This window comes from Streptomyces sp. NPDC028305, assembly GCF_055569495.1.
In genome coordinates this window covers 581326-808364 of the sequence record NZ_JBVHTN010000006.1, presented here as the reverse complement: position 1 = coordinate 808364, position 227039 = coordinate 581326, and the positions used below count along the sequence as shown (strand labels likewise).

The 227039-nt window shown below is 71.1% G+C and carries 195 protein-coding genes, 4 tRNA genes, 1 other RNA gene and 5 pseudogenes; 93 read left to right on the top strand and 112 right to left on the bottom strand.

What is annotated here, in order from left to right:
* Window positions 1-18 precede the first annotated feature (18 nt).
* From ACZ4WQ_RS29065 to bldG, 9 genes are all read right to left on the bottom strand, one after another.
* The gene (locus tag ACZ4WQ_RS29065) at window positions 19-1257 is read right to left on the bottom strand and encodes a DNA polymerase III subunit delta' (protein WP_398376582.1); all 1239 of its coding nucleotides are present in this window, start codon (window positions 1255-1257) and stop codon (window positions 19-21) included.
* 104 nt (window positions 1258-1361) lie between these two features.
* A complete protein-coding gene (tmk, locus tag ACZ4WQ_RS29060; RefSeq protein WP_468022538.1) occupies window positions 1362-4640 on the bottom strand; it encodes a dTMP kinase in 3279 nt (1092 codons plus the stop codon).
* Window positions 4641-4804: 164 nt separating this feature from the next.
* Entirely contained in the window at window positions 4805-7684 is a 2880-nt protein-coding gene (gene topA, locus ACZ4WQ_RS29055) for a type I DNA topoisomerase (RefSeq protein WP_361186835.1), read from the bottom strand.
* A gap of 211 nt (window positions 7685-7895) precedes the next feature.
* Window positions 7896-8093 carry a hypothetical protein gene (locus tag ACZ4WQ_RS29050; protein WP_311727079.1) on the bottom strand — a complete coding sequence of 66 codons (198 nt, stop codon included), beginning with the start codon at window positions 8091-8093 and terminating at the stop codon, window positions 7896-7898.
* A 152-nt stretch (window positions 8094-8245) separates the two neighbouring features.
* The gene (locus tag ACZ4WQ_RS29045) at window positions 8246-9844 is read right to left on the bottom strand and encodes a DUF7059 domain-containing protein (RefSeq protein WP_311727078.1); all 1599 of its coding nucleotides are present in this window, start codon (window positions 9842-9844) and stop codon (window positions 8246-8248) included.
* 78 nt (window positions 9845-9922) lie between these two features.
* Entirely contained in the window at window positions 9923-10495 is a 573-nt protein-coding gene (locus ACZ4WQ_RS29040) for a small secreted protein (RefSeq protein WP_398376578.1), read from the bottom strand.
* A 269-nt stretch (window positions 10496-10764) separates the two neighbouring features.
* The gene (locus tag ACZ4WQ_RS29035) at window positions 10765-13209 is read right to left on the bottom strand and encodes a sodium-translocating pyrophosphatase (RefSeq protein ID WP_385345673.1); all 2445 of its coding nucleotides are present in this window, start codon (window positions 13207-13209) and stop codon (window positions 10765-10767) included.
* Between the two features lie 415 nt (window positions 13210-13624).
* On the bottom strand, window positions 13625-14059 hold the full coding sequence (locus tag ACZ4WQ_RS29030) for an ATP-binding protein (RefSeq protein ID WP_311727075.1): 435 nt from the start codon (window positions 14057-14059) through the stop codon (window positions 13625-13627).
* Between the two features lie 86 nt (window positions 14060-14145).
* Entirely contained in the window at window positions 14146-14487 is a 342-nt protein-coding gene (bldG, locus tag ACZ4WQ_RS29025; protein ID WP_144382955.1) for an anti-sigma factor antagonist BldG, read from the bottom strand.
* A gap of 54 nt (window positions 14488-14541) precedes the next feature.
* On the opposite strand from bldG, the gene ACZ4WQ_RS29020 reads away from it, so the two are divergent.
* A complete protein-coding gene (locus ACZ4WQ_RS29020) occupies window positions 14542-17010 on the top strand; it encodes a DEAD/DEAH box helicase (RefSeq protein WP_398376575.1) in 2469 nt (822 codons plus the stop codon).
* Between the two features lie 77 nt (window positions 17011-17087).
* Here ACZ4WQ_RS29020 and ACZ4WQ_RS29015 read toward each other — a convergent pair whose 3' ends face one another.
* The 7 genes from ACZ4WQ_RS29015 to ssd form a co-directional block, all read right to left on the bottom strand.
* The gene (locus ACZ4WQ_RS29015; RefSeq protein ID WP_311727073.1) at window positions 17088-17450 is read right to left on the bottom strand and encodes an Rv3654c family TadE-like protein; all 363 of its coding nucleotides are present in this window, start codon (window positions 17448-17450) and stop codon (window positions 17088-17090) included.
* Complete coding sequence (locus ACZ4WQ_RS29010) at window positions 17447-17905, bottom strand: TadE family type IV pilus minor pilin (protein ID WP_311727072.1); 459 nt, start codon at window positions 17903-17905, stop codon at window positions 17447-17449. Before ACZ4WQ_RS29010 ends, ACZ4WQ_RS29015 begins: the two co-directional genes overlap by 4 nt.
* A complete protein-coding gene (locus ACZ4WQ_RS29005) occupies window positions 17892-18089 on the bottom strand; it encodes a DUF4244 domain-containing protein (RefSeq protein WP_311727071.1) in 198 nt (65 codons plus the stop codon). Before ACZ4WQ_RS29005 ends, ACZ4WQ_RS29010 begins: the two co-directional genes overlap by 14 nt.
* Before the next feature lie 142 nt (window positions 18090-18231).
* A complete protein-coding gene (locus ACZ4WQ_RS29000; protein ID WP_311727070.1) occupies window positions 18232-19041 on the bottom strand; it encodes a type II secretion system F family protein in 810 nt (269 codons plus the stop codon).
* A complete protein-coding gene (locus tag ACZ4WQ_RS28995; RefSeq protein WP_398376571.1) occupies window positions 19031-19960 on the bottom strand; it encodes a type II secretion system F family protein in 930 nt (309 codons plus the stop codon). The genes ACZ4WQ_RS29000 and ACZ4WQ_RS28995 overlap by 11 nt, the downstream gene beginning before the upstream one ends.
* Window positions 19957-21153: a TadA family conjugal transfer-associated ATPase gene (locus ACZ4WQ_RS28990; protein WP_311727068.1), complete on the bottom strand. Its 1197-nt coding sequence runs from the start codon at window positions 21151-21153 to the stop codon at window positions 19957-19959. Before ACZ4WQ_RS28990 ends, ACZ4WQ_RS28995 begins: the two co-directional genes overlap by 4 nt.
* Window positions 21150-22262 carry a septum site-determining protein Ssd gene (ssd, locus tag ACZ4WQ_RS28985; RefSeq protein ID WP_385345665.1) on the bottom strand — a complete coding sequence of 371 codons (1113 nt, stop codon included), beginning with the start codon at window positions 22260-22262 and terminating at the stop codon, window positions 21150-21152. Before ssd ends, ACZ4WQ_RS28990 begins: the two co-directional genes overlap by 4 nt.
* Before the next feature lie 455 nt (window positions 22263-22717).
* Here ssd and ACZ4WQ_RS28980 point away from each other — a divergent pair, with 455 nt between their 5' ends.
* Window positions 22718-23554: an HAD family hydrolase gene (locus tag ACZ4WQ_RS28980; RefSeq protein WP_311727223.1), complete on the top strand. Its 837-nt coding sequence runs from the start codon at window positions 22718-22720 to the stop codon at window positions 23552-23554.
* 346 nt (window positions 23555-23900) lie between these two features.
* Here ACZ4WQ_RS28980 and ACZ4WQ_RS28975 read toward each other — a convergent pair whose 3' ends face one another.
* Complete coding sequence (locus ACZ4WQ_RS28975) at window positions 23901-24722, bottom strand: Fic family protein (RefSeq protein WP_311727066.1); 822 nt, start codon at window positions 24720-24722, stop codon at window positions 23901-23903.
* A 110-nt stretch (window positions 24723-24832) separates the two neighbouring features.
* On the opposite strand from ACZ4WQ_RS28975, the gene ACZ4WQ_RS28970 reads away from it, so the two are divergent.
* A complete protein-coding gene (locus ACZ4WQ_RS28970) occupies window positions 24833-25837 on the top strand; it encodes an ATP-binding protein (protein WP_361186851.1) in 1005 nt (334 codons plus the stop codon).
* Here the strand turns inward: ACZ4WQ_RS28970 and ACZ4WQ_RS28965 are convergent.
* A complete protein-coding gene (locus ACZ4WQ_RS28965; protein WP_385345712.1) occupies window positions 25818-27071 on the bottom strand; it encodes a polysaccharide deacetylase family protein in 1254 nt (417 codons plus the stop codon). The two genes, ACZ4WQ_RS28970 and ACZ4WQ_RS28965, sit on opposite strands and share 20 nt — an antisense overlap.
* Before the next feature lie 406 nt (window positions 27072-27477).
* Here ACZ4WQ_RS28965 and ACZ4WQ_RS28960 point away from each other — a divergent pair, with 406 nt between their 5' ends.
* From ACZ4WQ_RS28960 to ACZ4WQ_RS28935, 6 genes are all read left to right on the top strand, one after another.
* A complete protein-coding gene (locus ACZ4WQ_RS28960; protein WP_398376567.1) occupies window positions 27478-30012 on the top strand; it encodes a bifunctional SulP family inorganic anion transporter/carbonic anhydrase in 2535 nt (844 codons plus the stop codon).
* A 105-nt stretch (window positions 30013-30117) separates the two neighbouring features.
* Window positions 30118-32079, top strand: coding sequence for an acetate--CoA ligase (gene acs, locus ACZ4WQ_RS28955; protein WP_398376565.1), 1962 nt, complete (start codon window positions 30118-30120; stop codon window positions 32077-32079).
* A gap of 190 nt (window positions 32080-32269) precedes the next feature.
* A complete protein-coding gene (gene nhaA / locus ACZ4WQ_RS28950; protein ID WP_311727062.1) occupies window positions 32270-33661 on the top strand; it encodes a Na+/H+ antiporter NhaA in 1392 nt (463 codons plus the stop codon).
* A gap of 120 nt (window positions 33662-33781) precedes the next feature.
* Window positions 33782-34243, top strand: coding sequence for a phage holin family protein (locus ACZ4WQ_RS28945; protein WP_311727061.1), 462 nt, complete (start codon window positions 33782-33784; stop codon window positions 34241-34243).
* Window positions 34240-35166 (top strand): alpha/beta fold hydrolase, encoded by a 927-nt coding sequence (locus tag ACZ4WQ_RS28940; protein WP_358843901.1) that lies wholly within the window; start codon window positions 34240-34242, stop codon window positions 35164-35166. The genes ACZ4WQ_RS28945 and ACZ4WQ_RS28940 overlap by 4 nt, the downstream gene beginning before the upstream one ends.
* A gap of 128 nt (window positions 35167-35294) precedes the next feature.
* Window positions 35295-35501, top strand: coding sequence for a hypothetical protein (locus ACZ4WQ_RS28935; protein WP_311727059.1), 207 nt, complete (start codon window positions 35295-35297; stop codon window positions 35499-35501).
* 66 nt (window positions 35502-35567) lie between these two features.
* On the opposite strand, the gene ACZ4WQ_RS28930 is transcribed toward ACZ4WQ_RS28935, so the two are convergent.
* Genes ACZ4WQ_RS28930 through nth form a run of 3 tightly spaced genes read right to left on the bottom strand, consistent with a single transcriptional unit; the run spans window position 35568 to window position 38419 of the window.
* Window positions 35568-36767, bottom strand: coding sequence for a MarP family serine protease (locus ACZ4WQ_RS28930; RefSeq protein ID WP_311727058.1), 1200 nt, complete (start codon window positions 36765-36767; stop codon window positions 35568-35570).
* Between the two features lie 12 nt (window positions 36768-36779).
* Window positions 36780-37406 carry an NUDIX hydrolase gene (locus tag ACZ4WQ_RS28925; protein WP_311727221.1) on the bottom strand — a complete coding sequence of 209 codons (627 nt, stop codon included), beginning with the start codon at window positions 37404-37406 and terminating at the stop codon, window positions 36780-36782.
* A 56-nt stretch (window positions 37407-37462) separates the two neighbouring features.
* Complete coding sequence (gene nth, locus ACZ4WQ_RS28920) at window positions 37463-38419, bottom strand: endonuclease III (protein ID WP_398376562.1); 957 nt, start codon at window positions 38417-38419, stop codon at window positions 37463-37465.
* A 248-nt stretch (window positions 38420-38667) separates the two neighbouring features.
* On the opposite strand from nth, the gene ACZ4WQ_RS28915 reads away from it, so the two are divergent.
* Window positions 38668-39342: a Crp/Fnr family transcriptional regulator gene (locus ACZ4WQ_RS28915; protein WP_003981529.1), complete on the top strand. Its 675-nt coding sequence runs from the start codon at window positions 38668-38670 to the stop codon at window positions 39340-39342.
* 108 nt (window positions 39343-39450) lie between these two features.
* On the opposite strand, the gene ACZ4WQ_RS28910 is transcribed toward ACZ4WQ_RS28915, so the two are convergent.
* The 3 genes from ACZ4WQ_RS28910 to ACZ4WQ_RS28900 are packed head-to-tail and all read right to left on the bottom strand — an operon-like array spanning window position 39451 to window position 42587.
* Window positions 39451-40281, bottom strand: coding sequence for an MBL fold metallo-hydrolase (locus ACZ4WQ_RS28910; RefSeq protein WP_311727055.1), 831 nt, complete (start codon window positions 40279-40281; stop codon window positions 39451-39453).
* Window positions 40278-41168, bottom strand: a complete 891-nt coding sequence (locus tag ACZ4WQ_RS28905) for an NUDIX hydrolase (protein ID WP_385345656.1) — start codon at window positions 41166-41168, stop codon at window positions 40278-40280. Before ACZ4WQ_RS28905 ends, ACZ4WQ_RS28910 begins: the two co-directional genes overlap by 4 nt.
* 60 nt (window positions 41169-41228) lie before the next feature.
* The gene (locus tag ACZ4WQ_RS28900) at window positions 41229-42587 is read right to left on the bottom strand and encodes an RICIN domain-containing protein (protein WP_398376559.1); all 1359 of its coding nucleotides are present in this window, start codon (window positions 42585-42587) and stop codon (window positions 41229-41231) included.
* Window positions 42588-42865: 278 nt separating this feature from the next.
* Between ACZ4WQ_RS28900 and ACZ4WQ_RS28895 the strand changes: the two genes are divergently transcribed.
* Window positions 42866-43660 carry a VOC family protein gene (locus tag ACZ4WQ_RS28895; protein ID WP_358843905.1) on the top strand — a complete coding sequence of 265 codons (795 nt, stop codon included), beginning with the start codon at window positions 42866-42868 and terminating at the stop codon, window positions 43658-43660.
* 130 nt (window positions 43661-43790) lie between these two features.
* On the opposite strand, the gene ACZ4WQ_RS28890 is transcribed toward ACZ4WQ_RS28895, so the two are convergent.
* Together ACZ4WQ_RS28890 and ACZ4WQ_RS28885 are read right to left on the bottom strand one after the other, a co-directional pair.
* Window positions 43791-44255 carry a RidA family protein gene (locus tag ACZ4WQ_RS28890; protein WP_311727050.1) on the bottom strand — a complete coding sequence of 155 codons (465 nt, stop codon included), beginning with the start codon at window positions 44253-44255 and terminating at the stop codon, window positions 43791-43793.
* Entirely contained in the window at window positions 44252-44413 is a 162-nt protein-coding gene (locus tag ACZ4WQ_RS28885; RefSeq protein ID WP_014178397.1) for a DUF4177 domain-containing protein, read from the bottom strand. The genes ACZ4WQ_RS28890 and ACZ4WQ_RS28885 overlap by 4 nt, the downstream gene beginning before the upstream one ends.
* A 71-nt stretch (window positions 44414-44484) precedes the next feature.
* Between ACZ4WQ_RS28885 and bagA the strand changes: the two genes are divergently transcribed.
* Both bagA and bagB read left to right on the top strand, forming a co-directional pair.
* Entirely contained in the window at window positions 44485-45462 is a 978-nt protein-coding gene (gene bagA, locus ACZ4WQ_RS28880) for an ATPase BagA (RefSeq protein WP_385345647.1), read from the top strand.
* A 160-nt stretch (window positions 45463-45622) separates the two neighbouring features.
* Window positions 45623-47077, top strand: coding sequence for an ATPase BagB (gene bagB / locus ACZ4WQ_RS28875; protein ID WP_398376556.1), 1455 nt, complete (start codon window positions 45623-45625; stop codon window positions 47075-47077).
* 164 nt (window positions 47078-47241) lie between these two features.
* On the opposite strand, the gene ACZ4WQ_RS28870 is transcribed toward bagB, so the two are convergent.
* Complete coding sequence (locus ACZ4WQ_RS28870) at window positions 47242-47577, bottom strand: WhiB family transcriptional regulator (protein ID WP_043487364.1); 336 nt, start codon at window positions 47575-47577, stop codon at window positions 47242-47244.
* A gap of 385 nt (window positions 47578-47962) precedes the next feature.
* On the opposite strand from ACZ4WQ_RS28870, the gene ACZ4WQ_RS28865 reads away from it, so the two are divergent.
* Complete coding sequence (locus ACZ4WQ_RS28865; protein WP_398376553.1) at window positions 47963-50233, top strand: transglycosylase domain-containing protein; 2271 nt, start codon at window positions 47963-47965, stop codon at window positions 50231-50233.
* A gap of 89 nt (window positions 50234-50322) precedes the next feature.
* On the opposite strand, the gene ACZ4WQ_RS28860 is transcribed toward ACZ4WQ_RS28865, so the two are convergent.
* On the bottom strand, window positions 50323-50793 hold the full coding sequence (locus ACZ4WQ_RS28860) for a GatB/YqeY domain-containing protein (RefSeq protein WP_352131842.1): 471 nt from the start codon (window positions 50791-50793) through the stop codon (window positions 50323-50325).
* 77 nt (window positions 50794-50870) lie between these two features.
* Here ACZ4WQ_RS28860 and ACZ4WQ_RS28855 point away from each other — a divergent pair, with 77 nt between their 5' ends.
* On the top strand, window positions 50871-51800 hold the full coding sequence (locus tag ACZ4WQ_RS28855; RefSeq protein WP_311727044.1) for a metallophosphoesterase: 930 nt from the start codon (window positions 50871-50873) through the stop codon (window positions 51798-51800).
* Between the two features lie 118 nt (window positions 51801-51918).
* A tRNA-Pro gene (locus ACZ4WQ_RS28850) sits at window positions 51919-51992 on the top strand.
* A 75-nt stretch (window positions 51993-52067) separates the two neighbouring features.
* On the opposite strand, the gene ACZ4WQ_RS28845 is transcribed toward ACZ4WQ_RS28850, so the two are convergent.
* The 7 genes from ACZ4WQ_RS28845 to ACZ4WQ_RS28815 form a co-directional block, all read right to left on the bottom strand.
* Entirely contained in the window at window positions 52068-53330 is a 1263-nt protein-coding gene (locus ACZ4WQ_RS28845; RefSeq protein WP_398376550.1) for a tyrosine-type recombinase/integrase, read from the bottom strand.
* Window positions 53327-53536 (bottom strand): excisionase family DNA-binding protein, encoded by a 210-nt coding sequence (locus ACZ4WQ_RS28840; RefSeq protein ID WP_398376548.1) that lies wholly within the window; start codon window positions 53534-53536, stop codon window positions 53327-53329. Before ACZ4WQ_RS28840 ends, ACZ4WQ_RS28845 begins: the two co-directional genes overlap by 4 nt.
* 70 nt (window positions 53537-53606) lie before the next feature.
* Window positions 53607-55055, bottom strand: a complete 1449-nt coding sequence (locus ACZ4WQ_RS28835; protein ID WP_398376545.1) for a replication initiator — start codon at window positions 55053-55055, stop codon at window positions 53607-53609.
* Window positions 55056-55192: 137 nt separating this feature from the next.
* Window positions 55193-55879, bottom strand: a complete 687-nt coding sequence (locus ACZ4WQ_RS28830) for a DUF2637 domain-containing protein (protein WP_398376543.1) — start codon at window positions 55877-55879, stop codon at window positions 55193-55195.
* A 46-nt stretch (window positions 55880-55925) separates the two neighbouring features.
* Window positions 55926-57308, bottom strand: a complete 1383-nt coding sequence (locus ACZ4WQ_RS28825; RefSeq protein WP_398376541.1) for a cell division protein FtsK — start codon at window positions 57306-57308, stop codon at window positions 55926-55928.
* A 2-nt stretch (window positions 57309-57310) separates the two neighbouring features.
* Window positions 57311-57508, bottom strand: coding sequence for a hypothetical protein (locus ACZ4WQ_RS28820; RefSeq protein WP_398376539.1), 198 nt, complete (start codon window positions 57506-57508; stop codon window positions 57311-57313).
* The gene (locus tag ACZ4WQ_RS28815; protein ID WP_398376537.1) at window positions 57505-57843 is read right to left on the bottom strand and encodes an SCO3933 family regulatory protein; all 339 of its coding nucleotides are present in this window, start codon (window positions 57841-57843) and stop codon (window positions 57505-57507) included. Before ACZ4WQ_RS28815 ends, ACZ4WQ_RS28820 begins: the two co-directional genes overlap by 4 nt.
* Window positions 57844-58012: 169 nt before the next feature.
* On the opposite strand from ACZ4WQ_RS28815, the gene ACZ4WQ_RS28810 reads away from it, so the two are divergent.
* Entirely contained in the window at window positions 58013-58504 is a 492-nt protein-coding gene (locus ACZ4WQ_RS28810; RefSeq protein ID WP_398376535.1) for a GntR family transcriptional regulator, read from the top strand.
* A 1548-nt stretch (window positions 58505-60052) separates the two neighbouring features.
* Here ACZ4WQ_RS28810 and ACZ4WQ_RS28805 read toward each other — a convergent pair.
* Window positions 60053-60478 carry a DUF6415 family natural product biosynthesis protein gene (locus ACZ4WQ_RS28805; protein ID WP_398376533.1) on the bottom strand — a complete coding sequence of 142 codons (426 nt, stop codon included), beginning with the start codon at window positions 60476-60478 and terminating at the stop codon, window positions 60053-60055.
* A 659-nt stretch (window positions 60479-61137) separates the two neighbouring features.
* Between ACZ4WQ_RS28805 and ACZ4WQ_RS28800 the strand changes: the two genes are divergently transcribed.
* Complete coding sequence (locus tag ACZ4WQ_RS28800; RefSeq protein ID WP_398376531.1) at window positions 61138-61962, top strand: transcriptional regulator; 825 nt, start codon at window positions 61138-61140, stop codon at window positions 61960-61962.
* Here the strand turns inward: ACZ4WQ_RS28800 and ACZ4WQ_RS28795 are convergent.
* Entirely contained in the window at window positions 61943-62602 is a 660-nt protein-coding gene (locus ACZ4WQ_RS28795) for an HAD family hydrolase (RefSeq protein ID WP_398376529.1), read from the bottom strand. The two genes, ACZ4WQ_RS28800 and ACZ4WQ_RS28795, sit on opposite strands and share 20 nt — an antisense overlap.
* A gap of 1069 nt (window positions 62603-63671) precedes the next feature.
* On the opposite strand from ACZ4WQ_RS28795, the gene ACZ4WQ_RS28790 reads away from it, so the two are divergent.
* From ACZ4WQ_RS28790 to ACZ4WQ_RS28770, 5 genes are all read left to right on the top strand, one after another.
* The gene (locus ACZ4WQ_RS28790; protein ID WP_398376527.1) at window positions 63672-64160 is read left to right on the top strand and encodes a hypothetical protein; all 489 of its coding nucleotides are present in this window, start codon (window positions 63672-63674) and stop codon (window positions 64158-64160) included.
* A gap of 799 nt (window positions 64161-64959) precedes the next feature.
* Window positions 64960-65343, top strand: a complete 384-nt coding sequence (locus ACZ4WQ_RS28785) for a hypothetical protein (protein WP_398376525.1) — start codon at window positions 64960-64962, stop codon at window positions 65341-65343.
* 318 nt (window positions 65344-65661) lie between these two features.
* Entirely contained in the window at window positions 65662-67824 is a 2163-nt protein-coding gene (locus ACZ4WQ_RS28780) for a PrsW family intramembrane metalloprotease (RefSeq protein WP_398376523.1), read from the top strand.
* 8 nt (window positions 67825-67832) lie between these two features.
* Window positions 67833-68333, top strand: a complete 501-nt coding sequence (locus tag ACZ4WQ_RS28775) for a hypothetical protein (protein WP_398376521.1) — start codon at window positions 67833-67835, stop codon at window positions 68331-68333.
* Window positions 68334-68511: 178 nt separating this feature from the next.
* Window positions 68512-70161, top strand: a complete 1650-nt coding sequence (locus ACZ4WQ_RS28770) for a PE-PGRS family protein (RefSeq protein ID WP_398376519.1) — start codon at window positions 68512-68514, stop codon at window positions 70159-70161.
* On the opposite strand, the gene ACZ4WQ_RS28765 is transcribed toward ACZ4WQ_RS28770, so the two are convergent.
* Window positions 70091-70933, bottom strand: a complete 843-nt coding sequence (locus ACZ4WQ_RS28765; RefSeq protein ID WP_398376517.1) for a PE-PGRS family protein — start codon at window positions 70931-70933, stop codon at window positions 70091-70093. The genes ACZ4WQ_RS28770 and ACZ4WQ_RS28765 overlap by 71 nt on opposite strands.
* 149 nt (window positions 70934-71082) lie before the next feature.
* Window positions 71083-71628 (bottom strand): annotated as a pseudogene (locus tag ACZ4WQ_RS28760) (LacI family transcriptional regulator); the annotation flags it as partial.
* A gap of 72 nt (window positions 71629-71700) precedes the next feature.
* Between ACZ4WQ_RS28760 and ACZ4WQ_RS28755 the strand changes: the two are divergent.
* The gene (locus ACZ4WQ_RS28755) at window positions 71701-73404 is read left to right on the top strand and encodes a relaxase/mobilization nuclease domain-containing protein (protein WP_398376514.1); all 1704 of its coding nucleotides are present in this window, start codon (window positions 71701-71703) and stop codon (window positions 73402-73404) included.
* Window positions 73405-73453: 49 nt separating this feature from the next.
* Here the strand turns inward: ACZ4WQ_RS28755 and ACZ4WQ_RS28750 are convergent, their stop codons facing one another.
* Together ACZ4WQ_RS28750 and ACZ4WQ_RS28745 are read right to left on the bottom strand one after the other, a co-directional pair.
* Window positions 73454-74650 (bottom strand): helix-turn-helix domain-containing protein, encoded by a 1197-nt coding sequence (locus ACZ4WQ_RS28750; RefSeq protein ID WP_398376512.1) that lies wholly within the window; start codon window positions 74648-74650, stop codon window positions 73454-73456.
* Window positions 74651-74656: 6 nt separating this feature from the next.
* Window positions 74657-75124, bottom strand: a complete 468-nt coding sequence (locus ACZ4WQ_RS28745) for an NUDIX hydrolase (protein WP_398376510.1) — start codon at window positions 75122-75124, stop codon at window positions 74657-74659.
* Between the two features lie 167 nt (window positions 75125-75291).
* Here ACZ4WQ_RS28745 and ACZ4WQ_RS28740 point away from each other — a divergent pair, with 167 nt between their 5' ends.
* The 6 genes from ACZ4WQ_RS28740 to ACZ4WQ_RS28715 all read left to right on the top strand — a co-directional run bounded on the left by ACZ4WQ_RS28740 (window position 75292) and on the right by ACZ4WQ_RS28715 (window position 83347).
* On the top strand, window positions 75292-76098 hold the full coding sequence (locus ACZ4WQ_RS28740) for a TauD/TfdA family dioxygenase (RefSeq protein ID WP_398376507.1): 807 nt from the start codon (window positions 75292-75294) through the stop codon (window positions 76096-76098).
* A gap of 541 nt (window positions 76099-76639) precedes the next feature.
* Complete coding sequence (fxlM, locus tag ACZ4WQ_RS28735) at window positions 76640-77842, top strand: methyltransferase, FxLD system (RefSeq protein WP_398376503.1); 1203 nt, start codon at window positions 76640-76642, stop codon at window positions 77840-77842.
* 61 nt (window positions 77843-77903) lie between these two features.
* Window positions 77904-78092 carry an FxLD family lanthipeptide gene (locus ACZ4WQ_RS28730; RefSeq protein ID WP_398376500.1) on the top strand — a complete coding sequence of 63 codons (189 nt, stop codon included), beginning with the start codon at window positions 77904-77906 and terminating at the stop codon, window positions 78090-78092.
* Window positions 78093-78162: 70 nt separating this feature from the next.
* A complete protein-coding gene (locus ACZ4WQ_RS28725; RefSeq protein ID WP_398376498.1) occupies window positions 78163-81201 on the top strand; it encodes a lantibiotic dehydratase in 3039 nt (1012 codons plus the stop codon).
* Window positions 81198-82337: a lanthionine synthetase C family protein gene (locus ACZ4WQ_RS28720; protein WP_398376496.1), complete on the top strand. Its 1140-nt coding sequence runs from the start codon at window positions 81198-81200 to the stop codon at window positions 82335-82337. Before ACZ4WQ_RS28725 ends, ACZ4WQ_RS28720 begins: the two co-directional genes overlap by 4 nt.
* A gap of 32 nt (window positions 82338-82369) precedes the next feature.
* Entirely contained in the window at window positions 82370-83347 is a 978-nt protein-coding gene (locus tag ACZ4WQ_RS28715; RefSeq protein WP_398376494.1) for a thiopeptide-type bacteriocin biosynthesis protein, read from the top strand.
* Between the two features lie 2371 nt (window positions 83348-85718).
* Here the strand turns inward: ACZ4WQ_RS28715 and ACZ4WQ_RS28710 are convergent.
* On the bottom strand, window positions 85719-86396 hold the full coding sequence (locus ACZ4WQ_RS28710; protein ID WP_398376492.1) for a hypothetical protein: 678 nt from the start codon (window positions 86394-86396) through the stop codon (window positions 85719-85721).
* Window positions 86397-87149: 753 nt separating this feature from the next.
* Between ACZ4WQ_RS28710 and ACZ4WQ_RS28705 the strand changes: the two genes are divergently transcribed.
* The 4 genes from ACZ4WQ_RS28705 (at window position 87150) to ACZ4WQ_RS28690 (ending at window position 89804) form a co-directional block, all read left to right on the top strand.
* Window positions 87150-87866 (top strand): hypothetical protein, encoded by a 717-nt coding sequence (locus ACZ4WQ_RS28705; RefSeq protein WP_398376490.1) that lies wholly within the window; start codon window positions 87150-87152, stop codon window positions 87864-87866.
* A 90-nt stretch (window positions 87867-87956) separates the two neighbouring features.
* The gene (locus ACZ4WQ_RS28700; RefSeq protein WP_398376488.1) at window positions 87957-88166 is read left to right on the top strand and encodes a hypothetical protein; all 210 of its coding nucleotides are present in this window, start codon (window positions 87957-87959) and stop codon (window positions 88164-88166) included.
* Window positions 88167-88843: 677 nt separating this feature from the next.
* Window positions 88844-89569 (top strand): SAM-dependent methyltransferase, encoded by a 726-nt coding sequence (locus tag ACZ4WQ_RS28695; protein WP_398376486.1) that lies wholly within the window; start codon window positions 88844-88846, stop codon window positions 89567-89569.
* A gap of 28 nt (window positions 89570-89597) precedes the next feature.
* Window positions 89598-89804 carry a dehydrogenase gene (locus ACZ4WQ_RS28690; protein ID WP_398376485.1) on the top strand — a complete coding sequence of 69 codons (207 nt, stop codon included), beginning with the start codon at window positions 89598-89600 and terminating at the stop codon, window positions 89802-89804.
* Between the two features lie 76 nt (window positions 89805-89880).
* On the opposite strand, the gene ACZ4WQ_RS28685 is transcribed toward ACZ4WQ_RS28690, so the two are convergent.
* On the bottom strand, window positions 89881-90663 hold the full coding sequence (locus tag ACZ4WQ_RS28685) for a VOC family protein (protein WP_311727220.1): 783 nt from the start codon (window positions 90661-90663) through the stop codon (window positions 89881-89883).
* A gap of 190 nt (window positions 90664-90853) precedes the next feature.
* Window positions 90854-91084, bottom strand: coding sequence for a hypothetical protein (locus ACZ4WQ_RS28680; RefSeq protein ID WP_311727232.1), 231 nt, complete (start codon window positions 91082-91084; stop codon window positions 90854-90856).
* Between ACZ4WQ_RS28680 and ACZ4WQ_RS28675 the strand changes: the two genes are divergently transcribed.
* On the top strand, window positions 90999-92285 hold the full coding sequence (locus ACZ4WQ_RS28675; protein WP_311727039.1) for a cytochrome P450: 1287 nt from the start codon (window positions 90999-91001) through the stop codon (window positions 92283-92285). The genes ACZ4WQ_RS28680 and ACZ4WQ_RS28675 overlap by 86 nt on opposite strands.
* Before the next feature lie 79 nt (window positions 92286-92364).
* Here the strand turns inward: ACZ4WQ_RS28675 and ACZ4WQ_RS28670 are convergent, their stop codons facing one another.
* Window positions 92365-93888 carry a hypothetical protein gene (locus tag ACZ4WQ_RS28670; RefSeq protein WP_385345635.1) on the bottom strand — a complete coding sequence of 508 codons (1524 nt, stop codon included), beginning with the start codon at window positions 93886-93888 and terminating at the stop codon, window positions 92365-92367.
* Between the two features lie 70 nt (window positions 93889-93958).
* Here ACZ4WQ_RS28670 and ACZ4WQ_RS28665 point away from each other — a divergent pair, with 70 nt between their 5' ends.
* Window positions 93959-95839 (top strand): S9 family peptidase, encoded by a 1881-nt coding sequence (locus ACZ4WQ_RS28665; protein ID WP_398376671.1) that lies wholly within the window; start codon window positions 93959-93961, stop codon window positions 95837-95839.
* An 85-nt stretch (window positions 95840-95924) separates the two neighbouring features.
* On the opposite strand, the pseudogene ACZ4WQ_RS28660 reads toward ACZ4WQ_RS28665, so the two are convergent.
* From ACZ4WQ_RS28660 to ffs, 10 genes and pseudogenes are all read right to left on the bottom strand, one after another.
* A pseudogene (locus tag ACZ4WQ_RS28660) lies at window positions 95925-96551 on the bottom strand (SURF1 family protein); the annotation flags it as partial.
* Window positions 96552-96665: 114 nt separating this feature from the next.
* Window positions 96666-97901, bottom strand: coding sequence for a hypothetical protein (locus tag ACZ4WQ_RS28655; RefSeq protein WP_468022537.1), 1236 nt, complete (start codon window positions 97899-97901; stop codon window positions 96666-96668).
* Window positions 97898-98473, bottom strand: a complete 576-nt coding sequence (locus ACZ4WQ_RS28650; RefSeq protein ID WP_311727035.1) for a SigE family RNA polymerase sigma factor — start codon at window positions 98471-98473, stop codon at window positions 97898-97900. Before ACZ4WQ_RS28650 ends, ACZ4WQ_RS28655 begins: the two co-directional genes overlap by 4 nt.
* A gap of 425 nt (window positions 98474-98898) precedes the next feature.
* Entirely contained in the window at window positions 98899-99972 is a 1074-nt protein-coding gene (locus tag ACZ4WQ_RS28645) for an aspartate-semialdehyde dehydrogenase (protein WP_361186900.1), read from the bottom strand.
* Window positions 99969-101240, bottom strand: coding sequence for an aspartate kinase (locus ACZ4WQ_RS28640; protein WP_311727032.1), 1272 nt, complete (start codon window positions 101238-101240; stop codon window positions 99969-99971). The genes ACZ4WQ_RS28645 and ACZ4WQ_RS28640 overlap by 4 nt, the downstream gene beginning before the upstream one ends.
* A 235-nt stretch (window positions 101241-101475) precedes the next feature.
* Complete coding sequence (locus ACZ4WQ_RS28635) at window positions 101476-102141, bottom strand: DUF5063 domain-containing protein (protein ID WP_311727031.1); 666 nt, start codon at window positions 102139-102141, stop codon at window positions 101476-101478.
* Window positions 102134-102733 carry a recombination mediator RecR gene (gene recR / locus ACZ4WQ_RS28630; RefSeq protein WP_311727030.1) on the bottom strand — a complete coding sequence of 200 codons (600 nt, stop codon included), beginning with the start codon at window positions 102731-102733 and terminating at the stop codon, window positions 102134-102136. The genes ACZ4WQ_RS28635 and recR overlap by 8 nt, the downstream gene beginning before the upstream one ends.
* 118 nt (window positions 102734-102851) lie before the next feature.
* Window positions 102852-103187 (bottom strand): YbaB/EbfC family nucleoid-associated protein, encoded by a 336-nt coding sequence (locus tag ACZ4WQ_RS28625; protein WP_014177713.1) that lies wholly within the window; start codon window positions 103185-103187, stop codon window positions 102852-102854.
* 212 nt (window positions 103188-103399) lie between these two features.
* Window positions 103400-105901 carry a DNA polymerase III subunit gamma and tau gene (locus tag ACZ4WQ_RS28620; RefSeq protein WP_468022536.1) on the bottom strand — a complete coding sequence of 834 codons (2502 nt, stop codon included), beginning with the start codon at window positions 105899-105901 and terminating at the stop codon, window positions 103400-103402.
* A gap of 48 nt (window positions 105902-105949) precedes the next feature.
* Window positions 105950-106044: signal recognition particle sRNA small type (ffs, locus tag ACZ4WQ_RS28615), an RNA gene on the bottom strand.
* A 74-nt stretch (window positions 106045-106118) separates the two neighbouring features.
* Between ffs and ACZ4WQ_RS28610 the strand changes: the two genes are divergently transcribed.
* Window positions 106119-106203: transfer RNA gene (locus ACZ4WQ_RS28610), tRNA-Ser, on the top strand.
* Window positions 106204-106282: 79 nt separating this feature from the next.
* Here ACZ4WQ_RS28610 and ACZ4WQ_RS28605 read toward each other — a convergent pair.
* A complete protein-coding gene (locus tag ACZ4WQ_RS28605) occupies window positions 106283-107299 on the bottom strand; it encodes a DNA-directed RNA polymerase subunit alpha (RefSeq protein ID WP_311727028.1) in 1017 nt (338 codons plus the stop codon).
* A 163-nt stretch (window positions 107300-107462) separates the two neighbouring features.
* On the opposite strand from ACZ4WQ_RS28605, the gene ACZ4WQ_RS28600 reads away from it, so the two are divergent.
* Window positions 107463-107684 (top strand): hypothetical protein, encoded by a 222-nt coding sequence (locus tag ACZ4WQ_RS28600; RefSeq protein ID WP_311727027.1) that lies wholly within the window; start codon window positions 107463-107465, stop codon window positions 107682-107684.
* A 245-nt stretch (window positions 107685-107929) separates the two neighbouring features.
* Here ACZ4WQ_RS28600 and ACZ4WQ_RS28595 read toward each other — a convergent pair whose 3' ends face one another.
* Window positions 107930-108460: a DUF6928 family protein gene (locus ACZ4WQ_RS28595; protein WP_398375940.1), complete on the bottom strand. Its 531-nt coding sequence runs from the start codon at window positions 108458-108460 to the stop codon at window positions 107930-107932.
* Between the two features lie 180 nt (window positions 108461-108640).
* Here ACZ4WQ_RS28595 and ACZ4WQ_RS28590 point away from each other — a divergent pair, with 180 nt between their 5' ends.
* Entirely contained in the window at window positions 108641-109201 is a 561-nt protein-coding gene (locus tag ACZ4WQ_RS28590; protein WP_311727025.1) for a hypothetical protein, read from the top strand.
* Between the two features lie 42 nt (window positions 109202-109243).
* Here the strand turns inward: ACZ4WQ_RS28590 and ACZ4WQ_RS28585 are convergent, their stop codons facing one another.
* A complete protein-coding gene (locus ACZ4WQ_RS28585; protein ID WP_398375943.1) occupies window positions 109244-109585 on the bottom strand; it encodes a VOC family protein in 342 nt (113 codons plus the stop codon).
* 26 nt (window positions 109586-109611) lie between these two features.
* On the opposite strand from ACZ4WQ_RS28585, the pseudogene ACZ4WQ_RS28580 reads away from it, so the two are divergent.
* A pseudogene (locus ACZ4WQ_RS28580) lies at window positions 109612-110061 on the top strand (aldo/keto reductase); the annotation flags it as partial.
* A gap of 722 nt (window positions 110062-110783) precedes the next feature.
* On the opposite strand, the gene ACZ4WQ_RS28575 reads toward ACZ4WQ_RS28580, so the two are convergent.
* From ACZ4WQ_RS28575 to ACZ4WQ_RS28560, 4 genes are all read right to left on the bottom strand, one after another.
* Window positions 110784-111791: a DMT family transporter gene (locus tag ACZ4WQ_RS28575; protein ID WP_468022535.1), complete on the bottom strand. Its 1008-nt coding sequence runs from the start codon at window positions 111789-111791 to the stop codon at window positions 110784-110786.
* A gap of 20 nt (window positions 111792-111811) precedes the next feature.
* Window positions 111812-112420, bottom strand: a complete 609-nt coding sequence (locus ACZ4WQ_RS28570) for a TetR/AcrR family transcriptional regulator (protein ID WP_311727020.1) — start codon at window positions 112418-112420, stop codon at window positions 111812-111814.
* Between the two features lie 260 nt (window positions 112421-112680).
* Complete coding sequence (locus tag ACZ4WQ_RS28565) at window positions 112681-113121, bottom strand: PaaI family thioesterase (protein ID WP_385349096.1); 441 nt, start codon at window positions 113119-113121, stop codon at window positions 112681-112683.
* A 61-nt stretch (window positions 113122-113182) separates the two neighbouring features.
* On the bottom strand, window positions 113183-114139 hold the full coding sequence (locus tag ACZ4WQ_RS28560; RefSeq protein WP_468022534.1) for an SMP-30/gluconolactonase/LRE family protein: 957 nt from the start codon (window positions 114137-114139) through the stop codon (window positions 113183-113185).
* A gap of 292 nt (window positions 114140-114431) precedes the next feature.
* Between ACZ4WQ_RS28560 and ACZ4WQ_RS28555 the strand changes: the two genes are divergently transcribed.
* A complete protein-coding gene (locus ACZ4WQ_RS28555) occupies window positions 114432-115496 on the top strand; it encodes a LacI family DNA-binding transcriptional regulator (protein WP_311727015.1) in 1065 nt (354 codons plus the stop codon).
* On the opposite strand, the gene ACZ4WQ_RS28550 is transcribed toward ACZ4WQ_RS28555, so the two are convergent.
* The 4 genes from ACZ4WQ_RS28550 to ACZ4WQ_RS28535 are packed head-to-tail and all read right to left on the bottom strand — an operon-like array spanning window position 115459 to window position 120138.
* Window positions 115459-116865 carry a glycoside hydrolase family 32 protein gene (locus ACZ4WQ_RS28550; RefSeq protein WP_358847913.1) on the bottom strand — a complete coding sequence of 469 codons (1407 nt, stop codon included), beginning with the start codon at window positions 116863-116865 and terminating at the stop codon, window positions 115459-115461. The genes ACZ4WQ_RS28555 and ACZ4WQ_RS28550 overlap by 38 nt on opposite strands.
* Window positions 116862-117716 (bottom strand): carbohydrate ABC transporter permease, encoded by an 855-nt coding sequence (locus ACZ4WQ_RS28545; RefSeq protein WP_311727013.1) that lies wholly within the window; start codon window positions 117714-117716, stop codon window positions 116862-116864. The genes ACZ4WQ_RS28550 and ACZ4WQ_RS28545 overlap by 4 nt, the downstream gene beginning before the upstream one ends.
* Before the next feature lie 14 nt (window positions 117717-117730).
* Window positions 117731-118732 (bottom strand): carbohydrate ABC transporter permease, encoded by a 1002-nt coding sequence (locus tag ACZ4WQ_RS28540; RefSeq protein WP_468022533.1) that lies wholly within the window; start codon window positions 118730-118732, stop codon window positions 117731-117733.
* Window positions 118729-120138 carry an extracellular solute-binding protein gene (locus tag ACZ4WQ_RS28535; protein ID WP_385349084.1) on the bottom strand — a complete coding sequence of 470 codons (1410 nt, stop codon included), beginning with the start codon at window positions 120136-120138 and terminating at the stop codon, window positions 118729-118731. Before ACZ4WQ_RS28535 ends, ACZ4WQ_RS28540 begins: the two co-directional genes overlap by 4 nt.
* Before the next feature lie 165 nt (window positions 120139-120303).
* Here ACZ4WQ_RS28535 and ACZ4WQ_RS28530 point away from each other — a divergent pair, with 165 nt between their 5' ends.
* Window positions 120304-121920, top strand: coding sequence for a glycoside hydrolase family 32 protein (locus ACZ4WQ_RS28530; protein ID WP_468022532.1), 1617 nt, complete (start codon window positions 120304-120306; stop codon window positions 121918-121920).
* A 207-nt stretch (window positions 121921-122127) separates the two neighbouring features.
* Window positions 122128-123699 carry an FAD-binding oxidoreductase gene (locus tag ACZ4WQ_RS28525; RefSeq protein WP_468022531.1) on the top strand — a complete coding sequence of 524 codons (1572 nt, stop codon included), beginning with the start codon at window positions 122128-122130 and terminating at the stop codon, window positions 123697-123699.
* A gap of 613 nt (window positions 123700-124312) precedes the next feature.
* On the opposite strand, the gene ACZ4WQ_RS28520 is transcribed toward ACZ4WQ_RS28525, so the two are convergent.
* The 6 genes from ACZ4WQ_RS28520 to ACZ4WQ_RS28495 all read right to left on the bottom strand — a co-directional run bounded on the left by ACZ4WQ_RS28520 (window position 124313) and on the right by ACZ4WQ_RS28495 (window position 130668).
* Window positions 124313-125095 (bottom strand): GntR family transcriptional regulator, encoded by a 783-nt coding sequence (locus tag ACZ4WQ_RS28520; protein ID WP_468022530.1) that lies wholly within the window; start codon window positions 125093-125095, stop codon window positions 124313-124315.
* A complete protein-coding gene (locus ACZ4WQ_RS28515) occupies window positions 125092-125634 on the bottom strand; it encodes a GntR family transcriptional regulator (RefSeq protein WP_311727007.1) in 543 nt (180 codons plus the stop codon). The genes ACZ4WQ_RS28520 and ACZ4WQ_RS28515 overlap by 4 nt, the downstream gene beginning before the upstream one ends.
* Before the next feature lie 594 nt (window positions 125635-126228).
* Window positions 126229-127626 carry a cysteine hydrolase family protein gene (locus ACZ4WQ_RS28510; protein ID WP_468022529.1) on the bottom strand — a complete coding sequence of 466 codons (1398 nt, stop codon included), beginning with the start codon at window positions 127624-127626 and terminating at the stop codon, window positions 126229-126231.
* A 15-nt stretch (window positions 127627-127641) separates the two neighbouring features.
* Window positions 127642-129192 carry a hypothetical protein gene (locus ACZ4WQ_RS28505; RefSeq protein WP_398375962.1) on the bottom strand — a complete coding sequence of 517 codons (1551 nt, stop codon included), beginning with the start codon at window positions 129190-129192 and terminating at the stop codon, window positions 127642-127644.
* Window positions 129170-129949 (bottom strand): hypothetical protein, encoded by a 780-nt coding sequence (locus tag ACZ4WQ_RS28500; protein ID WP_398375964.1) that lies wholly within the window; start codon window positions 129947-129949, stop codon window positions 129170-129172. Before ACZ4WQ_RS28500 ends, ACZ4WQ_RS28505 begins: the two co-directional genes overlap by 23 nt.
* 32 nt (window positions 129950-129981) lie before the next feature.
* Entirely contained in the window at window positions 129982-130668 is a 687-nt protein-coding gene (locus ACZ4WQ_RS28495) for a hypothetical protein (RefSeq protein ID WP_358847900.1), read from the bottom strand.
* A 352-nt stretch (window positions 130669-131020) separates the two neighbouring features.
* Between ACZ4WQ_RS28495 and ACZ4WQ_RS28490 the strand changes: the two genes are divergently transcribed.
* A complete protein-coding gene (locus tag ACZ4WQ_RS28490; protein WP_398375966.1) occupies window positions 131021-131743 on the top strand; it encodes a 4Fe-4S cluster-binding domain-containing protein in 723 nt (240 codons plus the stop codon).
* A 46-nt stretch (window positions 131744-131789) separates the two neighbouring features.
* On the opposite strand, the gene ACZ4WQ_RS28485 is transcribed toward ACZ4WQ_RS28490, so the two are convergent.
* Window positions 131790-132965, bottom strand: coding sequence for a macro domain-containing protein (locus tag ACZ4WQ_RS28485; RefSeq protein ID WP_468022528.1), 1176 nt, complete (start codon window positions 132963-132965; stop codon window positions 131790-131792).
* Window positions 132966-133194: 229 nt separating this feature from the next.
* Between ACZ4WQ_RS28485 and ACZ4WQ_RS28480 the strand changes: the two genes are divergently transcribed.
* Genes ACZ4WQ_RS28480 through ACZ4WQ_RS28465 form a run of 4 tightly spaced genes read left to right on the top strand, consistent with a single transcriptional unit; the run spans window position 133195 to window position 140079 of the window.
* Entirely contained in the window at window positions 133195-135714 is a 2520-nt protein-coding gene (locus ACZ4WQ_RS28480) for a protein kinase domain-containing protein (protein WP_468022527.1), read from the top strand.
* Window positions 135711-137378, top strand: a complete 1668-nt coding sequence (locus ACZ4WQ_RS28475; protein WP_468022526.1) for a hypothetical protein — start codon at window positions 135711-135713, stop codon at window positions 137376-137378. Before ACZ4WQ_RS28480 ends, ACZ4WQ_RS28475 begins: the two co-directional genes overlap by 4 nt.
* A complete protein-coding gene (locus ACZ4WQ_RS28470; RefSeq protein WP_398375974.1) occupies window positions 137378-139495 on the top strand; it encodes an AAA family ATPase in 2118 nt (705 codons plus the stop codon). The genes ACZ4WQ_RS28475 and ACZ4WQ_RS28470 overlap by 1 nt, the downstream gene beginning before the upstream one ends.
* Window positions 139492-140079 carry an FHA domain-containing protein gene (locus ACZ4WQ_RS28465; protein ID WP_398375976.1) on the top strand — a complete coding sequence of 196 codons (588 nt, stop codon included), beginning with the start codon at window positions 139492-139494 and terminating at the stop codon, window positions 140077-140079. The genes ACZ4WQ_RS28470 and ACZ4WQ_RS28465 overlap by 4 nt, the downstream gene beginning before the upstream one ends.
* A gap of 46 nt (window positions 140080-140125) precedes the next feature.
* On the opposite strand, the gene ACZ4WQ_RS28460 is transcribed toward ACZ4WQ_RS28465, so the two are convergent.
* The 4 genes from ACZ4WQ_RS28460 to ACZ4WQ_RS28445 form a co-directional block, all read right to left on the bottom strand.
* A complete protein-coding gene (locus ACZ4WQ_RS28460) occupies window positions 140126-140758 on the bottom strand; it encodes an RES family NAD+ phosphorylase (RefSeq protein ID WP_468022525.1) in 633 nt (210 codons plus the stop codon).
* 26 nt (window positions 140759-140784) lie between these two features.
* Window positions 140785-141471 (bottom strand): hypothetical protein, encoded by a 687-nt coding sequence (locus ACZ4WQ_RS28455; protein WP_311726994.1) that lies wholly within the window; start codon window positions 141469-141471, stop codon window positions 140785-140787.
* Window positions 141468-144995, bottom strand: coding sequence for a CHAT domain-containing protein (locus ACZ4WQ_RS28450; protein WP_468022524.1), 3528 nt, complete (start codon window positions 144993-144995; stop codon window positions 141468-141470). Before ACZ4WQ_RS28450 ends, ACZ4WQ_RS28455 begins: the two co-directional genes overlap by 4 nt.
* Before the next feature lie 111 nt (window positions 144996-145106).
* Entirely contained in the window at window positions 145107-145274 is a 168-nt protein-coding gene (locus tag ACZ4WQ_RS28445) for a hypothetical protein (protein WP_311726992.1), read from the bottom strand.
* Window positions 145275-145445: 171 nt separating this feature from the next.
* Between ACZ4WQ_RS28445 and ACZ4WQ_RS28440 the strand changes: the two genes are divergently transcribed.
* Together ACZ4WQ_RS28440 and ACZ4WQ_RS28435 are read left to right on the top strand one after the other, a co-directional pair.
* Window positions 145446-146642 carry a sensor histidine kinase gene (locus tag ACZ4WQ_RS28440; protein WP_468022523.1) on the top strand — a complete coding sequence of 399 codons (1197 nt, stop codon included), beginning with the start codon at window positions 145446-145448 and terminating at the stop codon, window positions 146640-146642.
* Window positions 146630-147274 (top strand): response regulator transcription factor, encoded by a 645-nt coding sequence (locus ACZ4WQ_RS28435; protein ID WP_311726990.1) that lies wholly within the window; start codon window positions 146630-146632, stop codon window positions 147272-147274. Before ACZ4WQ_RS28440 ends, ACZ4WQ_RS28435 begins: the two co-directional genes overlap by 13 nt.
* A 38-nt stretch (window positions 147275-147312) precedes the next feature.
* Here ACZ4WQ_RS28435 and ACZ4WQ_RS28430 read toward each other — a convergent pair whose 3' ends face one another.
* From ACZ4WQ_RS28430 to ACZ4WQ_RS28415, 4 genes are all read right to left on the bottom strand, one after another.
* The gene (locus ACZ4WQ_RS28430; RefSeq protein WP_468022522.1) at window positions 147313-149889 is read right to left on the bottom strand and encodes an FtsX-like permease family protein; all 2577 of its coding nucleotides are present in this window, start codon (window positions 149887-149889) and stop codon (window positions 147313-147315) included.
* Window positions 149886-150680: an ABC transporter ATP-binding protein gene (locus ACZ4WQ_RS28425; protein WP_398375991.1), complete on the bottom strand. Its 795-nt coding sequence runs from the start codon at window positions 150678-150680 to the stop codon at window positions 149886-149888. The genes ACZ4WQ_RS28430 and ACZ4WQ_RS28425 overlap by 4 nt, the downstream gene beginning before the upstream one ends.
* 136 nt (window positions 150681-150816) lie before the next feature.
* Window positions 150817-151170, bottom strand: coding sequence for a hypothetical protein (locus ACZ4WQ_RS28420; RefSeq protein ID WP_468022521.1), 354 nt, complete (start codon window positions 151168-151170; stop codon window positions 150817-150819).
* The gene (locus tag ACZ4WQ_RS28415; RefSeq protein WP_468022520.1) at window positions 151167-155516 is read right to left on the bottom strand and encodes a DUF6531 domain-containing protein; all 4350 of its coding nucleotides are present in this window, start codon (window positions 155514-155516) and stop codon (window positions 151167-151169) included. Before ACZ4WQ_RS28415 ends, ACZ4WQ_RS28420 begins: the two co-directional genes overlap by 4 nt.
* A gap of 262 nt (window positions 155517-155778) precedes the next feature.
* Between ACZ4WQ_RS28415 and ACZ4WQ_RS28410 the strand changes: the two genes are divergently transcribed.
* Window positions 155779-156672 carry a D-alanyl-D-alanine carboxypeptidase family protein gene (locus ACZ4WQ_RS28410; RefSeq protein ID WP_398375998.1) on the top strand — a complete coding sequence of 298 codons (894 nt, stop codon included), beginning with the start codon at window positions 155779-155781 and terminating at the stop codon, window positions 156670-156672.
* Window positions 156673-156753: 81 nt separating this feature from the next.
* On the opposite strand, the gene ACZ4WQ_RS28405 is transcribed toward ACZ4WQ_RS28410, so the two are convergent.
* A complete protein-coding gene (locus ACZ4WQ_RS28405; RefSeq protein ID WP_468022519.1) occupies window positions 156754-158157 on the bottom strand; it encodes a serine hydrolase domain-containing protein in 1404 nt (467 codons plus the stop codon).
* A 174-nt stretch (window positions 158158-158331) separates the two neighbouring features.
* On the opposite strand from ACZ4WQ_RS28405, the gene ACZ4WQ_RS28400 reads away from it, so the two are divergent.
* Both ACZ4WQ_RS28400 and gdhA read left to right on the top strand, forming a co-directional pair.
* Window positions 158332-159063, top strand: coding sequence for a TetR/AcrR family transcriptional regulator (locus ACZ4WQ_RS28400; protein ID WP_468022518.1), 732 nt, complete (start codon window positions 158332-158334; stop codon window positions 159061-159063).
* A gap of 89 nt (window positions 159064-159152) precedes the next feature.
* Window positions 159153-160496 (top strand): NADP-specific glutamate dehydrogenase, encoded by a 1344-nt coding sequence (gdhA, locus tag ACZ4WQ_RS28395; protein WP_311726188.1) that lies wholly within the window; start codon window positions 159153-159155, stop codon window positions 160494-160496.
* Window positions 160497-160512: 16 nt separating this feature from the next.
* Here the strand turns inward: gdhA and ACZ4WQ_RS28390 are convergent, their stop codons facing one another.
* A complete protein-coding gene (locus tag ACZ4WQ_RS28390; protein WP_468022517.1) occupies window positions 160513-164169 on the bottom strand; it encodes an nSTAND1 domain-containing NTPase in 3657 nt (1218 codons plus the stop codon).
* A 238-nt stretch (window positions 164170-164407) separates the two neighbouring features.
* Between ACZ4WQ_RS28390 and ACZ4WQ_RS28385 the strand changes: the two genes are divergently transcribed.
* Both ACZ4WQ_RS28385 and ACZ4WQ_RS28380 read left to right on the top strand, forming a co-directional pair.
* Complete coding sequence (locus ACZ4WQ_RS28385) at window positions 164408-165211, top strand: hypothetical protein (RefSeq protein ID WP_398896723.1); 804 nt, start codon at window positions 164408-164410, stop codon at window positions 165209-165211.
* 69 nt (window positions 165212-165280) lie between these two features.
* Complete coding sequence (locus ACZ4WQ_RS28380) at window positions 165281-166615, top strand: outer membrane protein assembly factor BamB family protein (RefSeq protein ID WP_468022516.1); 1335 nt, start codon at window positions 165281-165283, stop codon at window positions 166613-166615.
* A 30-nt stretch (window positions 166616-166645) separates the two neighbouring features.
* On the opposite strand, the gene ACZ4WQ_RS28375 is transcribed toward ACZ4WQ_RS28380, so the two are convergent.
* Together ACZ4WQ_RS28375 and ACZ4WQ_RS28370 are read right to left on the bottom strand one after the other, a co-directional pair.
* The gene (locus ACZ4WQ_RS28375; protein ID WP_468022515.1) at window positions 166646-167833 is read right to left on the bottom strand and encodes a PP2C family protein-serine/threonine phosphatase; all 1188 of its coding nucleotides are present in this window, start codon (window positions 167831-167833) and stop codon (window positions 166646-166648) included.
* Window positions 167834-167967: 134 nt separating this feature from the next.
* Window positions 167968-168786, bottom strand: a complete 819-nt coding sequence (locus ACZ4WQ_RS28370; protein WP_385351256.1) for an IclR family transcriptional regulator — start codon at window positions 168784-168786, stop codon at window positions 167968-167970.
* 275 nt (window positions 168787-169061) lie between these two features.
* Here ACZ4WQ_RS28370 and ACZ4WQ_RS28365 point away from each other — a divergent pair, with 275 nt between their 5' ends.
* From ACZ4WQ_RS28365 to ACZ4WQ_RS28335, 7 genes are all read left to right on the top strand, one after another.
* A complete protein-coding gene (locus ACZ4WQ_RS28365) occupies window positions 169062-169682 on the top strand; it encodes a helix-turn-helix domain-containing protein (protein ID WP_311726182.1) in 621 nt (206 codons plus the stop codon).
* A gap of 3 nt (window positions 169683-169685) precedes the next feature.
* Window positions 169686-170855: an ABC transporter substrate-binding protein gene (locus ACZ4WQ_RS28360; RefSeq protein ID WP_398896718.1), complete on the top strand. Its 1170-nt coding sequence runs from the start codon at window positions 169686-169688 to the stop codon at window positions 170853-170855.
* Window positions 170852-171793 carry an ABC transporter permease gene (locus ACZ4WQ_RS28355; protein ID WP_311726180.1) on the top strand — a complete coding sequence of 314 codons (942 nt, stop codon included), beginning with the start codon at window positions 170852-170854 and terminating at the stop codon, window positions 171791-171793. The genes ACZ4WQ_RS28360 and ACZ4WQ_RS28355 overlap by 4 nt, the downstream gene beginning before the upstream one ends.
* Window positions 171790-172572 carry an ABC transporter permease gene (locus tag ACZ4WQ_RS28350; RefSeq protein ID WP_311726179.1) on the top strand — a complete coding sequence of 261 codons (783 nt, stop codon included), beginning with the start codon at window positions 171790-171792 and terminating at the stop codon, window positions 172570-172572. The genes ACZ4WQ_RS28355 and ACZ4WQ_RS28350 overlap by 4 nt, the downstream gene beginning before the upstream one ends.
* Window positions 172562-173686, top strand: coding sequence for an ABC transporter ATP-binding protein (locus tag ACZ4WQ_RS28345; RefSeq protein WP_398376018.1), 1125 nt, complete (start codon window positions 172562-172564; stop codon window positions 173684-173686). The genes ACZ4WQ_RS28350 and ACZ4WQ_RS28345 overlap by 11 nt, the downstream gene beginning before the upstream one ends.
* A gap of 22 nt (window positions 173687-173708) precedes the next feature.
* On the top strand, window positions 173709-175094 hold the full coding sequence (locus ACZ4WQ_RS28340; protein ID WP_311726177.1) for an NAD(P)/FAD-dependent oxidoreductase: 1386 nt from the start codon (window positions 173709-173711) through the stop codon (window positions 175092-175094).
* 252 nt (window positions 175095-175346) lie between these two features.
* Window positions 175347-176342, top strand: a complete 996-nt coding sequence (locus ACZ4WQ_RS28335; RefSeq protein WP_398376020.1) for a hypothetical protein — start codon at window positions 175347-175349, stop codon at window positions 176340-176342.
* Here ACZ4WQ_RS28335 and ACZ4WQ_RS28330 read toward each other — a convergent pair.
* From ACZ4WQ_RS28330 to ACZ4WQ_RS28310, 5 genes are all read right to left on the bottom strand, one after another.
* On the bottom strand, window positions 176339-176812 hold the full coding sequence (locus ACZ4WQ_RS28330) for a hypothetical protein (protein ID WP_398376022.1): 474 nt from the start codon (window positions 176810-176812) through the stop codon (window positions 176339-176341). The genes ACZ4WQ_RS28335 and ACZ4WQ_RS28330 overlap by 4 nt on opposite strands.
* Window positions 176813-176882: 70 nt before the next feature.
* Window positions 176883-177008, bottom strand: a complete 126-nt coding sequence (locus ACZ4WQ_RS28325; RefSeq protein WP_398376024.1) for a hypothetical protein — start codon at window positions 177006-177008, stop codon at window positions 176883-176885.
* Window positions 177009-177159: 151 nt separating this feature from the next.
* Window positions 177160-177390 carry a hypothetical protein gene (locus tag ACZ4WQ_RS28320; protein ID WP_398376026.1) on the bottom strand — a complete coding sequence of 77 codons (231 nt, stop codon included), beginning with the start codon at window positions 177388-177390 and terminating at the stop codon, window positions 177160-177162.
* Window positions 177384-177617, bottom strand: a complete 234-nt coding sequence (locus ACZ4WQ_RS28315; RefSeq protein WP_398376028.1) for a hypothetical protein — start codon at window positions 177615-177617, stop codon at window positions 177384-177386. Before ACZ4WQ_RS28315 ends, ACZ4WQ_RS28320 begins: the two co-directional genes overlap by 7 nt.
* Entirely contained in the window at window positions 177614-178039 is a 426-nt protein-coding gene (locus ACZ4WQ_RS28310) for a hypothetical protein (RefSeq protein ID WP_398376030.1), read from the bottom strand. The genes ACZ4WQ_RS28315 and ACZ4WQ_RS28310 overlap by 4 nt, the downstream gene beginning before the upstream one ends.
* 180 nt (window positions 178040-178219) lie before the next feature.
* Here ACZ4WQ_RS28310 and ACZ4WQ_RS28305 point away from each other — a divergent pair, with 180 nt between their 5' ends.
* Together ACZ4WQ_RS28305 and ACZ4WQ_RS28300 are read left to right on the top strand one after the other, a co-directional pair.
* On the top strand, window positions 178220-179422 hold the full coding sequence (locus tag ACZ4WQ_RS28305) for a helix-turn-helix domain-containing protein (RefSeq protein ID WP_398376032.1): 1203 nt from the start codon (window positions 178220-178222) through the stop codon (window positions 179420-179422).
* 38 nt (window positions 179423-179460) lie between these two features.
* Window positions 179461-180177, top strand: a complete 717-nt coding sequence (locus ACZ4WQ_RS28300) for a RibD family protein (RefSeq protein WP_398376034.1) — start codon at window positions 179461-179463, stop codon at window positions 180175-180177.
* A 37-nt stretch (window positions 180178-180214) separates the two neighbouring features.
* Here ACZ4WQ_RS28300 and ACZ4WQ_RS28295 read toward each other — a convergent pair.
* Together ACZ4WQ_RS28295 and ACZ4WQ_RS28290 are read right to left on the bottom strand one after the other, a co-directional pair.
* Window positions 180215-181099, bottom strand: a pseudogene (locus tag ACZ4WQ_RS28295) (sensor histidine kinase); the annotation flags it as partial.
* A gap of 1035 nt (window positions 181100-182134) precedes the next feature.
* Window positions 182135-182311 (bottom strand): hypothetical protein, encoded by a 177-nt coding sequence (locus tag ACZ4WQ_RS28290; protein WP_398376036.1) that lies wholly within the window; start codon window positions 182309-182311, stop codon window positions 182135-182137.
* 339 nt (window positions 182312-182650) lie between these two features.
* On the opposite strand from ACZ4WQ_RS28290, the gene ACZ4WQ_RS28285 reads away from it, so the two are divergent.
* The 5 genes from ACZ4WQ_RS28285 (at window position 182651) to ACZ4WQ_RS28265 (ending at window position 187757) form a co-directional block, all read left to right on the top strand.
* Entirely contained in the window at window positions 182651-183682 is a 1032-nt protein-coding gene (locus ACZ4WQ_RS28285; RefSeq protein WP_468022514.1) for a tetratricopeptide repeat protein, read from the top strand.
* Window positions 183679-184758, top strand: coding sequence for a polyprenyl synthetase family protein (locus tag ACZ4WQ_RS28280; protein ID WP_468022513.1), 1080 nt, complete (start codon window positions 183679-183681; stop codon window positions 184756-184758). Before ACZ4WQ_RS28285 ends, ACZ4WQ_RS28280 begins: the two co-directional genes overlap by 4 nt.
* Before the next feature lie 85 nt (window positions 184759-184843).
* The gene (locus tag ACZ4WQ_RS28275) at window positions 184844-185095 is read left to right on the top strand and encodes a ferredoxin (RefSeq protein ID WP_468022512.1); all 252 of its coding nucleotides are present in this window, start codon (window positions 184844-184846) and stop codon (window positions 185093-185095) included.
* Window positions 185085-186476 (top strand): NAD(P)/FAD-dependent oxidoreductase, encoded by a 1392-nt coding sequence (locus ACZ4WQ_RS28270; RefSeq protein WP_311726164.1) that lies wholly within the window; start codon window positions 185085-185087, stop codon window positions 186474-186476. The genes ACZ4WQ_RS28275 and ACZ4WQ_RS28270 overlap by 11 nt, the downstream gene beginning before the upstream one ends.
* Window positions 186477-186503: 27 nt before the next feature.
* Window positions 186504-187757, top strand: a complete 1254-nt coding sequence (locus ACZ4WQ_RS28265) for a cytochrome P450 (RefSeq protein ID WP_311726163.1) — start codon at window positions 186504-186506, stop codon at window positions 187755-187757.
* A 25-nt stretch (window positions 187758-187782) separates the two neighbouring features.
* Here ACZ4WQ_RS28265 and ACZ4WQ_RS28260 read toward each other — a convergent pair whose 3' ends face one another.
* Complete coding sequence (locus ACZ4WQ_RS28260; protein WP_468022564.1) at window positions 187783-189177, bottom strand: cryptochrome/photolyase family protein; 1395 nt, start codon at window positions 189175-189177, stop codon at window positions 187783-187785.
* 16 nt (window positions 189178-189193) lie between these two features.
* A complete protein-coding gene (locus ACZ4WQ_RS28255) occupies window positions 189194-190678 on the bottom strand; it encodes an SDR family oxidoreductase (protein ID WP_468022511.1) in 1485 nt (494 codons plus the stop codon).
* Between the two features lie 158 nt (window positions 190679-190836).
* On the opposite strand from ACZ4WQ_RS28255, the gene ACZ4WQ_RS28250 reads away from it, so the two are divergent.
* The 3 genes from ACZ4WQ_RS28250 (at window position 190837) to ACZ4WQ_RS28240 (ending at window position 192775) form a co-directional block, all read left to right on the top strand.
* The gene (locus tag ACZ4WQ_RS28250) at window positions 190837-191193 is read left to right on the top strand and encodes a PRC-barrel domain-containing protein (protein ID WP_311726160.1); all 357 of its coding nucleotides are present in this window, start codon (window positions 190837-190839) and stop codon (window positions 191191-191193) included.
* Between the two features lie 505 nt (window positions 191194-191698).
* Complete coding sequence (locus ACZ4WQ_RS28245; RefSeq protein WP_003986294.1) at window positions 191699-191995, top strand: type II toxin-antitoxin system VapB family antitoxin; 297 nt, start codon at window positions 191699-191701, stop codon at window positions 191993-191995.
* A gap of 114 nt (window positions 191996-192109) precedes the next feature.
* A complete protein-coding gene (locus ACZ4WQ_RS28240) occupies window positions 192110-192775 on the top strand; it encodes a LytR C-terminal domain-containing protein (protein WP_398376049.1) in 666 nt (221 codons plus the stop codon).
* Window positions 192776-192847: 72 nt separating this feature from the next.
* On the opposite strand, the gene upp is transcribed toward ACZ4WQ_RS28240, so the two are convergent.
* Complete coding sequence (gene upp, locus ACZ4WQ_RS28235; protein WP_311726158.1) at window positions 192848-193483, bottom strand: uracil phosphoribosyltransferase; 636 nt, start codon at window positions 193481-193483, stop codon at window positions 192848-192850.
* A gap of 274 nt (window positions 193484-193757) precedes the next feature.
* Here upp and ACZ4WQ_RS28230 point away from each other — a divergent pair, with 274 nt between their 5' ends.
* The 4 genes from ACZ4WQ_RS28230 to ACZ4WQ_RS28215 all read left to right on the top strand — a co-directional run bounded on the left by ACZ4WQ_RS28230 (window position 193758) and on the right by ACZ4WQ_RS28215 (window position 195669).
* The gene (locus ACZ4WQ_RS28230; RefSeq protein ID WP_311726157.1) at window positions 193758-194297 is read left to right on the top strand and encodes a tRNA adenosine deaminase-associated protein; all 540 of its coding nucleotides are present in this window, start codon (window positions 193758-193760) and stop codon (window positions 194295-194297) included.
* An 82-nt stretch (window positions 194298-194379) separates the two neighbouring features.
* Complete coding sequence (gene tadA / locus ACZ4WQ_RS28225) at window positions 194380-194886, top strand: tRNA adenosine(34) deaminase TadA (protein WP_398376050.1); 507 nt, start codon at window positions 194380-194382, stop codon at window positions 194884-194886.
* A 42-nt stretch (window positions 194887-194928) separates the two neighbouring features.
* Window positions 194929-195015: transfer RNA gene (locus ACZ4WQ_RS28220), tRNA-Ser, on the top strand.
* Between the two features lie 114 nt (window positions 195016-195129).
* Window positions 195130-195669, top strand: a complete 540-nt coding sequence (locus ACZ4WQ_RS28215) for an RDD family protein (protein WP_468022510.1) — start codon at window positions 195130-195132, stop codon at window positions 195667-195669.
* Here the strand turns inward: ACZ4WQ_RS28215 and ACZ4WQ_RS28210 are convergent.
* From ACZ4WQ_RS28210 to ACZ4WQ_RS28195, 4 genes are all read right to left on the bottom strand, one after another.
* Window positions 195623-195847 (bottom strand): hypothetical protein, encoded by a 225-nt coding sequence (locus tag ACZ4WQ_RS28210; protein ID WP_311726154.1) that lies wholly within the window; start codon window positions 195845-195847, stop codon window positions 195623-195625. The genes ACZ4WQ_RS28215 and ACZ4WQ_RS28210 overlap by 47 nt on opposite strands.
* A 63-nt stretch (window positions 195848-195910) precedes the next feature.
* A complete protein-coding gene (locus ACZ4WQ_RS28205) occupies window positions 195911-196081 on the bottom strand; it encodes a hypothetical protein (RefSeq protein WP_311726153.1) in 171 nt (56 codons plus the stop codon).
* Between the two features lie 46 nt (window positions 196082-196127).
* The gene (locus tag ACZ4WQ_RS28200) at window positions 196128-197354 is read right to left on the bottom strand and encodes an amidohydrolase family protein (protein ID WP_311726151.1); all 1227 of its coding nucleotides are present in this window, start codon (window positions 197352-197354) and stop codon (window positions 196128-196130) included.
* 124 nt (window positions 197355-197478) lie between these two features.
* The gene (locus tag ACZ4WQ_RS28195) at window positions 197479-197898 is read right to left on the bottom strand and encodes an Hsp20/alpha crystallin family protein (protein ID WP_311726150.1); all 420 of its coding nucleotides are present in this window, start codon (window positions 197896-197898) and stop codon (window positions 197479-197481) included.
* Between the two features lie 164 nt (window positions 197899-198062).
* Between ACZ4WQ_RS28195 and ACZ4WQ_RS28190 the strand changes: the two genes are divergently transcribed.
* Window positions 198063-198947 carry a universal stress protein gene (locus ACZ4WQ_RS28190; protein ID WP_311726149.1) on the top strand — a complete coding sequence of 295 codons (885 nt, stop codon included), beginning with the start codon at window positions 198063-198065 and terminating at the stop codon, window positions 198945-198947.
* A gap of 60 nt (window positions 198948-199007) precedes the next feature.
* Here the strand turns inward: ACZ4WQ_RS28190 and ACZ4WQ_RS28185 are convergent, their stop codons facing one another.
* On the bottom strand, window positions 199008-200033 hold the full coding sequence (locus ACZ4WQ_RS28185) for a 6-phosphofructokinase (RefSeq protein ID WP_311726148.1): 1026 nt from the start codon (window positions 200031-200033) through the stop codon (window positions 199008-199010).
* Between the two features lie 227 nt (window positions 200034-200260).
* On the opposite strand from ACZ4WQ_RS28185, the gene ACZ4WQ_RS28180 reads away from it, so the two are divergent.
* The 4 genes from ACZ4WQ_RS28180 to ACZ4WQ_RS28165 all read left to right on the top strand — a co-directional run bounded on the left by ACZ4WQ_RS28180 (window position 200261) and on the right by ACZ4WQ_RS28165 (window position 203525).
* On the top strand, window positions 200261-200425 hold the full coding sequence (locus ACZ4WQ_RS28180) for a hypothetical protein (RefSeq protein ID WP_311726147.1): 165 nt from the start codon (window positions 200261-200263) through the stop codon (window positions 200423-200425).
* A 257-nt stretch (window positions 200426-200682) separates the two neighbouring features.
* On the top strand, window positions 200683-201516 hold the full coding sequence (locus ACZ4WQ_RS28175; protein ID WP_089514418.1) for an RNA polymerase sigma factor SigF: 834 nt from the start codon (window positions 200683-200685) through the stop codon (window positions 201514-201516).
* Between the two features lie 188 nt (window positions 201517-201704).
* Entirely contained in the window at window positions 201705-202535 is an 831-nt protein-coding gene (locus ACZ4WQ_RS28170; RefSeq protein WP_311726146.1) for an RNA polymerase sigma factor SigF, read from the top strand.
* Window positions 202536-202613: 78 nt separating this feature from the next.
* Complete coding sequence (locus ACZ4WQ_RS28165) at window positions 202614-203525, top strand: hypothetical protein (protein ID WP_468022509.1); 912 nt, start codon at window positions 202614-202616, stop codon at window positions 203523-203525.
* A gap of 203 nt (window positions 203526-203728) precedes the next feature.
* Here ACZ4WQ_RS28165 and ACZ4WQ_RS28160 read toward each other — a convergent pair whose 3' ends face one another.
* Window positions 203729-203938, bottom strand: a complete 210-nt coding sequence (locus ACZ4WQ_RS28160) for a hypothetical protein (protein ID WP_311726144.1) — start codon at window positions 203936-203938, stop codon at window positions 203729-203731.
* Between the two features lie 208 nt (window positions 203939-204146).
* On the opposite strand from ACZ4WQ_RS28160, the gene ACZ4WQ_RS28155 reads away from it, so the two are divergent.
* From ACZ4WQ_RS28155 to ACZ4WQ_RS28145, 3 genes are all read left to right on the top strand, one after another.
* On the top strand, window positions 204147-204632 hold the full coding sequence (locus tag ACZ4WQ_RS28155; protein WP_311726143.1) for a MarR family winged helix-turn-helix transcriptional regulator: 486 nt from the start codon (window positions 204147-204149) through the stop codon (window positions 204630-204632).
* 121 nt (window positions 204633-204753) lie between these two features.
* Window positions 204754-207249, top strand: a complete 2496-nt coding sequence (locus ACZ4WQ_RS28150; protein WP_468022563.1) for an MFS transporter — start codon at window positions 204754-204756, stop codon at window positions 207247-207249.
* A 246-nt stretch (window positions 207250-207495) separates the two neighbouring features.
* Window positions 207496-208353 carry a YceI family protein gene (locus tag ACZ4WQ_RS28145; RefSeq protein WP_358848473.1) on the top strand — a complete coding sequence of 286 codons (858 nt, stop codon included), beginning with the start codon at window positions 207496-207498 and terminating at the stop codon, window positions 208351-208353.
* Window positions 208354-208363: 10 nt separating this feature from the next.
* Here ACZ4WQ_RS28145 and ACZ4WQ_RS28140 read toward each other — a convergent pair whose 3' ends face one another.
* The 6 genes from ACZ4WQ_RS28140 to ACZ4WQ_RS28115 all read right to left on the bottom strand — a co-directional run bounded on the left by ACZ4WQ_RS28140 (window position 208364) and on the right by ACZ4WQ_RS28115 (window position 217053).
* A complete protein-coding gene (locus tag ACZ4WQ_RS28140; protein ID WP_311726140.1) occupies window positions 208364-209161 on the bottom strand; it encodes a TetR/AcrR family transcriptional regulator in 798 nt (265 codons plus the stop codon).
* A 75-nt stretch (window positions 209162-209236) separates the two neighbouring features.
* Entirely contained in the window at window positions 209237-210763 is a 1527-nt protein-coding gene (locus ACZ4WQ_RS28135; RefSeq protein ID WP_311726139.1) for an MFS transporter, read from the bottom strand.
* Between the two features lie 165 nt (window positions 210764-210928).
* Entirely contained in the window at window positions 210929-213220 is a 2292-nt protein-coding gene (locus ACZ4WQ_RS28130) for an ArnT family glycosyltransferase (RefSeq protein WP_361185961.1), read from the bottom strand.
* Window positions 213217-214542 carry a bifunctional glycosyltransferase family 2/GtrA family protein gene (locus tag ACZ4WQ_RS28125; RefSeq protein WP_311726137.1) on the bottom strand — a complete coding sequence of 442 codons (1326 nt, stop codon included), beginning with the start codon at window positions 214540-214542 and terminating at the stop codon, window positions 213217-213219. Before ACZ4WQ_RS28125 ends, ACZ4WQ_RS28130 begins: the two co-directional genes overlap by 4 nt.
* A gap of 26 nt (window positions 214543-214568) precedes the next feature.
* Window positions 214569-216302, bottom strand: a complete 1734-nt coding sequence (locus ACZ4WQ_RS28120; RefSeq protein WP_311726136.1) for a sensor histidine kinase — start codon at window positions 216300-216302, stop codon at window positions 214569-214571.
* Window positions 216303-216315: 13 nt separating this feature from the next.
* Window positions 216316-217053, bottom strand: a complete 738-nt coding sequence (locus tag ACZ4WQ_RS28115) for a response regulator transcription factor (protein WP_311726135.1) — start codon at window positions 217051-217053, stop codon at window positions 216316-216318.
* Between the two features lie 183 nt (window positions 217054-217236).
* Here ACZ4WQ_RS28115 and ACZ4WQ_RS28110 point away from each other — a divergent pair, with 183 nt between their 5' ends.
* Both ACZ4WQ_RS28110 and ACZ4WQ_RS28105 read left to right on the top strand, forming a co-directional pair.
* The gene (locus ACZ4WQ_RS28110; RefSeq protein WP_468022508.1) at window positions 217237-218202 is read left to right on the top strand and encodes an LLM class F420-dependent oxidoreductase; all 966 of its coding nucleotides are present in this window, start codon (window positions 217237-217239) and stop codon (window positions 218200-218202) included.
* A 376-nt stretch (window positions 218203-218578) separates the two neighbouring features.
* Window positions 218579-219196, top strand: coding sequence for a hypothetical protein (locus ACZ4WQ_RS28105; protein WP_398376066.1), 618 nt, complete (start codon window positions 218579-218581; stop codon window positions 219194-219196).
* Window positions 219197-219241: 45 nt separating this feature from the next.
* Here ACZ4WQ_RS28105 and ACZ4WQ_RS28100 read toward each other — a convergent pair.
* Window positions 219242-219315: transfer RNA gene (locus tag ACZ4WQ_RS28100), tRNA-Met, on the bottom strand.
* Between the two features lie 257 nt (window positions 219316-219572).
* Between ACZ4WQ_RS28100 and ACZ4WQ_RS28095 the strand changes: the two genes are divergently transcribed.
* Window positions 219573-220193, top strand: a complete 621-nt coding sequence (locus tag ACZ4WQ_RS28095) for a hypothetical protein (protein ID WP_398376068.1) — start codon at window positions 219573-219575, stop codon at window positions 220191-220193.
* Window positions 220194-220295: 102 nt separating this feature from the next.
* On the opposite strand, the gene ACZ4WQ_RS28090 is transcribed toward ACZ4WQ_RS28095, so the two are convergent.
* The gene (locus ACZ4WQ_RS28090) at window positions 220296-221264 is read right to left on the bottom strand and encodes a quinone oxidoreductase family protein (protein ID WP_468022507.1); all 969 of its coding nucleotides are present in this window, start codon (window positions 221262-221264) and stop codon (window positions 220296-220298) included.
* Window positions 221265-221403: 139 nt separating this feature from the next.
* Between ACZ4WQ_RS28090 and ACZ4WQ_RS28085 the strand changes: the two genes are divergently transcribed.
* Complete coding sequence (locus ACZ4WQ_RS28085) at window positions 221404-222024, top strand: TetR/AcrR family transcriptional regulator (RefSeq protein WP_468022506.1); 621 nt, start codon at window positions 221404-221406, stop codon at window positions 222022-222024.
* 40 nt (window positions 222025-222064) lie between these two features.
* Window positions 222065-222646 (top strand): cysteine hydrolase family protein, encoded by a 582-nt coding sequence (locus tag ACZ4WQ_RS28080; protein WP_398376071.1) that lies wholly within the window; start codon window positions 222065-222067, stop codon window positions 222644-222646.
* On the opposite strand, the gene ACZ4WQ_RS28075 is transcribed toward ACZ4WQ_RS28080, so the two are convergent.
* The gene (locus tag ACZ4WQ_RS28075) at window positions 222640-222996 is read right to left on the bottom strand and encodes a hypothetical protein (protein ID WP_385342380.1); all 357 of its coding nucleotides are present in this window, start codon (window positions 222994-222996) and stop codon (window positions 222640-222642) included. The two genes, ACZ4WQ_RS28080 and ACZ4WQ_RS28075, sit on opposite strands and share 7 nt — an antisense overlap.
* A gap of 9 nt (window positions 222997-223005) precedes the next feature.
* Window positions 223006-223614 carry a class I SAM-dependent methyltransferase gene (locus ACZ4WQ_RS28070; RefSeq protein ID WP_311726128.1) on the bottom strand — a complete coding sequence of 203 codons (609 nt, stop codon included), beginning with the start codon at window positions 223612-223614 and terminating at the stop codon, window positions 223006-223008.
* Between the two features lie 76 nt (window positions 223615-223690).
* On the opposite strand from ACZ4WQ_RS28070, the gene ACZ4WQ_RS28065 reads away from it, so the two are divergent.
* Complete coding sequence (locus ACZ4WQ_RS28065; RefSeq protein ID WP_398376072.1) at window positions 223691-224455, top strand: N-acetyltransferase; 765 nt, start codon at window positions 223691-223693, stop codon at window positions 224453-224455.
* A gap of 321 nt (window positions 224456-224776) precedes the next feature.
* On the opposite strand, the pseudogene ACZ4WQ_RS28060 reads toward ACZ4WQ_RS28065, so the two are convergent.
* A pseudogene (locus ACZ4WQ_RS28060) lies at window positions 224777-225181 on the bottom strand (DUF6461 domain-containing protein); the annotation flags it as partial.
* A gap of 157 nt (window positions 225182-225338) precedes the next feature.
* Between ACZ4WQ_RS28060 and ACZ4WQ_RS28055 the strand changes: the two are divergent.
* From ACZ4WQ_RS28055 to ACZ4WQ_RS28045, 3 genes are all read left to right on the top strand, one after another.
* A complete protein-coding gene (locus tag ACZ4WQ_RS28055) occupies window positions 225339-225611 on the top strand; it encodes a hypothetical protein (RefSeq protein ID WP_385342377.1) in 273 nt (90 codons plus the stop codon).
* 118 nt (window positions 225612-225729) lie between these two features.
* Entirely contained in the window at window positions 225730-226293 is a 564-nt protein-coding gene (locus ACZ4WQ_RS28050) for a hypothetical protein (RefSeq protein ID WP_398376073.1), read from the top strand.
* Between the two features lie 191 nt (window positions 226294-226484).
* Window positions 226485-226955, top strand: coding sequence for a hypothetical protein (locus tag ACZ4WQ_RS28045; protein WP_358846662.1), 471 nt, complete (start codon window positions 226485-226487; stop codon window positions 226953-226955).
* The last annotated feature ends 84 nt before the right edge of the window (window positions 226956-227039 follow it).

Sequence of the window (227039 nt, the reverse complement as noted above, 5' to 3'; positions counted from 1 at the left end):
ATCGAGAGCGCCGCGGGCTCAGCCCGCGCGCAGCGCCATGGTCATCGCCTCGACCGCCAGCAGCGGCGCCACATTGCGGTCCAGCGCCTCACGGCAGGCCTTGACCGCCTCTATCCGGCGCAGCGTCCGCTCCGGCTTGGAGCCGGCCGCGATCCGCTCCAGCGCGTCCTGGACGTCGGTGTTGGCGATGGCCGTACGCGAGCCGAACTGGATCGCGAGCACGTCCCGGTAGAAGCCCGCCAGGTCGGTGAGTGCCAGGTCGAGGCTGTCGCGCTGGGTGCGGGTCGCGCGGCGCTTCTGGCGGTCCTGGAGCTCCTTCATGGCGCCTGCGGTGCCGCGCGGCAGCCGTCCGCCCGGCCCGGCGGCAGCACCCAGCGCGGCGCGCATCTCCTCGGTCTCCTTGGCGTCCGTCTCCTCCGCGACCTGCTTGGCGTCCTCGGCCGCCGCGTCGACCAGCTCCTGGGCCGCCTTCAGACAGCCGCCCACGTCATCGACGCGGAGGGGGAGCTTCAGCACCGACGCGCGGCGGGCCCGCGCCCGCTCGTCGGTGGCCAGGCGGCGGGCCCGGTCGATGTGGCCCTGGGTGGCGCGGGCGGCGGAGGCGGCGAGCTCGGGCTCGATACCGTCCCGGCGGACGAGGAGGTCCGCGACGGCGTCCACCGGCGGCGTGCGGAGGGTCAGCAGCCGGCAGCGGGAGCGGATCGTGGGCAGCACATCCTCCAGGGAGGGCGTGCACAGCAGCCACACCGTGCGTGGCGCGGGCTCCTCGACGGCCTTGAGCAGGACGTTTCCCGCGCCTTCGGTCAGGCGGTCGGAGTCCTCCAGGATGATCACCTGCCAGCGGCCGCCGGCCGGCGAGAGCTGGGCCCGGCGGACGAGGTCGCGGGTCTCCTTCACGCCGATGCTCAGCAGGTCCGTACGCACCACCTCAACGTCGGCGTGCGTCCCGACCAGGGTGGTGTGGCAGCCGTCGCAGAAGCCGCAGCCGGGGGCGCCGCCGAGCGCCCGGTCGGGGCTGACGCACTGGAGCGCGGCGGCGAAGGCGCGGGCGGCCGAGGCGCGGCCGGAGCCGGGCGGGCCGGTGAACAGCCAGGCGTGGGTCATCTTGGACGCGGCGGGGGCTCCGTCGGGCGAGGCGGTCGGCCGGCCCCCGGCAGCGGCCGCCGCTGCCGTGACCAGCGCGTCCGCGTCGCGCGCGGCAGCGGTCAGCTGGCTCGCCACCCGGTCCTGTCCGACCAGGTCGTCCCACACCGCCATGACCGCCTCCGCCGCTCGTCCTTACGGCATCCCATTGTGGGCCACTCCACCGACAAGCACCGACAGCGCCTGACAGCGCCGACCGCGCGGGCGGCCCACCGGGGTCAGCGGCGGCGCCGGCCGCCGTCCTCGTCGTCACGCGGGCCGAGCAGCTCGTCGGCCAGCGTCGGCAGGTCGTCCAGCGGGGTCTCCTCCGCCCACTCCGGGCGGCGCCGCTGCCGGGGGCGGCTCGACGGCTCGGACTCGGCCTGCCGGGGCGGCTGCCCCTCGCCGAACTGCGGGATCTCGCGGGTGCGCTCGTTCCCCTGTCCGCGTCCGCCTTCCTGGGCGCTGCCCTGCTGGGCGCCTTGCTGCTCCTCCGGCCGGAACAGCCACGGCGGCACCCGGTCGGCCGGGTCGCCGGACCGGGACTCGCCGGACCGGGAGTCGGCGGACCGGGAGTCGGCGGGCCGGTCGTCCCGTACGGGCGGCAGCACGGCCGTCTCGTCGGCCGCGCCCGCGGGCGGAGTCGACGGAGCCGGCGGGGAGGGCGGCTTGGGCAGGACGGCCGTCTCCTCGACGTCCGAGCCCCCCTGGGGCCGCACGGGCGGCAGCACGGCGGTCTCGTCGGCGTCGGCGGCCCCGCCGCCGGGGCGGGCGGTCCGGGGGTCGACGCGCGGCGTCTGGACGGTCACCGTCGAGTCCGCCGTGTCCGCGTTCTTGGACGGCGCGGGGGCCGGGGTCTCGACCGTCGGGGCGTCAGCGCTCGCGGAGGGAGAACCCGCCGGGGGCGCGGCCGGAGCGGCCTTGGGCTCGGGCGCGGGCGACGGGCCCGCCTCCGAGGCCAGCCGCGCCTCCTCGGCCCGCAGCAGCGCCTCCTCCGCCTTGCGCTGCTTCTCCAGGCGGCGCGCCTCCGCCTCGGCCCGCAGCCGGGCCTCCTCCTCGGCCTGGCGGCGGCGCCGCTCCTCCTCGACGGCGCGGGCCCGGTCCTCGGCCTCGATGCGCTTGCGCTCCTCCTCGGCGCGCCGACGGGCGTCCTCGGCCCGCTTGCGGGCCTCCTCCGCCTGGCGCTCGGCCTCGCGCCGCCGAGCCTCCTCCAGCTCGAGGCGCTTGCGCTCCTCCTCCTCGGCGCGCGCCTTGGCGAGGGCCTCCTGCCGCTCGCGCTCCAGCCGCTCCTCCTCCGCCTTGCGGCGGGCCTCCTCCTCGGCCTTGCGGCGCGCCTCTTCCTCGGCCTTGCGCCGGGCCTCCTCCTGCGCCTTCACCTCCGCCTCGGACAGCGGCAGCATCCGGTCCAGGCGGTGGCGTACGACGGCCGTGACGGCCTCGGGCAGCTGGCCGGCGTCGACGACGAGGTAGCGGGCCGGGTCGGCCGCGGCGAGGGTCAGGAAGCCGTTCCGTACCCGCTGGTGGAACTCGGCGGGCTCGGACTCGAGCCGGTCCGGGGCCTCGGTGAAGCGCTCGCGCGCGGTCTCCGGCGCGACGTCGAGCAGCACCGTCAGGTGCGGCACCAGGCCGTTCGTCGCCCAGCGCGAGATGCGGGCGATCTCGGTCGGGGCCAGGTCACGGCCGGCGCCCTGGTAGGCGACGGACGAGTCGATGTAGCGGTCCGAGATGACGACCGCGCCGCGCTCCAGCGCCGGGCGGACCACGGAGTCGACGTGCTCGGCACGGTCGGCCGCGTACAGCAGCGCCTCCGCCCGGTGGGAGATCCCGGCCGAGGAGACGTCGAGCAGGATCGAGCGGAGCCGCTTGCCGATGGCGGTCGCGCCCGGCTCGCGGGTCACCACGACCTCGTGGCCCTTGGCCCTGATCCACTCGGCGACCGCCTCGACCTGGGTGGTCTTGCCCGCTCCGTCGCCGCCCTCCACGACGACGAAGAAGCCGGTCGCGGCAGGCGCCTCCACGGCCTCCGCGCCGCGCAGCGCCTCGCGCAGGTCGTGCCGCAGCGGCACGCCCTGGCGGTCGTCGGTCTTGCCGAGGACGAGCGCGGCGACGGGCAGCAGCAGCGCACCGACGAGCATGAGGGTGAAGGCCGCGCCGCCGTGGGCGAAGACGAAGTCGCCGCTGCCCAGCCGGTGCGGTCCGATCACGGCGGCCAGCAGCGGGGCGGCCACCGCTCCGAGCCCGACGAAGACGCGGACGACGGCGTGCAGATGCTCGGTCGTACGGGCCCGGCGGGACTCCTCGGCCTCCTGGTCGAGCAGGACGTGGCCGGTGTTGGCGGCGATGCCCGCCGAGACCCCGGCGACCACGGTGATCAGCACGACGGTCGTGGTGTCGTGGACCAGGCCCGCGACCAGCAGCGCCAGCCCGGTCAGCGCGATCGCCAGCGCCAGCAGGCGGCGCCGGGACAGGCCCGGCAGCACCTTGGGGGCCCAGCGGACGCCGACGGCCGGGCCGCCGCCGAGGGCCAGCACGAGCAGCGAGAAGCCGACCGGCCCGCCGCCGAGGTCGACCGCCTGGAGCGCGGCCACGCCGACGGCTGCGGCGACCGCGGCCGCGACGGCGGCGCAGGCGAGGACGAGCAGCGGAACGGCGCCGGTGCGGCCCTTGTCGGGGCCGGAGCCCGACGCGGCGCGCGGGCGGCGCAGCCCCTCCAGGGGGGAGCGGGCGCGGGGGGCCTCCGCGCCGGAGAGCTCGACGAAGTACAGGATCGACAGGGAGGCGGAGAAGAGCCCGGCGCCGACGTACGAGCCCAGCGCCGCCTGGTGGGTGTCGAACCACACGAGGCCGGTGGCGAGCAGCCGTCCGACGAGCGTGGCGGCGAGCAGCGCGGCGGCGGCGATGGGCAGCGCCACGAAGTTGGTACGGAGCCACAGCCGGCGCAGCGCGTCGAGGTGGTCGGGCAGCGGGCGGACGGCCGCGCCCTCGAGGGGCGGGGCCGGGAGCAGCCCGGGTGCCGCGCTGTCCTTGGCCACGGTCCACAGCCGCTCGGCGACGCCGATGAGGAAGGTGGTGATGAGCAGCCAGGCGACGGCGTCGTCGGGGGTCCAGTCGATCCACAGGGGGGCGACGATCAGCAGCGCCAGCCGCAGCGCGTCCGCGCCGATCATGGTCCAGCGGCGGTCCAGCGGCCCCGACGGTCCGACCAGCGCGGACAGCGGGCCGAGCAGCACCGCCCCGAACAGCACGGTCGCGAGGGACCGCGCGCCCAGGACCGCCGCGACGGCCAGGGCCGCGCCGCGGTATCCGTCGCCGAAGGCACCCGTGGCGACGGACGCCTGGAGCGACAGCAGGACGAGCACCAGCACGGCCAGCGCGTCCGCGGTGCCGCTGACGAGCTGGGCGCTCCACAGGCGGCGCAGCGGCGGATGGCGCAGCAGGGCTCGTACGGCACGCTCGCGGGAATCCGCGGCAAGGGCGCCGGATGTGGTGGTCACGTCCGTAGGCTGCTCTCGCGTCATCCCGCCAGCCTATCCGGATCGCGTTAATACCCGGGTACCCGCCCGAACAAACGGGCGGGCATCCGCGCGATCCGCCGGTTTCCGTCGGCTTTGGCCGCCGCTTCAGGCCTTGGCCGCCGCCTCGGGCCCGGTCGGGGGCGCCGCCCCGGACCGGGCCGCCGGCCTCAGTCGGCCTGAGCCGACGGCTTCGTGGCCGCCTTGGCAGCCGTCGCCGTCTTCTTCGCCGCGGTCTTCTTGGCCGTGGTCGTCTTCTTGGCCGCGGTCTTCTTGGCGGTGGTGGTCTTCTTGGCCGCCGTCTTCTTGGCCGTGGTCGTCTTCTTCGCCGCGGTCTTCTTGGCGGTCTTCTTGGCCGGGCCCTTGGCGCGCTTCTCGGCGAGCAGCTCGAAGCCGCGCTCCGGAGTGATCGTCTCGACGTCGTCGTCGCGGCGCAGCGTCGCGTTGGTCTCGCCGTCGGTCACGTACGGGCCGAACCGGCCGTCCTTGACCACGACCGGCCGCTCGCTGACCGGGTCGGTGCCCAGCTCCTTCAGCGGCGGCTTGGCCGCGGCCCGGCCGCGCTGCTTGGGCTGCGCGTAGATCGCGAGCGCCTCGTCGAGGGTGATCGTGAAGAGCTGCTCCTCGCCTTCGAGCGACCGCGAGTCCGTGCCCTTCTTCAGGTACGGGCCGTAGCGGCCGTTCTGCGCGGTGATCTCGACACCCTCGGCGTCGGCCCCGACCACGCGCGGCAGCGACATCAGCCGCAGCGCGTCCGCCAGGGTGACCGTGTCCAGGCTCATCGACTTGAAGAGCGAGGCGGTGCGCGGCTTGACCGCGTTCTTTCCGGTCTTCGGGGTGTCCTCGGGGAGCACCTCGGTGACGTACGGGCCGTAGCGGCCGTCCTTGGCGACGATCTTGCGGCCGGTCTCCGGGTCCGTCCCGAGCTCGAAGTCGCCGCTCGGCTTGGCGAGCAGCTCCTCCGCGTACTCGACGGTCAGCTCGTCCGGCGGCAGGTCGTCGGGGACGTCGGCGCGCTGGCCGGTCTCGCCCTCGGCCTCGGTCGGCCGCTCGACGTACGGGCCGTAGCGGCCGACCCGCAGCACGATGCCGTCGCCCACGGGGAAGGAGGAGATCTCGCGGGCGTCGATCGCGCCGAGGTCGGTGACCAGGTCCTTGAGGCCGCCGAGGTGGTCGCCGTCGCCGTTTCCGGCCGCGGCGGCATCGCTCTCGGCCCCGGGCGCGGTCGCCCCGCCCCCGGGCACGGTGGTGCTCTCGCCGAAGTAGAAGCGCTTGAGCCACGGCACGGCCTGGGCCTCACCGCGCGCGATGCGGTCGAGGTCGTCCTCCATCCTGGCGGTGAAGTCGTAGTCGACCAGCCGGCCGAAGTGCTTCTCCAGCAGGTTGACCACGGCGAAGCTCAGGAAGGACGGGACCAGCGCGGTGCCCTTCTTGAAGACATAGCCGCGGTCCAGGATGGTGCCGATGATCGAGGCATAGGTCGAGGGGCGGCCGATCTCGCGCTCTTCGAGCTCCTTGACCAGCGAGGCCTCGGTGTAGCGGGCCGGGGGCTTGGTGGCGTGGCCGTCGGCGGTGATCTCCTCGGCGGCCAGCCGGTCGCCCTCGGCGACCTGCGGCAGGCGCCGCTCGCGGTCGTCGAGCTCGGCGTTCGGGTCGTCCGCGCCCTCCACATAGGCCTTCATGAAGCCGTGGAAGGTGATCGTCTTGCCGGAGGCGGAGAACTCGGCGTCGCGGCCGTCGCTCGCCCGGCCGCCGATCTTGACGGTGACGGAGTTGCCGACCGCGTCCTTCATCTGGGAGGCGACGGTCCGCTTCCAGATCAGCTCGTACAGCCGGAACTGGTCGCCGGTGAGACGGGTCTCCGCCGGGGTCCGGAAGCGGTCCCCCGAGGGGCGGATCGCCTCGTGCGCCTCCTGGGCGTTCTTGACCTTGCCCGCGTAGGTGCGCGGCTTGTCCGGCAGATAGTCGGCCCCGTACAGCTGGGTGACCTGCGCCCGGGCCGCCGCCACCGCCGTCTCGGACAGGGTGGTGGAGTCCGTACGCATATACGTGATGAAGCCGTTCTCGTACAGCTTCTGCGCCACCTGCATGGTCGCCTTGGCGCCGAAGCCGAGCTTGCGGCTGGCCTCCTGCTGGAGGGTCGTGGTGCGGAACGGGGCGTACGGCGAGCGGCGGTACGGCTTGGACTCGACGGAGCGCACCGTGAAGGCGGCGCCCGCGAGGCCCGCGGCCAGCCCGCGCGCACCCGCCTCGTCCAGGTGCAGGACCTGGGCACCGCCCTTGAGCTGCCCGGTCGAGGTGAAGTCGCGGCCCTGGGCGACACGGCGGCCGTCGACGGCGGTCAGCCGGGCGCCGAAGGTGCCGGGGTCGCTGGTGTCCCCGGCCCGGCCGGTCGCGAAGACGCCGGTCAGGTCCCAGTACTCGGCGGAGCGGAAGGCGATGCGCTCGCGCTCGCGCTCGACGACCAGGCGGGTGGCCACCGACTGGACGCGGCCCGCGGACAGGCCGCGCATGACCTTCTTCCACAGGACCGGCGACACCTCGTAGCCGTAGAGGCGGTCCAGGATGCGGCGGGTCTCCTGGGCGTCGACCAGCCGCTGGTTCAGCTCGCGCGGATTGGCGACGGCCGCGCGGATCGCGTCCTTGGTGATCTCGTGGAAGACCATCCGTCGGACCGGGACCTTGGGCTTGAGCACCTGCTGGAGGTGCCAGGCGATGGCCTCGCCCTCGCGGTCCTCATCGGTGGCCAGGAAGAGCTCATCCGAGTCGGCGAGCAACTCCTTGAGCTTCCTGACCTGGCTCTTCTTGTCGGCGTTGACGACATAGACAGGCTGGAAGTCGTGTTCGACGTCCACACCGAGGCGGCGGACCTCCCCGGTGTACTGGTCGGGCACCTCGGCCGCACCGTTCGGCAGGTCCCGGATGTGCCCGACACTCGCTTCGACCACGTAGCCCGGGCCGAGATAGCCCTTGATCGTCTTCGCCTTGGCAGGCGACTCGACGATGACAAGTCGGCGGCCGCCCTGTGCGGTCTCGCTGGTCGGGGACAACTTCGCTCTTCTCTCCGGTCGACGCTCGGTGAACGGGCACTACTGCACGGGTTACGTGCACACGCACACCACTACGGTGACGCTGCGGAGTGTGACGGTACCTCCCGGCCCCGTGTCAAACGGAAAAAGCCCGCAACGCCACTCGAACGGTAACCCGACAAGCGTCCTGTCTGCCGCCCGGACCGGCACTCGGCGTCGCGCGAGGGCCCTGTCAGGCGTAAACCAGGCACCAGATCCCGCCGCCCAGCGCGGCGGTGCCGAAGAGAACGGAGAGGACCGCCGAAGCGACAGGGCTCACACCGTGCGCGACCGGCGCGCGCCGCCGCGTTCGCGCTGCTGTCCACAGCAGCAGCGCCGCGCCGAACACGACGAACGCCGTACCGGCGAAGATCGCGGGTCCCCTCTCCATGGGCAGAGCGTGGCACCCGCGGAAGGCGCATGCGCGAACCGCGGGTGAACAGCGCACGACCCGCTCTTCCGGCCATGATCACGCCTCTGAGTGGCAACTTCTTGCCATCCGGGCGGAGCGCGGAGTGTCGCGCGCGCTCCGGCGCACTACCTCTACTCCCCCCGTCCGTCCACCGACCCGGTCGCCCCGGCCCCCGGTTCGTCACCCCATCCGTCCACCGGCTCGTCCACCGGACGCAGGAACCCCTGCTCCACCAGGAGCCTGATCGAGTCGGGGGTGCGGTCGCGCAGCACCACCGGATCCTCCCCGAGCAGCTGGGCGATCGCGTCCAGGATGCGGCCCGCGCTGAGCGTGCCGTCACACACCCCCGCGAAGCCCGCGCCGACCGTGTCCACCTTCGTCGCCCGCCGCATGCCACGGTTCTGACGCAGCACCACATGCTCGGGGTCCTCCGCGCCGGGCAGCCCCACCTGCTCCTGGACGACCTCGTCGGCCAGCCGGAAGCGGGCGGCCAGCAGCGCCGCGTCGTCGTGTGTGCGCAGGAAGTCCTGCCGCTCGAAGTGGGCCACGACCGCCTCCCCCAGCGGCTGCTCCACCGGGTGCGGCCACTCCTCCGCGATCACGGACGGGCGGTCGGCCCCGGACTTGCGCAGGGTGATCCAGCCGAACCCCACGGCCCTGGTCTTGCGGGCCTCGAACTCCTCCAGCCAGGCGTCGTACCGCGCGGCGTACTCGGCGGGCCCGGCGAGGTGGGCCCCGGCGTCCCGCAGCCACAGCTCGGCGTACTGCGTGATGTCCTGCACCTCGCGCTGCACGATCCAGGCGTCACAGCCGCTGGGCACCCAGGAGGCGATCCGCTCGCGCCAGTCCTCCCCCTCCACGTGCTGCCAGTTGGCCAGCAGCTGGCACCAGCCGCCGTCGGTGAGATGGCCGGCGGAGCGCTGGACCAGGGTGCGGCACAGGTCGTCACCGGACATCCCGCCGTCCCGGTAGACCAGCCGGTCCCGCTCGGAGGAGGGCGGCGAGATCACAAAGGGCGGGTTGGAGACGATCAGGTCGTACGCCTCGCCGGCGACCGGCTCGAAGAGCGAGCCCTCCCGCAGATCGGGCTCCGCCGCGCCGGACAGGGCGAGGGTGAGCCGGGCGATGCGCAGGGCGCGCGGGTTGGTGTCCGTGGCGGTGACGGAGGCCGCGTGGCGGGCGGCGTGCAGCGCCTGGATGCCGGAGCCGGTGCCGAGGTCGAGGGCCCGGCCCACCGGGGCGCGGACCGTGAGCCCGGCGAGCGTGGTGGACGCCCCGCCGACCCCGAGGACGAGCCCCGAGCGGTCCACGCCGCCGGGCCCGCCGATGCCTCCCGCGCCGCCGACCGCGCAGCCCAGGTCGGAGACGATCCACCAGTCCTCGCCCTGCGGGCCGCCGTACGGGCGCACATCCACGGTGGCCCGCACCTCGTCGCCGTCGCGCACCAGCCAGCCGTCGGCCAGGCAGTCCTCGACGGGCAGGGCAGCGGCCGCCCGCCCGTACGCGACCGGGCGCTGCAGCAGGAACAGCCGCACCAGCGTCTCCAGCGGGCCGTCGCCCCGCGTGGCGCGCAGGGCGGGGACGGTCTCGCTGCGCGCCAGGGCCGCGTAGGCGGGGGCGCCGAGCAGGTCCAGCAGGCCGTCGGCGGTGAAGGCGGCGGCCAGCAGCGCATCGCGCAGATGGGCGATGCGCTCGGGGCCGGCGGGGCTGGGGAGGCGATGCGTACTCACGCCCCCATTGTCAGGGGAACCACTGACAGTCGGGGGAACCGCTGGCAGTGAGGGCCACCGACGATGGGGGCCGAGCGGCTACGAGGGAGACGCGGTGCTGGTGCCCTTGGGCTTCTGGCAGCCGGGCTGCTTGGCCATCGCCTTGCCGACCTCGCCCTCCTGAAGCTTCTGAAGCGCCTTGTCACCCGAATTGCTGAGCTTGTTGAGCTCGTCGGCGATGCCCTTGAGGCCCGCCGCAAACTTCGCCTTGTCCGAGGTGTCGAGCTTGTCGACGGTCGTCTGGAGGTCCTTGTACGCCTTGGAGGTGGAGTTGAGCTCCTTGACCGCCTGCTTCTGGGTCTGCTCGCCGCCCTTGACGGGCGGGGCGCCCGCGTCCTGCACCGCCTTGGCGAGGGCCGCGTACGCCTCGGAGATGTCCCCGAAGGCCTCGGAGTCGGTCTGCTGAAGCTTCTTGGAGTCCTGCTCGTCGGACGCGGCCTGGATCGAGGCGTTGGCGGCCTGGATCTTCTTCAGCTGGGGCTGTACTTCGTCACAGACCGTTTTGGCCCAGTCGTTGACCTTCTTGTTGCTTTCGCCCCCACCGCCGCAGCCGGTCAGCGCCACGACAAGTGCCGCACCGCCGGACAGTGCCGCCACAAGCTTCTTGTTCACCGGATTGGTCCCTTCCATGGCTCTTCTCGGCCCCGGAACATACACGGCCGAACGGCCGGGTCCCTGGGTTGAGCGTCCCCTATAGGGCCTTATGAAGCCATTTGAACCAAGCCAGGTGTGCTGTCCGCCTCATTGAAGGGAGCTCAGAAGGGAGCGTTGAAGAGAGCCCCGGCGGACGGACGCGGAAGCGGGCGGACAGCGTGCGACGCACCCTGTCCGCCCGCCCGTTGCGGGGCTCGCCCCGCCGGCTCGCGGCCGCTCCGCCCGCGTCAGGACACCACCGCGGCGTCGGCTGACTTACTGACCCGCTCGGAGTTGCCCTCGTCGCCCACCGCGATGCCGCGCCGCTTGGACGCGTATACGGCGGCGATGATGATCACCAGGGCCAGCGACGCGATCCCGGCCCGCAGGCCCGGGCTGGCGTCGTTGCCGTAGGAGAACTTCACGACCGCCGGGGCGATCAGCAGCGCCACCAGGTTCATGACCTTCAGCAGCGGGTTGATCGCGGGGCCCGCCGTGTCCTTGAACGGGTCGCCGACCGTGTCGCCGATCACCGTCGCGGCATGCGCCTCGCTGCCCTTGCCACCGTGATGGCCGTCCTCCACCAGCTTCTTCGCGTTGTCCCAGGCCCCGCCGGAGTTCGCCAGGAACACCGCCATCAGCGTCCCGGTGCCGATCGCGCCGGCCAGGAACGAGCCGAGCGCGCCGACCCCGAAGGTGAAGCCGACCGCGATCGGCGCCAGCACGGCCAGCAGGCCGGGCGTGGTGAGCTCGCGCAGCGCGTCCTTGGTGCAGATGTCCACGACCCGCCCGTACTCGGGCGTCTCGCTGTAGTCCATGATCCCGGGCTTCTCGCGGAACTGCCGCCGCACCTCGAAGACCACCGCGCCCGCGGAACGCGACACCGCGTTGATCGCCAGTCCCGAGAACAGGAAGACGACGGCGGCGCCGAGGACGAGCCCGACCAGGTTGTTCGGCTGCGAGATGTCCAGGCTCAGGTTCATGTTCCCGGCCACGGTCGTATGCACCTCGGAGACCGCCTCGGCGATGGCGTCGCGGTACGAGCCGAAGAGCGCCGAGGCGGCGAGCACCGCCGTCGCGATGGCGATGCCCTTGGTGATCGCCTTGGTGGTGTTGCCGACCGCGTCGAGGTCCGTGAGCACCTGCGCGCCCGCGCCCTTGACATCGCCGGACATCTCGGCGATGCCCTGGGCGTTGTCGGAGACCGGGCCGAAGGTGTCCATCGCGACGATCACGCCCACGGTGGTGAGCAGGCCCGTGCCGGCCAGCGCGACCGCGAACAGCGCCAGCATGATCGAGGTGCCGCCGAGCAGGAACGCGCCGTAGACGCTGAGGCCGATCAGCGTCGCCGAGTACACCGCGGACTCCAGCCCGAGCGAGATCCCGGCGAGCACGACGGTGGCCGGACCGGTCAGGGATGTCTTGCCGATGTCCCGCACCGGACGTCGGGTGGTCTCGGTGAAGTAGCCGGTGAGCTGCTGGATGAGCGCGGCCAGCACAATGCCGATGGCGACGGCGACGAGGGCGAGCACGCGCGGATCCCCGCCGTGACCGAGGATCGCGCGGTCGGTGACGCCGTCCAGGTCGGCGTAGCTGGACGGCAGATAAACGAAGACCGCGACCGCCACCAGCGCCAGCGAGATCACCGCGGAGATGAAGAAGCCGCGGTTGATGGCGGTCATGCCGCTGCGGTCGGCGCGCCGCGGGGCCACGGCGAAGATGCCGATCATGGCGGTGACCACGCCGATGGCCGGGACCATCAGCGGGAACGCCAGGCCCGCGTCGCCGAAGGCGGCCTTGCCGAGGATGAGCGCGGCGACCAGGGTCACGGCGTAGGACTCGAACAGGTCCGCCGCCATGCCCGCGCAGTCCCCGACGTTGTCGCCGACGTTGTCCGCGATGGTCGCGGCGTTGCGCGGGTCGTCCTCGGGGATGCCCTTCTCGACCTTGCCGACGAGGTCGGCGCCGACGTCGGCGGCCTTGGTGAAGATGCCGCCGCCGACCCGCATGAACATGGCGATCAGGGCGGCACCCAGGCCGAAGCCCTCGAGCACCTTGGGCGCGTCGGCCGCGTAAACCAGCACCACGCATGACGCGCCGAGCAGGCCGAGGCCGACGGTGAACATGCCGACCACGCCACCCGTGCGGAAAGCGATCTTCATGGCCTTGTGCGAGACGGCCGTCAGATCGACATCCGATTCGCCCGGGGTCGATGAGGGGGAACTCCCATTGACGGGAGTGGACCCGGACGGCTTGTCCGGCGTCGCCTCACGGGCGGCGGCCGCGACGCGCACATTGCTGCGCACGGCGAGCCACATCCCGATATAGCCAGTGGCCGCCGAGAATCCGGCGCCGATCAGAAAGAACACCGATCGCCCGATGCGCTGCTTCCAGTCGTCCGCCGGCAACAGCATGAGCAGGAAGAACACCACGGCGGCGAATACGCCGAGAGTGCGCAGCTGCCGAGCCAGATAGGCATTCGCGCCTTCCTGGATCGCCGCTGCGATCTTCTTCATGGTGTCGGTGCCCTCGTCGGCCGCGAGCACTTGTCGTACCAGCGTCACCGCGACCGCGAGTGCCGCCACCGCGACCGCGGCGATCACCAGCACGATCACTCTGTTGTCGTGGGTCAGTTCTGCGGCGGCCAGGGTTGGGGGAAGGTCCAGTGGATGAGGGGTGAGTTGCCCCGCCATTCGTCCTCCTTGACGTTTGGCACATGGGCGCGCAGCAGTTCTGCGACCGCAGAAGAGCCGCCACGCTCAGGCGTCCTGAGCTCAAGATGTGGACGGATTGTAGGGAGCGGCACCAGATCAAAACAGGGCGCCGGAATAGGAATTCGCCTGCACCAGGGAAGATCAATAGGTTTCGGCCGCGGGAATTCCCCCGGATGAAGGAAGGTATCTAATTCGCTGACGCATGGATAATGATCTCTATAAACGATCTCAGCGTCATATAAAAAGCCCTGCTCAGCGCAGGGCCGGAGCAGGGCGGAGCACCCGGCGCCGACGTCCGTCGGGGACGTCGGCGCGAGCGGTCGGGGTTTTGGCGGAAGACGCGCGGCTGGAGGCCGCGCGGCAGCAGAGCTGTGCCGGGCTACGGGCCGTCGGGCTACGGCAGCACGGACTGAGGGGCGGTCGGCCAGCTCATCCGGATCCGGCCGCCGGTCTCGCTCGTCGACACCTCGACGTCGTCGACCAGCCCGCTGATGACCGCGAGCCCCATTTCGTCCTCGCCCTCGGCCGCCGGCTCCTCGTCCACATCGGGATGGGAGCCGGGAGCGAGCCCGGCGGAGGTCGGCGACTCGTCGCCGACCTCGATGGAGAACTTCTTCTCCTCGTCGGTCAGCACCACCCGCACCGGGGCCTCCACCCCGTTGCTCAGGTGCAGCCCGACCGCGCGCGTGCACGCCTCACCGACGGCGAGCCTCACCTCGTCGAGCACGGCCTCGTCCACACCGGCCCGGCGCGCCACGGCCGCCGCCACCAGGCGTGCGGTTCTGACGTGCTCGGGCAGCGCGCTGAAGCGGAGTTCGACGGTGGCCATGCCATCCCCCTCGGGCGTGTGGGCGTGCATCTCAGGGGGCCGGGCGCATCCGCCCGGTGCCCCCTCGTTCTTCCGGTGGTGACTGATCAGTCAGTCGCCGCAACAGCGTCCTCGACCGAGGTGTGAATCGGGAACACCTTGGTCAGGCCGGTGATTCGGAAGATCTTGAGAATGCGCTCCTGGTTGCAGACCAGGCGCAGCGAGCCCTCGTGGGCTCGCACTCGCTTGAGCCCGCCGACGAGCACGCCGAGCCCGGTGGAGTCGAGAAAGTCGACGCCCTCCATGTCGACGACCAGGTGGTAGTTGCCGTCGTTGACAAGCTCGACCAGCTGCTCGCGCAGCTTGGGCGCGGTGTATACATCAATCTCGCCACCGACCTCGACGACCGTGCGGTCGCCAACGGTCCGGGTCGACAGGGACAGGTCCACGGATCCTCCAGCACCTTGCATCGAGCGGTCGCCCCCCATGGATCGGCAGCCGCGATGGCATTCAATCACTTACCAGCAGGCGCGCACGACGCCTTGAGCCCATTGTCCGTCAGACCAGTGACAGACTCGGTGTCGATGGCCCACAACCAACTCCCGCGGAACGCGGGCATACGCACCTCACCCCGGACCGTCCTAGGGCGGCTCACCACTGGGGCGGGCCGGGCTGCGCGCATCACTCATACGGAGCACTTGCCCCCGCGTATCGGGACCCATGCCGATTGGCCTCGCCAGATCCGGCCGGAAGTCGTCGCCGCTGTCCGGGCCGCGGGCATCGAGCGCCCCTGGGCCCACCAGGCGCGTACGGCCGAACACGCGCTGCGAGGCGAATCGGTGGTCGTCGCCACCGGCACCGCGTCGGGAAAGTCCCTGGCCTATCTGGCCCCCGTCCTCAGCACCCTCCTGGACGGCTCCGAGGAGCCCAACGGCAGAGGCGCGACCGCCCTGTATCTGGCGCCCACCAAGGCCCTGGCCGCCGACCAGCGGCGCGCCGTGGCCGATCTCGCCGCGCCGCTGGGCACCGGCGTCCGCGCGGCGGTGTACGACGGGGACACCCCGGTCGAGGAGCGCGAGTGGGTCCGCCAGTACGCGAACTATGTGCTCACCAACCCCGACATGCTGCACCGCGGCATCCTGCCCGGGCACCCCAGGTGGTCCTCCTTCCTGCGCGCGCTGCGCTATGTCGTCATCGACGAGTGCCACACCTACCGGGGCGTATTCGGCTCCCATGTGGCCCAGGTGCTGCGCAGACTGCGCCGGGTCTGCGCCCGCTACGGCTCCTCGCCCGTCTTCCTCCTCGCCTCCGCGACCGCCGCCGAACCGGCCGTCGCGGCGACCCGGCTGACCGGGCTGCCCGTGATGGAGATCACTGACGATTCCTCGCCCCGGGGCGAGGTGGTCTTCGCCCTGTGGGAGCCGCCGCTGACCGAACTGCACGGCGAGCAGGGCGCCCCGGTCCGCCGCACCGCCACGGCGGAGTCCGCCGACCTGCTCACCGACCTGGCCGTCCAGGGCGTCCGTACGGTCGCCTTCGTACGCTCCCGGCGCGGAGCCGAGCTCATCGCCCTGATCGCCCAGGAGCGGCTCGCCGAGGTCGACCGGTCGCTGGCGGGCAGGGTCGCCGCCTACCGGGGCGGCTATCTCCCCGAGGAGCGCCGCGCCCTGGAGCGCGCCCTGCACTCCGGGGACCTCCTCGGGCTCGCCGCCACCACCGCCCTGGAGCTGGGGATGGACGTGGCCGGGCTGGACGCCGTCGTTCTCGCCGGCTACCCGGGCACCCGCGCCTCGCTGTGGCAGCAGGCGGGGCGGGCCGGGCGCAGCGGGCAGGGCGCGCTGGCCATCCTGGTCGCCCGGGACGATCCGCTGGACACCTATCTCGCCCACCACCCGGAAGCCCTCTTCCGGCAGCCGGTCGAGTCCACCGTGCTGGACCCGGACAACCCTTACGTCCTCGCGCCCCACCTCTGCGCGGCCGCCGCCGAGCTGCCGCTCACCGAAGCGGACCTGGAACTCTTCGGCCCCGCCACCGAGGAGCTGATGCCGCAGTTGGAGCAGCGCAGGCTGCTCCGCCGCCGGGCCACCGCCTGGCACTGGACCCGCCGTGAGCGCGCCGCCGACCTCACCGACATCCGCGGCGAGGGCGGGCGGCCGGTGCAGATCGTGGAGGCGGCGACGGGACGGCTGCTGGGCACCGTGGACGCCTCAGCCGCCCACACCACCGTCCACGAGGGCGCCGTCCACCTCCACCAGGGCCGGAGCTATCTCGTCGGACAGCTCGACCTCGAGGACTCGGTCGCGCTCGTGGAGGAGGCCAGCCCGCCGTATTCGACCACCGCCCGCGACACCACGGCGATCTCCATCCTGGAGACCACCACCGAGGTCCCCTGGGGCGACGCGCGGCTGTGTTTCGGCTCGGTCGAGGTCACCAACCAGGTCGTCTCCTTTCTGCGCCGCAAGCTGATCACCGGTGAGGTGCTGGGCGAGTCCCGGCTCGACCTCCCGCCCCGCACGCTGCGCACCCGGGCCGTGTGGTGGACGGTCACCGACGACCAGCTCGAGGACGCCCGCGTCGCCCCCGAGGCCCTCGGCGGCGCCCTGCACGCGGCCGAGCACGCCTCCATCGGCATGCTGCCGCTGTTCGCGACCTGCGACCGCTGGGACATCGGCGGGGTCTCCGTCCCGCTCCACCCCGACACCCTCCTTCCGACCGTGTTCGTCTACGACGGGCACCCCGGCGGCGCGGGCTTCGCCGAGCGCGCCTTCCACACCGCGGCCCGCTGGCTCACGGCCACCCGCGAGGCGATCGCCGCCTGCGAGTGCGATTCCGGCTGCCCGTCCTGCATCCAGTCCCCCAAGTGCGGCAACGGCAACGACCCGCTCGACAAGAAGGCCGCCATCCGCCTCCTGAGCACCCTGCTCGCCAAGGCACCGCCCCAGCCGGCCGACCCCGACGACGCTCCCGTCTGACGACGCGCAGGGCCTGCTGCCGGCCCGCTCCGGCCCCCGTACGCGCAGCCGCCACTGGGCGCCTGTGGGGGCGTATGTCACCGGGCCTGGGGCCGCCCGGCAGGGTCGGCGGGTCCGGCGCGGGACCGCACCTCGGGGGCGAACGGCCCGGCGCGCGCCTCCACCCTGAGATCAGCGATCGCACCGATCAGGGCGCACCTCACCACGCGGGCGCCCTGTGCGGCGGCCACCCGCCGGGCGAGACGGCACGCCATCTCGGGCCCCTCCAGCCCATGGTCCGCCGCCGCGAGCGCCGCCAGGTCCGCTGCCGCGCCCGCCCGGTGGCGGGCCACCATGACCTGCCCGGCCGTGAGTACGGCCGCGAACACGGCACACAGCGCCGTGGCGGCCAGGGCGGTCCACACCGTCGCCGACCCGCGGTCTCCCCCAGCCCGTCTCATGGCCCCGCCTCCCCCACGCCGGCGGACGCCCCGCCTCCGCCGGGCGGCGTCTCACTCCGGCCCACCGATTCCTCGACGAGGGCGACCGCCTCGCCGCGCAGGCGCACCGCCAGCGGGCCGGGGCCGGGCGCGCGGGCCTCGACCCGCACCCGCACCAGGTCGCCCTCCCGCCGCAGCTCGACCCGGGCCCCGCGCGGGGCGGCCGACCGGGCGGCGGCCAGCGCGGCCGCCTGCGGCTCGGACCGCGCGGCGGCGCGTGCCCCCGCCCTCGCCGCGTCCACGCACCGCATCTGCCCGGACGCGGCCATCAGACCCCAGATCAGCATCAGGGCGAACAACCCGAGCACCGGCAGCACGACAGCCGTCTCCGCCGTGACAAACCCCCGGTCGCCCGGTCCGACCGGGCCGCGCCGCCCGCTCGGACCGGACCGGCCGGTGGCCTCAGAACTGCGCATCGAGCGCCTTCCCGATCACCGACCGCAGCGCGTCGTCGACCGCCCCACCGGTCACCACCTTGTACAGAACCGCGGCGAAGGCGCACGCCACGATCGTCCCCATCGCGTACTCGGCGGTCGCCATCCCCGCATCCGCCCGTGCCTTGGCCGCCGCGTACCGCCGCAGACACCACCGCATCACCATTTCGGCCTCCCCGACCTGTGCTGAGTCCCGTGCTTCCGGCCATCGCGTTCCCGACGACCGTGCTTCCGTGTCCGTGCTTGCGTTGCCGCGCTCGCGTTTCCGTGTGTGCCTCGCTTTCGTGCTCGCACCCCTCTCGTCCGCCTCATCCACCGACCACCAGGGCGCCCGCGAGCCCGAGCATCACCGGCGCCACCCCGATCAGCAGGAACGCGGGCAGAAAGCAGGCCCCCAGCGGGGCGGTGGCCAGGATGCTCGCGTGCTGCACCCGTTTGTCCGCCTGTCTCCCTTGCTCGGCCCGGCAGTCGGCGGCGAGCCGGGACATCGGCTCCACCGCCGGGGCGCCCGTCGTTCCGGCGTGCTCCAGGGCGCGCGCCAGACCGCGCGCCCCGGGCAGAGCTCCCATGCGCCCCCAGGCGGCGGCCGGTTCGCCCCCGAGCCGGAGCTCTGCCGCGGCCTGGGAGAGCCGCTCGCCGATCGGGCCGCCGAGCGACCGCCCCACCGCCTCCGCCGCCTTGCGCGGCCCCGCTCCGGCCGCCAGACAGGCGGTGAGCAGATCGGCTGCCAGCGGCAGCTGACGCACCACGCCTTCCCCGGCCCGCTTGCCCGACCGCCCGCCATCTCCGGCCCGGCGGTGCCGCTGCCATCGCCTCGCCCCGTAGCCCGCGGCGAGCCCCAGCGCACAGCCCAGCACGCCCCCGACCAGGACGAGGCAGACGAACAGGGCACCGGCGGCCGAGGCCCAGCCCCGTACCGTGTCGGACGAGCCGTACGCCCGCCATCTCTCCCGCAGCCCTGGACGCCGCGCCGCCTCTTGAGGGGCTGGCAGCAGCGCCGCGAGCCGCCGCCGAGAGGTCCGCACCCGGCGGGCCTCGGCCACCGCTCCCACCGCCGAGACGGTGGCGGCCGCGAAGGCCGTCGCGATCCACAGGCTGTGGACGACGTCAGCCCCCATGACCCCGGCGTCCTCCCTGGCCGGCCGCCGTCCGAATCACCCGCGCCGTCCAGGCGAACCCGGCCCACTCCAGCAGCCCGCCCACCAGCAGGCAGGCGAGCCCGGCCGGGGTGTGCAGCAGCACATGCAGCGGATCCGCTCCCAGCGCGGCGCCCATCCCCAGCCCGAAGACGGGCAGCAGCATCAGGAGGACGGCCGTCGCCCTGGGACCAGCCAGCTTGGCGCGCAGATGCTGCCGATGGTCCCGCTCGGCCCGCAGGGCCGCCGCAACCCGGTCGAGGCCCGCCGCGAGGCCTGCCCCCTCGTCGACCGCGACCTGCCAGCAGGCCGCGACTCCGGTGAGCCCCTCCGCACCCGGCGCCCGGGCCGCCCTGCGCAGCGCCTCGGGCACATCGCCGCCGAACCGCGCCGCCGCCGAGACCAGGCCCCAATGCTCCCCGATGGGCCCCGGGGGCGCGGCCAACAGCGCCTCGACCGGCTGCCGCCCGGCGCGCAGCTCGCCCGCCACCGCCCCGCACAGCTCGATCACCGCGGCGGCCCGCCGCTCCCGCTCCCGATCGTGCGTGCGCGCCCGCCGCCACCGGCCGACGACCGGCACGGCCGCGGCCCCGGCCAGCAGCGGCAGCACCGAAGCGCCCGCCAGCGCCAGCACGCATCCCGCGGGCAGGCACAGCAGCTCGCGCCCCATCCGCCCGCCGCAGGCGGTCCGCCATCGCTCCCGGAGCCCGGCCACCGTCTCGGCCAGCCGACGCCGCGGAGCCTGCCTTGCGGGGCCGACGGTTCCGCTGCCCGCGAACAGCAGCCTGGCCCGCCGCAGATCTTGGTCCCGCCCGGAAATCAGCCAGGCCGCCGCGCCCGCGCACAGCACGGCCGCGTACAGCGGCAACGTCGTCTCCGGGGGCGCCCCACCGCCGCTCATACCGCACCCCCGCCGCGTACGCACAGCCGCTCGAGCCGCTCCCAGCCCGCCGCCTTCCCGAAGCCCTCGGGGGTCCACACCGCGGCCGGGACGGTCGTGACATAGCCCGCCCGATCCCGGCCGAGGACATGCAGCTCGGCGACCCTGCGCCGCCCGCCGCGGTCCCGCACCAGATGGACCACGACCGATACCGCGGCCGCCAACTGGCTGTGCAGCGCGGCCCGGTCGAGACCGGCCGTCGACCCCAGCGCCTCCAGCCGGGCCGGGACATCCGCCGCGGTGTTGGCGTGCAAAGTGCCGCACCCGCCCTCGTGCCCGGTGTTGAGGGCGCCGAGGAGGTCGGTGACCTCGGGGCCGCGCACCTCTCCGACCACCAGCCGGTCCGGACGCATCCGCAGCGCCTGGCGCACCAGATCCCGCAGCGTGACCTGGCCTCTGCCCTCCTGATTCGCAGGCCGGGTCTCCAGCCGGACCACATGCGGATGGTCCGGCCTGAGCTCCGCGGAGTCCTCGGCGAGGACGATCCGCTCGTCCCGCCCGACGAGCCCCAGCAGTGTGCTCAGGAGCGTCGTCTTGCCCGAGCCCGTACCGCCGCTGATCAGGAACGACAGCCTGGCGTCCAGCATCGCCCGCAGCAGCTGCCGGCCGCCTGGCGGCACCGTCCCCGCCGCCACCAGCTCCTCCAGCGAGAACGCCCGGGGCCGCACCACGCGCAGCGACAGACAGGTGGATCCGACGGCCACCGGTGGCAGCACCGCGTGCAGCCGTGTGCCGTCCGGCAGCCGGGCGTCCACCCACGGCCTGGCATCGTCCAGCCGGCGACCCGCCACGGCGGCCAGGCGCTGGGCGAGCCTGCGCACCGCGGCCGCGTCGGTGAACGCGACATCCGTCCGTTCCAGTCCGGCTCCGCGGTCCACCCACACCTCATCGGGGGCGGTGACCAGCACATCCGTGACATCGGGGGCGGCGAGCAGCGGCTCCAGCGGTCCGGTGCCGACCAGTTCGGAGCGCAGGGCCGCGACGACGCCCAGGACCTCCGTGTCGCCGAGCAGCCGCCCCTCCTCGCGCAGGGCCGCAGCCACCCGCGCGGGCGTCGGCTCCGCCCCGCTGCGCGCCAGCCGCAGCCGCACCGCGTCCAGCAGCTCCGGCGACTCGACGCCCATGCCGCCGCGCTCACTCCAACCGGCGCTCATGCCCCGCCTCCTCGCTGTTCCGCGCCGGCCAGGACCCGCGCCCAGAACTCGGCGCAGAACCGGGCGAGCGGCCCGCGGGGGCTGCCGCCCGGTGGCTCCCCGCCGTCCAGCGCTTCCGGCAGCCCGGGCTCCGGCGGCAGCTCACCGGCCAGCGGCAGATCCAGCAGCCGGGCGATCTCCTCGTCGTCGAGCCCCGGGCCGCACGGTCCGCGCACCACCGCGCGCAGATCCCGCAGCACCATGCCCACCGTCGACGCCACGCGGTGGGCGGCGGCCACGGCCCGCAGCTCGGCGGGCACCACCAGCAGGCCCAGATCCAGCTGAGCGAGGGCCTCGGCCACCGTGTCGTCCACCCGCCGCGGCAGATCCACCACCACGACCCCGCCGCGCCGCCGTGCGGCCGAGAGCACGGCTCGCATCGCGGACGGTGCGATGCCCACCGATTGGCCGCGGTCCCAGCTGAGCACCCGCAGGGAGTGCAGCTCGGGGAGCGATTCCTCCAGCGCGCCCCCGGCGACCCGGCCACGCGATTCGGAGAAGGCAGGCCATCTCAGCCCCTCCGCACCCTCGCCGCCCAACAGCACGTCCAGGCCGCCGCCCAGCGGGTCTGCGTCGATGAGCATGGTGCGCCGCCCCGCGCGGGCGGCGCAGACCGCCAGGGCGCAGGCGAGGGTGCTGGCGCCCGCGCCGCCGCGCCCGCCGACGACCCCGATCGTGAAGGCCTGGCGGCCGACGCCCTCGGCCACATCGGCGATGCGGTCCACCAGCCAGGTCTCGGCGTCGGGCAGAAACGCCACGTTGTCCGCACCGAGGTCGACCGCCCGCCGCCAGATGTCGTGGTCGTCGAGGTCCCGCCCGATGAGCAGCACCCCTTCCCTGCGGGTGGTGCCGCGCAGCCTGGCCGCGGCGTCGTCACCGACAAGAATCAGCGGGGCGCTTTCCCAACTGCCCCGGCGCGTGGGCGCGCCATGCACCACCTCGGGCTCGGCCCCCGCCGCCGCGCAGAGCCGCAACAAGTCGTCGAGAAGCTCCTCGTCCTCCGTGACGATCAGCGGTCTGCGCTGTCGTCCATCCGCCGCCGGTTGTTTCGCTGTGATGGATCCAGCCACGATCCCCTCCCCCATCTCGTTACGCGCTCTCACTCCCGCGAACGATGAGCGCGAACACCGCGGAGAATCAGCGTCCGGCGATCCAGAAAATCTTGGGGATCTTGGTCCAAAACTGGGGACAACTCATCAGTTGTGAATATCCCAGTCACCTAAACCAGTGACTTCCGGAGAGCAGTCTTGCGATTACGGACAGTCACGGATCAGGCTGGTGACACGAAGGCCGCGGGCAGAGGCCCGAGAGGGGGAAATGATCAGATGAGAAGACGGAAAATGCGTCCGGACATGCGACGACCCCCGCCGGGGGGGAGAGCGGGGGTCGTCCCCACGGCCGACTCGGGGGGGGAGGAGTCGGACCGGGTTAGCACGGTCGCGAACGATCCGTGACTTCCATGGTGTACCCGAGAGCCTTCTCAGGCAAACCCACGCGCCTCAGCTTACGCCGAATGGTGGGCCCTATGCTCGGCGTCGTGGAAAACCACTCGTTGCCTCGGACAGCCGCCTTCTTTGACCTGGACAAGACGGTCATTGCGAAGTCGAGCGCGCTCACCTTCAGCAAGTCCTTCTACCAAGGTGGGCTGATCAACCGCCGCGCCGTACTGCGTACCGCATATGCGCAGTTCGTCTTCCTCGCCGGCGGCGCCGATCACGAGCAGATGGAACGGATGCGGGAGTATCTCTCGGCGCTGTGTCGGGGATGGAACGTCCAGCAGGTGCGGGAGATCGTCGCCGAGACCCTGCATGACCTCATCGACCCGATCATCTATGACGAGGCCGCCTCGCTCATCGAGGAACACCACGCCGCAGGCCGCGATGTGGTGATTGTCAGCACATCGGGGGCCGAGGTCGTCGAGCCGATCGGCGAGCTGCTGGGCGCGGATCGCGTCGTGGCCACCCGTCTGGTCGTGGAGAACGGGGTGTTCACCGGCGAGGTGGAGTACTACGCATACGGGCCGACGAAGGCGGAGGCGATCGCGGAGCTGGCCGAGTCCGAGGGCTATGACCTCTCCCGCTGCTATGCCTACAGCGACTCGGCCACCGACCTGCCGATGCTGGAGTCCGTCGGCCATCCACACGCGGTCAATCCGGACCGCGCCCTGCGGCGCGAGGCCGCGGCCCGCGGCTGGCCGGTTCTCTCCTTCAACAGGCCGGTGCGGCTGAAGCAGCGGGTGCCCTCCCTCTCCATGCCGCCGCGTCCGGTGCTGGCGCTGGCGGCCGCGGTGGGCGCGGCAGCGGCTACCGCGGGGCTGGTGTGGTACGCGAGTCGACGCCGCGCACCGTATGCCCGCGTTTGAAGCCAATCGCAAAGAACTGCGATGAAAGCTTCCGCTTGGCCGGGCACAGGAGTAGAAAGGAATCGAAGGCCCGCGAGACCAGGGGCATCCGGAGGATTCCCCCCAGAAGCACCAAGGCCCACGGACCAAGCATGAATACCGGGCACCCACGCGACGCCGACCCGTCGATTACGGGCCAGCCGCACCAGGTGACGGGCGAAGATCCCGACCTGATGGGCAAATTATCGTGCACGCATGGTAACCCGGTGGACGTGCCAGCGGCGGTACCGAACTCGGTGCCGCCGCAACCATGTCCGGGCCCGTTCACGGCGGCCCGGCCGCGCCCGAGTGGGTCGAGTGACCGGACTCAGGCGGCGCCACGCTGCAAGGCCTCGCAGACCGCCGTGCTCTCACGGGCCCCCAACTCCACCGCCCGCCCGCAGTGCGCGATCCACGCGGCCATACCCTCCGGCGTCCCTGAGGCATAGCCGTCCAGCGCTGCGGCATACGCCGCGCCCCCCAGCTCCGCATGTCCGACCTCCGCCGGACAGATGGACTTCGGGTCAAGTCCGCTTCCCACCAACACGATCCGCTCCGCCGCGCGGGCCACCAGACCGTTGTGGGTACCAAAGGGCCGCAGGGCCAGCAGTTCGCCGTGCACCACCGCCGCCGTCACCAGCGCCGGGGCACCGCTCCCCGCGATGAGCAGCTGCGCCAACCCGTCCAGCCGCCCCGCCATCTCACCGGCATCCGGCAGCGCCAGCTCGATCAGCGGCTCCTCGACCGGCTCACCGGCCAGCCGTGGCCGCCCCACCGAATCGGCCACCTCTGTTCCCCCGGCCGCCACCAGATGCAGCCGGGCCAGCACCCGCAGCGGCGACTGCCGCCACACACTCAACAGCTGTCCCGCCTCGGCGGTCAGCCGCAGCGCCGCCCCCACCGTGCGCGGCTCGCCCTCCGATCCGAAGTCGCTGCGGCGCCGCACCTCCTCCAGCGCCCAATCGGCCCCGGCCAGGGCGGCGGAGCCACGCGCTCCGCGCAGGGCCGCCTCGGACGTGACCTCATTGCTGCGGCGGCGCATCACCCGGTGGCCGTAGATCCGGTCCACCGCCTTGCGTACGGCTTCCACAGAGTCGGCGACGCCGGGAAGCGAGACCAGAGCGGCGAGCGGATCTGCTGTCGTACTCATGGGTACGACCCTACGCACCCATCGGCTCCTACGGCCGCCGCCCCTCGTTGGAGTGGTCTTCTTCACCGTAACCGCCATCCAGGACGATCACTCACCTACGCTAGGTGAACATGAAGATCGCTTTCGTGGGCAAGGGCGGCAGCGGCAAGACCACGCTGTCCTCGCTGTTCATCCGCCATCTCGCCGCCACCGGCGCCCCCGTCATGGCCGTCGACGCGGACATCAACCAGCATCTCGGCGCGGCCCTCGGCCTGGACGAGCCGGAGGCGACCGAGCTGCCCGCCATGGGCGCCCACCTCCCCTTGATCAAGGACTATCTGCGCGGCACGAACCCCCGCATCTCCGGGGCCGACACGATGATCAAGACGACTCCGCCGGGCGAGGGTTCGCGGCTCCTGCGGATCGACGAGGACAACCCGGTGTACGAGGCCTGCGCCCGGACGGTCGGGCTCGACAGCGGGCAGGTGCGTCTGATGGTGACCGGCCCCTTCACCGAGTCCGATCTCGGTGTCGCCTGTTACCACTCCAAGGTCGGCGCGATCGAGCTGTGCCTGAACCATCTGGTCGACGGCCGGGACGAGTTCGTCGTCGTCGACATGACCGCCGGCAGCGACTCCTTCGCCTCGGGCCTCTTCACTCGCTTCGACATGACGTTCCTGGTCGCCGAGCCCACCCGCAAGGGCATCGCCGTCTACCGCCAGTACAAGGAGTACGCCGCCGACTTCGACGTGGCGCTGCGCGTGGTCGGCAACAAGGTGCAGGGCCCGGACGACCTGGCCTTCCTGCGCGCGGAGGTGGGCGAGGACCTGCTGGCCACGGTCGGCCACTCGGACTGGGTGCGGGCCATGGAAAAGGGCCGCCCGGCGCGCTTCGACGAGTTGGAGGAGGTCAACCGCCGCGCGCTGCGGACGCTGCACGAGGCGGTGGACGCGACCTACGAGCGGCGGGACTGGCAGCGGTACACCCGCCAGATGGTGCACTTCCATCTGAAGAACGCCCAGAGCTGGGGCAACGAGAAGACGGGCGCCGACCTGGCCGCCCAGGTCGACCCCGCCTTCGTCCTGGACGAATCCGTCCGGGCCGAGCGGCCGGCGGCTACTCCCGCTCCCGCTTAGCGGGCATGGCCGAGTGGGTGGAGGCCGGCTCGGCGGTGAAGAACTTCGCCCAGCCGCCCTTCGGCCGCTCCCCGACGTCCAGTCCGCGCAGCCGGCGCAGCACCCCGGGGCCCTGCGCGTCCAGCCAGTCGGCCAGTTGCTTGAAGGGAACACAGCGCACGCCCTTGCGCGGGCAGATCCTTTTGATGGTGTCCTCGACGGCGCGCATATACGTTCCGCCGTTCCAGGACTCGAAGTGGTTGCCGATGAACAGCGGTGCACGGTTGCCGTCGTACGCCCGGTCGAAGGCGGCGAGCAGCCCGTCTCGCATCTGCCTGCCCCACGCCGCGCGCTTGGAGGGGTCGCCCTTGGTCGTGCCGGACTGGTTGGCGAGGAAGTTGTAGTCCATCGACAGGGTCTCGTAGGAGCGGCCGGGCACGGGGATCTCCTGTAGCGGGAAGTCCCAGATCCCGTGGATCTTCTTCGGCCAGACCTGACGGCCGCCCACGGAGCTGGCGTCGTAGCGGAATCCCAACTTCTTGGCCGCCTTGATCAGGTTCTTCTGTCCCTCCAGGCAGGGGGCGCGGCCGCCCACGAGCTCCTTGCCGTAGTCGAAGGGCAGCGGTTCGCCGCCCCGCAGGCCGGTGTTGGTCTTCCAGTGCTGGACGAACGACACGGCCTGCCGGGTCTCGTCGATCCACTCGCTGGGGCTCCAGGTGCCCACCCCGTCGTCCGGGCCGCAGAAGTGCCCGTTGAAGTGGGTGCCGATCTCATTGCCCTCCCGCCAGGCGGCGCCGAGTTGCTCGACGGTGTCCTTGACGCCCTTGACGTCGTTGAAGCCGATCGACGAGGCGCCGCGCGAGTGTCTCGGCGGGTCGTACTTGTCGCGCTTCTCGGCGGGCAGCATGTAGACGCCGCTGAGGAAGTACGTCATCTTCGCGTCGTACTTCTTGCCGACCGCGCGAAAGCGGGAGAAGAGCTTCTGGCCGTCCTGGCCCGCGCCGTCCCAGGAGAAGACGACGAACTGCGGTGGCTTCTCGCCCGGTTTGAGCCGCCGGGGTCTGAGCTGCCCTGGCTGCGGTCCGGTGTCGGACATCGATCCGTCCCCGATGAGTTTCCCCGCCCGCTTGGGGTGGTTCGGCGCCGCCGGTCCGTTCCGCTGCGCGTCGCGGTCCGAACCAGGCCCGCCCGGGCTGCCTGGTCGCTGTGGGTCCGATCCTCCTGTGCAGTTGGCCACCGCGGCCAGCGCGGCCATCACGGCGAACCATGCAGTGACGTTTCTTCTGGCCCTCACACCGCCACCTCGTCTCTCTCGTCGCCCCGCGTCGCGGGAGCTCGAACCCAGAGCCAAGCTCGCACGGAACGAAGAAAAGACAGAGGATGACAAGCCATTTTAAATGACTATTCACCCGTTAGATGGAATATCGAGCAGGTTCGCCCGAAAAAGCTTCTCGTGGACTTTACTCGGCATTACGATTCATTTACCAATGCTTGGTAGTCCTTGCCGGGCTTGGCATCTCGACCGCAGGCGCACAGACCAGGCACTCAGATCGCAGGCGCTCAGACCGCAGGCACTCAGACCGCAGGCAGTCAAACCGCAGTACGCCGTGACCCACGGCCGTGTATTCGTACGCGGCCGCGAAGCCCCGGAGGAGACGGGAATGTCGCAACTCTTGAACCGGATCGGCGGGGTCTCCTGCCGACGGGACCTTTCCGCCTCGATCGTGGTCTTCCTGATCGCGATCCCGCTCTCCCTCGGGATCGCGCTGGCCACGGGCGCCCCGTTGCAGGCCGGGCTGGTCTCCGCCGTCGTGGGCGGGATCGTGGCCGGGCTGCTCGGGGGCGCCCCGCTCCAGGTCAGCGGGGCCGCGACCGGCCTGGTCGTGGTCACCGCCGATCTCGTGCAGCGCTACGGCTGGCGCACCACCTGCGCGATCACCGTGCTCGCCGGCGCGGCGCAACTGGCCCTCGGCGCTCTGCGGGTGGCCCGGGCGACACTCGCGATCAGCCCGGCCATCGTGCACGGGATGCTCGCGGGCATCGGCGTCGTGATCGCGGTCGGCCAGCTGCATGTGGTGCTCGGCGACAGCCCCGACAGCTCGGTGATCGACAATATCGCCGCGCTGCCCACGGAATTGAGCCATCCGCACCCGGCCGCCCTGCTGGTGGGCGCGATCACCGTCGGGGTGCTCGCGGTGTGGCCGTGGCTGCCGGGGAGAGCTGGGCGGATCGCGCGGGCCGTACCGGCGGCGCTCGTCGCCGTCGTGGCGGCCACCACGGTGAGCGCCGGCATGTCCCTGCCGCGTGTCGACCTGCCGTCCTGGGAGCTCCCGGCACTGCCCGGCCTCCCGGAGGGGCCGGTGCTCGGTCTGGTCGCCGCAGTACTGACGGTCACTCTGGTCGCCAGCATGGAATCGTTGCTGTCCGCCGTCGCCGTCGACCGGCTCCAGACCGCGAGCCCCGGCCAGCGGCCGGCAAACCGGCGGGCGGAAGATCGGCGACGGGAAGATGGGCGGGCGGAAAACCCGTCGGCGGAGGAGCAGGGAGCGGTGCCGGACAAACGGCCCGTTCGGCTGGACCGCGAGCTGTTCGGGCAGGGCGCCGCCAATCTGGTCTCCGGGCTGCTGGGCGGGTTGCCGATCGCCGGAGGCGCGATCCGGGGCTCGGCGAATGTCCGGGCCGGTGCCGTGACCCGGCGGTCCACGGTGCTGCACGGCGCATGGGTGGCGCTGTGCGCCGGGCTGCTCGCCGGGGTGCTGGAGCTGATTCCGCTCGCCGCGCTCGCCGCGCTGGTCATGGTCGTCGGCGTGAAGATGGTCAGCTTCGCGCACATCAAGAACGTCCAGCGGAACCGGGAGTTCCCGGTGTACGCGGCCACGCTGGGCGGCGTCGTTCTGCTGGGCGTGTTGCAGGGGGTGGCGGTCGGGATCGTCGTCGCGGTCTTCACCGCGCTGCGCCGACTGACCCATACCCGGATCACCGTGGTCGAGGAGGCCGGGCTGCACCGAGTGCGGGTGAGCGGGCAGCTGACGTTCCTGGCGGTGCCCCGGCTCAGCCGGGCCCTGGCGCAGCTGCCCGCCGGGGCGAGCGTGGTGGTGGAGCTGGGCGGCTGGTTCATGGACCACGCCGCGTATGACGCGTTGCAGTCCTGGGCCGAGGGGCACCGGGCGCGCGGCGGCTGGGTCAGGCTCGGCGGCCGGTCGGGGCGGCCGATCGCCGAACCGGCCAGCGCCCATGCCTGCCGCCCGTGGACTCCCTGGCGCAACCATCACTGCACCCGCCCCGCCCCGGCGGCCGTGCGGAGCGGCGGGGAGCAGTTGCCCGGCGGGGAGCAGCTGCTCGGCGGGGTGAGCGCCTTCCAGCGGAACACCGCGCCGCTGGTGCGGGAGGAGCTGGCACGGCTCGCGCGGGAGGGGCAGCGGCCCACTCAGCTCTTCCTGACCTGTGCCGACTCCCGGCTGGTGACCAGCATGATCACCTCCAGCGGGCCGGGTGATCTGTTCACCGTGCGCAATGTGGGCAATCTGGTGCCGCCACCCGGCGGCGGACCGGCCTGTGACTCGGTGGGCGCGGCGATCGAGTACGCGGTGGAGGTGCTGAAGGTCGGCAGCATCACGGTGTGCGGCCACTCGGGGTGCGGGGCAATGCAGGCGCTGCTCGGCTCGGCGGTGCCCGCGCCGTCGGCCGGAGAGGCACCGTCCGGTGGAGAAACGCCGTCCGGTGGAGAGACGCCGTCCGCGACGCAGACGCCGCTCGCGCGGTGGCTGCGTCATGGCCGACCGAGCCTGGCTCGTATGGAGCGGATCGGGCGGCTGGGGCGCGGCGAGGTGGCGCTGGGCAACAGGCCGGTGGCCGACGAGCTGGAGCGGCTGGCGCTGGTCAATGTGGTGCAGCAGCTCGACCATCTGATGTCCCACGGCTGTGTGGCGCGTCGGGTGGCGGAGGGCGCGCTGGTGCTCCACGGCATGTACTTCCATGTGGGGGAGGCTCAGGCGTATGTGCTGGAGTCGGGGGGATCGGGCAGGTTTTCGGCTGTGCGGCCGGACCACGGCGCGACGGCGGCCGCCGCCTGTGCGAGCAGCGGAGCCTCTGCCGACACGGGCGGCGCGGGCGGCATGTTCCGGTCCCGCGCGGAGGACGGGCTCCGATCCGGGGCAGGAGGCGGCTCCCGGTCCGGGGCCTTGGGCCTTATGTGATTACAGGTCTAAACCAATTTTTGCCAACCACCCTTGTCAGGGTGCACCGCGGGCTGATGAGCTATGGCCTGGGACACAACGGTCACCCTGGGAATGGGAGATGTCGTGAGCAACGAAAGCCTGGCCAACCTTCTTCGGGAGGAGCGTCGCTTCGCTCCCCCCGCCGATCTGGCCGCGAACGCCAACGTGACAGCGGAGGCGTACGAGCGGGCGAAGGCTGACCGCCTGGGCTTCTGGGCCGAGCAGGCCCGTCGGTTGACCTGGGAAGCCGAACCGAGCGAGACGCTGGACTGGTCGAACCCGCCGTTCGCGAAGTGGTTCGCCGACGGCAAGCTCAACGTGGCGTACAACTGCGTCGACCGCCACGTGGAGAACGGGCTGGGCGATCGGGTGGCCATCCACTTCGAGGGCGAGCCCGGCGACACCCGAGCCCTCACCTACGCCGAGTTGCAGCGCGAGGTCTCCCGGGCGGCGCACGCCCTGACCGAGCTCGGGGTCCAGACCGGTGACCGGGTCGCCATCTATCTGCCGATGATCCCGGAGACCGTGGTCGCGATGCTGGCCTGCGCCCGTATCGGCGCCCCGCACTCCGTGGTCTTCGGCGGCTTCTCGGCCGACGCTCTCGCCACCCGCATCCAGGACGCCGACGCGCGCGTGGTGATCACCGCGGACGGCGGCTACCGCCGCGGCAAGCCCTCCGCGCTCAAGCCCGCCGTCGACGAGGCCCTGACCCGCCCCGGCACCGACAAGGTGCGCAATGTGCTGGTGGTCCGCCGCACCGGCCAGGAGGTGGCCTGGACCGAGGACCGCGATGTGTGGTGGCACGAGCTGGTCGACCGCCAGCCGGACCAGCACACCCCCGAGGCGTTCGACGCCGAGCACCCGCTCTTCATCCTCTACACCTCGGGCACGACCGGTAAGCCGAAGGGCATCCTGCACACCACCGGCGGCTATCTCACCCAGATCTCCTACACCCACCACGCCGTCTTCGACCTCAAGCCGGAGTCGGACGTGTACTGGTGCACAGCGGACGTCGGCTGGGTCACCGGCCACTCGTACATCGTCTACGGACCGCTGTCCAACGGCGCGACCGAGGTGCTCTACGAGGGCACACCGGACACCCCGCACCAGGGCCGCTGGTGGGAGATCATCCAGAAGTACGGCGTCACGATCTTCTACACCGCCCCGACCGCGATCCGCGCCTGCATGAAGTGGGGCGACGACATCCCGGCCAAGTTCGATCTGTCCTCGCTGCGCGTCCTCGGCTCGGTCGGCGAGCCGATCAACCCCGAGGCATGGATCTGGTATCGCAAGCACATCGGGGCGGACCGCACGCCCGTGGTCGACACCTGGTGGCAGACCGAGACCGGTGGGATGATGATCAGCCCGCTGCCGGGCGTCACCGAGACCAAGCCCGGTTCGGCCCAGATCCCGCTCCCCGGCATCTCCGCCACCGTCGTCGACGACGATGCCAACGAGGTGCCGGACGGCTCCGGCGGCTACCTCGTCCTCACCGAGCCCTGGCCGTCCATGCTCCGCACCATCTGGGGCGACGACCAGCGCTATCTGGACACCTACTGGTCCCGCTTCGCCAACCGCTACTTCGCGGGCGACGGCGCCAAGAAGGACGACGACGGCGACATCTGGCTGCTCGGCCGGGTCGACGATGTGATGCTGGTCTCCGGCCACAACATCTCGACCACCGAGGTGGAGTCGGCGCTGGTCTCGCACCCCAAGGTCGCCGAGGCCGCGGTCGTCGGGGCGACCGACCCCCAGACCACCCAGGCCATCTGTGCCTTCGTCATACTGCGCGGCGGCGCGGCGGAGGACGACGACCTGGTCGAGGAGTTGCGGGCGCATGTCGCCAAGCAGCTCGGCCCGATCGCCAAGCCCAAGCGGATCCTGCCGGTGGCCGAGCTGCCCAAGACCCGCTCCGGCAAGATCATGCGGCGGCTGCTGCGCGATGTCGCCGAGAACCGCGCCCTGGGCGATGTCACCACGCTCACCGACTCCTCCGTCATGGATCTCATCCAGGCCAAGCTGCCGACCGCCGCCAGCGAGGACTGACCGGGTACACGAGCGGAGGGCGCCCGGTTCGGCCGGGCGCCCTCCGCGCATTCCGGATAGGGTGGGAAGCCGTCGCGTAAAGAGCGCGACAAGAACAAGGTTTCAGGGGCGCGCCGGGAAGTCTGGTCGGCACACAGCACACGTGTGTCCGCATGGGGATACACCCGACCGACTCAGGAGGCCTCCGCCCGTGGCCGCGCCCTTCCGCCGCAAGTTCCTCGGACGTCTGTCGCTGCCCGAGCGGACCTTCGTCATCGACGCCCTGCGCACCGAAACCGTCGGCGGCGTCATCCTGCTGGTCGCCGCCCTGGCCGCGCTGCTCCTCGTCAACACCCCGCTCAGCGGGTTCTATCAACACGTCAGGGACTTCTCCTTCGGCCCCGACGCGTTGCATCTGCACCTTTCGGTCGCCTCCTGGGCCGCGGACGGCCTGCTCACCGTCTTCTTCTTCGTGGCCGGCATCGAGCTCAAGCGCGAGCTGATCGCGGGCGAGCTGCGCGATCCCCGGGCGGCCGCGCTCCCGGTCGTGGCCGCGATATGCGGCATGGCCATGCCCGCCCTCGTCTATGTGACCGTGGGAGCGGTCGGCGGCGGGAACCTCAGGGGCTGGGCGGTGCCCACCGCCACCGATATCGCCTTCGCCCTCGCCGTGCTCGCCGTCATCGGCACCGCGCTGCCCGCCGCCCTGCGCGCGTTCCTGCTCACGCTCGCGGTGGTCGACGACCTCGGCGCGATTCTGATCATCGCGATCTTCTACACGACGCATATCAATTTCCTCGCCCTCGGCCTCGCCTTCGCCGGTCTCGTCGTGTTCTGGACCCTGCACCACAAGGGCGTCCGCGGCGCCTATGTCTATGTCCCGCTCGCCTTCGTCATCTGGGCGCTGATGCACGCGAGCGGGGTGCACGCCACGGTCGCGGGCGTGGCCATGGGCCTGATGCTGCGCTGCACCGTGCGCGAGGGCGAGGAGCGCTCCCCCGCCGAGCGCGTCGAACACCGGATGCGCCCGCTGTCGGCCGGTCTCGCCGTCCCGCTGTTCGCCTTCTTCGCCGCCGGGGTCCCGGTCTCCGGTGGCGCCGTCGGACAGGTCTTCTCCCGCCCGGAGACGCTGGGCGTCGTCCTCGGCCTTGTCGTGGGCAAGGCCGTCGGCGTCTTCGGCGGCTCCTGGCTCGCCGCCCGCTTCACCAAGGCGACCCTGAACGAGGACCTGGCCTGGGCCGATGTGTTCGCGGTCGCCTCGCTCGCCGGAATCGGCTTCACGGTCTCGCTGCTCATCGGTGAGCTGGCCTTCCCCGGCGACCCCGCGCTCGCCGCCGAGGTGAAGGCGGCGGTGCTCATCGGCTCGCTGATCGCCGCGGTCCTGTCGGGCATCCTGCTGAAGATGCGCAACAACACCTACCGCAGGCTGTGCGAGGAAGAAGAGCGGGACGAGGACCATGACGGCATCCCCGACGTCTATGAACTGGACAGTCCCGAGTACCACCTGCGGATGGCCGCCATCCACGAGGCCAAGGCCGCCGAGCACCGCCGACTTGCCGAAGTGGCCGCTGCGGCCGACTCCGGTGACGATCGTCCGGCATGATCTGAGAGGCTTGACGACCGCGGAGTAACACAGCAGATGTGGACGACGCATCAGCAGGACATGGCGAACGCGTATGACATACGGGACGCGTAAGACGTGCGAGAGCAGAGGGAGATGGCGATGAGCGCAGCCGACGACGGCGGCAACCGCAGCCTCGGCCAGCTGGTGGCCACGGCGACCACCGAACTGTCCGCGCTGGTGCACGACGAGATCGCGCTGGCCAAGGCCGAATTCAGGGACAGCGCCCGGCGCACCCTGTTCGGCAGCGGCGCGGCAATCGTGGCCGGGGTGTTGCTGCTGTTCTCGCTGCCGGTGCTGAGCTTCGCCCTCGCCTACGGCCTGCGCGCCTGGACCGGCCTCGGCCTCGCCTGGTGCTTTCTGATCGTGGGCGGCATCTACTGGCTGCTCGCCGCGATCCTCGGCGCACTCGCGCTCGCCAAGTTCAAGCGGGTCAAGGCGCCGAAGAAGTCCGTGGCCTCGGCCAAGGAGACGGCTGCCGTCCTGGGGAGCGTCAAGCCGCACCCGCGTGCCGCGTCCAATGGCGGTCGCCCGGCACGGGATGTGACACGCTCGTCGGCATGACGGCCCCTGACACCTCCGCCTCGGTCGTACGGCTCGACGGACCCTGGACCCATCGGGACGTCGCGGCCAACGGTGCGCGCTTCCACATCGCCGAGCTGGGTGACGGCCCGCTGGTCCTGCTGCTGCACGGCTTCCCGCAGTTCTGGTGGGCCTGGCGGCACCAGCTGACCGCCCTGGCCGACGCCGGGTTCCGCGCGGTGGCGATGGATCTGCGCGGGGTGGGCGGCAGCGACCGTACGCCCCGGGGCTACGACCCGGCCAATCTCGCCCTCGACATCACCGGGGTGGTCCGCTCGCTCGGCGAGCCCGACGCCGCGCTCGTCGGCCATGACCTGGGCGGATATCTCGCGTGGACGGCCGCGGTGATGCGGCCGAAGCTGGTCAGGCGGCTCGCGGTGGCCTCGATGCCGCATCCGCGGCGCTGGCGCTCGGCCATGCTCAGGGACGTCAAGCAGAGCGCGGCGAGCAGCTATATCTGGGGCTTCCAGCGGCCCTGGCTGCCCGAGCGGCAGCTGACCGCGGACGGCGGAGCGCTGGTGGGGCGGCTGCTCCGGGACTGGTCGGGGCCGCGGCTGCCCGAGGACGAGGCCGTGGAGACCTACCGGCGGGCGATGACCATCCCGTCGACGGCGCACTGCTCGATCGAGCCGTACCGCTGGATGGTGCGATCGCTGGCGCGCCCGGACGGTTTCCAGTTCAACCGGCGGATGCGGCGGCCGGTGCGGGTGCCCACGCTGCATCTGCACGGGTCACTCGACCCGGTGATGCGTACGCGCAGCGCGGCGGGGTCCGGGGAGTATGTGGAGGCGCCCTATCGGTGGAGGCTCTTCGACGGCCTCGGGCACTTCCCGCACGAGGAGGACCCGGTCGCCTTCTCCACCGAGCTGATCAACTGGCTCAAGGACCCCGAGCCCGATCGCTGAGGGCGCAACGCGGACGGGCCACGACCGTACGAACATATGTTTTTCGAACGGCCACTTGCCTGGAGCATAGGCCAATTGCCGCAGCCACGGGCGATTACGGACCATGGGCCCCGGGCAGAGACCCATGTATGGGCTGGACGCACGACTACCGTGACGCACCAAGCGACCGCGGCTCCGAAGCCGCCGCTGCTGCCAATACCGCGCTGAGCGTTTCCGAGCGGGGCGGTCCCGGGCCTTCCGCAGGCCATGACCCCGATATGGGGATCCCGCGCATCATCCGCCGCAGGGCCCGCTGGGTCTCGGCCCGGCTGCGCCATCCACGCGGTCGCCAGTAGCTACCGTCATGCACTGTGGCCGCGAGGTCACTCGCGGCCACACCGCTGACGCATCGGGGTCGGCTCCTACAGCGCACATCCCTTGGTGTCCACCGGGGTCTGGGCCGTGCGCCCCTTCACGACGTCCTCGTGCACCTCGTCCGCGGTCAGCGCGTACCCGGTGTGGGCGTCGTCGAGGGACTTGGCGAAGACCACGCCGTACACCCTGCCCTGCGGGGTGAGCAGCGGGCCGCCGGAGTTGCCCTGCCGCACGGTCGCGTACAGGGAGTACACATCGCGCTGCACGGTGCCGTTCTGGTAGATGTCCGGGCCGCTGGCGTCGATACGGGCGCGGACGCGGGCCGCGCGCACATCGAACGCACCGTTCTCCGGGAATCCGGCGACGATCGCGCCGTCTCCGGTGCGCGCGTCGCCCTCGGCGAACTTCAGCACGGGCGCGTCCAGCGAGGGCACATCCAGAACGGCGATGTCGCGCTTCCAGTCGTAGAGCACGACCTTCGCCTTGTAGAGCCGGCCCTCTCCGCCTATCTGCACGGTCGGATCGTCGACCCCGCCGACGACGTGCGCGTTGGTCATCACCCGGTGCTGCGCGAAGACAAAGCCGGAGCCCTCCAGGATCTTGCCGCAGCTGGGGGCGGTGCCGACCACCTTCACGATGCTCTGCTTGGCGGCGGTGGCCACCGGGCTCGCGGCGAGCGCGGGGTCCGGCGCGGGCACGGAGGTGATGGGCTCGTTCGCGAAGGGCGAGAAGACCTGCGGGAAGCCGTTCTGCGCGAGCACCGAGCGGAAGTCGGAGAACCAGGTCGTCGCCTCGGCCGGGAGCACCCGGGAGACCCCGAGCAGCACCTTGGAGTCACGGACTTCCTTGCTCACGGTGGGCAGCGAGGCGCCCGCCAGGTTGTAACCGAGCAGCCAGGCGACCAGCAGCATCGCCACCACATTGACCAGCGCACCGCCGGTCGCGTCCAGGGCGCGCGCCGGTGACCAGGTGATATGCCGGCGCAGCTTGTTGCCCAGGTGGGTGGTGGCGGCCTGGCCGACCGAGGCGAACACGATCACCAGCACGACCGCCATGACCGCGCTGAAGGTGCCCGGCGACGCCCGGTCGGTGGCGCCGTCCCAGATCACGGGCACCAGATAGATCGCGACGAGGCCACCGCCGATGAACCCGAGCACGGACAGAACACCGACGATGAAGCCCTGGCGGTATCCGATGACCGCGAACCACACGGCGGCGAGCAGCAGCAGGATGTCCAGCACATTCACCCGGACACCGTCTCATGCACGCCAGTCGAGCGGGACGCGCTTGTCATGGTTCCAAGGTCTTTCCCAGCCCGCGAAGTGCAAGATCCGGTCGATCACCCCGGCCGTGAATCCCCAGACCAGCGCCCCTTCCACGAGGAAGGAGGGGCCGGTGTGGCCGCTGGGGTGGACGGTGGTGGCCCGATGCGCGGGATCCGTGAGATCCGCCACGGGCACGGTGAAGACCCGGGCCGTCTCGGCGGGGTCCACGGGCCGGATGGGGCTTGGCTCGCGCCACCAGCCGAGCACCGGGGTCACCACAAAGCCGCTGACCGGGATGTACAGCCGCGGCAGCACCGAGAAGACCTGCACCCCCGCCGGGTCCAGGCCCGTCTCCTCCTCGGCCTCGCGCAGCGCCGCGCGCACCGGACCCGCGCCGTCCGGATCGCCGTCCTCCGGGTCGAGCGCGCCCCCGGGGAAGGAGGCCTGGCCCGCGTGCGAGCGCAGCGAGCCGGCCCGCTTCAGGAGCAGCAGCTCGGGCCCGCGGTCGCCCTCCCCGAACAGCACCAGCACGGCGGAGGGGCGGCCGCCGCCCCGGGCGGGCGGCAGAAACCGGCTGAGCTGCCGGGCCTCCACCGTCTCGGCGGCGCGGGCCACGGGCATCAGCCACTCGGGCAGGCCGTCGCTGGTCACGCCGGCCACGCCGCCGTATGTGCTCGTCACTCGGCTGCTCCCAGCGGGGCGGTGGCATCCACCGGGGCGGTGGCGTCCGCCGGAGCCGTGGCCCCCAGCGGGGCGGCGGCCCGGCCCGGATAGCCGGCCGGCGGCCGCAGCCGCTGCCCGGGCTGGCCGCCCATCTCGTACTTCAGCAGCTTCTTCGCCTTGTCGGGATCCGTCTCGCCCTCCCCGTACGACGGGCACACCGGGGCGATCGGGCAGGCGCCGCAGGCGGGCTTGCGCGCATGGCAGACGCGGCGGCCGTGGAAGATGATCCGGTGCGAGAGCATCGTCCACTCGCTCTTGGGGAAGAGCGCGGCGATCTCCGCCTCGACCTTCTCCGGATCCTCCTGGGCGGTCCACTTCCAGCGCCGCACCAGCCGCCCGAAGTGGGTGTCCACGGTCAGGCCGGGCACCCCGAAGGCGTTTCCGAGCACGACATTGGCTGTTTTTCGCCCCACGCCCGGCAGCGTCACCAGGTCGTCCAGGCGGCCCGGCACCTCGCCGCCGAAGCGGTCCCGCAGCGCGGCGGACAGGCCCAGCAGGGACTTCGCCTTGGCCCGGAAGAAGCCCGTCGGCCGGATCAGCTGCTCCAGCGCCTCGGGGTCGGCCGCGGCCATGTCCTCGGGCGTCGGGTAGGCGGCGAACAGGGCGGGGGTGGTCTGGTTGACCCGCAGGTCGGTGGTCTGAGCGGACAGGACCGTGGCGACCAGCAGCTGGAACGGGTTCTCGAAGTCCAGCTCGGGGTGTGCGTACGGATACAGCTCGGCGAGCTCTCGGTTGATCCGGCGGGCCCGGCGGACGAGCGCGAGCCGGGATTCGGGACGGGCGCCGGAGGCTTTGCGCGGTCTGGGGGCAGCGGTGGCAGCGGCACCCGCGGCATTGGCCGCTTTTGTCCGCTTGATTGTTTTGTGCGGATTTGCCGTTTCCGTCGCCTCGGCGGACCCTTGTTCGCCCACAGCGGAATTACGAGGTGCGCTCACCCGTACGGCCCCCTTGCCCCGTGCTGTCACCGGCCTATTGGACACCCAGCCAGCCTAAGCCCCGGCACTGACATACGCTCCGACCACCCGAAAGAGCCGCTCAATCGGACCCCTGCCGTACAGTGCCGCAGGCAGGTGCGTCAAACTTGTGATTGATCGCACTGTTTTACCGTCCGGCATCATGGGGACGTCGGTCCCCTGTGCATGTCGACAAGGAGAGTCTCGTGGACGACGTTCTGCGGCGCGCCCCGCTTTTCGCGGCGCTCGATGACGAGCAGGCCGCTGAGCTGCGCGCCTCCATGGGAGAGGTCACCCTCGCGCGCGGTGACGCCCTCTTCCACGAAGGGGACCCCGGCGACCGCCTGTACGTGGTCACCGAGGGCAAGGTGAAGCTCCACCGCACCTCTCCCGACGGCCGCGAGAACATGCTGGCCGTGCTCGGCCCCGGCGAGCTGATCGGCGAGCTGTCGCTCTTCGACCCCGGCCCGCGTACCGCCACCGCCACCGCCCTCACCGAGGTCAAGCTGCTCGGCCTGGGCCACGGCGACCTCCAGCCGTGGCTGAACGCCCGGCCCGAGGTCGCCACGGCGCTGCTGCGCGCGGTCGCCCGGCGCCTGCGCAAGACCAACGACCAGATGTCCGACCTGGTCTTCTCCGATGTCCCCGGACGCGTGGCCCGCGCCCTGCTGGACCTCTCGCGCCGCTTCGGTGTGCAGTCGGAGGAAGGCATCCACGTCGTCCACGACCTCACCCAGGAGGAGCTGGCCCAGCTGGTCGGTGCCTCCCGTGAGACGGTCAACAAGGCGCTCGCCGACTTCGCGGGCCGCGGATGGCTCCGGCTCGAGGCGCGCGCGGTGATCCTGCTGGACGTCGAGCGGCTGGCCAAGCGGTCCCGCTGAGGCACCCGCCGTACGTCGTACGCCGCATATGAGGAGGGCCCTCGCGAGGGCCCTCCTCGTACGTCCGCGTGCCGGACCTCAGGGCCCTGGCACCCCTGGCACCCGGCGTCAGATCAGCCCGTGCTCGCCCAGGTAGTCCAGCTGGGCACGGACCGACAGCTCGGCCGCCGGCCACAGAGACCGGTCCACGTCCGCGTACACGTGTGCCACGACCTCCGCGGGCGTGCGGTAGCCGCTCTCCACGGCCGTCTCCACCTGCGCCAGCCGGTTGGCCCGGTGCGCGAGGTAGTACTCCACCGCGCCGCGCGCGTCGTTCAGCACCGGCCCGTGCCCCGGCAGCACGGTGCTCACCCCGTCATCCACCGTCAGCGAGCGCAGCCGCCGCAGCGAGTCCAGATAGTCGCCGAGCCGACCGTCCGGGTGCGCCACCACCGTCGTGCCGCGCCCCAGCACCGTGTCGCCGGTGAGGACCGCGGCGTCGGCCGGGAGGTGGAAGGACAGCGAGTCGGCCGTGTGGCCGGGCGTGGGCACCACCCGCAGCTCCAGCCCGCCGGTGGTTATGACGTCGCCCGCGCCCAGCCCCTCATCCCCCAGCCGCAGCGCCGGGTCCAGGGCCCGTACGCGCGTACGCGTCAGCTCGGCGAAGCGCGCCGCGCCCTCGGCGTGGTCGGGGTGGCCGTGGGTGAGCAGCGTCAGCGCGACCCGCTTGCCCGCCCGCTCCGCCGTGGCGACGACCTCCTTGAGGTGCGCGTCGTCGAGCGGGCCGGGGTCGATGACGACGGCCAGGTCGGAGTCCGGCTCGGAGACGAGCCAGGTGTTGGTGCCGTCGAGCGTCATGGGGGACGGGTTCGGCGCGAGGACGCACAGCGCCCGCTCGGTGGCCCGGCCGCCGATCCCGCCCCCTCGCGGCTGGCCGGGCAGGGCCGCTGCGTACGTCATCCGGTCGCTCCTCCCGTGGGGCCGGTGGGAATGTGCTTGGTGAACTCGTCATGGCCCGGCCAGCTCAGCACGACCCCGCCGCCCTCCAGCCGCGCCCGCGCCAGTACGGGCGTGAGATCCCGGCCCGGGGCCGCCGCCAGTACGTCCGCGACCGTGCCGTACGGCTCCAGGTCGCGCAGGGTCGCGATGGTCGGCGGCATCATCAGCAGCTCGCCCCGGTCGTACCCCGCGGCCGCCTCGGCGGGCCGGATCCAGACCGTGTGGTCCGCCTCCGTCGAGACGTTGCGGGTGCGCTGACCGCTCGGCAGGGCGGCCACGAAGAACCAGGTGTCGTAGCGGCGCGGCTCGAACTCCGGGGTGATCCAGCGCGCCCAGCCCCCGAGCAGGTCCGAACGGAGCACGAGCCCGCGGCGGTCCAGGAATTCGGCGAAGGACAGCTCCCGGGCGACCAGCGCCGCGCGGTCCGCGTCCCACTCCTCGCCGGTCGTGTCCGCGACAACGGTGTCCGGGGTCGGGCCCGCGAGCAGCACGCCCGCCTCCTCGAACGTCTCCCGGACCGCCGCGCACACGATGGCCTGGGCCGCCGTCCCGTCGCCCTCCGCGAGGCCCAGCCGCAGCGCCCACTCCCGGCGCGAAGGCCCGGCCCAGGCCACCTCGCGCTCGTCACGCGGGTCCACCGAGCCGCCCGGATAGGCGTAGGCCCCGGCGGCGAAGGCCATGGACGTCCGTCGGCGCAGCATGTGCACGGCGGGGCCCTCCGCCCCGTCGCGCAGCAGCAGCACGGTCGCCGCCCGGCGCGGGGGCACCGGGGTGAGTTCGCCGTTCGCCAGCCGCCGGATGCGCTCCGGCCAGTCGGGCGGATACCACTGACCATTCGTAGTGGACATGGCCGGATGCTATGCGCTGGCGCGCGGATGTTCGAGGGGCCCGGGGGGTGACGCGCCGCCTCAGGGCGCGGTGAAACGGAATGCCTGGTCCGCCGCGCCGGTACAGGCGGTCTGAATCGCCTCGGCGCCCTCCGTACGGGGCGACTGGATCCCGACGCACAGCCCGCTGTGGACGGGGCGCAGCCGGAATCCGCCGTGGGACGGCTCCAGCCGGAAGTTCCTGTTGTCGGCGTTTGAACAGTCGTCCGGGTAGAGCAGGGCGCCCTGGTCCGTCGCGCCCCCGTCGACGGTCAGGCAGCCGAGGCCCTTGTCCGGGTCGGGGTGGTCCCACTGGATGCGGTAGACGCCGTCGCCGACCGCGTCCAGCGACACGCGGGGCAGTGGGACGTCGGCGCACGGCCTCTGGACGGCGATCTCATCCCTCCTGGTTTTCTTGCGGTCCCAGCCCTCAGTGAGGCAGAGGCCGGGGGCCGAGACGGGATGGATCCGCGTCGGACCCGCGGCGGGCAGACGAGGCTTGGAGCCGGTGGCCCTGGCCGTCGGGCCGGGCTTCGACGGGGAGGCGTCGCGGGTCGGGGACGCGGGCGCGGTGTCGTCGTCGGCGATGGGCTCCTCGGTGCCCGGCGTCTTCGAGGTGTCGGAGGTGTCGGAGCTGTCGGAGGGGGCCGGGGTCTTCGAAGGCGGGTCGGCGTCCGTGGACGGGCCGGCTCCGGCCCCGGACCGGGCGTCGGGGCCGGAGCCGTCGGAGCCCGAGAACGGCCCGTAGGCCAGCAGCAGCACCCCGACGGCGGCGGACAGCCCGACCGCGAGCGTGGGCAGATACCGTCTTCGCCACGCCGAGCCGGATGTGGGCTCTTCAGGTGCCGACCCGGGCTCCTTGCCGGAGGCGAGCACCTCGGCCCCTTCGGCCGGACGGCCGATCTCGTGGCTCCGCTCGCCCGGGTCGGCCGACGGTGGGCCATGGGACGGTGTGACGGCCGGTGTGGCGGCTTCGGAGGCCCGGGGCCCGGCTGCGCCGGCAGCGGCATGGGCATCGGGCTCCGGGGTCGCCTCGGACGCGGCTACGGAGACTGCGGCAGGCCCCGCGGCCGGAGCGGCCCCTGACGCGGCTTCTGACTCGGCGGGAGACTCGGACCCGGACGTGGCTATGGACAGCCGCCGACGGGCCGTCAGCCAGGAGGCCACGGCCTCCTCGTCCCCGCCGCACGCCCGTACGAACGCGGCGAGAAGCTGCTCCCTGGGCAGGTCGTCCCGGCTGAGCGCCCCCGAGATGGTGGCGCGCGGCAGCACGTCCCCGGCGTCCTCCGCCTTCCGTTCCAGCTGGCGATAGCTCAGGTCGGACCAACTGCGCAGCTGCCGCATCGCGACGACGAACTCGGCCGCGGTACGCGCCGCCTTCGGGTCAGGCCCCGTCTCCATGACCGCTCCTATGCGTTCGGGCTGTCCAAGCAGCCTAATCCGAACGCGAGTTGGCCAGGGCACGTCTATGGGCATGTTCATGCGGGATCGGTCCCCCTCGTCTCACAATGGCCTCGCGGCGGGCCATGAAGGAGCCTTTTCGGTGCCGTGCCGTCCGGCAACATCTCCCGGCGTCCCGGACAGTCCGGGATTGTCCGGTTGTCCCCGCCACAGGCGTCGGAGAGCGAATGTCAGTGGCGGGTGTCACCCTGGATGCACCGGTCGGGAAGGGAGGCGCCATGATCACCACGGACTATGTGCCCGGCTCGCCGTGCTGGATCGATCTCGGCGCGCCCGATGTCGCCGCCGCGGCCCGCTTCTACGGCTCGGTCTTCGGCTGGGAGCTCGAACCACCGGAGCCGGAGGCGGACGGATACGCCATCTTCCGGCTGGGCGGGAAGAGCGTCGGCGGCCTGGGCCCGCTCACCCAGGCGGGGGCCCGCTCGGCCTGGATGATCTACTTCCTGACGCCCGACGCCGAGGCCACGGCAGCGGCGGTGGAGCGGTCCGGCGGCTCGGTAAGGGTCGCTCCGCTCGACGCGGACGGCGAGGGCTGGATGGCGCAGCTCACGGACCCGCAGGGCGGCCAGTTCGCCGTCTGGCAGCCGGCGACGGTACGCGGCCTGGAGGTGGTGGACGCGCCGGGCTCCCTCTGCTGGACCGAGCTGTACACGACGGACGCGGCCGCCGCGAAGGAGTTCTACGGCTCCCTCTTCGGCTGGCAGACCCAGGACACCCCGCTGCCGGGCGACGGGGGGACGTACACGCTGGTCGCCCCGGCCGGCTTGGGCCCTGACCGCGCGCAGGGCGGCATCATGGGGCTGCCCGCGGATCACCTGGCGCTGGCCGGCGGCCGGCCTTACTGGCACCCGGTGTTCGCGGTCGCCGACTGCGACGCCACGGTCGCCAAGGTCACCGAGGGCGGCGGCAGCGTGCAGATGGGCCCGGTGGACATGCCGGACGTGGGGCGGCTGGCCGTCTGCCTCGACCCGTCCGGCGCGGACTTCGTGGCGCTTGCCCCAACGGCCGGCTGAGCCCAACCGCCGGCTGAGCCCGACGGCCGGCTGTGCCCGACGGAGCGCGCCCAGGAATCCCGCCCACGAAGGCGAGTCGGGCAGGCCCTGGGCCCGGTGGTCCCGTGGCCCTGTCCTGACCTGGTCGGGCCTAGTCCGCGACCTCGACCTGGATCTCGACCTCGACCGGCGCGTCCAGCGGCAGCACCGCCACGCCCACGGCGCTGCGGGCGTGCACCCCCGCCTCGCCCAGCGCCTCGCCGAGCAGCTCGCTCGCGCCGTTGATCACGCCCGGCTGCCCGGTGAAGTCCGGCGCCGAGGCCACGAAGCCCACGACCTTCACGACCCGCACGACCTTGTCCAGGTCGCCGATGGCCGACTTGACGGCGGCCAGGGCGTTCAGCGCGCAGACGCGCGCCAGCTCCTTGGCCTCCTCCGGCGTCACCTCGGCGCCGACCTTGCCGGTCACGCCGAGCTTGCCGTCGACCATGGGCAGCTGGCCCGAGGTGTAGACGTACGAGCCGGAACGGACCGAGGGCACGTACGCGGCCAGGGGCGCCACGACCTCCGGCAGGGTCAGGCCCAGCCCGGCGAGCTTGTCCTCGACCGCGCTCATGCGGCCTTCTCCCGCTTGAGGTAGGCCACCAGCTGCTCGGGGTTGTTCGGCCCGGGCACGACCTGGACGAGCTCCCAGCCGTCCTCGCCCCAGGTGTCCAGAATCTGCTTGGTGGCGTGTACGAGCAGCGGTACGGTCGCGTATTCCCACTTGGTCATAGGCCGACTGTAGTGCCTGTCTGCCGGGGCCTGGTGCGTAGCCCGGACGACGACTGGTTAGGCTCCCCACTGTGAGCAGGCTCCATGTCGTCAGTGGCAAGGGCGGAACCGGCAAGACCACGGTCGCCGCGGCACTCGCGCTGGCCCTCGCGACCGACGGCAGGCGAACCCTGTTGGTCGAGGTCGAAGGCCGCCAGGGCATCGCGCAGCTCTTCGAGACCGAGGCGCTGCCCTATGAGGAGCGGAAGATCGCCCGCGCGCCGGGCGGTGGCGAGGTGCACGCGCTCGCCATCGACCCCGAGTTCGCGCTCCTCGACTACCTCCATATGTTCTACAAGATGGGTTCGGCCGGCCGGGCGCTGAAGAAGCTCGGCGCGATCGACTTCGCGACCACCATCGCCCCCGGACTGCGCGACGTGCTGCTGACCGGCAAGGCGTGCGAGGCGGTGCGCCGCAAGGGCAAGGACGGCCGCTTCGTCTACGACTCCGTCGTCATGGACGCGCCGCCGACCGGCCGGATCACCCGCTTCCTGAACGTCAACCACGAGGTGGCGGGGCTCGCCAGGACCGGCCCCATACACAATCAGGCGCAGGCCGTGATGCGCGTCCTGAAGTCCCCAGAGACGGCGGTCCACATGGTCACGCTGCTGGAGGAGATGCCGGTCCAGGAGACCGCGGACGGCATCGGGGAGCTGCGTACCGACGGGCTGCCGACCGGCGGGGTCATCATCAACATGGTGCGGCCCGCGGTCCTCGACCACGCGACCGTCGACACCGCCGCCAACGGTCAGCGCGCCGCCGTCGCCAAGGCCCTGTCCCAGGCGGGGCTGGGCGGGGCGCGGCGCGGCGGGCTCGCCGAGCGCCTGGTCGACCCGCTGCTGGCGCAGGCCCGCGAGCACGCGGAGCGCGTCGCCCTGGAGCGGACACAGCGGGCTGAGCTGACGGACCTCGGGCTGCCCCTGTACGAGCTGGAGCTGCTCACCGACGGCATCGACCTGGCCGGCCTGTACCGGCTCGCGGCGGATCTGCGCAAGCAGTGGCCGATGTGACCCGCACGGCGACCCGTACGGCTGCCGAACGGGCCGTGCGGGTGCCGCGGCAGACACAGGCGGCACAATCAGCACGAACAGTACGAAGAGCAGGGACTGCACAAACTGCACGGGCCGCAAGAGTGAGCGGTACGAGCCGTACGCAGGAGGCGGCATAAGCATGGACATGGCACCGCGGCTGGACACCGACGCACTGCTGGCCGACCCCGAGACCCGCATCGTGGTGTGCTGCGGCTCCGGCGGCGTCGGCAAGACCACGACGGCCGCCGCCCTCGGCGTACGGGCCGCGGAACAGGGCCGCAAGGCCGTCGTCCTCACCATCGACCCGGCCCGCCGGCTCGCACAGTCGATGGGCATCGACGCGCTGGACAACGTGCCGCGCCGGGTCGAGGGCATCGACGGCGCGGCGGGCGGCGAGCTGCACGCCATGATGCTCGACATGAAGCGGACCTTCGACGAGTTCGTCGAGGCGCACGCCGACCCCGAGCGCGCCCGCGCGATCCTCGCGAACCCCTTCTACCAATCACTTTCGGCCGGTTTCGCGGGCACGCAGGAATACATGGCCATGGAGAAGCTCGGCCAGCTGCGGGCCCGCGACGAGTGGGACCTGATCATCGTCGACACGCCGCCGAGCCGGTCGGCGCTGGACTTCCTGGACGCCCCGAAGCGCCTCGGCTCCTTCCTGGACGGAAAGTTCATCAAGATCCTGATGGCCCCGGCGAAGGTCGGCGGCAGGGCCGGGATGAAGTTCCTGAACGTGGGCGTGTCGATGATGACGGGCACGGTCAGCAAGGTGCTGGGCGGGCAGCTGATGCGCGATGTACAGACCTTCGCCGCGGCCATGGACACCATGTTCGGCGGCTTCCGCACCCGTGCGGAAGCCACCTACCGGCTGCTCCAGGCCCCGGGTACGGCCTTCCTGGTGGTGGCGGCCCCGGAGCGGGACGCGCTGCGCGAGGCGGCCTACTTCGTGGAGCGGCTGGCCGCGGACAAGATGCCGCTGGCGGGGCTGGTACTGAACAGGGTGCACGGGAGCGGCGCCGTGCAGCTCTCGGCGGAGCGGGCGCTGGCGGCCGCGGAGACGCTGGCCCTGGGCCTGGCCGAGACACCGGGCACACCGGCCCCGGCGAACTCGGCGGAGCAGACGGACGAGGCCGACCCGGTGGACGTGGCGTACGCGACCGTCCCGGCCGACCCGGCCGACCCGGCCGACCCGGCCGACCCGGCCGACCCGGCGGACGACCCCGAAGCCATGGCCGTCACCATCAACAGCCCAGAAAATCTTGGCAAGGGCGGCATTGTCGACCCCGGTTCAGGGAATGCTCAAGGGCAGAACGCCTCAGCGGCGGACGACTCCTCGGCATCTGACCCCGACGGCTCCCCCACGTCGGCAGAGCGGCTCGCCGTGGGGCTGCTCCGGTTGCACGCGGAGCGTATGCAGGTGCTCGCCCGCGAGCAGCGCACACACCACCGCTTCACGGCACTGCACCCCGAGGTTCCCGTGGCGGAAGTGGCCGCGCTCCCCGGCGATGTACACGACCTCGCGGGGCTGCGGGCGATCGGCGAGCGCCTCGCGGACCAGACGGAGCGGCAGCCGGGGCACGCGGCGGGCTGACGGGCCGGGCCGGTCGACCGGGCGAGCCGACAAGCCGGACGCGGGCGCGCGACAGCGCGGGGCGGCGCACCACGGCGCGGGAACGGCACAGGGCGCGCGAGAGCGCCACAGCACCCCACACCCGCGCTCAGGCGCTGGGCCCCACGAGAACTCTTGGCCGACGGCTAACCGACGGCGGCGAAGCGCTCGTACTCCTCGTCGTCGAGCGGCAGGATCCCCGCACCGCGCTCGTACTCGAGGCGTGCGGTCTCCAGCAGTCGGCGCCAGGAGGTGACCGTGGGACGGCGGCGCAGCAGCGCCCTCCGCTCACGCTCGGTCATTCCACCCCACACGCCGAACTCGACGCGGTTGTCCAGCGCGTCGGCAAGGCACTCGGTGCGCACCGGGCATCCGGTGCAGACCGCTTTGGCCCTGTTCTGTGCCGCGCCTTGGACAAACAGTTCATCTGGATCAGTCGTGCGACAGGCGGCCTGCGCACTCCAGTCGGTTACCCAGCCCATGCTGGCGCCGTCCTCTCCCGATTCGGAGCTCCCCCACGGCGACAAACGGCATATTCACCGTCGCCAGTTGAGGACGTTACGGAAGGCGGACAGGGTGCAACACCCCCAGCGGGCCCAATCTTGGATGGCCCGAACGGACTATGGGTACGCGGCAGATCACCCAACGGAGTGAGCTGACGACATCCGTGACTTCCCGTACGAATGGGGGCAGTTCACCCACGCCAGAAGGGGCACGACGGGACGCAAGATCACAAATGGGACAGGACTCATCACTCACTCGAGTGATGAGGAGGATGGTGCTCGACCGCACCTGGGTGACTGGCGTGAAACAGCGTATGCGAACAGGTGGTCCCCTGTCCGGCGATTCGACACGTAGGCTGCCCCCATGGGTAACAAGCGTTCGGGCGGAGGGCTGTCCTCCGCTCAGCAGGCCGCGAAGTTTCTCGGTGTCAGCGTGCTCGCGGGAGCGGTGCTGGCCGGGCTCGCGCTGCCCGCCGTCGGCGCGCTCGGGCTCGCGGCCAAGGGAACGGTCGAGGGATTCGACGAAATTCCGGCCAATCTCAAAACGCCGCCGCTCAGCGAGCGGACCACCATCCTGGACGCCAAGGGCGGCGAGATCGCGAAGGTCTACTCCCGCGACCGCACCATCGTGGAGCTCAAGGACGTCGCCCCGTACATGCAGAAGGCGATCGTCGCGATCGAGGACGCGCGCTTCTACGAGCACGGGGCGGTCGACCTCAAGGGCGTGCTGCGCGCGCTCAACAAGAACGCTCAGGAAGGCGGCGTCTCCCAGGGCGCCTCCACGCTGACCCAGCAGTATGTGAAGAACGTCTTCGTGGAGGAGGCGGGCAACGACGCGGAGCGGGTCGCCGAGGCCCAGAAGCAGTCGATAGGGCGCAAGATCAAGGAGCTGAAGTACGCGATACAGGTGGAGAAGGAGCTGGGCAAGAAACGGATCCTCCAGAACTACCTGAACATCACGTTCTTCGGGCAGCAGGCCTACGGCATCGAGGCCGCCTCCCAGCGCTACTTCAGCAAGCACGCCAAGGACCTGAAGCTGGAGGAGGCAGCGCTGCTGGCCGGCCTCGTCCAGTCGCCCAGCCGCTACGACCCGGTCAACAACGCGGAGGTGGCCAAGGCCCGCCGCGACACCGTGCTCCAGCGCATGGCCGAGGTGAAGGACATCACCCACGCCCAGGCCGACGCGGCGAAGAAGAAGCCCCTCGGCCTCAAGGTCAGCTCGCCCAAGAACGGCTGCATAACGGCCGTCGACGGCGCCGGGTTCTTCTGTGACTACGTCCGCCAGGTCTTCCTCAACGACCCGGTCTTCGGCAAGACGCGCGAGGCGCGCTCCCAGCGCTGGGACCGCGGCGGTATGACGATCCGTACGACGCTGGACCCGCAGGCCCAGAAGTCGGTCCAGAGCTCGATCAAGACCCATGTCTACAAGGACGACCCGGTCGCCACCGCCGTCACGCTCGTCCAGCCCGGCACCGGCAAGGTGGTCGCCATGGGCCAGTCCAGGCCGTACGGCTTCGGGCCCAACGACCTGACGATCAACCTGTCCGCGGACAAGGCCATGGGCGGCTCGAACTACGGCTTCCAGGTCGGTTCGACGTTCAAGCCGATCACCGCGGCGGCCGCCCTCGAGCAGGGCAAGAAGCCGTACCAGCGCTATTCGTCCCCGTACAAGATGGACTACCCGAGCCCGGTGTCCACGTGCAACGGCACCTGGTCCAACGGCAGGGAGGGCGCGACCGTCGAGAACGAGGACATCAGCGAAAAGGGCCCGTATGGCATGCAGGAGGCGCTCGCCAAGTCGATCAACACCTACTTCGTGCAGATGATCAGCGACATCGGCGTCTGCCCGGTCACCGAGATGGCCGAGAAGATGGGTGTGAAGCGCGCCGACGGCGAGAAGCTCAACCAGGTGCCCTCCCTCACGCTCGGCACCGAAGGCTTCTCTCCGCTGACGATGGCCAACGCGTACGCGACCTTCGCCAACCGCGGCGTCTACTGCACGCCGGTCTTCATCGAGTCGATCACCGGCCCGGGCGGCAAGGACCTCGAGGTCCCCAAGTCCTCCTGCACGCGCGCCATGTCGCAGAAGACCGCCGACACCATGAACACCCTGCTGCGCGGCGTCGTCGAGGACGGCACCGGCAAGAAGGCGGGCCTGGACAACCGGCCGAGCGCCGGTAAGACGGGTACGACGGACGAGCGCAAGGCCGCCTGGTTCGTCGGCTACACCCCGAACCTCGCCGGCGCGGTCTGGGTCGGCGGCTCCGGCTCCAAGGGCGTCAAGATGGAGAACATCCGGATCGGCGGCATCCTCCACGACAAGGTCTACGGCGGCGACACCCCCGGCCCCATCTGGAAGGACGCCATGAACGGCGCCCTGGAGGGCAAGACGGTGGAGCAGTTCGTCACCGTGCCGATCAAGGACCCGAGCGACCGGAAGCGCGACCGCGACGACAACGGCGACAAGCCGGGCCGCGACAACGGCGGGAACAACGGCGGCCAGGACAAGCCGTGGCCGGACGTCACCATCCCGCCGGACCTGATCGGCGGAGGCGACGGCTGGTCCGGCGGCAACCGGGGCGGCAACGGAAACGGCGGCAACGGGAACAACAACGGCGGCTGGAACTTCCCGTAGCGGAGGCCGGACGAGCGAGCGGCAGCAAAGCGGGCCCGGACGATGTCCGGGCCCGCTTTGCCGTAGCTTCTCTCGCCCGCCGCGGCGGGTCAGCCCTCGGCGAGCCGCTTCTTGACCGCGGCGGCGACCCGGCCGCCCTCGGCCCGGCCCGCCACCTTCGGGTTCACGATCTTCATTACCGCACCCATCGCACGCGGCCCCTGCGCCCCGCCGGCCACGGCCTCCTGCACGGCCTCCGCCACCAGCGCGGCCAGCTCCTCGTCCGAGAGCTGCTTGGGCAGATACTCGGCGAGCACCTCGCCCTCGGCCCGCTCCCGCTCGGCCTGCTCCACCCGACCGCCCTGCGCGAACGCCTCGGCCGCCTCGCGGCGCTTCTTGGCCTCGCGCGTGATGATCTTCTCCACCTCGGCGTCGGACAGCTGCCGGGCGGTCTCGCCCGCGACCTCTTCCTTCTGGATCGCGGTGAGGGTCAGCCGGAGCGTGGAGGAGCGCAGCTCGTCGCGCGCCTTGATCGCCGCGGTGAGATCGTCGTGCAGCCTGGACTTGAGCGTGGTGGTCATGGCGTCGAGTCTGCCAGCCCTGGCCGGGAATCACCCGAAGATTTCTCGCCCGTCCACGGTCTGCGACCATGGTGACCATGCGCGCGCGATACGGAGTACCCCTGGGAATCACGGCGGTCGGCGCCGCCGGCCTCATCTACGCCGCCGGCTTCGAAGTCCGGTCCTTCCGCCTCCGACGGGTGACCGTCCCCGTACTGCCGCGCGGCATGCGGCCCCTGCGCGTCCTCCAGGTTTCCGACATCCACATGGTCAGCGGCCAGCGCAAGAAGCAGCGCTGGCTCCAGTCCCTGGCCGGGCTCCGCCCCGATTTCGTCATCAACACGGGCGACAACCTCTCCGACCCCGAAGGCGTCCCCGAGACGCTGGACGCGCTCGGCCCGCTCATGGAGTTCCCCGGCGCGTATGTCTTCGGCTCGAACGACTACTACGGCCCCACGCCGCGCAACCCCGCCCGGTACCTGAAGGAGAAGGCCAGCGGCAAGCACGGCCTGAACGGCAATCCCCCCGTCGTCGGCGCGGTCCACAACCCCTGGGAAGAGCTGCGCGACGCCTTCGACGCGGCCGGCTGGGTCGGCCTGTCGAACACCCGCGGCCGGCTCAAGCTGGACGGCGTGGAGATCGCCCTGACCGGCCTCGACGACCCGCACATCAAGCGCGACCGCTACGGCGAGGTGGCCGGCGGCCCCGAATCCGACGCCGACCTCTCCCTGGCCGTCGTCCACGCCCCCTACCTGCGCGTCCTCGACGCCTTCACCGCGGACCGCTACCCGCTGATCCTCGCCGGTCACACCCACGGCGGCCAGCTGTGCATCCCCTTCTACGGCGCCCTCGTCACCAACTGCGACCTGGACGCCCGCCGCGTCAAGGGCCTCTCCACCCACCACGCCGCCGGCCACACCTCCTACCTCCACGTCTCCGCCGGCTGCGGCACCAACCGCTACACCCCGGTCCGCTTCGCCTGCCCGCCCGAGGCCACCCTCCTCACCCTCACCCCGCCCAGCCCCTGACCCCCCGGGGTGGGCCGACCGCCGCCCGACGGCCGGCCCACCCCGCCCCGACCTGCGAGGCCCCGAAAACCGGATTTCGTCTCTGGCCACGGGTCCGCTAAAGTAGAGCTCGTTGCTTCGGGGTGTAGCGCAGCTTGGCAGCGCGCTTCGTTCGGGACGAAGAGGTCGTGGGTTCAAATCCCGCCACCCCGACACAGGTCAGAGGGCCACCTACTAATTTAGTAGGTGGCCCTCTGCGCTACGTACAGCAGCGGAGTACAGCAACCTCTACGGCTCTTGCCGATCTTTCTTCTTCGGCTTCCGCTTGCTGGCGCCGTCCAGCGCCTTACCCAGCTTGCGCAGCGCACGGCGGGTCCCGTCGGACGGAACGTGGGTGTAGACCTCCATCGTCACCGCGATCTCCGAGTGACGGAGGATCTGCATCGCGATCCGGGGATGCACGTCCATCGCGGCGAGCAGCGACGCACAGGTGTGACGTGTGTCATGCACCCGGATCGTCCGCACCCCGGCCCGGTCGCAGCGCCGGTTGAACTCCCGGTTGAAGTTCCTCGGCTCAATGGGCGTACCGAAGCGGGTGGTGAAGACGAAATCCGAATCGGTCCACGACTCCCCCGCCGCAGCCTTCGAGGATGCCTGCTCCTTCTGCCGGAGGCGGAGAGCCGCCAGGCAGATATCGGGCAGCGGAAGCACCGCCTCAGACGCCTCGGTCTTGGCGGTGTCCGAGTGGAGCAGCTGCCGCCGTACGCGCTGGAGCTGATGCTGAATGCGCAGCTCGCCCGCGTCGAGGTTCACGTCCGACCAGGTGAGCCCCAGCACCTCCCCCTTGCGGAGGCCGAGCACCAGGACCAAGGCGTACGCCCCATAGAGGTAGTCCCGCATCGCGCGGGCGTTCTCCAGGAATGAGCAGGCTTCCTCCACCGACCACGGATCCGGCCGCTTCCGCCGCGCCCGCTGGACCTTGATCAGCTGTGCCACGTTCTTCGAAATCAGCTCTTCGACCACCGCGTTGCCCAGCGCGCTCCGCAGCACGGTGCGGGCATCGTTCACCGAACGCTTCGAGAGGGTCTGGTGGCAGCACTGACCCCGAGCGCAGCAGCGCCGCTTGTTCTCCGGCCGGGCCGCATCCTTGCCTTGGGCACAGCACTGGCATGTGTCGGCAAGCTTGTTCATCCACGTCCGCATGTCCCGCACTGTCAGCCGATCGAGCCGTTTCGCCCCGAGGAGCGGCACGATGTAGCGGCGGACGTTGGTCTCGTACGTGGCGGCGGTCAACGGCCGGAGGTTCGGCTCCACGACTTCCCGCAGCCAGTACGTCAGGTACTGCTCCAGCGTCGGCACTTTGGTGGCGACAGGGCCCTTCTTCGCTTCCGCGTGAAGCTTGATCCACTTATCGTGAACCTCGGTCCGCGTCTTGCCGTAGACGTACTTGCGCTTCTTCTTGCCCTCCGGGGTGGTGACCCAGGCGTAGGCGGCGAAGCCGTTCTTGTAGGGGTAGATGGACCCTTCGCCGTTGCCGCGCTTGCCGCTCATGCGGACCACCTCTCGGTCTCGTCGTGGGCGCAGCGGTCGACGTACTCATCCACCCAGGCCGGGAGGATGCGCCGGTTACGGCCGACCTTGACCGAGCGGATTTCGCCGGTGAGGACGAGCATCTTGGTCTTGGACAGGCCGAAGCCGAGCATCTGGGCAACCTCGGCCGTGGTGTGCCACTTGCGCGTTATCGCGGTCGTGGTCATCCGGTGGTTTCTCCTTCCGTTCCGGGGGCGGGTGCGGTCACGGCCTCGGGGATAGTTGGCAGGCCAGTACTCAAAGCCAGGGGGCTCCTTCTGTCTTGAGGCGTTCGGCTTGGGCGAGGTCGTGGCGTACTTGGGCGGCGATGAGTTCTTCGCCGGGGCTGTAGCCGGAGGCGAGGTATTGCCAGTGGGAGAGGACGAGGGTGGTTTCCTCACTCGTCTCGGGAACTCCCGCGGGGCGTGCTTGCTCGGCGCGCCAGGCGCGGCGTACGTCGCGGAGTGCGCCGAGGGTGGTGGAGTAGCGGCGGGATTTGCTAGAGAAGTGGCCCCGGAAGCCGAGCATGTGAGCCCACTTCCAGAGCTTGAGGTCGGCGAATTCGGGGAGGTGGCCGAGGTCCCACGCGGTGCGGATCATCTGGCGGACGTGGCTGTGCACGGGCAGGTCCGCGATGGGTTCGGACTGGCCGGTGCCCTCACACTGTCCGCACAGGTCCCGGAAGCCGTCGGGCCCGTGCCGGTAGCCGCTTCCAGCGCAGTGGGCGCAGCGCAAGGAGCGGTCCACCGTGCCGGAGTCCTCCGCGCTCTTGGTCGCGTACTTGGCGACGTAGGCGGCGACCTTCTGATCGGTCAGCTCACCGTCCCCGAGGGCGGCGATCTCCCGGATATCGAGCTGATCACCCCACCCGAGTTGGCGTTCGCCGATCGCGTCGGAGGCAACAGTGAGCACGGCTCGCCCAGCGGCCTCTTTGATCGCGTGGGTGAGTGCGTCGCTGGTGGCCCAGGCGGGCGGGGCCTGGTTGCTGCCTTCCGGGCCGTCAAGCCGGATGACGGCGTGGAAGTGGACCAGGCCGCGCCGCTGGTACTCCGCGACTTTGGCGAAGGAGACCCGCAGCGAAGCGTTCAGCGCCTTCTGTGTCATGCCGAGGTGCGCGGCCAACTCGCGACGCAGGTAAGTGGTGAAGCGAGCCCAGAGCGCTCCAGCGTGCGCGTTCCACAGCACGGCCCCCGCGTAGTCGTAGGTGGCAGGGGACAGCGGAGTGCCGAGGGCGGGGTCATCGGCCGGGTGGCGGATGCCGCAGCGGCAGGCCAGGTTCTGGCCCGCGTCGGTGGTGCGGCGGTTGTGCACCGGCCCAAACGACGGAGCGGTCAGGGTGACGAAGACCCGGGGGTGTGTGCGGACGGCCTCAGGCACTGTCTTGCCGCCGGAGAGTCCGGCTTTGATCAGGTGGTAGGTGTCTGCGGCGTAGAGGCGGGAGCACGCCGGGCAGCGGGAGGAGCGGCGGTTACCGCACGCGGTCAGGAGGCGGCCGGTCGGTTCATCGGCGGTGCTGTACGACCGCAGCACGGTGTTCGTCGTGGCGTCGAGGGTCTGAGTGGTGCCGACGAGCTGAACAGGGCGGGAGCAGCCCCGGACGCGGCTGATCTGGTCGTGGACGCGGTCGAAGTCGGGGAGGTGGGCGAGTTCGATGAGGTCCCGCAGGGCCAGGCTCGCCACGTGGCGCAGGTCCAGGGGGCGTTTCACGGGTGGCTTCCTTTCTGGGAGGAGGGGCCCCGAGCAGGGCAGGCCAAGGCGTGCGGGTGCTGCTCGGGGCATGGCGAACCGAGCCCGGTAGGACAGGAGGGCCAGGAGGAGGGTTTGCCGGAACGGCCGGCACGGGGTCAGAGCTGGGCGTGCGCGGCAGTGGCCAGGGGGAGAGCGACGCCGAGGCGGGTCCGGAGCTGGGCCGGGGTGATAGGTGCGCCATGCTCGGCCCTGTAGGTGTCAGCGATCGTGCGGGCCGCGTTCAGCAACGGCACAGGCACGGTGACCGCCGGAGGCGTCACGGATTCCGGAGCCGGAGCCGGAGCCGGAGCCGAGGCCGGGGCAGGCTCAGCGATCGGCGCGGGAGCTGTCTCGGCTGGAGCCGGGTCCGGGGCGGCAGCTTCCGGGGCCGGAGCGGTGTGGATGACGGCGTGGAAGTGGCGCAGGAGTTGCGGGCCCACGGCTCCCCAGCCCAGGAGGAGGAGCGGGGCGACGGCGTCCACGGCGGCGCGGCCGTAGTGCTTGGCGACGAGGGGTTCGGCGACGTTGAGGGCCAGGGTCAGCAGCCCGGACAGGTGCATCAGGCGTGTGGCGCCCTTGATCTGCTCGGCGGCGATGCCGCGCAGAGACAGGTAGCGCAGGGCCACCAAGAGGCCGACAACGGACAGGTCGACCATGGGGGCGATCAGCGGGGCGATCGGGCGCGGGACGCCCAGGCGCAGGGCAAGGGCCCAGACGTTGCCGAAGGAGAAGACGAAGGCCAGGCCCGCGATGACGACCATGACCACGGTCACCGTGCGCTGAGTGATCCGATCCTCAGACATAAGAGTTCACCTCCTTCCGGTGTCTGGCTGGTCAGGGTGCAGAGGGTCACTTGGCCAGGAGGACCGGCGCACTGGTGGGACCGGTCAGTTGTTCATCGAGGAGTTCGGCCGGGTCGCGGGTCAGATGGGCGGTGTCAGCAGCAATACGGGCCGCGTCCTCATCAGCCACGTACGGGGTGCGGATGCGGGTGAAGCCGGGGCGGCCCTGATGAGCCATGGAAGCCACGCCGACATAGACCGGATCCTGAAGAGCCGTCGGATTGGCGTCCGGCCAGTTCCGGATGTCCTCCCCCAGTGCGACCACGGCCGCCTCTGCCGTCTTCTGCGCGAAGGACAGGCCGACCGGGCACACGTCCCGGATGAAGGTGGGGATGGCATCCCCTGTTGCCTTCTGCGTCGCGATGATCACCAGGATGCCGACGCTCCGGCCCTTCTTCACCAGGTCCTCAACCAGCCGGGCGTTGTCAGCGGCCAGCGCGGCAAGCTTCTTGGTCTGCGCGTCGGATCCCTTGTAGTCGCGGAAGTAGGTGTGTGCCTCATCCACGATCAGCACCGTCAGTGGCCAGGTGGCGGAGGGGCCGAGGTGCCACATGTTCTTGACGCCGAGCACGGCTCGGATGGACGCCGAGCGGTCCCGCCGCAGCTTGACCAGCCGCTTGAACAACGCGTTCGCTTCTTCGAGGTCATCGCCGACGAACGCGAACATGCGTTGCGCCAGGTCGGCGTAGTCGCCCTCATGGGAGGAGGTGACCTTGCCGTCCGCTACGGCGTACTGGATCGCCGCAGAGGGTGCGGTGTCGCAGATGAACTTGTTGACCAGCGAGGTCTTGCCGAAGCCGGGCAGCCCGGCCACCGTGACCCCGGGCACGTCCGACAGGCTCACGTCGATCGGCTGGGCGTACTCGTCCAACCCCAGCCCCCACACGGCCAGTTCCTCAGGGACCTCCCCCGTGGGTATGTGCTCGGTTGGGACGATCAGCGGGTCAACCCGTACGCCACGGATCACCAGCTGCCCCGGCTTGTCGGGGAGGACCGAGACCCGCGTACACCGCCACGCGTCCGCCAAGTAGGGGGCCGCCCGCTGGAACTCCGCCAGGCTCACCTTCGGCAGACACACCGCCCGCACCACCACCCCGTACCGGTCGGCCCTGACCTTGATCTTCGGGATGAGGACCCGGGGCTTGGGCACCTTCCCGTCCGGCGCCACGATCACCGCAGCCGGAGGTGTCTTGTCGGTCACCGACAGGCCCGCCATCGGAGCCAGCCGACGCCAACCACGCCGCACCCGGACCGCTTGCCGGATGCTCGCCCGCGTCATCTTGTCGGCACGCACATAGCGCACCACCCACCACACGGCCCATATGGTGCTCAGGGCCAGGGCCGCCCCGGCCAGAGCCGGAGCCAACCCGATGACTTCACCCACCGTCACAGTCAGTCCTTGTTCTTGTAGAGAAATGCGTACAGGGACATCCGGAGTTCCAGCAGGTCACGGCCAGCTGCGATCTTCGGGTAGCCGTGCGACTCGATCACCTCGACCACATCCAGGAGCAGGCCGTTCGTGAAGCGCGAGTCGTCATCCCCGCTCTCCGGCTCGACCGGATAGACCGGCTCAGGCTTGGCGGTCGTCACTTGACCAGCTCCAGCGCCGCCGCCCGGTAAGCGATCCCGTCGGACAGCTGCCCGTTGAAGATGCGCGCCCACGGCGTAGCGAACAGCTCCACCACCCGCACCGGGACACCCGGCTGAAGGCCGTCCGGCAGGCCGCTTGCCGGAACGGTCAGCTTCATCTGCTCCGCCCGGCCCTCCTCCATGAGGAAGACGGTCAGGGTGTGCAGGGTCTCCCCGGTGTCCCGGTCGGTGGCCAGCTCGCCCGTCTCCGGGTTCTTCACCTTCGGGATCGGCGCCGTGCCAGCGATGAACATCGTCGAGGGCAGCAGCCCCACGCGGATACGGGTCATAGCCATGCCTTGCTTCCTTTCGGTAGGTGCTCCGCCCGGTGGCGGGGCGTGATCATTACAACCTCGCTCACCTAGCAATGTCAAGCGAACGAAGTCTGCTAGGCACCGAGGGATATACGGGTGTGTTTGTCAGAGGGATGTGCTAGGGCTGCTAGGTCTCGCTACCCTGATAGGTATGACATCTGCCAGCTCCGCGAAGCCTGACCGTCGGCCGCCCTACCAGCACGCAGCCGACGAGCTTCGGCGCGAGATCAAGGCAGGTCGCTACAAGCCGGGTGACCAGCTCCCGCCCTACCGGGAACTGCAAGAGCGTTTCGGCGTGGCCAACATGACCGCCCGTTCCGCCTTGAACGTCCTGCGCGAGGAAGGACTCATCTACACGATCCAGGGCCGGGGCAGCTTCGTTGCCGACTACGAGGGCAACGGCATCGACTACACCGCGCCTGCCTGGTACCTCCGGAACTCGGCCGGGGCCCCTTCCGAGAAGCTTCCCGTCAGCGACTCCGGTGAGGGGGAGACTGGAAGTCCCGAGGCCGCCGAACCCTCCCTCACCGAAGTTCTTACCGCATTGCGTGACGAGATCCGAGCGCTCAGCGCCGAGCATCAGGAACTGCGCCGGGAAGTCGAGGAGTTGAAGAAGGCCCAGCAGCAGGACCCGCGTTCCTGAGTTGCGCGACCTCCTGTCGCATTTCCCTCGCTTCACGGGCGAGCCTTGCCACCGCGGCCCTCATTTCGCGGACCAGTGCGGCCACCTCCTCCGCCTCCCGGTTGTGAATGCTGACCAACTCGCTTCCTGAGTCGCGTATCTGCTCGGTCATGTTTCCCCCGTTCACTGCCGTGCCGTTGTTGCGTACTGCGTTCACCCAACCGCCGGGGGCTTGCCCAAAGGCTTGCCCAGCGGTTATCCACCGCCGAATCGGGGCTTGCCCGTACGCCCGGCAAGCCGTAGTCGCGGCTGTCGAGCCAGGCCAACCAGTCCGATCGGCCAGGGCGAGGCGCGGCCCCAGCGCAGCGGAGCTGTTCAAAGTTTCTTTACTGGATCAAGAAGCGGCCCGCTTGCGCGGGCCGCGCGCGCTGGCGGCCCGTGGCCGCCGCCCGCTCCTGTCTCCGCCCCGCTCAGCGGCGCCCCCGACCCACTCAGCGCGCCACCCCACACCAGCAACCCACCAGAGCCAGTCAGCACCTGGAACACTCGCCCGCGGTGCTCCCGCCGACCGCAGCGGAGACGCCGACGCAGCAGCACGACCAGGACCACGCGCCCAACCGGCCAGCCGTCGAAGGGCGGCTACGCAGAGCGGCTTACATGACCAGCCGTCCGCCGACTGCGGCCATCGCCGTTGTGCGCGCAAAGAGGCCAGCAGGGAGAGGGGGCGCCCGGCCGGGGGCATGTCGATCGTCGGCCCTTGCCCGATGTGGCCGGCCGCCGTACTGCCACCGTCACGGATGCGGGAGCGTGAGCAGACCGCGCCGCCCGGTCGTGGCGGGCGGGGGGCAGCTGCTGCCGCGAAGTGGCTCAGGCCGCCGTGGTCGCTGCGCGTCGGCGCGGGCATCGTCGTGGCCGGACAGCGTGTCGTAGACGCTCTGGTGACCGCCACCACCGAGCCCACGGCGCCGTTTCTGCCTCGCACTCGTCCCCACCCCTTTTGCTTCGCCTGAACTCATCTGGGAATGGGCGGTGTCGAAGCGAGCACGACAACCACCCCGGTACCATCGGGCACCAGGGTCCTGAACAGGGACTCTCCGCCGGACCACCCCGGATGCTTGCAGGCGCAGGGGTGGTCCGGTCTTGTCTATGTGGTTGTTGTGCGCGGTCCGGCTCCCCACCCGCCCGAGCGGGTATGAAGTCGCGGAGAGCCGGACCGCAGACGGCGAAGGGTCCAGGTCCGCCGTCGCCCCTTGGGCGCAGTGGGCGTGACATCTGCGAGACGGGCGAATGGACGGGGGCGCATGCCCGCCTCACAGCCACAACGCCCAAGGGAGCAGGAGGGCGGGAGCTACCGGGTCCTTCCCGGGGACGGCAGCCCCCGCCCCGTCTTTGGGCGGCGAACTGCGGCCGAGCGGAGTGGGATGCCCTCGATGTTCAGCAATCGGTACAGCGCGTAGTACGAGATGCCGAACTTCTCGCGTATCTCTTTCACTTCCAGGCCATCGCGGTATGCCTCCAGGATCTGTTTCTTCAACGGCCCCCACTTCGCCGGTACACGGCGAGCCGTCGTCATCCCTTGCGTTCCGTTTGCAGGCCGGAGTTTTCGAGGAGGAAGCGGCAGGAGTAACCCAATCCCTGTACGTGCGCCTTGGCCGACAGCAGACCGGAGCCGAGCCCCGTGCCCACCTCGTAGGGGATCGAGCTGAGTTTGCTCACCTTCCCGTACCACTCCACCGTGCCGTGGTTCAGGCAGTCGATCCGCTTCGCCGCCAAGGGCGTCAACGCCTCAATGTGACCCACCAAGGCGTCACGCAGCTCGCACAGATCCTCGTACCGAGGAATAGCCGAACTCTCCACCAGCGCCCGGCCGATCAACACTTTGATCTGTTCCACGTCCACCTTGCCAGCGCTCACGGCAACCTCGATCGCGCCCACAGGTGGGTTGTGCGGGGGCTCTTCTTGCTGCCCACCCGCACGCTTCACCGCCTCGCCCATGCCTTCACCCCGCATGCTTGCTCTGTGTCTGGCTTAGACATGGTGGAGTTAGAGGACGTCCCATTGAAGGCCCCTCAGAGGACGGGAAGAGGACGTCTTGAGGACCTATCAGGTTGGTCGCACAGGTGGGGGTCCCCAAATCGGCCTTCCAAAGCTACGGTGAACCGAGTTGCCCCCGTCGAAAGCCGTGAGGAAGTCCAGTGCCCAGGCCAGTAGGAAACGCGCGGCTCAAGGCCGCTCGGCAGGCAGCCGGATACGCGTCTCAGGAAGCGTTCGCCGAGGCGATCCGTAACACCGCGCCTCAGCTTGGCATACGGTCGTTGCAGATCAGCGTGCGCCAGGTCCGCCGCTGGGAGTCGGCGAATCCACCATGGCCGCAGCCGGACGTTCAGCGTGTACTGACGCACCTACTGGGCCAACCCATCGAGGACCTGGGGTTCACCGCGCCATGGGGCCGGACGAGTTCGACGCAGGAGGGCGCCAGTCGTCGGCCCGTCGCAGCATCCGGCGCGCCCGCGATCGGCGCCGCCCCCGGACCACTGCCCATAGCGAGCAATGCCACGCAACCAGCCACCGCAGGCAACGATTTCGCAGCGATCACCGCCGCTCACCGACGCCTGTACTGGTCCGTCCAGCCCTCCCAACTCCACGCCAGCGTCATGGAACACACACGCCTCGGCACGGCGCTCATGGGAGAGACAGCCGGACGCTGCCGCACCATTCTTGCCGCCGCTCTCGCCGAGTCCTACCTGTTGGCCGGGCGTATCGACTTCTTCGACCTCCAGCAGCCCCAAGCCGCAGGAAACGCGTTCGTGCGCGGCCTCCAGGCCGCCGGGGAAGCCGATGACGCACTACTCGGAGCGGCGATCCTGGCTCACACCGCGTTCATCCCAGGATGGGCAGGCCAGAGGGAAGACGCCGAAGAGCGGATGTCTGCCGCCCGCGCCTACGCCCGCAGGGGCAACGCGCCCGCGATGATGCTCGCCTGGCTTGACGCCGTCGAGGCCGAGTGCATGACGCGGTGCAGTGACACCCGCACGGCACTGCGCCTGATAGCCCACGCCGAAGACGTGTTGGCCGAAGGTGACGCGGAGGAGCCGTGCCCGGTGTGGATGGACTGGTTCACTCCTGTCCGCCTGGCCGCCTTCAAGGGCAACACACAGCTGATCGCCGGACATACAGCGCAGGCCCGGACCACGCTGCTTGGAGTGCTCGACGCCTTGCCCGCCGACGACGGCAAACAGCGGACGATCATCCTCGGCGATCTGGCGGCCGTGGAGGCTGCGGCCGGTCAGCCGGAGGAAGCCTGCCGATGGGCCAATGAAGCACTCGATCAGCTGAGTATCACGTGGTACGCCGCAGGCATGGACCGGATCCGCGATGTCCGCAAGCGGCTCCATGCCTGGCGCAACGAACGGTGGGTTCGCGATCTGGATGACCGCATGTACGGCTGGGGAACGACCGTCAGCGCCCTTCAGTGCTGAGCTTGGCGACCAGCTCCGGCAACTCGTCGAGGCTGTGCACGCGGAAGGTCGGCATCTCGACGGCGTCCGGATCATCCCATTGGATGGTGGCCCATGGCCCGCGCCGGATCAGCGCCGTCTTCATGCCCACCTTGGCCGCCGGGCGGATGTCGTTGTCCATCCGGTCGCCCACGTAAAGGATCTCCTCGGCCTGGCAGGGGGCCGCGTTCGCCACATGGGAGAAGAACGCCGGGTCGGGCTTGGACACGCCCCAGTCGTCGGACGTGCAGATGAAGTCCGCCGGAAGGCCAAGGAAACGCAGAATGCCCCCGGCCCGTACGGTCTGGTTGCCCGCGATGCCCACCCACAGACCGGCATCCCGCAGCGCCGCCAACGTGGGACGGACATCCGAGTACAGATCACTGTCATCGAAGTGCTCGGGCTGGCCGGCCTGAGCCCGCTTCTCCCGCTCTTCGGACAGATCAAACCCGGGGCGGAAGACCTGGAACGTTTCGCGGTAGTCCCGACCCTGAGCGATCACGGCGCCGAACGCCGCCGCGAACGTGTGCCGGGGCACCCCCAGCCAATCCGCCCACGTGCCATACTCGCGCGTCTCGTCTACCAGGCACTCACCGACATCGAACACCACAGCTCGGATCATGTGAGCAGGGTAGGACAATCGGAGCGCGCCTTGCGGACGCTGTCCAGAGGCTCGCTCCGACCACGGAGAAAGAGGGCCGTCAGGGGTGTGCCAGTCGCTTGCTGGAACAAGGACACGACAGCGTTGCGCGGCCTGTCGGTGTGAGCCTTGCTCTGGCTAGTTCTTGATCGCTGTGATCAGAACGGCGAGGGACCAGAGCAGGGTTGCCGTCGGCGGAAACCAGGCCAGCACACGTGAACTCTGCGCTGGGCTAGGGGTGGCCTGACAACCGGTGACATGCGCACAGCTCTGGCTGTGATCACCGTTTCCTTCTAACTGCGGCTGGTTCATATTGCCTCCACCTGTCGAACGGTCATGGTCTGGACCAGTGAGGCGGCCTCTGAGTGATGGGAGTCATGTGCGAGGCGCCGTCCTTACTGGACCAGTGATACCAGGCATCGTCTTTTCGGCCGTGGCTGCACGGACGTGTTCGGACGCCTCGATTAGCCCTCTGACCAGCAATTATTCACTGCGCGTGCAATGAATTACGGGTGGTCTAGACCGAGGTGAACTGCTCGAATGACGTGTGGCGGAGTCGCTACCTGGCAGAACGTGGCCCGACAGGGCGAGTGTTCGAGTTTGTAAATTGGCCGAAAATCTCCGTTCTGCCGGAGTGGCAGCCTGGGACGGGCGCTATCGCTCGGGTGACCTACGGATGGACGTCTTCTGACGGCAACGCTGACGGCAACGAGGGCACGTGTCGCCCACCAGCGGCCCGCATCGAGCACCAAGCCGGGCAGCCGCCAGAGCCCGCACCAGGCCCCCGCCCGAACCTACGGATCAAGAGGTCCTGAGTCGGGACCGTGGCCGCTCAGCTGATGGCCTGACGGCAGTCGTTGACGGCAACAGGGGTGCACATCGCCGTACCGCGAGACTCGTCCGCACACCGGGCAGGCCAGGGCGAGGCATAGACGGGCTGATCACTGCATTGGGGTGGCGAACTCCATAGGCTGGTGCCAGGCGGGAGTGCAGGTTGGCTTCCGTGAGGAACGGCTGCGCGAAGAAGAACCGGCCGGGCACAATGGCACGCGTGGGGGATCTTCAACTCGCGCTGATCGCCGCTGGCTCAGCTCTGGCTGGCAGTGGGCTTACCGGATGGTTCACCATCCTCGCTGGCCGTCGTCAGGCAGGCGCCGCGCAGTACGCAGGAGACAAGCAAGCCGAAGCCGTCCTGAGGACGGTACAACAGACCCTTGATGAGCAGCGCTTGGCGCGCCTCCAGGACGCCAGACGTGCCGCCTATGCCGCCTTTCTGACCGCTGCTGAGCAGAAGGCAGAAGAGCTGAGCCCGGGTGGACGAATTGTGAGCACGGCACGCAGGTCGGACGCGACAATCGATCTCTATGTGGCGTTGAATCTCGTCGAACTCGAGGGACCGCCATCGGTGCTCGAACAGGCTGTGAGGGTGCGCAGTCTGCTGAATAGGCCAGCTTCAGACCGTTCGATGAACCACGAGATGTACCGAAGGGCGCGGGCGCAGTTCATCACCGCCTCACAGGAGGCATTGAAGAACGGCTGACCAGCCGCAAGGTGGGTGGTGTCCGCACCCCGCCAGTTCTCCTCGTCAACCAAGGCGGCTGGGAAGAACGAGACATCAGCGACCTCGAAGCCTGCCAGCGACTTGTCTAGGGCCCAGCCGTGACGGCAGTCATCGACGGCAACATCTGTGTACTTGGCCGCATCGCTGAACGCCTCCACTGCCCTTCCTCGACACAATCGCAAGCTGCGGGCGTGCTCGCACCGATGCCTGACCGAACTCCTAAGGCGGTGGTCAGCGAGTGCTGTACAGCAGCGAAGTACAGCAACCACCTCAACCACAGTCGACCGACACCGCCCCCAGCCGACCGGCTGACCAGCCCAGCAGACCTCAGCGACCACCCCGCCCGTAGTTCGGGACGAAGAGGTCGTGGGTTCAAATCCCGCCACCCCGACTGAAGGAACACCAGGTCAGGGGCCTGATCCGCGAAAGCGGATCGGGCCCCTGACTCGTTTCCGGGACCCCTTGGGAGCCGTTTGGGAGCCGACCCAGAAATCCGGCTCCCAGACCGCTCCCATTCCTCCCCCACGGGGGCGGCACCTGGCGCATCACGGGGAAGCCTCCAAGCGCACGCGCAAGTGAGGTGCGCCACGACGCGAGGTGGCTGCCGACACAAGCGGCCAGCGCATGCGTCTCTCCATTCCCGATGTGCCACCATCCCTGGGACCAGGTTCCGAGCGGTGCTCCCGGATACAGCTGACACCGACCGTGAACGATGCTGGCGTTGCCGACGCTTCTCTCCACGGCCGATCCTGGGCACCAGGCAGGCAAGGAGGGCAGGATGGGGCTCGTACTCTTCCCCGGAGACGGCAACGTGACCAGCCCGGACGTCTCCTGGTCCTATGCCGGCTTCAACGTGTTCAGGGAGTGGCTGGCCCAGGCCGAGGGATTCACTCTCGCCGAGATGTACGGCTTCGGCGGAGACCGCCCGTGGAACAGCGTTTCCACGACTCTGGCACCACTACTCGACCATCCAGACGACGATGCCCCCGACCTCACGCCCGCTCAATGCGCGGCCATGCTGCCCCGGTTGGAAGCAATCATCGACCAGCGGCAACACGATGGCAGCGATCCCGTTCTCCAACGGCACACCGATGACGCCCACCAGCTGGTCGCCGTCATGAGGTTCTGCCTGAACAAGGACGTCGCGCTCATCTTCGGGTGACCACCGGACCGCAGCGCGTCCTCTGCACCCCGAGCATGGTCGGATCGACGCCACGGCACCGCTAGCCCTGGCTGCGACTCGGCTTGGTCGGCCATCCACCGCGTGCGGACCCGCCTCCGCCAACCCGCGCAGAATGCGGCCAGGGACTGCGGGCTAAGGTCTCCCGCCCCAGATTGCGATTCTTCGCCCAGGACCCTGGTTCGCCCGCACGCCCCGTGAACGCCGCGGGCTGACTTCGCGGCGCAAGAGGGCCCTTGTACGCCGTCCAACAGGCCCTTAAGCTCGCGCCCTTGAGCCGACGGCTTTGGGGGGCTGGGCGTGGCGGTATTGATGGTGGCCGCGACGGTGTACGGCGTGGTGCAGCTGCTGGTGTTGTCATCGCCGACGCGTTCGGTGCGGGTCTCCACCGTTCTGCTGGCGATCGCAGTGGGCGTCTACGGCTGCGGCATCGTCACCGCGTTGCTGGAGTACGCGTACACGCGCACCGTCTCCGACCAACCCCATGGTGGGGCGCTGCTCAACACGGTGAAGACGGCCAGTTACACCGTCGACCCGGTTATTGAAGAGCTGGTCAAGATCACGCCTCTACTGCTGGCGGCGTGGAACGTCAAGATCCGCCGCCAGTGGGGCCTGACCGACTACGTGGTCACCGGTGCGGCGCTGGGTGCGGGGTTCGGGCTACTGGAGGCGGTGGCCAGGTTCGGGCTGGACGCGGCCCGGGCCATCAGTCACCCGGCCGGTGGCTGGGTGATCCCCGACAGCCTGCAAGCGCCTTGGATCCCTGGCCCCGATCAGGTCTTCGCTGCCTGTTTCCCCGCCCCCTTCACCACCCTGGACTTCGGCGGTGCCCACCCGGCCGCTGAGACCAGTCCCCATCTCGTCTACACCGCCGCCGCGGCCCTGGGGGTTGGCATCCTCATCCGTGGTCGCCGCTGGCTGCGGGCCCTGGGGCTAGTGCCCATCGCCGCTGCCTGTGCTCACCACATGCTTACCAACTACGCGGCCGCACAACCCGGCGCCCGGGACACCCATTCACTGGTCGAAGACCTCAACGGCATCCTGTGGACCATCCCGCTGGCCGTGCTGGCCATCGCGATGGGCGCCGACATGTGGCAGATCCGCCGTGCCAAGCGGACAGTCCCAGGTGTACTGCTCCGCGAGGAGCGAGCCGGACGCACCGGCCTTACGGCCTTGACCGGATACGGGCTGTGGCGAGTCCCCTGGTCGACGCTGATCGCACTGCGCTTCGCCCGCATGCGTCGAGCCCTCTTCTACGCGGCAGCCGGCACGCCGTACACCGACAGCGATCCTCTGCACCGCACTGTCGCCTGGACCGCTGCACAGATCGACGCCACCGACCACCAACACGCCTGGCATGGCGTCGGGCTGCGGACCGTCCGCCAGGCCGCCCGCACACTGCGGGACCGGCGAAGATGGTGGTTCATCCTCATCTCCGTGGTCCTGGCGCTCCCGGCCTTGGTCTTCCTCGGCGCGGGATCCTTCCCCGCCGCCGCCGAACTCCAGGAACGCTTCACCACCAGCGACGGGCCCGCTGTCCTGATGGCCTTCGGTATCGCCGCGCTGCTGTGGACCGCCTGGAACCTCACCAGACTCCTGCGTACCTGGCAGGCAACGAGCACGCTCCCCCTCGCCGACGCCCACGCCATCGTCCGCTTCCGCATCTGGACCGCGCTCGGCAGTCTCATCACAGGCACCGTGCTCCTGCTTCGCATGCAACAGGAAGGGCTCAGCGCCGGCGACAAACTCTTCCGTAACTTCCACCTGTTGGAAGCGCTCAACAACTTCCTCGCCTACCTCGGCTTCGCGCTCATCCTCCTGGCCCTCCTCGCCCTCTTCCCACCGGGCGGTGGACTCGCCTTCGCGGGCGCCGGCATCGCAGCAGGCACGATCACCGTCGAAGCCGCGATCCACGCCACCGCGCTGGGAACGCTCGGCATCGTCCTCATGACTGCCGCGGGTGGTGGCGCACCGACCGACGGACCGCCCGAGGGACAGGCGGATGCCGGGAGCCAGAGTGGCTCACGCCCCAAGTCGGAAGAGCCGAACCCCGTCACCGAGGAGCAACAGCAATCCTTCAGCCAGAGCCAGCAGCATCTGAACGGCCTCAGCAAGCGGAAACAGGCAGACGAGGTCGGCAGAGGCTTCGAAAAAGACGGTCAGAAATACAAGCCTGAAGCGCCACTGCTCAAGACCGGCAAGCACGGCGTTGACTGGTCCGAAGGAACGGCTCGCGCGATAAGAGACGGTCGACCCCAGGGGCAGTTCGGCAGCGCAGCGGACGTCAAGTACGCAGCGGAACGCGGAGCCGAACTAGGGCCGAATAAGACAGGGTTCTTCAGGCTACCCGAAGGGCACAACTGCATAGAGTATCTTCCAGATGGCACGACGCGCACACCGAACAGCATTTTCGTCAAGGTGTATCCCAACGGCAAGGTCCACGCCTACCCGCTTACTCGATAGGAACAAGCATGAGCTTCCGGCTGCAAACAGGGAACCCTGAGACCCTGAAGGTTGGGCCAGCCGACGACATGGCGGACGCGGCAGGGCAGATGTATCCCATGGAGACCGAAGATGCCATCCTGTTCTGGAACCGGGTCCCCGTGCGACTCGAATACCGTTACGACATTCCCGTCTTGCTTGATGACCTCATCCCGTTGCTCGAAGAAGTCCAGAATCCGAGATTCTCTCGAACACAGGTCCACTGGGGATCCGACACATTCTCCACCGAGTGGAACATTGTTCGCGACGGAGATTCCCTCAGGATCGATTCGCACTGGGACAGCACCCATGGAAGCTACGAGTTTCTTCTCAACGACCGAAGCCAGTTGACCGTAGGAATCGCTGCCTTCGTAGCCGAGTGGCTGAAATTGCTACGCCGGATCACATCCGACCTCATCATCTGCCATGTGCGCCTGGAAGATGATGACATCGCGATCCGGGCGAAAGCGTTGTTGTCGAAGTCGAGCTGATGTCCGAGAGGGTGGACGCACAGGCCCCCTGGATACAAGGCCAAGGACCCGGCAGGGATGAGTACGTGCCCACCTCTCTCGGCGACCGGCTGTGCGCGCGTGGGCGGCGGCCATCCCCAACGGGCGTGGTCGGCGAACCTGATGTGCGAGCGATACACCCCTTACGGGTTGTGCTGACATGACCACAGACGGTACGACAGTCGCCATGCACCCTTGGTCTCCGTTAAACGACCGCCAGCTCGCCCTGCTCACCCGTATCGGGGACGGGTCCGATCCTGTCACCTCAGACAGTCCCGAACTCGCCGCTACTGCCCGCGCGCTCAAAGAGCGAGGGCTGATCACCAGGCCGAAGCAGGGTGGGAGGTGGCAGGCGGAGATCACCGACGCCGGACGCTTCTACCTGGAGCACGGCCATCATCCGGACCGGCCGGAACCAGCTTCGCGCAAGCAGCGTTCCGTGGATCCCAAGGCAACGACACAAGCCACAGCCGCATCCACGACGAGGCCCGCGCCACAGCGCGCCATGAAACGCTCACGGTCGTCGCCAGCGGAAGTCGGAGCCGCTTTGATCGCGGAGGTACAGCAGGCTGGGCGGTTCCTTCGCATCCCGAACCCCAGTGAGGGAGAGCGAGCTCGATACCGCAGGGCGTTCGACGCGGCGCGGCAGTGTGCGCCTGAGGGGTACCACCTGAAGTACAGCGGGCGGGCGAAGGGGGATTTCTTCCTCGGCCTGCTCAGGGTGTCCGGCGAGGACGACACCGAGTGGAACCGTATCCGGCTGGCGCGCAGCCGGGTGATCACCGATGTTGAGGACGTGGTCGCAGCAGTCACGGCGGACCACAGCGCCTTCGAGATCTCAGAGGCGGTCCTGCCCCGAGTCCTCTCACTGCTCCGGCTCCTCGCCGAGCAGGCCCTTGCCCGCCACGGCGAGATCTCGGTGTCCAAGAAGCGAAAGCAGCCGAGGCCATTGCTCACTGTCCACGGCAGGACATACGAGGTCAGCTTCCGCGAACGGCAGAAGCAAGTCCGGTACGTGCCCAAGCAGCCAGGTCGACGTACGTACGACTGGCAGCGGGTCACCCCGGCACACAGGTTCGAGCCGTCCGGCGAACTGGAACTGTTGATCGGCCAGCACCCGGTCTATGGCTATGGCCACAGCTACGGCTGGAAGAAGGAATGCGCCGACTCCGCCAAGAAGCGGTTGGAGGATCAGATCGGATCAGTCTTCCGGGCGTTGAAGGCGCGCGCGGAGGAGCAGGAGCGGGCTCGGCTGGACCGTGAGGCGGAGCAGCAGCGTCTGCGTGACGAGCGGGAGCGGCAAGAGGCAGAGCGTCGGCGCTTGGAAGCCGACCGGGAGGAACGCGAGCGGCGAGAGTGGGAGGCTGCCGTCAGCGTCGCTTCGATCAAGGCAGTGCACGCCTTACGGTCCGAGCGCTTCGGCACGGCCCTTGAGCGGTGGCGGGTCGCAGGGGAGATCCGAGCCTTCTGCGTCGCGCTGGACGAAGCCGCTGCCACATCGGACAACGCCCTCGAAGCCGAGAGGCTGCGAGAGTGGTCGGCTTGGGGCAAGACGGAGGCCGACCGACTCGACCCCACCATGAACGGCAAGGGCCTGGCTTCTCTGAACTTCCACGCGGAGCCGACGGGAGATCAGCTACGTCCGTTCCTTGACGGCTGGCACCCGCACCGGCCGGAGAAGGAGAAGCCTCCGGAACAGCCCACGCCGCCCAAGCCGGACCCCGACCCTTGGCGCGGCTTCATCGATGCACATCAGGATCAAGGCTGGCGATATAGACGCCAAGGTCGCGCTCAATGGTGGAGGCAATGACACCGTGCCCACGGTCGCGTAGAGCCTTGACCGCCTTCTCGACCAACTGGCCGAGCCTGACGACCTCGGCGCGTAATGCCACCAGCTCGTCGTAGCGATCAGCCTTGTCCTCGCCGCACCACGCCCGGGCGGTCCGCAGGACGGCCGCCTCCGCGTCCAACTTGCGGTCGTCCCGAGCGCGGTATGAGTACCAGGAAGACTGTGCGCGCTCCTGCTCGATGTCCTGCTGCTTGCGGTCCACCTCCGGAAGGATCTCGTCGGCGAGGCGGCCCGCTACCTGGCGGGCGATGCGCTCGGTGACCGGCCATCCGGCCAGGCACGTGCCGGCGCGGTTCTCGTACACCATCGGGTCGCTGCGGAGCTCGACGGCGTCCATGCCGATAAGCGACGCAGTCTCGTCGAGTCGGCTCAGTTCCAGGACTCCCGCGTCCGCCACCCCTCGGCGGAGGCGCAGCCTGCTCTTCGGCCGGACGAAACCGAGGATCAAGCGCGCCGCCTCGAAATCCGTACTACCGCGTACGTGGCGTGACGCCTCGGCCAGTGTGGACTCTGCCGCGTCATCCGCGCGGAACTTATCGACATCTGACCACGGTGCTACGAGAGAGCCGGGACTCACCCATTCCTGCAGACCGGCGTCGTCCCCCTCCAGAAACCGCACGTGGATCCAACCAGACCTGCCCGGGCCGCCCACTCGAACGATCTCCACTTGCCTGACCGCGCTGCCCAGATCCTTCGGCCTCGCGCGGTATGCCCAGTGCTCGCCAATCTCCATGTGCCTATTGAGCCAGGTCACTTGCCCCCATCACCCGGCGATTTCCTTAACTGCCGCGGTGAGCTGGCCACGCGCGGTTGACGCGGCCCAAGCAAGGCACCGGGAGATGGAGTGTGTCCCGGACGGTGACCATCAGGGGCCAGCGGCGTTCATTGGTGAGGCTCCGCAGTCAGACGTGACCGGCTTCGTGTCCGCAGGAGATCGCCCAGTACGCGTACCGGTGACGTAGGACTGATCGCCAAACGTGCGCCGAGTGCCGCCTCCCACTGCTCGGTCAGTCCGACCATGAGGCGTTTGCGCATGCCGGGGGTGACATGGGCGTAGCGGGCGGAAATGGAGCTGTCGATGTGGCCCATGCGTTCGTCCATGAGGACCTTCTCCGTGCCGAGGTCCTCCATCACGGTCCGGTGGGTATGGCGAAGGCCATGGGGGGTGAGGCCCTTGGCGATCGGGAGCCAGCAAGCGTCGGCCCGCTCGCTGGCGCCGCGTCCTCGGGCTGGCACGCCGGGCCACGGCTCGCCAAGCAGGGGCACGGGTCGTGGCTCCTGCGGCGCCTTCTTCGGATACCAGCCGGAGACCGCTGGGGTGAACAGCCAGGTTGCAAAACCGTTCCTGCGCCAATGGGCGGCGTGCTCCGGCGCTGCGCCGCCTCGCACGAAGCCGAGGTTCACGATGGCCTGCTCCACCTTCGCGCGCGCCGTCCGCGCCGCCATCGCCGACATCGACGCGGCCTCCGATCAGGCTACGACCACGAAGGCGGCTGCTCGGTGATCGCCAAGATCACCAGTGGCAGGAACACCGGCAAGCTGATCAGCTACCTCTATGGTCCTGGCCGGGCGAACGAGCACACCGACCCGCACCTGGTCGCCTCCTGGTACGGCTTCGCCCTCGACCCCGGCCGCACCGACGACTTCAACGAAACCAAGAACCAGCTCGTCAAGGCCCTCGACCTGCGGGTGAAACAGGCCGGCGACCGCGCACCCGAACAGCACGTGTGGCACTGCTCCATCCGGGCCGCACCCGAGGACCGCACCCTCAGCGACGACGAGTGGGCGGACATCGCCCGCCGCGTCGTCGCCGCCACCGGCATCGCGCCCGACGGTGACCCGGACGGATGCCGCTGGGTCGCCGTACGGCATGCCGACGACCACATCCACATCGCCGCCACCAAGGTCCGAGGCGACCTCCGCCCCGCCCGCCACTGGAACGACTACCTCACCGCCGACAGGGAACTCGCCGCCATCGAAAAGGAATACGGCCTCCACGAAGTCATCCGGGGCGACCGCACCGCCGCGCAGCGCCCCACCCGCGCCGAGCAGGAGAAAGCCCACCGCACCGGCCACCAGCGGACCGCCCGCGAGCGCCTGCGCTCCACCGTCCGCACCGCGGTCTCCGCCACCAGCACTCCCGAGGAGTTCCTCCGCATCCTCGCCAGCACCGGCAGCGTGCGCGTCGAGATCCAGCGGTTTCCCTCCGGCGCCATACGCGGCTACAAGGTCGCCCTCGAAGGCGACACCAACTCGGCAGGCGAACCGATCTGGTTCTCCGGCTCCAAGCTCGCCCCCGACCTGTCCTTCCCCAAGATCCAACAGCGCCTGGCCGGAACCCAACCACAGCCCGTCAGCCACCTGCCGCGTCACCACAAGCCCAACCCGTGGCACCGAGCCACCGCCGCCATGGAACGCATCCCCCACCACCTCGACAAGGCGGACGACGAAGCCGCCCAGGCCCACCTCGCCGCATTCGGCGAAGCCCTTGATGCCCTCCCTCTGATCTCACCCCAGGACATCCGCCCCCGGCTGCGCGAGGCCGCCACGGCGTTCGAGCGCGCCACCCGCTCCCGCATCCGCGCCGAACACCACCACGCCCGTACCCTGCGCGGCGCCATCCGGAGCATGCTTCGCGAATCCGCGCCCAAGGACGGAGCGGCCCTCGCGATGTTCCTCGACGCGGCCCTCCTCGTCGTCATCGCCGCCGCCCGCTGGCACCAGCTCCGCCACCACGACCAGCAGGTAGCCGCCGCGCACCGGACCCTGCTCAACCTGCGCACTGCGTACGAGCAGGCCGCAGCGGCACCCCTTGCCGCTCTCGCCCGGCGCAAACCGCCAGCAGAGACTGTCGACCGGCTCGCTCGCCAGCTATGGGAGACCGTGCCCTCCCATGCTCAGCAGATCCTGGACGCCCGTGCCTGGGATGCTCTGGCCACCGCCCTCGCCGAAGCCGAGAGCGTCGGACAGAACTCGGCCATCGTGCTCCAGCAAGCCATCCATCAGCGGCCGCTGGACGATGCACGCCGCCCCGCCGAAGTGTTGACCTGGCGCATCCGTCGTCTCGGCAAGCGCCGTGCCCCCAGCGCCCGGTCCGTGGCCGCCCAGGCCCGGCCTGCCGTGGACCGTTCTGTCCAACCGACGCGTACATCTCCTGCCGGTGCCGTGCCGGAGGCGCCTGCTCCCCGTAGGCCACGGCGGTAAAACGACAGAAAGACGCCCGCAGAATTGGCGGCGGGATGGCGAAAGTCGGCTAAGCAGCCATCTCGTTGCGTATCTGGTCAAGAGACTGGGAGGCGGCGGCGTACTGGGCGGGCAGGCGGGACCCCGCCGTGCGCACGATGCGCTGGAGTTGGTGGGGCAGGCGTTGCATGGCCGCCTCTTGGATCGCGATGTCCAGCGACTGGGCAGCGCCGCTGCGGTCGTCGGCGAGCAGTTGGACGTGCGCGACGGTGATCAGCTCGATGACGCGCCACTGTGGGGCCACGACCGTCGTGGGCAGCGGGTTGTGCTCCACCAGCCGCATGGCCACAGCTGCTCGGCCGGTCGAGACAAGACCGCGGAGCCGGATCTCGTGGAGCGAGAAGGGGTTGAACAAGCTGGTGTGGTCGACGCGGAAGAGCAGAGCGTCGGTCTCCCGCATCACCCGGTCGAATAGTTCGCCGTTGCCCAGTGCGCCGGCTGCCCTGGCGAGCAGTGGCAGGGCAGCGGCTCGGGCGTTGTCGTCCGGTGCTGTAGCCGCGGCGCGGCACAGCCGCTGGACGGCCGCGCCCCTCAGGTTCGCCTTGCGCAGCTCGTTTCCATGCATGCGCAGCACGTACGAGGTCATGCCCCGGTCCTGAAAGTACTCGGCGATATCGAGGCTTTTGGCAGTCCAGTGGGCGGCCGTGGCCAGTCGCTCCTCGGGGAGCACGTTGCCCAGAGCGACGCCGAGGCCTACGCGAGCTCGGGCGAGCAGGTGCAGCACATCGCGCTCGGTGTGGCCGTCTTCGATGCGGGCTTCTAGCCGGGCGACAAGCGGCCACAGCTCGGAGACGGCTTCAGAGGCGTGGCCGGACTGCCGGGCAATCTCGGCGAGCCGGACAGTGGACTCGCCGAACTGCAGCATCGCCCGGTGATCCGTGTCAGCGGGATCGGTGATCCCCAGAACGTGCGGCGGCAGTTCCAAGCAGTCGCAGACCCGGCGGCGGGAGCTGACGTCGTCGAGGGCGCGCTTCCCTAGTTCGAGGGCGGAGATGTAGGTCTTGTCGTAGCCGAGGAGCGCGCCGAGCTCGGTCTGGTTCATGCCATGGACCCGGCGGTAGAACCGCAGGATGCTCGACAGGTCTCCGGAGCCGAGAATGAGCTGGGCCTGCGGGGTCGCCCAGTGCCACTGGGCATGCCGGGCCGAAGGCCGCGGACTGGGGAACCGGTCCGTTTCCACTCGCTGCGCGATCTCGCCCCTGCTCACGGTCGGCTACATCCGCTCGTAGTCGTCCAGCTCCACGTCCCTGCGGCCGTACCAAGCAGCGATGGCCTGCTTGTAGCCGTCGGGCATGTTCAGCCCGGGCACCTCGTCGGCGGTGAACACGCCCAGCTGCTTGTGCTCATGGCTGACGACCGGAGGCCGGTCGGGGGTCAGTACGGTGCAGCCGTAGGTGACGATCAGCACCCTCCGCCCGGGGATGGGCTGGTAGATCCATACAGCGCCGTCGATGAGGGGGCCGGCCTTGACCTCCCAGCCGGTCTCCTCCTGGATCTCCCGTTCCAGCGCGGCTTCGGGACTGGCATCCGGCAGCACGGCTCCGTCCGGGCTGCCGATCTCCAGACGACCGCCGGGCAACTCCCACTCGTCGCGCTCGTTCTTCAGCAGGACCACGCGGTCCTGGGCGTCCAGTGCGACGCCTTTCACGGAGACGGGCCAGAGCGGCGGCGTGTACGTCATGACGATCCTCGTCCTGCGGTGTGCGACCGGGCTCTCGGAACGTAGCACGCCCCGCTCGACCCGCATCCGCACTGGGCGATTTGCCCGAGTCGACAATCAGTCGCTTTACCCCGCACGACGCGACTGCCCACCCTGTCCACACCGACCTCGATCAAAGGAGTACGGCGATGCGCCACGCCGCAGCCGACCCCGTGGCCCTGTTCTCGGGCCACTACGTCAACGTCCGTGCCCCGCGTGCCAGCGACTTGATCGCCGCGCAGCTCCGTGAAAGTGGCCTCGTCACCGTCGACGGGCTGCACAGTCGCCAGGACATGCTGGACTTGGCTTCACAGCTGATGGCCATCACACCGCACCCGCACAGCGCGCCGGACGGCCTGACGCTGATCCGCGACACCGGCAGCCACGCCCACCGCGCGGGCTTCGCCGGGCTCGGCAGCGGCGATCTGCAAGCGCACACCGAGCGATCCGGCGTCCCCAGGCCGCCGCGCCTGATGCTCCTGGTGTGCCTGCGGCCCGCGCCGATGGGAGGCGACGTCCTCCTCGCCGACGGCCGCGATGTCCACGCCCGGCTCGTGCGCAGCTGCCGCGAAGCAGCCGTCACCTTCGCCCAGCCACGGACCGCCTACTTCGGATCCGGGGCCGGCCACGCCACCCAGGTCATCACCGCCCACGCCGATGGACGCATCTCCATACGGCTACGCCAGGACGGCCTGGCCCGGTGGAACCCGATCGCCCAGCCGTACCTCCCCCGGCTGCGGAGCGCCATTACCGACAGCCAGCGCCGCATCACCCTCCAGGCCGGGCAGGGCTATCTGCTCGACAACCACCGCTGGCTGCACGCCCGCACCCGCTTCTCCGGAGACCGACAGCTCCTCCGCGCGCTCGGCGAGCCCCACTTCTCTCTCCCCGAGGGTTTCGCTCCGCACCCCTCGGCAGCGCCGCTGGCCACGATGGCAAGGAGGTGCCGGACGTGACCGACACACGCCAACTATCCCCAGGGACCTTGATGGTCGATGAGCGGACGGACGACATCGGCCGGGTCATGGGGAGCGTAGGACCGTACCTCCAGCTTCGGCCGCCTCAGGACGGCAAGGAGTGGGACGTACCGCCGGATGCCCTGCGCAGGCCAACGGCCATGGAAACCCTGCGTGCCAAGGTCAGTGTGGCGAACGGACGGTGGGGCCGGTGAAGGCAGTGCGCCGGAACTCTATCCAGGCCGGGTATGCCAGGTGGAAGCCGTGAACAGCCGCACCATGAGTCGGCTTGCCCGCTACACAGGCCCACTGCTCATCGTTCTCATCTCCGCATCCTGCGGATTCGTGATCGGGCTCGCGGTCTCCACGGCTCCGCCCTCCCCCTGACTTCCTTTCTGCCGACGGCCGAACCGCTCAACGGGTTCCCAAGCCAGCGCGCCCAGCAATAGGGCATGCCGCAAGCCCCCGAGTCCCCGGCCCTCACCCGTCGAGAAAGAGCAAGCCCGTGAAAAACGTGACCAACGAAGAAGGAAAAACTCCGATGAGCGCACAGCAGTTGCGTGACGAGATGGTCAGGCAGCTCATTGAAATGGGGGCCCTGCGGAGCAGCCATGCCGTGGCCGCGTTCCGGAAAGTGCCACGTCACCTCGCCACCCCCGAGGAGGACCTGGCCACGGCCTATCTCGCGGAACACGCCGTGATCACCAAGACTGACTCCGACGGCGTCCAGCTCAGCTCCGTCTCCGCGCCCCGCATCCAGGCCATGCAGATCGAGCAGGCCGACATCGTCCCCGGGATGCGCGTGCTGGAGATCGGTTCCGGCGGCGTCAACGCCGCGTACCTCGCGGAGATCGTCGGGAAGGACGGCTTGGTCGTCACCGCCGACATCGACCCTGAGGTGACGGAACGCGCGGAGAAGTTTCTGCCCGAGACCGGCTACGACGACCGGGTCCGCATCGTCACCGGGGACGGCGAGCACGGAGTACCGGAGCACGCCCCGTACGACCGGATCATCGTCACGGTCCAGGCCGCCGACATCCCTCCGGCCTGGATCGACCAGCTCGTGGACGGTGGCCGACTGGTCGTTCCGCTGCGGATGCGTGGCATGACCCGCACAGTGGCGTTCGTACGCGACGGGGAACGGCTGGTCAGCGACGGCTTCGAGCTGTGCGGGTTCGTACCGATGCAGGGCGCCGGTGAGCACCGTGTCCGCCTGGTCGTGCTGCATGACGTCGAGGAGGAAGAAGTCGGTCTACGTCTGGACGACCATCCGGAACCCGACACCGAGGCCCTGCGCGCGGCCTTGCGCACACCGCCCGTAGCAGTGTGGTCCGGGGTGACGCTCGCGGGCGACGAGTCGAAAGAACACCTCGACCTGTGGCTGACGACCGTCTTCGACAACCTGCCGCTGCTCATCGCGAAGCCGGCCGCCCGCACCTGCGGGCTGGTCGCCTCGATCTCTCCGCTCGGCATTCCCACGCTGGTCGAGGGCGGCAGCTTCGCCTACCGCACAGTGCGGCCCACCGAGGACCCCGACCGGTTTGAACTCGGCGTCATCGGCCACGGCCCCGGCGCCCAGGAGATGGCCGACCGGATGGTCGAACAAATCCAGGCCTGGGACCGAGAGCACCGCAGCCACCACGCGCACATCGAGGTCTATCCGGCGGGCACACCGGACGGCCGACTTCCCGCGGGTCGCGTCATCAACCGGCGGCACACGCGGATCGCGATCACCTGGCCGTAGCGCCGAAAGCGCCGCGACCCAGGCAGCAGGAGCACATCCCACCGCAACAGGAGGTCATGAGATGTCAGCACAGCAGACCAGCCCCATGCCCAAGACCGGGACGAACTACACGACCGACGCCACCTCGGACTTCGACCTCAACATCGAGATCCTCTCCAACGCCCCGGTCGTAGCGGGACTGCTGAACGACACCGGTGACGGCTGCACCGCCACCTGCCAGTCCGCCTGCTCCAACAGCACCTGCGGCTGACCAACCAGTGCGTGCCGGCGGTCAGGGGCCGTCGGCACGCACCACCCGAGACGACGAAGGAGGCACAGCGATGTACGACGTCATTGACGCGGTTCTGATCAGGACCGCAGTTCGTCCACTGGCGGCCACACTGCCTCCCTGGCCGGACCTGAACGGCACCACCGCCGATGACGTCGACCGCTGGCGGAAGTGGATCGAACAGGTCTGGGCGAACGACACCACGGCTACGGCCATCGAGTTCGCCAGTCCGCTCCTGGCCGATGCCGTGTGTGGCATCCTCAGCTGCCACACCCAGCGCCCCCGCCCGGTGCGGCGCACCGTGGTTTCCCTGGTCCGCTACCTGCTACGAATGCAGCACCGCGCCACGCCGTTCGGCCTTTTCGCCGGCCCCGCGCCCGTACGGCTTGGTGACACAGCAGAAGCCCGCTGGGGAACCAAGCACCACGTGGCCGCCCGTGCGGACGACGAGTGGCTGACTGCAATTATCACCACTCTGGAGACAGCACCCGACCTGCTGCGGCGCCTACCCGTCATGGCCGACCCCACCTGCGTCATCCGGGGCACCAAGATCGTCGTACCGCACCAGCCGGGGAAGGACGGCCCCGTCGAGGTGACGATGCGGCGCACCCCCGCCGTCGAGACGGTGCTCCGCCTCGCCCAGTCGCCCATCACCGTCGGGGACATCGTGGCGAAGCTGAGCACCGACTACCCGGACTCCCCCAGCTCGGTGATCGAGGACATGGTGCGCGGTCTCGTGGCGAACCGGGTTCTTCTGACCAGCTTGCGGGCGCCCATGACGGCCGACGACTCCCTCGGCCATCTCGTGGCCCAGCTCGACGCCATCAGCGCGGACGCTGTCTCCGAGACAGCAGCCACTCTCCGACAGGTCCACCAGCTCCTCATCCGGCACGACACCGCCACACCCGACGGGCAACGGACCGTCCGCACCGAGGCGACCCGACGGATGACGGCCCTGAGCAGCACCCCTGACCGCCCCCTCGTGGCGAACCTGCGGCCCGACTGCGACGTCACTCTGCCCTCCGTTGTCGCCGAGGAGGCAGAGCGCGCTCTTGCAGTCATCGCCCGCATCTCGCCGTACCCTGCCGGGTATCCGGCCTGGCAGGACTACCACGCCCGCTTCCTGGAGCGGTACAGCATGGGCGCGCTCGTCCCGGTCTGCGATCTCGCCGACCCTGACGTCGGGCTCGGCTTCCCGGCCGGCTACCGGGGCTCGGTCCTGAAACGCCCTGTCGTGGCCACGACCCGCCGCGACGAATGCCTCCTCGCTCTCGCCCAGGAAGCCGCGGTGAACCGTGTGCGCGAGATCGTGCTCACGGAGGAAGACTGCGCTGCCCTCACTGCTGGCGACGTCGCCCAGGTGCCCGCTCACGTCGAAATGTGCTTCACGGTGTTGGCGGACTCTCTGGACGCCTTGCAGAGCGGCCGGTTCGCATTGAACCTCGCGGGCCTGTCACTGGGTGCAGGCAGGACAATGGGCCGATTCCTGGCCATGCTGAAGCAGCCTGACCGGGACCGCATGAGGGCCGCCTACGCCGCCATGCCCACCCTCGAGACCGACGCGTCCATCGCTCAGGTCTCCAGCCCGCCGCTACGGCTGCGCACCCAAAACGTCAGCCGCGCACCCGCCATCGCCCCGCACCTGCTCTCCCTGAGCGAGCACAACCCGACTGCCACGCTCGACCTGCACGATCTCGCCGTCAGCGCGGACACTCAGCGCTTCTACCTGGTGTCGTTGTCCACCGGGCAGCACATCGAGCCGACGGTGATGAACGCCGTGGAACTCACCAACGCCACCCATCCTCTGGTCCGCTTCCTGACCGAAGTACACCGCTCACACGTCGCCGCCCTCACCTCATTCGCATGGGGTGCAGCCACCCGACTGCCGTTCCTCCCCGAGGTACGCATCGGCCGCACCATCCTCTCCCCTGCCTGCTGGCGACTCAGGCAGCGCGACATCGGCAGCGAGAGCGAGCCCGGCTGGATGCACCGCTTCACGGACTGGCGCTGCCGCTACGGCGTGACCCGAACCGTTTACCTCGGCTCCAATGACCAGCGCCTGCGCCTCGACCTGGACAACCCCACTCATCTGCAACTGCTGCGAGCAGAGTTGGTGCACACGGACGCGGTGACCATGCACGAAGCACCCGACGAGGACGCGCTCGGCTGGCTGGGCCACGCCCACGAGATCACCATGCCGTTCGCCTCAAACCTGCCGCCCTCACCGTCCACGGCCGGCACAAGAGCAGTCGTCAGCCGCAACTCCGGACGCATCCCCGGCACCACCCGGTGGACGTACCTGAAGGTCTACTCTCACGCCGACCGCGCCCCGGAGATCCTGACCAGGCACCTGCCCGCCCTCTTCCAGGAGTGGGGAGACGAGTCACCACTGTGGTGGTTCACGCGCTACAACGACCCCGGCGCCCATCTGCGCCTACGGCTCCGACTGCCCAGCCCGCACGCATTCGGCGATGCCGCACAGCGCGTAGGGACCTGGGCAGCAGCTCTCCGGAATGACGGGCTGATCAGCCGCATCCAGTGGGACACCGACGAGCCCGAGACCGGCCGCTACGGCACCGGACGTGCCCTCGACGCTGCCGAACACTACTTCGCCGCGGACTCCGAAGCAGCCGTCGCCCAGATGATGCTCAGCCTCCCGGCCGAGCTACGTCCGGCCGTCACTGCGGCCAGCTTCGTGGACATCGCCACCGCCCTCACCGGCAACCCGGCAACTGGCCGCTGCTGGCTGGTCGAGAACCTGCTGAAGGCGGAGGGGGAAGCACCTGCACGAGATCTTCAGGCCCAGACCATGCACATGAGCGCGCCCGACACCCATCTCGCCGCCCTGCGCGCCCTGCCCGGAGGTGAAGGCGTCGCAGCAGCCTGGGCCCACCGCCGAGGAGCCTTGGAGACGTACCGCGCTGCCCTCGCAGACGACGGTGCCGACCCGACCACCGTCCTGCCCTCCCTGCTGCACATGCACCACAACCGGGCGGCCGGCATAGACCCCGATGGTGAGGCCACCTGCCGCCGTCTGGCACGCGCCGCCGCGATCTCCTGGACCGCACGAGCCAAAGGAGCCCTCCGGTGACGACCGCTCCGCCCATCGTCGACAAGGAGGCCGCCACCCGGCAGTCCCTGGCTCATGGCCCTCTTGGCATCGCCCTGCTCCACATTGAGCGAGCCCACCGTGGTAACGGATCGTGGCAGTCCGTACATCGCCAGCTCGCCAGCATCGGCCCGCTGATCGACGGCGGCGAGGCGAACCTGTTCCTCGGCGCACCCGCGATGGCCTACACCCTGCACCTGGCCAGCGACCGGTACACCAACGCCCTGCACACCCTTGACGGGCTCGTGGCGGCACACACCCGCCGCCGACTCGACGCCGCACACGCACGCATCGACCAGGGCAAACTAACCAGCTTCGCCGAGTACGACTTGCTGCGCGGCCTGACCGGACTGGGCGTCCTCCTCCTGCGCCGCGCCCCCACCGGCGACGAAATGAAAGGAGTCCTGGAGTACCTGGTGCGTCTCACCGAGCCGATCCCCAGCCCGGGCAGGGACACGCTGCCCGGCTGGTGGGTATGGCACGCCCCCGTTCATCTCGGCGCACCTACTCCCGGCGGCCACGCCAACGCCGGTCTCGCGCACGGCATCACCGGTCCACTGGCACTCCTCGCCCTTGCCAAACGACACGGCATCACGGTCAACGGCCACGATGATGCGATGGCCCGGATCTGCCGCTGGCTCGACCGGATACGCCAGAGCGACCACCGAGGAACCCGCTGGCCGCGATGGATCACCAGAACCACCACAGTGCTCACCAATCCAGCGGCTCCGTCCTGGTGCTACGGCACCCCCGGCCTGGTCCGCGCCCAGCAACTCGCCGCCATCGCCCTGGACGATGTCCACCGCAAGCGCATGACCGAGCGCGCGCTGCTCTACTGCATGGCTGACCGGCTCCAACTCGACCAGCTCACCAACCGCGGACTGTGCCACGGCGTCGGCGGCCTGATGCGCGCCGTTCAGCGCGTTGCCCAGGACGCGGAGAATCCGGACCTGTTCACCGACCGCCTGCCGCAGCTCAGCGAGCGCTTCCTCAGCCTTGGCCCCCCGGCGGAAACCGGGTTCCTCGAAGGCACGGCCGGAGCGGCCCTCGCCTTCCAAAGCGCCGAGACAGACGCGACCCCCCTCAGCGACTGGGACGCCTGCCTGCTCCTCATCTGACCACTTTCCTCATCCCGTGGAGAGGCATAACGGTGGATCCGCACAACAGCAGCGCGACCGAGACAGCCATCCTGGCCGTCCTTGCCGGAGCCCCCATCGCGGACGCCGCCGCCCAAGTCCGCTGGTCACCGGGACGTCTCGCCGAAGCTGTCGAGCTATACCGCGCCGCCGGCCGCGCCTCACTCGACGCTCAGCCCAACCCCACCGGCTGGCACCAGGTGTACATCGAGTTCGCCGATTACCTAACCGCCGAGCACGCCTTCATCACCCACGTCCTGCCGTCCCTGCGCACGGCCACAGACACCGGAACAGTCGCAGCATGGTGGTTCCTCCGCAAGCAGCCCTGCTGGCGCCTTCGAGTCACCCCCGGCCCGAATACAACCGTCGAGGGCGTGGCGCATTACCTGGCCGAACCACTTGGCTGCACAGTCGCGATGGGCCTGACCAAGCGCTGGTGGCCGAGCCTGTACGAGCCGGAGACGGCCGCATTCGGTGGCCCGGACGGCATGACGACTGCCCACGACCTGTTCCACACAGACAGCGTCGGAGTTCTTGACTACCTACATGACGTGAAGACGGACTCCAGCGGACTCCTCGACGCCAAGGCCACCTCGTTCCTCGTCATCAGCGCATTCCTACGCGCCGCCAGACAGGAATGGAGCGAACAAGGCGACATATGGGCACGCGTCGAAGCGAAGAGGTCACTGCCCGACGACGTTCCCATGGAGCGGCTCACCGCCATGACGCGCAAGCTTCAGAAGCTCCTGGCCATCGACCCCAGCCCTGCGCTCACAGCAGGCGGCCCGCTCGCGCCTCTCACCAAGTGGATCAGCGGGCTACAACGCTCTGGGCGGGCCCTCGCAGAGGCTGGCCACGCAGAACGGCTCGGCCTTGGCACACGCGCCATCCTGACCAAGCACGTCCTCTTCCACTGGAACCGCATGGGATTCACCACGCGCCAGCAGGCGATGTGGGCCCGAGCGGCTCGTGAAGCGATCCTTGGCCGCTGATAAGGCAGCAGGCCCCATTCAGGTGGTGGCGGGGAACCCTAGAGCTCCGCCATTTGTCGTGACTGAATCTCCCACCGCAGCTAAGCAGCGCGCCAAAGAAAATCCTCACACTCAGAAGAACCGTATAAGCACCTTGCGTACCAAACGGCCTTAGCGAATGCTGGGCTCTAGCGATACTTGGTCACATATGCAGACAAAGAAGCAGGCGCAAAGTAACCATAAAGACCACGCAGGGTGAGCTCTGTACGTGACCTGTGCACCAAATACGCGCCCGTGCCTGCGCACGGTGCCTCTCGCGGAGAGCACGGGCATCCCAGACGGGAGGGCGTCGACGAACTCCGCGATGCCTCCGCCTCACGGGAGAGTCCCATAAATACAGACTCGAAAACCACGACAGGCGGGCACGCTGGCAGGCAACGGCTCGGCATACACGCCTGATTTATCCACCGAGGGGTCTGGACCATTTACCTAGAGCAGCAGTCTTCATCACCGCTGCCTCGACAACTTCGTGAGCCGGTCTCCATAGGCCGCGAAGGTTTAGGCGAATCTTATTTGAGAACGGTTGGCCGCCGCTGCTGAACCCGCGCCAAGTACCGTCCTCCCTGCGACCCCTTGGCCTCATGATGTTGATAAGTCGGTATGCCTCAAGGGCCTGCGTGGCGTCATACACGTCGCGCGACAGCCCGAAAAGGCCAGCCCGCTCCTTCCATGAAATGGATCGATACTCCTCTTCGGAGGCCAACTGGAGACACATCAAGAAGGCAGCGATCTCACTCTTCGTCAGCGCATGCACCCACCCCCTCGTGAAGAACTGAAAGGGAATCTTCAGCGTATCTTCGTCGCCACGAGGGACGCGATAATCGACTGCACCCGCCGATGAGCTACTGGCGTCCTCCGATAGAAGTCGGAACCCTTCGTACCTATTCACCGATCCGGGCTTTCCCAGGTCGACAACATGATTCCGGGCCAGTAGACCGAGAGCCGATCGGAACTGGCGGAGTTTATTCCGCGTATAGGCCGACGCCTGGGCGGAACTCCCACTGGATTTGGCAGACACGGCTACAAGGTCCAACCAATTCACCGAATCAGGGGTGCGCCTACTGAGGGGAATCTGATTGTCCCACGCCCTGCCCGGGCGAGATTGACAGTGTGCGACAAATAGTGCAGTTAAATGCAACTGAAGCGCCACTCCTTGCGACACAATAAGGCGCGCCATAGGGGGAAGTATGTGAGACGCAGGGCGCTTGCGTTCGTCTAGTTCGGGTCCGAATCTGAGCTGCGCAGGGACGGGAAACGGGACCCAAAGGTCCACGTCTGGAATATTAGGGTTGCGGACATAAAGGGTTCGAATGCGAATTTCGTTGGGTGCGTGGCCGTTGGACCACAGCTTCTCCGCCGCGGCGAGAACCTCCGAGAGCCCCCGCTCCCGGACGAGGACTCTGAGCGTCTCGGCTCGCTTCCTGGCCCTCTGCTGATTCTGCGTCGTCTCCGTCAAAGTGGCCCCCTACCGCAGACGATGACGTCTTGGTCCGACCTCTCCCTACTCCGCGTGCGCGCACGCGCGCGGATAAGTCGGACCAAGACGTCATCGCTCTCCATGCCTGTCCTCCGATGGCCCGCTCAGAATGGTTCCCAGCGAGCACCGCCCGGTGCTCGGAGGCGAGGACGGCAGCGCCGGCAAGCATCCACCGTCCTCGCACCCAACCACAGCGTTCTGGAGGAACACTGATGCCCACCCAGCCTACGCAACTCAGCGCTGACGCCACAGCGTTCATCGGCGTTCTCGCGGTCGGTGTAGTGCTCATCATGAGTCGTTCGGTCGATGCCGAGGGGATATCGGTTCTTGCGTCGGCTCTCGGCGGCTTGTACGCCGTCTGGACTGGCCGTTCACCCCGCAACCGCAAGTAATAGGAGGTCAGTCCTGCTCGTGCGACGACGGGCATACGAGAACGACCACCCTCATGTTGCCTTGGGGCGGTTGATGCAGGTGTGTCAGAGGTGTGCGGTCGGGGCACGGCCTCGCTGTCAGAACTCCTAGACGACTGCCCGAAGGGCTTGTTCGGTGCAGCAATGCGTGAGCGGATGCGCCGGTCTGACCCAGACGACGCGCCACCATGAACCACACCGAACAGGCAAACCGGACGGCGGCCCAGAGGCCGACACCGCCCGACGTGATCTTTCTGGGTTCCATTGATTGGAGGTTCGAGTCCCACACGGTCTACGGCGTGCAGGTCGGCGTGGATCCCGTCCGACCTGCCGCACGACGCCCGGTCCCACTCCGGTGAGTTCGGGCGTTGCTTCGTGTCCGAGGGCTTTGTGTGGAGGCCTCGGGACAGATCGGCGTCGACGGTGCCGCGGTCACCCATCGTCGTCACGCGTCGTTGATCGGCTTCTGTGCCCGTGCATCGTCATCCCAGCACCAACACTTCTTCGGATCGCCAAGCGCCATCGGGACATTGGTGTCTCCCCAACAGTCGACGTGATCTCGAAGGAAGTACTCGGCCGCGATCATGGCTTTCCATCGGACGGTATACGCCTCCTCCGCCTCGTGGCATGTTCCGTCGCCGCCGTGAGCTCTCCAGCTCCAAGCACCTCGGTCTGGAAGGTAAGTGATCTCGGCGACCCCGCCACACTTTTCCACCGTGATCTTCTCTGGTCGCCCAGAGCCGTCGTCGACCGCGCCGGGCCACTTCTTACGCGCTGCCTGCTTGGTGATCCCCCAGGAAGATCCCAGATCGCCGTAGGTAGCACCCATCCCTCCGCCCATCAGCGCAGCCTCAGCGGCAAGGACCTCGGCGGCTTCATGCAACTGCCGCAGAGCGTGCAGGTAGGCGAGCTGCCAGTCTGCGAACAGCTCCGCCCTAGCCGAGGGTTCGTGTCCGTTGGCCAGGCACTCCTGACCACGCGCCGAGGCCCATCCCGCGATGTTGCGGGCCAGATCCCTCAGCTGGTCTCGCATTCGGGCGTCTTCGGCTGAGCTAGGCGAACGCCATGGCGCCGCCATGGCGCCCGACTTGAACAAGAAATCGTGACCACTCACTGAACGCATGGAGACAACCGTAGTTGTCGCAGCACGCCTGGTGGGGACAACCCCGATTGTCGCAATATGCCTGCGTCAGACCGGACTTCAAAATTTGATGTGCTCGGCTGCTCGACTCGAAGCCGCAGAGGAGTGAAAGACACCGCAGGTCACGCCCGTATGACCTTGACTGCAGGAAGTGGCCAGAGTCGACAGCAACGGCAGAAAGCGGGCCGCAGTGACTTGCGGTGCTAAGCGGCAGGTGCTCGAAGGTAGGCGCGCTCGAATCACCGAGCCAGCCGCTTGCCTACGGCCGACGTGTGCCGTGAGCCCGAAGAATCGGAGAAGCCGTGCCCAGGCATCAGAACTCTCACGTTGTTCCTGACACTCAGGCCGCCTACCCATCGGATCCGCCCTCGCCCAGGCCGGCCTTCGAGCTCCGTTGCGGACCATTGCACGTGACCCTTGATCGCGCACCGGTCAAATTTCTGGCGTTCGCGAGCACGGTGACGCTCGGTGTCATGGGAGCAGCGAACTGGTTGCACTGAAAGGCGGTCAGGGTGTGCTCCGCAAGCGGAGCACACCCTCGTCCATGCGCGCCCTCAAGACGCTATGCTTCGGTCAGGCGACCACGCTCGCCGTTACGTCGGACCTGGGTTCCTCCCGCAGCTACCCAGGGCTGAGGGCGCAAAGTGCCGTCGGGCGCGCGTGATTGAAAACTGTTGTTCCTCCTATGGGGCGCAGTGGGCGGGAGCACTGAGGCACGCCCACCGGGAGCCGGACATGACGCTCGACAGGGATATCGCCACACTCGCACGCCGTATCCGACGCGAGTCCGGGGACGTCATCCCCTTCCAACAGGCACGGTTGACCGCCGCGCGCGAGTTGGGCGGGCTGCCCGTCCACACCATGGCGCCCGAGGAGCGGATCCCGCTCCGCGTCCAGTACACCGGGGAGAGCAAAGCCGCCGCCCGATCTGCGATCAGCAGCGACACCCGCAGACTGGGCCTGGACCACTGTTCGGACGACCAGCGCGCCTTCCGGGCCCTGCTAGCGCTCGCGCTTTTCAACGGCAACGTCCACACCGGTCCGACGGCGAGGTGGAACTACTCGGTTGTCGCCTCGTACGACCCGGTGATGTCGCCCCGCAGGGACCAGTTGGTGATGGTGGCGGAGCGCGCCCCGGAGAACGTGGCCACCCGGCTGCTGGCCACCGAGGGGGCCGACTCACGCGGCGTCCCCGGACTACGGCACGAGGTCAGCTACACGTGCCATGGGCGGCGCTCCGTCTGTCTGCGCCATCTGCCCACCGGTGCACTGCTGACCATCACCGGCGACCCGGCCGGATGCCGGCGCGGCAACAGGCGCAGCCGCGTGCCCCGGCGCCCCTATCTCACACTGGACAACGGCCTCACCGCGCACGAGCGCCGCACACTGGCAGCGGTCCCCCCGATCTCGGGGGAAGCGACCACTCTGCTGGCAGGTCTCGTTTCCCGCTAAAACCTGGTTGACCGGCGTGGCCACTGGGCGACCAGTCTGTCCTGGGACCCTCTGGAGCGCCCCGGAGTCGAACGCCGGAAGGAACCGGAAGTGATCCGGCACGGTGCCGTACATCGGCTCTGGGGCGCCGGCGACTCATGGGAGTTCCGCTGGACCGGCTATCCCGAACCCCGCGACCTGGCTCTGGCCCTGACTCACCGGGAGGCCGGGGTCAAGGGTGCGGGATTTACCCGCCACGGTGACACCTACCGGGTGGTGCTGGGCACCGCCTCGCTCGACCTGTGCGATGGGAAGGGCTGATCCATGCCGTTCCTCACCGACCACCCGGGGTCCGCACCCGTGCTGGTGGCTGCGCTTGTCCTCGGAGTCCTCCGCTTCACGTTGCCGAAGGATTCTCGCCATCGCCTGGAGCTGTGGAAGGCCGTCCTCAAACACCGACGTCAGCGCTGGCAGGTGACGGAGCGCCGCCGCAAGATTGGAAGGTCCGGCGAGACGGACCAACCGGATCTCCCTGCTGGAGCGGAGCGAGGCGGCGGTCACCGATCAGCTCGGCGAGGGCGAGCACGGGACTGAGGCCCGGGAATGAGGATGACGCCGCGCCCCTGTTGCACGAGTTGAGCTGAGTGCCGGTCTGCTGCCACCCCGCCGTCCGGTCGGCTGAGGTTTACGGCCGGAGAAGAGGGGCCGCCTACGGCGCATCACGTGGGAGCCATCTGGGAGCCGACCCGCTCCCTAAACCCTCCCGAGACCACGCGAGCCCCACTGAGCCCAACGCCCTGACCTGCGAAAATACCAAACATGCAGGTGCCGATCTTGACCGAACCTCGTTCGGGACGAAGAGGTCGTGGGTTCAAATCCCGCCACCCCGACACAGGTCAGAGGGCCACCTACCGGTTTCGGTAGGTGGCCCTCTGCGTTGTCGGCACGTGAGCGAAAACGAGGTGCGTGCGAACCCTGTCGGTTGACAGGCTGTGCCGGTGAACCGTGAAGAGATGTCCCGGATCGCCCATGCCGAGCACCCGATCAAGTCGCCGCTCGCCGACGACTCGGTCGGCCGGCTGCTGGAGCGGGGGCTTCCGAGGGGCGACGAGCGTGTGCTGGACCTCGGTTGCGGCGGAGGGGAATGGCTCCTGCGGGCCCTGGTCACCCGACCGCACCTGCGCGCCGAGGGCGTGGACATCTCCGCGGACGCCCTGGACCGGGCCGCCGCCGCCGCGAGCGACCTCGGCGTCCGGGAGCGCCTCGTCCTTCACCACCAGAGGGCCGAAGACTTCGTGTCCGCAGAGCCGTTCGACGTGGTGCTCAGCTTCGGGGCCACGCATGCCTTCGGTGGCCTGCTCCCCACCCTCGCCGCGGCCCGCAGGCACCTGGCCCCTGGCGGCCGTGTCCTTCTCGGTGAGGGATTCTGGGATCGCCCCGCGTCGCCGGAGGCGATCGAGATGCTCGGGAACTTCACCGACCTGGCGACCACCGTGGACCGTGTCGTCGCCGACGGATGGACTCCTGTTCATGGGCACGTCAGCACACGTCGCGAGTTGGACGACTACGAGTGGGCCTGCTGGGGTTCGCTGGCCGCATGGGCCCTGGACCACCCTGCCGACCCGGACGGCTCGCACGTGTTCGAGACAGCCGCGGTCCGTCGTGAGGAATGGCTGCGCGGCTACCGGGACAGCTGGGGCTTCGTCTCCCTGGTACTGCGCTGAAACAACGGAGCGCAGTACGGTACATGTCATGGCCACCGCACGAGTGCCCGTCTGCCCCGATTGCGACGGCACGCTGAAAGTCGGCGTGATGGCCCTTTGCCAGCGTGAGGACGACGGCAAGCTGACCTGCCGCATGGTCTGGGGCTGCGCCAATCAACACGTCTGGTGGCACTGGGCGGACCGCCCGGAAGGCCCGCTGGAGCCTTGCCCGTACCCGGATCTGCTCGACGACTGACGCGGCCACCACCGGGTTGGTGGAGGGGAGTTGGCGAAGGCGGCGTACAGGGTCCTCAGCGCCTCCCACATGGCGGTCAGTTGTGGGAGCGGCAGGGTGCGGGCTCGGAGGACTGCACCGCGCCCGTCGTCGCCGCGATGCTGAAGAGTCCGCCTTCGGGGTCGCGGAGGGCCGCGATGCGGCCGTAGGGGGTGTCGGAGGGGGCGGAGATGATGCCGCCGCCGAGGGTGGTGGCGTGGCTGGCCACGCGGTCGACGTCCTCGACGCAGAAGTAGATGTGCCAACGGGGGCGGACGTTGGGGTCGGGGGCGGCTTCGAGGGCGCCGCCGCGCAGGCCGGCGACGGCCTTGCCGTCGATGTGGAGGACGACCCGGTCGTGCTCGAAGCGGACGTCGCAGCGGTCCTGGCCCTGGGCGTCCCAGCTGAAGACGTGGCCGTAGAAAAGCGCGGCCTCGAAGGCGTCGCGGGTGCGCAGCTCGAGCCAGACCGGGGCGCCCGGGCGGCGCTCGCCCCACCAGGCGGAGGTGAGCTCGCCTTCCCAGATGCCGAAGACGGCGCCGTCCGGGTCGGCCGCCCAGGCCACCCGGCCGCTGCCGAACTCCAGCGGCCCGACCGCGACCGTGCCGCCGCGCTCGCGTGCGCGCCAGGCCACCTCGTCGGCGCTGTCGGCCGCGAAGTAGGTGGTCCAGGTGACGGGGAGGGTGGCGCCGGTCGCGGCCGGGACGCCCATGCCGACGGTGGGGGCGCCGTCCGGGGTGAACGCGATGGTGTAGCGGCCCTGGCCGTGGCGGCTGGGGCGGAAGTGCCAGCCGAAGAGGTCACCGTAGAAGTTCTGCGCCCGGTCCAGGTCGGCCGCCATGAGGCTGACCCAGCACGGCGCGCCTTGGACCGCGCGGAATCGCTCCCGCCTCTCCACGGCCGCTCACCTCACTCCGCCTCCGCGTGCGCGCGGCGGTTGCCATTCCGCCTCCGCGCGCGCGGAGGCGATTGGCTTCCGCGTGCGCGCAGCCGTCACCGTCCGCACATGATGCCCGATAGCTCTGCCTTGGTCAGAGTTTCTCCCGTTTTTTCGGGGCGCGCCACCCCGGCCGCTCCTCGGGCCGCGCGCCGGCGCGCGCCGTGTGGCGCATCACACCGAGGCGCGCCACCAGACGCATTACGGACACCCGACCGAAGCAGGGCAGTATTGCGCCCATGTCGAATCTCCGCTCAAACATCGTCGCCTGGCTCGGCCGCAAGTACTTTTCCAGGATCCAGAAGAACGGCTTCGACCTGTCCAAGTTGTCGTTTCTGTCGGATACGACGCTGACCCCGCTGCGACGGGACGGCCTGGACCCCGTGGCCGAATTGTCCCGCACTCGCGCAAAAGAGCCGATAAGTAAGCTTCCATTGCCTTTCGGGATGAAAGGATGGCTTGTCACGGGATACGACGAAACCAAGGCCGTCCTGGGCCGGACGAGCGGATTCAGCTCCGATTTCACCAATCTCTCGGAGAAGAACATCGGCATCGCCCCACAGCAGAATCCAGGAGGCCTCGGCTTCAGCGATCCACCGACACATACGAGACTGCGCCGCCTGCTGACGCCGGAGTTCACCATGCGCCGGCTCGGCAGGCTCACCCCGCGCATCCACTCCATCGTCGAGGAGCGGCTCGACGAGATGGCCGCGATGGGCGCGGCCGGGGACCCGGTCGACCTCGTGCAGACCTTCGCCCTCCCCATCCCCTCCCTGGTCATCTGCGAGCTGCTCGGCGTGCCGTACGAGGACCGGGCGGACTTCCAGCAGCTGAGCATGGCGCGATTCGATCTGTTCGACGGGGCCGACGCCTCGTTCGGCGCGATATCCGACTCGCTGTCGTATCTGCTCGACATCGTCAAGAAGCAGCGTGAGTCGCCAGGCGACGGGCTGCTCGGGATGCTGGTCAAGGAGCACGGCGACGAGATCGAGGACCAGGAGCTGGCCGGACTGGCCGACGGAGTGCTCACCGGCGGCTTCGAGACGACCGCGAGCATGCTGGCGCTCGGCACGCTGGTGCTGCTCCGCGACCCCGAGCGGTTCGCTGAGATCCGCGACAACGACGAGGTGATCGACCGGTACGTCGAGGAGCTGCTGCGCTACCTCACGGTCGTCCAGGTGGCCTTCCCCAGGTTCGCCAAAGAGGACATGGAGATCGCGGGCACGAAGATATCCACCGGCGATCTGGTGCTGTGCTCGCTGAGCGGGGCGAACCGCGAGGAGAAGCTCGGCCCGGACATGGAACGGTTCGATCCGCATCGGCAAACCCCGTCCCACCTGGCCTTCGGCCATGGCATCCACCGGTGCATCGGCGCCGAGCTGGCCAAGATGGAGCTGCGCGCGGCCTACCCCGCGCTGGTGCGGCGGTTCCCGGAGATGCGGCTGGCCGTCCCGCAGGAGAAGCTCGCGTTCCGGAAGCTGTCCATCGTGTACGGCGTCGAGGCGCTGCCCGTGACCCTGAGATAGCCCGCACATCCGTCCCCCGCCCGGTCGTCCCGCCAGGGCGCCCCGCGAGGGCGCCCGGCGGGGGCGGGCTGGACGCCGGTCAGCGGTACGGGTCCTCCCGGCCGGGGTCCGTACGCCCGCCGGAGTCTCTCCCAACGTCCGGCACGGGATCCTGCGTGAGCCTCCCTGGCCCGTCCACGATCTGGCGATGCACGACCGAGCTGCTCCCCCGCATGTCGAATTCCTGGGCCAGTCCGGTCCGGTGCAGCCGGCCAATCTCCTCGTCCGTGAAAGTAACCCCGGCTATCTCGGTCTCTTTTCCGGAATCCCAGTTGTAGCGGTCCCACACATTGAGCTGGTAGTCGAGGCCCACCTTGGGCTTTCCGTCGGCCCCCGGCGTCACCGTGACCACACCGCTCGTATTCGTGTTGACCGAGCCGACAGCCAGATACCAGTCCTCATTGCCCGACCGGCTGAAGCGATAGTCGCTGTTCATCGTCTCCACCGGGATGGCGACCGGCCGGCCGCCGTTCTTCCTGAATTCCGCCAACGCCTCCGCGCGCCATTTGTCCTCATTGTCCATGATGGCTTCGAGGGCCTTGTTACGGAGCGCCACGTCGCCTTTCATCATCTTGTCGACGGGCAGATCCAGAGTTGTGCCGGAATTATCCAGGTAGTGCGTCAGGTGCCGCGCCGCGTCGTCCATCCCCAGCAGCGAGGCACCCTCCGCCAGCGCCTTGACCTTCTCCAAGGTGACCCGCTCGCCGAGACCGGGGGACTCGACACCGTGCCGGCCCGACCCCGCGTCCGGGGAGATCTGCCTGATCCGCGGGGACAGGACCCCCGCCGCCACGAGGTCGTCCTTGTGGGCCGCCCAGAGCTCGCCGCGCGCCCGCGGGCTCAGGGACTCCCACAGCCGCCGCAGCCGGGCGCGCTCCTCCGGGCTCGCCTCGTCCCCCAGCGAGGCCAGCTCGACCGCGCGCGGGATCATGTCCTCGTCCAGCGAGGTGTAGACGGCGTGGCCCGCGTCATGGGGGTCCTGGCCGTGGCTCGCGCGCAGGGCGCGGGTGACGGCGGCGTCGATCTCCGCGGCGTAGGTGACCATCTCCGTGATGGACTCGGCGTACCAGGTGAGCAGGTCCTCGGTGCGCTGGCTGTCGCCGTCGACGTTGCACAGCGCCTCGGTCACCCGAACCGAGCCGTCGCCCGCGTCCTTGACCAAGAGCGAGGGCTTCTCCGCCACGGCGTCGGCGACCAGCTTTCTGACCCGCTTCTGAATGCCCCGCAGCTCCGTGTTCGCGTCGTCCAGAACGCTCCAGACGCTCTTCGCCTCGCGGTGCAGATCCCGGAACTCCTTCGCCGTCTTGCGGACGAAGTCCCGAGTCACCGTCGCATTGAGACCGGCCCATTTCGCGGCGTTCGACTTCCGCACCAGGCCCCGGTCGACATCCGTCCCGAGCTTTTCGAGATCGCTCACCACGGTCTTCCAGTCGGCGACCGCCGCACCGAGCTTGCCGAGGTCCATCTCGAGGAGATTCGTATAAGTGAACGCCACCGCGGTTTCCAGCCCCCGTATCGCTCCGTGCCCCACTCCGCGCATCGCCTCACGCGTGTGGATGCGCACGTTAGCAAGGATCACTGCGGTCGGCGCCGGTCCGATCGGGTTTGATGGAGGGATGAATGACGCACAGACCATGCCCGACTGGGAGAAACGATTCCGGGCCCCGCGCGTCTCCCTGCCCGACTGGGCCGAGGACGCACCGGACCGCGCGCTGTTCGTGTCCAATGCGACCGGGACCTACGAGCTGTACGCGTGGGACCGGGCGACCGGAGCGCAGCGCCAGGCGACCGACCGGCCGAACGGCACGACGGATGGGGTGCTCACCCCAAACGGCCGGTGGATCTGGTGGTTCTCGGACACCGACGGCGACGAGTTCGGGGTGTGGATGCGCCAGCCGTTCGCCCCGGACGCCGTCCCGAGCCAGGGAACAGCGGCGCAGGGCGGCGGACCGGACGAGCCCGCGGCGCCCGGCCTGGCCCCCTCCTACCCGGCCGGTCTGGCGCTCGGCCGCGACGGCACCGCGGTCGTCGGGCGGTCCACGGACGAGGACGGCTCCACCGTCCACGTCGTGCGGCCCGGGGCCGCGCCCCAGGAGATCTACCGCCACCGGGAGTCGGCCGGGGTGGGCGACCTGTCGTACGACGGGACGCTGATCGCGATCGAGCACACCGAGCACGGCGACGCCATGCACTCGGCGATCCGGATCGTACGGCTGGACGGCACGCCCGTCGCGGAGCTGGACGACACCAAGGGCGGCACCGAGGAGCTGGGCCTGTCCGTCATGGGGTTCGCGCCGGTCACCGGGGACAACCGGCTGCTCGTCGGGCACCAGCGGCGCGGCCGCTGGGAGCCGATGGTGTGGGACCCGGACACCGGCGTGGAGACGGCGCTGGCCATCGACCTGCCCGGGGACGTCGGCGCCGACTGGGTGCCGGACGGGACGGCGCTGCTGGTCGAGCACAGCTACCAGGCGCGCAGCGAGCTGTGGCGGTACGACCTCGCCTCCGGCGAGCTGACCCGCCTCGACACCCCGCCCGGCACCATCTCGGGGGCGACGGCGCGGCCGGACGGCACGGTCGAGTTCCTGTGGTCCTCGGCGGCCGAGGCGCCGCAGGTGCGCTCCACGAGCGGGCGCGTGGTACTCGACCCGCCCGGGCTCAGGGCTCCCGGGTCGGTGCCGGTCGACGACATCTGGGTGGACGGGCCCGGCGGGCGGGTGCACGCCCTGGTGCACAAGCCCGCGGGCGAGGGCCCCTTCCCGACCGTCTTCGACATCCACGGCGGGCCCACCTGGCACGACAGCGACGCCTTCGCGGCGGGCCCGGCGGCCTGGGTCGACCACGGCTTCGCGGTCGTACGCGTCAACTACCGCGGGTCCACCGGGTACGGACGGGCGTGGACGGACGCGCTGAAGCACCGCGTCGGGCTGATCGAGCTGGAGGACATCGCGGCCGTACGCCAGTGGGCGGTCGACTCGGGGCTCGCCGACCCCGAGCGGCTGGTGCTGGCCGGCGGCTCGTGGGGCGGCTATCTGACGCTGCTGGGGCTCGGGACCCAGCCCGAGGCGTGGGCGCTGGGGCTCGCGGCGGTGCCGGTCGCGGACTACGTCACGGCGTACCACGACGAGATGGAGGCCCTGAAGGCGATGGACCGCACGCTGCTGGGCGGCACGCCGGAAGAGGTCCCCGAGCGCTTCGAGGCCTCCTCACCGCTGACGTATGTGGACGCCGTGCGGGCGCCGGTCTACATCTCGGCGGGGGTCAACGACCCGCGCTGCCCGATCCGGCAGATCGACAACTACGTGGAGCGGCTGGCGCGGCGCGGCGCCCCGCACGAGGTGTACCGGTACGACGCGGGGCACGGCTCGCTGGTGGTCGAGGAGCGGATCAAGCAGTTGCGCTTGGAGATCGAGTTCGCTCAGCGTCACCTGGGTCAGCTGCCGGATCCGCGTGGTCCGCGTGACTCGCGTGACTCGCGTGATCTTCAGGCGCAGCCGGGGTCTCCGACGCGATGATCCCGAGCTCCAGGTCACGCGCCGTCTCCGCCTCGCGGCGGAACAGCCGGAACCACATGAACACGACGAAGCCCGCGAAGACGAACCACTCGCCGGTGTAGCCGAGGTTCTGGAACGCCTTGAGATCGAGCCCGGTGCCCTCCGCCACGGCCGGGGGCACCGGCTTCAGGGTCCCGGGGGCGGAGGCGGCGGTGATCCACGCGTCGTACACCCCGTACGGCACGAGGTTCACCAGCGAGGCGGCGCTGATCATGCCCAGCTGGCCGCGCGGCAGCCCGCCGCTCGCCCGCACCCCGTCGCTGCCCGAGTGCTCGGACGCCTGGAGCGCCCCGGTCACGGTCACCTCGCCCGCCGGGGGCGCGGGCACCTTGGCGACGTCCGCCTTGTCGTCGGCGTCGCCGGGCAGCCAGCCCCGCACGACCGGGACCGCCTTGCCCCCGTCGGTGCGCAGCAGCGTGAGCACGTAGAAGCCGTCGTGGTCGCCCAGCCGCCGGTCCGGGACGAGCAGTTGGTGCTCGGTGTCATAGCGCCCGGTCGCGGTGGCCGACCGCCCCGAGGTCCGGTCGGTGACCGGCAGCAGCGCCGTCAGCGGCTCGGCGCCCTCCTTGGCCTCGGAGGACTTGTCCTGCTGCTTGTTGTGGTTCTCGACGCGTGCCTCGAAGCGGCTCAGCTGCCAGCTGCCCATGAACAGACAGACCGGAATGGCCAGCACGGTGAAGACGTTGATCACCCACCAGCGGGGTGTCAGCAGAAACCGATACACACCACCACCGTACGGGCCCGCGACCGCCGGCCCGCCCTTGGGGTGGGCCGGGGCGCCCCCGGCCTACGCGCCCGCCAGCACCCCGGTGCGGTAGATCGTCCCCGCGCACGCGCCGCTGAGCGTCACGCTCGCCGCGGGCGGGTCACCGGCCTCGGGCGTGTAGCTGAGCGCGACGCTCCCCGCCGGCTGTTCGCCGCCGCCACCGCCGCCGCCACCGCTTCCGCTGCCGGAGCCGTCGCCCGGAGTGTCCGAGGGCTCGCCGTCCGCGGCGGCCGAGTCCGGCGTGGGGTCGGGGCTCGGCGTGGAGCTGGTGTTGGAGCAGCCTGAGGTGCCGCCGCCGGACTGCGGGATCCAGGCGAACCTCACCTCGTACGCCTGGCCGGGCTTCAGGATGAGCTGGCCCGGCGCGGTGGCGGGGTCGGGCAGGCCGCTCGCCGCGTCGCCGGAGGTGTGGTCCACGACGAAGACCCGGGAGGCGTCCGCGCCGCCCAGCGCGCTCGGGCTGATGCTGCCGCCGCCCACGACCGTGCAAGGCGTGCCGGAGATGTTCAGCACGTGAAACGAGCCGTAGACCCGGCCCTCGGCGTCCGCCGTCCCGGCCGTCCCGGTGGCGTTGCCGAGCTGGGAGCGGGCGCAGGTGGGCGAGGTGGCGTTCAGCGTGCTGGAGGGGTCGGGGGCCACGCCGCCCGAGTCGCCCTCCGGCTTCTTGGACGGGTCCTTCTCCTTGTCGTCCTTGCCCTTGTCCTCTTTGTCCTCGCTGCCCTGGTCGGCGGGTCGGCCGGTCTCCTTCCCGCCGCTGTCCTCGCCGCGCTTCTCCTCGTCGGTGCCGGGCGTGTTGTGGCTGCTGCCGGCGATGGCCGGGCGGTCGTCCGAGCCGCCGGTGGTGGCGACGTGGACCAGCGCGGGCAGCGCGGCCCCGCCGAGCACCACCGCCGCGGCGGCGCCGACCAGGGCCTGGCGGCGGCGCGTACGGCGGGCGGGCACGGCGCGGCGCAGGTGCTCCAGGGAGTCGGGTGACGGCTCCAGCTCGCCGACGGCGCCGTGCAGGAGACGGCGCAGCGAGTCCTCGTCCATGCCGTCGTCCATACCGTCCGGGCTGGTCCTGTCGTCCCCGCCGTCCGGGCCGTTCATGTCGCCGCTGCCGTTCCTGCTGCCGTTCCTGCTGCCGGTCCCGCTGTCCGTACGATCCCCGCCGTCCGTGCCCGCGGCCTTGCCGAGCCGCGCCGTGCCGTCCGGCTCGTGAACGTCCCGCCGGTCGGGATCGTCCCCCGGCGCCGACTTGAGTGTGTCGTCGTTCATACCGGAGCCTCCATTGCGACGCGAAGCGCCGCGATGCCACGCGATCCGTACGCCTTGACCGAGCCGAGCGATATGCCGAGCGTCTCGGCGACCTGGGCCTCGGTCATGTCCGCGAAGTAGCGCAGCACGAGAACCTCGCGCTGGCGGCGCTGGAGCCCTCTCATTGCCTTGATCAACTGGTCCCGCTCGAGCTGCTCGTACGCGCCCTCCTCGGCGCTCGCCATGTCGGGCATCGGCTTGGAGAGCAGCTTCAGCCCGAGGATGCGGCGGCGCAGCGCCGAGCGCGAGAGGTTGACGACCGTCTGCCGCAGGTAGGCGAGCGTCTTCTCCGGGTCACGGACCCGGCGCCGCGCGGAGTGCACGCGGATGAACGCCTCCTGCACGACGTCCTCGCAGGAGGCGGTGTCGTCCAGGAGCAGCGCGGCAAGACCGAGCAGCGACCGGTAGTGGGCGCGGTAGGTCTCGGTGAGGTGATCGACTGTGGTGCCGGCTGCCATCGCTTCGTCAGTGTCCTCGCGCCCCGTCGAAATCTGCGCGGGACGAGCGGTGGACCACGGCGCGATCACCGGCATGCCGCCAGGAGCGCGGGGACGCGGGGGCCGCACTGCCGTGCCGCCGCGCCCTGGGATCGTTGCGATGCCGAATACCTCTGCTGCCACGCCAGTTGGACACGCTGCCCCCTGTCAGGGTTGTACGCGTGAGGCATCGCGTTTGACGATGCGACGAATGCCCCCATGCAGACCAACCCATCCCCAATGCCCCGGTTTGCTCAACGCCCACTACAGGGCGGCTGGAAAGACGCTCCCCGCCTGCTGCCGGTTGCAGCGGGCGGGGAGGGAATCTTCTTCACAGATCTTTGCCCTGGTTTACTCCCAGTTCAAGTGGTCCAGGCCATTGTCCAGGTCACAGAAACTTCACAGTTGGCTCTGGGCCCACGCCGGAGAGCCATCACCTTACGCGTCCCCGTGGAACGACAGGACGACAGACCGTCAGGCCTTCAGGCCGTGAACTCCGCCGCGACGAGCTCCGCGATCTGCGCGGTGTTGAGCGCCGCGCCCTTGCGGAGGTTGTCGCCGCACACGAACAGCTCGAGCGCCTTGGGGTCGTCCAGCGAGCGCCGCACCCGGCCCACCCAGGTCGGGTCGGTGCCCACGGCATCGGCCGGGGTGGGGAACTCGCCCTCCGCCGGGTTGTCGCAGAGCACCACCCCGGGCGCGACCGCCAGGATCTCGTGCACCTGGGCCACGGTCACCTCGTTCTCGAACCGCGCGTGCACGGCCAGCGAGTGGGTGGTGATCACGGGCACGCGGACACAGGTCGCGGTGACCCGCAGCTCCGGCAGCCCCAGGATCTTGCGGGACTCGTTGCGCACCTTGAGCTCCTCCGAGGACCAGCCGTCCTCCTTGAGCGAGCCCGCGAACGGCACCACGTTGAGCGCCATCGGCCCGGGGAACGGCCCGGTGTCGCCGACCGCCCGCCGTACGTCGCCGGGCTGCGTGCCCAGCTCCGTGCCGGCGACGAGGGCGAGCTGTGCGCGGAGGGTGTCGATGCCCTCCTTGCCCGCCCCGGAGACCGCCTGGTACGAGGAGACGATCAGCTCCTGAAGCCCGAACTCGGCGTGCAGCGCGCCGATCGCGACGATCATCGAGAGCGTGGTGCAGTTGGGGTTGGCGATGATGCCGCGCGGGCGGACCCGGGCCGCGTGCGCGTTCACCTCGGGGACGACCAGCGGTACATACGGGTCCATCCGGAAGGCTCCGGAGTTGTCGACCACGACCGCGCCCTTGCTCACCGCGATCGGCGCCCACTGCGCGGAGACCTCGTCCGGCACGTCGAACATCGCGATGTCGACGCCGTCGAAGGCCTCCTCGGCCAGCGCCACCACCTCGACCTGCTCGCCCCGGACGGTCAGCTTCCGCCCCGCCGAGCGCGGCGAGGCGATCAGCCGGATCTCGCCCCAGACGTCCGCGCGCTCGGAGAGGAGGGAGAGCATGACGGTGCCGACGGCTCCGGTCGCGCCGACGACGGCGAGCGTCGGCTTCCGGCCACCGGCACCGCCACGGCCGGTCATCGGCCGGTCCCTCCGTAGACGACGGCTTCGACGTTGTCGCTGTCCAGCCCGAAGGCGGTGTGCACGGCCCGGACCGCTTCCTTGACGTCGTCGGCGCGGGTGACGACCGAGATACGGATCTCGGAGGTCGAGATCAGCTCAATGTTGACCCCGGCGTTGGACAGCGCCTCGAAGAAGGACGCGGTGACGCCCGGGTTCGTCCGCATACCGGCGCCGACCAGCGAGATCTTGGCGATCTGGTCGTCGTAGCGCAGCGAGTCGAAGCCGATCGTCGGCTGCGCCTTGGTCAGCGCCTCCATGGCCTTGTGGCCGTCGGTCTTCGGGAGGGTGAAGGAGATGTCGGTCAGGCCGGTCGACGCGGCGGAGACGTTCTGCACCACCATGTCGATGTTGAGCTCGGAGTCCGAGATCGTGCGGAAGATGGCCGCGGCCTCACCCGGCTTGTCCGGCACGCCGACGACCGTGATCTTGGCCTCGGAGGTGTCGTGGGCAACACCCGAGATGATCGCCTGCTCCATCGGCTGGTCCCCTTGCGGCTCGTTGCTGACCCACGTGCCCTTGAGTCCGGAGAAGGACGAGCGGACGTGGATCGGGATGTTGTAACGGCGTGCGTACTCCACACAGCGGTGGAGCAGCACCTTGGAGCCGGAACTGGCCAGTTCCAGCATGTCCTCGAACGAGATCCAGTCGATCTTCCGGGCCTTCTTCACGACCCGCGGGTCGGCGGTGAACACACCGTCGACATCCGTGTAGATCTCACAGACCTCGCCCTCGAGGGCTGCCGCGAGAGCGACGGCGGTGGTGTCGGAGCCGCCGCGACCCAGGGTGGTGATGTCCTTCTTGTCCTGGGACACACCCTGGAAGCCCGCGACGATCGCGATGTTGCCCGCGTCGATCGACTCCCGGATGCGGCCGGGCGTGACGTCGATGATCCGCGCTTTGTTGTGGACCGAGTCGGTGATCACCCCGGCCTGGCTGCCGGTGAACGACTGCGCCTCGTGCCCGAGGTTTTTGATCGCCATCGCCAGCAGGGCCATGGAGATCCGCTCTCCGGCGGTCAGCAGCATGTCGAACTCACGCCCCGACGGAATCGGGGACACCTGCTCGGCGAGGTCGATCAGCTCGTCCGTCGTGTCGCCCATCGCCGAAACCACGACGACCACCTGGTGGCCGTTCTTCTTGGCTTCGACGATTCGCTTGGCGACCCGCTTGATGCCCTCGGCATCGGCAACGGAAGAGCCTCCGTACTTCTGCACGACAAGGCCCACGTGCGCTCCCTACGGCTCTCAGTATTGCGGTCGGCTCAGTCTAACGAGTGGCCGGAAATTACCCCGCCTATATCACATTGCGAGACACATGACTCACTTTGTGATCAGACGTCCACTTTCCCGTGCCACCCGCTCAGCGACCAACCCTGCCCGCTCGCGCCCGAAGCATACGAAAACGTAACCCAGGTCACATCCCGGAATTCCCGGAGGGGGCCTCGTTCGTCTCTCTCAGGTCTCAGGTCTGGACGGACCGGATGCCGAGCGGGGCCGCGATCTCCGCCGCCATGACGCGTCCCGCCTCCTCCGCGAGCTGCTCGTCCCCACCCGCGTTGCTGTCCGTGTCCAGGCCGTCCAGCTCGTCCAGGGGGCTGTCCAGGCGTACGTGGGCGACCAGCGACTGGAGCGCGCGCAGGGCGGCGGAGGCGGTCGTACCCCAGTTGGACAGATACGAGAACTGCCACCACCACAGCGCCTCGCTGATCCGGCCGTCACGGTAGTGGGCCATGCCGTGCCGCAGGTCGGTGATGATGTCGGCCAGGTCGTCGGAGATCCGGCAGGCCACGGGCCGGCTGCGCGGCACATACGGGTCGAAGACCTCGGAGTAGACGTCCACCGGGTCGAGCAGCCGGGCGAAGCGCTCACGCAGCTCGTCCACGTCCGGCTCGGGGCCGACGTCCGGCTCGTACCGCTCGTCGGGCACGAAGTCCTCATGGGCGCCCAGCCGGCCGCCCGCGAGGAGCAGCTGGGAGAGCTCGAGCAGCAGAAACGGCACGGCGCTGTCCGGCTCGTCGCCCTTCGCCACTTCTGTGACGGCGACGATGAAACTCTCGATCTGATCGGAGATCTGGACCGCGAAGTCGTCCGGATCCGGATGGGCGGCGTGCAGCGTTGCGTCAGACATCGAGAAGTCTTCTCCCTTCGAAGGCACGCCCCAGCGTGACCTCGTCGGCGTACTCCAGGTCTCCCCCGACCGGGAGACCGCTAGCCAGCCGGGTCACCTTCAAACCCATGGGCTTGACCATGCGCGCCAGGTAGGTGGCGGTGGCCTCGCCCTCCAGGTTCGGATCAGTGGCCAGGATCAGCTCCGTGACCGTACCGTCCGCGAGCCGTGTCAGCAGCTCCCTGATCCGAAGATCGTCCGGGCCCACACCCTCGATCGGGCTGATCGCGCCGCCGAGCACGTGGTAGCGGCCGCGGAACTCGCGGGTGCGCTCGATCGCCACGACGTCCTTGGGCTCCTCGACCACACAGAGGACGGCCGGGTCGCGGCGCGGGTCCTGGCACACCCGGCACTGCTCGGCCTCGGCGACGTTCCCGCACACCGCGCAGAACCGCACCTTCTCCTTGACCTCGGTCAGCGCGTGCGCGAGGCGGCGGACGTCGGTGGGCTCGGCCTGGAGGATGTGGAAGGCGATGCGCTGCGCGCTCTTGGGACCGACGCCGGGCAGCCTGCCCAATTCGTCGATGAGGTCCTGGACCACGCCCTCGTACACGCCCGCATCCAATCTCGCGCTGACACGCGGTGGCTTCTCTTCTTACAGACTTCGGTATAAGGCCCGGGTCAGGGCCTGGGCCAGACCGCGGAGAGCCGTTTCCGAACGGAAGGCCCGCTCAGAACGGAAGGCCCGGCATGCCGCCGAGACCCTGGGCGAGCGGACCGAGCTTCTGCTGCTGAAGCTGCTGAGCGGCGTTGTTCGCGTCGCGCACGGCGGCGACGACGAGGTCCGCGAGGGTCTCGGTGTCCTCCGGGTCCACCGCCTTCGGGTCGATCACCAGGCCCTGAAGCTCACCGGCGCCGGTCACGGTGGCCTTCACCAGGCCGCCGCCCGCCGAGCCTTCGACAGGGGTCCTGGCCAGTTCCTCCTGCGCCGCGGCGAGGTCCTGCTGCATCTTCTGGGCCTGCTGAAGCAGCTGCTGCATGTTGGGCTGGCCACCACCGGGGATCACGAGCTCACTCCTGCGCTGTCGACAGAGTTCTTCTTACCGATAGCCCGAGCCTACGTGCTCACGGAGCGCCTCGCTCTACGCCGTAGGGAGGAGGGAGGGGCGGCGCTGGAGGACACAACTCAGGGGCCGCGCAGGGCGGTACTAGTCCGGACCGCGCGCCCCCTCTTCACCCACACCCCTGTCTGTTCACGGCCCCTTCCCGTTCACGACCTCTACTCGTTCGCGATCTCTTCGACGACCGTGGCGCCGAGCTCGCGCACGATCAGGTCATGACCGCTGAGCGCGGTGTCGTCGAGATCCGGGTCGTCCTCGGCCGGCATGTCGTCCTCGGGCGCGATGGGCGGGGGCTCCGGCTCCCGGTACGCCGAAGGCTGCGCGGGCGGGCCCGCGGAGGCGGCGGGAGGACCGGCGGGGGACGCGCCGGGGGCGGCGGGCCCGGCGGCCGCCGCCTGGGCCTGGGGCCTGGGGGCGGGCTGGCGCGGCGGAGCCGCCGGGGCGGCACCACCCCCGAAGCCGCCGGAGCCCCCGGAGCCACTGAAGCCGCCGGAACCGCCGAAGCCACCGCCGCCCGCACCGCCGGGCCCGCCCTGCTGGCCGGCGCCGCCCGAGGGGTCGACGACCGCCTCGATCCGCCACTGCACACCGATCGCGTCGCTGAGCGCCTGGCGCAGCACGTCCTCGCTGCCGCCGCTGACGAAGCTGTCACGCGCGCCGGGGTTGGAGAAGCCGACCTGAAGGGTGGTGCCGTCGAAACCGGTGACCGCCGCGTTCTGGCTCAGCAGGATCCAGGTGAAGCGGCGGCGGTTCTTGACCGCCTCCAGAATGTCCGGCCACATCTGCCGCACCTGCATGGCGCCCTGCGCCATGCCCGGCGCGGACGCGGCGGGGGCAGCGGGGGCGGCGGGCGCCCCGGCGGGACCGGAGGGGCTGGAAGGGCCAGAGGGGCCGGAGCCGGCGGAAGTACTCGAAGCACCAGAGGATCCGGCAGGCCCTGTGGAACCGCCCGCCGCCCCGCCGCCCTGCCCAGGCGCGGCGGCAGACGGCCAGCTGCCGGGCTGCCGCCCCGAGCCCTGGGCGGAACCGGGGGCCGTGGCGGTCGGCCAGGCCCCGGGCCGCGACGCGGACGCGGACGCGGCAGGCGCCCCGCCACCTTCCGCACCGCCGGTCGAGTCGGCACCGCCCGCACCGGGGCGCTGCCCGCCGCCACCGCCGTGCCCCGCAGGCTGGGCGCCCCCGGGCCACGCTCCGGGCTGCTGTCCTCCGCCCCCGCCCCCGCTCCCGGCCTCGGCCTCGGCCGGGCCCGAGGGCGCACCGCTAGCCGCCGGAGCCGCGCCCTGGCCGGCCCCACCGCGGCCGGTCACCGCCGCGCGCGCGGCCGCCGGGCCGGACGGGCCCGCGGCCGGGGCGTGCGCGTCGGGCCCCGGTACGTACCCCATGGCGGGCCCATGGCCCTCCGGCCCTCCGACAATGCCTCCGATGCCTCCGGGGCCTCCAGGCCCTCCTGGGCCTCCTGGGCCTCCTGGGCCTCCTGGGCCTCCGCCCAGACCGCCCGCCAGGGCCCCCCGCTCCAGCTTCTCCAGCCGCGCCTGCACCGACCGCTCGTCCCCGAACGCCGCGGGCAGCAGCACCCGCGCGCAGATCAGCTCCAGCTGGAGCCGCGGCGACGTGGCGCCGCGCATCTCGGTCAGGCCCTCGTTGACCAGGTCGGCGGCGCGGCTCAGCTCGGCGGCGCCGAAGACGGACGCCTGGGCCTGCATCCGCTCGATGACATCGACCGGGGCGTCGATGAGCCCCTTCTCCGCCGCATCCGGCACAGCCGCGAGAATCACCAGGTCACGCAGCCGCTCCAGCAGGTCGGCGACAAAGCGGCGGGGGTCGTTGCCCCCCTCGATCACACGGTTGACCACCTCGAACGCGGCAGCGCCGTCGCTCGCCGCGAAGGCGTCCACGATCGCGTCGAGCAGCGAGCCGTCCGTATAGCCGAGCAGCGACGTCGCCATGGCGTACGTCACACCGTCCGCGCCCGCGCCCGCGAGCAGCTGGTCCATGACCGACATCGAGTCCCGCACCGACCCGGCCCCGGCCCGCACCACCAGCGGCAGCACCCCGTCCTCGACGGGGATCGCCTCGCGCTCGCAGACCTCCGCCAGATAGTCGCGCAGCGTCCCCGGGGGCACCAGCCGGAACGGGTAGTGGTGCGTACGCGACCGGATGGTGCCGATGACCTTCTCGGGCTCCGTGGTCGCGAAGATGAACTTCAGATGCTCCGGAGGCTCCTCGACCACCTTCAGCAGGGCGTTGAACCCCGCCGAGGTGACCATGTGCGCCTCGTCGATGATGTAGATCTTGTACCGGCTCGACGCGGGCCCGAAGAACGCCTTCTCCCGCAGCTCACGCGCGTCGTCCACGCCTCCGTGGGAAGCGGCGTCGATCTCGATGACATCGATCGAACCCGGTCCGTTCCGCGCGAGGTCCAGACAGGACTGGCACTCCCCGCACGGCGCCGGGGTCGGCCCCTTCTCGCAGTTCAGACAGCGGGCCAGGATGCGCGCGCTCGTCGTCTTGCCGCAGCCGCGCGGACCGCTGAAGAGGTACGCGTGGTTGACCCGGTTGTTGCGCAGCGCCTGCTGCAACGGGCCGGTGACATGCTCCTGGCCGATGACCTCGGCGTAGGTCTCGGGGCGGTAGCGGCGGTACAGCGCGAGGGACGACACGCTTACGACGATATCGGTGCCCACCGACATCCGGAGCCGCCCCACAACGCAAGGGCCCCCCACGTACCCGCCAGAGCCCACTTACCCTTGCTGCCTTCCGGCCCTGGGGGAGTTCGGTGAGATAGCGCCACGTGAGGGGCTGGCCCCCACCCTAGCGGATGGACCGGGGTGGGAACGAGTTCGCATCCACTGCTTCTGGTCTTGTATTGTTCCTCGCGGAGGATTCGCCTAGAGGCCTAGGGCGCACGCTTGGAAAGCGTGTTGGGGGCAACCCCTCACGAGTTCGAATCTCGTATCCTCCGCACCCGCCCAGCAGGGCAGACGAGGGCCCCGACCGGTTCACCGGTCGGGGCCCTCGTCATGTACCGGCCTGGAACGGCCTCAGTACTGGTCGGTCTCCATGAAACCCGTGCTCCCGTTGTCGTCCGCGTCGAAGGCGGCGGCGGTCGGGTCGAACCCGGGCGGGCTGTCCTTGAGGGCCAGGCCCAGTCCGGCCAGCTTCGCCTTGACCTCGTCGATCGACTTGGCGCCGAAGTTACGGATGTCGAGCAGGTCCGCCTCGGAACGCGCCAGGAGCTCACCCACCGAGTGGACGCCCTCACGCTTGAGGCAGTTGTACGAGCGGACGGTGAGCTCGAGCTCCTCGATCGGCAGCGCCAGGTCGGCGGCCAGGGCGGCGTCCGTCGGGGACGGGCCCATGTCGATGCCCTCGGCGTCCACGTTCAGCTCGCGGGCCAGACCGAACAGCTCGACCAGGGTCTTGCCGGCCGACGCCATGGCGTCACGCGGACGCATGGCCTGCTTGGTCTCGACGTCGACGATCAGCTTGTCGAAGTCGGTGCGCTGCTCGACACGGGTCGCCTCGACCTTGTAGGTGACCTTGAGCACCGGCGAGTAGATCGAGTCGACCGGGATCCGGCCGATCTCCTGGCCGACCTGCTTGTTCTGCACGGCGGAGACATAGCCGCGACCGCGCTCGACGGTCAGCTCCATCTCCAGCTTGCCCTTGCCGTTCAGCGCGGCCAGGACCAGGTCGGGGTTGTGCACCTCGACACCGGCCGGGGGCGCGATGTCGGCGGCGGTGACCAGACCCGGGCCCTGCTTGCGCAGGTACATCACGACCGGCTCGTCGTGCTCCGAGGAGACGACCAGCTGCTTGATGTTGAGGATGAGGTCGGTGATGTCCTCCTTGACGCCCGGCACGGTGGTGAACTCGTGCAGGACCCCGTCGATCCGGATGCTGGTGACAGCAGCGCCGGGGATCGACGACAGGAGGGTGCGACGGAGGGAGTTGCCGAGGGTGTAGCCGAAGCCCGGCTCCAGCGGCTCGATCAGGAATCGGGAACGGAACTCGTCGACGACCTCTTCGGTCAGTGACGGACGCTGAGCAATCAGCACGAGGTATTGCCTCCAGTGTTTTGCGCCCGCTATGTGACGCCGTAGACACCACGAACGGTACGGGTGTCTGCTGGCCGGTCGGCAGGCTCAGCTCTTGCTGGAGTGGAGTCCAACGATCGACGAGGCAGCCACCAGCGCGGTTCGTAGGCGCATACTAGGGGCAATGACAAAGCCTGCTGCACCGAAGCGTCATTTGCCCACCAGCCCCTTCAAGGCCCCGGTCACGCCGGCCCCCAAGCACTTCGCCGTGGGCGACCAGGTCACACACGACATGTACGGCCTCGGCCGAGTGATCGGCATCGAGGATGGAATCGCGGCGCTCGTGGATTTTGGCTCGGAGCGAATGCGGATCCTGAGCCCGTACGCCAAGATGACCAAGTTGTAGAACCACTGTGCCCGGTCACGGCACGCCAGGCCCCTTCGGGGACCTGTAACGAAAGCGAGACCTCTCATCGAACTGACGTCGCTGTTCTCCGCCCTGGAAGGGCAACCCCGCGGTACCACTCCGGCATCGCCGCCTCCTGCGACAAACCCCTTCCAGGCCCCGGACTTCGGGGAAGACGAGACCTTCCTGCCTGAGGAGGTACAGGAGCCCGCCCCGGGCATGCGCGCGGCGCGGACGAAGGCTGCTTAGCTCCCACGTGTGCGGTGGGCGGAGCCAGGCCCGTTCGGGTCCCGGACTCGGAAGCCGTGGAGTTCGATGCCGTCCGCGTCGACGTCGTCAGGTTCGGGGCGGCCTTCCTGAATGAACCCGCAGAGCGCGCGCAGCGCGTCCTCACCAAGTTCCAGGGGATGGAAGGGCAGCGGATACGGCTCGTCGTCCTCGTCCGGCCAGGGGACGACGTCCGCCGGGCGCTCCCCGGCCCAGTAGGGAAGCTCGAAGGGGAACGGCTCCCCGATGTTCTCGATGATCCCGTCGTCCGGCGACAGGCTCAGGGAGCGGATGAGGCGTCCGTCGTCCCACACGGCGAACGCGAACCAGTCGACCACACTGTGCATCGCATGCAAGATCAACCGTCGTCCCGCGCTCGCGGCGACCAGATGCTCAGGGAGCCGCGACGGGGAATCGATCATCACACTCCGGTCGCAGACGATCTCGACCCCGGGCCAGCTCGCCGCGCAGGCCGTGCCGTCCCACCCGCCGCAACAGGCTCGGCGCATCTCCCTCGGCAAAGACGAGCAGACCGGTCTTGGCCCCCAAGGCCCCTCCCCACGGCAGCAACACTCAACAGTCGTCGCACCGTATCCGCCGGCTCCGACATCGAAGCCCCACGCAGGTCCTGACGCCGAACAGCTCTCCGCCGACCGCGCGGTACGGTCCGGTCTCGATCACGTCTGGCTATGCGGGTGGAGGCGCCGTCGATGCGTCCTGCGGGTGTCGTTCTGGAGGAATCCGAGCGGTCGCAGTGGAACTTCACGCCCTTCGTGGGTGTCGGTCCGCTGCGGTTCGGGATGGACCACGACGAGGTGGTTGCCGCGCTGGGCGTGGATCACGCCTCTGTCTCGGTTCCCGGTCGCTGGGCAACGTTCCACCTCCCGACCTCGCGCGGGGCGGCCCTCACGGCGTACTACGCGGACGGCCGCCGCCTCCACGGCATCGCCGTCGACGCTCTCCATGGCCCTCAGGTCACCATGGACGGCTTGCAGTTGGTCGGGCAGGTGCCGTCAAAGCTGGCGGTCCTCTTCGTCGACTACGTGGTGTCCCAGGGATTGAGGGAGGACGTGACTTGGTCCCAGGAGGGCGATCCCGGGGCGGATGAACTCGGGCTCGTGCTGCGCGCGCAGCGTGCCGGAGACATCCTGCTCACGCGTCCGGTCTTCGTGGCTCGTGAGTGGGCCAATCGCGCCTCGGACAACTGGGAAGGGCCCATTCCGCAGGAGGAGTGGCGAGTGCACGCGTGACATGAGGCCGAGTGGCCATCACTCGCGCGTCGGCCTCGGATTTCAGCGGGTCCAGGAGCGGGAGCAGAGGACGAGGCGGTAGCCGTCGGGGTCCGCGACGGTCACGCCGTGCTCGCCCCAGTACGGGTTGTGGGCGGTCACGCGGGTGCCGCCGGTGGCGAGCAGGCGGTTCACGAGATCCTCGTCGACGGGTTCTCCCAGGTAGACGACGAAGAGATCGTCGACGGTCGGGCTGGGTTCGAGAGGCTGCTCGGGGTCGTGAGTGAGTTCGAAGTGCCAGACTCCGTCGCGCGGGCCGAGCATGAGCAGGTCGTGCTTGCCCGGCGTGTGCTCGGTGGTGCGCCAGAGGACGTCGAGGCCGAGACCTTCGACGTAGAAGCGCATGGCGGCAGCGAGATCCCGGGACGGGTCCGCCGCACGACGAGTCCGCCGCCGAGCGCTTCGAGGCGCTCGCCGCGTTGCGTGAGGAGGGTTTGATCCGCCACCTCGGCCTGAGCAACGTCGACGCCGACCACCTCGCCCAGGCCCGTGAGATCGCCCCCGTCGCGGCCGTACAGAACCACTTCCACGCCGCCAAGCGCGACGATGCGCGGCTGATGGCCGTCTGCGAGGAGGCGGGCATCGCCTACGTGCCGTTCTTCCCCCTCGGCGGCGGCGTGAGCGACCTCACCGGTGACCGCATGGCCGAGGTCGCGGCCCGGCACGGCGCGACGGTCCCGCAGATCGCCCTGGCCTGGCTGCTCGCCTCCTCGCCCGTCACCCTGGCCATCCCCGGCACCGGCTCCCCGGCCCACCTGGAGGAGAACATCGCCGCCGGGTCGATTGCCCTCACCCGTGAGGATCTCTCCGAACTCGCCTGACGCCGGGCGGCCGAGGCGGAGCCCGCGATGTTCGGGCAGGACGCCGGTGCCGTAGTGCTGGCCGTCACCCGTACGGCCGCCGGGCACGACGAGCTCGGTGAACCCGACGATCACACCGTCCGCCACCCTGACGGCGGCGGCTGTGTGCAGGAGGTCGCCCCGCTTCCCGACGGCCCGGGCCACCGCTCGCACCCGGTCCACATCCCAGGTCACCGTGGAGTAGTCGGCGTCGTCCGTCGGCATGTCGTCCATGGCTCGCCGCGAGGCCGTGAAGGTCTCCGCGAGCTCGTCGGGGACGGTGCCGTCCCACGACTCCAGCCGGTAGCCGGGGCGCGGCTGTCGGATGGTTTCACGGAGGGCGGCGATGTCCACCCGCGCCAGCGCGAGCCGCGTGAAGATCATGGTCTGGACCCCGCGAAAGCCCAGTGCCGAGAGGAACAGGTCGCCGGGTGTGTCCGCTTCGGCCTGGGCCGTGACGTGGCGTCGGCTTTCGGCGCGGGCGGTGGCTGGACACGGTGCGGTTGGGGTCGAGGTCGGTCAGCTCGGTGATACGAAGCGACAAGGTGTCTCCGTCGTGAGGAAGCAGCAGATGGCACAGGACGGGGTCGGGTGCTGACGGCTCCTGCTGCGCATGTGCTGCACACCTTCTTGTCGACGGCGCCGGTCCACAGGTGGGCGGCGCGGCGAAGCTATCCGCCGCGGCGCGCCGACCGCAATGGATTTCACGGGTGCGCGTCGGCGGGCTCTCCCGGGGCCTGTCCCGGCTCGACGACCGCCGGCGCCGGCTCCGCTCGTGGCCGCCGACGAGCCGTCCCGGTCGGCAGGGTGAGTACGGCGAGACAGCCGACGACCAGGGCTACGCCGACCCACCCGAGCGCGGGCAGGCGCTCGCCGACGACCAGTACGGCCAGGACCGCCGCGACAGCGGGTTCCAGCAGCGAGAGTGTGGTGGCCGTGCTCGCCGGGACGTGCGCCAGGCCCCAGCCGAACAGGACGTAGCCGATGAACATGGGCACCAGGGCCATGTAGACGCCGACCGCCGCGTTCGACCAGGAGTCCAGGAGCGGGCCGCCCGTGGCCAGCAGCACCGGCAGGAGCAGCAGGCCGCCGATCCCGAAGACGGTCCCCATGGCCGCGCGGGAGGTGACGCCGCGGCTGATCAGGCGGTGGGCCGCCCAGGAGTACAGGGCGTAGGTGAAACCGGCCACCAGGCCCAGCGCCACTCCGAGCACGGTCGACCCCGCGGAGCGGGCCCCAGCGGCGGAGTGCGCCCCGGCCGCCTCGGCCGCGCACAGCAGCGCCGTCCCGGCGAGGCCCAGCGCGGCGCCGGTCATCCAGCGGCGCGTGAGGCGGCGTCCGTCCACGGCTCGCTCGATCACGGCCGAGGCGAGCGGGGCCGAGCCGATCGACACCACGGTGCCGGCGGCGACCCCGGCCAGGTGCATGGAGGTGTAGAACGCCAGCGGGTAGGTCCCCACCGCCAGCGCGCCGAGCAGCACCACGCCGCGCTGCGCGCGGAGCCCCGGCGCTTCCCGGGCGATACGGGGGCCGGCGATGAGGGCCTGGAGCAGTCCGCCGAGACCCATGGCGACGGCCCCGATGGCGAGCGGCCCCACGGCTGGGGCGAAGGTCGCGGCGGTGCCCGTGGTGCCCCACAGCACCGACGCCACGAGCACGCACAGCGACCCCGCGCCGGCCGAGCCGACCGCGTGTCCGGCGGGACGCGTCACAGCCCGCGTCACAGCCCGCGTCACAGCCGGTCCAGCATGTCGGCCGCCATCGTCCGCGCACGCTCCAGACGCGTGCCGGCGCCCTCAAGGCCGGCCCGCGCCATCGCTCCTTCCAGGAGGAACGCCAGATGCTCCGCCACCACGCGAGCCTCCTCGGGACGGTCGGGCAGCAGTTCCCCGACGTGCCCGGCGAGCAGGGACTCGACTTCCTCCTTGTGCCGGCGCACCACGGCCCGCCCCTCGTCCTCGGCGGGCAGCTCGGCAGCCGCGTTCAGCAGGCCGCACCCCCGAAAGCCGTGCTCGTAGGCGAAGGCGGCGTGATCGGCGTACGCGTCGAAGACGGCCAGCACGCCACCGCGCCCGTCCCGGACCCCTTCCAGGCGCCGCCGGTACAGGTCCAGCCACTCCTCGTGCCGCGCGTCGAGGTAGGCCATCACCAGGTCGGCCTTGGAGGAGAAGTTGTTGTACAGGCTCATCTTCGCCACGCCCGCCTCGGCGGTGATCGTGTCGATCCCCGTCGCCGAGACGCCGTCCGCGTAGAAGCGGCGCGCCGCGGCGGCCAGCAGCCGCTCGCGCGCGGTCCCCCGCCGTTTGCCGGAGCGCGCTGCCGCGGTATCGGTGTCGCCCATCACGTTCCCTTCTCACTCATTAGGTAGGTCAGTCTACCTAGTGAATGGGAAGGGTGCTCGCCCGAGGGCCGGACGGCTCAGGAGTCCTGGAGCGCGGCCAGGACGATCGGCAATGTGCGGGGGTTGCCGCAAGGCGACCACGAACACCAGGGTGCGGTCGATCCGGCCGTGGGCGTCCAGGGATGACGTCTCCCGCCGCCCAGCCCGCGGAGAGGTTCCAGTCAGTGACCAGGGGGCGGGCCCGCCGGGGCCCGCCCCCGTCAGGTCGCGTTCGGCGGCTCGGTCGGCGGCGTCACCGCGATCGTGCCCTGCGCCACGGCGCACAGGGTCTCGACCCCCGCGCCGTCCACCGTGGACAGGTCGCAGCGGCACACGACGCGGGTGCGGCCGGCCCGGACGACGCGCGCCTCGGCCCGCAGCAGCACTCCTTCGGCGGGCCGCAGATAGTCGATGGTGAACCCGGCGGTGATCAGCCGGGCCCCGGCCACCGTGCCCGCGGCGAAGGTCAGCGCGTTGTCGGCGGCGTAACCGAGTACCCCGCCGTGCAGAAATCCGTGCTGCTGGCGCAGGTCGTCGCGGATGTCCAGCTCAAGCGTCGCCGCGCCGTCGCCGAAGGCCACCAGACGGGTGCCGAGCAGATTGCTGAAGGGCTGGGCCGCCAGCACCTTCCGCGCGAGCGCCAAGTCCAGAACCTCGCTCATCTCCACACCCCTTGCGCCGCTTCACTGGCCGAGCGACCATCGCGCGCGCCCGTCACGTCTGTCAACCGATGGAGACGGCGACGCCGTTGAACGTCGTCTCCGGGGTCTGGGGGGAGGTGAAGCGGGCGTTGACCAGGTAGAGGCGGTCGCCCCAGCGGGCGACGGTGGTGGGGACGTCGAAGCGGGGGTCGGTGACCGTACGGCGCAGGGTGGCGGTGCGGGCCCTGAGGTCGAGGTCGAAGACGCTGATCAGGTTGAGCCGGTTCTGGACGACGTACAGGGAGCGGCCGATGCGCAGAAGACCGTCGCCGTTGGCCACGTCGGCCGCGCCGACCAGGGCGATCTCGGTGGCGTGCCCGTCGGCCAGGTCGACGTGGTAGAGCCGGCCGGGCGAGCTGCTGACGACGATCAGACCATGGGCGTCGGGGGTGCCGACGACACCGTTGGCGTTGTTGACGTTGGGCGTCTGCACCCAGTCGCCGACGAGCGGCAGGCGGCGGACCGCCCCCTTGCGGCCGCGCGGTACGCCATAGAGGACGGCGTCGCGCGAGTCGGTGAACCAGGCGCGGTCGCCGAGCAGGATGACGTCGTTGATGAAGTGCCCGGTGGTGTCTGTCAGCTGGTAGGTGGTCACGAGACGGCCGGTGTGGGAGTCCACGACCCGCGCCGTCCCGCCACCGCCTCCGGAGACGTAGAGCAGACCGTCCTCGTCCAGCTTCAGCCCGACGGTCGCCGTGCCCGTGGCGCCCTCGTGGATGACGCGGCCCTCGCCGGTGCGCAGATCGGTGCGGTAGACGGCGCCGTTGGCGCGCGAGCCCATATAGGCATACGGCCTGCGGCCGATGGTGATCCCCTCGGGCATGAAGCCGTCGGGGAGCGGGAACTCGGCCGGCCACGCGGCGGCCGGGGCCGCGGTGGCGGCCTGTGCCGCCCCGGCGCCGGCCGCCATCGCGAACGCGGCGACGGCGGCACCGCCGAGAACGGCGCGCCGGGACGGCTGGGGGTGGTTCCGGGTCATGGTTCCGGACCTCCGTGAAGGGTGGGGTGGGGGCGGGAGCCTGGGGGAGCCTGGCGAGATCAGCGAATCCCCGGCATCGGCATCGGCATCGGCAACTCACTGAACTCTGTGCACATGGCGCTTCTGCTTCCACGCGGTTTCAGGTCACCCTCATGCGTAACGGGCCGCCGCCCGCCGGGGTTCCTCGGGGCGAGATGTGGACGGATAGGCTGGAGTGATCGGGTGAATCGACCCGCACATCAACGCGGACATCGACGCGGACATCAACGGGGACAGAGGGCGGCCGAGGGTCATGGGCAGGGGCGAGGGCGAGCACGCCGACAAGCTCGGGCGGCCGACGTCACGGGACGTCGCCCGGCTCGCCGGGGTGTCCCATACCGCCGTCTCCTTCGTGTTCAACGACCGTGCCGCGGGAAACCTCTCGGCCGCCACCCAGGAGCGCATCCGCCAGGCCGCCGCCCGCCTCGGCTACCGCCCCGACCCCGTCGCGCGCGGGTTGCGAAGCCGCCGCACCGCCGTGATCGGGCTGGTCACGGACGAGATCGCCTCGTCGCCGTTCGCGGGGCGGCTGCTGCGCGGGGCCATGGAGACCGCCTGGGACAGCGGGCATCTCGTCCTCACCGTCGACTCCGGCGGCGACCCGGCCAAGGAGGACGCGGCGGTCGCCGAACTCCTCGACCGGCGGGTCGACGGCATCATCTACGCGACCATGTCGCTGCGCCGGGTCCGCGTCCCGGAGGGCCTGCACCGCACCCGCTCCGTCCTCGCCAACTGTCTGCCCGAGGACGACTCCCTGCCGGCCGTCATCCCCGCCGAGCGCGCCGGAGGCCGTACCGCGGCCCGGCTGCTGCTGGACGAGGGGCACCGCAGGGTCGCCATGGTCGGCGGCCAGGACGACATCGCGTCGGCCGAGCGGCTGCGCGGCTTCCGTGACGCCCTGCGGGCCAAGGGGATCATCGTCCCCAAGGAGTGGGTCCTGCGGACCGGGGGCGAGATCTCCGGCGGGTACGAGGGCGCGGCGCGGATCCTCGACGGGGTCCCCGCGGACCGCCGCCCCACCGGCGTCTTCTGCTACAACGACCGGGTCGCGGCGGGCGTCCTGCACGCCGCGGCCCGGCTCGGGCTCGCGGTCCCCGACGAGCTGTCGGTGGTCGGCTACGACGACCAGGAGCACATGGCCGAGTACCTCGCCCCGCCCCTCACCACGGTCGCGCTGCCGCACCGGGCCATGGGCGAGGCCGCCGCCCGGCTGCTGCTGGAGGCCCTCGACACCGGGCGGACACCGCTCGCCACCACCCGGCGCCTCGCCTGCACGGCGATCAGCCGGGCGTCGGTGGGACCAGCTCCCACCCCGTGACGGCGGCCGCGGACCCCGCCACGACGAGCTCGCACACATCGCCCGGGCGCCGGTAGACGCGCTCGGTGACCGTGGCCCGGTCATCGGCGAACAGCTCCAGCAGCGAGCCGTCGACGAGCACGCGCACCTCCCTCGCCGGCGCCCGCACCACGATGGGCGCCGACCCCCCGGGCCCGAGGCCGGGCGTCCGGGGCCAGTCACCGCGGTCCAGCGTCACGGTGCCCTGATCCGGGTCCAGCCGCACCGTCAGCTCCGCCCCCGAGGCGGACCGCAGCAGACTCACGGTCGTCAGGCCGCGGGCGGTGACGGTCAGGTCGTACGCGTCCGGGAGCGGAGCCCGGCCCGGTGCGGTGACGAAGGGTTCGGGCGCGCGGAGCAGTTCGAGCTCCGGGGCCGGTACGACGCGCAGCGCGCCGTCCGGGTGTACGTCGACGACCCTCGGCGCGGTGAGGACACCGGCCCACCCGGCGCGCTCGATCTCGCTCCGCTCACGGGCCTCCCAGGACCAGCCCCACATCAGGGCCCGGTCCGCCTCCTCGAGCACGGCGGGTGCGTAGAAGTCCCGGCCGTGGTCGAGCCGTCCGCCGGTGCGCGCCTCGAAGCGCACATCGCCCTGGTCGTCCGTATGCAGCCGGCCCGTCAGATAGCCGGTGGCGCGCGGCTCCTTGTCCCACAACGACACCACCAGCACCCGGTCCCCGCCCGCCGTGGCGTACAGCTGCGGACACTCCCAGCCGGCCGCCCGGTCGCCGAACGCCTCCGCCGCGACGGGGTCGCCGCCGTCGAGGAGCACACCGGCGAACCGCCAGTCGGCCAGGTCCTGGCAGTCGTAGAGCAGCACGGACGGGGTTCCGTCGGCGTGGCCCGCGCCGACCAGCGCCCACCGCCGCCCGCCCCACCGGAACACGAACGGGTCGCGGAACATCACCACGTCCAGGCCGGGGGGCGGTCCGGTCACCACCGGTGTGGGCAGCGGCTTCCAGTCGGCCAGCGCCTCGTCGTCCGGGTCGGCAGCCCGCGCCAGGCAGATCGCGCCCAGGCCGGTGTGGTGGCGGTCGACGCCGGTGTACACGGCCGTGGGCACACCGTCGTCGTCGACCACGCACCCGGACCAGCAGCCCGCCTCATCCGGCCCGCCGGGCGTCGGGGCGAGCGCGATCGGATGGTGCTCCCAGCGGACCAGGTCGGGGCTGGAGACATGGCCCCAGTGGACGTTGGCGTGGACCGGGGCGTCCGGGTTGTGCTGGTAGAAGAGGTGATGGCGGCCCCGCCAGCGGAAGGGACCGTTCGGGTCGTTGATCCAGTTGGCGGGCGGGCGGACCCGGAAGCGCGGCGCGCCGGGGTCGGGGGACTGAGCGGCGGGGCTCAACGGTTGACTCCTGCGGAGGTGATGCCCTCGCGGAGAGGGCGCTGGCCGACGACGAACACGGCGACGGCGGGGAGCATGGAGAGGACGACACCGGCGAGCACCACCGAGACGGAGCCGGTGCCGAGGTTGCCCTGGAGCGAGACCAGGCCGAGCGGCAGGGTGTAGTTCTGGCCGGAGGTCTCCAGGATCAGCGGCCGGAAGAACTCGTTCCAGTGGTAGTTGAAGGCCAGCACGCCGACGATCGCCAGGCCGGGGGCGGCCAGCGGTGCGTACACCGAGCGGAAGATCCGCCACGGGCCGCAGCCGTCCAGCATCGCGGCCTCGCCCAGGTCCTTCGGCATCCCCAGGAAGTACTGCCGCATCAGGAAGGTCCCGAAGGCGGTCGGGAAGGCCGGAATGATCAGGCCGAGGAGAGTGTCGGTCAGGCCCATCGACTTCAGCACCAGGAACACCGGCACGATGGTGACCTGGAGCGGCACCATCATGGTCGCCAGCACCAGGCCGAACAGCGGCTTCTTGAAGCGGAATTCCAGGCGCGCGAACGCGTATCCCGCCAGGCCGGCCGTGATCATCTGGCCCACCGCGATCAGCGCCGTCACCAGCGTCGAGTTGAGGGCGACCAGCCATACGTCGATCTGGTCGAAGACCCCGCGGTACGACTCCGTGGTCGGGTGCGTCGGGATGATCTTCGGCGGCAGGTCGAAGGACTCGGCCGGGGTGCGCAGCGAGGTGGAGACGGTCCAGATGACCGGCCCGAGGGTCAGCAGCGCGCAGACCGCCAGCCCGGCGATCCGGGCCCAGGGCGCGGCCGCGTACCGGGCGCGGCTGAGGGACAGGGTTGCTTGGCTCATGGGGCTCACCCGGCTCACTGGTAGTGGACGAAACGCCGGCTGAGCCGGAACTGGAGGGCCGTGACCGCCATGATCAGTACGAACAGCAGCACGCCCACCGCGGACGCCGGGCCGAAGCGGAGCTGCTCGAACGCGGTCTCGTAGATGACCATCACAACGGTGCGGGTGGAGTCGCCGGGCCCGCCGTCGGTGAGCACGTACGGCTGCTCGAAGACCTGAAGCGCGTTGATGATGCCGACCACCGACGCGACCAGCAGCGTGGGCGACAGCAGCGGCAGCGTGACGGCGAGGTGCTTGCGCAACCCGGTCGCGCCGTCGAGCGAGGCGGCCTCGTGGATCTCCTTGGGGATGTTGTTCAGACCGCCGACGAACAGCAGGAACGAGAATCCGAACTGCTGCCAGACGTAGACCAGGATCACCGTGGCCATCGCCCCGTTCTCCGACGTCAGCCATGGCACCGGGGCGATCCCGACCAGCCCGAGCAGCCAGTTCACGACGCCGAAGTCCTGGTTGAAGAGGTACTTCATCACCACCGAGATCGACGCGGCGGACAGCACCAGCGGGAAGAAGAAGGCCGACCGGAACACCGAGCGGAGCCACATGGGCATCCGCCCGTTCACCGCCAGCGCCAGCGCCAGCGCGATGAGCAGCTGGAGCGCGACCGCGAGCACCATGAACACGAGGGTGTTGCGGAAGGAGACCAGCACGGTCGAATCGCTGAACACCTCGCGGTAGTTGGCGGTCCCGGCGAAGCTCGGGTCGTCGATCACGTTCCAGTGGAAGAGGCTGAGGACGACCGAGCCGGCGATCGGTACGACCGTGAAGAGCACGATCCCGACGATCGTGGGCGCCAGGAACAGCGCGGCGAGCAGCCGGGTGGAACGGTTGCGGGCGGAGGGCCGCGAGGGGTCGGCGGCCGGTGTCGCCCGCCGCTTTCGTACGCGCGGGGCCTGCGTGTTCGGCTGGGTGTTCGCCTGGGTGTCCGCCTGCGTGTTCGCCTGCGTGTTTGTCGTCATACGTCACGCTCCATGGCCTTCTCCAGGTCGCCCTGCATCCGGCGCAGCGCGGGGCCCACCGCGCCCCGCGAGGCCAGGGCGGTGCCGGTGTGCTTGAGCAGCACCTGCTCGACCTCGGCGACCTGCGGCGGCGCGGGGATCGGCCCGGTGTCGGGGAACTTGTCGAGGGTGTCGTAGAAGACCTGCCAGTGGTTCGGGCCGGTCTCCCGGTAGCGGGCGGGGGTGAGCATCGAACGGCGGGCCGGGGTGGTCTGGTTGGTCTTGAACAGCCGCATCAGGGTGTCCCTGCGGGCGGCGTACTTGATGAACTCCCAGGCCTCGTCCGGCTTCTTCGAGGTGCGCAGCAGCGCGTAGCCGGCGGCGCCGAACTGCATGCGCTGGGTGCGCCAGCGCGGGAAGTACTGCACGTCGTAGTCCGTCGCCTCCATGCCCGCGAGATGCAGACCGCCCGCCCAGAAGCCGCCCGCGGGCGTGACGCCGACCCGGCCGGTGGAGAAGACGCCGACGAGGTTCTGGCCGTTGCCGCCCTCGGGGCGGGTGCACAGGTCCTCCTGGATGAGGGAGGCGAGATAGTCGTACGCCTCCTCCACGCGGGCGTCGGTGGCCTGCGGGGTCGTCCACCGGAAACCACCCCCGCGCCCGCGCCGGGCGGCGGCCGGATAGAAGGAGTCCCACAGCCAGGCCCCGCCCGGCGCCTTGGACTCGGCGAGCAGATTGGTGCCGTTCGCGAACAGCCAGGGCACCACGCCGCCCCACAGCCGGTTGGTCCAGAAGTACGGCGTGAACCGGGAGCCGCTCGCCTTCTTCATGTCCCGCAGCAGCGCGGTGAAGTCGTCGCGGGTCCAGTCGGCCGCCGGGAAGCTCGCGCCCGCCCGCTTCAGCACCTGGTTGTTGAGGTACATGTCGGCCGCGTTGAACTCGACCGGCAGCTGGTAGAGGCTCCCCTCGTACATCATCGACTCCACCAGCGAGGGATGGACGTCGGCGAAGTACTCGCGCAGCTCCTCGGCGTCCCGCCGCACCCAGCGGTCCAGGGGGACCCCGAGGCGCCGCGCGAACAACTGGACGCCCTCGGTGGCGACGTAGACGAGGTCGGGGGCGGTGCCCGCCGCGATCTGGGTGAGGATCTTCGCGAAGAAGTCGGACCAGTCGACGGCCTGCACCGCGTTGATGCGCAGCTTGATGTCGGGGTGCTCTTTCCGGAAGCCCTCGGTGAGCGTGCGGATGGCCTCCGGTCCGTAGGCGGGGCCGAGGGTGGCGACGACGAGGGAGCCGTCGTTCCGGCCGGGGATGTCGGCGCCGGTGAGGCGGTCCCAGCTTGCCGCGACGCCGCCGAGAGCGGCGGCCGCGGCGCCGTACGCCCCGTACCGCATGAGGCCGCGGCGGGAGATGAGCGAGTCGGTCATCGGCGAGCCTAACTCGTGTTAGGAGGAAGTGACTCCCCGATGATGAGAACCCTGTTACGGGGCTGTCAAGGCGCAGGAGAGGGTTGACCTTTAACGAGTTAGGTCTAAAGTTCCGGACCACTGAGCCGCAGTCCCGACGACGGAGTCGGGGAAGGGAGGCGCACCATGCGCCGAATATCGGGCACATCCGGCAGCCGTGGCCCGTCCAGGAGGTCGCTGTTCCTCGCCTCGGCCGTGGGCGCGGCCGGCGCGTTGCTGCCCGTCACGGCGAGACCTGCGGCGGCAAAGCCCGGGGCGGCGAAGCCGGGGGCGGCGAAGCCCGGGGCCGCGTCCGCGTGCCCGGGCAGCTACCGCGCCGGGTACCACTTCACCGTCCCCGACCAGTGGATGAACGACCCGCAGCGGCCGATCTGGATCGACGGCGAGTACCACTACTACTACCTGTACAACCCCGACTACTCGACGGGTGGCACGACCGCGGGCACCACCTGGCGCCTGGCCACCAGCACCGACCTGGTCTCCTTCACCGACCGCGGCATCGCCGTGCCGAAGGACACCACCCCCAATGGCGACGTCTGGTCCGGTTCGGCGGTGGTCGACACGGACAACACGGCGGGCTTCGGCCCGGGCGCGGTGATCGCCCTGGCCACCATGTCACCCGACGACAACGCCAACACCCAGGCGCAGTACCTGTTCTACTCCACGGACGGCGGCCGTACGTTCACCAACCACGGCACCGACCCGGTCCTGCCCAACCCCGGGGTCCGGGACTTCCGCGACCCCAAGGTGATCCGCGACGAGGAGCGCGGCCGGTGGGTGATGGCGCTCGCCGAGAACAACAAGGTGGGCTTCTACCACTCCACCGACCTGAAGTCGTGGACTTACGTCAGCGGGTTCATCAAGGACGGCATCGGCGTCCTCGAATGCCCCGACCTGTTCCGGATCACCGCCGAGAACGGGACCCGGACGTGGGTGCTGGGGGTGAGCGCCAACGGCAAGGGCTCCGGGCTGCCGAGCACCTACGCGTACTGGACCGGCTCCTTCGACGGCACCACCTTCACGGCCGATGCCCCCGACCCGCAGTGGCTGGACCACGGCTGGGACTGGTACGCGGCCGTCACCTTCGAGAAGCGGGACGCGAACGGCACCCTCGACCCGGCCGCGCGCTACGCGATCGGCTGGCTGAACCACTGGGACTACGCCAACACCACGCCCACCATCGACTGCGACGGCTTCAACGGCACCGACTCGATCGTCCGCGAGATCACCCTCAAGCGCGCCGCGAGCGGCACGTACTACCTCGCCTCCCAGCCCATCGCGGCCCTCGACGGCCAGGTCTCCCGCACGGTGAACCTCGGCGACCTGGAGGTCGACGGCCGGCGGGTGCTGGACTACACCGGCACCGCGTATGAGCTGACGACCGAGATCGCCTGGGACCAGCTCACCGGCGCGGGGCTCCAGTTGCGCCGCTCCGCGGACGGCGTCCGCCACATCGACGCCGGGATCTATCGCGACTACGCCTTCGTCAACCGCGGGTACGCGGTGAGCCCGGACTCCTCCGGCCGGTGGCGGGAGAGCCGCACCCCCTTCGACCCGTCCTCGCGGATGGTCCGGCTGCGGATCCTGATCGACCGCACCTCCGTGGAGATGTTCATCGACGACGGCCGGTACGTCCACTCCTCCGAGGCATTCCCGGACCCTGCCGACACCGGGCTCGCGCTGTTCACGATCGACGGCGGCGCGGTGTTCAGGAACACCGTGATCCGCGAGTTCAGGCTCTGATCCACGGCGAACAGGCGAGCGTCGGGCAGGCCACTCGGACTCGGCTATCAGGCGGTGCGTCAGGCACGCTTTCGAGTGGCCGGCTCGCGGGCGGTCCATGACAAACGGCCAGGTCGGTGAACGATCGGTGGATCAGTCGATCCCGAGGCAATCGAGCCTCCGACCGTTTCGCGAAGGCAGGCCACAGTGATCAGCAGGCGGAACGCATTGCGGACAGGCACCCTGGGTGCCCTCGGCGCCGGGGCCGTGGCCATGACGGCGCCGACCGACGCGGCCGCGGTGACCGAGACGGCGGAGCGGGTCAGCCGGCAGGACTGGAAGCGGCTGGCCGCGTCGCTCTCCCCCGGTGCCACCCTCTACCGGCCCGCGAACTCCGGCTACCCTCCGCTCGCGATCCCGTTCAACCACCGGTACGCCGGGACCCACCCCGCCGGCATCGTCGCCTGCGCCACGGTCGGGGACGTACGCGAGTCGATCCGCTGGGCCCGCGCGGTGGGGCTGCCCGCGGTGCCGCGCTCCGGTCTCGGCCACAACTACGCGGGCTACTCCACCACCACGGGCCTGCTGCTCAATATGAGCCGGATGAGGAACATCGTCACCACGCCGCGGCGGAGTGCCGCCCGCTCCCGGGCATACGGGCCGATCAAGGTCGCCCACGGCGCGGGCACCGTCACCGTCGGGGCCGGGGTCACCAACGGCGATCTGCATCCGCTGCTCGAGGACCAAGGCATCTTCGTGCCGACCGGCCGCTGCCCCTCGGTCGGGGTCGCCGGTCTCGTGCTGGGCGGCGGGATCGGCTTCAGCGACAAGATGTTCGGCCTGACCTGCGACCGGCTGGTCGCCACGACCGTCGTACTCGCCGACGGCCGCGTCGTCGAGGCCAGTGAGGACTCGCAGCCCGATCTGTTCTGGGCCTGCCGGGGCGGCGCGGGCAACAACTTCGGCGTGCACACCTCGTTCACGTTCCAGTACGAGCGGTTCCAGGGCGATGTGGGTTTCTACCGGCTCAGCTGGAGCCTGGACTCCGTACTGCCGGTGATGGCGACCGCCCAGCGGATCGCCCAGGAGACCGAGGACGACAAGCGATTCCACCTCCGCCTCGGCATCGGCACCCGCGGGCGCACCCGGAAGCAGATCCGCACGAACGCCAACGTCAACGCGATCGGCCAGTACTACGGAACCCTCGATGAACTGCGGGCCGTCCTCGCCCCGCTCCTCGCCATCGGCACCCCGGAGGAACGAGCCCGGAACTGCGCCGCCGTCCGCGAGGTCACCCCGGCTGAGGCGAGCACGCTGCTCAGCGCCACCACTCCGGTGGAGAAATTCGCCGCCAAGTCAGCGGTCCTGAACTCCCGGACGCTCCTCACCGACCAGCAGGTCAGCGCCGCGGCCGAGCGGCTGCTCGACTGGCCGGGCAGCGGCAACCCGGACGGGGCCGGGTTCGCGATGTTCGCACTCGGCGGGGAGATCAACCGCGTACCGCGCCGGGCGACCGCATTCGTGCACCGCGACGGCCTGTTCATCCTGGCCGCCGAGACCTCCTGGGCGGACTACGACTCCCCCGAGGTCGCCGCCGCGAACCAGCACTGGCTCCAGGAGTTCTACGCCGCCATCTTCGACGGGGCGCCCCCTGCGCACTCCTACCAGAACTTTCCCGATCCGAAGCTGAGGGACTGGCGGGAGGCCTACTACGGCGTCAACTACCCGCGGTTGGTCCGCGTGAAGCGGAGGTACGACCCGACCGACTTCTTCCGCTACCCCCAGGCAATCGGCTCCTGAGTGCTCCCGTGCCACCACCAGGCCGGGCCCCCGCCAGGCCGGGCCCGGGGGACAGGCCAGGTCTGACCGGGAGGGGTCCCCGCACGCCCGTGCCAGCCTCTGCCGCATGAAACGCTGGAAGTCCGCGATCGGGCTCGTCATCTGCCTTGGTGTGACAAGGGCGGTTCGGCATCGGGGCCCTTCACCCGGCCCGTGGAATTCATGAAGATGCGCGCACAGCGGCTGCCCGCCCGGGATCACGGCGATTACGTCCCGGCGCATGGATTCAACCTTGCCGATGCGTCCACCACCGACCTGCCAGAAGCCGATTTCGTCACAGGCCGGTACACAGCGCTGCCCTTCGCGCTGGGCCTGCGGGTCAGGGACTGTGTCCAGGCCGTGGCTGACAAGCGCGACGGCGCACGGCCCGTGTGGTTCTACGGGCTGAGCGACCGCTCCTGGGCCTGCGTGATGCCCGGTTTGGTCTCACGGTCACGCCAAAAGGACAGCGGGTATGGCTGGATGATCCGGCCGACTCCTGGGCCGTATGAGCAGCACCCCCCGGCCATCACGGCCCCCGGGGCGGGGGCGGGCCGCTCTGCGGCCGTAGCGCCCGCGGACGCTACGGCACCATTCAGGACGGCGAGAACTCGTATTGCAGCTCATAGAGGTGACCGGCCTTGGCCATCACCGTGGCCTCAATGGGGCGTTCGTCGTCGCTGTACACGACCCGCAACGTCCGCAGGACGGGCAGATTCCCCGGCAGACCAAGGACGGTGTACTGCTCCTGCGTGGGTACCCGGGCGGACACCTTGTCCACGCTGAGCCGTGGCGGGTACCCCAGTTCCGCCAGCAACGCCGGAGTACCGCCCTTGATCTTGCGGCGTTCCATCATCGCCGTCCCGTGAGCAAGATCCAGCGGATAGTACGACTTCACCAGTTCCACCGGCTCGTCATCCAGCGACAACACCTGCGCCCGCAGGAGCGCCATCCCGTCCTCCGGAAGCCGCAGCGCCTCCGCCACATCGGCGGGCGGCCTCACCTCGGCGACCTCCAGAAGACGGCTGCTCCCCCGCGCCTGGTGCCCGGTGGCCGCCTCGCTGATCCACCGATACGGCTCACCCGACGCGGCCGGCGCCATGTACGCGGCGGGCCGCATGGTGCGCTGCCGGTGCTCCCGTACGGTAACGGCCGCCCCGGCCCTGCCCACCGCGAGGCCTTCGTCCTTCAGCAGTTGCAGTGCCTTCTGCACGGTCGCGTTCGACGCGCTGAACCGCTCCTTGAGCTGCGCGGTCGACGGAAGCCTGGCGCCCGGTCGAAGCTCGCCGGACATGATCTCGTCCCGCAGATCCGCGGCGATTCGCTCATGCAGCGACCGCCGGTCGACTGCGTCCTGATCGGCCTTGGGCACGGTCATCCCATCCTGAGTTCGTAACGAAGGCGCTGGCGGTGAGCGGGCATGGTGATGAGATCAGCCTGAATCGGCCGACCGTCCCCATCGAGGACGACCCGCTCAAGGCACATCACCGGCTCCAGCTCGCCGGTCCGCAGCAGCTCGCGCTCCTGCCCATCGGGCATCCGCGCCGTCACATCCTCCCGCACCCGTTGCCCCACGTACCCCAGTTCCGCGAGCAGAGCAACCGCTCCCCCACGGATCTTCGCCGTGCCCGCCAGGCCGGTACCCGCCGCGATGGGAGCGGGGTAGTAGGAGTCGGTCAGCTCGCAAGGCTGCTCGTCCAGATACATGATCCGCCGCCGCACGACCACTGCGGCCCCCGCCTCGATCCCCAACAGACGTGCCACGGCTGCGGGAGCGGACACCTCTCCGGCCTGGACGATGCGCTGAGTGCCCCGCCGCCCGTAAGCCGCGGCCTCCTCACTCCACACATCGGCTCGGTCTCCCCCGGTCGGCCGCAGGTAAGGCATCGACGTACTGGTCCACGCATCGCCGGCCAACGGGGCCTCCTCATATCTTGGTCGGTCCTCGCCAACCTCGCCGCTTTACACAGTAAGCGAACCGTTGACCACCACACAGTGGGGATCCCTGCCGCTTTTCGCGAATAGCGATAATGTCGCCCTGAGCTTACAGCGAGCCCAGAGGTGGTGAGTCACCATGCCCCTGACTCGGCAGCAGTTCTTCACACGTCGCAAGCCGACTGTCCCCGCGGGTCGAAGGTTGATGAGCAAGGCCCACGCCGTCGCGTGGATCTTCGAAGCACTGCTACGACTGGTGTTACCGCCCGGGCCAATGGTGTGCCTCACTCGTCCTACCGGCCTCGCGTGGCGGTCGCACTGTGTCTCGATACGCCCCGCTACCGCGTACGAGCGGCGGCAGCTGCGGGCCCTCGCCCGGCTGCACGCCCAACGCCAACGAGGCATCGCCCCCGCATAGGCCCCGCCCCCGCGCCACCGGCACCAGAGTTTGCGGTGAATATCGGACGACGACACGCCGATGCCACGGCGTGTCTGTGTCTCATACTCACCGCAAGGTCGCCGGCAGCACTTCGCCAGATCGGTGATCAACCATGGCAGACGGACCCGGTGGCAGCCTCACGCTGAGCGCGTACGGCCGCGACGGGCGCCCCGGCCGCGGGTTCCCGGGCCGGGCTGGTCGGTGCGCGGGGTCACGCCCAGGCCCTTGAGGCGTTCGAAGTCCGCCGCGTCGATCTTCTCCAGGACCTCCAGCTGCCGCTCCAGAGCGTCGGACTGCGAGCCGAAGTCGTCATGTCGGCGCAGCGCGTTGGCGGTGGTGACGTGGTAGCGGGCGAGGGCGACCTTCAGGCTGCGGCTCTCCAGGACCATCCGGTAGATCGTCTCCTCCGCCAGGGCGTCCTGGACCGATCTGACGGGGCGGGTGAAGAAGAGCGTGACGATCTGGCCGGCGCCGAGCGCGCCGAGGACGGCCGGGCTCTCCCAGCCGACGCGGCCCGGGAAGAAGACGCCGAGGAGGGAGAGCAGGAGGGCGGTCAGCAGCAGACAGGTGCCCAGGCCCAGCAGGAACTTGGCGGCGAAGCCGACGGTGCGCTGGGCCTGTCTGAGGCGCTCGGAGGTCTGGATGCGGTAGTCGCGCAGCCGGGCGTCCTCGTAGGAGAGGATGCCCTGCTTGTCCTGGATGTACGAGGAGTAGCCGGCGAACTCGGCGTCCTCGCCCCGGGTGAGCCGCCGGTCGTCGTCCGGGCGGGAGCCGAGGAAGCGGGCCAGCTCGGCGAGGCCGTTCATCACCTCGGTGCGCAGCACGCGCTGGCAGAAGTCCAGAGCGGTGAGGTGGCGTTCCAGGGTGCGGCTGGCGGTGAGGGCGTCGGAGACGACGAGTTGCCGGACGTCGTAGCGGGAGCGGATGCCGGTCAGCAGGAGCTGGATCTTTATGTCGGTGAGGACGCCGATCACGACGACGTGGGTCGTCTCGTGCCGGCCGTCGGCCAGGAGCCCGTCCAGCAGCGTGGCCAGCGGGGAGGGCTCACGGGCGGCGGGGGTGTCCTGGAAGTCGTAGAGGGTGTTGGACCGTACGTGGTGGACGCGCAGCCTGCCGCCCCAGCCGTCCTCGGCCGGTTCCGGAGCCAGCAGGTCGGTCAGGCCGTCGACGTACGCCGCGCCCCAGGTGTCGGCCTCGCAGTGCGCGCCGTACTGCCTGCGTTCGAGGTCGTACGCCTCCCCCGGGACATGCCAGTCGCGGACGTTGATCAGGTGGAGCGTCCCCTCGCCGTGTCCGCGCACACGGGAGCCGACGGTGGCGTCGAGGAAGCGGGCGAGGGGCGAGCGGCTCAGTTCCGCCTCGGGCAGGACCCGGCGGTGGCCCTCCGTGCGGAGGGCGTCACCGCCTTCGCTGTCCAGCAGCAGCTTGGAGACCGCGCTCTCAGGCAGCGACAGCTGACAGTCCAGATTCAGGAAGAAGTCGTTCTGCAGGCACTGCGTGATGAGGATGTACTGCTCCTCGCCCGCCGGTTCCATCGGTCATCCACCCCCTCAGTGCGGCAGCAGCGGCCACTGCCGCGACAGCCGCATGGCGGCCTCGGTCACGGCGGGGTCCGCGGACTGGACCGCGAGGCCGTCCAGATAGGCGTGGGCCGCGGCCTCGTACAGGTCGTCGACGGCGTAGAGGCGCGCCTCGTGGGCCGCGCGGCGGGCTCCGGCGCGGTTGTCCAGGGTGGCCTCGGCCTCCTTGGCGCGCTCGGCACCGGCGATGTCCGCCTCGGTCTCCCGCTCCAGCTCCCGAAGTTGCTCGGCGGTGGTGCGGTACGCCGCGAGATACGGGTGTTCCGCGCCGAGACCGATCAGGAAGGCGATGCCTCCGGAGAGCAGCAGCAGCGCCACGAACATCAGAGAGACGCTGTGCGGGTCCAGGTGCAGGGACTCGATGAGGCTCGGCTGGTTGCTGATGCTGTCCCTGACGTCCTTGGGCACATCGGACGGCAGCTCCAGCGGGGGCTCCTCCTGGAACGCCACCTTGGCCCGCAGATCGCCCAGCGCCCAGGCCCCGTACGCCCAGACGCCGATCAGCGCGAGGGCGGGCACGGCCGACAGCCGGACCGCGCCGGTGGCGGAGCGGTGCCGCAGGATCCGGCCGCCGATGTGCGGGGCGAGGATCATCGCCACGGCGACGGCCACGGTGAGGCTGACGGAGAGCAGATTGGCGAAGGCCCCGACGCCGTGCAGATTCTCGAACACGGTGTAGTAGACGGGGAACTCGACCGCGATCAGCAGCACCAGCACCCCGATCTTGATCCACCGCGGCATGCCGGGGCGGGCCGCCGCGCCCTCCCAGGCCGCCCTGGTGGACAGGGCCCGGTCGGCCGCGTCGGGCTCCTGCGCCGCAGCGGGGTCGCGCTCGGACACGGCCTGCCAGCGGTCGTGGTCCCGGGCCGTCTCCGGCTCGTGGTCGCGATGCTGCGCCGCTGGGGGGTCTGTGGTGGGGTTGTTGGCGGCGTCGGTGCCGTCGGACCAGTCGGGGGGCATCCGGTTGCGCAGCCAGCGCCGCTCGAAGCTGCCCCGCACGGTGTCGCGGAAGGTCTGCCACCGGTCGGCCCGCCGCGCGAGCCGGTCCAGCTGCGCGGTGGTGACCATCTGCTGCTGCTCCAGGACCGTGCGCCGCCGGCTCCCCCGCGCCAGCCGTTCGCCCGCGGCGGTGGCCGCCGCCCGCACCCGGGCGGCCTCCAGCGCGCCGTCCTCCTCGGCCCGTGCCGCCTCCTCGGTGAGCCGGTGCCTGACGCGGTCACGCAGGCTGGACAGCTCGGCGAAGTACGGGATCCGGTCGGGGCTGCCCAGCACCCAAGGGTCGAAGACCTCCCGGGCACCGGCCGCCGCGCCGCGCTTGCGGGCCCGGTCGAGCAGCCAGGCGCTGTCGTTGGCGCGGACGACATCCGACTCGACGGGGTCCGGCTGCGGCAGGGCACCGTCGGGGAAGTGTCGCGCGGCCGCGCGGCCCCGGCGGCGCCCGCGGTCGGAGTCGGGCCTGCGGCGGCGCAGTCTCAGCCGCCGCGGCTCCTCGTCGTCGCTAACGGTATGTGGTGTGGACACGTGCCTTCACCCTCCCCTCCAGGAGCTCCGTCCAGAAGGAGTTGAACTGGTCGTACCGGGCGGTGTCGGCGCCGTACTTCATGCCGTAACCCACCGGGTAGATGTCGGCGCCGGACAGCTCCGGCTTGTGGTGGGACTTCAGGAAGGCGTCGATGGTCTTCCCGCGGCTCGCGGCGGTGGACAGATCCTGCCGACCCAGCCGGAAGTCCGGATCGCCCTGGTCGAAGTCGCTCACCACCAGCACATCGAACGAGTCGTCGTCGCCGGACGGTTTGGTCAGCGCGATGCGCGACAGGCCGCCCAGCACATCGGAGCCGGGCTCCTGCTCCTGTGCGCAGCGCAGCAGCTTCAGCGCGCTGGAGAGGGCGACCGCCCGCATGGCCTTGCGGGTCCGGTCACGGTCGGCCGTCTTCGAGGTGTCCGGGTCCAGATCGAGCGGGCTGACCTGGCACTTGGACGCCTGGGACACCTTGGTGATCGGGGCGAACGACGTCTTGCGGCACTTGTTGTCCGACAGGAAGGTGTTCAGCGTCGCCTCAAGCTTGGCCTTTGCGTCGAAGCCGGTCTTGGTGGCGGCGGCCGAGCCCGAGCCGTCGACCACCACGCCGCAGGCCTGGGAGTAGCGCTTCGGTTCGTTGGACACCGCGTCGCAGGCCGTGGCGGCGGTCGCCGCCAGGGCGAGCACCAGCGCGGCGGGCAGCGCGCGGCGCGTCTTCGGCGCTGTTGGTGCCTTTCGCGCCGTTGGTGCCTTTCGCACCCTTGGCGCCTTCGGCGCAGGGCTGTTGCCGATCATCGCGCGCTCCTCGCGTCGGCACGGTCGGCGTTCTGCCGCTCGAGTATCTGGAGCGCCCGGGACGTGGCCGTCCTGGCGCCCTCGTCGTCGTCGGCCAGCAGCCAGACGTCGGGCCGGTGCCAGGACTGGTCAAGCTCCACCCGGCCGGGCAGCCAGTCCCCGGGCGGGCGCCGGACGAGGCGCACGAACTGGGGGTGGGAGGCGCGCACCGCGTCCCAGTAGCAGGCGAGTTGCTGGTTGGCCTGGTCGGCGACGGCCTGCGCATGCGACCGGCAGCGGTCGACGCTGGTGCGCCACTGGCCCACCCACTGGCCGTACCGCGCGAGCGCGGCGGGCCTGGGGTCCTCACGGACGTCGTACTGGGTGACCACGCGCACCGACTCGGCGCGCAACTTGCTGATGAGGGCGTGCTCCTGCCCGATCATCGAGGAGCGCATCTGCTCCATGGCCCGGCGGGCGGTGGTCCGCACCTCCATGACATACGCGGGGAGCGGCAGTTCCTCCGGGTCCGGCGGATCGATGAGCACGGGCGGCTCGTCCCGCCGCCCCTCGAACTGCCGGACGGGGATGCGGGGCACGCCCCGCTCGCCGTCACGCTTCCCGCGCCATCGGGCCCTGAAGCGCGCGGTACGGCCGAGGTGCCCCCGCCGCACCACGCGGTTGACGCTGTCGGTTCTGATCATGGATATCTGTCCCCCGATTTCCCTCGGCGTGGAATTCGGCTCCGGAAGGCCGCATCATGGGTGCGGAACTCCGCTTCCCTTCCCGAAGCGGCACGGCAATCGAACCGAATACCTGTTTCAGACCGTAACGGTCAGGTCATACCCGGGAATGCTCCCCGCCCGGGCCGCTCCCGAAAACGCCCGGAAGCCGCCCGGAGAACGCCCCCGTAGTCGCCTGACGCCAGGTCATACTGGAATGGTTCCGAAGGACTTCCGAGGGACTTCATCGAATCGATCATGGAATATCGATCATGGAATTGGGAAGGAACGCGCGGAACGCGACGCCAGGCGAGGCGGGAAAGGAGACAGGCCGGTGGAAAACGTCCCCATGGGCCGGGAGCCGGTGCCGGCGCCGGTGCTGCTCCGGGTCAGCCAGACACACTTCCCGGTCGAGACCCTGGGGCCCGGGCGGCGGCTGGGCATCTGGCTTCAGGGGTGCGGGCTGGCCTGCGCCGGGTGCATGTCGCGGCACACCTGGGATCCGGAGGGCGGCAACTCCCGTACGGTCGCGTCCCTGCTCGGGCTGTGGCGCGCGGCGCTGGCGCAGGGAGCCGACGGGCTGACGGTCAGCGGCGGCGAGCCGCTCGATCAACCGGCCGGTCTCGCGGCGCTGTTGGCCGGAGCTGCCGAGGCCCGCGCGGAGGCGATGGCGCCGGGCGGCCCGGCGGCCGGTCGCGAGGTCGACTTCCTTCTCTACACGGGATACGAGGAGGAGGAAGTGGAGCGCGACGCGGCGCGCTCCGCCGCGGTCCGCCACGCCGATGTCGTGGTGACCGGACGTTTCCGGGTGGCCGAGCCCACCGAGTTGGTGTGGCGCGGCTCGGCGAACCAGCGCATGCTGCCGCGTACGGCACTGGGGCGGGCGCGCTACCAGGCGCATCTGGCCCGGGCGGCGAGCGGGTCCCGTCTGCAAGTGGTCGAGGGGGAGGGCGATGTGCGGCTCTACGGGGTGCCTCGGCGCGGCGAACTTGCCGCGCTGGAGCGGCGGCTGCGGCAGGTGGGGGTGCGCCTCACGAGGCCCAGCTGGCGGCCTTGAGGGGTGGCGGGGATTGTCGCGGTGTGGGTGGCCGCCGTCTGGGCGGTTACAGAGCGCCCACGGCCTCGGCTATCTCCCGGCTCCTGACCACCAGATGCACCCGCCAGCGCGCGTCCCGGGCCAGTTCGTCGCGGATCGCCCAGCGCAGCCAGGTCGCGCTGACCGCCGGCGCCAGGCCGCCCCGGCCCGCGCCCAGCAGCGGAAAGCAGATGGACGACAGGGCGGGCTGGTAGCGGTCGCGCTCGGCCCGGGCGAGCGCGAAGCACGCGCCGACCGCGCGGGCGATGGTCTCCGGGCGTACCTGGTACGTGTCCTCCTCCGGCGTGGCCACCGCCGCGTGGTAGATCCGCCGGACCCCGCGCGCGGCGAGCGCCCCCGACGACGTGGGCACCACCGTGCCGGGCCGGACCGGCAGCCCGGGGCGTCCATGGGCGCGCAGCCACGCGGCAAGTTCGCGCGCGAGCACATCGTCGACGATCTCCCCGGCGGGGTCGCGCACGGCGGCGGCGAGGCGCAGCGCGCCGGACACGGTGGGGCGGAAGGTCTTCGACATCTCCAGATAGACGTTCTCCGAGGAGACCAGCACCTCGATGTCCCGCAGCAGTTCGATGGGCGACACATGGACGGTGAAGGTGCTACGCGCGTCCACCGGCACGCTGTCGACCCGCAGCGGAGGCTCCTGACCGGCCCGGCGGCCGCCCGGTCCGCCCTGACCGGCCTGTCCGCCCTGTCCGCCCTGCCCGCCCTGTCCGGCCTGTCCCCTCGGCCCGTCCTGCTCATGCTCGTACGGCCCTTCGGAGGCGGAGAATCCCAGCCGCTCCCGCAGGACGGTCAGCACGGCCTCGGCGAGCTGCTCCATCACATCCCGTTCCTGCCGCTTGCGGAACCCCTCGGTGCTGACCCCGTACACGGCGGCCGCCAGCTTGCGGCGGTCGGCGGCGGCGTCGCCCCGGCGGTCGGGGAGCAGCCCGAAGGTGTGGGCCGCGGCGCGGCCGAGCACGCCGTTCTCCCCGAGCCGCCGGACGGCCTCCTTGAGCAGGGCCTCGATGCCGGCCGGGGCGTCGTCGGGGCCGTCGCAGAAGCCGCCCGCCACGGCCGCCGCGCGCAGCGCCGGCCGATCGGTTCTGCGCAGGTCGGCCAGTCCCGGCCTGCGGATGCTTTTCAGTTCGTTCAGGAGTTGATCGTATGTGGGCAGATCCGGCGGCAATGGCTCCTGACTCATGGTCACCAGGCTAGCGACGGCGACCCGAAGAGGAAATCTGTCCCACGACCGCCGTGTCAGGCCGGATAGCGCTGTAGCCAGTGCACCGCGCTTTGCCGTCCTTTGTGGTTCTCGGCAATTCCCGGCCGAGCCGGCCGAGCGGGAACACATTTCCGATTTCCGGAGCCATGAGAGCCACGACTTTCTTGATCAACAAAGGCAACGCCCGCCCGCGTACGAGGTGACCGAGATGACCCAGCCACCTGAGGACCCGCCCGCCACGGAATACGAAGAACCCGGGGAACCCGCCCCCGGCGAGGAACACCGCACGCCCGAGGAGTACCGGGAACACGGCGCCGGACCGCCGCCCACCGAACAGGAGGAGCCACCACCCCCATCGCCCCCGCCCGCGGCCGCGGCAGCCGGGGCGCTCACCGAGGACGAGCTCCCCGGGACGGGGCCCGCGCAGGTCGCGCACGGGGGACGCGACCTGCGCGGGGACACCGCCCTGCTGCCGCTCTCGCTGCGCGACCGGTTCCGGCTGCGGGCCGTGCTGCGCCGCCCCGAGCACCCGTACCAGGCGGCCGTCTACCGCGTCGAGGACGACCGCGGCACCCACATCCTCAAGTGGTACCACCGCGGACACGGCCCGGACCGCACGGTGTGGGAGCTGCTCCGCGACCGCCCGCGCCGCCACCTCACCCACTTCACCGAGACCGACGACACCGGGGCGGACGGCCATCCGTACGACCTGGCCCCGTCCTACGGCGAGACCGATCTGGCGAGATATCTCAGGGACAACCCGGGCCCCGTCGACCCCGCCCTCATCCACCGCGTCGTACGGCAGCTGCACGAAGCCCTCACGACCCTGCACGAGCTGAACATCGTGCACCGGGACCTCAGCCCGGCCAACGTCGTACTCGGCAGCCTCGATCCGGACGCCCCGAACGCCCCGGACCTCGCCCTCGTCGACTTCGCCGTCTCCGCCTACGAGCCCGCCGAGCGCTACACCCGCAACGAGCGCTGGGTCGGCACCGCGCTCTACATGTCCCCGCAGGCGTCGCTGCGCAACCAGCTCATCCACCCGCCCGCCGACTGGTGGTCGCTCGGGATGATCGTCGCCGAGATGGCCGGCGGCCGGCACCCCGTCCCCTTCACCGACAACGACCTCGTCCGGGAGGAGATCAGCTCCCGCGCCCCGGACCTGGCGCTGGTCACCGACGCCCGGCTACAGCGGCTCTGCAAGGGGCTGCTCACCCGCGACCCCGAAAACCGCTGGGGCACCGACGAGGTGGCGCAGTGGCTGGTGGGCGGCACGCCGCCGATCGCCCCCTGGGAGGAGGGCACCGCCCCCGGCGCATCCGACCCGGCCGAGGACCCGGACATCGAGCCGTTCGCGTTCCTCGGCGAGCAGTACACCCGGCCGAAGCAGCTGGCCAGGGCCTTCAGCGAGAACTGGCGGCAGACCCTGGACACCCTGGCCCGGCGGCGCACCAGGGGGGAGTTCACCCGCTGGCTGCGCCAGTTCGAGAACAAGCCGGGCTACGACGGCGACAAACTGGCCGCACTGCTCGCCCGCCTGGAGCCGCAACAATATGCGGCTCCGCCGCGTGAACCGGGGCCCGCCACGCTGGTCCGCCTGATCTCCTGGCTCGGCCCCACCCTCGACGCCTCCTATCGCGGAGTGCCGCTCGACCCGCCCGGGCTACGGGAGTTGCTGCGGGCGGCCGGGCGCGGCGACGAGTTCGCCCTCTCCGTCGTCAAGGACCTGGCGGACCACACCATCCTGCCGCTGCTGGAAGAACGCACCGGCGGCGAAGGGCTCGGCGAGGTGCAGCAGCGGTGGCTGACGGCCCGGTCCCGCTGGGAGCACACCGTCGAGCAAGTGATCACGGAGTCGCCCCTGCTGCGCGCCGCGCGCGCCGAAGTACGCGCCGCCACCCGGCTCGACCACACCCGGCTCGCCGCACTCCTGTCGCTCGCGGCGGCCCCCGTGCCACACCGGCGGCGGCTCCTGGACCGGGCCGCCCGGACCCAGGCCGAGCTGCCGCAGCCGGTGGCCTGGTACGGCCGGCTGGTGCGCGACCCCGAAGACCTGGTGCGGATGCAGCTGGCCGAGTGGCTGGCCGGGTTCGCCGCGCAGGAGTCGGAGGAGGCGCAGGGCCGGATCGACGTACAGCGCGCCGCCCTGCGCACCGAGCGCGACCTGGACGTGGCCACGCTGTGGGTGCGCAGACAGGACATGCTGCCCACGCTCGGCTGGGCCCTCTGCGGGGCTCTCATCCTCGTCTGCCCATGGATCCTCATGATCGGCGCGAGCGACCTCGCGGGGTGGTCCCCGCAGAGCACCGTGCTGACGGCCTGGATGCTGGCCCTCCCGGCGGCCGCCATCGTCCCGGCGCTGGAGATGTGGGCGGCGTACCGCATCGGCAGCCCCTTCTACCACCCGGACCGCTCCCTGGCCGGGCTGCTGATCCGCCGCGCGCTGCCCGCCGCCCGCTTCATACGGAGCCCCGGCGCCCGCTTCCCGGTCCGCGGCCTGCTGATCCTGCTGCCGCTGGGCCTGATGTGGCTCACCGTGGTCTACGCCGCCTGGGTGTGGCCGCTGGCCACCGTGGCCGCCCTCGCCTGGTGGACCTGGCACCGGCTGCGCCGCTGGCGCCGCTACGTCGCGGAGTTGCGCGGCCGGGACGGCCGTCCCGGCCGGGCAGCCCACCCCGGCCGCCGGAGGACGGCGGCCACCACGCCACGGACAGGAAACGTCACATGAGTTCAGCAGCAGCCCTCGCCAGTGTCGACGACGTGGTCCCGTATCTCTTGGAGCCCCCTCCGGATTTCAGCCTCATTTCGGAACCCAGCACCCTTCCGCAGGCCGTCCCGAACACGGTGCCGGACACTGGGGTACCGCACGATGTCGCCCAGAACCCCGGGCTATCGGGCCATATCGACACGGGAGTCGGCCAGCACGTCGTCGACGCCGTCCACAACGCCGCCGGGCACACGGTCGGCGCGGCCATGCACCAGCTGCACGACATGGTGGTGCCCGCCCTGATCGGCCTGGGCTCGCTCGGCGGCGCCCTGCTCGTCGGCCGCGCCACCATGGCCAGTGCGCAGCTCCTCGCGGCCACCGCCATCCGCGCCGCCAAGGACCAGGCCGAGCTGGAGCAGCGGCAGCTGGACGCCCGCCAGGCGGCCGAGTGCTGGAAGAACGCCGCCTTCGCCGCGGCCCGGGCCAACGCCCGCCTGGGCGCACTGCGCGCCCGGACCCGGCGGTCCGGCCCGGCCACTGGCCCCGGCGGACCGCCCGGCCTGCCCGACCTGCCGCCTCCGCTGAACCTGACGGGCATGAGCCTGGAGCAGGTGTGGTGCCGGCTGGCCGACACCGACCGCCAGGTGCGCCGCGCCGAGGCCGCGTACGCACGGGCGACGATGGAGGCCGCCGGCCGCCCGGTGTCCGTGCCTCACCTCGATGGCGACGGCGCCGACGGGGGCTGGCACGCCAAACTGCGCGCCCGGCGCCACCAGGCGCTGGAGGAGTACGAGCAGGCCGACACCGAAGCCGATGCGCGGCGCGGGGCCCCTCAGCCGCCGCGGCCCACCACGGTCACGCTGACCGAGGAGGAGGTGCTGCGGCGCGGCGCCGAGCTGCTGGCCACGCTCCCGCACCACATATCCGCGGCGGACTACCGGCTCGTGGAGGAGCAGATCGCCAGCGCGGCGGAGGTCGTCGCCCGGCGGCCCTCCATGGCCAAGCTCCATCTGCGGCAGGCCGCCCGCTTCGCCCAGCAGAAGACACACGAGGCGGAGCAGCTGCGGGAGAACGAGGAGTGGGCGGCCCAGCGACTGGCCTTCCTCCGGGACGTACCACCCGGCGTCCCCGGCCCGCTGCCCGACGCCACGGCGGAGATCGCGGTCCTGGAGAGCTTCCTGGACAAGGGCGGCACTCTGGAGGAGACCGAGCGCCTCCGGGTCGAGGCCCGCGTCGCCGGGCGGGTCGACGCGTACCAGCGCGCGTACACCGCGGAGGTGATCCGCGCGGCGGTCGAGCACTCGGAGCCCGAGGCGGTCAGGCGCTCCACGTCCGGAACGGTCCAGGTGATCGACTGGACCCCGCCGGACTGGGGCGACGAGCACTGGCTCCGCATCAGGGTGGACGCGGACGGCTACGCCCGTGTGGCCACCATGCACCGCGACCGCGACCCGGCCGAGGAGACCGACGCCGACCGCGACCTCGACTGGCAGCGCTGCGTCGAGTCCTCCGAATACCTGCGGGAGTTGCAGCGGCTCACCGAGCAGGTGGGCCTCCGCCTGCCGTTCGTCTTCGACAAGCCGCCCAGGCGGCCGGATCCGCTCGGCGGGGCCCAGCCGACCGTTATCGACCGGCTCCCGCCCAAAGTCCGCCACCGCCACCACGACGACGAGGAGCCGCGCTGATGACCGAGACAGAAACGCCGACCGCGGCCTCTCCCACATCCACGGCCGGGCTGCGCCGGGGGGACCGCGGGCTCCCGGCCTTCGCCGAGGAACTGGTCGGCACCCTCAGCGTCCACTCCCAGTACGTGCTGCACGGCAGCATCCGGGACGTCCACCTCGTCCGGCACGACAAGAACCCCGACGACGGCGGCGCGGACCGCCAGTACGACGCCCACCACACCCTCACCGAGGTCCTGTGGAACGCCCTGTGGCAGGAGGGCTACGAGGCGCTGATCCGCTTCGACATCGCCGACGGCTTCACCGTCGTGACCGGCCCCGCGGCCCAGGAGGTGCGCGAGCTGCTGCACGGCCGCGACACCCCCGGGGCCGCCCACGCCCGGCGCGCCGACACCCCCGTACACCTGGCCGAGGCCGAAAACACCCTGCGCTCGATCGTCACCGGCTGGAAGCAGCCGGGGCAGCGGGCGAAGAAGACCCCCGACGGGCGCCCGCGCCCGGACACGCCACAGCGGCAGCACCCGTACCGCGTGGTGCTGCTGATCGACTACGCCGCCCGCATCCCCACCGACGTCACCCGCCTCAGCGACCCGGAGCGGGACTTCTTCCTCAACTGCCTCAAGCTCGCCGAGGACGCCCGGCCGATCCCGGACCAGGACAGCGGGCGGCGGCTGTTCAACCCCCTGATCTGGCTCGCCGACGGCGAACGCGACCTGCCCACCTGGCTGGTGGCCGGCAGCGAGCGGGTCCGCACCATCGGCATCCCTCTGCCCGACCTGGGCAGCAGGCGGCGCATGGCCCAGCTGCTCGCGGAGGAGCACGTGGCCAAGTCCGGGCGCGGGGGCGCGGACACGGGGGGTGTGAACGGGCAGATACGGCTCGACAAGGAACAGCTGGGCACGCAACAGCCGGGCGGCGCGGAGCGGGCGCCGGACGAACACGACATCGACACCTTCGCCAGGGCCACCGCCGGGCTGACCCTGCGCGCGATGCGCGAGAGCGCCCGTATGGCCCTCGACCGCGGGCTGTCGTTCGCCGAGATGCGGGACGCGGTGCGGGTCTACCAGCTCGGCGTCAAGGACAACCCCTGGCAGGCGGATTACGTCCGCGAGCAGATCAGGAACGGCGAGGCGTACATCCGCTCGCGGGTGAAGGGCCAGGAGAAGGCGGTCGGCAAGACGCTGGACATCCTCAAGCGCGCCGCCCTCGGTCTCTCCGGCGCCCAGGCCTCCCACCCCGGCAGCCGCCCGCGCGGTGTGCTCTTCTTCGCGGGCCCGACGGGCACCGGAAAGACGGAGCTGGCCAAGTCGGTGGCCACGGTGCTGTTCGGCACCGAGGACGCGTGTCTGCGCTTCGACATGAGCGAGTTCTCCTCGAAGCACTCGGTGGACCGGCTGCTCGGCGCGCCCCCCGGATACGTGGGCTACGAGGCGGGCGGCGAGCTGACCACGGCGGTGCGCAACGACCCGTTCCGGGTCGTGCTGTTCGACGAGATCGACAAGGCCGACAAGGGCGTGCTCGACAAGTTCCTCCAGGTGCTGGAGGACGGCAGGCTCACGGACGGGCAGGGGGTCACCACGTACTTCAGCGAGTGTGTGCTGATCTTCACCTCCAACCTCGGGGTCAGAAAGCGGACCGGCGGCGGGAGCGGGCGCGGGGGGCGGGTGGCCGAGCCGGGCATGCCGTACCACCAGCTGGAAGAGATCATCCTGACCAACGTCAAGGAGCACTTCGTCGAGGAGATCGGCCGCCCGGAGCTGATGAACCGGCTCGGCGGCAATGTGGTGGTCTTCGACTACATCGACGCCAAGGTGGCCGCCGAGATCTTCGACTCGCAGGTCGGCAACATCCAGCGGGTGCTGCGGGAGGAGCAGGGCGTGCATCTGCGCCTCTCCGACGAGGCGCACCAGGCGCTGTCCGCCCACTGCACGGCCGACGTCGACAACGGCGGCCGGGGCATCGGCATGCTGCTGGAGACTCATCTGATCAACCCGCTGGCCCGCGCGCTCTTCGACCAGGAGGCGCTGGCGGGCACGGCGGTCACCGTCACCGGCGTACGTCCGGCCGCGGACGGGACGGTGGCCCTGGACCTTCGGGTGGTGCGGGGGGACGGCCGGTGAGCGACGGAAATGGCTGGTGGCAGGAGCGCGACAGCGAGGACGAGGAAGGGGAACAGCCGCAGCATCAGAACCAGGAACGGGGACCGGAACGGGAGCCGGAGCAGAAGCCGGACCCGAAGCCGGAACCGACGCCCGTCATCGAGATATCCACACCCTGCTGGAACTGCCGTGAACCGGTCGCCCCCCGGGACCCCGACTGCGCAGCCTGCGGCCGCACGCGCACCCATGCGCTGCTGGTCTGCACCGATCCCTGTCTGGAGCTCAGACACGGGCCCGGCCCGCAGCCGCTCGCCCTGGGCCGCCACCCGGACTGGGCGCCGGACACCGCCGCCCTCTTCGCCGACCGCCCGAAGGTTTCCCGCCGCCATGTGTCGATCGCGGTGGAGGCGGACGGAAGCGCCTGGGCCGAGGAGCCGCCCGAGGGCAGCCACAACGGCACCTTCATCAACGGCGCCAAGCTCATGCCGGGCATCCGCACCCCCCTGCGCGACGGCGATCAGCTCCGGCTCGGCCTGCGGATCAGCATCACCGTACGGCTTTACGGCCCCGACCACAGCAACGGCCCCGGCCCCGGCCCCGGCTGAGCCGGGCCGCGGCGCGGGGCGGCCACCCCCGTGCCGCCCCGCGCGCTCACATCCGCATGCCGGGCGGCACGATGACCGCCCGCAGCGGAGCCAGGAGTTCGTTGGCCACGCTCGTCCCCTCGAAGGTGCCCAGGTTGTGGGCGTGGCCCGGCACCGCCTTCAGCGGCTCCGCCCCGCAGCGGTCGCCGAACAGCACCAGGGCCTGCTCGGGACGGTTCCGCCGCGACTGCCACAGCAGCCCCTGGGCGCGCGGCACCTGCCGCCGTATCTCCCGTGCCCAGGCGCGGGTCTGCGCGTAGCCCGGCCCCTCGGTCTCCAGCAGCCACGAGGTCTGGAACACCGCGGCCAGATCTCTCTCCGAGAACAGCCGCACCAGGACCAGGTCCTCGGTCACCCGCAGCTTGGCCAGCGAGCGGATCGCGGCCTGCGCCCACGGCACCTGACGCATCCCCTCCGGACCGCTGAACTCCACGTCCCGCAGCAGCACTTCGGCCAGCGCGGTGGTCGGATCCAGGCCCGCGTACAGATACGGATACGGGTCCTCCGAGGTGCCGTCGAAGCGGCTGCCGCCGAAGTGGGCGTGCGCGGCGACCGGGTTGAACTCCGTGCAGGGGAAGGTGGTCTGGTGACACCGCCACAGCTCGGTGCCCGCGTCCAGACCGACCAGGGTCGGACTCATGCGCGCGCCCTCGGGAGGCGCCTGCTCTACCATGCGCCGTCTCCCACCAACGCGGCGGCCGCCTCGGTCAGCAGCGCGTCCGGCACCCGCCCCACCAGGGCCGCGGGCGCGTCGCGCAGCCATGTGTTGCCGCCCAGCCACCAGTCCGCCGCCCCCCAGGGGTCCTGGTCGGACAGCAGCATTCTGTTGATCCGCTGCACGACCGGGCGGGGCTCGCCGGTATCCGGGTCGAACTGGAAGTCCGGGTAGCGATGGCCGAGTTCCGGGTGGGTCAGCCGGATCAGCCCGGCCCTGGCCGGGTCCTCGGCGGCGGCGCCCGTGAGCCGTTCCGGGCCGCGCGCCGGGGCGGTCAGCAACCGCTGTCTGACCCCCCGGGCGATCTCGGCGCTCACGGGGTCCAGCGTCGGCCAGTCCACCGACTCCAGGAGCCGTATCACCTCATCCAGCCGGTCCGCGTCCGGCAGGACCGCCGCGCGGGCGGCACCCGCCGAGCGGAACTGGTCCAGCCGCCTGCGCAGCTCGTTCTCGCGCGGCAGGGCCAGCAGACACAGCCGCACCTCGCGCAGCGCGAAGCGCATGGCCCGCGTGTCGTCCCCGACCTCCCGGAGCCGTCGCACGCTGTCCTGGAAGCGGGCGTACTCCGCGGCGGTGAGGGACGCTTGGATCTCCGGCAGATGCCGGCGCAGCAGTTCCAGGAGATCGTTGGTGGTCACGACCGTCCTCCTTCCACGGTGGCGTGCGGCGCGGGGTTGCCCTGGTGGATGAACCCGGCCCAGGACACGACCCGGGCCAGCCCCCTCACATTGCCCGCCGTCTCCGCCAGCAACTCATCCGTCAGCCCCGGCACGGGGCGCCGGTCCGGGTCGAGCATCCACAGCTGCGCGGCCCGCAACGCGTCCGGCGGCGCCAGCCCCGTCACGGTCAGATGGTGATGGAACACCACCATCAGCGCCGCCGACGCACTGTCCGACACCTTCCACCGCGAACCCACCACATCCGTCGCGCCCCGCGCCAGCAGCGCCGTGGTCGGGGTCAGCGCCTCGTCGTGATCACGGCTGCTGAGGTCCGTCTCACAGGCGCTGAGCACGACCAGCGGCCCGGCAGCGGACCGGTTTTCAGCGGACACGACCGGTACGTCGAGGATGCGGGTGACCGTCAGCCGCCCCGAGTCCGCCTCCCCCTCGGCAAGATGCAACGCCGAGTCGGTGGGCCGCAGCCCCGCCAGGCCATGCACCACAAGATGCAGCAGCGAGGCGGCGGCCGGACCACCCGGCAGATGGGACAGCACATCCTCAGCCGTAGCCAAAGCCCCCTCGGGCGCGTCCTCGTGCCAGCCATAGAACAGAGCATCCGGATAGTAGGCGGCCCGCAGAGCCGCCACCTCGTCCTCCGCCCACATCAAGTCGCCACTGGGATCGGCCACCAGCACCGCACGCTCACCGGCCGCCGTCCGACCACGCCGCGCCGCCCGCAGAAACTCCCCACCGGACGCCGCATACGACACGACCACGCTCTCGCACACATACCTGCGCGAAGACGACGGCGACGCCGGAAGCCGGGCAGCATGCCAGGGCACCGCACCGAGGTTGCCGCACGGCACCAGGACGAGCCGAGCAGGGCGCAAGGCGGTCAGCACCGGATCGAGTACGGCCTCGCCCGCCCAGTCGCACAACGCCTCCAGCGCCGCCTCCCACCGCCGATGGGCCTCGGCGTACGCGTCCAAGTCGCTCTCAGGCACGGCCGAACGCCGCGCGCCCGCATCCAGATAACGCTCCAACGGCTCCCGCCCGAGCGCGCCGAGGCCCGGCAGCTCCAGCGTGGTCGGCCGGCCCGTACGCGGTACGAGCACGGCCACACCGCCAACCGGGCCCTGCCCGGGCACCAGGTAGACCAGCGCGTCGGCGCCGACGACCCGCAGCCCCTCCCGTAGCTCCGCGACCCCGGGGGCGCCGAGCAGTCCGCGCAGCCCCTCCGCCCCGCCGCCGGGCCGCCGCAGCGCGTCCAGGGCGCGGCGGCGCAGGGTGCTGGGGATGGCAAGGCCGGGGGCGGGCTCGGTCGGCATGATGCGCGCGAGCGCGGTCCGGACATCGTCCGGAGTGTCGGTGCCGACACCGCCGCCCGTCGGCGCGGCCTGAGGCGGGAGGTCCCGTACGGCGCTCCGCCACTGTTCGGCCAGCTCCGCCTCGCCCCGGGCGGCCAGCTGCTCCGGAACCCCCGCCGCCGCGGCGGCGGCGCGCAACACCAGCCCCCGACCGTTCTCCAGCGCCTCCACCGCCTCGCCGATCCGACCGTCCGCGGCGGCCCATCCGGCGGCGAGCAAGCCGCGGCTGGCCCCCGCGCGGGCCACTTCGAGACCGTGTTCGGCGCCGAGTTGCAGCAGGACGTCCTCGGCGAGCACCCGCAGCGACTCCTGTGCGGTGGTGACGGCGGCGGTGAGGTCGTCGCGCTCCCGGTCGCCGCGCAGGTGGTACGCCTCGGCCAGGTCCCACAGCACCTTCTGGCGGGTGTCCGGGCTGGTGCGGTCGGTGAGGTCGCGGCGGGCCTGTTCCAGCTCGCCGATCGCCTCCTCCAGGACGGAACCATCACCGGTCGACGTGTGGACGGCCAGCAGCGCGTAGACGAGGGCCTGCCGGATACGGATGTGCCAGTCGGCCGTCGAAGCGGGGCCCTCCAGGGCCCGCCGGGCCCGGGCCACGGCTTCCCGGACCCGCGCGGTGTCGGGTTCGACCACGGAGAACAGGGTCAGTGCGGGGGCCCAGGCCGCGTCCATCATGGGCCGGGCGAAGGCCGGGACCTTCGGGTGCCGCGTCGCCTCCTCAAGGTAGGCGACGGCGGTGCGCAGGGCGGTGACCCCGCCGTCCAGCAGGGCCAGGCTCAGCTGGACCTGGCCGAGGAGGAAGAGCACCAGGAACCGCCATTCGCTGCGGTCGTCGGTCTCCTCCAGCAGGTCGAGCAGTTCGCCGAGCAGGTCCTCGAGCTTTTCGCTGTCCCGCTCGTCCAGGGCCTGGTTCGTACGCATATGCACATGCATGCACTGGTTGCAGATCCGTAGCCCCTCCGCGCCGGGCCCGGTGGCGTGTGCCGAGTCGAACACCGAGGAGGCGGGGTCGAAGAGCTGGTCGAGGTGGGCGCGCGCCTGGTCGCGGTCCTTGAGGTTGCCGCCCAGTGCGGTGGCCGCGGCCAGCAGACCGGGCGAGATGAGGTCGGCCATCCAGCCCACCCGGCCGGATCCCCCGTCGCCCACCGCCCCGTTGATCAGCTCCGCCGCCTCGGCCAGCCGGTCGGCGTCGCCCGTGCGTACGCCGTGGGCCATGTGGCTGAGCGCGGCCCGCATCGCGGTCTCCGCCTCTTCGCCGTCCGGGCCCTGGCTCACCGACTCGACCAGGGTGTCCAGGTCTTCCGGCCGGACGGTGCCGGGAACTTGGAGCTCCATCAGAAGAACGGCCTGGGCGAAGGTAAGGGCGGCCTCTTCGTCTGTGAAGTCCGTCGGTGGCTCGGCCCTACCGCCTTCGCCCGCTCCGTCCGCGGCGAATTCGGCAGCCATATCGCTCAGGTTCCGCAGCAGCACGGAGTAGCCGCCGGGCAGCCGCTGCGACATCTGGTTGGCCAGGTCGGCCACCTGCTCGAGGTCTCCGGCGCGCGCGACGGCTTGGGACCGCTCAAGGGTCTCGGCGATCCACGACATGGGCTCGGCGACCTTCTCGGGCAGCGTCGGCGCCAGTTCGGTCAGCAGCCCGCCCAGCTCCGCGAGGTCGCCGGTGAGTTCCGGATCGCCCGCCGATATCCGGCGGCCCACCTCGAAGGACTCCATGAGCTGGGACAGCGTGCCGTTCCACCCGGTCACCATGGCGGGCGTCAGCAGCAGCTGGATCTGGTCGAGGCCGGCGAAGGCCTTGTCCCGTGGGCCGAGCGCCCCGGCGGCGCGGGCCGCGCGCAGCAGCCGCAGCCCTCGGGCCCGGTCCTCGTCCGTGGGGGCGCGCTGGTAGCGATCGGCGTACAGGCCGCCGAGCCTGGCCCGTACGGTGCACAGCAGCGGGTCGGCGTCCGGGACGGCGGCGGCCAGCTCCGCTTCGAGCGCGTCCAGTTCGGACCGTACGCGGTCGGCTCGCGCGGGGTCGGGTGGTGCGGAGGGAGGCGGTTCGCCGTCGGCGAGGCGGTTCGACGCGGTGCACGCGAGGGCCTCGGCCGCGGCCCGTTCGGCTCTGCCGCGTAACGCCGCGATGTCCTTCTCGTCCACGAGCCCGTCCCCCTTCGCCGCGCGAGGCTCCGTCCATCATCGGCCCATGAGCCCGGACGCAGGAGGGGTTTGATCGGCTCTGCCGGAAACCGACCGGAAGTCGGCCGCGAATCACCCGGCGTGCTTGTCGCGCAGCACGTACAGGCCCGCGGCCGACCCGAGCACCACGACGCCCGTGCCGACGCTGACCAGCATCTGGGTCACACCGCTGAGGGTGATGCTGGTGAAGACGTTGGCGACGAGGGCGATGGCCAGGACGGCCCAGAGCAGAGACTTCATCGTGGATTCCTTCGGTGAGCGGTTCCGGTGAGCTTGTGGGATCCACAATGCCGTTCCGGGCATGGGGTGTTGGAGGGAGTGCTCTCCCGAACTCATGGTGTAGCGCGCTACACCAACGGCCGGGGTGCCCGATCGCCCGCGCCCCCGCGACCGTTCACCTAGCCTGAGGCCATGCGCGAGACGGTGCACCAGGCGGGGCGGGCCACGGCCCAGTTGATGCGGGCGGCGGGGCTGGCCCTGGTCTCGTATCTCTACGTCGCGTTGCTGCTGTTCACCGCCGTCGCGACGGCCATCGTGGTCGGCGCGGGGGTGCTGCCGGAGACGGTGCTGCTGCTGCGCAGGATGGCCGCGTTCAAGCGGCGGCAGGTCGGGACCTGGTCGGGGAAGCCGGTCCCCGAGGCGTATGCGCCGCTCACCGGCGAGCTGACCGAGCGGGTGCGCGCGGCGGTCCGGGACCCGTCCACCTACCGGGATCTGCGCTGGCTCTTCGCGCACTTCGGCTACGGCCTCATCGTGGCGTACGTCTCGCTGATCGTCTGGTCCGTGGGGCTGTTCGTCGACGGGGTGTGGTGCGGGCTGCTGAAGCGCCCGGCCGTGGTGCTGCCGCTGATCTCGCGCCTCGCCGACCTGGACGCCGCCTGGTCGAGCGCGCTGCTGACGCCGTCGCCCGAGGCCCAGCGCAGCGCCCGGCTCGCCGAGCGCGTCGAGGAGCTGACCGCCACCCGGGCGGGCGCCGTGGCCGCGCACGGCGCGGAGCTGCGGCGTATCGAGCGCGATCTGCACGACGGCGCCCAGGCGCGGCTGGTGTCGCTGTCGATGCGGGTCGGACTGGCCAAGCGGGCGTACGACAAGGACCCCGACGCGGCGCGCCGGCTCCTCGACGACGCGCAGAACCAGGCCGAGGAGGCGCTGACCGAGCTGCGCCATGTCGTCCGCGGCATCCACCCGCCGATCCTCACCGACCGCGGTCTCGTCGGCGCGGTGCGCGCGCTCGCGGCCAGCAGCGGGCTCGACGTGGCCGTGGACGCGGACGGGATCGAGGGCGAGGACGTGCCGCGCGCCCCCGCCGCGGTCGAGGCCGCCGCGTACTTCGTGATCGCGGAGGCGCTGACCAACGCCGCGAAGCACAGCGGGTCGCGGCGCGCCTGGGTGGAGCTGATCCGTACCCCCGGGCGGCTGCGGATCGTGGTGCGCGACGAGGGCCGGGGCGGCGCCGAGACCCCGGCCGCGACCCCCGGCGGGGGAATGGGCGGCAGCGGATTGCTCGGGATGCGCCGCCGGGTGGCGGCGCTTGACGGGACCATGGAAGTGTCCAGCCCCGTCGGGGGGCCGACCGTGATCGAAGTGGAGCTGCCGTGCGCGTGGTGATCGCCGAGGACAACGCCTTGCTGAGGGAGGGCCTGGTCCTGCTGCTGAGCTCCGCCGGACACGAGGTGGTGGCCGTCGCGGGCAGCGGGCCCGAGGTGCTGCCCGCCCTCCTCGAACACCGCCCGGACGTGGCCGTCCTCGATGTCCGTATGCCCCCCGGCTTCCGCGACGAGGGCCTGCGCGCGGCGCTCGCGGCGCGCAAGGAGATCCCCGACCTGCCGGTGCTGGTGCTGTCGCAGTACGTCGAGGAGACCTACGCCGCGGAGCTGCTGGGCGGCGGCGCGAGCGGGGTCGGCTATCTGCTGAAGGACCGGGTCGGCCGGGTCGACGAGTTCCTGGACGCCCTGGAGCGGGTCGCGTCGGGCGGCACGGCGCTGGACCCGGAGGTGGTCACCGAGCTGCTGACCCGCCGCCGCGACGACCCCCTGGACACCCTGACCCCGCGCGAGCGCGAGGTGCTGCACCTGATGGCGGAGGGCCGCGACAACGCCACCATCGCGAAGACGCTGGTGGTCTCCGACCGCGCGGTCAGCAAGCACATCGGCAACGTCTTCGCGAAGCTGAGCCTGCCGCCGAGCGACAGCGGGCACCGCCGGGTGCTGGCGGTACTGGCCTATCTGAACAAGGGCTAGGCCGAACGCCCCGCCGCCGTCCTCCGCCCGGCCTCCCCTCAGCCCTCGGACGGGCTCGCCCCGGGGTAGCGGCCGCGCAGCGCGGCCCAGGACGGGGGGAGGGTGCCCGCGGCCGTGGTCACGGCGACGACACCGACGATCACGAGTGCCTGGGCCGGGGGCAGATAGGGGACCGTGCGGGCCATCGCCACGCTGAAGGCGAGGAGTGGCACCGAGGCCACGGCCGCGCCCACGGCCAGGCCCGTCAGGGCCGTGGCGCCCGCTTCGAGCCGCAGCATCCGGCGCAGTTGGCGGCGGCCGGCTCCGGCGAGGCGCAGCAGGCGCAGTTCGGGGCGGCGGCCGATGGTGATGAGCGAGAGGGTGCTGAGGACGGCGATCGCCGTGAAGGCGCCGATCGCGGAGACCGCGGCCACGGTGACCACTTCGCCGAGCGCCTGGTCCGCCGCCTCGACCTGGATCGGCGCGGGGTCCCGCTCCATCCGGGTGCCGGGGACCGCCGCGGCCAGGGACTTCGCGAGCGCCGCGCGGTCGGCGCCGGGCGCGGCCGCGACGAGGACCCGGCCCTCGCGGGGCGTGGAGGTGTGGGCCAGCAACTCGTCCCGGGAGAGGAGGAAGTCGCCGAGGGCGAGGGACCGTTCGTAGACCGCGACGACCCGCAGCTTCGCCTCCGTGCCGTCCCCGAAGCGGAGGGTGACCGTGGAGCCGGGCCGGGCGTCGAGGGAGCGGGCCCGGTCGGCGCCGACGGCGACGGTGCCGGGGCGCAGCGACCGCCAGGTGCCGTCGCGCAGGCCCGGGTCGAGGGTCCGGGGGAGCCGCTCGGGGGTGACGCCGAGCACCGGGAGCCGCTCGAGCCGGGGGTCGCCGGCCTCGCGGTGGGCCAGCACCACCGTGCCGGGTACGACGTCGGTCGCCGCCCGCACCCCGGGCACCTGGCGGATCCGCTGTACGGCGCCGTCCGGCAGCCCGCCGTCCGCGCGTACCGCGAGGTCGGCCCGCATGGCGTCGCGGGCCTGGCCCTGGCCGGCGTGGGTGAGTGTCGCACCGCCGGAGAGCTGTACCGCGGCGAAGGCGGTGACCAGGATGATCGGGGTGAGGGCGGCGCCGAGGCGGGTGGCGGAGGCCGCGCAGTTGGCGGCGGCGAGGTGACCGCCGGGCCCGCCGAAGCGGCGCAGCGGGGCGCCGAGGATGCGCATCGCGCCCCGGGCGATCCACGGTCCGAGCAGCGCGCAGCCGATGACCATGACCACCGCGGCCGACCCGGCCGCCATGGCCGCGGTCTGGCCGGACTGAAGGACGGCCGTACCCGCCGAGCTCACCCCCAGGAACAGCAGCACCAGCCCGGTGACCCGGCGCGGCGTGCCGGGGGCCGCCTCGCGCAGCGCCTCCGCGGGGCGGAGCCTGGCGGCCCGGGCGCAGGCGATCCAGGCCGCGACGCGCGCGATCAGGATGGTCAGCCCCGCGGTGACCAGGGGCGCGGGCCACAGCCACAGCGGGAGGGGGAGTTCGAGACCGTCGGGCAGCGCGCCGCGCGCGTCCAGCAGCAGGCGCAGCGCCTCGTACGCGGGGAGCGCCGCCAGGGCGCCCAGCAGCGCCGCGCGGACCGCGACCCGCCCCACTTCCCGCCCGACCGCGCCGCGCAGCTGCCGCGGCGTGGCGCCGACCGCGCGCAGCAGGCCCAGCTCGTGGGAGCGCTGCCGCAGCGCCTGTACGACCGTGGAGGACACGACGAGCAGCGCGACGAGGACGACGATGACGGTCACGGACGCGAGCATCTCCAGCATGCCCTGGCGGGCCGGGGCGACGTCCAGGAACTCGGGGTTGCCGCGCCCGTTCCCCGCCAGGACCCGGACCTTGACCGAGTCGCCGTCCGCGCGCCGCCCCACGCTGTGGATCTCCGCCGCGTCCAGCGCGTGCCGCACCCGGCCGTACAACGCGTCGGTGCCCACGCCCGGTTCGGCGATCACCCCGATGGCGTCCAGGGTGTCCGGGTGGCCGGCCAGGCGCCGGGCCTCGGCCGCCTCGAAGTAGACCGCGGCGCCGGGGCCGTCGGCCAGGCCCACGACGGTGTACGCCGCGTCGGCGCCGGCCACGCGCAGCGTGACCCGCTCGCCGAGGCGGGCCCCGCCGCCCGTCACGACCTCGCCGGCGCGGCGCGGGGCGCGCCCGTCCCGCAGCTCGTACGGCGCGAGGCGGGCCGCGTCCCAGGGGCGGCCGGTGAGGGCCTGCCCCGCGCGCCCGGCCTGGAACACGTCGTCGGCGACGACCGCCCGTACGCCGGGCACCTTCCGCACCACACCCAGCGCGCCCTCCGGCACCCGCACCCGCTCGGTGAGCCCGGCCCGCACGGTCTGGGGGTCGCTGCCCCACGGCTTGGTGGTGAAGCGGGTCTCCTGGTCGCCCGTGACGACGAGGTCGGCCGCCGCGTACCGCTCCACGCGGGCGTGGCCGAGCCCGGCCGAGGCGAGGGCGAGCCCGAAGGAGCCGAGCAGCAGGGAGGTGAGGGCCAGCGCGGCGAAGACGGCGGCCCACGCCTTGCGGTGCGTACGGGCGGCGCGGGAGGCCAGCAGCTTGGTCACCCGCGCCCCTCCCGGAGCGGCCCCGGCTGACACGCTCATGCTCCCAGCCCTTCATATGCCGCGTCCCGTCCGAGGTCTCGCATCATGCGGCTCACCTCGTCGGCGCCCGGCCGCTCCAGCCGCTCCACGACCCGCCCCCGCGCCAGGAAGAGGGCCTCGTCCGCCCAGGCGGCCGCGGCCGGGTCGTGGGTGACCATCACCACGGTGTGGCCGTCGCGGTCGACGGCCTGCCGCAGCAGCGCGAGCACGCCCTGCGCGGTGGCCGGGTCGAGCGCGCCGGTGGGCTCGTCGGCGAAGACGATGTCGGGCTCGGTGACCAGCGCGCGGGCGATCGCCACGCGCTGGCGCTGCCCGCCGGACAGCTCCGTCGGCCGGTCCTCGCCCCGCTCCCCGAGCCCCACCGCCGCCAGCGCCCGCACGGCCCGCCCGTCGGGCTGCTCGCCACCGAGCAGCAGCGGCAGGGCGACGTTCTCCGCGACGCTGAGCGACGGCACGAGGTTGTGGGCCTGGAACACGAACCCGATCCGCTCCCGCCGCAGCCGCGTCAGCGCGGTCTCCTTGAGCGAGGCCAGCTCGGTGCCCCCGATGCGCACCGTGCCCGCCGTCGGCCGGTCGAGCCCGGCGGCGCACTGGAGCAGGGTCGACTTCCCGGATCCGGACGGCCCCATCACGGCGAGAAACCGGCCGCGGGGCACCGTGAGATCGACGGGGTGCAGCGCGACCACGCCCCGCCGGTACTCCCTGCTCACCCCCCGCAGCGTGAGCGCGTCGGCCACCGGCCCCGCCCCCGCCGCGTCCAACGTCCCCGAACCGCCCCGCTGCCTGCGCATTCGTACGTCCTCCCCCTTGCTCGGATGCCTCGTCTCGTCCACTCACGAGGCTAGGAACGGGCGGGGGCGCGGGGCAGAGAGCACGGTCCCGTTCCGGGGGTGTAGCGGGCTACACCACGTGCGGTATCACCAGGACTCAGGGGCGCCCGCTGCTCGGCTCGTTGCCCCCGGCGTCGCGTACCGCGCGCAGGGCGCTTTCGATCGCGTTCCGAAGGTGGGATCGCGCGTCTCCCGCGTCGGCCTTGCTCAGCAAGGCCGACAGGAAGTCCGGGTCCGGGTATCCGCCTTCCCCGGGGTCCTTCGTGGCCCACAGCTGCGACCAAATGGCGATCATCATCTCGTTGCAGGCCTGAGCCTCCCGCAATTCACGTTCGCCGTCTCCGGTGAGGACAACGCGCGCGGAGATCCCCAGCCGATGCCCCAGGGCCACCAGGAACATTTCCCTGGACCCCGAATTCAGCGTCGCCAGAACCTGATCCCGAACACTCATTGATCCATATCCCAGAAATCTTGATCCGACATCGGCTGCTTTCCACCATAGGACTCGCGCGGCAGCGAATCGACGTCGTATCCACGCGACCGCAGAACCGAGACCCTCGTGTTTCCATTCATGATCGTCCCATCCGGCTTGACGATCAGCGGTTCATGCGCGCCGGGCCTCAGGGACCAGACGATGTCCTCGGTGTCCTGCTTGCGCCAGAACTCCAGGGAGCTCTTGTCGAGCGAGCTGTCCGGATGCAGCGAGGTCAACGGGGGTGGTTTCTCTCCGCACCCTTCCAGGCCGAGCGGGTCCTGCCAGGTGTGGGGGTTGCGCACATAGGCCTGGGGGCTCGGTGCGGGGGCCAGGCCGAGGGGGTCGGGGGTGAGGTAGCGGGCGGTCTCGGGGTCGTAGTAGCGGTGGAAGTTGTAGTGGAGGCCGGTTTCCGGGTCGGCGTACTGGCCGGGGAAGCGGAGGGGGCAGTCCGTCGCATCGGGTGGGGTGGGGAGGGGGGTGCCCCAGAGGGTGGTGCGGTGTTGCCAGGCCAGGTGGCCGTCGGGAGTGATGAGCTCGGTGGGGGTGCCGGTCGGGTCGGTGACCACGGCGTGGAAGCGGGTGGAGCCCGGCTCGCGGTCGGTCTGGGTCAGCGGGCGGTGGGTGCCCGGGGTGTAGTCCCAGGTGGTGGTCGCGCCGTCGTGGGTGGCCTGTTCGGCGAGGCGGGTGCCGTCCCAGGTGAAGGTGAGGGAGGTTCCGTCCGGGCCGGTTTTGGAGATGCGGCGGCCGAGCGGGTCGTAGGTGTACGTCCACTCCTCGCCGCCTGGGGTGGTGGCGTGGGTGAGGCGGTCCTCGGCGTTCCAGGTGTAGGTCCAGGTGCGGGTCCGGCCGTTGAGGAGTTTGCGGGTCTTGCGGGTCAGGCGGCCTGCCGCGTCGTGTTCGTAGGTGGTGCGGCCCGCCCGGCTGATGAGGGTGCCCCGGTAGGCGCGGTCTCCGGTGGTGGGGTGGTCGGGGGCGGTGGCGTGGGTCTGGTTGCCTGCCGCGTCGTAGGCGTACTTCTCGCTCCAGCCGTGCGCCTGGACGCCCGTCGCCCGCCCCATGCGGTCCAGCGTGAAATCGCGGGTGCCGGTGGTGAGTTCGCGGATCTCGGTGACGTAGCCGTCGGGTCGGTAGGTGTAGGTGCGGTGCTGGAGCAACAGGTCCCGAGACGCGGTGGACAGGCTCTGGGTCGCCAGACGGCGGGCGCCGTCCCAGCCCTGGGCCAGGGTGACATCCCCCGTGGCGCGCCGTGTCTCGCGGCCCGACGCGTCGTGGGTGAAGGCGAGGGTGTGGCCGGCCGTGGTGAGAGTGGCGGGCAGGCCCGTCGCCTCGTGGGTCCAGGAGGAGGTCAGGCCCGAAGGTGTCGTGCGGTGGGTCCGGTTGCCCGCCGCGTCGTAGGCGTACGTGGTCGTGAGGCCGTTCAGCGCCTCCGAAACGACGCGGCCCACCGGGTCGCGTTCCCAGGTCAGCTCCGCGTCCGCGTTCGCCGCGTGGCGGAGGGCGCCGCTGGGGTCGTACGCGTACCTGGTGACCTCGTCCGTGGTCTCGTCTCGCTGGGCGATCACACGGCCTGTCGCGTCGAGGGTGTAGCGCAGTGTTTCGCCCAGTGCGTTGGTCTGGGCGGTGAGGCGGCCTGCCGCGTCGCGTTCGTAGGTGCGCGTGGCGCCGTTGAAGTCGGTTTCGGCGACGAGGCGGCCGGCGCCGTCGTACTCGTAACGCCACTGCTCGCCCAGGGGGTTGGTGACCTGGGTGAGGCGGAGTTCGGTGTCGTGGGTGAAGGTGTAGGTGGCGCCGTCGGGGTCGGTGCGGGTGGCGGGAAGGTCGAAGTGGGTGTGGGTGTGGGTGGTGGCGTGCCCGGCTTTGTCGGTGTGGTGGGCGAGGTTGCCCTCGGTGTCCCACTGCCACACCTCGCGGGCGCCGTCCGGCCCCTCGCGCCAGGCGGGTTTGCCTTCGATGGTCCAGCCGTGGCGGGTGGTGTGGCCGAGGGGGTCGGTGACCGCGGTGATCCGGCCGTGCGGGCCCCGGCGGATGCGGGTGGTGTGGCCCAGAGGGTCGGTGACGGCGACCGGGAGGCCCGCCGCGTCGGTGGTGACCTGGGTGGTGTGGCCCAGCGGGTCGGTGACCGACGACAGGTGGCCGGAGCCGTCGTAGGCGTAGTGCGTGGTGGCGCCACTCGGGTCGGTCGTGGACGTGCGCGCACCCCGGTGGTCGTAAGTGTGGCGCCACACGGCGCCGCCCGGCTCACGGACCTCCACCGGAAGGCCCCAGTCGTCGTAGACGGCCTCCGTCACGGTGCCATCAGGCTGTTCGACGGCTGCGAGGCGGCTCTCGTCGTCGTAGCGGTAGCGGGTGGTGTGGCCCAGGGGGTCGGTGACGGCGATGGGGTGGCGGTTGTCCTCGTCCCACTCGGTGCGGGTGGTGTTCCCCAGCGGGTCGGTCTGGGCGAGGACTTTGTAGGCCTCGTTGCAGACGTAGGTGGTGGTGTTGCCCTGCGAGTCGGTGTAGCGGGTGGTACGGGCCTCGGTGTCGTAGTGGAGGCGGCCGGAGAGGATGCCGTCCGGGCCGATGCCGCGCAGCACCCGGCCCCGGTGGTCGTAGACGTAGCCGTACGTCGTGCCGTTGCGGTCGGTCCAGGACGTGACGCGGCGCCGGTCGTCGTACCGGTACCGCAGCGGCAGGCCCGTGGAGTTGACCACCTCGGCGAGATTTCCGGCTTTGTCGTAGCCGAAGGAGATCAGCGTGGTGCTGCGCTCGCGCTCGTCGCCGTGCAGCAGGCGCAGCGCGGTGATCCGCAGCAGCGTCGGGTCGGTGTCGACCGCGATCCGGTAGCCACCGGAGTGGACGATCTCGGTCGGCGCGCCCTGCTCGTCGTAGGCGATGTCGATGCGGTCGCCGCCGCCGGTGCGGTCCGTGATCGCGGTCAGGATCAGCTCGCGGCTGCCTGCCGGGAGGGGCGCGAAGTGGACGGTGCGGTTGTGCTCCGGGGCGGTGATGGTGAAGGTGCTGTCGGGCTTGCCGTCCCAGCGCAGCGGCCAGCGCGGCCCTGACGTGGGCAGCGTCGGGACGTCGGGCTGCGGGATCGGGTAGGTGAGGAGCATGCCGTCGTCGGTGACGTAGATGACACCGGCGTCGTCGATCTCCAGACGCTGGTCGAGCGTGCCCGCCCAGGTGCGGCCGAACCAGCCCCCACACGGGTGCCCTGAGACGTAATGCCGCTCCAGCACCAGGGGGAGTGCGCCGGGCAGGCTGACGTCGGTGGCGGACATCACCATCTCGCCGGTCGCCACATCGATCGGTTCACCGGTGGTGCACTTGTCCCCGCCGGGGGTGCAGTTCCGCTTGGGATCGCTGTCGGTGCGCCTGCGGGCGCTGCCGTCGCGGCGCAGCCCGCGCTCCCGGTTGAGGAGGCGTTGTGCGGCGTTCTTGGCGGTGGAGCCGGCGCGGCGGGCGGTGCCGGCTCCACCGGTGGCCAGGGCGAGGAGGAGTTCGGGGGTGAGCTGGCCGGCGGCGCGGGCGGGGTTGCGCTGCCACTCGTCCCAGTTCGTGACGGCCTTCGCGAACTCCTTGGGGTGTTCGGCGGCGTAGGCGATGCCGTCCTGGATACCCGCCAGGTGGAGGCCGAGGCCCTCGGGCCCGTCGTTGACGAGGTCGTCGAACCCCTCGTACCACCCGTACATGGTGTCGCCCGCGCCGCCGGCGAAGTCCCCGAGCCCCTTCTTGAACTTGTCCCAGCCCTTCGGCGCCGGGGGCTTGTCCGGGGCCTTCTCCGCCGCCTTCGCGAGTTTCTTCTTCGCCGCGTCGATGACCGGCTGAAGCTCGCCCTCCAGCTTGTCCAGCCGCCGGTAACACCCCTCCAGCGCGGCGATCCCCGGATCATCCTCCGGCGGGCGCTGGGGCAGCGGATCGTCCTTGCGGTTCTCGGCGTCGATGTAGTCGTTGACGTCCTTCCAGTACTTCTTGGACGCCGCCCGCGCCGCGTCCGCGTCCCGGATGATCGGCTCGACCCGCTTCTGCACCGAGCGCAGCTTGTCCGCGTACGAGTCCAGGGCGTTCGCGGCGGCGTGGAAGTAGGTCTGCGCGGACTCCAGCTCCCGGGGAAGCTTCTCCGTCGCCTTCTCGAACCCCTCCGACCCGGCCCCGGTCCAGTCCATCAACATCAGGACATCCAGCTGGCCCTGCCCGTCCTTGAACGCGCCCGCATAAGCCCGCAGCTTGACGACCAGGTCATCGACATCCGACGGATTGCCGTAGATCACCTCGGAGGGCTTCGCGCCCGGCGGTATCCGCTCGACGGCACCGCCCTCCGTCGAATCACCCCGGGTCACGCGATCGTCCCCCCTCGAGCCACCGTCACGCCCTCAGCCCGTGCTCACTGCGGCACGGAATCCTTGATCACGCCATCGTCGGAATGATGGCACAGGCGCCCCGCACCCCCCTGTCAGGCACCAGGACACGTGCGGTGCCCCCATCCGAACGAATGGGTTAATGTCACGGGGGGCACATCCATTGGCCCGTCTCATGCGTCTCCTCTTGAGCAAGCGGCACTCTCATCTTCGCCACCTCGCAGGGGCATTTGGAGTATCAATCTTGAAAACCGGCATCAAGGGTATTCGTCGCGTTTCCGCCGTGGCCGTCATCGCCGCGGGAGCCGTCCTCTCCGCCGGGGCGCTCGCCCCCGTGCAGGCCGCCACGGTCGCGACCCCCACGATCACCGCCAAGGGCGGCTTCGTGATGAACAACGGCACGGGGAAGTCCCTCTACACCAAGGCAGCGGACACCCGCCTCTCCACCGGCTCCACCACCAAGATCATGACGGCCCGGGTGGTACTCGCCCAGCCGAACCTCAACCTGGACGCGAAGGTCACGGTCCAGAAGGCGTACAGCGACTACATCGTCGACAACAACTGGGCCTCCTCGGCCCGGCTGATCGTCGGCGACAAGGTCACCGTCCGCCAGCTGCTGTACGGCCTGATGCTCCCGTCCGGCTGTGACGCGGCGTACGCGCTGGCCGACAAGTTCGGCACCGGGTCCACGCGGGCCGCGCGGGTGAAGTCGTTCATCGGCAAGATGAACACGACCGCCAAGAACCTGGGCCTGACCAACACGCACTTCGACTCGTTCGACGGCATAGGGCACGGCGCGAACTACTCCACGCCGCGCGACCTCACCAAGCTCGCCAGCAGCGCGATGAAGTACTCCACGTTCCGTACGGTCGTGAAGACGAAGACGACGAAGCAGAAGGTCACCACGAAGAGCGGTGGCTACCGCTACATGGAGTGGACCAACACCAACCCGCTCCTCGGCACCTACTCGGGCGCCATCGGCGTCAAGACCGGCTCGGGCCCGGAGGCCAAGTACTGCCTGGTCTTCGCCGCCACCCGCAACAGCAAGACGGTCATCGGCACCGTCCTCGCCTCCTCCTCGGTGGACAACCGCACGGCGGACGCGAAGAAGCTGCTGAACTACGGCTTCGCGAAGTAACCCCCCGCACACCGCTCGGGCCCGCCCGCGACCGACGACCGGTCGCGGGCGGGCCCTTGTCATGCCGTGGCCACGCGCGGCTCAGGCGATCTTGGGCGCCGCGCGCATGCCGATGTAGCAGCAGGCGGTGGAGTCGGGGAGGGTGGCGAACACCACGGGCATCCAGTCCTCGCTGAAGGAGGGGCCGGCGCCGGAGGCGGCGAAGACGGTGTCGGAGAGCGGGATCAGATCCGCCTCCAGCGGCGGGGAGAAGTCCTTCATGCCGTCGACGAACTCGTACACCAGGTGGGGCGTGCCGGCGCGCTCGGTGACGGTGATGACGACGCCCTCGCGCCGGTAGGTGCCCAGGTGCGGGGTGATGTCCACCGCGGGCGGATGGGCCGGCGGGGCGAAGGGCTCCGGCATCCGCACCCCGGCCAGCTCGCCGAGCAGCTCCCGGAAGAGATCGGCGTACAGCCGGCGCGCGCCGCCGCCGTTGGTCAGCAGGGCGATGGCCACGCCCGCCTCCGGCACCACGCGCAGATACGCGTACTGGCCGATCGAGGCGCCGTCGTGGCCGTAGCCCGGGGTGCCGAACCAGTCGTACAGCGTCCAGCCCAGGCCCCATCCGTCGGCGCTCACCGTCCACTTGTCGGGGACATCGACCTCGCGCCGCCCCATGGCCGCGACGGTCTCGGGGGCCAGCACGCGCGTACCGTCCGGTGCCGTACCGCCGTCGAGGTGCATCCGGGCCAGCCGGACCACATCGCCCGCGGTGGCGCAGACCCTGCCGTACGGGCCCGCCGAGCGCGGCATGAGGTCCCACGCGGGCGCCGGCTCCGGGTCCTGGCCTTCCTCGCCCAGGTGGCCCATCGCGGCCCGGAACCGCAGCACCTCCTCGGGGAGGGTCATGGTCTGCTCGAGCCCGAGCGGGGCGAGCAGCCGGTCCTTGAGCGCCGCGTCCCAGGTCTGGCCGGTCAGTACCTCGATGATGCGGCCCAGCACGTTGTACCCGACGCTGCTGTACGAGACCGCCGCCCCGGGCGGACAGTCCAGCGCCACCCCCTTGGCGGCCTCGACATAGCGGGCCAGGCAGTCGTCACCGCGCCCGGTGTCCTCGGTGAAGTCGCAGGTCAAACCGCTGGTGTGGCTGAGCAGTCGGCGGACGGTGACAGCGTCGGTGGCCTCGGGGTCGGCGGTGGCGAACTCCGGCAGCACGTCCACGACCGGTGCGTCCAGGTCGAGTTCGCCTGACTCGACCAGCCGCATCACCAGCGTGGCCGTGTAGACCTTGGCGATCGAGCCGAGCTGGAACACCGAGTCCGTGGTGGCCGCCACGCCGGTGCCCCGGTGCAGCACGCCGCTCGCCAGCTCGTGGATCTCCCCGTCGGCCAGCACCGCCAGGGTCGCGCCGGGCACATGGCAGGCGGTGCGCAGCTCGTCGAGACGGGACTGCCAGCGCGTGGTGTCGAAGGCGGTGGCTTCCTGGCCCTTGATGCTCGACATGGCGTCTCCCTCGGTGAAGGACGGCGTGCGTCCGAACGGTGTGCGCTACGCCGAACACTGTACGGAGACCGCACAGTGTTCGCAAGGCCGCACGCTGTACGCCCGAGCGGCTATCCTGAGCCGCGAGCCGCGAGCCGCGGAAGAAGCGGAAGAAGCGGAAGAAGAGGAGGCCATATGCCGAGCGACACGAAGCGACCGATCCCGTCGGTATGGACCCGTCCCCAGCGCCCCAGGCGCGAGCAGCCCGCGCTGAGCCGGGACCAGATCGTGTCCGCCGCCCTCGAACTGCTCGACACCGAGGGCATCGACGCCCTGAGCATGCGGAAGCTCGGCAGCCGGCTGAACGCCGGAGCCACCTCGCTCTACACCCATGTGGCCGACAAGGGCGAGCTGATCGAGCTGGTCGTGGACGCGGTCTACGGCGAGATCGAAATCCCGGAGGCCACGGACCCGGCCCACTGGCGGGAGGCCGCGACCCGCTGTGCCCAGGGCCTCAGGTCGGCGATCCTGGCCCACCCGTGGATGGCCTCCGTGCTCGGCGGGGCCTGGGTGACCCAGCTGGGGCCGAACCTGATGCGGCTCTCCGAGAACATGCTCGCCGTCTTCGAGCAGGCGGGCCTCCAGGCGGCCGAGACCGATCCCGCCGTCTCCGCGCTCACGGCGTACGTCATCGGCATGGCCACCAGCGAGGCCGCCTGGCTCACCACGCTCGCCCGCAGCGGCCAGAGCGAGCGGGAGTGGGTGGAGCAGCTGTGGCCGGCCGTCGAGGACGCGGCACAGGACCATCCCAAGCTGCGCGAGCAGTACGCCGGGCTCCGCGGCAAGGACCCGCGCGAGACCCGGGACGAGAAGTTCGACTACGGGCTTCAGCGGGTCCTCGACGGGCTGGCGGCCCGGCTCGGCTGAGCGGGCCGGATGACCGGATCCCCCGGCCCGCCATCGCGCTCGGCGCGGCGGACCGGTCCCGGCGGGGTCCGCTGCCACACTGAGCGGCCATGGACGTCACCGCTCGTATCGAGTCCGTGTACGCGCAGATCGTGCGCCGCAACCCCGGGGAAGCGGAGTTCCACCAGGCGGCGGGCGAGGTGCTGCACACCCTCGCGCCCGTGCTCCGCGCGCATCCGGACCATCTCGACGCCCGGATCGTGGAGCGGCTCTGCGAACCGGAGCGGCAGATCATCTTCCGGGTGCCCTGGGTGGACGACCAGGGGGACATCCATGTGAACCGGGGCTTCCGGGTGGAGTTCAACAGCGCGCTCGGGCCGTACAAGGGGGGCCTGCGCTTCCACCCCAGCGTCAACCTGGGGATCGTCAAGTTCCTCGGCTTCGAGCAGATCTTCAAGAACGCGCTGACCGGGCTGTCGATCGGCGGCGGCAAGGGCGGCGCGGACTTCGACCCCAAGGGCCGCTCCGACAGCGAGGTCATGCGCTTCTGCCAGTCCTTCATGACCGAGCTCCACCGGCACATCGGCGAGCACACCGACGTCCCGGCCGGGGACATCGGGGTGGGCGGGCGCGAGATCGGCTATCTGTTCGGCCAGTACAAGCGGCTGACCAACCGCTTCGAGGCCGGCGTGCTGACCGGCAAGGGCGTCGGCTGGGGCGGCTCGCACGCGCGCACCGAGGCCACGGGATACGGCACCGTCCACTTCGCCCAGGAGATGCTGCGCACCCGCGGCCGCCAGTTCGACGGCTGCGATGTGGTGGTCTCCGGCTCCGGCAATGTGGCCGTCTACGCCATCGAGAAGGTGCACGCCCTCGGCGGCCGCGTGGTGGCCTGCTCCGACTCCTCCGGATTCGTGGTCGACCGCGACGGGATCGACCTCGGCCTGCTCAAGGAAGTCAAGGAGGCCCGGCGGGCGCGGATCGCCGAGTACGCCCGGGCCCGGCAGGGGGCGGTGTTCTCCGACCGGGGCTCGGTGTTCGAGGTGGACTGCGACATCGCCCTCCCCTGCGCCACCCAGAACGAGCTGGACGAGCAGGACGCGGTGACGCTGGTGAAGAACGGCGTGCTGGCCGTGGCCGAGGGCGCGAACATGCCCTGCACCCCGGCCGCGGTCGAGATCCTGCGGGAGGCCGGGGTGCTCTTCGGCCCCGGCAAGGCCGCCAACGCGGGCGGAGTGGCCACCTCCGCGCTGGAGATGCGGCAGAACGCGGCCCGCGACCGGTGGACCTTCGAGCAGACCGAGGCCCGGCTGGCCACCGTCATGTCCGATGTCCACGCGCTGTGCCGGGCCACCGCGGAGGAGTACGGGGCCCCGGACGACTACGCGCTCGGCGCGAACGTCGCGGGGTATCTGCGGGTGGCGGAGGCCATGGCCGCGCACGGCGTGGTCTGAGTCCAACACCGGATTCTCACGCCGGGCACACCCGGCCGGACGGCTGGTCCGGCAGATAGGTGGCGCGTTCGCGCCGGGTGAGGTCCCGGTCGACGGTCCCGCAGATCTTGCCGATCGCCTCGGACGGCCGCCGGAGGTCTAGGTTCCACAGCCGTACGGCGTCGTCGCCGCCGCTGGCCAGGGTGCGGCCGTCCGGGCTGAACGCCACCCCCCACACGCCGTCGGTGTGCCCGCGCAGCGAGCCGCGGGGCTCGCCGCTCTCCGCGTCCCACAGCCGTACGGTCTCACCCCCGCTGACCAGGGTGCGCCCGTCGGGGCTGAACACCACCGAGAACACGCTCTCGGTGTGGCCGTCGAGCACCTTCCGGGTCCGCCCGCTCGCCACGTCCCACAGCCGCACCGAGCCGTCCATGCCGCCGCTGGCCAAGGTGCGGCCGTCGCGGCTGAACGCCGTGGACGTCACGCCCGCGGTGTGGCCCTTCAGGGTGCGCAGCGCGCGGCCGGTCTTCGCGTCCCACAGCCGCACCGTGCGGTCGACGCCGCTGGTGGCAAGCGTGCGGCCGTCCGGGCTGAACGCCACCGAAAACACGCCCTTGTCATGGCCGCGGAGCACCCGAAGGGCCCGGCCGCTCGACACGTCCCATAGCCGGGCGGTCTTGTCGTTGCTGCCGGTGGCCAGCGTGCGGCCGTCGGGACTGAACGCCACAGACCGTACGAAGTCGGTGTGGCCGTGCAGGCCGCGGCGGATCCAACCAGTGTCCGGGTTCCACAGGTGGATCACTCCGTCGAAGCGCCCGGTCGCCAGGGTGCGGCCGTCCGGGCTGAACGCGAGCGACGGCATGTCCTCACGCGACCCGAGGGTGAGGGAGCGCCGTTGTTCGCCGCTCGCCGCGTCCCACAGCTTCACGGTGTCGTCGCGGCCGTTGCCACTGGCGAGGGTGCGGCCGTCGGGGGCGAACGCCACCGACAGCACACCGCCGGGCTGTCTGGCCAGGATGTCCCTGGCGCGGCCGGTCGCCACGTCCCACAGCCGCAGCAGCCCCTCGTCCCCGCCGGTGGCCAGCGTGCGGCCGTCGGGGCTGAACGCCACCGACAACACCGGGCCGTCGTAGCCGAGGGAGAAGGCGTCCCGGGCCAGGCCCGCGTCGAGGTCCCACAGCCGCACATGAGAGCCGCCGCCCCCGGTCGCCAGCGCCCGGCCGTCCGGGCTGAACGCCAGCGAACGCGCCGGGCCAAGCTCGGGGAGGGTGTCCCGGAGTTCGCCGGTGCCCGCGTTCCACAGCCGGACGGAACGTTCGCCCCCGCCAGTGGCGAGCGTGCGGCCGTCTGGGCTGAAGGCCACCGCGAGCACACCTTCCGAGTCGCCGGTGAAGCTCGTGCGGAGGCGGCCGGTCCCGGTGTCCCACAGCCGTACCTTCCGGTCGATGGCGCCCGTGGCCAGCGTGCGGCCGTCCGGGCTGAACGCCACCGAGACGACCGTGTCGGCGTGGCCGGTGAGGGTCGCGCGAAGACGGCCGGTCCCGGTGTCCCACAGCCGCACCAGCCCGTCGGAGCGGCCCGTGGCCAGCGTGCGGCCATCCGGGCTGAACGCCATCGTCATCATCATCCCCGCGCGGGGGGTGAGGGTGCGTCGCACCCGCCCGGTGCCCGCGTGGCTCAGCCGCACCTCACGGGCGTCGGCGACGGCGAGCGTACGGCCGTCCGGGCTGAACGCCACCGACGTCACCTGGCCGACGTGGCCGGTGAGGGTGTCCCGGACCCGTCCGGTCGCGGCGTCCCGCAGCAGCACCGTGCCGTCCTCCCCGCCCGTGGCCAGCGTGCGGCCGTCCGGGGCGAACGCCACCGACAGCACCTCGCCCTTGTGCCCGGTGAGGCGCTTCTGGGCGGGGAGGGCGGCCGCGGCGTACAGGCTGTCGGTGGCCTCGGCGGTGGGGTGGGTCCGATAGGCCCGCACGGCCAGCAGCGAGGCCAGGTCGGGGTTTTGGTCGAGCAGCGCGGCGGACTGGGCGGCCAGTTGCCTGGACTGCGCCAGTTGCCGCGCGGCCTGGGCCTTGTGCTCCTCGCCGACGGCCGTGTTCCGCTGCCAGAAGGCGACCCCCGTGGCGACCAAGGCGAGGCACAGGGCCACGGAGACCGCCGCCAGAACCTGGCGCAGCCGCCGCCGCTCCTTGCGCAGCCCCGCGCGGCTCTCCGCGAGGAAGGCGTGCTCGGCCGGGGTGAGGTCCGCGGCCCGCTCGGGCGGGCCGAACGCCTCGTCCGCCTCCGCCAGCCGCACCCCCCGGTACAGCGCGCCGTGATCCCGGCCCAGCCGCTCCCAAGCGAGGGCGGCCTCGGTCAACTGGCGGTGGAGGCGCAGCCGGTGCCGGTCCTCGTCGATCCAGTCGCGCAGCCGGGGCCAGGCGGTGATCAGGGCCTCGTGCGCGAGATTGACGACCTCGTCGTCGAGGGTGATCAGCCGGGCGCGGGCCAGCCGCTCCAGCACCGCGGCCGCCTCGCCCGGCCCGTCGGCCTGGAGCTCGGCGCGGTCCGCCGGGCGCCGGGTGTCGGGCGCCCCCTCGCCCGGGGTGACCAGCCGCAGCAGGATCCGCCGGGCCGCGAGGGCCTGTTCGGGCGGCAGCCGGTCGTAGAGGTCCTCGGCGGTCTGGGCGACGGCGCCGTGGATGCCGCCGGTGGCCTCGTACGCGGCCATGGTCAGGGTGCGGGCGCGGCGGCGGCGCCAGGTCTCCAGCAGGACGTGCGACAGCAGCGGCAGCCCGCCGGGCTCGTCGGCGACCTCCTCGACGAGCCGCGCGGTCAGGGCGCGTTCGACGATCAGCCCCTCGGCGGCGGCCGGTTTGACGATGGCCTCGCGCAGCTCCGCCGGGGTCATCGGGGCCACCAGCAGCGTGGCGTCCCGCAGCGCGTCGGCGAGGGCACGGTGCCCGGCGCAGTGGCCGAAGAAGTCCGCGCGCACGGCGACCACGACGCGTAAGCGGCGCTCCGGCTCTCGGGCGGACAGCAGCAGCTCGATGAACTCCGCCCGCTCGGCCGGGTCATGGCAGAGCGTGAAGGTCTCCTCGAACTGGTCGACGACGACCACGGTGTCGCCCCGGCCCCGGGCCGCCGTCAGCGCCTGGGCGTGGGCGCGGGCGGGGTGCGGGCCGGGGGTGAGGATGCGGAGGGCGGCGGGGCGCTCGGCCGCCGGGCCCGCCTCCTGGAGGGCAGGGATGAACCCGGCGCGCAGCAGTGAGGACTTCCCGCTGCCCGAGGCGCCCACCACGGCCGCGAACCGTCGCTCCCGGACCAGCTCGACGAGGTCCTCGGTGAGCCGGTCGCGCCCGAAGAACCGCTCGCGGTCCTCCGGCTGGAAGCGCCGCAGCCCCGGGTAGGGCGGGACGGCGTCGTCGTCCTCCTCGGGCGGCCGGCACAGGAGTTGGTCCGTCACCTGCTGCCAGCGCCGCTCCCACGCCGCGCTGTCCCCGCCGCACGCGGTCACATACGCCAGGGCGACCGCCAGCGAGGGAAGCCGGTCGCCCGAGGCCGCCTGGGCCAGGGTCGCCGTCGAGTACTCGGTCCTGCGCGCCATCGCCCGATAGGTCAGCCCGCCCGCGCTCTGCCGCAAGGCCCGCAACTCAAAGGCGAATCGCTCCACCGGCCCGGCACTCGGGTCCAGCGGACTCTCCTTGCGCCCCACTCGCCACCCCTCCCCGTCATGGCCTGGCGTTTCCGCCCGGCGCACGCCTCCCACCCGTACCGGACGCCGCCGGGACGGCAGCCGTTCCCGCCCTCCATGAATTGTCCAGCGCCGCGAATGGGGCGTGCCAGACAACGTCCGGCCGCGAAAACTCGAGGTCAGACGGGGTCGCACCGGCCGGACAACGCGACCGGCCCGCGTACCTCGTCAGTCCATCGCGAACGAGGGGAACAAGCACATGCACACGAAGATGCGACTGGTGGGCGCCGCCATGGCGGGGGCGGTTCTGCTCCCGATCGGCGCGTCGTCGACGGCCTTCGGCCAGTCGGCGCCGGCGGGGGCGCCGGCCGCTCGGGGCTGTGTCGCCAAGTCGGCCGACGACGTCAAGGCGCAGACCCAGCAGGTCACCGCGCTCATCCAGAAGCTGGACGGCCAGGGGCTCTCGCAGGACCGGATCGACGCGAAGCTGGCCGCGGACCACTGCCTGGAGCGGGTGGACGGGGGCGGCTCGGAGTTCAGCACGCTCGGCAACCCGAGCGATGAGATCAAGATCGCAAAGCCGGTCATCTACAAGGCCGAGGGGAAGGACCGCTACATCGCCGCTGCCAGCTGGAAGTGGAAGAAGATCCCCTCCAACACCAAGGGGCTCGACGCGTTCGCCATCAGCTTCAGCAAGAAGGTCACCCCCCTGGCGCACTCGCTTGTCTATCGGGGCAACGGGCAGGTCTACGGCAAGAAGAAGATGACGCAGGCGTTCAAGTCCAGCGCCTACGGAGCGGGATTCCTCTTCAACGAGGGCCCGAATGTGGGCAAGATCGACATGCAGGGGTACCAGGGCGTCATGGGTATCTCCTTCAAGGCCAGCAAGCGCGGCTGCTGGAACCTCCAGGCGTTCTCCAAGTACGGCCACTCCTGGAAGTCCCAAAGCGCGACCGGCATCACCCTCGGACTCACGAGCATCGGCTTCAACTGGGCGAACACCGGCAACAAGTGGACCCAGGCCAGCCAGCCCAGCCGCGAAGTGCGAGTCTGCCGGTCATAGCGCGGGCGCAGTGAGCAGCGGCCGGCGTCCCCTGAGCGGGGCGCCGGCCGCCAGGGGAGGGAGCACACGATGTCCGTTCGACGCCTCTGGGACCGCTGGTTCGCGCCCCGGCCCCGGCTGCGGGTGCCGCTCGCCGTGGTGCTCGTCCTCGCGCTGGGGGCGGGCGGCTGGCAGGCGTACGCCCGGTTCACGGACGACGGCGGCCCGCGCGAGTGGACGAAGGGGCCGTACGGCAAGGCGCCCGTGGCGCTGGGGAAGACGGCCCCGGCCCGCCCCGGCGAGATGGTGCGGCGCCTGAACAGGACTCCCCTTGCCGTCGTCGGCGGGCTGGCGCTCTACAAGGACACCACCCGCGACGGCACCCGCCTGACCGCGCGGAATGTGCGCACGGACCGGATCCACTGGCAGTACGGGCGCGACAAGGAGCTCCCGTACGACCTGGTGATCGGCGACGAACTGGCCCTCCTGTGGTGGAACGGCGGGGGCCTGACCGCCGTCGATCTGCGTACCGGCGAGCCGCGGTGGCACGCCGAGGCACCGCGGACGTCCACCGACGGCCACCATGGCCTGGTCACGAACGCGCGCGTCATGGACGGGACCGTGCTCGTCGCGTCGGAGGAGGAGCTGTGGGCGCTCTCCGCGGCCGACGGGAAGCGCCGGTGGCGGGCCGCGCCGCCGAAGGGCTGCGAGCGGTGGTCTCCCACGGACGCACCATTCGCGCTGGGGGAGGTGTACGTCGTGGAGGCCGGCGGCTGCCCGGACGACCCCGCCCTGGACGACGATCCGCAGACCGCCCGGATGGCGCAGATCGGGCTGGACGCGGACACCGGCGCCGTACGGTGGCGGTTCGCGCACGACGCGCGGCTCGCCCCGTACCGGCCCGTGGACGACGCCACCCTGGTCGTCGCCCCGGCCGACCGCGACGGCGGCATGTCGGTGACCGATGTGTCCGGGCGGCGGCCCAGCACCCGTACCCTGCCGTTCCCGGACGGGGAGCGGGCGCGGGGGAACACGGCCCGGACCCTGGTGTCCCAGGTCTACGGCGACCCCGGCGCGCTGCGCGGCTACGCCCTGGACGACGGCCGGCGCCGGTGGACCCACCGGCCGCCGAAGGGCACCCGCCTCGGGGAGGCGGTGGTCGCCGACGGACGGGTGTATGTCGTGGAGCAGCCGCCCCAGGAGAAGGGCTGGCCGCCCCCGCCCGGCCCGTCGCGGCTGCTGGTCCTGGACGCCGAGCGCGGCGAACTCCTGCACTTCCTCGACCTGCCCGAGCTGGACGGGAGGCGAGGCGGCGGGGCGCAGGAACTGGTGCCGTCGCACGCCCGGAACGGCGTGGTCACGGTCTCCTGGGACAGGAGCAGCCGCTACGTCGATGTGCTGGTCCTCACCGACGCCCGGCCCTGAGAACCCTGAGCGCCTCGGGCACCGGGCACCTCAGGCACCGGTGCCCGGGCCTGTGGCCACGGCCGAGGCGGCGGCCGTGTCCGCGGCCGTCGGCTTGCGGAGCAGCACCAGCGCCGCGTCGTCGTGGAGCCGGCCGCCGACGTGCTCCAGCAGCTCGTCGTGGAGGGCGGCGACGGTGCGGGACGGCTCCGCGCAGGCGTGCCGGGCCACCCGCTCGGCCAGCGGGTAGAAGGCGCGCATGCCGTCCCGGGCCTCGGTGACCCCGTCGGTGTAGAGCAGCAGCTGGTCGCCGTCGGAGAAGGGCAGCACCTGGAGACTCGGGCGGCGGCCGACCAGGGCGCGCAGCCCCAGCGGCGGGGCCGGGTGGGTCGGCTCGACCGCCGTGACGTTGGAGTGGCTGACCAGCAGCGGCGGGGCGTGTCCGCAGTTGACGACCTCCATCCGGCCCGGCTGGGGGTATCCGGCGACCACGGCGGTCACGAAATCGTCGGGGCCGAGGTTGCGGGCCAGGCTGCGTTCGATCCGCTCGACGACATCGAGCAGGTCAGGCTCGTCGTACGCGGCCTCGCGGAAGACGCCGAGCACCAGCGCGGTGGTGCCCACCGCGGGCAGCCCCTTGCCGCGCACATCGCCCACGACCAGCCGTACGCCGTACGGGGTGGGCACCAGCGCGTACAGGTCGCCGCCGATCCGGGCCTCCGCGGCGGCGGCGCTGTAGCGCACGGCCACCTGGAACGGGCCGACGGTCGCGGGCACCGGCTTGAGCAGGGCGTTCTGGGCGGTCTCGGCGACCGAGCGGACGGCCGCCAGCACCCGTTCGCGGCGCCCGCGCAGCAGGCTGGCCAGCCCGCTGGCCAGGGTGACGGCAACCAGCGCGGACAGTGTGACCGCCTGCTCGCGGGCCGGTTCCCCGGTCCGGGCGGCGAGCACCGCGCCCAGCGCCACGGCGAGGAAGCCGATGCCCAGCACGCTGCGGGGCCGGCAGGTGGCGGCGGCCAGCGCGGGGCCCACGGCGAGCAGCGGGAGCCAGCTCAGCCCGGCGTCCCCGATGCAGACGAGCAGCGCGACCAGGGAGGTGGTCAGCACGGTCACCACGACGGCGATGTACGCGCCGCAGCGGGATTCGTCCAGGGATGCCGCCCAGGAGGCCGGGTCCGGCCGCCGGGCATGCGCATGCTTCAGCCGGTGGCCATGGTGATGGTCTCGGGCCTGGCTCATGTCAGTGTCCGAACTCTCTCCGCTCGCGGCGCGCACCCAGGCTGCTCTCGCCCGAATGTCCGTGATGCCCGTCTCTTGTGGAGACGTCCCTTATAGACAACACGCCCACGATGGCCATTACAAGAGTTCGAATTTCAGATAGTGAGCGAAAGCCCCCTGGTCACGCGGTCGCCCGCGGGGATCAGCCGGGCCCGGACCACGTCCAGGCGCGAGGCCCCGACGCGCGCGGCCCCGGGACGGGAGGACCTCAGACGGGAGGACCCCAAGCGCGAGGACGACTCCGCCCGCAGCGAGACCCCGAGCGCGCCGAGCATGTCCCCGCTGTAGACGGGCACCGCGAGACAGACCGCACCGAGGACGGACTCCTCGCGGTCGAGGACGGGCGCCCCGGGCGGGCCGGCGTCGAGGCGCCGGAGCAGTTCGGCCCGGTGGGTCACGGTCCGGGGCGTGAGATCGACCAGCGGGTGCCGGGACAGATAGTCCTCGCGGGAATCGGCGCCCAGCTCGCGCAACACGCACTTGCCCAGCGCCGTGGCGTGTCCGGCCTCCTCGAACCCCACCCCGAGGTCCACCCGCGGCACCCGCGGGCTGTCGACGATGTCGACGACCCTGATCTCGCCATCCTCGTAGAAGGTCAGATACGCGGCCACCGACAGCTCGTCGCGCAGCGCGGCGAGCGTGGGGCGGACGCGGGCCAGCAGCGTCTGGCCGCGGCTGCCGGCGCGCAGGGCGTCGACCTTCTCCCCGACCACGAACCCGCCGTCGTCGAGCTTGTGCGCATACCCGTCGTGACAGAGCGTGCGCAGCAGGTGGTAGGTGGTGGCCAGGGGCAGCCCCACCTCGCGTGCGAGCTGCTTCGCCGGCGCGCCGCCCTCGTGCGCGCCCACGGCCTCCAGCAGCCGGAAGGCCCGCTGCACGGATGTGATGAGCGTAGGGGCCACCTGAGCGCTCATGACTCCAGCTTGCGCCGGACGGGCGGGGCAGGCAAGGGATGGCGGCAAGCCTCTGACCTGCGACGCGACCATGACAGAACGGCCCGCGGCGCGCGATCGCCGCCCCGGCGCCGCCCGCACCCCATCCATTCATCTCAACTACGCCTGCATCACGGTTACTTCACACCTGACAGATTTTGTTAAGCAACTCTTGTCACGCCAGTTGGGCCGTGTCATGGTGCTTGCCATTCATCTCCCGTCGATCACTTCCGCTTCCTACCCCGCCCGGAGCTCAAGTGTCCGCCGAACCCAAGTCCGTCCCCGAACCGAAGTCCGCCCCCGAACCGCCCGCCGAACGTCCCGAGTCGGACGTGGGCAGGCGTGTGCATGCGTTCCGACGCCTGCGCCGTATGTCGCTGCGCGCCCTCGCGGAGCGCAGCGACGTCAGCGGGAGCTTCCTCAGCCAGCTCGAGCGCGGGCGCAGCAGCGCCTCCATCTCGACGCTGGCGCGCATCGCCTCCGCCCTCGGCATCACCATGGCCGAGCTGTTCGACACCTCGGCCATCGGTCCCACGCCCCTGCGCGCCCAGGACCGGCCGGAGCTCCCCTGGGTCGGTGGTGGCCGCAAGACCTCGCTCACCCGGGAACCGCTGGCCGGTTTCGGGGTGTACGAGGCCGAGTTCGCGCCGGGGGGCTCGACCGGGGACGAGCAGTACAGCCACCCCGGGTGGCATGAGGTCGTCGTGGTGCTGACCAACCAGGTGACCGTACTGCTCGACACCGAGCGCTTCGTGCTCGGCGAGGGAGACAGCCTGGACTTCGACTCCAGGCAACCGCACCGCATCGTCAACGAGACCGATGCCATGTCCGTCGTCCACTGGGTGCTGGGCCCCGTTCAGCCCGGCGACAAGGAGTAGCCGATGTCCCCCCGATCCTCATTCTCCGGAGCATTCCACGGGGCGTTCCGCGGAGTGCGGACCCGACGCCCCGCACTGGCCGGGACCGCCTTCGCGACCGTCGGTGTGCTGCTCACGGCCGGCTGCGCGCAAGGGGGGCCAGGCAAGGAGGCCGACGCGGCCGATCTCGTCGGCAAGCCCGCGGGCACGGTCAAGAAGGAAGCGCTCAAGGACGTCCGGATGACCTATGTGTCATACGGCGGCGGCATGCAGGACGGCCAGGAGGCCGCGTTCGTCGAGCCGTTCGCCAAGGAGTCCGGCGCCGATGTGCTCACCGACGGCCCCACCGACCCGGCCAAGATCAAGACGCAGGTGGACTCCAAGAACGTGCTGTGGGACGTGGTCGACACCACCCCGTGGGACGCCGCCGCCAACTGCGGGACGCTGTACGAAAAGCTGGACTACAAAATCATCGACACCAGCCGGCTGCCGCGCCAGACCCCCGAGTCGGACTGCATGGTCCCCTCGCTGATCTACGGGTACGGCCTCTTCTACAACGCCGAGAAGTACGGGGACAATCCCCCCACGACCTGGGCGGACTTCTTCGACACCGAGAAGTTCCCGGGCAAGCGGGGCGTCGACGGCCGTCCGACCCCCACCCCCGGCATCTTCGAGGCGGCCCTGCTGGCCGACGGCGTGGGCCCGAGCAAGCTGTACCCGCTGGACACCAAGCGGGCGCTGCGCAAGTGGGACAGCGTCAAGTCCGACCTCACGTACTGGAAGACCGGCGCCCAGCAGACCCAGATCGTGCAGTCCGGCCAGGCGGACATGGTGATGGCGTGGAGCGGCCGCATCTACGAGGCCAACGCCAACGGCGCCGACTTCCGCCCGGTGTGGAACAACAGCTTCACCCTCTATGACGTGTTCGCCGTGCCGAAGGGCTCGAAGAACGACAAGGCCGCGATGGGCCTGATCAACTACGCGCTCGGGGCCGAGCAGCAGACCAGGCAGTCCGAGTACACCAGCTACGCGCCGGTCAACGTCGGCGCCAAGCCCAAGCTGTCCCCGCAGGGCAAGAAGCTCGACCCGACACAGGAGACGGTGCTCAACCAGTCCATCACCCCCGACTTCACCTACTGGGGCAAGAACCGGGACAAGCTGTCCAAGGCCTGGTCCGACTGGCTGAACGGATGACAGCGCTCTCCCCCCGTACGGACCGTACGACGCCCGGCCGGCACGCCGACCGGCCGGGCGGGCGCGCGGAGCCCCCCGCCGCCACCGACCGGGCCCCCGGCTCCCCCCGGCGCTGGCTGCTGATCGTGCCGACCGCGCTGCTGGTGCTGGCCGGCTTCGTCTACCCGGTCGCCACGATCGTGGTGCGCAGCGTCACCCAGCCGGAGCCCGGTCTCCAGAACTTCTCGTGGCTGCTGCACGACACCACCTCGCTCGAGGTGCTGGGCCGCACCCTGGCCGTCGCCGCCCTGGCCACGCTGATCACCCTGGTGCTCGGCTACCCGTACGCGTATCTGATGACGGTGTCCGGACCGGCGCTGCGCGGGCTGCTGATGCTGGCCGTGCTGATGCCGTTCTGGACCAGCCTGATGGTGCGCGTCTTCGCCTGGGTGATCATCCTTCAGGACAACGGCGTGCTCAACACGGTCCTGGGCGCGCTGGGCCTCGGCGAGACGCATCTGCTCGGGACCACCACGGGCGTGCTGATCGGCATGTGCCAGCTCCTGATGCCGTTCATGGTGCTGCCCCTGTTCAACGCGATGCGCTCGATCGACCGGCGGGTGGTGCAGGCCGGGATGATCTGCGGCGCACCGCCCTGGACGGCGTTCCGGCGGGTCTTCGTCCCGCTGTCGCTGCCCGGGGTGTTCGCCGGGTCGCTGATGGTGTTCATCCTCTCGCTCGGCTTCTACATCACCCCCGCCGTGCTCGGCTCGCCCCGCCAGGAGCTGCTGCCCAACGCGCTGTACACGCAGATCAGCGAGTTGCTGAACTGGGGCCGCGGCGGGGCGCTCGCGGTGGCCCTGCTGCTCACGGCGGGCCTGCTGCTCGCGGTGACGGCCTGGGTGTCCAAGCGGGTCACCGGTAAGTCGGCCCAGGTCACGGGAGGTCTGGAGCTGTGAGCAGGCGAATCCCCCTCAAGATCTTCGGCGCGCTGGTCGCGCTCTGGCTGGTCGCCCCGACGCTGGTGGTGATCCCGCTCAGCTTCACCGGGCAGCGCTCGCTGGCGTTTCCGCCCGAGCGCTGGTCCCTGCGGTGGTACGAGTCGTTCTTCTCGGACAGCCGCTGGGTGGCCGATCTGCTGAACTCGCTCCAGATCGCCGCCCTCGTCGGGGTCCTGGCCACCGTGCTGGGCACGGCCGCCAGCTACGCCCTGACCCGCGGCCGGTTCCGGGGCCGGGGCGTGGCGGGCGCGCTGCTGATCGCCCCGATGCTGGTGCCCACGGTCGTCTTCGCGGTGGGCCTCTACGCGCTGTTCCTCCAGCTGCGGCTGGTGGGGACGTTCACCGGGTTCCTGATCGCGCACACCGTGCTGGCCCTGCCGTTCGTGATCGTCCCGGTGTCCTCGGTGCTGTCGCGGTTCGACACCACGCTGGAGCGCGCGGCGGCGATCTGCGGCGCGAGCCGCGGGCGCGCCTTTCTCACGGTCACCCTGCCGGTGATCGCGCCCGGTCTGCTGTCCGGGTTCATGTTCGCCTTCGTGACCTCCTTCGACGAGGTCGTGGTGTCCATGTTCATCTCCAGCCCCTATCTGGAGACCCTGCCGGTGCGGATGTACAGCAGCATCCAGCGCGACGTCGATCCCACCATCGCCGCCGCGGCCACCCTCATCATCTGCTTCACCAGCGCGCTGATCGCGATCGCGCTGCTCGCACCATCGCGGAGGCGACGTGTCAGCTGACCTCAAGCGCGGCGGGTCCGCCGACCTCACGTCGGCCGACCTCAAGCGCACCGGGGCCGCCATCGAACTGCGCGGCCTGACCAAGAACTACGGGTCGAGCCGGGCCGTGCGCGGCGTCTATCTCACCATCCAGCCGGGCGAGTTCATGACCTTCCTGGGCCCCAGCGGCTCGGGCAAGACGACCACGCTCAACATGATCGCGGGCTTTGTGCCGCCGACCTCGGGCGACATCCTGGTCGACGGCAAGCCGCTGAACTCCGTGCCCCCGCACCGGCGCGAGATGGGCATGGTCTTCCAGGGCTACGCCCTGTTCCCGCACCTGAGTGTGTGGGACAACATCGAATTCCCGTTGCGGCAGCGGAAGCTGCCGAAGGCGCGGCGGCGCGAACTGGTGCGCGCGGCGGTGCGGACCGTACAGCTGGAGGGGTTCGAACGGCGCCGCCCCGCGGAGCTGTCCGGCGGCCAGCAGCAGCGGGTCGCCTTCGCGCGGGCCATCGTCTACCGGCCGCCGGTGCTGCTCATGGACGAGCCGCTGGGCGCGCTCGACAAGAAGCTCCGCGAGGCCCTCCAGGAGGAGATCCGGGAGATCCACCGCCAGGTGGGCACCACGTTCCTCTATGTCACCCACGACCAGGAGGAGGCGCTCACCCTCTCCGACCGGATCGCCGTCTACGACGACGGGCGGATCGTGCAGGTGGGCACCGCGGAGGAGCTCTACGAGCGGCCCGAGTCGCTGTTCGTGGCCCAGTTCCTCGGCGAGTCCACGCTGCTGCGCGGCGTCGTCCACCCCGACGACCCGGGGCGGCTGCACGCGGGCGCGTACGGCGTGCCGCTGGGCGGCGCCCACACGGTGCGCGGCGACGCCGTGGTCGTGATCCGCCCCGAGCGGCTGCGGCTGTCGGCCGAGCAGCCGGCCCCCGGCCGGGCCGGGGTGCCGATCACCGTGCGCGACGAGACGTACCTCGGCCACTCGCGGAAGCTGACCGTCGAACTGCCCGGCGGGTCCACCGGGCTGGTCCGGGAGGGCCCCGGCACCGCCTCCGGGCTGCGCGTCGGCGACACCGGCTTCGCCACCTGGGACCCGGCCGTCGCCGCCGTGGTCCCCGCCACATGACCTCTTGATAAGGACAAGCGAAGTGATCAACGGTCAGGTCTCCTACTGGATGCAGGACACGGCCGCCTCCGAACGCCCGGAAAGGCCCCCGCTGGACGGGGACACCACCGTCGACGTGTGCGTCGTCGGCGCCGGATACACCGGGCTGTGGACCGCGTACTGGCTCCGCCAGGCGCTGCCCGACGCCTCGATCCTCGTGGTCGAGGCGCAGCACGTCGGCTACGGCGCCTCCGGCCGCAACGGCGGCTGGCTCTCCGGCAAGATGATCGGGCTCTCCCGCCACATGGCCGAGGGCCCCGGAGGCCGGGAGGCGGTCCTCGAACTGCGGCGCGCGGCGGTCGACGCGTTCGACGAGATCCTCGGGATCATGGCCGACCACGCCGTGGACGTGGACGCCGTGCACGGCGGCTACCTCACCATCGGCCGCACCCCCGCCGAACTCGCCCGGCTCCGGGCGGCGGTCGAGGCCGAGCGCGCGTGGGGCATGACCGAGGACGACGTACGGCTGCTGTCCGCAGCCGAGGCGGCCGACCGGATCAGCATCGACGGGATGCTCGGCGCGCTCTACAGCCCGCACAACGTACGGCTCCACCCCGGAAAGCTGGTCGCCGGCCTGGCCTCGGCCGCCGAGGCCGCCGGCGTCCGGATCGCCGAGCGCACCCCGGCCCTGGACATCGCCCCCGGCCGCGTCCGCACCGCGCACGGCACCGTGACCGCCCGCCACGTCCTGCGCGCCACCGAGGGATACACCGCGCGGCTGCCCGGCCGCCGCCGCGACATGCTGCCCATGAACAGCTCGATGGTCATCACCGAGCCGCTGTCCGAAGCGGACTGGAAGACCATCGGCTGGACCGGCGGCGAAGCCCTCTCCGGCGCCCAGCACACCTACTTCTACGCCCAGCGCACCGCCGACGGCCGCATCGCCCTCGGCGGCCGCGGCCTCCCGTACCGCTTCGGCTCCCGGCTCGACCAGGACGGACGCCTGGACCGCTGGACCATCGGCCAGCTGCACGGCGTGCTGCGCGGCCTGTGGCCCGAGGTGCGCTTCGAACTCGCCCACGCCTGGTGCGGCTCCCTGGGCGTACCGCGCGACTGGTCCCCCTCGGTGGTGTGGGACCCGGCGACGGGCCTCGGCCACGCCGGGGGCTACGTCGGCCAGGGCGTGACGGCCTCCTACCTGGCCGGCCGAACCCTCGCCGACCTGGTGGCCGGGAAGGAGACCCGCTACACCCGCCTGCCCTGGTCGGGCCGGACCTCCCCCCGCTGGGAACCGGAACCGCTGCGCTGGCTGGGCTCCTACGCCATGTACGGCCTCTACCGAATCGCCGACCTCAGCGAGGGCAGCGCCCGCCACGAGGGCACCTCGACCTTCGCCCGGCTGGCCGACACGATCACCGGCCGGCACTGATTCCTTGTCGTGCTCGGTTCTCCCCCAGCCACCGCTGGGGTACCCGCTCTGCCTCTCTGAGCAGGGGCGGAGGGCCGATCATCGGATGCACGGCGACCGCGATCCGGGCGCCCCGGAGCCGATGTTGGTGATCCGGCCGCCGTCGCCCATCGGTGGCGGCGCGAGCTGGATGATGAAGTACGGTGCCCTCACATTCACGGCGAACAGGCGGTCGAACGCCTGCCAGGACACGGTGCGCTCGGGAGGGACGGCATGAGGTGGCGGTGGCGCAGTCCGTTCACGGGGAGCCCGAAAAAGCCGCAGGCTGCGGAGCGGGCGCGGCTCGACGCGGCGATCACGGCTCTCGGCATCGCCCTTGACGAGCATCCCTTCCGCCCCGGTCAGGACGGTACGACGGCCGCCATGCGGCGGGACCTGCTGGACGCCCTCGACGCCTACGACCGGGCCAAACGCAGGGCAGCGGACGACGACCCGCACGGCGCGCGGGAAGCGGTGGAGGACGGCCGGCACGCGCTGGCCGTCCTCGACGCCCGGCTCGCGGGGCAGCGTCCGCCGGACCGGATGCCGGAGTGCTTCTTCGACCCCGTTCACGGCCGCGCGACGGCGCGCGTCCGGTGGGCGCCGGAGGGCGGCCGGGAGCGCCTCGTGGCCGTCTGCGCCACCGACGCCGCGCGCCTGGCCGAGATCTCCGGCCCGAGGGCGTCCGGCAAGGACGAGGCGTACGGAGACGAGCGTCGTCGTCCCGTGACACTGCCGGACGCGCGGGGGCCCTATGTCCTGCGGGTGGTGGCCGTCTCCCCGGCCCGTTTCATCGTGAGCAGGGACCCGGGGCGCGGAGGGCAGACCTACCGGGTGCACGGCGGGGGCGGACCGGCGGGCGCCCTGCTTCCGCTCCCGGCCGGGAGGGGCGGGACCCAGGTGTGGGTGGAGGCGGCGGCGGACGACGGAGCCGCAGGCACGGACTGGGCGGCCACCGCGCACACCCTGGATGAGGTCGCAGCGCACGATCCGATGACCCTCGGCCACGGCGACGGCCTGGTCCGCCACGACGGCCCTGCCGGCCCGGCTGTTTTCGCCCATCGCGGCCCCGGACGGTTCGAACTGCTCGCCCTGAACGGACGGCTCGTCAGGTGGGCCACGGCCGCGTCCGGGACGGGCGACCAGGACGTGTCATTCTCCCTTCCCGGCCCCGGGTGGTACCAGGTGCGGGCCCGTGGGTCGTGGACCCTCACCATGGCCGACGGCTAGGGGCTTATCGGGCAGGGGATGGCCGGGCGGATCCGGTTCGCGCTGCATGCGACCACGTGGACGGAGGCGAATCCGGTCCCCCGCAGATACCACCCGCCCACAACATCCCCACCCCAGCCGAGCCGGTCCCCTGCGGCCGCGAACCGTTCGGTCTGCCGCGCGGGGTTCTTGTCGTGGTCGGTCATGAAGGCGGGGGTCAGGTCGGTGACCTGGTCTTGGTACCAGACAGCGGCTTTCTCCGGTTCCCCGAAGGTCGCCTTGATCATCCTGGCGGGGCGCAGCAGCCAGTGCGGTACCTCCAGCGGCGGCACCTCGCTCGCCATGAACGCGGGGCTCGCGGAGGCGATCTGCCTCCACTCCTGGGGCGAGACATCGTGGACGACGAGGTGTGGTGGGCGGCGTGTGGACTCGTCGTCGTAGGTTCGGCGTTCTCCGGTCCAGCGGTAGCAGTGCCAGTGTGACGCTGTCATGAGGGTGGCTCCTGCGGGGTGGGAGCGGCCCCGCCCCGGCGGGGCGGTCTGAGGGCGGGGCCGCGGTCGGCTAGTGCGCGTACTGTCGTCCGTCGTCGGAGTCGCCGGGTGTCTGTCCGCCGGGTGTCGGGGCGTCGGTGTCCGGCATGGTGTCGCCGCCTTCTGGGTCCTGGCGGGAGGCGTGCTGTAATCGCATGGGCTGCTCCTGTGAGTTCAGATGTGCAGGGGTGTCCTCGCGCGGTTGCGCGGTGCTCGTCCCGGTCACTGGCCTGCAAGCGGGGGCCGGGGCGAGGCCCTGCCCCGGAGGGGCAGGGGATGGGGGATGGGCCGCCGAGCGGCCCACCGGTCTAGGTGGCGTCTGCCTTCAGCGCCTCGATGGGCGGCGCCTTGTGGCAGTCGCAGTCACACCGGACGGTGAAGATGAGCGCGCCACGGGTCGCGGGCGGTATGGGTGCCGCGCGGACCTCGCCTGGTCCATTGCAGAACCCGTGGATCTCGGTGGGCGTGGTGTCGGGTTCGGCGGTGTACAGCGCGCAGTACGGGGACAGGCGCCGGGCGCCGACCGGGGCAGTCACCATGCTCTCCCCGCCTGAGCTGCCCGCAGTGCCATGACCGCCTCACCCTCGTGGCGAGCGCGCCGTAGAGCGTCGATCTGAACGATCGGGTCGATGTGTTGGGGGAAGGTGAGGGCGTGCTCGGGGCAGGAGTAGATAGTCCGGCCGCCGATGCTCGCGGAGTGCACGTGTCCCACGATGACCGGCTCGTTGGTCGGCTTGTCGCAGCGCGCGCAGACATGAGACGTCACTGACTGGCCTCCTCGCCGGAACCGAACTCGACAACCGCCGCAAGAAGAAGGGCCTGGCGCAGTTGCTCGGCGTCGGTCAGGTACCGGTTGGGACCCACCGGAATGTGCCAGTGCAGGCCGGGTCCCTTCCTGCAGTGCCCGGGCGGCACACCCATGTACGTGAGCTCGGCGGTGGTCGTCGCAAGTACCTGCACCTGCCGGATGGGCTGCCAGTAGTGGGCGCTTCCCGGCGAGATGAGCCAGTACATGGTGCTGTAGTCGGCGATGACGGCGCCGCCCTGCTTGCCGAGAAGATCAAGGGTGCGTTCGCTGATGGCCTTGGGGGCGCGCACAGCGTCCCAGTAGTGGCCGACCTCGACCATCTCTACGTCGTTGCCGCGCGGCGGTGTCCACGCGGCGGGCGCGGGCTGAGCGAATGTCATGAAGATGCCTCCGGCGGAGCGTGTCTCCCAGTGCATCCAGGCAACCGCTGCGCCGTTGCCGCCGTCTCGGGCGTATGCATCTGACGCTGTGCGTATGCGGAACCTGCCCTACGCCTGCGACTGGATCGCTACTGTGGGTATTCCTTGTCGAGCCACGCCCACCGCAGATCGGGAGCGGATATGGCGCAGTCAGCACACCACCGCAGCGCAGGTGAGGCCATCGCGGCCGCCCGCCGCGAACGCGGTTGGCCGCAACGGCAACTGGCCGAAATGTGCGGGTACAGCCAGAGCACCATCAGCCGGTTAGAACGCGGTCGTCAGTCTGCCCGCGACGTCGATGTGCTCGCGCTCGTCGCCGACCGGCTCGGAATGCATCCCTCCGAAGTCGGATTGGCCGGAGGCACCACCCACAATGCTGACGTGAACCGCCGTTACTTTCTGGGCGCAGCGGCCGGCCTCGGTATACTCCCCACCCCAGTCGGCTCCACGAGCCGCCGCCCGATCAATCCAGCGGTCGTTGGCCACCTCTCCCAGCTTCGCTCCACCCTGGTCCAATCAGACGGGCTTTACGGACCGCACTCCGCCATCAGCGCCGTCCATGACCACCTCGCTGTCATCGAGCAGCAACTGCTTCCTGTAGCTACCGGTGCCCTTCGCCGCCGCATCCTGGAAACCGCCTCCGAGTGGGCAGAATTCGCCGGCTGGCTGTACGAGGACCTCGGCCACCCCGACAAGGGCCTATGGTGGTCCGACCGCGCGATGGAGTGGGCGCAGGAGGCCGACGAGCCCGTGCTCCAGGCATTCATCCTGATGCGCAAGTCCCAGCAATCCGTCGGTCTGATGCAGCAACAGCGGGCGGTTGGTTTGGCGGCGGCTGCGCTACGAGTCCGAGGCGATGTGTCCGCCCGTATCCGCGCCTCGGCTCGCCTCCAGGAGGCGCACGGCCACGCGCTTGGCGGCGACGAGAGCAAGGCCCTGCGCGCGCTCGACGCCGCCGACGCACTCGTCGGCGGAGACGATGCGGTGACCAATCAGCTTGGGGGGTACTGCAACTCTTCCTACGCCAAGGCCCAGCGGGCGACTTGCTACCTTCGCTTGGGCAAGCCAGCCGACGCCGTGACCGCCTACCAGCGAGCGCTCAAAAGTTGGCCTGATACCTACCAACGCGAGCGCGGGCTGCACCTGGCACGCCTCGCGGGCGCTCACGCCGCAAACCGTTCCCCCGATGCGGCTTGCAGCACCGCCATGGAAGCCCTGGAGATCACCCGCGAGACGGAGTCACGACGCACCACCGCAGAGCTGCGCCGGGTCGTCACCGGCCTCGCGCCCTGGCGGCGCACCGCGATGGTCCAGAGCCTGACCGAGGCAATCGCCACTGTCTGACCTAGGCTCACCGATATAAACCTCCGGGAAAGGGACCCATGGACATCAGCGAGTTGGTCGGCGCCGACGAGTGGACCACTGTTGAGGGACGCCCGTACGTCGTCTACAAGTACGCGGCCACGCTGGACGGCCGGATCGCCGCAGCGGATTCCACCAGCCAGTGGATCACGAGCGCGGCGTCGCGAGCCGAGGTCCATGCCCTGCGCGCGGCCTGCCAGGCTACGGTGGTGGGCTCCGGCACACAGCAAGCGGACAATCCGCACCTCGCCGTGCGCTCGGCGGTGGACGACCCCAAGCTGAAGGTGGCCGTACCAGCCGACGAGCAGCCGTGGCGGGTGATCGTCGACAGCAACGCGCGCACGCCCGCCGGGGCCCGCGTGCTCGATGCCGCCGCGCCCACGATCATCGCCGTGGCCGAGGACGCGGACGCCACGCACCTGGAGGGCATCGGGACCGTCGTCCGGCTCCCGCGCGCCAAGGAGGGCCTGGATCTCGACGCGCTGCTGCGCGAGTTGTCATCGCGCGGCGTGCGCGGGATGTTCCTCGAAGGCGGGCCCACCCTCGCCGCTTCCTTCGTGTCGGCCGGGCTGGTCGACCGCGTCATCGCCTATATCGCGCCCGCGCTCCTCGGACGCGGTAAGAGCGCGCTCCAGGGCGGCACCATCGAGACCATCGACGACATCCTGCGGTGCGAGCTGCTGGACGTCGCGCGGTCAGGACCTGACATCCGGCTGATCGCACGCCCGCAGCTGTGAAGCCAAGCGCCCGGCGTCTCTCTTGATCGGCAGATCAGCCTTGGATGATCGCGTTGGGCAGCATGACCAGCGACGTGGTGCCGTCGTGATTGTCGGAGGGGCACAGCTGGACGCGGATGCCGTGCCGATCGGCGAGGCAGCCGACCACGACGAGGCCCATGCGCTGCGAGACCGCGGCGTCCACGGTCGGCGGGTTGGCCAGCTTGTGGTTGATGTCCGCCAAGTCCGCGACAGTCAGGCCGATGCCCTCGTCATGGATCTCGATCATGACACGGCCGTCGGGCAGCCGGATCGCGGTCACCCGCACCTTGGTGTACGGAGAGGAGAAGGTGGTGGCGTTCTCCAGGAGCTCGGCGAGCAGGTGCACCAGGTCGGTCACGGCGCGGCCGCGGATCCCGGCCTCGGGGATGCCGGTAAGTTCGATGCGCTGGTACTGCTCCATCTCAGAGGAGGCAGCTCGCAGGACGTCGATCAGTGGGACAGGATGGGGCCACCGGAGGTGAGGCTCCGCGCCGATGAGGGTCAGGAGGTTTTCGCCGCTGCGGCGCATGCGGACCGCGAGGTGGTCCAGCTTGAAGAGGTTCTCCAACTGGTCCCGGTCGGCCTCCTCGTTCTCCAGTGCGCTGATCAGGCCCAGTTGGGCCTGAAGGAGGCCCAGATTGCGATGGGCGAGGTTACTGACCATCGAGGTGATGTGGCGGCGGAGCAGCGTCTGCTCAGCAACGAGCCGGACCGCCTGGCGGTGGACCTCGTCGAAGGCGCGGGCGACCGCCCCGATTTCGTCCTTGCTGTGAATACCGACCGGCTTGACCGTGATATCGGCCTTGTCCAGGTCGGCTCGGGACAGCTCCTCGACCAGCCCGGGAAGGCTTCGATTCGCGATGTCGAGCGCGTAGTCCCTCAGTTGCCGCAGCGCCGCTGACCTGCTGACGACCGAGGGTCGGATCCGCGTCACCCTGGAAGTGGCTTCTTCAATGATCTCTCTGGCCTTCGCCTCGGACTCTTCGCGGCGGGCAGCGGCATCCCGGGCGGCCGCCAAGCGCACCTGCTCGGCCTCTCTGTGTACCCGCTCAAGGTCTACGCGATACTGCTCGGCGGTATCCGCCGCCTTCGCGATGCGCAGACGTTCATCCTGCACCTGCCGTTCCAGTGCTTCGCGCTCTGCCGCTTCTTCCGCGGCGGCGAGCTCTGCTTCGAGTTCCGCACAGCGCGTTTGTGCGGCGTCTCGGTCGCGCACCGCTTCTTCCAGCGCCGTCTCCAGGTCCTCGATCGTCGCGCGCAGGTGCTCGCACCGCCCTTCGAGCTCGGCCTTCTGACGGCGGTGCAGTTCAAGCGCTGCCCCCAAACGCTGCTGCCTGCGCGCGTAGGCCGCCTCGTTCTGCCGGATTGACGATTCGAGCTCACCCAGCAGGCGTTTCTGATCGGATACGTCCTTTTCGAGTTCGCGGATGCGCAGCTCGGCCTGTTCCTTCTCCAGAACCGCGTCCTCCAGACGGTCACTGGCCATCTGCTCGCGGTACCTGGCCGGCTGGACGGCCAGCAGTGCCTCGCGGTGCCTCTGGTAGAGGTGTCCCTGCAAGTCCGCGGTGACCTCGATCCCGTTGAAGCCGCACGCCGCCTTCATCAGGACGTCGAGGAACTGTTTGTCAGGAATTCGTTCACCCGCGAAGTAGCGGGAGAGGGAGGGCGCGCTGACGTGATGGCATGAGGCGAACTCACGCAAGCTCTTGCCCGTGGCCCGGAACAGACCCCGCAGCGCGCGTGCCAAGTCTCGCGCCTCCGGGGAAAGACCAGGTAATAAGGGTTTGAAGCCCTTGAGGTCTTCCACGTCGCCGAAGGAAGTCTCCCCAGCCCCCGTGAATTCGCGCTCCCTCACCTGTCCGTCCTACCTCTCCGTGCCCGTCGCTGACATAGGTTCCCACCACGCAAAGCCGCCGTAGTCCACCACGCTCGGTGATCATTCGATGAGTGTGTTGAAGAACGGCACGGCGAAGCCGAAGGCCGCCACTCCTGACAGGACCGCTTTCGAAGGGCTTGCGCCGGCGGAGCCGGTCAGGATGGCTGCTCCGATGCCGCACAGGATCGCCAGCAGAAGGATGAGGGCCGACCGCGTGGTCAGCAGTGCACGGTTCACAGCAATCCCCTCGGCTGCGGCGGCATATGACCGCCGGTGACGTCTCGTCCCGCTACGCAGGTGGCTCCACTCTGCAAGCGGTCAGAGTGTTGCGGAACGGAAACACCGGTTGTTTCCGCAGATGGGAACAGATTCACGTCTCAGGTCTGTGATTCCGGCCGGAAACGGTCTGAAACGGCGCGCCTTCGCGCGCCCGCCAGCCGCCACCCCTGGCCGACCTGCGACGGAACACGGATCCGCCCCCACACACGGCCATCTATACACCACGTTTATAGACGCCATGTATAGTCCGGTGTCGATCAAGACCGCGGCATCCGCCGACGCGTCGGAAAGGCACCCATGTACGCCAAGGCATTAGCGCCCGAGTACCAAGGCGCGCTCAGTTCCCTGTCCGTGAACTCCTCCCTCGCCGATGTCCTCGCCGAGGGCACCGACCGGCTGCGCGCCGCCGAGGAGGCGGGGTCCCGGGGGGAGGCCGCTCGCTCGGGGCTCGCCGTGGCGGAGGCGTACCGCCGGCTGGGCCACATCGAGGAGGCCGACCGCGCCTGGAAGGCGAGCTACCGCGCCGCCCGGTCGGCGGGCGACGTGGGCGCGATGGCGTGGGCGGTGTGGAGCGGCGGCACCCTCGCCCGGCAGCGGGGCTCCCTCGCGCTGGCCCGCCGGCTGCTCACCCACGCCGCCGAGTTGGGCAAGCGCGGCGGAGACGTCGTGGCCCGCGGCTACTCGCTGGCCGGCCTCGCGGAGACCGGCCGTATCCAGGGCGACTACGAGGCCGTGCACGCCCTCCACGAGCAGCTGCTCGCCGAGGCCCGCCACACCGTGTGGGCGCTGGAGGGCATCGCCCAGATCCACCGGAACACCGGCTCGTACGACACCGCCTTCGCGATGTTCGAGGAGGCCGCGGCCATCGCGGCCCAGGCCGACGACCGGCGCGGCCACGCGTGGGCGCTGCGCGGCATGGCCGACATCGTGTCCCTGCGGGACAAGGACGTGGACCGGGCCCTGGCGCTGCTGTCCGAGGCCGAGCTCACCTGCCGCGAGATGAAGCTGTCCAGCGCGCTGGCCTACAACCACAAGATGCGCGGCAACGTCCTGTACCGCGCCGCCCATTACCCGTCGGCCCGGGAGTACTACGAGACGGCGCTGGCCGAGTTCCGCGCCATGAGCGAGCCGCGCGGCACCGCGCTGTCCCGCCTCGGGCTGGCCAAGACGCTCGCCCGCCTCGGGCAGGACCCGGCGGTCACCGCCGCGGAACTGGACGAGCTGCGGGGGGAGCTGGACCGGATCGGGCTGCGACACGCCCGCGAGATGGTCGACGCGGCGTACGAGGAGCTGGGCATATCGGCCCAGGAGAGGGGGGCCGCCCGATGACCGCGCCACCGGCCACGCTCCTCCCCGCCTCCGCCTCCGCTTCGCGGACCCTCACCCGCTGCCGCGGCCTCGTACGCCCCGCGCTGACCGCGGCCGTCGAGCGGCTCCACCCGTATCCGGGCGAGATGGCCGCCTTCTCCTTCGGCTGGTGCGAGGTGGGCGGCGGCCCGGCCGTCCGGCCCGGTGGCGGCAAGGGCGTGCGCCAGGCCCTGGCCGTGCTCGGCGCGGAGGCGGCGGGCGCGCCCGGGGCGGCCGCGATCCCCGGGGCGGTGGCCGTCGAGCTGGTCCACGCCTTCTCGCTCCTGCACGACGACATCATGGACGGCGACGAGACCCGGCGCCGGCGCGCGACCGTGTGGAAGGCGTACGGCACCGGCCCCGCCGTCCTGGCCGGGGACGCGCTGTTCGCCCTCGCGGTGCAGACGCTCGCCGAGTCGCCCGGCCCGCACGGCGGCGCGGCCATCCGGCATCTGTCGGGGGCGCTGGGCGACTTGGTGCGCGGTCAGGCGGAGGACCTGCTGTTCGAGTCCCGCCCCTGGACCGGCCCCGACGCGGTCCGCACCGCCGAGTACCGCGCCATGGCCGAGGCCAAGACCGGTGCGCTCCTGGGCTGCGCCGCGGCCCTCGGCGCCGTATTGGCGGGCGCCCCGGAGCCGGTCGTCACCGCGCTGGACCGGGCCGGGCGCCACCTGGGGGTGGCCTTCCAGGCCGTGGACGATCTGCTCGGCATGTGGGGTGACCCGAAGGTCACGGGCAAGCCCGTGCACGGCGATCTGCGCCGGCGGAAGAAGACGCTGCCCGTGCTGGCGGCCCTGGCCGCGGACGGCCCGGCCGCCCGCGAACTCGCCGCGCTGCTCACCGCCGACCCGGGGACCGCTGACCCGGGCACCTCCGACGCCGCCGTCCGCCGCGCCGCCGAGCTGGTCGAGCGGGCGGGCGGCCGCGCCACCACCCTGGCCGAGGCCCACCACCACCTGGACGCCGCCCGCGCCTGTCTGGCCTCCGTCCCGCTGGACCCGGTCGCGGCAGGGGAGCTGCTGGGCCTGATGCCGTTCCTCGTCGACCGCGCGCTCTGACGCGTCGGACCACCCCTTTGGCCCGGCTGTGCGCGCGGCGGTACGCCGCCTCGCCCATGCTGCTGGTGTGGAAGGACGGGGCCCGATGAGGCTTGTTGTCGATCTGAACCGCTGTCAGGGGTACGCGCAGTGCGTCTTCCTGGCGCCCGAGGTGTTCGCCCTGCACGGGGACGAGGCGCTGCGGTACACCCCTTACGCCGACGACTCGCGGCGCGAGCAGGTGGCCCGCGCGGTGGCCGCCTGCCCGGTCCAGGCGATCCTCCTGGACGAGGTGGACGAGACGGGCGAAACAGGCGAGGCTTACGACCTGCCCCCGGTGGGCTCCGATGTCCGCTGACGGCCTGGAGTGGCTGCGGCGCGAGGGTCGGATCGTGATCGTCGGCGCGTCCCTGGCCGGGCTGCGGGCCGCGGAGACCCTGCGCGAGGAGGGGTTCACCGGCTCGCTCACGCTCATCGGCGACGAGCCCGACGAGCCGTACGACCGGCCGCCGCTGTCCAAACAGGTCCTGGTGGGCGACGCGCCCGCGGACCGCACCACGCTGCCCCGGCGCCGCGCGGTCGAGGCCCACTGGCGCCTGGGGACGGCCGCGGTCGGGCTGGACCCGGCGGCCCGGCGGGTGCGCTTGGCCGACGGCGACGAGGTGCCGTACGACCGGCTGCTGATCGCCACCGGCGTCCGCTCCCGCCCGTGGCCGAACCCCGCCGAAGCCGAGCTCGACGGCGTCTTCGTGCTGCGCACCAGCCGGGAGGCGGCGCGGCTGCGGCGCCGGCTGGCGGCCGGGCCGCGGCGGGTGCTGGTCATCGGCGGCGGCTTCACCGGCTCGGAGATCGCGTCCGCCTGCCGGGAGCTGGGGGTGCCGGTCACCGTCGCGGAGCGCGGCCCGACGCCGCTGGTGGGCGCCCTGGGCGGGGTGATCGGCCAGATCGCGGCGCAGCTCCAGCGCGCGCACGGCGTCGATCTGCGCTGCTCGGTCACGGTCACGGGTCTTGAGGGGGACGCGGCCGGGCGGCTGCGGCGCGCCCATCTGTCCGACGGCACCGCCCTCGACGTGGACGTGGCAGTGATCGCGCTCGGCACCGTCCGCAACACCGAGTGGCTCGCCGGCTCGGGGCTCGGCGCCGGGCCCCGCGGGGTCGCCTGCGACGCCGGGTGCCGGGTCTTCGACGTCCGGGGCCTGGTCACCGACGACATCTTCGCGGCCGGGGACGTCGCCCGGTGCCCGCATCCGCTCTTCGGCTACCAGTTCCTGTCCCTCGAACACTGGGGCAACGCCGTCGCGCAGGCCGAGGTCGCGGCGCACAACATGATCAGCGCCGGTCCGGACCGCCGCCCCCACCTCTGGGTCCCCGCCTTCTGGTCCGCGCAGTTCGGGGTGAACATCAAGTCGATCGGGGTGCCCTCCCTCGGCGACGAGCTCCTCATCGCCCAGGGGTCGCTCGCCGAGCGCAGCTTCACCGGCGTCTACGGCCATCAGGGCCGCGTCATCGCCGCCGTCACCTTCGACCGGACCAGGTGGCTGGACTTCTACCGGCGGCAGATCGAGACGGCCGCGCCCTTCCCGCCGGACTTCCCCACCACGGACCGCGGCCCCGACGCGCTGCGCCCGGTCCCCGCCGACTTCCCCGACCCGTCCCTGCCCACCCACGGGCCGACCGTCACCCTCAGCGGCTACTCACCGACCGACCGGCGGATCGTCTTCACGCCCGCCCGGGCCTAGAGGCCTCACCCGGAAGGACACTCCGTCATGACGCACGGCACGTATATGCGGAAGATCATCGACTACGCCAACCGCGCCGACCCCTATCCCCTCTACTCCGAGCTGCGGAAGACGCCCGTGCTGCGGGACGAGGACGGCCCGTACCTCGTCAGCACGTACTGGGAGATCCACGGCCTGCTGCACGACCCGCGGATCAGCTCGGACCGCCGCAACCTCAACCCGGACGCCGCGCGTCTGGTCGCCCTCGAGGACGAGGAGGACGACCCGATGCTGACCCCGAACTTCATTCGGCTCGACCCGCCCGACCACGACCGGCTGCGCCGCATCGCGATGTACCCCTTCGGGCCGCCGCACACCCCGCGGCGGATCCACGACATGCGCGGCGAGCTCGCCCGGATCGTCTCCGGGCTGATCGACGACTTCCAGGGCCGGGACGGGGCCGACCTCGTCGACGACTTCGCGTACCCCTTCCCGGTGACCGTGATCTGCCGGCTGCTGGGGGTGCCCCGCAACGACGAGCCGCTGTTCCACGACTGGGCCGACACCATCGTCGCCGGCGCGGACCCCGATCCGGACGCGGACGCCACGGAGCGGCGCGCCACCGTCCGGCGGGCCCGCACCGAACTGAGCATGTACCTGTCCGAGTTGATCGAGGACCGCCGCCGCACCCCCAGCGAGGACATGCTCTCCGCGCTGGTCCACGGGGACGGGCCGGACGGGCGGATGACCCACGCCGAACTGGTCAGCACCGCCTCGCTGCTGCTGATCGCCGGGCACGAGACGACGGTCAACCTGATCACCAACGGCATGCTGACCCTGCTGCGCCACCCCGATGTCCTCAAGCGGCTGCATGACGATCCGCATCTGGCCGCCTCGCTGGTGGAGGAGGTGCTGCGCTACGAGCCCCCGGTCCAGCTGCTGCCGCAGCGCACCCCGCTCACCGACGTCGACATCGCGGGCGTCACCATCCCCAAGGGCGAGTCGATCTGGCTGATCCTGGCCTCGGGCAACCGCGACCCCCGGCGCTTCCCCGACCCCGACCGGTTCGACCCGGACCGCAAGGACAACCAGCACCTGGGCTTCGGCAGCGGCATCCACATCTGCTACGGCGCGCCGCTGGCCCGGCTGGAGGCGCAGCTCGCGCTGACCGAGCTGGCCCGCAGGCTCGAGAACCCCCGGCTGCTGGAGGACCCGCCCCCGTACCGCCGGAACGCGGTGCTGCGCGGCCCGCGTCACCTGCCGGTCGGGTTCGACGGGGTGCACGCGGCCCGGGAACCCTGAAAGCGCCGCTGGTTTCGGCTCAGGCTCAGGAGCCGCGGCAACGTCTGAAGCGGGCCGCCGCCTCGTCGAGGTCCACGATCGGGTCGGGGTAGGCCAGGGCGGCGCGGTCCGGTCCTGGCAGCCGCCAGGGGCGGTGCACGGCGGGGCCCTGGACGGCGGCGAGTTCGGGCACCCAGCGGCGCACGTACGCCCCGTCGGGGTCGTGGCGCAGCGCCTGGGCGAGCGGGTTGAGGATGCGATTGGGGCGGGTGTCGGTGCCGGTGCCCGCCACCCACTGCCAGTTGAGCTGGTTGTTCGCGAGGTCGCCGTCCACCAGCAGCGCCAGGAAGTGCCGCGCGCCGATGCGCCAGTCGGCGTACAGGGTCTTGGCCAGGAAGCTCGCCGTCAGCAGCCGCGCCCGATTGTGCATCCAGCCCTCCTGCCTCAGCTGCCGCATCGCCGCGTCCACGACCGGAAAGCCCGTCAGCCCCTCCCGCCAGGCCGCGATCTCGTCCGCGTCGTGGCGCCAGCGGTCGTGGCGCGGGCGGTAGTCGCGGTGGGCGGCGTCCGGGCGCGCGGCCAGGACCTGGTGGTGGAAGTCCCGCCAGGCCAGCTGGCGCACGAACGCGTCCGCACCCGGGCCGCGCGCCTCCAGCGCCCGGCGCGCCACCTCCCCCGGCGACAGACAGCCGAAGTGCAGATAAGGGGAGAGCCGGGAGGTGGCGTCCCCGGCGAGGTCGTCATGGCGCTCGGCGTAGTCGGCCAGCGGGCCGGACGCCCAGAGCCGCAGCCTGCGGCGGGCCGCCGTCTCTCCCCCGGCGGGCAGCTCCGGGGAGGCCGCGCCCGGGGCCAGGGACGCCGCGGTGGGCAGGCCCGCGGAGCGGATCCGGGGCACGCGGACCGCGCGCGGCGCGGCGAGCGGGGCGCGCCAGGGCTCCTCGCGCCATCGGCGGTAGTACGGCGTGAAGACCGCGAAGTGGTCCTTGCCCCGGCTCCCGCCCGAGGGGCCCGAGGGGCCCGAGGGGACGAGCGCGCCGGGCGCGACCACCGTCAGCGCCGCCTCGTGCACCCGCAGCTCGCGCCCGGTCTCCGCCAGCGCCGCCCGCAGCCGCTCCTCGCGCCGCGCCGCGTAACCGCTCACCCCGGCCGCCAGATGCACCGACCCGGCGCCGGTGCGCTCCGCCACCCGGCAGGTCTCCTGGACCACCTCGCCGCGCCGGACCACCAGCCGTCCGCCGCGCGCCCGCAGCACCGCGTCGAGATCGGCGAGGCAGTCGGCGAGAAACGCCGCCCTGTTGGGCGTGGCGAAACCGGCCTCCCGTATCCCGGAATCGACGACGAACAGCGGCACCACGCTCTCCGCCTCCCGCAGCGCCCCGTGCAGCACCGGGTTGTCGTGCACCCGCAGATCCGCGGTGAACAGGGCGACGCTGACCCGCACCGGCACCCACCCCCCCTCAGCCGGGCACGGCCGCGTGCGCCTCGGCCCTGGCGACGACGTTCCGGGCCATGCCGCCGAAGACCAGACCGCCGCAGGCCGCGCCGCCCCACCCGCACAGCCGTCCGGTCAGTCCGCGCGGCTCGAAGACGGCGCGCTGCCGGTACACCGCTCCGCCCGCCCCGTCCTCGGCCACCGCGATCTCCAGCCAGGCCGGCCCGGGCAGCGGCAGCTCGGAGCGCAGCCGCAGCCGCCGCCGCGGCTCCACCGCCTCCACTCGCCAGAAGCCCAACCGGTCCCCGGCCCGCAGCGGCGCCGCCTCCGGGCGCCCCAGGTGCAGACCCACCCCGCCGACCGCCGCGTCCAACCAGCCGCGCAGCGCCCAGGCGGGCGGCAGGGACTGCCAGCGGCCACCGCCCGCGATGCCCTCCACCGCCTGCCACAGCTCCTCGGGCGCGGCGTCCACCACCCGCTCGCGGTCGTCCGTACGGCAGCTGCCGCGCGCCCAGGGCGGGTCCGTCGGCAGCGGATCGCTCGGCTCGCCCCGGGCGGCGGGCGGCCGCAGCGCCAGCCGCAGCGCCCGGTCCAGCGGGAGCAGGCCGTCGGGGGGCGGCGGTACATAGCGGGCGATGTCGTCCTCCCGGCAGACCACCTCATGCCGCAGCGACTCCACCAGCGGGCGGGCGAGGGCGCCCGGCACGGGCGTGACCAGGCCGACCCATAGGCTGGAGAGATACGGGGTGAGCACCGGCACGGGGATCACCAGCCGCCGCGGCAGCCGGGCCACGGCCGCGTACCGCCGCATCATGTCGCGGTACGTCAACACGTCCGGCCCGCCGATGTCGAAGGCGCGGTTCACCTCGTACGGCAGCCGGGCGCAGCCCACCAGCACCCGGAGCACATCGCGGACGGCGATCGGCTGGGTCCGGGTGCGCACCCAGCGCGGGGTGACCATCACCGGAAGGCGTTCGGTCAGATGGCGCAGCATCTCGAACGAGGCCGAGCCCGAGCCGATGATCACACCGGCCCGCAGTACGGCGGTCGGCACCCCCGACGCCAGCAGCACCCGGCCCACCTCGGCGCGCGAGCGCAGATGGGGCGACAGCTCGCGCTCGGGCACCCCGGACGGGGTCAGCCCGCCGAGGTAGACGATCCGCCGGACCCCGGCGGCCCGCGCCTGCTCGCCGAAGATCCGGGCCGCCCGGCGGTCGGTCTCCTCGAAGCCGGGGCCGGTCCCCAGCGAGTGCACCAGGTAGTACGCGACGTCCACGCCCTCCAGGGCCGCCCGCACGGACCGCGCGTCCAGGACGTCCCCGCGCGCCTGCCCCACCCGCGCGGCCCAGGGGTGCCGGCGCAGCTTGTCGGGCGAGCGGACCAGGCAGCGCACCGGATGCCCGGCCGCCAGCAGCTCGGGCACCAGCCTGCTGCCGAGGTAGCCGGTCGCCCCGGTGACCAGACAGCGCGGCGGTGGTGCGGACGGGCCAGGGTTTCGGCGGTCTGCCATGCCGGACTCCGTGACTGCGCGGACTGCGCGGCTGATGTCCACTGTCTTCCCCTGCCCATGCTCGGAGCCTCCGCCGGTCGGTGCAACCGGCGGACGCTGGAGTGGCCGCGCGCCAAGGGCCGTTGGAGGATGGGGGCAAGCGATGTTTGGAGGGCACGGTGTTCGAGGCCGACGACATCCGGAAGTGGCGCGACCGTGACGTGGTGGACAGCACCGGTCGCAAGATCGGCACCTTGGAGTCGATCTATGTGGACACCGCCACCGACCAACCCGCCTTCGCGACCGTCACGGTCGGCATGCCGACCCGGCGGCGGCTGGTGTTCGTCCCGTTGGGCGGCGCGAAGGTGGGCCCGAGCTATCTGAAGGTCACCTATCCCAAGGACCAGGTGCGGGACGCCCCCTCCATCGGGACCGACGGCGTGCTGCCCGCCGCGGAGGAAGAGGCGGTCTTCCAGCACTACAAGCTCAGCTATCAGCCGGGCACCGGCGGCGAGCGGCGGCTGGGCCGCCCCTGAGCGGCGCGGCCGCCGCATCGCAGGCAGGAAAAAACCTGCGAGGTGGGCTCCCTTCGCCGGCATTGTCCGGATCAGGTGTTTGGAGGTCGCCTTCCGGTCTCCCCGACCTTCCGGCCTCTCAGCCCGGCCATCTAGGACGCGCCCTTTCCAGAAAACCTCTCCGTTCCGAAGAACCGAAGCCCTTCTTCCTGGAGTCCTGACGTTCTCTTTCCTGAACGTGTCTCCGGTCGAGCTCCCTCGCTCGCCCCGCAGGCTGTTATTTACGTTACTCCCGCACCTTCCGTGCGACTAGCCCCGTTCAAGCATTTTTTCCCGATTTGCGGACTTTTTCGGCTCCACCCCCTCGGAGCAGGCCCGGAGCGGCCCTGATGCCGACCCACCCGGCCCCACCCGGCCCCGGAGTGGCCTCGGAGTGACCTCCGGGCGGCCTCGGGGTGGGCGACAGGCACCGTCCACTCCCGCGCCTTGGCTGCGCCAGGTGCCGCTTGCCCGGTAGGCTTTCCGTGTGATCTTCAAGCGCATCGGAAACGGTCGGCCGTACCCCGACCACGGCCGGGAAAGCACCCGCCAGTGGGCGGATGTCGCCCCACGCCCGGTACGTCTTGACCAGCTGGTCACCACGAAGCAGCAGCTCGACCTCGAGACGCTGCTCGCGGAGGACTCGACGTTCTACGGGGACCTCTTCGCCCATGTCGTGAAATGGCAGGGCGATCTGTACCTGGAGGACGGGCTGCACCGCGCCGTGCGCGCCGCGCTCCAGCAGCGCCAGGTGCTGCACGCGCGCGTCCTCGAACTCGGCTAGCCGACCCCTCGTCGACCCCCCGTTCGGCCCCTCGTTGGCCCTTTCGGGTTGGGCTGCGCGGCAACCATTGATCATTTAGTAGGCATCGTCACCGAGCGGCACTACGCTGCGCCTATGAGCATGCTCACCCCTCCCGGCATGGGCGGAAAGTACCGCATCACGGGCAATCGATACCCGCGCATGCGCCGGCCCCGAGGCCGCCGCCGGCTCGCGTTCGCCGCGATGGGTGCGGCGGTCGCCCTCGGCCTGGTCGGCTGGGGGACCATTCAGCTCATCGACGTGTTCTCGGGCGGCGACGACGAGAAGACGGTGCGCGCGGCGCGCGGCACGGCGGACTGCAAGCGCGAGCCCGCCAAGGGCCAGGTCAAGGGCCAGGTGAAGGCCCCGCACAAGGCCTCCAAGACGCTGCCGAAGCCCGCCGACATCACCGTCAACGTCTACAACGCCACCCCGCGCACCGGGCTGGCCAAGGAGACCGCCGACGAACTGAAGAAGCGCGGCTTCAAGATCGGAAAGGTGGGCAACGCGCCCTCCGCGTACGACAAGAAGGTCAAGGCCCCCGGCATGCTGCTCGGTGCCCCGGCGGCCACCAACGGCCCCTTCGACGTGCTCGGCACTCAGCTCGCGGGCGCCGAGACCAAGAACGACGCGCGCTCGGGCAACGACATCGACCTGATCATCGGAAACGGCTTCAAGGACCTGGTCAAGAAGAAGGACGCCGTCAAGGCGCTGACCGCCCTGGCCGAGCCGAAGCCGTCGTCCCCCGCCCCGACCTGCTGATCTGTTGTTCTGTTGTTCTGCTGACCGCCCCGGGGCCGGCCCTCTCGGCCCCGGGTCAGCCCGCCGTTCCGCTCAGCCCGCCGTCCCGTACATCCGGTCCCCGGCGTCACCGAGCCCCGGGACGATGTACCCGTTCTCGTTCAGCCGCTCGTCGACCGAGGCGGTGACCACCGTGACGGGCGCGCCGGCCAGCTCGCGCTCCAGGGTCTCCACGCCCTCGGGCGCGGCCAGCAGACACAGGGCGGTGACATCGTCGGCGCCCCGCGATATCAGCTCCCTGATCGCCGCGACGAGCGTCCCGCCGGTCGCCAGCATCGGGTCCAGGACGTACACCTGACGGCCGGAGAGGTCCTCGGGCATCCGGGTCGCGTACGTCGACGCCTGAAGCGTCTCCTCGTCGCGGATCATGCCCAGGAAGCCGACCTCGGCGGTCGGCAGCAGCCGCACCATGCCGTCCAGCATCCCCAGGCCGGCCCGCAGGATCGGCACCACCATGGGGCGCGGGTGGGACAGCCGCACCCCGGTCGTCGCCGTCACCGGGGTCTCGATGTCGACCTGCTCGGTGCGCACGTCCCGGGTCGCCTCGTACGCGAGCAGGGTGACCAGCTCGTCGGCGAGCCGCCGGAAGGTGGGGGAGTCGGTGCGCTTGTCGCGCAGCGTGGTGAGTTTGTGCGCCACCAGCGGGTGGTCGACGACATGGATCCGCATGGCATCGACAGTAACCGAGCCCGGCGGCGCCCACGCCGCCCGGCCGCCCCTTCCGGCCCCTGTCCGGCCCTCCGGACGCGGCAGGCGCCACGCCATCCGGGCCTTCCGCTGGTGGGGCCGCACGACGGCGCTCACAGCGGTCCGTTTCGGTCCGCGTGAGTTACATCTCTTGGGACTGGGGCACGACGCAGCGCGGAAGACCTCTCGCAAAGCGAAGGTTTCTGCCACGATGCCGATTGGGGCGGGGCACTGTCCCGCCCGCCCCGGCACGCCTATGACCAGTGGGAGAGTCACGGTGTACTTCGCCGCATTGCTCGCGCGCACCGCAGAAGGGTGGGAAGCGAGCGACACAGAGCTCGATGATGTGGAGACCCTGACAGATCTGATCGAGCTGGCCCGTGAGGCCTCAGACGACGACACGGTGCTGGCCTTCATCGAGCACGAAGACGCGTGGTTCGGCGTCGTCCGCGTGGACGGCGAGGAGGACCCGCACATCTATGTATCGGACGCCGCCGCGGCCGCCCGCAGCTCGTACGGCCAGATGCTCACCGACGAACTGCTCGGCCGGGGCCCCGACGAGGACCTGGACAGCCTCGTCGACCTCGACGGCACCGAGGACGGTGAGCCCGAGGCGAGCGACGACGAGGACGCCGACTCGGACACGCCGGTCCCGGCGGGCCCGCTCGGCGACGCCGACATCCTCGCCGACCTCGGCATGGACGAGAAGGAGCTGAAGGCCCTGGACGGGGACGCGCTCGAATCCATCGCCGACATGCTGGGGTGCAGCATGGAGGGGCTGGAGGCGGTGCGCTGACCGCTGCCGATCCAGGCCCTGACGTCGGAGGGCGCCCCCTTCGACGCCGGACCCAGGCCGCGCCGTCCGCCACACTGGTGCCATGACCGATCCGCTGTCCGGCCTCATCTCCGGGCCCGCCCCCGACCCCCTCCGCGACCCCTGGCGCTCCACCATGCGCCTGGCGCTGGAGGAGGCGGCGCGGGCGCCGGAGACGGGCGACGTGCCGGTCGGCGCCATCGTGCTGGGCCCCGACGGCTCCCCCCTCGGCCACGGCCGCAACGAGCGCGAGGCCCACGGCGACCCCACAGCCCACGCCGAGATCCTCGCGCTCCGCGACGCCGCCGCCCGTCTCGGCGGCTGGCGCCTGACCGGATGCACTCTTGTGGTGACGCTCGAACCCTGCACCATGTGCGCCGGCGCGATCGTCCTGTCCCGCCTGGACCGCGTGGTCTACGGCGCCATCGACGACAAGGCCGGCGCCGTCGGCTCCCTCTGGGACGTCGTCCGCGACCGCCGCCTCAACCACCGCCCCGAGGTCGTCTCCGGCGTCCTCGCCGACCAGTGCGCCGCGCTCCTCACCGCCTTCTTCCGCACCCCCCGCCCATAACCGATTTAGGAGCACGGCCACCCGTCCGCTAAGCTCTCTCTCGGTAGCGTGTCCGAGCGGCCTAAGGAGCACGCCTCGAAAGCGTGTGAGGGGGCAACTCCTCCGTGGGTTCAAATCCCACCGCTACCGCTCTGAAGTGCAAAGACAAGGGCCCCGATCCCAACAGGTCGGGGCCCTTGTCGCGCTCTGTCCCGGTTTCCGTCCCGTTCCGTCCCGTTCAGCGCCCGCACCTCGAACGGCGACTTGGCGGGGGCGGGCCAGGACGTCGGGGAGTCGCTGTGGCGGCATGCGGTGACGGCCGTCCAGCAGGCCTTCGCGGCGCTGGTCGTGTCCACCTTCGTCTACCACTTCCTCTCGCTGGGCGTGATGGGCCGCACCCCAGGGCAGGCGCTGACGGCCCTGTGCGTCGTGCGGCGCCGTGACAGCGGGCGGCCCGGGCGGGGCCGGGCCGGGGTGCGTGCCGCCATGACCACGCTGGTCGACGTCGGCTGGTATGCGCTGGCCTGTTGTCTGCTGGCCGGGGGCGCGATCGGGCTCTCGGTGCTGTGCTGGGTCGTCGGCGTGGCCTTCTTCGCCTTCAACGCGGCGCTGGCACTGGTGGGCTCCCGGAGGTCGCCGGCCGACCGGCTCGGTGGCGTCACGGTCACCAGCACATGGCGCGTCCCCGCCGCGCTCACCCGGATCGGCGGCGCGGTGCGGCGGCGCGGCCAACCGGACTACTTGGAACCTGCGGAGCCTACGCCGCCGGCCAGTCGTCGGGGCCGCCGCCGTGCCACTCGATGAGCTGCGGGTCGTCGATGGGGGCGTCCGCCGCCATCAGGCCCGCACGGCTCAGTACGCCGCGCAGTTCGTCGGCGCTGACGACGACCCCGACGTCCTTGCCGTCGATCATGACTCGGCGGCGGCCGTCGAGCGGCTCGTCCACCACCACGCGGGGCCGGTCCCTGGTCTTGTCCTCCATACGACCAGCCTCACCGCGACCCGCGCCGCCCGCACCTCGGGCCCGTCGGCCGGGTGGCCCATATCAGCCGTGTGGCTCAGCGCCGGCGCCGGCGTCTGCGTCGAAGAGCGCGGCGGAGTGGTGGACCTGGGCCAGGCGGCGGAGCGCGACAAGGAGGGCGTCGCCGAGGATCACGGCCTCGGCCATGCCGTCGATGTCGGGGCGGCGGCGGACGAGGTCGAGAGTGGATGACATCGTCGCCATCGCCTTCGGGCCGGCGCCGCCGGGCCCCGCAGGAGCGCTAGCCCACCCGGTCCTTGTCGAAGTCGAGGTCGAGCATCCGGATCGCGTTGCCCCGGAGGATCTTGTAGACGGTCTCCGGCGGCAGCCCGGTCACATGCTCGGCCGCGACGCGCTTGGTGTGCGGCCAGGTCGAGTCGACGTGCGGATAGTCCGTCTCGAAGGTCGCGTTGTCCACGCCGACGGTGTCCAGCGAGGCGACGCCGTGCTTGTCGCGGAAGAAGCAGCAGAAGATCTGCCGGTAGTAGTACGTGGACGGCGGCTCCGGGATCAGGTCGCGCACCCCGCCCCAGGCCCGGTGCTCCTCCCAGACGTCGTCCGCGCGCTCCAGGGCGTAGGGGATCCATCCCATCTGGCCCTCGGCGTACGCGAGCTTCAGCCGCGGGAAGCGCACCAGGACGCCGCTGAACAGGAAGTCCATCATCGACGCCATGGCGTTGTTGAAGCTCAGGGCCGCCTGGACGGCGGGTGGGGCGTCCGGTGAGGCGGCGGGCATCTGGGAGGACGAGCCGATGTGCATGCACACCACCGTGCCCGTGGCCTCGCACTCCGCGAAGAACGGGTCCCAGTAGCCGCTGTGGATGCTCGGCAGCCCCAGATACGTGGGGATCTCGCTGAACGTCACGGCGCGCACGCCCCGCGCCGCGTTCCGGCGGATCTCCTGGACGGCCAGCTCCACGTCCCACAGCGGGATCAGGCACAGCGGGATCAGCCGCCCGCCGCTGTCGCCGCACCACTCCTCCACCATCCAGTCGTTGTACGCGCGCACGCACGCGAGGCCGACCTCCTTGTCGTCGGCCTCGGCGAAGGTCTGGCCGCAGAAGCGCGGGAAGGTCGGGAAGCACAGCGAGGCCTCGACGTGGTTCATCTCCATGTCCGCGATCCGGGCCTTGGGGTCCCAGCAGCCGCGCCGCATCTGCTCGCGGGTGATGCCTTCGAGGGTCATCTCGTCGCGCGAGAAGCCGACGGCCGCGATGATCCGCTTGTACGGGAACAGCAGCCCCTCGTACGTCCACCAGTCGGTCGGCGGGCCGTCCGGGTCGGTGGTGATGCGGTATTTGCCGCCGATGTAGGCCAACTCGCCGATTCCGGCGGTCATGGGCTTCGGGCCACGGTCCCGGTACTTGGCGGGCAGCCAGGTGTCGAAGAGGTGCGCGGGCTCGATCACGTGGTCGTCCACGCTGATGACCATGGGCAGTTCGGTTGCGCCGTTCGTCTCGCCAGCCATGCCGTCCTCTCCCCTGGCGTCCGGCGATCCGACCGGACACCCTAATCTGACGATCCGTCAGATGGAGAGTACAGCAACACTTCGCACTGCTCCAAGCAGCAAGAGAAACCGGCGACCGCCTCGCCTACTGTTCGCCGCCGGCGATCTCGACCCGGCGCGGCTTGGTGGCCTCGGCCTTCGGGACGGTCAGGCCGAGCACCCCGCCGGCCAGCCGCGCGCTCGCCTTGTCGGCGTTCACCTCGCCGGGCAGCGCCATACGGAACTCGAACCGGCCGGTGCGGCGCGTGCTGCGGCGCAGCGCCCCGGGGCGCTCCGGCTTCTTCAGCTCGCCGGAGACGGTCAGTTCCCGCTCGCCGACCTCGACGTCGATGTCGTCCCGCCGGGCGCCGGGCAGTTCGAGTTCGACCGTGTACGCCTCGTCGGTCTCGGTCACCTCGGCCGGCGGCGTCCACGCCCGCCCCGGTGCGGTGGGCGGCAGTCCACCGCCGACGGTGGACTCCAGCAGCGTGCCCATCTGCTCGAAGATCTCATCGAGCTCCGCCATGGGGCTCCGCCACCTGGAGAGCCGCTGTTCGGCCGGCACACCGGACCGCCCTCGCCGTACGGGCACGCTCATCCCCGGTCACCTTCCCTTCGACGCTTCCCCTCCCCGACCACTACTACGGACATTCACCTCATATCTAGACTAAATGAGGAAAGGAGCCTCTGATGAACGGACCCGTTGTGGCCGGAGTCGACGGTTCCGAGCACAGTCTGGCGGCGGCCGGCTGGGCCGCCGGGGAGGCGCTGGACCGAGCGGTTCCGCTGCTGCTGTTGCACGCCTCCCAGCCCCTTCCGCCCCGGATCTCCCCCGTACCGGGCGCGGACGCCTGGCGGCACGTCGGCGCGCAGATGATCCAGCAGGCCGCGGCGGACCTCGCCGACCGCCATCCGGGCCTGGAGGTGACCGGCGAACACATCGCGACGGCCGCGGACAAGGCGCTGCTCAGGGCGGCGCGGAGCGCCGGGCTCCTGGTCGTGGGGGCGCGCGGGTGGGGCGGCTTCGACGGGCTGGCGGTGGGATCCGTGGCGCTGCGGGTGGCGACCGCCGCGGACTGCCCCGTGGTGACGGTCCCCGAGGGGTGCGCCGGGGCGGGTACGGAGGCCGGGGCGGGCGCGGAAGCCGAGGTCGTGGCCGCCCTCGACACGCACGGCCGGATGGCCGAGACCGCCGACTTCGCCTTCCGCGCCGCCCAGGCGCGCCGGGCCCGGCTGCGCGTGGTGCACGCGTGGGCGCTGCCCGCGCCCACCCCCTCCGCGTGGATGATCGGCGTCCTCGAAGAGGACCGCGCCATGTGGGAGGACCAGGAGGGCCAGGCGGTGGCCGACGCCCTGCGGCCGTGGCGGGCGAGCCATCCGCGGGTCGAGGTCCTCATCGACGTCGTCCTGCTCAACCCGGCTCAGGCGCTGGTCAGATCCTCGGAACGGGCGCTGCTGCTGGTCGTCGGCCGCCGTACGGGCGACCGGGTCGCCGAGCGGCACCTCGGGCCGGTCGCCCACGCCGTACTGCACCACGCGCGCTGCCCGGTCGCCGTGGTCCCGCACCCGGCCTGACTCCCGTCGGCCCATCGGCCCATCGGCCCATCGAGCTGTCGGGCTGTCGGGCTGTCGGGCTCAGCCGAAGAAGACGCCGAACTCCGCGTAGAGGGCCGGGTCGACGCCCTTGGTCCCCACCGTGACCTCGGACAGCGGCACCCGCACGATGTCCGCGCCGCGCAGCGCCACCATCGTGCCGAAGTCCCGCTCGTACACCGCGTCGATCGCGCGCAGCCCGAAGCGCGTCGCCAGCCAGCGGTCGAACGCGCTGGGGGTGCCGCCGCGCTGGATGTGCCCGAGGACCGTGGTACGGGCCTCCTTGCCGGTGCGGTCGGCGATCTCCCGCGCCAGCCACTCCCCGATGCCCGACAGCCGCACATGGCCGAACTCGTCGAGCGAGGAGTCCTTCACCACCATCTGCCCCGCCTTCGGGACCGCGCCCTCGGCCACCACGACGATCGGGGCGTACCGGATCTTGAAGCGGTCCTCCACCCAGGCGCAGACCTGATCCACGTCGAACGGCTGCTCGGGGATGAGGATGACGTTGGCGCCGCCCGCGATGCCCGAGTGCAGGGCGATCCAGCCCGCGTGCCGGCCCATCACCTCGACGACCAGCGTCCGGGAGTGCGACTCGGCGGTGGTGTGCAGGCGGTCGATGGCCTCGGTCGCGATATTGACCGCGGTGTCGAAGCCGAAGGTGTAGTCGGTGCCCGTGACGTCGTTGTCGATGGTCTTGGGCACGCCGACCACGCCGATCCCCTCGCCTGCCAGCACCGCCGCGACCCCGAGCGTGTCCTCGCCGCCGATCGCGATGAGCGCGTCCATCTCGTACGCCGCAAGGGTCTCCCGCACCCGGGCCACCCCGTCCTCGCTCTTGAGCGGGTTGGTCCGGGAGGAGCCGAGGATGGTCCCGCCGCGCGGGAGGATGCCGCGTACGGCAGGGATGTCCAGCGGCACGACCGCGCCCTCCAGGGCGCCGCGCCAGCCGTCCCGCAGGCCGACGAACTCGAAGCCGCACTCCTGCACGCCCTTGCGCACGATCGCGCGGATCGCCGCGTTGAGGCCCGGGCAGTCGCCGCCACCGGTCAGCACACCGACACGCATCCGAGCCCCCTTCCGGCCGCTCGCCCGCTCCATGCCCCTCCACTCCCAGAATCCACCCTTGCACCCCGCTTTGCCCACCGTGCCCCGCGGTGCCCGCGTACGCGTGCGGAAGGGGCCCGAGCTCGGCGCGGGACACGATTTGATTCGTAGGACTGATGCGACCACTGCGCCAAACGTGTGGATAGACTCACGCGACTGCACAGGGGTCCGCGGGGAGGCAGCACGAGATGGCACAGGCGAAGAAAGTCGTGCTCTACATGCTCATCGTCTTCGTGCTGTACACGATCATCAACAGCCCGGCGCGCGCCGCCGACCTGGTCCAGGTGGGCTTCGAGGGCATATCGGACGCCGCCAAGAGCGTCGGCGAGTTCATGACCGAACTGATCAACTGATTCAACCGATCATCCGCCCGGCCGACCAACCGGCCACTGGCTCCCACCAGGCCCCTTCGGACCCCCGGCCCCGCCCCGCCGGGGGTTGTTCCATGCCTGCCCGCACCCCCGCGGACACCCCCTCCCTCCCTCACTTCACCTTTCGAACACGTAGCAATACCGCCACCAACACGTAGTAATGCGGTGCTTGCACACAGTGCACATGTCTTGTGATGCTATGACCGCTTTGCCGGGTGAGTACATCGTGAAGGGGTGGCGTGACCGTGTCGGCCCGTACCGCGCCAAGAACCCCGCCCCAGGGCGACGGCGGCAGCGACAGCGGCAGAAGCCGCGGGGCGGACGCCAGGGCGCTCACCCAGGTGCTGTTCGCCGAGCTCTCCTGCCTGACGCCCGGCACCCCCGAACACGCCCGCGTGCGCGACGCGCTGATCGAGGCCAACCTGCCGCTGGTGCGCTACGCCGCGGCCCGGTTCCGCAGCCGCAACGAGCCGATGGAGGACGTGGTCCAGGTCGGGACGATCGGCCTGATCAACGCGATCGACCGGTTCGACCCCGAGCGCGGGGTGCAGTTCCCGACCTTCGCCATGCCCACCGTGGTCGGCGAGATCAAGCGCTACTTCCGCGACAACGTCCGCACCGTCCATGTGCCGCGCCGGCTCCATGAGCTGTGGGTGCAGGTCAACGGCGCGACCGAGGATCTGACGGTGCTGCACGGCCGGTCCCCCACCACGGCCGAGATCGCCGAACGGCTCGGGCTCGGCGAGGACGAGGTGCTGGCCTGCATCGAGGCCGGGCGCTCGTACCACGCCACCTCGCTCGAGGCCGCCCAGGAAGGTGACGGACTGCCAGGGCTGGTCGACCGGCTCGGCTACGAGGATCCGGCGCTCGCCGGAGTCGAGCACCGCGATCTGGTGCGGCACCTCCTCGTCCAACTGCCCGAGCGCGAGCAGCGCATCCTTTTGCTGCGTTACTACAGCAATCTGACTCAATCTCAGATCAGCGCCGAGCTCGGCGTCTCGCAGATGCATGTCTCACGGCTGCTGTCCCGCAGCTTTGCCAGACTCAGGTCCGCAAACCGGATCGAGTCATAACCGGGACGGGGGACCCCTCCCTCACTCCTTCCGGGCAGTAATGTCGACATGGCGCTACAGCGTGTTGCCGACATGTGACATTCTGCTTGAACCGCGTTTGCCGCGGCCCGACCTCCGGTATTCAGGGGGAGGCTGCGTTCGACGCGACGAGCGCAGCTGGGATCCGTCCGCGACCCAAAGGGGGTGGCATGTCCGTAGAACTGGGCAGCTCGAAGGTGCTCACCAACGACGCACCGCACGTGCTCAACGACGGCGACGCCATCGACACCCGCACCCTCTCCCGCTCCCTGTTTCTGCGGCTCGCCGCGCTCGACCGGGACAGCGCGGAGCGCACCTACGTACGTGACACCCTCATCGAGCTGAACCTCCCTCTGGTGCGCTACGCCGCGGCCCGGTTCCGCAGCCGCAACGAACCGATGGAGGACATCGTCCAGGTCGGGACGATCGGCCTGATCAAGGCGATCGACCGGTTCGACTGCGAGCGGGGCGTGGAGTTCCCGACCTTCGCCATGCCGACCGTCGTGGGCGAGATCAAGCGCTTCTTCCGCGACACCAGCTGGTCCGTACGGGTGCCGCGGCGGCTCCAGGAGCTGCGTCTGGCCCTCACCAAGGCCAGTGACGAGCTGTCACAGAAGCTCGACCGCTCCCCGACGGTCCCCGAGCTCGCCACCGCGCTCGGCGTCTCGGAGGAGGACGTGGTCGACGGGCTCGCGGTGGGCAACGCCTACACCGCCTCCTCGCTCGACTCCCCGTCCCCCGAGGACGACGGCGGCGAGGGGTCGCTGGCCGACCGGCTCGGCTACGAGGACACCGCCCTGGAGGGGGTGGAGTACCGCGAGTCTCTCAAGCCGCTGCTGGCCAAACTCCCGCCGCGCGAGCGCCAGATCATCATGCTCCGCTTCTTCGCCAACATGACGCAGTCGCAAATCGGCGAAGAGGTCGGGATCTCCCAGATGCATGTCTCACGGCTGCTGACGCGGACTCTGGCGCAGCTGCGAGAGGGCCTCATCGCCGACTGACGCGCCGTCCGTCGGGCGCCTCCGGTGGGCTGTTGTGTGACCCTGTACTCCTGACGGGGCGTCAGCCACACTGGCCCGATGCGATACGCGTGGAGCCGGACAACGGGCCGCCGGGGCACGGCGATCGCCTCCTCGGCGGCCGCACTGTGCCTCGGCGCGCTGCTCAGCGGCTGCGCCGGCGGCGACGACGGATATCTGGCGGCCGAGGCGGCCGGACCGGACGCACCGCGGGCCACATCCGCGCCGCCGAGGGGCGACGTGGAGCTGGTGCCGCTCGACGGCAACGGCGACGGCACGGGCAAGGGCTCCGGCCGGGACGGGAAGCGGCGGCCCTCCGGGGCCGGGGGCACCGGGGCTCCGAGCGCCCCGGGCGCCTCGCCCCGGCCGGACGGGTCCGCCGCGACGCCGACGCCGGGCGAATCGCCCGGGAGAGACGGTGACCGGGCCGACAGTCCTTCTGACGGCGCGAGCGACGGAAGCGGATCGGGCGGCTCCGGGACACCCGGCAGCTCAAGCGGCCCGACCGACCCAGGCGGCTCAGGCGGGGGCTCGGCGCCCCCTGAGTCCACGCCCGGCTCGCCCTCCACCCCGAGCGGCCCGGCCGAGCTGACGCTCGGCGAGCTCGTACGCACGGCGGCCGACGACCGCTGGTGCGAGAAGGTGACCGTCGAGTTCCGGAACACCGGGGGCGCCCCCGTGACCTCGGGGACGATCACCTTCGCGACCCACATCATCGACGCCCTCGGCATCGACTGGGCGACGATCGAGTCGAAGCGCGACCTGCCGGTGCCGATCGGGACGGGCGAGAAGAAGGAGAAGACCTGGGAGGTGTGCGTGGACGACTGGCGGGTGCCGCTCGGTATGCACATCGAGACCCGGACCGCCTCGGCGACCTGGCCCGGGGGCCAGGCCGAGAGCCCGCCCGAGGACCAGGCCACGGATGAGACCGGGGACCGGTCCGGGGGTTGGGCCGTGTCCGGCGGATCTTGACGCCTGCAGCGGGCCCTCCCCCACCCCGCCCCTTCCCGAGACTGGGGCTTCGCCCCAGACCCCGGGGGTCCAAGGGCGAAGCTCCTGCCACGCGGCGGAGCCGCACATCGAGACTGCGGGAAGGGGCGGGGTGGGGAAAGATCCGCCGGACACCCCTGGCCCGAGGCCCGACCCAGGGACCGCGCCCCGGGACCGGACGGGGATCAGGCCAGAGCCAGCCAGGCGACTCCGGCGACGACGGCGATCGCGACGATCACACCGACGATCACACCGATCCGCGGACCGCCGGAGGCGGAGGGAGCGGCCGCCTGCTGCTGCCGCCCGCCGCCTTCGTCGTCGACGAAGGCCCGGAACATCTGGGTCGAGCCGGCCGGGTCGTAGTTGCCCTCAGGACCTTGGGGGTTGTTCGCCATGGCCCACGACCCTAGCGAATGAGCGGATTCCCGCACACCCCCGGTCCCCAACACCCCCACACACCCCTCCCGCACCACAGACCGGCCTCTTGACCGACCCCTGAGCGAGCCTTTGCGGGCAATTTACTCTGCGAAGCCCGATTTCGTTTGCCTATAGCAACTAACTTATCTATGGTTGCCCTAAGCAACCGATAGCTCTGGAGGCGCCATGGCAGCACGGAGTCAGTACGAGGAGCTGGCACGGCAACTCAGCGCCATCGGCACCGTCAAGCGAGGGCTGTCGCGTGTCCTCCCCCAAGACTGCGCGGCCGGCTCGGCCATCGTCCTCATGCTGCTCAGCCGCTACGGCGAGATGCGCATGAGCAAACTCGCCGAGCTGCTCGACATCGACATGTCGGTCACGAGCCGCCATGTCGCCCACGCCGCCGAGCGCGGCTGGATCGACCGGCACCCGGATCCACTGGACCGCCGGTCGCGGCTGCTGAGCATCAACGCCAGCGGCGAGAAGCTGCTCGGCGAGGTGTCCGAGCGCTATACACAGGCGCTCGCCGCCTGTCTGAGCGACTGGTCCGACGACGACGTCGGCCGCCTCAACGAACTACTCGCCCGGCTGCGGACGAGCTTCGGTGACACCAGATCCCGGGTTCCCCAGCTGATCGACGAGAGCACCACCCGTACACCAACGCAACGATAGGAACTTCATGGCAACGACCACACCGGACGGCGGTGTGCGGGGACCCGCGGGGCACCCCGCCCATGCCAAGCACGGTGGCGGAGGCCACCACGGCCGCCACGACTCCGGCTCGACGGCACCGATGACCCACCGGCAGATCATGGAGGCGCTGTCCGGGCTGCTGCTCGGCATGTTCGTCGCGATCCTCTCCTCGACGATCGTCTCGAACGCCCTCCCGGAGATCATCGCCGACCTCCATGGCGGCCAGTCCGCCTACACCTGGGTGGTCACCGCCGCCCTGCTGTCGATGACCGCCACCACCCCGCTGTGGGGCAAGCTCTCCGACCTGTTCAGCAAGAAGCTCCTGGTCCAGATATCGCTGGTCATCTATGTGGCCGGCTCGGTGGTCGCCGGTCTCTCGCAGAACGCGGGCATGCTGATCGCCTGCCGTGTGGTGCAGGGCATCGGCGTGGGCGGTCTGTCGGCCCTCGCACAGATCGTGATGGCCGCGATGATCTCCCCGCGCGAGCGCGGCCGCTACAGCGGCTACCTCGGCGCGACCTTCGCGGTGGCGACCGTCGGCGGCCCGCTGCTGGGCGGCGTGATCACCGACACCTCGTGGCTCGGCTGGCGCTGGTGCTTCTACGTCGGTGTGCCGTTCGCCGTGATCGCGCTGATCGTGCTCCAGAAGACCCTGAAGCTGCCGGTCGTGAAGCGGCAGGTCAAGGTCGACTGGTCCGGTGCCTTCTTCATCAGCGCCGCGGTCTCGCTGCTGCTGATCTGGGTGACCTTCGCGGGTGACAAGTACGACTGGGTCTCCTGGCAGACCTACGCGATGGTCGGCGGCTCGATCGCCCTCGGACTGATCTTCCTCCTGATCGAGAACAAGGCGAGCGAGCCGATCATCCCGCTCCGCCTGTTCCGCAACAAGACGATCGCCCTCGCCTCGATCGCTTCGCTGTTCGTCGGTATCGCGATGTTCGCCGGGACCGTCTTCTTCAGCCAGTACTTCCAGCTGGCGCGCGACAAGTCGCCGACCATGTCCGGCGTCATGACCATCCCGATGATCAGCGGCCTGTTCATCTCCTCGACCGTCTCGGGCCAGGTCATCACCAAGACCGGCCGCTGGAAGGCCTGGCTGGTCGCCGGCGGTGTGCTGGTGACCGCGGGCCTGGGGCTGCTGGGCACCATGCGGTACGACACGCCCTACTGGCACCTGGCCATCTATATGGCGCTCATGGGCCTCGGCATCGGCATGATGATGCAGAACCTGGTGCTGGCCACCCAGAACCAGGTGGCCCCGCAGGACCTGGGCGCGGCCAGCGCCGTCGTGACCTTCTTCCGCTCCCTGGGCGGTGCGGTCGGCGTCTCGGCGCTCGGCGCCGTGCTCGGCAACCGCGTCACCCACTACGTCAAGGAGGGTCTGGCAGAGCTCGGCCCCAAGGGCCAGGCCCTGGGCCACGGCGGCACCGGCGGCGGCGGAATCCCCGACCTGGACAAGCTCCCCGCGCCGATCCGCACCGTCATGGAGAGCGCGTACGGCCACGGCATCGCGGATGTCTTCCTGTACGCCTCCGGGGCCGCGCTGCTGGCCTTCGTCTTCACGCTGTTCATCAAGGAGGTCCCGCTGAAGACCCGGTCCGGCTCCCAGGCCGCCTCCTCCGAGGACGCCGTCGAGACCCCGGCCGCGGCCGCGGGCACCCCGGCGGACCAGGAACCGGCCGCCGTGCAGCAGCCGGAGCCCGCGCTCGTGGGCGCGCCGGCCGCCGACTCGTCCGACACCGCGTCGGAGTACGCCCTGACGGACGCGACCGTTCCGCAGCGGCTCGCCGCGTTTGCCTCTGTCGCTGATGGCGGCGACGGCCACCACCCCCGGCAGGGCGTGCACGGCTTCGTACGGAACGCCGACCGCACCGCCGTCCCGCGCGCCGCGGTCACGCTGATCTCGCTGAACGGGCGGCAGCTGGGCCGTTCGGTGGCGCACGTCGACGGCTCGTTCGCGCTGGACGCGCCGGGCTCCGGCACCTACGTCCTGATCGCGGCCGCCGACGGCCACCAGCCGCAGGCGTCCACCGTCGTGGTCGGCGACGAGCCGCTCGCCTTCGACGTCGTACTGGCGGCGACCAGCGGCCTGGCGGGCACCGTGCACGGCGCCTCCGACAGGGAGCCGGTCGAGGCGGCCATGGTCGTGATCACCGATGTCCGCGGCGAGGTGCTGGCCACCGGCAAGACCGGTGAGCGCGGCGACTTCCGCTTCGAGGAGCTCGTCCCCGGGACCTTCACGGTCGCGGTCAACGCCGCCGGGTTCCGGCCCGCCGCGCTGCCCGTCGACGTCGGCGCCCAGGGTCTGACCCGGGTCGAGATCGCGCTCCAGGCCGGTGCGCGGGTGCAGGGCGTGGTGCGGGCCGGTGCCGACCGGCGGCCGCTGCCGGACGCGCGGGTCACGCTGGTGGACGCGGCCGGGAACGTGGTCGCCACCGCGACGACCGGGGAGGACGGGGCGTACGCCTTCACCGACCTGGACGCGGGCGACTACACGGTCATCGCGAGCGGCTACCCGCCGGTCGCGGGGGCGCTGACGGTCCAGGGGCAGGGGGTCGACGGACACGACGTCGAGCTCGCCCACCCCCTCGACTGAAAAGGCTGAGGACCCCGGGGCCGGGGCGCGCAGAGCGGAGACGCGCCCCGGCCCCGGCCGGGACGGCGCCGGAGCGCCGGGCCCGGAACCCGGAACCCGGCGGCGGTGTATAGCAGGTGAAGACCTGCCAGGCAGGGGACGGCCTGACACCGCCGTCCGGGTCCGGCGCACCAAGACACCCCATAGACACCGGACAGCACAGACGAGACAGCCCTGACGGAAACGGGAGCGAGAGCGAGAGGCGGCATGACGACCACAGCAGCAGGAACGGGCGGAAGCGCGGGCGGGGGGCTGCGCGCCCAGATCCGCACGCGCGACGGCTGGGCGGTGCAGCACGCCGTGCTGACCGTCACGGACATGACGGGCGCTCAGGTGTTGCGCGCCCAGGCCGACGAGAACGGCGCGGTGCGCACGCGGGAGCCGCTGCCGCCCGGGCCGTACACGGTCATCGCCACGGCCGTGGGCTACGCCCCCGCCGCCTCGACGTCGATCGTCACGGCCTCGGGCCGCGCCGATGTCGGCACCGTGGTGCTGGCGCGGCAGGGCGGGGTGGAGCTGCCGCCGCCCGGCGCGTGGACGATCGACCCGGCGCACTCGACGGTGGGGGCCGTCGCCCAGCATCTGGGCATCTCCAGCGTGCGCGGCCGGTTCACGGAGTTCAGCGGGCGGATCGAGATAGCCGAAGACATCGAGAAGTCCGGGGTCGAGGCGGTCATCCAGGCCACGAGCATCGACACGGGGAACGGGATGCGGGACGGCCATCTGCGGTCGGCCGACTTCCTCGACGTGGAGCGGTTCCCGGTCCTGACGTACCAGAGCACCGGGCTGACCCCGGCCGGCGCGGACCGCTGGACGGTGCACGGCAAGCTGTCCCTGCACGGCGTGATCCGGGAGGTGGACCTGGACCTGACGTACCTGGGGACGGGCCCCGACCCGTGGGGCGGGGTGCGGGCGGCCTTCCGCGCGACGGCGCAGCTGCACCGCGAGGACTTCGCGATGAACTACAACCAGGTGGTCGCGGCGGGCATAGCCGCCATCGGCACGACGCTGCGGGTGGAGCTGGATGTCCAGGCCGTCCAGGGCACGGAGCTGCCGGGCGTCTGAGGCGCCGCCGTCAGTCCTGGCCGCCTGCGTCGCGGAGGGCCTCGATGCCGACGATGGCGCAGTCCAGGGCGAAGGTGAAGTCCCGCTCGCGCATCTCCTGGACGGTGGAGCCGCCCCGGGCCTCCATCACGGCCCGCGATTCGTCGAACTCCGGGCGGCCCTCGATACTGGCCATCGTCTCGGCGAAGAGCTCGTCCTGGGTGATGCCCGCGGCGCGGGAGCGGGCGGCGAAGCGGCCCTCGATGGTGCTGAAGCCGTAGACGAACTGGAACACGAGGGCCAGCGCGCCCGGCACCTGCGAGGCGGGCAGGCCGCTGTCGCGCAACACGCGCTGCACCGCGGTGGAGAAGGCCATGGCGTTCGGCCCGATGTTCATGTACTCCCCCAGCAGCGGGGGGACCCAGGAGTGGGCGACCAGCAGCCTGCGGTACTCGGAGGCGATCTGGCGCAGCTGGTCGCGCCAGTCCCGCTCCTGGGGCGGCTCCAGGTGCTCATAGCCCTCGACGGGGCCCAGGCTCCCGGCGGGCAGCGACATCTCGCCCATGGCCGTGTCGAGGGCGAGTTCGAGAAGCTGGTCCTTGGTCTCGACGTACCAGTAGACCGACATCGCGGTGACCTCCAGCTCGGCCGCCAGCCGGCGCATCGAGAACCCGGCGAGCCCCTCGGCGTCCAGCAGCCGGACCGTGGCCGCGACGATCTTCACATGGTCGAGCCCGGACGGCTGCTGCTCCGCCTTGCGCTTCGGGGCCTTGCGCTCGGAGAGCCAGATGCTGGTCCGCGGACGGATGACCCGGCTGCCTGTCGCCATGGCGCGCTCTCCTTCTTCCATGCGCCAGGGCCGCGCGGCTGGGGCGCGCGGCCGATGGCGTCTTACTACCCGATGCTATGCCGCCGAGGTCTCTTGTGAAGATCGCTCGGCCCGGCGCAGCAGCAGCGCCGTCAGCGCGCCGCCCGCCAGTACGGCGACCGCTCCGACCAGCTGGCTGGTGTGCACACCGGAGGCGAAGGCGTCCGCGACGGCGGCCCGGTCCTCGTCGGTGCGCGCCGACGCGTAGGCGGCCGGGAGCGAGCCCGCCCCGACGGCGACCGCGGGCAGCAGCCCGACGAACCGGGAGTTGAGGACCGCGCCGAGGACGGCCACGCCCAGGCCGTTGCCGAACTCGGTGAGCGTGCCGTTGACGCCCGCGCCCACCCCCGCCTTCTCCGGCGGGATCGCCGACATGATCGCCGTCGCCATCGCGGGCATGGAGATCGCGATGCCCGAGCCCATGACCACAAGGCCGAGGAGCATCCCGCTGTACTCGTCGGCGCCGAGCGTCGCGATCAGGGCCAGTCCCACGGCCAGCAGCCCCATGCCGCACAGGATCGTGGCCGGGGTGCCGAGCTTGGGCAGCAGCCGGGCGCCGACTCCGGTGAGGTTGAGCACCACGATCACCAGGGCGAGCGGAGCGGTGCGCAGGCCCGCGCCCAGCGGGTCGTAGCCGAGCACGAACTGGAGATGCTGGGTGAGCAGGAACATCGAGCCGCCCAGGCCGAAGGCGACGAGGATGCCGCCCGCGACGGCGCCCACGAAGCGGCGGTCGCGGAAGAAGTGCATGTCCAGCATCGGGTAGGGGATGCGGCTCTCCCACAGCGCGAAGGCCGCCAGCACCACTACACCCACCAGCGCCGACAGCAGCACCCGCTGGGACGTCCAGCCGTGCTCGGGCCCGGAGATGATGGCGAAGACGACGCCGGTCATGCCGATCGTGGACAGCAGCGCGCCAAGCAGGTCGGGTCGGTCACCGGTGGGGTTCTTCGACTCCGGCACCAGCCAGACGACGGCGACGAGGCCGAGCAGCGCCACCGGGAGGTTGATCAGGAAGATCGAGCCCCACCAGAAGTGTTCGAGGAGCGCGCCGCCGATCAGCGGGCCCGCGGCGAGCCCGAGCGAGCTGACCGCGCCCCACAGGCCGATGGCCTTGGGCCGTTCGCTCGCCTCGAAGACCTGCACGACCACGGCGAGGGTCGTGGTCATCAGCAGTGCCCCGCCGATCCCCATGCCCGCGCGGGCGGCGATCAGCTGGCCCGGCCCCTGTGCCAGCGAGGCGGCCAGCGAGCCGATCCCGAAGAGGGCGAGCCCCGTGAAGAGCATCTTCTTCCGGCCGTAGCGGTCGGCGGCGTTGCCCGCGGTGAGCAGCAGGCCGGACTGGACGAGCGAATAGGCGTTGATCATCCACTGGATGTCGGCCGTGGTGGCGTCCATCTCCTCGGTGAGGGAGGGGATCGCGACGTTGAGGATGGTGTTGTCCAGCAACACGGTGAGCTGGGCGAGGCAGATGACGCCGAGGATCAGCCAGCGCTGGGGGTGCCCGCCGGTCGGTGGACCGGGCGGGCTGTCGGACGTGGGGTCGGCGGTCTGCGCCGTCATGGACTCTCCTTGCGCGCTTATACGATGTACGGGCCAGGGCAGCGATGTACACCGTACAGCGACCCCCCTACGCCGTACAGGAGATTTCCGGCGGGCCATGCGTACGGGCCGGCGGCGGAGGGGATTCCTCCGTCACCGGCCCGTGGACCTGCGTGTTCGCCCGCGTCAGGACTTCGAGGACTTCGACGCCTTCTGGGTCAGGTCATAGAGGGTGGTGCCGTCGACCGTGACCTTCTTGAAGTTGGCCTGAACCCAGGAGCTGATCTTGGACGAGGTGCCGTTCCCGCCCCCGGGACCGCCGCCCATGCCGCCCATGCCGCCCGAGCCGATGAAGTAGTGGATCTTCCCCTGCTTCACATAGGCCTGGAACTGCGCGAGGGTCGGGGACGGGTCGCTGCCGTTGAAGCCGCCGATCGCCATCACCGGGTCCTCGGTGGCGAGCTGGTAGCCCGCGGCGTTCTGCGAGCCGATCGCCGCGGCGACCCAGGTGTACCCACTCGCGTTCTTCTCCAGCGCGGCCTTGACCTTGGAGCTGACGCTCGGGCCGTCGAGCAGACCGCCCATGCCGCCGCCGCGCCGGCCGCCTTCGCCGCCCATGCCACCGGGGAACATGCCCTGCCTGTTGCCCTGCTGGCCCTGGCCCTGGCTGTTCTGGCCCTGCCCGTTCTGCTGCGACGAGCCGCCGCCCGGGAAGCCGCCGCCGGGGAAGCCGCCGTTCTGGCCCCCGTTCTGACCACCGGTCTGACCGCCCTGCTGACCGCCACCGGGGACCATGCCCTGCTGGCCGTTCTGACCGCCGGTCTGGCCACCGGTCTGGCCCTGGGTGTTGCCGTTCCGCATCCCCGGCGGGCCGCCGTTACCCCCGCCCGGCAAGCCGCCCGGACGGCCGCCGCCGGGGCCGCCCATGCCACCCGACACCGCGGGACCGGCCGTGACGATCGAGCCGCCGTGCGGCGTGTCGACCGTGTTGAGCGTGTACGCGATGGGCCCGGCCAGCGACGCCGCGAGGCCAAGACCCGCCACGCCCAGCGCCAGCCGCCCGCCCAGCCGCGACGCGACCAGCAGCCCGGCCGCCGCCGCGAGCCCGGCGATCAGCACCGCCCAGCGCAGCCAGGGGTGCCAGTCGGAGGAGCGGTTCAGCAGCACGTACGACCAGACGGCCGTCACCGCGACCGCGGCGGCGAGCACCACCGACGCCGCGGCGGTGGACCGCCGCTCCCACAGCATCGCGGCGCCCATGCCCACGATCGCCGCGATGTACGGCGCGAGCGCGATGTTGTAGTACTGGTGGAAGATCCCGGACATGAAGCTGAAGGTGGCGAAGGTCATCAGCAGCGCCCCGCCCCACACCAGGAACGCCGAACGCTGGGTGTCCGTGCGCCTGGCCCGCCAGGTCAGCCAGATCCCCGCGAGCAGCAGGATGAAAGCCGCGGGCAGCAGCCACGCGATCTGACCGCCCATGTCGGAGCTGAAGAGCCGGTCGATGCCGGTCTCGCCCCACTGGCCGCCGCCGTTCCCGCCGCCACCGCCGCCACCGACGCTGCCGGTCTCGTTGCCGTTGATCCGGCCCAGGCCGTTGTAGCCGAAGGTCAGCTCCAGGAAGCTGTTGTCCTGCGAGCCGCCGATGTACGGGCGCGAGGACTTCGGCCACAGCTCGACGATCGCCACCCACCAGCCGCCGGCGACGACCATCGCGACCCCGGCGAGCAGCAGCTGGCGGATCCGCTTGCCGAGCTTCGCCGGCGCGCACACCGCGTACACCACGGCGAGCGGCGGCAGGATCAGCCAGGCCTGAAGCGTCTTGGTCAGAAAGCCGAACCCGAAGCAGACCCCGGCCAGCAGCAGCCACTTGGTGCGGGCGTCCTCCAGCGCGCGCAGCACGCAGTAGATCGCCGAGACCATCAGCAGGCACAGCAGCGCGTCGGGGTTGTTGAACCGGAACATCAGCGCCGCGACCGGGGTCACCGCCAGCGCCGCCGCCGCGATGAGACCGGCGGCCGCGCTGAACCGGCGCCGCACCGCCGCGTAGAGCACGCCGACCGTCGCCACGCCCATCAGCGCCTCGGGGACCAGGATCGCCCAGGAGCTGAGGCCGAACACCCGCACCGACAGGGCCATCGGCCACAGGGAGGCCGGAGGCTTGTCGACGGTGATGGAGTTCCCGGCGTCGGAGGAACCGAAGAAGAACGCCTTCCAGCTCTCGCTGCCCGCCTGCACCGCCGCCGAATAGAACTGGTTCGCGTAGCCGGACGCGCCCAGGCTCCACAGGTAGAGCACGGTGGTGACGGCCAGCAGAACCCACAGGGCGGGCCTCGCCCAGCGCGGGTCCTCCGGCCGGCCGCGCCACGCCCGGGCCAGGCGCGAGCCCTGCGGGGCCGCCGGCCGTGCGTGGTGCGCGGCCGGGGGAGTCGGGGGCGGCGGCCCCGCTGCGCGGAGGCCCTGGTCGTAGGTCGTCATCGGGGGTTCCTCGGATCGTGGTCGGTCAGGTCGTGGTCGGTGGCGGTCCCGCCCTGCGGGCCTTCGGAGGGGAAGACCCAGGCCCGGAAGAGCAGGAAGCGCAGGACGGTCGCGGCGAGGTTGGCCGCGATCAGGACGGCCAGTTCGGTGCTGTGCGCCGGGGTGCCGGAGGCGGCGGCGTCCAGGGCGGCCAGGGAGCCGCTGGTCAGGGCGAGGCCGATGCCGAACACCACCAGCCCCTGGGCCTGGTGACGCACCGCCCGGTCCCGGCCGCGTACGCCGAAGGTGAGCCTCCGGTTGGCCGCGGTGTTGCCGAGCGCCGACAGCAGCAGGGCCAGCGCGTTGGCGATCTGAGGGCCCGTGCCCATCCGGAAGAGGGAGTAGAGCAGCAGATAGACAAGGGTGCTGAGCGCGCCCACCACACAGAAGCCGACCAGCTGCCGGGCCAGCCCGCCCGGGACCCCGCTCAGCCCGCGGTCGCGCGGGTCGTCGCCGAAGGGGCGGCGCAGCCGGTCGAGCGGCAGCGCGCCGGTGGCCAGCGCGCGCCCCACCCGCCAGACGCCCTTGAGGTCGTCGGTGGCCGTCTTCACGATGTGGACCGTGCTGTTGGGGTCGTCGACCCAGTCCACCGGCACCTCGTGGATGCGCAGCCCGGCCCGCTCGGCCAGCACCAGCATCTCGGTGTCGAAGAACCACCCGGTGTCCTCGACCAGCGGCAGCAGCCGCTCGGCGACATCCTTGCGGATCGCCTTGAAGCCGCACTGGGCGTCGGAGAAGCGGGCGGCCAGGCTGCCGCGCAGGATGAGGTTGTACGCGCGCGAGATGAACTCCCGCTTGGGGCCGCGCACCACGCGCGAGCTGCGCGCCAGCCGCGACCCGATCGCCAGGTCGGAGTGGCCGGAGATGAGCGGGGCCACCAGCGGCAGCAGCGCGTTGAGGTCGGTGGACAGATCGACGTCCATGTACGCCAGCACCGGCGCCTGCGACATCGACCAGACCGTGCGCAGCGCGCGCCCGCGGCCCTTCTGCTCCAGCCGGACCGCCGTGACCTCGTCGATGGCGTCGTCGAGGTAGGCGGAGATCTCGGGGGTGCGGTCCGTGCTCGCGTTGTCCGCGATGGTGATGCGGAAGGCGTACGGGAAGGTGCGGGCCAGGTGGTCGTGCAGCCGCCGCACGCACCGCTCGAGGTCGGCCTCCTCGTTGTACACGGGGACCACGACGTCGAGCACCGGCTGGCTCCGGCCGACCGTCACGTGCTCGCGAGCGGGCAAGGTCTCCAGGGGTGTCTCGGGCGGTGCCTCGAGAGGTGTGTGAGTTCGCATGTGACCGACATTCGCGAGCGGCGCTGTCACGGCTGTGTGGTCAGCCTGTGGCCTGCCTGTGAGTGCGTTACGGAGTGGTGAACGGGAAGGTCGGCGGGGACGTCCACGGGGAGGTGGACGGGCAGGTGGACGCCGAAGACGGTGCGGCCCGGCACGCTGTCCACCGTCACCCCGCCGCCGTGCGCCGTGACCACGGCGTGCACGATGGCGAGGCCAAGACCCGTGCTCCCGGCGGCGCGCGAGCGCGAGGCGTCGCCGCGGGCGAAGCGCTCGAAGACATGCGGCAGGAGGTGGGGCGGGATGCCCGGGCCGTCGTCCTCGACCTCCAGGGACACCCAAGGCGCCGAATAAGCGGAATACGGGGATGGCGAGGGAGCGGGGTGCGGCGCCCCGTACGGGCCGCGCCACAGCACGCGCGCGGTGACCGTCGTCCCGGGAGGGGTGTGGGTACGGGCGTTGGCGAGCAGGTTGACCAGGACCTGGCGCAGCCTGGCGTCGTCCCCGTGGACGACCGCGGGGTCGTCGGGCAGCTCCAGCCGCCATTTGTGGTCCGGCCCGGCCGCCCGGGCGTCGCTGACCGCGTCGACCACCACGGGCGACAGGTCCAGCTCCGCGCGCTCGACGGGGCGGCCCGCGTCGAGGCGCGCCAGCAGCAGCAGGTCCTCGACCAGGCCGGTCATCCGTGCCGCCTCCGACTCGACCCGGCCGAGGGCATGGCGGGTGTCGGGCCCGATCTCCTCGCGGCCTCGTCTGGTCAGCTCGGCGTATCCGCGGATCGAGGCGAGCGGGGTGCGCAGCTCATGGCTGGCGTCGGCGACGAACTGGCGTACCCGCGTCTCGCTCTCCTGGCGGGCCGCGAGCGCCGACTCCACATGCCCGAGCATGCGGTTCAGGGCCGCGCCCACCTGGCCGACCTCGGTGCGCGGGTCGGCCTCGGACTGCGGCACCCGCTCGCGCAGGGCGACCTCGCCGCTGTGCAGCCGGAGCTCGGAGACGCGGGTGGCCGTGGCCGCCACCCGGCGCAGCGGGCGCAGCGAGATGCCGACCATGGCCACTCCGGCGATCCCGGCGGCGACCAGCCCGGCGGCGGTGACGGAGACCTCGGCGAGGATGAGCGTGTCGATGGTGTTCTGCGCTTCGGACGTCGAGATGCCGACGAGGAAGTGGCCGTGGGCCCCGGTGACGTACTTGACGCGGTACTCGCCGTTGCCGGGGATGTCGACGGTGTGTTCGGCTCCGTCCCGCGGAACCTCGCTCAGCGCCCTTCGCTGAGCACTGGTCAGGTAGTTGCCGGAGATATCGGGCTCACCCGTGCTCGACTCCTGCTGGGAGCTGATCGCGCCGTCGCCGAGCTCACCGTCCTCGACCTCGGCAGCGACCGTCCCCATCGGCTGGCCGGGCCCGGCCACGGTGTCGCGGATGTTCTGCGTACGCCGGTCGTCCCCGAGCCGCGGGTCCTTGCCGAGGTCGAAGGGCGGGCCGGCGACCCGCATGGCGACGCCCGTGAGCTGCTTGTCCACCTGGTCGTACAGATAGGTGTGGAGGGCGATCGTGGTGACCGTGCCGATCACGGCGCAGACGACGGCGATCAGCCCGACGGCGGAGAAGACCAGCCGGGTGCGCAGCGACCACGGCCTGCGCCGGCGGCGCGCGGAGCGCCTGCCGCGCGTCGGGGGCGCGGGCGTCGGGGGCGCGGGCGGCTGACGTACAGGGAACGGCTGAGGCGCGGAGGGCACACCGGCGGCAGGGGAGAACGCCATCGATCCGGCTCGCCTACTCGCCCGGCTTGATCAGATACCCCGCGCCGCGCCGGGTGTGGATCATGGGGCTGCGGCCCACGTCGATCTTCCGGCGCAGATAGGAGATGTACAGCTCGACGACGTTGGCCTGGCCGCCGAAGTCATAGCTCCACACCCGGTCGAGGATCTGGGCCTTGCTGAGCACGCGGCGCGGATTGCGCATCAGATAGCGCAGCAGCTCGAACTCGGTCGCGGTCAGGTGGATCTCCTGACCGGCCCGGGAGACCTCGTGGCTGTCCTCGTCCAGGACCAGGTCGCCGACGGTCAGCAGCGACTCGCTGCGCGCCGCCGCGGCCCCCGACCTGCGCAGCAGGCCACGCAGCCGGGCGACGACCTCCTCCAGGCTGAACGGCTTGGTGACATAGTCGTCGCCGCCCGCGGTCAGCCCGGCGATCCGGTCCTCGACCGCGTCCTTCGCGGTCAGGAAGAGCACCGGTACCTCGGGAAGCTCGTTGCGCACCCGCCCCAGCAGCGTGAGCCCGTCCATGTCGGGCAGCATGATGTCCAGGATGACGGCGTCCGGGCGCAGTTCGCGGGTGATGCGCTGCGCCTCCGCGCCGTTGCCGGCCGTCCGCACCTCCCAGCCCTCGTAGCGCAGGGCCATCGAGAGCAGGTCGGCGAGGGCCGACTCATCGTCCACAACCAGCACCCGGACGGGGCTCCCGTCGGGTCGCAGCAGCTCGGAACGCCCATGGGGCGAGGTCGCCTTCATGGTTCTCACCTTCGGGTGACCGTCTGAGAGTCCCCTTTCCACTGTCTGTGAATAGCCTGAGAATCCTGTGCCGCCCCCGTCAGCGCCCGCCGCCAGGCCCTCTCAGGTGAGAAACCCGTGTCGAATCGGTGCCCGACCGCGCGGCGAGGAACAACCGGATGCCACCTCCGGTTGAATGGCCGCATGGCCTCTCACCACGAGCCGGGCACCGCCCCCGGCACCACCCCTGACCCGACCCCCGGCAGGACGCTCGCCACCGCACTCGGCAGGACCGGCATCTGGACCGCGGCCCTCCGCGTGACGGACCCCGCGACGGATCCCTCGGCGGACCCCGCGATCCACGACGCGGTCAGGGACGCCGCGGCCGAGCTGGAGGCGCTGGGGTACGGAGCGCTGTGGCTCGGCGGCAGCCCGTCGCCCGACCAGGCCGCCTTCCTCCTGGAGGCGACCTCCCGGATCACGGTCGCGACCGGCATCCTCAGCATCTGGGACCACGAGGCCGCCTATGTGGCCGAGCGCCACGCCGCCCTCGACGCGGCCCACGGCGGCCGCTTTCTGCTCGGCCTCGGGGTGAGCCACAGCCACATGGCCAAGCAGTACTCCCGCCCGTACACGGCGATGCGCGAGTATCTCGACGCCCTCGACGCCGCGCCGGCCCCCGTCCCCGACTCCCGCCGGGTGCTGGCGGCCCTCGGCCCGAAGATGCTGGAGCTGTCCCGCGTCCGCGCCGCGGGCGCCCACCCCTACCTCGTCACACCCGAGTTCACCGCCGAGGCCCGCGAAATCCTGGGCGCCGACCCGCTCCTCGCCCCGGACCTCAAGGTCGTCCTCGAACCGGACCCCGACCGCGCCCGCGCCATCGCCCGCGGCTATCTCTCCATCTACCTCCCGATGCCCAACTACACCAATAACCTCCTCCGGTTGGGTTTCACCGAGGACGACTTCCGCGACGGCGGCAGCGACCGCCTCGTCTCGTCCGTCTTCGCCCTCGGCGACGCCGAGGCGATCCGCCGCCGCGCCGACGAGTTCCTGACGGCCGGCGCGGACCACCTGGCCGTCCAGGTCGTGACCACCGACCCCCTGGGCGCCATCCCGCTGGCCGAGTGGCGCGCCCTGGCCGAGGCCCTGCCGCTCGGCCACGACGGCTGAGCCACGCCGGCCCCCGCCGATGGCTCACGGCCGGAGCGGGCCCACCCCCGTCGGGCCCGCTCCGACCGCCGCCGGCTCAGCCGGAGGCCCGTCCCCGGGCGTGGGAGACCCCCAGGAACGAGGACCGCCCCAGAGGCGGCGACGACCACTGCCAAGCAGCATGGCACCCCCCACTGACAATCGCCCTGACCTGCGCCTCCGCCAGGCCCCGGGCGCGCGGGCGGCGCGTCACGGCCCCGTCTCAGGCTCGCTGCGGGTTGGTACCGGCACCCAAGAGGTCTTTGGTCACGACCACGATGATCTGCCATACAAGATCACTACGTTCCTGACGACGAACCGCCGGCCGGCAAACGACCACCACAGAGGGACCGCCCACGTGCTCAACCGCTCCGCCCGCGCCCGCGCCACCGCCCTCACCTGCTGCGCGGCCGGCCTCGCCCTACTCGCCCTCGCCTGCGAGGACGACGCCGCCTCCGGGCGGCCGGGCCAGGGACCGGGAACCGCGGGCTCGACGGACGACAGGGCGCCCGGCGGCGGCGGACACCGGACCCTCGCCCTGGGCAAGGCCACCGCGGTCGCCTACAAGCGCGGCTCGGACAACGTCCGGGGCACCCTGAGGGTCACGGCGGAGAGCGTGGCGAAGGGCACCCCGGCGGACCTGCCCAAGGGCTCGCTCCAGGCCTCGGACCACGGGCTGCGGCCGTACTACGTCACCATGACCTTCAGGAACATCGGCGAGGACTCCATCCACTACCCCTTCCTGAACACCCCCACCAGCCTGGAGGACGGCGGCGGCGCGTCCCAGGAGGTCCTGATCACCGCGGATGACGGCGTGAAGCGGTGCCCCGGCAAGGACCCGGACGACTTCGCGGCGGGCGACACCGCCACCCTGTGCAAGGTCTTTCTGCTGCCCAAGGGCGTCACCCCGGCCACTGTGACCTATGCCACGGGCGGTGACACCGAGGAGCCGGTGTCCTGGAAGGTCCCGGGCTGAACGGCCGAGGGGCCCGGCGCTGATGCGCCGGGCCCCTCGTATGAGTAGCGGGGACAGGATTTGAACCTGCGACCTCTGGGTTATGAGCCCAGCGAGCTACCGAGCTGCTCCACCCCGCGTCGGTGTCTGTAACTGTACGTCATTCCGGGCCGCCAGGGAAATCCGTTTCGGCTCCCGGTTACTTTGCAACGACCCGGTCTCAGCCTCGCTTCGAGTGGATCTTCGCCTCTGGCCTGGCGCTTTGTCGCGGCCATGATGTGTGCACCGCACACCGACGGGCCCGCCGAATCCGGCCCGACCACCGTGAACACAACTCACGCGAGCCCAGCTCGCACCAACACGACTCGCACCATCTCAACTCAACGGGGACCGATTCATGCGCATCCGATCCACGCGTAACCGCACAGCCGCCGCAGTCCTGTGTGCCGCCGGCTTCGCCCTGCTGGCCACCGGCTGCAACGACAACCTCGCCCAGGACGGCGGCGACGACACGCCCACCAAGACTCCCAAGCCCTCCGCCACCGCCAGCAAGGCGCTCGACTCCGACGCGGGCAAGACCCTCGCCCTCGGCGAGACCACCCCGATCACCTACAAGCGCTCGGACAAGACGGGCGTCCTGAACATCGCGGCGAAGAGCGTGGTGAAGGGCTCGCAGTCGGACCTGGACAAGGTGGCGCTCAACGCCGAGGAGCGGAAGCTCCAGCCGTACTACGTGACGGTCAGCTTCAAGAACATCGGCAAGGACGCGATCGAGTACCCCTTCCTGAACACCCCCACCCACCTGCGCGACAGCCGCGGCGAAGAGGGGAAGTCCCTCCTCACCCTGGGCGGCGACGTCACCAAGTGCCCCGGCGAGGACCCGGACGACTTCAAGGCGGGCGACACCGCCACGCTCTGCAAGGTCTTCCTGCTCCCCTCGGGCGAGACGCCGTCGGTCGTCTCGTACACGGGTGACTTCGACAAGGAGCCGGTGTTCTGGAAGGCCAAGGAGGACTGACAAAGGCGAAGGAGGGCCGACGAGCACAGGGAGACCACCGCTCTCCCCTCCACCGCCCCGCGGGAGGCCGGCTCCGTACCCCGGATCCGGCCTCCCGGCGCGTCACGGCACCAGCAGCACCCGGCCGAGCTGAGCCCGCGCGTCGAACAGCCGGTGGACCTCGGCCGCCTCGGTGAGCGGGAAGCGCCCGTGTACGACGGTGCGCAGCCGCCCCGACGCGAAGTGACCGGCGACCTCCGCCATGTCCTCACGGGCCTGCTCGGGGCGGGCCGCCCGCCAGGCCAGCAGGGAGAACCCGGCCACCTGTTTCATCGCGATCAGCTCCATGACCCCGACCTCCCCCAACTCCCCGCTCGCCGCCCCGTACTCGACGGCCCGGCCCAACGGGGCCAGCAGCTCGACGGTCTGCCGCAGCACCCGCCCGCCGACCGACCCGACGGCCACGTCCACGCCGCCCGGCACGGCCTTCCGCACCTGCTCCGGCCAGTCGTCGTCGGTGTAGTCGACGACGACATCGGCGCCCAGCTCCCGGACGAAGCCGAACTTGTCGGGCGAGCCCACGGTGGCAACGACCGTGCCGGCCCCCAGCACCCGTGCGAGCTGTACGGCGAGATGGCCGATGCCGCCCGCGGCCGAGTGCACCAGCACGCTCTCACCCTCCGCGAGCCGCCCCAGGCGCAGCACCCGCAAGGCCACCGGCGCGCCCATCGGCAGCATGGTGGCCGCCCCCACGTCGAGCCCCTCGGGCACGGGAGCCAGCCAGGCCGCGTCGGCGACGACCTGATCCGCGAACGCGTCGTTGACGAGCGTCGCCACCCGCTCCCCCACCCGTCCCTCGTCGACCCCGGGCCCCACGGCCTCGATCCTGCCCACCACATCCCCGGTGACCGTGCCGGGCAGCGGCCACTGGAAGATCCCCTGCCCCCCGCTCCGGAACTTGGTGTCGACGAAGTTGGCGCCGATCGCCTCGACGCGGATGAGCACCTGCCCCTCGCCCGGAACGGGGGTGTCCACCTCCTCGATTCGCAGGACCTCGGGACCGCCGTACTCGTAGTAACGCACCTGCCGCATGCCGCTACCCCTCCCCAATAACTGGACCATCGGTCAACTTATCCGGATAGCCCGAGACCGTACTGGACCGTCGGTCCAGTTGTCCATGCGTGACACCATGCGAACAGGCCAGAAGGAGCATGCGAGGGGAGTGGAATTCATGACCGGGGGCCGCCGCGAACGCGCCGACGCCGTACGGAACCGGCGCGCGATCCTGTGCGCGACCGAAGAACTGCTGGCCAGGTACCGGCCCGAGCAGATCTCCATGGAACAGGTCGCCGCCACGGCGGGCGTCGGCAAGGGCACCGTCTTCCACCGGTTCGGCAACCGCATGGGCCTCATGCGCGCGCTCATGGAGGAACGGGCCCTCACCCTGGGCGAGTCCGTCGCCGGCGGCCCACCACCACTGGGCCCGGGCGCACCCCCGCGCGAGCGCCTCCTGGCCTTCCTCACCGCCATGGTCGACGTCGTCACCCGCAACAAGGGCCTCATCGCCGCGCTCGACCACGCCATGACCACCGCCCCCAAGCCCGCCGCCGAGGACTCCCCGGCCACCGCCCAGGACGCGCACCCGGTCTACACCGCCTGGCACCGCCACATCAGCACCCTCATCACCGAGGAACGCCCCGACCTGGACGCCGAGTTGCTGACCCACATCCTCCTGAGCGCCCTGCACAGCGACCCGATCCTGGCCCTGCTGCGCCAGGGCGACGGCCAACGCCTCACCGCCTGCCTCCACACCCTGGCCACCGCCGCGCTCGACGCCCCGCCACGGCCATAACCCGCGTGCCGCGCGCGCCGAGCTGATGAACAATCGCCCCATGACCACTCAAGTACCGCCCGCCCAGGCCCTGATCGTGGTGGATGTCCAGGCAGCCTTCGTCTCAGGCCCGGACGCGGTGCCCGACGCGCCGCGGATGCTGGAGGGCATCGAGGGCCTGCTGGCCAGGGCGCGTACGGAAGGCGCGCTCGTCGTCCACCTCCAGAACGACGGCCCCACGGGCGCGTCCGACGAACCGAAGACGCCGGGCTGGGAGCTGCATCTGCCCGTCCACGAGGGCCGGCGGGAAGTCGTGATCCGCAAGACGGAGGACGACGGCTTCCACGAGACGCCCCTGGGCGCGCTGCTGACCGAGGCCGGGATATCGGACCTGGCCGTGTGCGGGGTGATGTCCGAGATGTGCGTCAGCGCGACCGCGCGTACGGCGCTGGCCCTCGGATACCGCGTGGTCCTGCCGCACGACGCCCATGGGACCTACGACATCCCGGCGGCGCCGGACATCAGCGACGCCGTTCCGGCCGCGATGGTGTCACGGGTCGCCGAATGGGCCTTGGGATCCGACATCGAAATCGTCCCGCGCGCCGCCGACGTCACGTTCCGAACCGAGCGCCGGGGTCAGTGACGGCGCCTCAGACGACCGGCCCAGCGCGCAAGGCCCCGTCGCGGCCGGCGGGCCGACCGAGACGGCCGCTCCGGCCCTTCCCCCGCCCCCGGCCGGCCGACCCCGGCACGGCTCCGCCGCCAGTCGTCATCCGGCGACAGGATCGGCGCCTTGCGCTCCGCTTGCGCCCTGATCTCGTAGTGGGCCTCGTGAGACGTCACCCGGAACGCCTCCTCATAGGAGGCCAGGGCTCCACTCATGGCGCCGCCGGCGAGCCCCCGGCGACGGATGCGCGATGCCAGCCACACAAAGCCGCCCAGAACCGCGGCCAGGACACCGAAAACGATCGCGAGCGGCAGCAGCGCATCCATGAACCGACCCTAAGCCGAATCGAACCCGCGGCCCCGCTCCTCCCGGTAAATCAGGAGATACCGCCAGAACAGCAGGCGGCGCAGCGTCGCGCCGGGCAGCAGCCGGGCGGCCTCGGCGCGGGTCTCGGCGTACGTCAGCGGGGGCGGCCAGACGATCGGGACCCGCACGGACGGGGCGGCGTGGCGCCCGCGCAGCAGCCGCTCCGCCTTGAGCAGCGAGGAGGCCGGCGCGGCCCATACGAAGTCGGCCGCCGTCTTGATCGGATAGAGCCCCAGCACCGCCAGAACGCCGCCCGGGGCGAGGGCCCTTCGCAGCGTCAGCACCGTGTCGAACGACATGTGGTGGAGGCTGGCGATGCACGAGATGAAGTCGTAGTGGGCGTCCGGTAATTGCCACTCACGCACATCGACCCGCCGGTACCGAGGCCCGCCCCCGGCCGCCCGCGCCACCTCGATGACGCCCGCGTCGGCGTCCACCCCCTCGACGTCCAGCCCACGCCCCGCGAGCAGCCGCGCGAACCGCCCCGCACCGCACCCGACGTCCAGCGCCGTCAGCGCCCCGTCCGGCACCTGCTTCAGCAGCAGCGGATGGTAATGATCGTTGTAGTTCAAGCCCATGCAGGCGGACCTACCCGGGCCCGGTGGCCCGCAAAGAGGTCGCTTCGCCCGTATCCCGTATGACAGTGTGCCGATCGTGACAGACAGCGCCACCCCGACGATCACCTCGCTCGCCGACCGCCCTTCGTTGATCTCCCGCGTCTATGAGATCAACGAGACCTGGCCTCCCTTCACCTCTCATGACCTGGTCGCAAGCACCCTGCTGAGCCAAGTCGTCGAGGAGTTCCCGCAGTACTGCGCGGTGGCCACCGACGGCGACCGCGTGATCGCGCGGGCCCTGGCCGTACCGTTCAACGCCGAGGCGGACGGCCGTACGGAAACGCCCGACCAGGGCTGGGACCGCGTCCTGTCCTGGGCGTTCCGCGACCGGCGGCACGGGCTTCCGCCGACCGTGGCCGGCGCGCTGGAGATCACGGTGGACACCGAATACCTCGGCCGCGGCCTGTCCTACCGCATGCTGCGGGCGCTCCGTGACGCAGCGGAGGGCCAGGGCCACCGCGTGCTGCTGGCCCCGGTCCGTCCGACGGCCAAACATCTGCAACCCCGCGTCCCCATGTCCGACTACATCCGACAGCGACGCGAGGACGGACTGCCCGACGACCCCTGGCTACGGGTCCACGTCAAGGCAGGCGGCACCATCGCGAACGTCGCGCCCGCGTCGATGACGGTCAGCGGCTCCCTCCGGCAGTGGCGGCAGTGGACCGGCCTCCCCTTCGACTGCGACGGCGACATCGAGGTGCCCGGCGCCCTCGCGCCGGTGCGCTGCGACATCGCCCTCGACCGGGCGGTCTATGTCGAGCCCAATGTCTGGGTCCGGCATGCCCTCCGGACGGCGGGCTGAGCGCGGCGCGTCTCCGGAGCCCTCCACGACGACGCCGCTCGTGTGGAACGGCCCGACCGGAACTCCGAGATCATCTGCGGGGACCCGATCCGCTCGGGTGGCCGACAAGTCTTTGGGGACAACGGTCCCCAGCAGACGCCCCAGCCCCGCCCGGCTCGCCGACCGCGGACGGCTGGGTGGCGGTGGGTCCGGCGTTCGGCGGCGGTCCTCGAGCAGCAAGCCGAGAAGCGGGCCATTGACCGTGTCATCGTCGAGAACAAGCCCCGTGTAGTCGGCGACCACCCGCGTCACGACCTCAAGCCGGGTGTATTCCGACCCTGCTGCCTCAATCCCCGCCTGCACCGCGTCCCACCAAGGGTGCGGCGCAGGGGGCCGCGTATAGGAACAGCCGGGCTCAAACCACTCGGTGCGCTGCCCATCGCGCCAATGCTCGAAGATGTTCATGCCGTCTCCGCCCTTCAGAATGGAAAAGGTTTCCCTTCCTTCGGACAGCGCGGACAACGGACCGGGCATCCTTCCCATGAGGCCGTATTCCTCCGTTGAGAACGACCAGTCGCCCAGCGCCCCGACGCGTATCACCGACCCTCTCGGCTCCTCGTCGTAGGTGCCGAACATGAGCGCTGCGGCCTGCCGCCCATCGAGGAGCCGCGCGTCCCGGACATCGGCCCCGAACCGGGTGAGAACCTCCTCCGGCGTAATCCCCCGCGTGAATGTCACGCACCACATCAAGTCACCGCGGACCCACCCCCAAGGATCGGTCACCGAGTCGTTCACCTGAGCCTCCTCCGGGGAATGTTTTCTCCATACTGCGCACGGATTTCGGCGAAACGGGGGCTGTTAGATGAGCGGTACGTCACGGACGCATCCGAACGCCACGGAAGCAGTGCGCACGGCACCGGAGCCGCCGCGCCCCAAGGTGAAGCAGATCGCCCTCAAGCCTCCCTCCCCACTTCCACTGCCCGAGCGCGACCGCGAGCGTTTCGACGACGAGCAACCCGACCCGCTCGCCTCGCTGCTGACCAAGGTCAACAACGGGGAGACGGTTCCGACTCCGGGCGGCGCGGCGGACGGCGAAGACCGCGACATCCATGAGGAGGAGTGGCGGGCACACGATCGCCACGGCCCCTTTGGCCAAGGGCGTCGCCGCAAGAATTGACTTCCGGCCGGGTGACACCGCGCGCGAACGGGTGATTCTGGTGGTTTTCCCATTGCCAAGTGGAAGGAAATAGGTGGCATTCATGCGCGAACAAGACGTATGAGCACCAGGAGGAAACATGCGGATACGCGCGAACGCGCTCGTGCGCGGCGGCGCGGTGTTGGTCGCCGCCGCCGCGACCGTCGCCATGCTGGCCACCCCGGCCGAAACCGTCGGCGCCGAAGCCCACGGCGGGGGAACAGGCGGCGGGAAGGAGGCCGAGACCAAACAGATCGCGTCCTCGGTCCTGGACGCGGACGAGAACGTCAAGTTCACCCTGACCGCGATCCGATCCACCGCCGACCCACTGAGGGCCACCGTCCGCCTGAAGGCCTTCACCAAGCAGCACGGCCGGCTCGTGCTGTCGGACGACGTACGGGTCGGCGCGGTCGACAGCTGGTTCTGGTTCCCGGTCACCGGGCCGGCCGCGATCTGCCAGTTCTCGACGGCGAGCACCAATCCCGCGCCCATCGTCACAAGCCTGCTCATCACCCCGGCGATCGGCTGCTCGTTGCCCGAACACTTCGAGCTACAGGACGGGAAGTTCGAGGCCAAGGGCCACAACGCACGGGCCCCGCACGGCGGAGTGAACACCGGCGGTGGCGGCACGGCCCGACGGACCGCCACCGCGTCCGCCCGGTGAGCAAGCACCCGTCTTGGGCGGGTCAGTGATCTGAGCCGCGCCCCGCTGCCGTCGACGCATACGTCAGAGGCCCCCGACACCCGGAAGGGGCCTCTGAGCCGGCATGCGCTCGGCAGGACGGTCCGAGGGCCCGACGGTCCACCTCGGACGCGTTAGCGGCACGTTAGCCGTACAGCGGTAGAGCGTCAGCGGTGGCCGACAACCTTGTTCTCACGCACCTGAAGCGCCACGTCGAGAAAACGGGGAAGATCATGTCGCACCGCACCACACTCCGCCACGCCCGCAACGCCGCCGCCGCCGTGGTGATCGCCATCGCCGCGTTCGGGCTCACCGCCTGTCAGGGCAGCGACACCGAAGCCTCGCCCTCGTCATCCACGTCCGCGAGCGCGAAGCCCTCGGGCACCCCCAAGAAGCCCGGGATCAAGTGCACGGACCTGGTCAACTACGGTGAGGACTCCAGGTCCAACGCCGAAATCAACTCCATCGGCGAGGACACCGGCTACTGCCCGGAACCGAACAAGGACATGGCACCGTCGGGCACCCCCAAGAAGCCCGGAATCAAGTGCACCGATCTGGTCAACTACGGTGAGGACTCCAGGTCCAACGCCGAAATCAACTCCATCGGCGAGGACACCGGCTACTGCCCGCCGGTCCAGCAATAGCGACTCCTTGCGGTGACGCCGAACCTTCCCCGGCAGGATTCGAACCTGCCCCCTCTTGCTCCGCAGGCTCGGGCAGGGGCCGAT

What these genes read in the sequence shown, in the direction of transcription:
- ACZ4WQ_RS28830 (WP_398376543.1), bottom strand. Translation starts at nt 55,879, where the DNA reads ATGTCTGAGGATCGGATCACTCAGCGCACGGTGACCGTGGTCATGGTC.
- ACZ4WQ_RS28865 (WP_398376553.1), top strand. Translation starts at nt 47,963, where the DNA reads ATGGGTAACAAGCGTTCGGGCGGAGGGCTGTCCTCCGCTCAGCAGGCC.
- ACZ4WQ_RS28705 (WP_398376490.1), top strand. Translation starts at nt 87,150, where the DNA reads ATGACGCTCGACAGGGATATCGCCACACTCGCACGCCGTATCCGACGC.
- ACZ4WQ_RS28935 (WP_311727059.1), top strand. Translation starts at nt 35,295, where the DNA reads ATGGGCTGGACGCACGACTACCGTGACGCACCAAGCGACCGCGGCTCC.
- ACZ4WQ_RS28485 (WP_468022528.1), bottom strand. Translation starts at nt 132,965, where the DNA reads ATGAGTCAGGAGCCATTGCCGCCGGATCTGCCCACATACGATCAACTC.
- ACZ4WQ_RS28370 (WP_385351256.1), bottom strand. Translation starts at nt 168,786, where the DNA reads ATGAGCGCTCAGGTGGCCCCTACGCTCATCACATCCGTGCAGCGGGCC.
- ACZ4WQ_RS28570 (WP_311727020.1), bottom strand. Translation starts at nt 112,420, where the DNA reads ATGGGCGACACCGATACCGCGGCAGCGCGCTCCGGCAAACGGCGGGGG.
- ACZ4WQ_RS28590 (WP_311727025.1), top strand. Translation starts at nt 108,641, where the DNA reads ATGCGGGTGGAGGCGCCGTCGATGCGTCCTGCGGGTGTCGTTCTGGAG.
- ACZ4WQ_RS28900 (WP_398376559.1), bottom strand. Translation starts at nt 42,587, where the DNA reads ATGGAGACGGGGCCTGACCCGAAGGCGGCGCGTACCGCGGCCGAGTTC.
- ACZ4WQ_RS28380 (WP_468022516.1), top strand. Translation starts at nt 165,281, where the DNA reads ATGTCCGTTCGACGCCTCTGGGACCGCTGGTTCGCGCCCCGGCCCCGG.
- ACZ4WQ_RS28070 (WP_311726128.1), bottom strand. Translation starts at nt 223,614, where the DNA reads ATGGGCTTGAACTACAACGATCATTACCATCCGCTGCTGCTGAAGCAG.
- ACZ4WQ_RS28710 (WP_398376492.1), bottom strand. Translation starts at nt 86,396, where the DNA reads ATGCGTTCAGTGAGTGGTCACGATTTCTTGTTCAAGTCGGGCGCCATG.
- ACZ4WQ_RS28320 (WP_398376026.1), bottom strand. Translation starts at nt 177,390, where the DNA reads ATGGTGACTGCCCCGGTCGGCGCCCGGCGCCTGTCCCCGTACTGCGCG.
- ACZ4WQ_RS28965 (WP_385345712.1), bottom strand. Translation starts at nt 27,071, where the DNA reads ATGGCCGCGCTGGCCGCGGTGGCCAACTGCACAGGAGGATCGGACCCA.
- ACZ4WQ_RS28385 (WP_398896723.1), top strand. Translation starts at nt 164,408, where the DNA reads ATGCACACGAAGATGCGACTGGTGGGCGCCGCCATGGCGGGGGCGGTT.
- ACZ4WQ_RS28725 (WP_398376498.1), top strand. Translation starts at nt 78,163, where the DNA reads ATGTACGACGTCATTGACGCGGTTCTGATCAGGACCGCAGTTCGTCCA.
- ACZ4WQ_RS28195 (WP_311726150.1), bottom strand. Translation starts at nt 197,898, where the DNA reads ATGGCGGAGCTCGATGAGATCTTCGAGCAGATGGGCACGCTGCTGGAG.
- ACZ4WQ_RS28080 (WP_398376071.1), top strand. Translation starts at nt 222,065, where the DNA reads ATGACCACTCAAGTACCGCCCGCCCAGGCCCTGATCGTGGTGGATGTC.
- ACZ4WQ_RS29015 (WP_311727073.1), bottom strand. Translation starts at nt 17,450, where the DNA reads ATGAGACGGGCTGGGGGAGACCGCGGGTCGGCGACGGTGTGGACCGCC.
- ACZ4WQ_RS28970 (WP_361186851.1), top strand. Translation starts at nt 24,833, where the DNA reads ATGAAGATCGCTTTCGTGGGCAAGGGCGGCAGCGGCAAGACCACGCTG.
- ACZ4WQ_RS28980 (WP_311727223.1), top strand. Translation starts at nt 22,718, where the DNA reads ATGCTCGGCGTCGTGGAAAACCACTCGTTGCCTCGGACAGCCGCCTTC.
- ACZ4WQ_RS28400 (WP_468022518.1), top strand. Translation starts at nt 158,332, where the DNA reads ATGCCGAGCGACACGAAGCGACCGATCCCGTCGGTATGGACCCGTCCC.
- ACZ4WQ_RS28125 (WP_311726137.1), bottom strand. Translation starts at nt 214,542, where the DNA reads ATGCGAACTCACACACCTCTCGAGGCACCGCCCGAGACACCCCTGGAG.
- ACZ4WQ_RS28845 (WP_398376550.1), bottom strand. Translation starts at nt 53,330, where the DNA reads ATGAGCGGCAAGCGCGGCAACGGCGAAGGGTCCATCTACCCCTACAAG.
- ACZ4WQ_RS28675 (WP_311727039.1), top strand. Translation starts at nt 90,999, where the DNA reads ATGTCGAATCTCCGCTCAAACATCGTCGCCTGGCTCGGCCGCAAGTAC.
- ACZ4WQ_RS28285 (WP_468022514.1), top strand. Translation starts at nt 182,651, where the DNA reads ATGTACGCCAAGGCATTAGCGCCCGAGTACCAAGGCGCGCTCAGTTCC.
- ACZ4WQ_RS28240 (WP_398376049.1), top strand. Translation starts at nt 192,110, where the DNA reads ATGAGCATGCTCACCCCTCCCGGCATGGGCGGAAAGTACCGCATCACG.
- ACZ4WQ_RS28685 (WP_311727220.1), bottom strand. Translation starts at nt 90,663, where the DNA reads ATGGCGGCCGACCTGGACCGGGCGCAGAACTTCTACGGTGACCTCTTC.
- ACZ4WQ_RS28085 (WP_468022506.1), top strand. Translation starts at nt 221,404, where the DNA reads ATGACCGGGGGCCGCCGCGAACGCGCCGACGCCGTACGGAACCGGCGC.
- ACZ4WQ_RS28420 (WP_468022521.1), bottom strand. Translation starts at nt 151,170, where the DNA reads ATGAGTGTTCGGGATCAGGTTCTGGCGACGCTGAATTCGGGGTCCAGG.
- ACZ4WQ_RS28595 (WP_398375940.1), bottom strand. Translation starts at nt 108,460, where the DNA reads ATGCGCCGAGCCTGTTGCGGCGGGTGGGACGGCACGGCCTGCGCGGCG.
- ACZ4WQ_RS28165 (WP_468022509.1), top strand. Translation starts at nt 202,614, where the DNA reads ATGCGATACGCGTGGAGCCGGACAACGGGCCGCCGGGGCACGGCGATC.
- ACZ4WQ_RS28770 (WP_398376519.1), top strand. Translation starts at nt 68,512, where the DNA reads ATGACCACAGACGGTACGACAGTCGCCATGCACCCTTGGTCTCCGTTA.
- ACZ4WQ_RS28270 (WP_311726164.1), top strand. Translation starts at nt 185,085, where the DNA reads ATGTCCGCTGACGGCCTGGAGTGGCTGCGGCGCGAGGGTCGGATCGTG.
- ACZ4WQ_RS28895 (WP_358843905.1), top strand. Translation starts at nt 42,866, where the DNA reads ATGATCACCACGGACTATGTGCCCGGCTCGCCGTGCTGGATCGATCTC.
- ACZ4WQ_RS28960 (WP_398376567.1), top strand. Translation starts at nt 27,478, where the DNA reads ATGTCGCAACTCTTGAACCGGATCGGCGGGGTCTCCTGCCGACGGGAC.
- ACZ4WQ_RS28460 (WP_468022525.1), bottom strand. Translation starts at nt 140,758, where the DNA reads ATGAGTCCGACCCTGGTCGGTCTGGACGCGGGCACCGAGCTGTGGCGG.
- bagB (WP_398376556.1), top strand. Translation starts at nt 45,623, where the DNA reads ATGGACATGGCACCGCGGCTGGACACCGACGCACTGCTGGCCGACCCC.
- ACZ4WQ_RS28155 (WP_311726143.1), top strand. Translation starts at nt 204,147, where the DNA reads ATGGCAGCACGGAGTCAGTACGAGGAGCTGGCACGGCAACTCAGCGCC.
- ACZ4WQ_RS28870 (WP_043487364.1), bottom strand. Translation starts at nt 47,577, where the DNA reads ATGGGCTGGGTAACCGACTGGAGTGCGCAGGCCGCCTGTCGCACGACT.
- ACZ4WQ_RS28375 (WP_468022515.1), bottom strand. Translation starts at nt 167,833, where the DNA reads ATGAGCCAGGCCCGAGACCATCACCATGGCCACCGGCTGAAGCATGCG.
- ACZ4WQ_RS28860 (WP_352131842.1), bottom strand. Translation starts at nt 50,793, where the DNA reads ATGACCACCACGCTCAAGTCCAGGCTGCACGACGATCTCACCGCGGCG.
- ACZ4WQ_RS28995 (WP_398376571.1), bottom strand. Translation starts at nt 19,960, where the DNA reads ATGAGCGGCGGTGGGGCGCCCCCGGAGACGACGTTGCCGCTGTACGCG.
- ACZ4WQ_RS28545 (WP_311727013.1), bottom strand. Translation starts at nt 117,716, where the DNA reads ATGAGCCAAGCAACCCTGTCCCTCAGCCGCGCCCGGTACGCGGCCGCG.
- ACZ4WQ_RS28540 (WP_468022533.1), bottom strand. Translation starts at nt 118,732, where the DNA reads ATGACGACAAACACGCAGGCGAACACGCAGGCGGACACCCAGGCGAAC.
- ACZ4WQ_RS28730 (WP_398376500.1), top strand. Translation starts at nt 77,904, where the DNA reads ATGTCAGCACAGCAGACCAGCCCCATGCCCAAGACCGGGACGAACTAC.
- ACZ4WQ_RS28170 (WP_311726146.1), top strand. Translation starts at nt 201,705, where the DNA reads ATGTCCGTAGAACTGGGCAGCTCGAAGGTGCTCACCAACGACGCACCG.
- ACZ4WQ_RS29035 (WP_385345673.1), bottom strand. Translation starts at nt 13,209, where the DNA reads ATGGCGGGGCAACTCACCCCTCATCCACTGGACCTTCCCCCAACCCTG.
- ACZ4WQ_RS28475 (WP_468022526.1), top strand. Translation starts at nt 135,711, where the DNA reads ATGAGTTCAGCAGCAGCCCTCGCCAGTGTCGACGACGTGGTCCCGTAT.
- ACZ4WQ_RS28925 (WP_311727221.1), bottom strand. Translation starts at nt 37,406, where the DNA reads ATGCCCGTGGCCCGCGCCGCCGAGACGGTGGAGGCCCGGCAGCTCAGC.
- ACZ4WQ_RS29065 (WP_398376582.1), bottom strand. Translation starts at nt 1,257, where the DNA reads ATGGCGGTGTGGGACGACCTGGTCGGACAGGACCGGGTGGCGAGCCAG.
- ACZ4WQ_RS28520 (WP_468022530.1), bottom strand. Translation starts at nt 125,095, where the DNA reads ATGACCGTGCCCAAGGCCGATCAGGACGCAGTCGACCGGCGGTCGCTG.
- ACZ4WQ_RS28440 (WP_468022523.1), top strand. Translation starts at nt 145,446, where the DNA reads ATGCGCGAGACGGTGCACCAGGCGGGGCGGGCCACGGCCCAGTTGATG.
- ACZ4WQ_RS28975 (WP_311727066.1), bottom strand. Translation starts at nt 24,722, where the DNA reads ATGAGTACGACAGCAGATCCGCTCGCCGCTCTGGTCTCGCTTCCCGGC.
- upp (WP_311726158.1), bottom strand. Translation starts at nt 193,483, where the DNA reads ATGCGGATCCATGTCGTCGACCACCCGCTGGTGGCGCACAAACTCACC.
- tadA (WP_398376050.1), top strand. Translation starts at nt 194,380, where the DNA reads ATGACCGATCCGCTGTCCGGCCTCATCTCCGGGCCCGCCCCCGACCCC.
- ACZ4WQ_RS28115 (WP_311726135.1), bottom strand. Translation starts at nt 217,053, where the DNA reads ATGAAGGCGACCTCGCCCCATGGGCGTTCCGAGCTGCTGCGACCCGAC.
- ACZ4WQ_RS28600 (WP_311727027.1), top strand. Translation starts at nt 107,463, where the DNA reads ATGACAAAGCCTGCTGCACCGAAGCGTCATTTGCCCACCAGCCCCTTC.
- ACZ4WQ_RS28050 (WP_398376073.1), top strand. Translation starts at nt 225,730, where the DNA reads ATGCGGATACGCGCGAACGCGCTCGTGCGCGGCGGCGCGGTGTTGGTC.
- ACZ4WQ_RS28635 (WP_311727031.1), bottom strand. Translation starts at nt 102,141, where the DNA reads ATGTCTGACGCAACGCTGCACGCCGCCCATCCGGATCCGGACGACTTC.
- ACZ4WQ_RS28230 (WP_311726157.1), top strand. Translation starts at nt 193,758, where the DNA reads ATGACCAGTGGGAGAGTCACGGTGTACTTCGCCGCATTGCTCGCGCGC.
- ACZ4WQ_RS28430 (WP_468022522.1), bottom strand. Translation starts at nt 149,889, where the DNA reads ATGAGCGTGTCAGCCGGGGCCGCTCCGGGAGGGGCGCGGGTGACCAAG.
- ACZ4WQ_RS28805 (WP_398376533.1), bottom strand. Translation starts at nt 60,478, where the DNA reads ATGGGCGAGGCGGTGAAGCGTGCGGGTGGGCAGCAAGAAGAGCCCCCG.
- ACZ4WQ_RS28275 (WP_468022512.1), top strand. Translation starts at nt 184,844, where the DNA reads ATGAGGCTTGTTGTCGATCTGAACCGCTGTCAGGGGTACGCGCAGTGC.
- ACZ4WQ_RS28840 (WP_398376548.1), bottom strand. Translation starts at nt 53,536, where the DNA reads ATGACCACGACCGCGATAACGCGCAAGTGGCACACCACGGCCGAGGTT.
- ACZ4WQ_RS28775 (WP_398376521.1), top strand. Translation starts at nt 67,833, where the DNA reads ATGAGCTTCCGGCTGCAAACAGGGAACCCTGAGACCCTGAAGGTTGGG.
- ACZ4WQ_RS28325 (WP_398376024.1), bottom strand. Translation starts at nt 177,008, where the DNA reads ATGCGATTACAGCACGCCTCCCGCCAGGACCCAGAAGGCGGCGACACC.
- ACZ4WQ_RS28135 (WP_311726139.1), bottom strand. Translation starts at nt 210,763, where the DNA reads ATGACGGCGCAGACCGCCGACCCCACGTCCGACAGCCCGCCCGGTCCA.
- ACZ4WQ_RS28310 (WP_398376030.1), bottom strand. Translation starts at nt 178,039, where the DNA reads ATGACATTCGCTCAGCCCGCGCCCGCCGCGTGGACACCGCCGCGCGGC.
- ACZ4WQ_RS28280 (WP_468022513.1), top strand. Translation starts at nt 183,679, where the DNA reads ATGACCGCGCCACCGGCCACGCTCCTCCCCGCCTCCGCCTCCGCTTCG.
- ACZ4WQ_RS28530 (WP_468022532.1), top strand. Translation starts at nt 120,304, where the DNA reads ATGCGCCGAATATCGGGCACATCCGGCAGCCGTGGCCCGTCCAGGAGG.
- fxlM (WP_398376503.1), top strand. Translation starts at nt 76,640, where the DNA reads ATGAGCGCACAGCAGTTGCGTGACGAGATGGTCAGGCAGCTCATTGAA.
- ACZ4WQ_RS28890 (WP_311727050.1), bottom strand. Translation starts at nt 44,255, where the DNA reads ATGAGCGCGGTCGAGGACAAGCTCGCCGGGCTGGGCCTGACCCTGCCG.
- ACZ4WQ_RS28990 (WP_311727068.1), bottom strand. Translation starts at nt 21,153, where the DNA reads ATGAGCGCCGGTTGGAGTGAGCGCGGCGGCATGGGCGTCGAGTCGCCG.
- ACZ4WQ_RS28815 (WP_398376537.1), bottom strand. Translation starts at nt 57,843, where the DNA reads ATGGCTATGACCCGTATCCGCGTGGGGCTGCTGCCCTCGACGATGTTC.
- ACZ4WQ_RS28665 (WP_398376671.1), top strand. Translation starts at nt 93,959, where the DNA reads ATGCCCGACTGGGAGAAACGATTCCGGGCCCCGCGCGTCTCCCTGCCC.
- ACZ4WQ_RS28445 (WP_311726992.1), bottom strand. Translation starts at nt 145,274, where the DNA reads ATGAAGTCTCTGCTCTGGGCCGTCCTGGCCATCGCCCTCGTCGCCAAC.
- ACZ4WQ_RS28785 (WP_398376525.1), top strand. Translation starts at nt 64,960, where the DNA reads ATGGGGCTCGTACTCTTCCCCGGAGACGGCAACGTGACCAGCCCGGAC.
- ACZ4WQ_RS28095 (WP_398376068.1), top strand. Translation starts at nt 219,573, where the DNA reads ATGCGCATCCGATCCACGCGTAACCGCACAGCCGCCGCAGTCCTGTGT.
- ACZ4WQ_RS28145 (WP_358848473.1), top strand. Translation starts at nt 207,496, where the DNA reads ATGACGACCACAGCAGCAGGAACGGGCGGAAGCGCGGGCGGGGGGCTG.
- ACZ4WQ_RS28885 (WP_014178397.1), bottom strand. Translation starts at nt 44,413, where the DNA reads ATGACCAAGTGGGAATACGCGACCGTACCGCTGCTCGTACACGCCACC.
- ACZ4WQ_RS28265 (WP_311726163.1), top strand. Translation starts at nt 186,504, where the DNA reads ATGACGCACGGCACGTATATGCGGAAGATCATCGACTACGCCAACCGC.
- ACZ4WQ_RS29030 (WP_311727075.1), bottom strand. Translation starts at nt 14,059, where the DNA reads ATGGCCACCGTCGAACTCCGCTTCAGCGCGCTGCCCGAGCACGTCAGA.
- ACZ4WQ_RS28740 (WP_398376507.1), top strand. Translation starts at nt 75,292, where the DNA reads ATGCGCCACGCCGCAGCCGACCCCGTGGCCCTGTTCTCGGGCCACTAC.
- ACZ4WQ_RS28645 (WP_361186900.1), bottom strand. Translation starts at nt 99,972, where the DNA reads ATGACCGGCCGTGGCGGTGCCGGTGGCCGGAAGCCGACGCTCGCCGTC.
- ACZ4WQ_RS28160 (WP_311726144.1), bottom strand. Translation starts at nt 203,938, where the DNA reads ATGGCGAACAACCCCCAAGGTCCTGAGGGCAACTACGACCCGGCCGGC.
- ACZ4WQ_RS29050 (WP_311727079.1), bottom strand. Translation starts at nt 8,093, where the DNA reads ATGGAGAGGGGACCCGCGATCTTCGCCGGTACGGCGTTCGTCGTGTTC.
- ACZ4WQ_RS29010 (WP_311727072.1), bottom strand. Translation starts at nt 17,905, where the DNA reads ATGCGCAGTTCTGAGGCCACCGGCCGGTCCGGTCCGAGCGGGCGGCGC.
- ACZ4WQ_RS28075 (WP_385342380.1), bottom strand. Translation starts at nt 222,996, where the DNA reads ATGGATGCGCTGCTGCCGCTCGCGATCGTTTTCGGTGTCCTGGCCGCG.
- ACZ4WQ_RS28470 (WP_398375974.1), top strand. Translation starts at nt 137,378, where the DNA reads ATGACCGAGACAGAAACGCCGACCGCGGCCTCTCCCACATCCACGGCC.
- ACZ4WQ_RS28360 (WP_398896718.1), top strand. Translation starts at nt 169,686, where the DNA reads ATGTCCCCCCGATCCTCATTCTCCGGAGCATTCCACGGGGCGTTCCGC.
- ACZ4WQ_RS28140 (WP_311726140.1), bottom strand. Translation starts at nt 209,161, where the DNA reads ATGGCGACAGGCAGCCGGGTCATCCGTCCGCGGACCAGCATCTGGCTC.
- ACZ4WQ_RS28555 (WP_311727015.1), top strand. Translation starts at nt 114,432, where the DNA reads ATGGGCAGGGGCGAGGGCGAGCACGCCGACAAGCTCGGGCGGCCGACG.
- ACZ4WQ_RS28745 (WP_398376510.1), bottom strand. Translation starts at nt 75,124, where the DNA reads ATGACGTACACGCCGCCGCTCTGGCCCGTCTCCGTGAAAGGCGTCGCA.
- ACZ4WQ_RS28495 (WP_358847900.1), bottom strand. Translation starts at nt 130,668, where the DNA reads ATGATCAGAACCGACAGCGTCAACCGCGTGGTGCGGCGGGGGCACCTC.
- ACZ4WQ_RS28305 (WP_398376032.1), top strand. Translation starts at nt 178,220, where the DNA reads ATGGCGCAGTCAGCACACCACCGCAGCGCAGGTGAGGCCATCGCGGCC.
- ACZ4WQ_RS28120 (WP_311726136.1), bottom strand. Translation starts at nt 216,302, where the DNA reads ATGGCGTTCTCCCCTGCCGCCGGTGTGCCCTCCGCGCCTCAGCCGTTC.
- ACZ4WQ_RS28425 (WP_398375991.1), bottom strand. Translation starts at nt 150,680, where the DNA reads ATGCGCAGGCAGCGGGGCGGTTCGGGGACGTTGGACGCGGCGGGGGCG.
- ACZ4WQ_RS28110 (WP_468022508.1), top strand. Translation starts at nt 217,237, where the DNA reads ATGGCCTCTCACCACGAGCCGGGCACCGCCCCCGGCACCACCCCTGAC.
- ACZ4WQ_RS28795 (WP_398376529.1), bottom strand. Translation starts at nt 62,602, where the DNA reads ATGATCCGAGCTGTGGTGTTCGATGTCGGTGAGTGCCTGGTAGACGAG.
- ACZ4WQ_RS28335 (WP_398376020.1), top strand. Translation starts at nt 175,347, where the DNA reads ATGAGGTGGCGGTGGCGCAGTCCGTTCACGGGGAGCCCGAAAAAGCCG.
- ACZ4WQ_RS28910 (WP_311727055.1), bottom strand. Translation starts at nt 40,281, where the DNA reads ATGACGTACGCAGCGGCCCTGCCCGGCCAGCCGCGAGGGGGCGGGATC.
- ACZ4WQ_RS28355 (WP_311726180.1), top strand. Translation starts at nt 170,852, where the DNA reads ATGACAGCGCTCTCCCCCCGTACGGACCGTACGACGCCCGGCCGGCAC.
- ACZ4WQ_RS28510 (WP_468022529.1), bottom strand. Translation starts at nt 127,626, where the DNA reads ATGGAACCGGCGGGCGAGGAGCAGTACATCCTCATCACGCAGTGCCTG.
- ACZ4WQ_RS28800 (WP_398376531.1), top strand. Translation starts at nt 61,138, where the DNA reads ATGGAACACACACGCCTCGGCACGGCGCTCATGGGAGAGACAGCCGGA.
- ACZ4WQ_RS28190 (WP_311726149.1), top strand. Translation starts at nt 198,063, where the DNA reads ATGAACGGACCCGTTGTGGCCGGAGTCGACGGTTCCGAGCACAGTCTG.
- ACZ4WQ_RS28200 (WP_311726151.1), bottom strand. Translation starts at nt 197,354, where the DNA reads ATGGCTGGCGAGACGAACGGCGCAACCGAACTGCCCATGGTCATCAGC.
- ACZ4WQ_RS28150 (WP_468022563.1), top strand. Translation starts at nt 204,754, where the DNA reads ATGACCCACCGGCAGATCATGGAGGCGCTGTCCGGGCTGCTGCTCGGC.
- ACZ4WQ_RS28300 (WP_398376034.1), top strand. Translation starts at nt 179,461, where the DNA reads ATGGACATCAGCGAGTTGGTCGGCGCCGACGAGTGGACCACTGTTGAG.
- ACZ4WQ_RS28130 (WP_361185961.1), bottom strand. Translation starts at nt 213,220, where the DNA reads ATGACGACCTACGACCAGGGCCTCCGCGCAGCGGGGCCGCCGCCCCCG.
- ACZ4WQ_RS28330 (WP_398376022.1), bottom strand. Translation starts at nt 176,812, where the DNA reads ATGACAGCGTCACACTGGCACTGCTACCGCTGGACCGGAGAACGCCGA.
- ACZ4WQ_RS28690 (WP_398376485.1), top strand. Translation starts at nt 89,598, where the DNA reads ATGGCCACCGCACGAGTGCCCGTCTGCCCCGATTGCGACGGCACGCTG.
- ACZ4WQ_RS28650 (WP_311727035.1), bottom strand. Translation starts at nt 98,473, where the DNA reads ATGCCGGTGATCGCGCCGTGGTCCACCGCTCGTCCCGCGCAGATTTCG.
- ACZ4WQ_RS28655 (WP_468022537.1), bottom strand. Translation starts at nt 97,901, where the DNA reads ATGAACGACGACACACTCAAGTCGGCGCCGGGGGACGATCCCGACCGG.
- ACZ4WQ_RS28585 (WP_398375943.1), bottom strand. Translation starts at nt 109,585, where the DNA reads ATGCGCTTCTACGTCGAAGGTCTCGGCCTCGACGTCCTCTGGCGCACC.
- ACZ4WQ_RS28855 (WP_311727044.1), top strand. Translation starts at nt 50,871, where the DNA reads ATGCGCGCGCGATACGGAGTACCCCTGGGAATCACGGCGGTCGGCGCC.
- ACZ4WQ_RS28765 (WP_398376517.1), bottom strand. Translation starts at nt 70,933, where the DNA reads ATGGAGATTGGCGAGCACTGGGCATACCGCGCGAGGCCGAAGGATCTG.
- ACZ4WQ_RS28560 (WP_468022534.1), bottom strand. Translation starts at nt 114,139, where the DNA reads ATGACCCGGAACCACCCCCAGCCGTCCCGGCGCGCCGTTCTCGGCGGT.
- ACZ4WQ_RS28940 (WP_358843901.1), top strand. Translation starts at nt 34,240, where the DNA reads ATGACGGCCCCTGACACCTCCGCCTCGGTCGTACGGCTCGACGGACCC.
- gdhA (WP_311726188.1), top strand. Translation starts at nt 159,153, where the DNA reads ATGGACGTCACCGCTCGTATCGAGTCCGTGTACGCGCAGATCGTGCGC.
- ACZ4WQ_RS28205 (WP_311726153.1), bottom strand. Translation starts at nt 196,081, where the DNA reads ATGTCATCCACTCTCGACCTCGTCCGCCGCCGCCCCGACATCGACGGC.
- ACZ4WQ_RS29005 (WP_311727071.1), bottom strand. Translation starts at nt 18,089, where the DNA reads ATGGTGATGCGGTGGTGTCTGCGGCGGTACGCGGCGGCCAAGGCACGG.
- ACZ4WQ_RS28180 (WP_311726147.1), top strand. Translation starts at nt 200,261, where the DNA reads ATGGCACAGGCGAAGAAAGTCGTGCTCTACATGCTCATCGTCTTCGTG.
- ACZ4WQ_RS28480 (WP_468022527.1), top strand. Translation starts at nt 133,195, where the DNA reads ATGACCCAGCCACCTGAGGACCCGCCCGCCACGGAATACGAAGAACCC.
- ACZ4WQ_RS28405 (WP_468022519.1), bottom strand. Translation starts at nt 158,157, where the DNA reads ATGTCGAGCATCAAGGGCCAGGAAGCCACCGCCTTCGACACCACGCGC.
- tmk (WP_468022538.1), bottom strand. Translation starts at nt 4,640, where the DNA reads ATGACGCGAGAGCAGCCTACGGACGTGACCACCACATCCGGCGCCCTT.
- ACZ4WQ_RS29000 (WP_311727070.1), bottom strand. Translation starts at nt 19,041, where the DNA reads ATGGGGGCTGACGTCGTCCACAGCCTGTGGATCGCGACGGCCTTCGCG.
- ACZ4WQ_RS28090 (WP_468022507.1), bottom strand. Translation starts at nt 221,264, where the DNA reads ATGCGGCAGGTGCGTTACTACGAGTACGGCGGTCCCGAGGTCCTGCGA.
- ACZ4WQ_RS28565 (WP_385349096.1), bottom strand. Translation starts at nt 113,121, where the DNA reads ATGAGCGAGGTTCTGGACTTGGCGCTCGCGCGGAAGGTGCTGGCGGCC.
- ACZ4WQ_RS28810 (WP_398376535.1), top strand. Translation starts at nt 58,013, where the DNA reads ATGACATCTGCCAGCTCCGCGAAGCCTGACCGTCGGCCGCCCTACCAG.
- ACZ4WQ_RS28945 (WP_311727061.1), top strand. Translation starts at nt 33,782, where the DNA reads ATGAGCGCAGCCGACGACGGCGGCAACCGCAGCCTCGGCCAGCTGGTG.
- ACZ4WQ_RS29020 (WP_398376575.1), top strand. Translation starts at nt 14,542, where the DNA reads ATGGCATTCAATCACTTACCAGCAGGCGCGCACGACGCCTTGAGCCCA.
- ACZ4WQ_RS28210 (WP_311726154.1), bottom strand. Translation starts at nt 195,847, where the DNA reads ATGGAGGACAAGACCAGGGACCGGCCCCGCGTGGTGGTGGACGAGCCG.
- ACZ4WQ_RS28905 (WP_385345656.1), bottom strand. Translation starts at nt 41,168, where the DNA reads ATGTCCACTACGAATGGTCAGTGGTATCCGCCCGACTGGCCGGAGCGC.
- ACZ4WQ_RS28185 (WP_311726148.1), bottom strand. Translation starts at nt 200,033, where the DNA reads ATGCGTGTCGGTGTGCTGACCGGTGGCGGCGACTGCCCGGGCCTCAAC.
- ACZ4WQ_RS28535 (WP_385349084.1), bottom strand. Translation starts at nt 120,138, where the DNA reads ATGACCGACTCGCTCATCTCCCGCCGCGGCCTCATGCGGTACGGGGCG.
- ACZ4WQ_RS28255 (WP_468022511.1), bottom strand. Translation starts at nt 190,678, where the DNA reads ATGGCAGACCGCCGAAACCCTGGCCCGTCCGCACCACCGCCGCGCTGT.